We start from the raw sequence: 225,641 nt of genomic DNA, 5'->3' as shown, positions 1-225,641 counted from the left end.
ATCGACCGCCTGCAGCGCGGTCGTGATGGGCAGGATACCGCCGAACGCGACCGTCACGACTGACCCTTCAACGCGCGGACTGGGCTATGCTGCTTCAATGCGTCGGGTTCGGCGCGCCACAAGAGGTAGGGTGATGGATAAGATCAAGAACATTTTCGTGGTGGGACTCAACGACTTCAACCGCCAGCGTCTCGAGACGCTTCACGGTGCCGGGCAGTGGCGGTTCCACGGGGTAATCGCCCCGGAGGCTGTCTACGATACCGAGGAATTCGACATCGAGGGCATGTTGTCAGAGGCCACGGCGCAGCTTGAGGCCTTCGACGAGCCCATCGACGCCATCGTCGGCTACATGGATTTTCCTGTCTCGACCATGTTGCCGATCCTGTGCGAACGCTTCGGTGTCCGCAGCACCTCCCTTTCGAGCCTGCTGAAATGCGAACACAAGTACTGGAGTCGCCGGGTCCAGCGCGAGGTGATCCCTGACCATATCCCTGGCTTCACCGCCTTCGACCCCTTCGATGACGACGCGATGACGCGCATCGGCGAGGCAGGGCTCTACTTCCCTTTCTTCGTCAAGCCGATCAAGTCCTCTGGCTCTCGGTTGGGCTTTCGCATCGAGACGCCCGAGGATTTCTATCAAGCTATCGCGGAATTACGCGAGTCCATCGGCACCATTGCCGACCCCTTCAATACGGTGCTGGAGCAGGCGAACCTGCCGCCAGAAATCGCCGCCGTGGACGGTCACTTCTGCATGGCCGAGGAGATCATCGGCGGCTGGCAGTGCACCGTGGAGGGCTACGTCTACAACGGTGAAGTGGTCAGCTACGGTATCGTCGATTCGCTGCGCTATCCCCAGGTGCTGAGCTTCTTCCATTACCGTTATCCTTCGGGGCTGCCGGATGATATCCAGGCCTCCATGGTCGAGCTTACCGACACCATCATGCGCCATATCGGCTATGATAATGCCGCCTTCAACGTCGAGTACTTCTGGGACGAAATTCAGGGTCGCATCTGGCTGCTGGAGATCAACACCCGTATCTCCCAGTCGCATTGCGACCTCTTCGAGAAGGTCGATGGGGTCAGCAACCAGCAGGTCACCATCGACCTTGGGCTGGGGCAGCGCCCCGACATGTCTCATCGCGAGGGCAATTTTCCGATAGCGGCCAAGTTCTTCCACCGGGTATTCTTTACCGATGCGGTGGTGACACGGGTCCCCACCGACACGGAGCTCGAGGAACTCCAGGCCGACTTTCCCGGTTGCCACATCGCCGTGCAGGTGGAGGAAGGGCAGCGGCTCTCCTCCCTGCCCGAGCAGGACGCCTACAGCTTTGCGCTGGCGCATGTCTATCTGGGTGCGTCATCGGCCGAGCAGTTGCTTGCGGACTTCGATCGTCTGGTGGCACGACTGGCGTTCGAGTTCGACGATATCCAGGGCTGAGGTTTCCGGGAGCGGCACGCAAGATCACAAGGAAGGAGACACATGCGCATCGTCAACGATTTTCCCCGCCGGGTGCAGGAAGAGGAGACCTGGATACCCCTGGCGGACGGTACCCGCCTGGCAGCCAGAATCTGGCGTCCTGTGGATGCCGATGACCACCCGGTACCTGCCATCCTCGAGTATCTGCCCTATCGCAAGCGCGACCTGACCGCGGAGCGCGATGTCCAGATGCATCCCTACTGGGCCGGCCACGGCTATGCCGGGGTGCGGGTCGATATCCGCGGTACCGGCGACTCCGATGGCGTACTCACCGACGAGTACCTGCCCAGTGAGCTCGAGGATGGCCTGGAAATCCTCGCCTGGCTCGAGGCCCAGCCCTGGTGCACCGGCGATGTCGGCATGATCGGCATCTCCTGGGGTGGCTTCAATGGCCTGCAGATCGCCGCCCTGCGCCCCCCGCAGCTCAAGGCGGTGATCACGCTGTGCTTCACCGACGACCGCTACGCCGACGACATCCACCACATGGGTGGTTGCCTGCTGGCTGACAACCTCTCCTGGGCTTCGACCATGTTCGACGGTAACGCCTGTCCGCCCGACCCAGAGCTGGTAGGGGAGCGCTGGCGGCAGATGTGGCTCGAGCGACTGAGGGGCAGCGGCATGTGGCTCGGTCAGTGGCTCGAACATCAGCGACGTGACGCCTACTGGAAGCATGGCTCGGTGTGTGAGGACTATTCGCGGATCCAGTGCCCGGTATATGCCGTGAGTGGCTGGGCCGATGGCTACTGCAATGCCGTCTTCCGGGTGCTGGAAGGACTCGAGGTGCCGCGCAAGGGGCTGGTCGGTCCCTGGGCTCACAAGTACCCGCACCTGGGCGTGCCGGGGCCGGCCATCGGCTTCCTGCAGGAATCACTGCGCTGGTGGGATCAGTGGCTCAAGGGCGACGACACCGGGATCATGGACGAGCCCATGGTGCGGGTCTGGATGCAGGAGTCGGTGCCTCCCTCGGCGCGTTACGATGAGCGCCCCGGGCGCTGGATTGCCGAGCCGGAGTGGCCATCGCCGAATATCCTGCCATGCTCGTTCCGGCTCACCGATGGTCATAGCCTGTTGCCCGAAGCCGAGGGAGAGGATAACGATACCACCCTGGACATTCGCTCCCCGCTCTCGGTGGGGCTCTATGCCGGCAAGTGGTGTTCCTACAATGCTCCGCCGGACCTTCCCCACGACCAACGTGACGAGGATGGTGGCTCGCTGATCTTCCAGACACCCCGCCTCGATGCGCCTCTGGAGATCTGTGGATCGCCAATGGTCGAGCTTGAACTCGCCGCGGATCAGCCGGTGGCCATGGTGGCACTGCGCCTCTCCGACATCGGCGAGGATGACAAGGCCACCCGGGTCTCCTATGGCTTGCTCAACCTGACCCACCGCGACAGCGACGAGTTTCCCGAGCCCTTGGAGCCGGGCAAGCGTTACCGGGTACGCATTCCGCTCAAGCACATCGCCCAGCAGTTCGCCGAAGGGCATGCCATCCGGCTGGCGCTTTCCACCAGCTACTGGCCGTTGGCCTGGCCGGCCCCCCGGCCAGCCCGACTTACCATCCATCCGAGTCGCTGTCGGCTGATCCTGCCGGTACGGGCGCCGCGACCTGCCGAGGAAGCCGCACTGCCGGCCTTTGGCGAGCCAGAAGGAGCGTCTCCGCTGGCCAAGACACTGCTGCAGCCGACTCAGGAGACCTGGCAGGTGATCCGCGACCTGGCCCAGGATCGCACCACCCTGGAAGTGATCAACGACGAGGGACGCTACCGAATCGACGATATCGACCTCGAGATCGCTGCCCGGGTCACCGAGCGTTACCAGTACTCCTACGGCAGCTATGACAGTGTCAGCGGTTTCACGGAGTGGCAGCGCAGCTTCAAGCGCGGCGACTGGGAGGTCAGCACTTTGACCCGTACCCAGCTGACCAGCGACCCGGAAAACTTCCGTATCCGCGCCACACTGGATGCCTGGGAGGGGGAAACCCGGATCTACGCGCAGACCTGGGATGAGACCATCCCTCGCGATCTCGTCTAGGAGGCTGTCGGATTTGACCGATCGTCGCGAGAGATTCGGGTTTCGAGACAAGTTTATCGATCTGATGAGGCGAATAGTGGGGCTCTTTAACGAAGCAGATCGAATGAAATTGGCCGAAAATCCGGATTTTGCAGTAGATCAGCGTTAAGTCCGACAGCCTCCTAGGTCGTCTGGGGAGGTACGGGCTGTTATGGTGACGTCCTTGTTTTCGCAGGGACGTCCCGCATGAGTCCGATCCCCGCCGCCGTGCCGACGACTCCCCGCGCCTCGCGCAAGGAGATTCTCGGCTGGGCGATGTTCGACTTCGCCAACCAGGCCTACACCCTGCTGATCATCACCGTGGTGTTCGGCGAGCTCTTCACCACGGTGATCGTCGGCGAGCGTGGTGACAGCTACCGGCTGGCCAACTTCCTGTGGAGCCTGGCGCTGGCGGTGAGCTATCTGCTGGTGGTAATCACGGGCCCACTGTGCGGCGCGGTGATGGATTACCAGGCGGCAAAGAAGCGCTTCCTGTTCATCAGCTACCTGGCCACCGTGGCCACCACTGCCATGCTCTATTTTGTGGCGCCGGGCTATGTGGTGCTGGGTCTCGTGCTGATCATGGTCTCCAACTATGCTTATTCGATGGGCGAGTCCTTCATTGCCGCCTTCCTGCCGGACCTCGGCCCGCCCCAGGACATGGGCAAGATCTCCGGCTTCGGCTGGGCGCTGGGCTACGTGGGCGGGCTTTTCGCCGCGGGCTTCACCCTGGTGGTGCTGGGCGAGGCAACGGCGGAGAACTTCGAACGAATCCGCTGGGTGGGGCCCTTTGCGGCGGGGTTCTTCCTGATCACCGCCATCCCCACCTTCCTGTGGGTGAAGGAGCGCGGCACGCCCCAGCCGCCCGGCAAATCCTACCGCGATATCGCCCTGGAGCGCGTCTCGACGACCCTGCACGAGCTGCGCCGCTTCCGCGACCTGGGCATCTTCCTGGTCTCGCTGCTGTTTTCCATGGCCGGCGTCTACATCATCATCGCCTTCGCCTTCATCTACGGCGCCCAGGTGATCGGCTGGGACGAATCGGTCCGCAACATCATGTTCATCATCGTGCAGGTTACCGCCGCCGCTGGCGCGCTGGGCTTCGGTTACATCCAGGATCGCATCGGCACCAAGGTCACCTACCTGATGACCCTGACCCTCTGGGTGGCAGCGATACTCGCCATCTGGGCCACGCCGGAGGTCACCGCCTTCCTGCAAGCCCGTTTCGGGCTCGATTGGGAGACCCAGCATCTCTTCCTGGTGGTCGGGTGCCTGGCGGGGCTCTCCCTGGGCTCCAGCCAGTCCGCCAGCCGCGCGCTGGTGGGGCTCTTCTCGCCGAGCCGCAAGGCCGCCGAATTCTTCGGCTTCTGGGGCCTGGCCAACAAGCTCGCCGGAGTAATCGGTATCATCGGCCTGGGGTTGCTGCAGTCGCTGGTGGGGCTCAAGGCCTCGATCCTGCTCTGCGCCGTGCTCTTCTTCATCGCCATCCTGGTCTGCCTGTTTGTCGACCAGGCACGGGGTCAGCAGGCGGCCCGGGATTGGGAAGCGCGCAACGGACGCTAGGATGTCGGTTACCCGTCGTGGAATGCCCTTATGGCATCATGGTCTCAAAGGGTAGTCGCCGGGAGGGAAGATCATGAGTGAGGAGCGAGCCACACGCCGGGCCGGCCTGGGCATGATGCTGCTGTTCTGGGTGCTCTTCCTGGGAGGTGGGGCCTGGTGGTTCCACGGTTACCTGGAAGCGCAGCGCAACCCCAATGCTCACCTCGCCGATGTCGTGTTGGGAGAAGGCGAGCCGGTGGTGCTTGAGCGCAATCGCGCCGGTCACTTCGTGGTCACCGGGCGCATCAACGACCAGCCGGTGGAATTTCTGGTCGACACCGGTGCCACCTATGTCGCGGTCCCTGCCGAGATGGCTCAGCGGCTGGGGCTCGAGAGCACCGGTACCGCCTGGTTCAACACCGCCAACGGGCGGGTGCGCGGCGAGCTGACGCGGCTCGATGAGGTGAGCCTGGGCGGCTTCTCCGCCCGGGAGGTTCGCGGCTCCATCAGCCCGGGCCTCGGCGGCGAAACGGCCCTGCTGGGCATGAGCTTCCTTGGCCGTTTCGATATCGAGATCCGTGACTCGCGTATGGTCCTGCATCCTCCGCAACGTAACTGAGGTACCTATGGCGAAGCCGAAACGGGGCCGCTGCGCCGACGAGCCCAAGCAGATCCCGGCGGTCGGATGGCTGGATATCGTATGGCGCGTCAAAAAGCAGGTCGTTCGAGACCTCGTTCCCCTGATGGCCGCCGGCATCGCCTTCAATGCCATGCTGGCGCTCTTTCCGACGATCACCGCGATCATCTCGATCTGGGCGCTGGTGATGGATCCCCAGGACCTGGCGAGTCAGATCGTGCAGCTCAGCCGCTATCTTCCGCCCGACAGCTCGAGCCTGATCAATGATCAGGCCCGCAGGATAGGCGAGAGCACCAGCACCGGTCTCAGCCTGACGGCGCTGGGCAGTGTTGTGGTGGCCATGTTCATCGCCTCCAAGGGCGTGTTGTGGATGGTGATAGGCCTCAACGTGGTGTACGGCGAGGAGGAGGATCACCGAGGATCTCTGCGTCGCGGCTGGATCGTGGCGTCGCTGACGATGGGAGTGATTCTCGTCCTGCTGGTCACCATTGCCTTCATCGCCTTCTTCCCCCTGGCCATCGGCATGCTGGGTCTCGATACCCTGCTGGTCACGATCATCGTATGGCTGCGCTGGCCGGTGCTTCTGCTGGTGATGATGCTGGTCATCGCCGTTTTCTATCGCTTCGGCCCCTATCGGCGACCGCCACGCTGGAAGTGGATCAGCGTTGGCTCCATCATCGCGACGCTACTCTGGTTGATCGGTTCCGCCGGGCTGTCGTTCTATTTCGGCAGCGTGATCAATCCAAGCGATATCTATGGCTCGCTGGGGGCGGTCGTGGTGCTGATGCTGTGGTTCTGGCTTTCGGCGTTCACCGTGTTGCTTGGCGCAGAGTTCAACGCGGAAATTGAGCGTCAGACGTATCTCGACACCACCGTCGGCGCCGCCCGGCCCCCCGGTGAGCGAAACGCTTACGCGGCGGACACCCTGGGTCGTAAGTGGCCGTGGCGAGATGTCGGCCGGAAGCGCGACGCCGCCGATCAAGATGCCACGGATCGAGGAGACACCCCATGACACTGACCGACCGGCTGGGCATCGACCTGCCGATTCTCCAGGCCCCCATGGCCGGCGCCCAGGACAGCGAGCTGGCCATCGCCGTCTCCCGCGCCGGCGGCCTCGGGGCATTGCCCTGCGCGATGCTCTCGCCCGAAGGCATGGCAGATGAGCTCGAGACCATTCGCACCGCGATCTCGGGGCCGATTAACGTCAACTTTTTCTGCCATGCGGTGCCTGCCCCCGACCCCGAGCGGCTGGCGTCTTGGCATGCGGCGCTGACGCCCTTCTATGCCGAGCTCGGTCTCGATATCGAGGCGGTTCCCGCCGGGGCCGGGCGGCGCCCCTTCGACCATGCGACCTGCGACGCTCTGGAGCCCTTCCGCCCGGCGGTGGTGAGCTTCCATTTCGGCCTTCCGGCGCCGGAACTGCTGGCGCGGGTCAAGACCTGGGGCGCGACGGTGCTCTCCACGGCCACCACGGTGGAGGAGGCGCGCTGGCTCGAAGCCCACGGCGCCGACGCGGTAATCGCCCAGGGTCTCGAGGCCGGCGGCCATCGGGGCCTCTTTCTGACCGGGGATCTGACCACTCAGATGGGGACCCTGGCGCTGCTTCCCCAGGTCCGGCAGGCGGTGGACGTGCCGGTGATCGCCGCCGGCGGCATTGCCGATGCCCGGGGCGCAGCGGCGGCACTTACCCTGGGTGCCGACGCCGTCCAGGTGGGTACCGCCTTTCTCTGCTGTCCGGAATCCCGCGCCTCGTCCGTCCATCGTCGGGCGCTGATGAGCGAGTCGGCCCTCCATACGGCCCTGACCAACCTCTACAGCGGGCGCCCGGCCCGGGGCATCGTCACCCGGCTGATGCGCGAGCTGGGGCCGATCAGCGAGGCGGCGCCGGCCTTCCCGCTGGCTACCGCGGCCATCGCACCGCTGCGTGCCGCCGCCGAGGCCCGCGGGGTCGGCGATTTCTCGCCGCTGTGGGCCGGGCAGAACGCCAGCCGCTGCCGGGAGGTCCCCGCCGCCGAGGTGGTGCATGAACTGGCCCAAGGCCTGTCGCGCTGACGATCCCTCTTCGGCCCTGATATCATGGATGCATGAACAGTATTTTTGGTGCCGCGCCGGTCACTGCCCCCCTTGAGGATCCGCGCTACTACCTGGCGAACTTCCGCTTCGTGCTGGCGTGGGTGGCCGAGCGCCACGGCGACCTGCTGGACGAGGCCGAGCATGGCTTCCTGGCGGCGTTCGCCGCCCTGCCCAAGGCGTCCCAGGCGCTGCTGGTGCGCATGGTGATGCGCAAGGGCGAGCACTTTCGCACCTCGCGCCTGAGCTACCCCGAGATCGGCGACACCGAGGCGGCGCTTGCGCCTCTTGTGGCGGCGGGGCTGGTCGATGATGTCCCCTTGCTTGGCCTCGATGAGCTTTTCCGCCAGCTGCGCCTTCCCGAGCTACGCCGCGCCCTGGTGGAGGAGGTCGCCGCCGCGGAGCTGCCCCTTGCCACCGGCAAGGCCGCGCTATTCGAGGCCCTGGCGCCGCGGCTAACCGAGCTTCGCCTGCTTGCCGACTGGTGGCCCGAGGCGCCGGACCGTGTCGTTCGCCTCACCGTGATGGCGACCTGTGACCGGCTGCGGCTGATGTTCTTCGGCAACCTGCGCCAGGACTGGGCCGAGTTCGTGCTCACCGAGCTCGGCCTGCAGCGCTTCGAGCGTGTGGCGATCACGCCTGACTCCCGGGCCTTCCGGCGCCGCACGGAGGTGGATGCCTATCTGACCCTGCACCGCCTGCGCGAGCGCCTGGAGGCCGGTGAGGCGGTATCGGCACTGCACGCGGAACTGCCCGCACCGCTGGCCGACAACGCCTGGCTGGCGGCGCGGCATCGGCGGCTCTGCGTGGTTCTGGGGCGCCAAGCGGAGCGTGAGGGCGAGGGCGAACTGGCCCTTGCTCTCTATGCCCAGGCCGGCTGGCCGGAGGTGGATCTGCCCGGCAGCGTCGAGGCGCGCATCCGTCACCTGCGTTTGCTTGAGCGCCGCGGGGCGCACGCCGCGGCCCTGGCCCTGACCGAGCCACTGATGAAGGCTTCGGCCAGCGAAGAGGAGGCTCAGGCGCTGGGACGGCTGGTGCCGCGGCTGCGTCGCCGGCTGGGGCTGTCCCCGTCCGCATCCCGGCGTGAGCCGGCCCCGCGACAGTGGACCCTGACCCTGTCGCCCGGCCCGGTGGAGGCCGCGGTGTGCGACCACTTGCATCGCGATGCGGCGCCGGTGCACTACGTGGAGAACAGCCTGTTCACCGGGCTCTTCGGCCTGCTCTGCTGGGAGGCGCTCTTCGCGCCGCTGCCCGGGGCCTTCTTCCACCCCTTTCACCATGGCCCGGCGGACCTCTACCGCGAGGACTTCGTGGCCCGCCGCCGCGCCCGGTTCGAGATCTGTCTGGCCCGGCTCGAGACCGGCGAGTATCGCGAGGCGATCCGCGCCACCTGGCAAGAGAAGCACGGCCTGGCCTCGCCCTTCGTGCACTGGGGAGCGCTCGACGAGGCACTGCTCGAACGGGCGCTTGCCTGCCTGCCGGCCGCCCACCTGCGCGCCTGCTTCGAGCGGCTGCTCGGTGACCTCAAGGCCAACCGGGCCGGCCTGCCGGATCTGATCCAGTTCCTCCCCGAGGCCCCGCAGGGTGAGCCGCGCTACTGGCTGATCGAGGTGAAAGGGCCGGGCGATCGGCTGCAGGACAACCAGCGGCGGTGGCTGGCCTTCTTCCATGCCCATGACATGCCCGCCGCGGTCTGCCATGTGCGTTGGGAGGTGGACGGAGAGTGAGCGATGGACAACGAATGAGCGAGGTGGCGCGCTATCGGGTGGCGGTGCGCGCGCTGTGCGACTTCACTGCACGCCAGGGGGACCTGGACCATCGCTTCACCCCCGCACCCAGTGCCCGCGAGGGCATCGATGGCCATGCCCGGGTGGCAAAACGGCGGGGCGAGGGCTATGAAGCCGAACTGCCGCTCTCCGCCACTTTCGAGGGGCTCCGGGTGAGCGGCCGTGCCGACGGCTTCGACCCGGTGGCCAATCGGCTGGAGGAGGTCAAGACCCATCGCGGCCATCTGGAGCGCATGGCCGACAACCAGCGGGCCCTGCACTGGGCCCAGGTCAGCGTCTACGGTGCGCTGCTGTGTGCCGAGCGTGACCTCGCCTCGCTGACCCTGGCGCTGGTCTACCTGGATATCACCACCGGTCGGGAAACCGTGTTGACCAAGGAGGCGAGCGCCATTGAGCTGCAGGCCTTCTTCGAGACCCAGTGCCGTCGCTTCCTGGCCTGGGCGGTGCAGGAGGCCCGGCATCGCGAGCGGCGCGATGAGGCGCTCGGCGAGCTCGCCTTTCCCCACGAAGCCTTCCGCCCCGGCCAGCGCGACCTGGCGGAGAGCGTCTACAAGGCCGCCAGCACCGGCCGCTGCCTGCTGGTCCAGGCGCCCACCGGGATCGGCAAGACCCTCGGCACCCTCTTCCCGCTGCTCAAGGCCATGCCCCGCCAGGGGCTCGACCGCCTCGCCTTCCTGACCATGAAGACGCCCGGGCGCCGGTTGGCGCTGGATGCCCTGGCCGCCCTCGGTGCCGGGGAGGGTGCTGCCAGGAGCTCGTACGTCGTAAGCCCGGACGCCGTAAGCCCGGACACCACGGCCGCCCCGCTCCGGGTGCTGGAGCTCATCGCCCGAGAAAAGGCCTGCGAGTATCCCGATCGGGCCTGCCATGGCGAAGCCTGTCCGCTTGCGGCAGGCTTCTACGACCGGCTGCCGGCGGCGCGGCAGGCCGCCGTGGCGCGTGGCTGGCTGGACCGCGAGGCGCTGCGCGAGGTGGCTCTCGACCACGGCGTCTGCCCCTACTACCTGGGGCAGGAGCTGGCGCGCTGGTGTGACGTGGTCGTCGGCGACGTCAACCACTGGTTCGATGCCAATGCCCTGCTGCACGGCCTTGCCCGAGCCAACGGCTGGCATCTGGGCCTGCTGGTGGACGAAGCCCACAATCTGGTGGAACGGGCCCGGGGCATGTACAGCGCCGAGCTGGACCAGCGTCGGCTCGCCCGCTTGCGTCGCGAGGCTCCCGGAGCGCTGAAGCGCCCTCTGGGGCGCCTGGCCCGACAGTGGCAGGCGCTGGTCAAGGAGGCGGGGATGAGCGAGGCCGGCGAGCCGGGCCGGCCGGCTTACAGGGTGCTCGACGGCCTGCCCGACGGGATGGTCGTGGCCTTGCAGGGGGTTGCCAGCGCCATCACCGAGCACCTCGGCGAGCACCCCGACCAGGCCTCTCTTGCACTCCAGGAGCTGCTCTTCGAGGCGCTGGCCTTTACCCGCCTGGCGGAGTCCTTCGGCGAGCATTCGCTGTGCGATCTGGCCCGTAACGGCCGCGGCCGGGCCGTGCTGGGGCTGCGCAATCTGGTGCCGGCGGACTTCCTGGCGCCGCGCTTTGCGGCGGCCCAGTCCGCGGTGCTCTTCTCGGCGACCCTGAGTCCTGCCCACTACCATCGAGACCTGCTGGGCCTGCCGTCGGCCACGGTGTGGCGAGAGGTCACCTCGCCGTTCGCCGCCGAGCAGCTCGAGGTCCGCATCCGCGCCGACATCTCCACCCGGCTGCGCGACCGGGGGCCATCGCTTGCGCCCATCGTCGCCGAACTGGCCAGCCAGTACCATCGCCGCCCGGGCCACTATCTCGCTTTCTTCAGCAGCTTCGCCTACCTGGAGGCGGCCCTGGCACGCTTGCAGGAGGCCCACCCGGAGATTCCCGTGCGCGCCCAGACCCGCGGCATGCGCGAGTCGGCCCGCGACGCCTTCCTGGCTGGTTTCACGCCGGGCGGGCAGGGAATCGGCTTCGCGGTGCTGGGTGGGGCCTTCGCCGAAGGCATCGACCTGCCCGGCGAGCGGCTGATCGGTGCCTTCATCGCCACCCTTGGCTTGCCACCCTTCGACCCCTTCAACGAAACCCTCAAGGCGCGATTGGCGGCCCGCTTCGGCCGTGGCGACGACTACGCCTACCAAATTCCCGGACTGATCAAGGTAGTGCAGGCGGCGGGCCGGGTGATCCGCGGCCCCTATGACGAGGGCACCGTGGTGCTGATGGACGACCGCTTCGCCCGTCGCGAGGTACGGGCCCGGCTGCCGGGGTGGTGGGCCATCGAGTGATGGCGCCTCAGCGCTGCCAGCGCGGAATCTCTTCCACTCGCGTGGCGATGTCCTCGTCCGCCTCGTAGAGCGCCTCGAGCTCCCGGGCGGCTTCGTGGATGGTCTGGATCTGCTTCTTTTCGTTGCCGAACACCTCGAGTTGGCGCAGCAACGCCTCCTCGTCGTGGGGACGGAAGGTGTCGATGGTGTGCTGGGCCTGCTCCCGGGGAATGCCCAGGCCGATCAGGGCGTCCCGGGTCAGTTCGAGACTGGCAGGCAGCAGTTCACGCACGATATGGGTGATCCCGGCGCGCATCAGCAGGTGGGCGTGGTGGCGATTGCGTGCGCGGGCATAGAGCTGGAGGTGGGGAAACTGACGTCGCACCTGGCCGACGATACGCATCGAGGCCTCGGGGTCGCCCACCGCCACCACCAGCACTCGGGCCTGGTCGGCCCCGGCGGCCTTGAGCAGGTCGATGCGCGAGGCATCGCCGTAGTAGACCTGGTTGCCGTAGCGGCGTACCACCTCGACCTGGTCGGCGTTGATATCGAGCACCGTATAGGGGATCTTCAGTCCCTGCAGGGCACGGCCCATGATCTGCCCGAAGCGGCCGAACCCGGCGATGATGATCTGCGGGGCGTCGTCGGGCAGGGTGTCGAAGTCCCGCTTCGGCCGGGGGCGGGTGAAGAGGCGGCGCAGGCCCCGTACATGCAGCTGGAAGAGCAGCGGCGTGGTCGCCATGGAGAGCGAGATCACCAGGATCAACAGGCTGACCAGTGACGGGTCGAGCAGGGCGGCCGTGGCCGCCGCGGAGAGAAGCACGAAGCCGAACTCCCCGCCCTGGGAGAGCAGCACTCCCAGGTTGGCGGCATCCTTCCAGCCGGTACCGTGGAGCCGCGCGGCGACCAGCATGGCCAGCGCCTTGAGCAGTACCAGACCCAAAGTAAGGCCGAGCACGACCAGCGGCATCTCGCCGAGCAGGCGGATATCGGCCGTCATGCCCACCGCCATGAAGAACAGCCCCAGCAGCAGCCCTCGGAAGGGTTCGATATCGGCCTCGATGTTGTGGCGGTACTTGGAGTCGGCGAGCAGCACGCCGGCGATGAAGGCCCCCAGGGCCATGGAAAGGCCAGCCAGCTCCATCAGCAGGGCGGCGCCGATCACCACCAGCAGCACGGTGCCGGCGAAGACCTCGCGGCTGCGGGTAGCCGCGGCATAGTGGAACAGCGGCCGCAGCAGGTAGCGACCGCCGATGATCAGGCCGAGGAAGGCGCCGGCAGCAATCAGCACGCCTTCGAGCAGGGGCATGAAGCCATTAGCCAGAAGGGCATCAGCGGCCAGCATCGGGATGACGGCCAGCACCGGGATGGCTGCCAAGTCCTGAAACAGCAGCAGGGCGAAGGCATTGCGCCCGTGGCGGGTCTGCAGTTCCTTGCGCTCGCCGAGCAGTTGCAGCACAAGGGGCGTGGAGCAGAGCCCCAGACTGAAGCCCACGACCAGCGCCGCGGCGGGGGAGAGCCCCAGCCACCAGGCCGCCAGCGAGAGCAGCGCGGTGGTGATGGCCACCTGCAGGCTGCCGAAGCCGAACACCGCCTTGCGCATCACCCGTAGGCGCGACGGCTTGAGTTCCAGGCCGATCACGAACAGCAGGAAGACGATGCCGACCTGGGAGAACTGCAGCACCGCTTCGGCGTCGGCCACCAGGCCCAGGGCCGAGGGGCCGATGACCACGCCCGCCGCCAGGTAGCCCAGCACCTCGCCCAGCCCCAGGCGCTTGAAGATCGGCACGATCAGCACCGCTGACGCGAGGAAGATCAGCGCATTGAGCAGCAGGTCGATAGCCAAGGGGCCTCCTTGCGAATGGTGGTGAGGGGCTCCATTCTAACCGATGGGAGCCATTCGTTTTCATGCAAACGTCGGGCCAGGTCATCGGGCTCGGCAATCGTGAGGCCCTGTCCCGGAGGCCCTGTCAGAAGGAGAGCATCATGCGGCTCAATGCCGATTTCAGTCGCCGTGCGGTAGTCACGCCCGACCAGTACCGCTGGTTGGAATCCCCGACGCCGGGGGTGGAGAGGATGATGCTGGACCGGGTCGGCGACGAGGTGGCCCGGGCCACTTCCCTGGTGCGCTATGCGCCCGACAGCAGCTTCCCGACCCATGAGCATGGCGGCGGCGAGCAGATCCTGGTGCTGGAGGGCGAGTTCGCCGACGAGCATGGCCGCTACCCCGCGGGCCACTACCTGCGGAACCCCATCGGCACCGCTCACGCCCCGCGGGTGGGGGAGCAGGGGGCGCTGATCTTCGTCAAACTGCACCAGTTCTCGCCGGACGACACCGCCCAGAAGGTCATCGACACCCGCGTCGAGCCGTGGCGGCCCGGCCTCGTCGACGGGCTCGAGGTGCTGCCGCTCCACGACTTCGAGGGCGAGCACGTGGCGCTGGTTCGCTGGGCGCCGAACACCCGCTTCCAGCCCCATGCCCACTGGGGTGGCGAGGAGATTCTGGTCCTCGAGGGCACCTTCCATGACGAGCATGGGGCCTATCCCGCCGGCAGCTGGCTGCGTAGCCCCCATCGCAGCCAGCACACGCCCTTCACGCGGGAGGACGTCGCGCTGATCTACGTCAAGGTCGGGCACCTGCTGCCTGAATGACTGGCGTGATCGCGATCGCCCGCGATTGTGCGTTTCGCATCTGCTGTGCTACCTCTAAGGGCGGCATTTCGCCGAATGGAAACGGACAAGGAGACGTCGAATGGGTATCGAAGTAGGCGGCCTGCTGGGCCTGATCTGGCTGATCATCGTCATCTGGGCCATCATCAAGGTCGCCCAGAGTTCGGCCGGGGGGCTATCCAAGCTGATCTGGATCCTGGTGCTGCTGTTCTTCCCGCTGATCGGGTTGATCATCTGGTTCCTGTTCGGGCCCAAGGGGTAGCGGCGACGAAGTAAGGGCTGTCCATACCATCGGGTCGCCTTCGGGCGGCCCGATCTCATGGAGGAAGGGGGTTGTCCCGCGGTTCCCCGCGGTCGCACTTTACGCATGCAAGCTCGAGGCCGAGACGGGAGCGCCGCCCGGCCTCGGTGATTACCCAAGGGCGTTCGGTCCAGGGTGGCTGGTGACGCACATGCTGGTTATGGCCGCAGGCGAGTTCCGCGACCCAGTGGCCCTCCTCGTCGAGGTGGTAGCCGATGATGGGCTGTTGCATGGCGGGAGGCTATCGCCGGGGCGGCGGGGCCTTGTAATGGCCGGGTATCGTCACCCGCTCGCCGTTGGGCAGGTCGCGGACGTGGGCGGGCACGAAGACCCGTGTGATCACGCTTCTGGCGTTGCGCTCGGTCATGGGGGAGCCCTCCGTGTCGTCCCTGGATGCCTCACCCCACATTAGCGCTCCTGGCCCTCGGCAATCAATGCCGGCCCGGTGCCCCGCTCGCCGTATCGTTCTGATCCGGGGCCAGCGGCTCCGGGCGGCATGACTTAATGGCGCCTCGGCCCGGCAGCGGGACGCGCGCTGCCCTGGTGCAGCCGGGTGAAGCGCACCGGCGGGCTGTACTTCTCGCCGTCGGGGGCACGCTCGGGGGCCGGCCGTACCCGCCAGCCCCGCGAGGTCGCCCATTCCTTGAGCTCCCGGTAGTCGAGCAGCGGATAGTCCCGCGAGTAGGGGTTGGGGGATGACGACGGAAAGGCGAAGGCCACATGGGGATAGCGGGCCAGGGCGTCTTCGCTGTCATGGGCGCTGAGCGCCTGGTCCAGGGCGGACTGCCACGCCCGGGAGTCGCGACGTGCTACGGCTTGGGTTGCATGCATTGGATTGCCCTCCGTTGTTGTGCCTGCTGTTGCCGTGCCATGAAAAACGCCCCGCCCGGTAGGGCCGGACAGGGCGTCATCATATTCCCATTCTGTTCAATCCCAGCTCAGTGCGCCGCCCACCTGGTACTCGGTGACGCGGGTCTCGAAGAAGTTCTTCTCCTTGCGCAGGTCGATGATCTCGCTCATCCACGGGAAGGGGTTCTGGGCGCCGGGGAACTGCTCCTTCAAGCCGATCTGCGCCAGGCGGCGGTTGCAGATGAAGTGCAGGTACTCCTCCATGATCGCCGCGTTCATGCCCAGCACGCCTCGGGGCATGGTGTCGCGCGCGTAGGCGATCTCCAGCTCAGTGCCCTCGAGGATCATCTGGGTGCATTCATCCTGGAACTCGGGCGTCCACAGCTGGGGGTTCTCGATCTTGATCTGGTTGATCATGTCCACGCCGAAGTTCAGGTGCATGGACTCGTCGCGCAGGATGTACTGGAACTGCTCGGCCACCCCGGTCATCTTGTTGCGCCGCCCCATGGAGAGGATCTGGCTGAAGCCGCAGTAGAAGAAGATGCCCTCGGTGACACAGTAGAAGGCGATCAGGTTGCGCAGCAGCTCCTGGTCGGTCTCGGTGGTGCCGGTGTTGAAGTCCGGGCGCGCCAGCGACTGGGTGTGCTTGAGGCTCCAGGCGGACTTGGCGGCCACCGAGGGCACCTCGCGGTACATGTTGAAGACCTCGCCCTCGTCCATGCCCAGCGACTCCACGCAGTACTGGTAGGCGTGGGTGTGGATCGCCTCCTCGAAGGCCTGGCGCAGCAGGTACTGGCGGCACTCGGGGTTGGTGATCAGGCGGTAGAGCGCCAGCACCAGGTTGTTGGCCACCAGCGAGTCCGCCGTGGAGAAGTAGCCCAGGCTGCGCTCGACGATGCGCCGCTCGTCTGCGGTGAGCCCCTCGGCGCTCTTCCACAGGGCGATGTCGGCGTTCATGTTCACTTCCTGGGGCATCCAGTGGTTGGCGCTGCCGTCCAGGTACTTCTGCCAGGCCCACTCGTACTTGAAGGGCACCAGCTGGTTGAGGTCGGCGCGGGCATTGATCATCTGCTTGTCGTCGACCTCGATGCGCGCCGCGCCCATCTCCAGCTCCTCGAGGCCGGCGGCCACGTCGAGCTCGTCGAGTGACTTGCGCGCCCGTGCCAGGCGATCCTCGTCGGCCGCGGCGTAGCGACCGGCGCTCTCTTTGACGGTCTCGTCTTTCACGGCTTCGTCGCGCACGGCGCCGGTCTGGGGCTGTGCGGCGGGCTGAGGCGCGGAAGCCGGCTCGGGTTGCTCGGCGACCGTGGTCTCGTCTTCGTGGAACTCGTCCCAATTAAGCATCTCTATCCACCTTCCGATTTCTTGTCGATGAGCCGGAAGAAACGGGGTGTTTCTTCCAGCTTTCGGCTTATAGCTTCCGGCTTTATTGGCAGGCCTCGCAGCCCAGCTCGTCGATCTCCCCGGCGCTCGGTGCGCGCTGGCCACCCTTGCCCTGCAGGAAGTCCTCGACGCCGCGCGGCTCGCGGCGAGGCGGCTCGGCGGCCGGCTCGGGGCTGGCCCAAGGCGCCGGTGCACCATTGCTCACCGCATTGAGGGTGCCGCGGTCGACGGTGGACTTCTCCACCGAGGTGGCTCCCAGGGCGCGCAGGTAGTAGGTGGTCTTGAGGCCGCGGAACCAGGCCATGCGGTAGGTCACGTCGAGCTTCTTGCCGGAGACCCCCTTTATGTAGAGGTTCAGCGACTGCGCCTGGTCGATCCACTTCTGGCGGCGGGCGGCGGCCTCCACCAGCCACTTGGGCTCCACCTCGAAGGCGGTGGCGTACTTGGCTTTGAGGTCGTCCGGGATGCGGTCGATGGGCTGGGCCGAGCCGTCGTAGTACTTGAGGTCGTTGATCATCACCTCGTCCCATAGCCCGCGGGCCTTGAGGTCGTTGACCATGGGCGCGTTGACCACCGTGAACTCGCCGGAGAGGTTCGATTTCACGTAGAGGTTCTGGTAGGTCGGCTCGATGGACTGGGTCACGCCACAGATGTTGGAGATGGTGGCGGTCGGGGCGATGGCCATCACGTTGGAGTTGCGCATGCCCTGCTCGGCGATCTTGTCGCGCAGGCGATTCCAGTCCTGGGTGACGCTCTCGTCGACCTCGATGTACTTCTCGCCGCGCTCGGTCTTGAGCTTCTGGATGGAGTCGATGGGCAGGATACCCTGGCTCCACAGCGAGCCCTCGAAGCTCTGGTACTGGCCGCGCTCGGCGGCCAGGTCACTGGAGGCCTCGATGGCGTGATAGCTGACCAGCTCCATGGAGCGGTCGGCGAACTCGACGGCCGCGTCACTGGCGTAGGCGATGTCCTGGGCGTAGAGGGCGTCCTGGAAGCCCATGATGCCGAGTCCCACCGGACGGTGCTTGGCGTTCGAGTGGCTGGCCTGGGGCACCGCGTAGTAGTTGATGTCGATGACGTTGTCGAGCATGCGCAGCGCGGTGCGCACGGTCTTCCTCAGCTTCTCGCCGTCGAGTTCACCGTCGACCACGTGCTGAGCCAGGTTGACCGAGCCCAGGTTGCACACCGCGATCTCGTCGGCCGAGGTGTTGAGGGTGATCTCGGTGCACAGGTTGGAGCTGTGCACCACGCCGGCGTGCTGCTGGGGGCTGCGCAGGTTGCACGGGTCCTTGAAGGTGATCCAGGGGTGGCCGGTCTCGAACAGCATCGAGAGCATCCTGCGCCACAGGTCCTTGGCGCGAACGCGCTTGTAGAGCTTGAGCTCCCCCGTGCGGGTCATCGCCTCGTACGCCTCGTAGCGCTGCTCGAAGGCCGCGCCGTAGAGGTCATGGAGGTCCGGGCAGGTGGACGGGGAGAAGAGCGTCCACTCGCCGTCATCGAAGACCCGCTTCATGAACAGGTCGGGCACCCAGTTGGCGGTGTTCATGTCGTGGGTGCGGCGGCGGTCGTCGCCGGTGTTCTTGCGCAGCTCCAGGAACTCCTCGATATCGAGGTGCCAGGTCTCGAGGTAGGCGCAGACCGCTCCCTTGCGCTTGCCGCCCTGGTTGACCGCCACGGCGGTGTCGTTGACCACCTTGAGGAAGGGGACGACGCCCTGGGACTTGCCGTTGGTGCCCTTGATCCAGGAGCCGAGCGCGCGCACCGGCGTCCAGTCGTTGCCCAGGCCCCCGGCCCACTTGGAGAGCAGGGCGTTGTCGCGGATGGCGCTGTAGATGCCGTCCAGCTCGTCGGGCACGGTGGTGAGATAACACGAGGAGAGCTGGCTGCGCACGGTGCCGGCGTTGAACAGGGTCGGCGTGGAGGCCATGTAGTCGAAGCTCGAGAGCAGCTCGTAGAACTCGATAGCCCGTGCCTCGCGGTCGTCCTCTTTGAGCGCCAGGCCCATGGCAACCCGCATGAACATCACCTGGGGCAGCTCGTAGCGTACCTCGTCGCGGTGGATGAAGTAGCGGTCGTAGAGGGTCTGCAGGCCCAGGTAGGTGAAGGCGTTGTCGCGATGGTGGTCCAGCGCCTCGCCCAGGCGCTCGAGGTCGAACTCGGCAAGCCTGGGGTCGAGCTGCTCGAACTCGATGCCCCTGGCGATATAGGCCTTGAAGGCCGGCGCGTAGAGCTCGGCCATCTCGCCGTAGGTGGCCTCGTCGGCGATGCCCAGGAAGGAGAGCGCCTCGCGGCGCAGGTTGTCCTGCAGCAGCCGGGCGGTGACGTAGGTGTAGTCGGGGTCCTTCTCCACCAGGGTGCGGGCGGTCATCATCAGCGCCTGGGAGACCCCGTCCACGGTCACGCCGTCGTAGAGGTTCTTCAGCGAGTCGTCGACGATCTTCTGGGCCTCGACATTGGCCAGCTCCTTGCAGGCATCCGATACCAGGGTCTCGATGCGACCCAGGTCCAGCGGGCGGGTGGTGCCGTCGGCGAGGGTCACGTTGAGGCTGGGGTGCGGCTTGACGATGTCGCCACCGGCCGCGGCGCGCGCCCGCGCATGCGCCTCGCGGTAGAGCACGTAGGCGCGGGCCACCCGCTGCTCGCCGGCGCGCATCAGCGCCTGCTCGACCTGGTCCTGGATATCCTCGATGTGCAGGGTGCCGCCGTCGGGCATGCGGCGCAGGAAGGCCTGCTCGATACTCTCGGTGGACTGGCGGACGAAGTCGCGTACCCGCGAGGAGCTGGCAGCATTGTCACCCTCCACGGCGATGAAGGCCTTGCTCATGGCGACGGCGATCTTGTCGGCGTCGAAGGGCATGACATCGCCATTGCGCTTGATGACGCGCAGGGCCTTGGGTGCGGTGACGGAAACGGACGGCTCGTCCGGTGTGGCAATGGTATCCATGGCGCCGGGGGTCCCTGACTGGTGAGTCGAATGGTCGAAGGCCGCCTCTCGGGCGACGGTTGACAGGCATGGTGCCGGTTGTTAAGGCACATGATGTAGTGTTCCTGTCGGGTTGAGACACAAGATAGTGTGCTTTTCGGCCCCCAGCAAGTGGATAACCTGTGGATCGGCTGTGGCCATCCGGGGGGCAGAATGGCGCCCGTCGCCAGGCCCCGCCGTTGGGCCACGAAGACAGCTGCTGTCGCCGTGTGGAGACGGGAAGGCGGAATGCCGGATTTCGGGTATCCTTTAGCCATTGGCGTTGGCTCCCGACAGCGGGAGCCCCGCGACCGCTCACCTGCCCGCCGGGATGGAACAGAGGATGGACGACAGCTTGCAAGCCCAGGAACAGGATCATGTGCTGATCATCGAGGATGACGAGCGGCTGGCCGGCCTGACCCGCGACTACCTTGAGGCCAACGGCTTCCGGGTCACGGTCGAGGCCGATGGCGCCCGTGGGGTGGAGCAGATTCTTTCCCTGCAACCGGACCTGGTGATCCTCGATCTCATGCTGCCCGGCGAGGATGGCCTGTCGATCTGCCGCCGGGTGCGCAGCGACTACGCCGGCCCGATCATGATGCTCACCGCCCGCACCGACGACATGGACCAGGTACTGGGCCTCGAGATGGGCGCCGACGATTATGTGCCCAAGCCAGTGCAGCCGCGGGTGCTGCTGGCCCGCATGCGTGCCCTGCTGCGGCGCGCCGAGCCGGCAGAGGCCGGCGGTGAGACGCGTCTGACGTTCTCCGACCTGGTGATCGACAACGCCACGCGAGAGGCCTGGCTGGATGGCCAGCGCATCGATCTGACCAGTGCCGAGTTCGATCTTCTCTGGCTGCTGGCCAGCAACGCCGGCCGGGTGCTGACCCGCGAAGAGATTTTCGAACGTCTGCGCGGTATCAAGTACGACGGCCAGGATCGCTCCATCGACGTGCGTGTCTCGCGCATCCGCCCCAAGATCGGCGATGACCCCAACCAGCCGCACCGCATCAAGACGGTGCGCAGCAAGGGCTATCTCTTCGTCAGGGATGGCTGAGCATGCGTCGGACCCTGGCCGACAGCACTTTCCTGCGCGTCTATGTCCTGCTGGCGCTGGCGCTGCTGCTGACTTTCGGTCTGGCCCTGCTGGGGCTGGCCATGGTCGATCAGGTACGCCGCGAGCATTATCGCGAGCAGCTGGTCGAACCGCCCATGCGGGTGCTGACCGCCTGGGTGGACGCATTGCCCGAGGCCGGTCGCGAGGCCTGGTTGGCGAGCCGCGGCGAACAGCTCGACATGATCCTGCGGCTGGTGTCGATTGATGACCTTTCCCTCAATTATTTTTCACGGTCGCGCCTCGAGCGCGGCCGGGTGCTGGTTCTTCCCCGTGGCGAGCATGGCTGGCAACTGAAGCGCCTGCTGCCCGGTGGCGAGCAGTTGCTGGAGGTCGACCTCGTGGGCCTTAGCGAGCAGCAACTGCGCGGGCTCACCGAGCTGCTCGCCGAGTGGCTAATCCAGGCACCGGACACTGCCCGTCAGGAACGGCTCGAGCAGGTTACCGGCGGCGGCATTCCTCTGCAGCTGAGCGTTGCGCCGCCGGAGGGGCTGGACGCCCACCAGCTGGCCCGCCTGACCGAGGGCGAGGTGGTGATCCGGCTGTTGCCCGGCCGCTGGTCCATCATGATGTACCGCCTGCTGCCCGGTAGTGAGGCACAGCCCCGCTGGCTGGCCATCGGCCCGGTGAAGGCCTTCGAGCCGCTGCCGGTGTCGCTGCTGCTGCTGCTGCTGGTGCTGCTGCTCGGCGTGCTGGCGGCGATCATCTACCTCATCGTGCGCGGCGTGGAAGCGCGCATGGCCCGGCTCGAGCTGGCCGCCACGCGCATCGCCGGCGGCCGCCTGGATACTCGCGTCAAGGTCGAGAGCGGCGATTTCCTGGGACGCCTGGGGATGGCCTTCAATGGCATGGCCACCCAGGTGCAGTCGCTGCTGCGTGCTCAGCAGGACATGATTCGCGCCGTGTCCCACGAGCTGCGCACGCCGGTGGCGCGCATCCGCTTCGCGGTGCAGATGGTCGAGGACATGACCGACGATCCGGCGATCCGTCGGCAGCTGGAGGGGGTCGATGGTGACATCACCGAGCTCGACGAGCTGATCGACGAGATCCTCACCTATGCTCGACTGGGCAGCGAGACGGCCAACGGTGCCGAGTTCGATACCTCGCTGATCGACTGCCGTGCCATGGCCGAGCGGGTCATCGAGGCGCTGCGGCCGCTGCATCGCGACATCCGCATCGAGCTGGACGAGGGGCCGGAGGTGGAGGTCCAGGCGGAGCCGCGCTACCTGCAACGGGCGCTGCAGAACTTGGTGGCCAATGCCTGTCGCCATGCCCGCCGCCGGGTGGTGATCCGCCTGCAGAGCGAATCCCGGCTGGTGCGCCTGGACGTGGAGGATGATGGCCCCGGCATCCCTGCGGCGGCGCGCACCGAGGTCTTCAAGCCCTTCGCCCGCCTGGATGACAGCCGCACCCGCCGTTCCGGTGGCTACGGCCTGGGGCTTTCCATCGTGCAGAAGGTCATGGTTTGGCACCGCGGCAGCGTGATGGTGGATGCCAGTGCCGAACTGGGCGGGGCGCGCTTCACTCTGCTGCTGCCGCGGCGCAGCGCTACGCCGGCTTGATTCCTTCCAGTACCGCAAAGGAGGTCTCTCGGGCGGTGCGCAGGAAGTCTTCCATCCAGGGCGCGCCGCGGGTCTCCTCGCGGATCGCCGCGAACAGTGTGCTCCACACCCCCTTCTCGCCCAGGGCCACCGCCTTGACGTAGTCGCGTTCCAGATACTCGGTGAGGGCCCAGTTGGGCAGGGCACAGACGCCGCGTCCGCTGGCTACCAGCTGCATCATCATGATCGTCAGTTCTGCGGTGCGCACTTTCCTGGGGTGTACCCCGGCGGGATCGAGAAACTGCGAGAAGACGTCCAGTCGGGAATGCTCCACCGGATAGGTGATCAAGGTTTCCTCGGCCAGTTCTTCGGGGGTGACGAAGGAATGGCCCGCCAGAGGGTGCTGGCGGGCCACCGCCAGCAGGCCCTCATAGCGGAACAACGGTTCGTAGTGGATGCCGGGAAGCGGTTGTGGGTCGGCGGTGATCACCAGGTCGAGCTGTTCGCGGACCAGCGCCGGCAGGGGGTCGAAGTGGTAGCCGCCGGGAATGTCGATCTCCACCTCCGGCCAGTGGTCGCGAAAATAGTCGATGGTAGGCATCAGCCACTGGAAGCAGCTGTGGCACTCGATGGCCATGTGCAGCCGGCCCTGTTCGTTGCCGGCTAGTCGGGCCAGGTCGCGCTCGGCCATGCGCACCAGCGGCAGGACCTGCTCGGCCAGGGTCAGCAGGCGCGTCCCGGCCCGGGTGAACTCCACCGGTTTCGACTTGCGCAGGAACAGTGGGCTACCCAGACGCTCCTCCAGGTCCTTGATCTGGTGGGAGAGGGCCGACTGGGTCAGGTGCACGCGTTCGGCGGCCTCCACCAGTGAGCCGGCATCGCGTAGGGCCACGAGGGTGCGCAGGTGGCGAAGTTCGAGCATTCGAGTGAGCCTGGTTCATTTACAAGACTAGGAAGCTTAGTTTGATTCACATCCGCTGGCCAGCGAGGCTCAGGTGCATCATTCATGTACAAAGGGTGTCATCATGATGCTGGCTCATGTCATCGGTTATCCGCGCATCGGCGGGGTAGCTGGTATGCTCGGGGAATATCGCCGATACGCAAGGAGCTGCCATGTCTTGTTACCCCCTTTCCGCCGCCCGTCCCCTGGTTCTGCTGGGGACAGCCCTGCTGCTGGCCGGCTGCGCCGCCACACCGGACGAGGCGGTGACACGCCCCGAGGTCGCTGATCGCGGGGCGCCCCCCGAGGAGGGGGCGTCCGAAGCCCAGCCCGCTGCGCCGCTGATGCCCTCGCTCTTCTTCCCTGGCGATGCCGGGACGCTTACCGCCTGGCGCTGCACGCCGGCCCAGGACCTGGTCACCGCGGCGACCGAGGAGGAGCTGCGACTCTGGTCCGCCCATGGGGCCTTTCGGCTGCTGCCGGCGGTGGTGGCCAGCGGTGCCCGCTACCAGCAGGGCGATCTCAGCTTCTGGAACAAGGGCGACGAGGCGGTGGTGGAGAGCGCCACCGGGCGGCTCGATTGCACCCGCGACCTTTCCCAGAAGGCATTAACCCGCCGCCAGCGGCCGGGCACCATGTTTCACGCCCGTGGTAACGAGCCGGGGTGGGTGGTCAATCTGGCCAGCCACCGGCCCGAGGCGACGCTGGTGCTGGACTATGGCGAGCGCGAGATGACCCTGCCCTATCGGGTGACCACCCTGGACAACGACGAGGCGCGCATGATCCTGGCCAGCGGGCGGGCCGATATCCCCTTCGAGCTTCGCCTCGAGGCGCGAGCCTGCTTCGACAGCATGAGCGGTCAGCCCTTCCCGGCGCGGGTTACCCTGAGCATCGATGGTGAGCAGTATCGTGGCTGCGGCCAGGGCATCGCTCCCTGATGCATTCCGGCTGTCGTCGCGGCTCGCCGCTCTGAACCGCGGCAGCCGTTGTTAGCACTGGCCGGGTGTGCTGATCAGCCACTGACCCTTCGCCCGTGCTCGTCAACACCGTCCGGACGTGCTGATCAGCCAGTGGCGGGGAACGAATTCGCTGGTGCACAGCGGCGGTTCCGGGCTGAGGATGCGGAAACCCAGCCGGGCAAGGGCGTCACGGTTGTTGCGCGAAGAAGAAGACAGCTGTTCGGAGGTCTCGACCGGCTGCCAGTCCCCGTCATCGCGGGTGGCCAGGGTGAAGGCGAAGGGGTGAAAGCCCGGAAAGCCGAGCCGCAGGTCGGTGGCCACCAGAGTTTCGCGGCCATCGAGCTGGCGGGTCTCGTAGCGCAGGAAGGGGCCGGCGAACCATTCGAGGCGCCGGCCCCGCGCGCTGTCGAGCGCCGTCTCTTCCAGATCAGCCCCACGGGTGTAGGTCTCCAGCCCCGGAGAGCGGTCACCGTCGAATACGCCTACCAAGGCCTCGTGGTGATACTTGCCGTCGGCCACCGTGACCCGCCACAGCAGGGTATTGAAAGGCGTTGGCTGGACGAGTCGCGGTGCCTGCTGCAGCCCCTGCTCGGCGAGCACTGGTGCGATGCGCGCCTCGACCAGCTGCTTGGCTCCGACGGCGAACACCAGGTAGGCACAGGAGAGCGCTAGTCCCCAGGTCGGGGCTCGGTGCGCCCTGCCGGTGGCGAGTGCCACCCCCACGCCCACCAGCAGCGGCAGGCTGTAGATCGGGTCGATGATGAACACCACGGGCCAGGCCGCGGGACGCATGTCCAGCGGCCACCAGAGCTGGGTGCCGTAGGTGGTCAGGGCGTCGAGCAATGGGTGTGTCAGCAGGATGAGCCCGAAGAAGAGCCCCCAGCGGCGCAGCGAGATGTCCCTGGCCGGGGCGAAGCGCCGCGACAGCAACGCCAGGGCGATGGCCAGACCCGCCAGCACGAACAGCGAGTGGGAAAAGCCGCGGTGCTCGGTGACGTTGGCCACCGCATCGCCGTAATCGATGACCACGTCCAGGTCGGGGAGGGTGCCGAGGACCGCGCCAACGAGGACCGCCTTGCGGCCCAACCGTCGGCCGAGCACGGTGCCACCGATTGCCGCGCCCAGTGCGGCCTGGGTAATTGAGTCCATCGAGAGGCGTTCCTCGCAGCGAGAATCTCCGGTAATGATGCCATGTGCGGGGCATCGGTTCCCCTACGTGACCGATAGGCAGGAACTATCCCGATTCATAGCAAGGGGCGCCGGCCCTCGTCCCAGTGCGGCCCGGCTTCGAGAATTCGCGCCTGCACGGGGCAGTCGTCGCGGTGGGCACCTGGGAGGTAACCGGTACTCATCAGGAATTCGCCGGTGATCTCGGGTCCAGTGAAACGAAAGGTCCGTTTGAAGAGCTTGATCCAGTCGGCGTGGGGGAGCGGATGGTGGTGGTCGAGCCAGTCGCGCAGGCTGCCGTGCTCGGCTTGCAGGGCCTGTACCACCCCGGCATTGTGGATCACCGCATCGACCTTGAGACGGTTGCGGATGATGCCGGCATCCGCCAGCAGCCGCGCCCGCTCGGCCTCGCCGTAGCCGGCGATGCGGTCGATGTCGAAGCCCTCGAAGGCGACCCGGAAGGCCTCGCGCTTCTTCAGCACGGTGAGCCAGGAGAGTCCCGCCTGGTTGATCTCCAGCACCAGGCGCTCGAAGAGGGTGCGATCGTCGTCCACGGGGAAGCCGTATTCGTGGTCGTGATAGGGCCCATGGAACGGATGCCCGGGGGCCAGGTCGCAGTAATGGTTCATGCTGTCGCTCCGGGGTGGCGGTGGGGCCGGCAGATAGCCGACAATCGTGCCGATACCTTATCTCGGGGAGTACCCTTCATGACATCACTTCAACGCCTGACCCTTGCCGGCACCCTGCTGGCCCTCGCCGCCATCCCCGCCTGGGCCGAGTCGCCCGTGGTGGAGATGCATAAGGACCCGAACTGCGGCTGCTGCACCGCCTGGGCCGAGCACCTGGAGGCCGAGGGCTTTGAGGTGCAACAGCACGAAACACGCGATATGCGTGGAGTGAAGATCGAGCATGGTGTTTCGCCCCGGCTCGCCTCCTGCCACACCGCGGTGGTGGACGGCTACGTGATCGAGGGCCATGTCCCTGCGGCCGACATTCGTCGCCTGTTGGATGAGCGGCCCGATCTGGCGGGCCTGTCGGTGCCGGGCATGCCCCACGGCTCCCCCGGCATGGAAACGGGGCGCCAGGATGACTATGCGGTGCTGGGCTGGCGCCATGACGATCGCACGCCGGCGATCTTCAACGAGTACGTTCACTGAATCAGGCTACCATCTGGTACCAACAAGGGCGCTGGGGGCACGCCTTGGAGGAGGTCCTACGCCAGGGATGGCGTCGGTAGCGTACAAGGAAGTATTCACAGCGCCTCCGGAAAGGCGTGTCCCCAGCAAGGCCCCTGCCAATTTCGTCAGTAACGACAAGGAGTTAACCATGCAGTACCTGCATACCATGGTGCGCGTCAGCGACCTCGACGCCTCGCTGCACTTCTACTGCGACCTGCTCGGTCTGACCGAGGTGCGTCGCAAGGAGAGCGAGAAGGGCCGCTTCACCCTGGTCTTTTTGGCCGCCCCGGAGGACGAGGCGCGCTCGGCCGAACTCAAGGCGCCGGAACTCGAGCTGACCTGGAACTGGGATCCGGAGGAATACACCGGCGGGCGCAACTTCGGCCACCTGGCCTATCGGGTCGATGACATCTATGCCCTCTGCGAGCACCTCCAGGCCAACGGCGTGACCATCAACCGTCCGCCCCGGGACGGCCACATGGCCTTTGTCAGGAGCCCGGATAACATCTCCGTCGAGTTGCTCCAGAAGGGTGATGCCCAGGAACCGAAAGAGCCCTGGGCATCGATGGACAATGTGGGAACCTGGTGATCAGTCAGGTCGCCAGGCCATCCGTCCGCTTCCCAGGAAGACGATGGCGACGGCGCCGAACAGGAAGAAGCCCTGCAGCTCCAGGGCCCAGCCGCCGTTGCCCTTGAAGGTGGTGAGCTCGCCCATGTGCACCAGGAAGATGGCCACCACCATGTTGGCGGCCATCAGCAGCCCCGCCACACGGCTTCGCCAGCCGATCAGCGCCATCAGCGGTGCCACCACCTCGCCGATCAGCACGCCATAGGCGAGCACGGTCGGCAGGCCTTGCCCGGCCAGGGTGTTGCCGATCCAGGTCAGGCTGCCCGGGTTGAGCAGCTTGGTCAGTCCGTGGGGCAGCAGCAGGCCGGCCACGGTCAGTCGCAGGATCAGCTTGCCGAGGGCATCGTTATGGAGCGCTTGGAGCATGCAGGGCCTCATGGAGGAGCAAATAAGGGGGGCGGGAAAATTGTCTCGATGCCCCGGTTGGGGCAAGCTTGGCGCCTGGGCAATCGCCTCTTGTCTCAAGGAAGATACCATGATGATCAAAACGTTACGCAATACACTGCTGCTGGCGGCAGGCGCTCTGCTGCTGGCCGCCTGCAGCAGCCGCCCGGTCCTCGAGGTCGATGACTCCGCGGCCCGGCTCGAGGGGCCGGTGGTCGATCAGCGCTGGAACCTGCTGCTGGTGGGTACCAACGAGCGACTCGAATTTCCCGAGCGCCCCTACTTCGTGATCGACCGCGATGGCCGAGTCAGTGGCAGCGATGGCTGTAATCAGATGAGTGGCCGGGCGCAGTTGGGCGAGAACAATCGCATCGCGTTCTCGGAGCTGGCCACCACCCGCCGTGCCTGCCCGAAGGGAGACGAGGCGCAGCGAGTCACCGGGATGCTGGAGAGTGCCTACCGCTACCTGATCGACCACGACCGGCTGGTATTCTTCGGCCCCGACCAGCGGGTGCTCGGGGGCTGGCGCCGCGTCGATTGATCTCACCATGGTCGCCGTTAACCGAGCGCTGGCGGTGTTCCTGGGTTTTTCCTGATGTGTGCATCGCCGAGGCCACTTCAATCATCAATAGATTTCCCGTACGTCAGCCAACGCGTAAATGTGAAATTATTATGCCAAGAAAACCAATGTTTTCTTGCTAGTTGTTCGTACATCGACAGCCTGGCCATCATGACCTACAGTATATATAGGTATTACCTTTGGCTACGGAGGTCAGCATGGCACGACCAACATCCATCAAGCTCGACGACAGTCTGAAAGGACGGGTCCAGCATCTGGCCGACGCTCGTCAGCGCTCGGCACACTGGCTCATGCGTGAGGCCATTGAGCAGTATGTGGAGCGAGAGGAAAGACGCGAGGCCTTCAGGCAGGACGCGCTCAAAGCTTGGGAGGACTACCAAGCGACAGGCTTGCATGCGACCGCTGACGAAGTGGAGCAGTGGCTGGTCAGCTGGGGGAAGGATGATGAGGTATCGGCCCCCACATGCCACAAGTGACCTTTGCTCCGGCAGCAGTCCGGGATCTGGAGCGACTGCGTGAATTCCTGCGGCCAAATAATCCAGCAGCAGCTGAGAGAGCCGCGAAGGCGATCATCCAGGGCATCCAAGAGCTTGGGAAATTCCCACATATCGGCCGCCCGATCGATGATCTATCCGAGGAATATCGGGATTGGCTGATTGATTTTGGTGATAGCGGTTACATCGCGCGGTACCGCCTCGATGGAGACACTGTGGTGGTACTGGCCATCCGTCATCAGAGAGAAGCCGGCTTCTCTCTCTTGTGACCTGCCCCCTGGTGCCCCCGTCACCAGGGGGATATATAAGGCTCTCATTTTTTCTCGTACCCCGAGTTCGACAGTTAGAAGCGTAAGCATCTAATTAATTTGAAAACACCTTTTCAAAATTGGTACTACAAGCGGGATGCCGCAGGTACCGGCAGGCCAATAGCATCGAAAAGGTCGCGTTGTTCAGGCTTCAGTTTCCGTGGTTACAGCGCGGCGATCTTGTCGTGTTGCTCGATTAGCATCTTGCGAGAGGCCTGGAAGTCGGCCAGCTTACTGCGTTCCTTCTCGACCACCGCCTCCGGTGCCTTGGCGACAAAGCTCTCGTTGCCCAGCTTCTTCTCGATGCCGCCGATCAGCTTGTCCTGTTTCTCGATCTCCTTGGCCAGGCGGGCGAGTTCGGTCTCCTTGTCGATCAGGTCGGCCATGGGCACCAGCACTTCCATCTCGCCCACCAGTTGGGTGGCCGACAGCGGAGCCAGCTCGGGGTAGTTGAGCCACTCGGCACGCTCGAGCTTGGCCAGCTTGGCGAGGAATGGCCGATTGGCCGTCAGGCGCCTGGCGTCTTCCGGGGTGCCCTTGGTGAGCAGTACTTCCAGCGGTTTTCCCGGGGCGATGTTCATCTCGGCGCGGATGTTGCGCACTGCGACGATGATCCCCTTGAGCCACTCGATATCGTGGGTGGCGGCTTCGTCGATCCTGCTTTCATCGGGCTGCGGCCAGGACTGGATCATGAGGGAATCGTCCTCGTCCTGGTAGGTGCCGGCGAGCGGGGCAACGCGCTGCCAGATCTCTTCGGAGATGAAGGGCATCATGGGATGGGCCAGGCGCAGGATCGCTTCCAGCACGCGGACCAGGGTGCGTCGTGTGCCGCGCTTGGCGTCGGCCGAGGCCTCTTCGTCCCATAGCACCGGCTTGGAGAGCTCCAGGTACCAGTCGCAATACTCGTTCCAGACAAACTCGTAGAGCGCCTGGGAGGCGTGGTCGAAGCGGAACTCTTCCAGGGCCTTGGTGACCTGGGCTTCGGTCTGCTGCAGGCGCGAGACGATCCAGCGGTCGGCAAGCGATAGCTCCACCGGGGCATCATCGAGACCAGTATCCTCGCCCTCGGCATTCATCAGCACATAGCGCGAGGCGTTCCACAGCTTGTTGCAGAAATTGCGGTAACCGTCCAAGCGGCCCATATCGAACTTGATGTCGCGACCGGTGGTGGCCTGGGAGAGGAAGGTGAAGCGCAGGGCGTCGGTGCCGTGGGGCTCGATGCCCTCGGGGAACTCGTCGCGGGTGGCCTTGGCGATCGCCTTGGCCTTCTGCGGCTGCATCAGGCTGCCGGTCCGCTTCTCAACCAGCGCTTCCAGGTCGATGCCGTCGATCAGGTCGATGGGATCGAGCACATTGCCCTTGGACTTGGACATCTTCTGGCCTTGGCCGTCGCGCACCAGGCCGTGGACATAGACCTGCTTGAAGGGCACCTCGCCCATGAACTTGCCAGTCAGCATGATCATCCGCGCGACCCAGAAGAAGATGATGTCGAAGCCGGTGACCAGCACGCTGGAGGGGTGGAAGGTCGTAAGCTCCGGAGTCTGTTCCGGCCAGCCCAGGGTGCCGAAGGTCCAGAGCCCGGAACTGAACCAGGTGTCCAGCACGTCCTCGTCCTGGGTGAGCGACAGCTCGGCGGGGAGATCATGCTTCTGCCGAGCCTCCTCTTCACTGCGCGCCACGTAAACGTTGCCGTCCTCGTCGTACCAGGCGGGGATACGGTGGCCCCACCACAGCTGGCGGGAGATGCACCAGTCCTGGAGGTCGCGCATCCAGGCGAAGTACATGTTCTCGTAGTTCTTCGGCACGAACTGGATGTCGCCCTTCTCCACGGCCTCGATGGCAGGCCTTGCCAGGCTCTCCACGGCGACGAACCATTGATCGGTGAGTAGCGGTTCGATGACGTCGCCGGAGCGGTCGCCGTAGGGCATGGTGTTGTTGACCGTCTCTACCTGCTCGAGCAGGCCGGCGGCCTCCATGTCGGCGACGATGCGCTGCCGCGCCTCGAAGCGATCCAGGCCGGCGTAGGCCTCGGGCAGGGTCGGGTCGATATCGGGCAGATGCCGGCCCTGGATGTCGAAGGCCTCGCCTCGCGCGAGGATGGCGGCATCCTGAGAGAAGACGTTGATCAGCGGCAGATCCTGACGGCGGCCCACTTCGTAGTCGTTGAAGTCGTGGGCCGGGGTGATCTTCACGCACCCTGACCCCTTCTCCATATCGGCATGCTCATCCGCCACGATCGGGATACGCCGACCCACCAGCGGCAGCTCAACAAACTTCCCCACCAGCGACGCGTAGCGCGTGTCCTCAGGGTTCACCGCCACCCCGGTGTCGCCGAGCAGGGTCTCGGGACGGGTGGTGGCGACGACCAGGTGGTCGAGGCCGGTGTCGGTTGTCACACCGTCGGCCAGCGGATAGCGAAAGTGCCAGAAGCTGCCCTGCTGGTCGCGGTTCTCGACCTCGAGATCAGAGATGGCGGTGTGCAGGGTGGGGTCCCAGTTGACCAGCCGCTTGCCGCGGTATATCAGGTCCTCCTCATGGAGGCGTACGAAGACTTCCTGCACCGCCTTGTAGAAGCCGTCGTCCATGGTGAAGCGCTCCCGCGACCAGTCGACGCTGGCGCCCATGCGACGCAGCTGGCGGGTGATATGGTTGCCGGATTCGTGCTTCCACTCCCACACCTTCTCGATGAAGGCCTCGCGGCCAAGATCGAAGCGGGTCTTGCCCTCCTCGGCGGCGACCTTGCGCTCCACCAGCATTTGCGTCGCGATGCCGGCGTGGTCGGTGCCCACCTGCCAGAGGGTGTTGCGACCCTGCATCCGCCGCCAGCGGATCAGGGTATCCATGATGGTGTCCTGGAAGGCGTGGCCCATGTGCAGACTGCCGGTCACGTTGGGCGGCGGGATCATGATGGAGTAGGGCGTGCCCTCGCCGGACGGGGCGAAACGGTTGTCGGCTTCCCAGCGCTCGTACCAGCGGGATTCGATCTGCTCGGGTTGGTAGGTCTTGTCCATGGGCGTTCCGGGTCGAGGAGGTGGCACCGACCCATGGCAACTCGCCTCACGGGCGCTGCCAGGGTGCCGGGGATGCTTAAAAAATGGGCATGATTATAGCCCGAAGGACGGTCTGGCGTCAGCCCGCCTGGCCCTTGAGCTTGTGAGGAGTGACCCGGTAGCCGCGCTGCTTGTAGGTCTGCCAGCACTCGCGCTTGGCGGTGAGCACGTCCTGATGCTGGTTTATGATCTCGGCGACCCGCTCGAAGCGCGAGAACCATTCCGGGATCGCGGGGTGCAGGTTGAGCAGCGCCTGGGGCGGCTCGCCGTCCATCGGCAGGTCCTGCCAGCCGATGGTGACCGGGACGTCATCGGCCAGGTCGCTGCCGAGCACGGCATGGGGCACATAGGCGTCGGCCCGGAAGGTCCAGAGCCGATCATCCAGCTCCCGGGCCATGGTCTCTTCTGCGGCATGCAGATGTAGCCGATAGCCCTTGCGGTAGATCGTCTCGGCCAACCGGCAGGCAAAGTTGAGACGTGCCTCCAGGGTGGTGTCAGGGAGTATGTAGAAGTCGACCTGGGTCATGCTACATCTCGTTGCCGTTCTCCACGCTGCGCGTCTCCTCCTCGCGGTCCAGCAGGTACTGGGTCAGCAGTCCCACCGGGCGGCCGCTGGCGCCCTTTTCCTTGCCGGAGGTCCAGGCCGTGCCGGCGATGTCCAGGTGAGCCCAGGGGAATCGGTCGGTGAAGCGCGAGAGGAAGCAGGCGGCGGTGATGGTGCCCGCCGGACGGCCGCCGATGTTGGCCAGGTCGGCGAAGTTGGAGTCGAGCTGCTGCTGATACTCGTCCCACAGCGGCAGGTGCCAGGCGCGGTCCCAGGCGGTTTCCCCGGCATCCAGCAGGTCCAGTGCCAGGTCGTCATCGTTGGCGAGCAGGCCGGTGGCATGGTGGCCCAGCGCGATGATGACGGCACCGGTGAGGGTGGCAATGTCCACCACGCTAGCGGGTTCGAAGCGCTCGGCATAGGTCAGGGCATCACACAGCACCAGGCGGCCCTCGGCGTCGGTGTTGAGCACCTCGACGGAGAGCCCCTTGAGGGTCTTGAGGATATCGCCGGGCTTGGTGGCACGGCCGTCAGGCATGTTCTCGGCGGCGGCAACGATGGCCACCAGGTTGATTTTCGGCCGGATGGCCAGCACCGAGGTGACGGTACCGAATACGCTGGCCGCCCCGCACATGTCGAACTTCATCTCGTCCATGGCCTCGCCGGGCTTGAGCGAGATGCCGCCGGTGTCGAAGGTGATGCCCTTGCCGACCAGCACATGGGGCGCCTCGTCGGCGCTCTCGGCACCCTGGTACGTCATGACGATCAGCCGCGAGGGCTGCTCGCTGCCCCGGCCTACTGAGAGCAGGCTGTGGGCGCCGAGACGCTCCAGCGCCTCTTCGTCGAGGATCTCCACGGACAGCGCCCCATCGGAGGCATGGCCTAGCGCCTCGGCCTGTTCTGCCAGGTAGGTCGGGGTGCATATGTTGCCCGGCAGATTGCCCAGGGTGCGGGTGGTGGCCACCCCCCGGCCGATGGCGTCACCGATGCGCCCACCCTGGCGGGCCGCCTCGGCATCGCCGTGTTCGCTGACCAGCAGGGTGACGCGGGAAAGCTGCGGCGCGGGGGGGGTCTCGGACTTGAACTCGTCAAAGCGGTACACGGCGCGATGGGCTGCCTCGGCCACCATGCGGGCCTTCCAGTCGCAGGCTCGCTCGGGCACCAGCACGTCGGTGAAGGCCACGGCAACGTCCTCGATGGGCAGCGCCGCCAGGGCGGTGAAGGCGGCATCGAGTGCCTTGCAGAAGGCGCCTTCCCGGCAGCTGTCGCGGCTGCCGAGGCCCACCAGCAACAGGCGGTCGGCATTGAGCCCCGGCGCGAAGGGAACCAGCAGCACATTGCCGAGCCTGGCGTCGAAATCACCGCGCTCGATCAGCTGGCCGATCAGCCGCTCGCTGACATCGTCGAGCTTGGCGGCAGCGGGCAGCAGTTCGCCGTCCTTGAAAACCGGTACCACGAGACAGGCCGTCTCGGCCTTGGCGGGATTGGCCGTCTGGACAGGGAATTCCATGGTGACTCCACAAGACAAGCGATGGGGGATTCTGGATAATGCCGGCACGTTGCCGAGTCATCCCAGTGTACCCAAGGCAAGGCGTCATTGCATGGAAGATGGCCGGGCCCCGCGGGGTGCCGGGCCGGGAGACAGCGTTGATCATATTCCGTTACCTGACCCGCGAGATCCTGCTGACCATGGCCGCCGTGGCGGGCGTGCTGTTGCTGGTGATCATGGGCAGCCGCTTCATCCGCTATTTCTCCAATGCCGCCGAGGGCGAGCTCCCGGCAAGTATTCTCGGCACCCTGATGCTCTTCCATCTGCCGGGATTTCTCGAACTGATTCTGCCGCTGGCCTTTTTTCTGGGCATCCTGCTGGCCTATGGCCAGCTCTACCTAAATAGCGAGATCACCGTGCTGGTGGCCTGCGGTATCAGCCCCAACCGCCTGCTGCAGGTCAGTCTGGTGCCAGCGACGGTGGTGGCGATCCTGGTGGGAATGTGCAGCCTCTGGCTGACTCCGGCCGGCGCCCTGCACAACGAGATACTGATCGAGGAGCAGCGCAGCCAGCTCGACTTTTCTGCCTTGGCGCCGGGACGCTTCCAGGATTTCGGCGGCGGGCGCACGGCCTATACCGAAGCCCTCAGCAACGATGAGCAGGAAATGCGCGAGGTCTTTATCAGTGAGCGACAGTCGCGTGGTGACGGCACACCGGAGAGCGTGGTGACTCGGGCCGCAAGCGGCTATCAGACCGTCGATGCGGAGACCGGCAGCCGCTTCCTGGTGCTTGCCGATGGCGAGCGCTATAGCGTTGATCCCGGACGGGCCGAGGCCGAGCGGCTGGAATTCGGCACCTATGCCGTGCGCCTATCGAGGGCGGCCGAGAGCCCCGAACTCGATTCGCCCGAGTACGCCACCACCTCGGCGCTGTTCACCGATGATGCTCTGCCGGCACGGGCCCAATTGCAGTGGCGGTTGGGCCTGCCGTTGATGGTCTTCATCCTGACCCTGCTGGCCATGCCACTCTCTCGGGTCAATCCCCGCCAGGGGCGCTTCGCCAAGCTGCTGCCGGCCATCTTCCTCTATGTGGCCTATCTCAGCCTGCTGCTGGCGGCGTTGGACGCCATCGGTCGCGGCAGCTGGCCTGTGACGGTGGGGATGTGGCCGATCCATGGCGGCTTTCTGGCCATCGGTCTGGTCATGATGATCCGGGCCCAGCACAAGGGAATGAGTGGATGATCATCGACCGGCTCGATCGCTATATCGCCCGTAACGTGCTGGGTGCCATCATCGTGGTGCAAGTGGTACTGCTGGGCCTGGATTTGGTGATCACCTACATCAACGACCTCGGTGACGTTGAGGGTGATTACGGCGCCTTCCAGGTACTGCTCTATTTGCTGATGCGTCTGCCTTGGCGCTTCTACCAGTACGCGCCTGTGGGGGTGTTGATCGGGGCGCTGATCGGCCTTGGCAGCATGGCCTCGAGCAACGAGCTGACGGTGATGCGCGCCGCCGGGCGCTCGTTGGTACGTATCCTGTGGGGCGTGATGAAACCCATCATCCTGGTGATACTGATCGTGCTCGCCATCGCCGAGTTCGTCAGTCCTCGCACCGAGCAGTTCGCCAGCGCCTGGCGCCTGCAGCAGATGCAGGGTGAGGGTGCGGTGGTCACCGAACGCGGTGGTTGGCAGCGCGAGGGCAACAACTTCTATCGCTTCGGCGCCATCCGCGCCGATGACACCGTGCTCGATCTGACCCGTTACCGATTCGAGGGGAATGCCCTGCGCGAGGCGATGAGTGCCCGACGGGCGGTGTGGCGTGATGACCGCTGGGAGCTGGAGAATGTGGCGGTTACACGCTTCGAGGAGGCACGTACGGAAGTCGAGCGCCATGACACCCAGGTCTGGGAGACCGCCATGACGCCGGCCCAGCTTAATCGGTTGCTGCGTGACGTGGAGAGCCAGGCGCCCAGCGAGCTGTGGGCCTATGCCCGCTATCTGCGCGACCAGGGTCAGCAGGCGACCCAGCCGCTGCTCTACTTCTGGCAGAAAATGCTGATGCCATTGACCATGGCGTCGCTGGTCCTGGTGGCTGCTTCTTTCGTGTTCGGCCCCCTGCGCACCGTGGCCGCCGGTACCCGGGTTTTCTACGGGGTGATCACCGGCCTGGTCTTCAAGTATCTGCAGGATCTGCTTGGTCCGGCCTCCATGGTATTCGGCTTCTCGCCGGCCTGGGCAGTGCTGGCGCCGACCCTGCTGTGTGCCGGGCTGGGATTCTATCTATTGCGCCGTACAGGCTGAGCCGAGGGATTCATGCAACGACGCTTCGACCAACTCGATGACACCTGGCCGGCGGGCCTCGGCCGGCGGCTGGGCGCCATGCTCTACGATGGACTGCTGGTGCTGGCGATCTGGATCGTCCTGGCTTCGGCGCACCTGGCAGTGGTGCGATTGGTGCTGGATGTCCCGGCGGACCAGGTGGGCACGGGGTTCGCCCAGGTGATTTCGTTGCGCCTGTTGATGGGCTTTAGCGCCTTTGCCTTCTTCGCCTTCTTCTGGACCCGCGGCGGAATGACGCTGGGCATGCAGGCCTGGCGGCTGCGGGTGCAGACTCGCGATGGCTGCTCGATCACCGGCCTCCAGGCACTGCAGCGTTTTCTGGTAGCCGGCATCTCGCTGGCCGTCTTCGGCCTGGGGTACCTGTGGCTCCTCGTCGATGCCGAGAAACGCAGCTGGCCTGACATCGCTTCCGGCACCCGGGTGGTGGTCCTGCCCAAGCGTCGTTGAGGGGCGTGAGGTGCATCAAGGCTGACCTCGGTCAGGTTTTTTTTCGGGAAACTGCTTGCGATCACCCATGCGAATCATTTACATTCAGTTCATGATCAGCGTGAGGTGATGCCATGTACGTCTGTCTCTGCAAGAACGTGACCGATCACCGGATTCGTGGGGCCGTGGAGGACGGAGCGCGCAGCTGGCGCGAGGTCCAGCAGGCAACGGGGTGCGGGACCCAGTGCGGCAAGTGTGCCGGCATCGGCAAGGACATCACCCGCGAAGCGATCAGGGATGAGTTGAGGGCTTCGGCCGAGGGACTCGCCTACGCCGTCTAACGATAATCGCTATCGTTCGCCTTTGTGTTTAGCAAGCCCATGATTTGATTGAGTTTTGACTGATATCGCCTAGACTGTTGGGGTACAGGCTAGCCAGTCTCTGATGGCCGTGCCAAGCTGGCAGTCAGCATTCTGACAATCATGATCGAGGTAATGAGATGAAAGGCGACAGCAAGGTTATCGAACACTTGAACACCGCGCTCGGCAACGAGCTGGTGGCCATCAACCAGTATTTCCTGCATGCCAAGATGTACAAGGATTGGGGTCTGAAAGCGCTGGCCAAGTGGGAGTACGACGAGTCCATCGAAGAGATGCAGCACGCCGATAAGCTGATCGAGCGTATCCTCTTCCTTGAAGGCGTACCCAATCTTCAGGACCTCGGCAAGCTGAACATCGGCGAAAACGTGCGTGAGATGCTCGAGTGCGACCTGAAGATCGAGCATGAAGGGCGCTTGGACTACATCGAAGCCATCACCTACTGCGAGCAGGTCAAGGACTACGTCAGTCGCGACCTTTTCCGGGACATCCTCGCCGACGAGGAAGGCCATATCGATCATATCGAGACTGAGCTCGGGTTGATCGACAAGGTGGGTCTCGAGAACTATATGCAGCGGCAGATGCAAGAAGCCGGCGAAGAATGATGGCCGCCTGACCCCCGCATGACTTCCATATCCGGCGCCCTAGTGGCGCCGGTATTGCTTCTAAGACGCTTGTCCCCTGACTAACGCCTTGTTCAGCGAGCGCGTCCCAAGATTTTCCGAATGTTCTACGCTGGTGCATAGTCATCGTGTGACGCCGAGCTTCGACCCGTGACGGTGCGACTCCGCCGGGGTGGTTGCTGCCTCATGGCGCACCATCCCTGACCGAGAGGTCAGGTGTTCGACTTGGCAGACTTCCTGCATGACAACAATCACCAACAATCTGAGCGAGGACATTCTTCATGCGTCGACACCTTTCCCGAAGCACCGGCTTGCTGGCTGCCGTGCTGGGTTTTTCTCTCACAGGCGTCTCCCTGGCTGACGAGACGCCCATTCGCTTTCAACTCGACTGGCGCTTCGAAGGGCCTTCGGCCCCCTTTCTGATGGCCGTCGAGCGCGGCTATTTCGCCGAGGAGGGCCTCGATGTCCAGGTGGACTCGGGGAGCGGCTCCGCCGGCGCCATCAACCGGGTGGCATCGGGGGCCTATGAGATGGGCTTCGGCGATCTCAACGCCCTGGTCGAGTTTCTTGCCGAGAATCCCGATGCTCCCGGTATCCAGGGCGTCTACGTGGTCTACGACGGTTCCCCGGCCACGGTCTTTGCCCGCAAGGACCGCGGTATCGCGTCACCGCAAGATCTCGCCGGCAAGACCCTTGGCGCTCCCACCTTCGATACCGGCTATCGGGCCTGGGGGATCTTCGCCGCCGCCAATGGTCTCGAGGACGATGCCGTCGAATGGCAGAACGTCGATCCGACGCTGCGCGAGACCCTGCTGGTTCGCGGTGACGTGGACGCCATCACCGGCTTCTATTTCACTAGCCTGCTCAATCTTGAAGGTCGCGGCATGGGCAGGGACGAGCTCACCATCATGCCGTTTCCGGAATATGGGGTGCCGCTATACGGCAATGCCATCATCGCCAGCGAAGCCTTCGCCGAGGAGAACCCCGAGGCTGTCGAGGGCTTCCTGCGGGCCTTCAACCGTGCCCTCGAGCAGACCCTGGCCGACCCGGATGGCGCCATCGCCTACGTGCACGCCCGCGACGGCCTGATCGACAGGGAGCTGGAGACGCGGCGCCTCAAGCTGGCCATCGAGGGCGCCATCGATACCCCCGATGCCCGTGCCAACGGTGCCGGCGCCGTGGACGAGGCGCGCCTGCGTGAGTCGATACAGCTGGTGGCCGATGCCTATGACCTGCCGTCGGTGCCCACCACCGACCAGGTCTTCGATTCGTCCTACCTGCCGCCGAAGGAGGATCGCATGATCTTCCCCGAGGTGCCGTGACGATGGCGTTCGTCGATTTCGACCAGGTGAGCCTGGCCTACGACGATACCGGTAACGCCATCGAGGACATCACCCTCTCCATCGGGGAGGGTGAGTTCGTCGCCTTCGTGGGGCCCAGTGGCTGCGGCAAGTCGACCTTCATGAAGCTCTGCACCGGGCTGCACGGGCCAACCACGGGCAGCGTGAGGGTCGATGGCGAGCCGGTGGGAGGGCCTCTGAAGATCTCCGGCATGGCCTTCCAGAACGCCAATCTGCTGCCCTGGCGGACCACCCTGGACAACGTCCTGCTGCCCCTGGAGATCGTCAAGCCTTACCGTTCGCAGTTCCGCAAGCGGCGCGAGGAATTCAAGGACTGGGCCCGTGGCCTGCTGCGTACAGTAGGACTCGAAGGCTACGAGAATCAGTTTCCCTGGCAGCTTTCCGGTGGCATGCAGCAGCGTGCTTCCATCTGTCGGGCGCTGATCCACCGTCCGCGCCTGCTGATGCTCGACGAGCCCTTTGCGGCCCTGGATGCCTTCACCCGCGAGGAACTCTGGTGCGTGCTGCGTGACCTCTGGGAGGCCCACCGTTTCACCGTGGTGCTGGTCACCCACGACCTTCGCGAGGCCGCCTTCCTGGCGGATACCGTCTACGTCATGAGCCGCCGGCCGGGACGCATCGTCGAGCGCCGCCACATCGACCTGCCGCGACCACGGGAACTGGCGATCACCTACGAGGCGCCCTTCATCGCCCTGGTTCAGGAGCTGCGGGCGCAGATCGGCGAGATACGTAGCACCTGAGCGAGGAGCCTGTATGCGCATCAACGAGAGAACCCTCGAACGCCTCGCTCCCTGGGTGGCGGTGGTGGTCCTGGTGGTGATCTGGGAGGCGGTCGTCCGTCTGCTGGACGTGCCGGAATTCCTGTTTCCCGGTGCCTGGGCGACCGCCCAGGCGCTGGTGACCTATGCCGGCCCCATCGGCATGCATTCCTGGCAGACCTTCTGGACCACCATGGCCGGCTTCGGTATTGGCGTGGTGGTGGGGCTGGCGCTGGGCTTCGTCATCGGCTCCTCGCGCTTCCTCTACCACGCCTGCTATCCGCTGCTGGTGGGTTTCAACGCCATCCCCAAGGTGGCTTTCGTGCCCATCCTGGTGGTGTGGTTCGGTATCGGTTCGGTGCCGGCGATTCTCACCGCCTTTCTCATCTGCTTCTTCCCCATCGTGGTCAACGTGGCCACCGGCCTCGCCACCCTTGAGCCGGAACTGGAGGACGTGCTGAGAGTGCTCGGTGCCCGCCGTATGGACGTGCTGCTCAAGGTGGGGCTGCCGCGTTCGCTGCCCTACTTCTTCGCCTCACTGAAGGTGGCCATTACCCTGGCCTTCGTGGGAACCGTGGTCTCGGAGACCGTGGCCTCCAACCAGGGCATCGGTTACCTGATGATGAGCGCTGGCTCGCAGATGCGCATGGCGCTGGTGTTCGCCGGACTTATCGTGATCAGCGCCATGGCCATGGTGATGTATGAGCTCTTCGCGCTGATCGAGAAGCGCATGACGGCCTGGGCGCATCGCGGACAGAGGTAGAGGCTCAGAAGGCCCTCTCCAGGGCGAAGCGGGGCACCGGCTCGCCCTGTACGTCGACGGTCTCCAGGAACATGTCCAGGGGGCGAACCCAGAGGCCGTAGTCGGCGTAGAGAGCACGATAGGCGACCAGCGGCTCCTCGGTTTCGCTGTGCCGGGCGACGCCGAGTACCTCGTAGAGCGGGCCCTTGTAGTGGCGGTAGATGCCAGGCCGGGGGGCATCGTGTTCCATGGGAGTGCTCCTCTGGTCTTGAAGGCATGGCCTCGATGGCATGATCTCAAGGGCATGGTCTGACGTGGGATGTCAGGGCGTGACGTGAGCACGTTTCGTCAACCGGGCCAGCACCCGGGCGGCGGCGGTGAAGCCGAAGCTGCCGGTGACGAAGGTCGCCGCCCCGAAGCCCGAAGCGCAGTCGAGGCGAGTGGCTTCACCGTCGGAGGGCTTCTGGAAGCACACTTCGCCGTCGCTACCGGGGTACACCAGTTGCTCATCGGAGTGGACGCACTCCACCGAGAAGCGCCGCTTGGGGTTGCGCGAGAAGCCGAAGTCGCGACGCAAGCGGGCGCGTACCTTGGCGAGCAGCGGATCGTGCTCGGTGCGCGACAGATCGGCCACGCGGATACGGGTCGGGTCGGTCTGGCCCCCCGCGGCACCGGTCACGGTGATCGGCAGCTTGCGTCGCTTGCACCAGGCGATAAGTGCCGCCTTGGCGACCACGCTGTCGATGGCGTCGACCAGATGATCGGCATCGGGCGGGATGCGCTTGGCCAGGTTCGCAGGCGTGACGAAGGCGGTGTCGGCCACCACCTCGATGCCCGGCTGGATGGCCCGGCAGCGCTCGGCCAGCACCTCCACCTTGGGGCGGCCGATGGTGCCATCCAGGGCGTGGAGCTGGCGGTTGACGTTGGACACGCAGACGTCGTCGAGGTCGATCAACGTCAGCTTGCCGATACCGGAGCGCGCCAAGGCTTCCACCGTCCAGCTGCCTACGCCGCCCACGCCGACCACCACCACATGGGCGCGTCGGAAGTGCTCGGCGGCACGTTGGCCATAGAGTCGGCGGATGCCACCGAAACGGGCGTCGTAGTCATCCTGAATAGCGGCAGGTGCGGTGAAGGGGGCGGAATCGGTCATGGCATCGCGCTCCTGCGGTCATGTTGTCGGGGCGGTGCGGGCAGGTGACCCGACCAGCCGAAGCGCTCGAAGAGGGTCGTCATGCAGGCATCCAGGGGGCAGCAGAGATCGAGGCGACGCCCGCTCGCCGGATGGTCGAAGGCCAGGCCCACCGCCGCCAGCAACAGGCGAGGGCATTCCAGATGCTCTGCGAAGAAGCGATTGTGGTTGCCCTTGCCATGCTTGGCATCGCCGATGATCGGGTAGCCACGCTGGGAGAGGTGGCGACGGATCTGGTGGCGGCGTCCGGTCTGCGGTCGGGCCTCGATCAGCGAGTAGCGGCTCTGTGGATATCGATCCACCTGAATCGGCAGCTCGACGCTGTCGAGCCGGCGGATGTCGGTCACTGCCTCCATGGCCGGCATCTCGGCCTTGGGACGGCGACCATCTTCCTCGCGCAGCGGGTAGTTCAGCCGCTCCTGTTGCGGGCCGATGCCACGCACCACCGCCAGGTAGCGCTTTTCCACCCGGCGGGCCGTGAAGGCCGCCTGGAGGCTTGCCGCCGTCTGCGGGTCGAGGGCGAAGATGATGAGGCCGGAGGTCGGGCGATCCAGGCGGTGGACGGGGTAGACCCGTTGCCCGAGCTGGTCGCGCAGCCGTTGCAGCAGGAATTCCCGCTCGCCGCGGGCAAGCTGACTGCGATGCACCAACAGGCCGGCCGGCTTGTGCACGGCGACCAGATGGTCGTCTTGGTGGAGAAGGCTCAGCGGTGGTGTCATCGAGGCACTGTCACGGGATCAAGGGGCGTTATTGTCGCCGGCACGCCTCGCGCTGTCATCCCGTTCATGCCCTATGGCAATTGCAAAAGTGCTGTGCAAGGTCGACATGCCCGCTAGTCTGGTCTGCATGAGAGTTCGTTTACGCTTGGGGCCCCTGCTGATGGCGCTTAGCCTGCTCCCCGCGCTGCTTTCGGGATGTGCCAGCCTGAATCGCCACCATGAAGCTCTGCTGGTGCTGGGCGATCTGTCGGCGGGTGTCGAGGAGAGCCGGCTGAAGCGTCGCACCGAGTCGCCTCTCCGGGAAGGCATCGAATATGCGCGCCAGGGTCGCGACTACCGGGCGGATGTCTACCATCCGCCTGAGCCGCGCCGGGGGTCGCTGATCCTGGTGCATGGTTTCACCGAGCAGGGCCGTCGGGATCCGCGCCTGGTGGCGTTGGCGAGGACACTTGGCCGGGTAGGCTTTACGGTGATGGTGCCGGAACTCGACGGGCTGCGTGACTACTCCATCAGCAGCCGCGAAGTAGCGGCGATCGTCGATGCCATCCACTATGCCACCCACGCAGGGTTAGAGGCGCCGTCGCGCACGGCGGTGGCGGCAGTCAGTTTCGCGGTGGGGCCGGCGTTGATCGCCGCCATGGACGAAGAGGTGGCCTCGGCAGTGAGTCTCGTGGTTGCCGTGGGCGGCTACTATGACATGACGGACTTGCTGCGCTATATCACCACTGGTGAGGATCGCGGGGGTGCCGGTCAGCAGGCGCCTCCTCCGCAGCGGGAGGCGCGCTGGGCCGTGTTGCTGAGCCAGCTGCACTGGCTGGAGGATGCTCAGGACCGAACGCTACTGGAAACCATCGCTCGGCGTCGGCTGGTGGACCCCGAGGCTTCGGTGGAGGCAGAAGTCGGGCGGTTGGGTGAGTCGGGCAGGGCGCTCTACGCGCTGGTGACCAACGACGTCCCGGGGCGCGTGGCGGCCCTGATCGGTAAGCTGCCGGTAGCGCTGGTGAGAGAACTCGAGGCGCTGGATCCCTCGCGGCAAGCGCTCGACAGGCTGCAGGCCAGGCTGGTGCTGATCCACGGCCCGCAGGACCCGGTGATCCCGATCAGCCATAGCCGGCGTCTGCGTGACGCCCTGCCGCAGGGCCAGGCCCGCCTCTTCGAGACCGAAGCGCTGCAGCACGTGGCGGTGTCGCCGGGCTGGCGAGATGGCTGGGGCCTGTGGCGTGCGCTGGTGCATGTACTGGCCTTGAGCGAGGACCATGGTGATGGCGAATGAAGCCGCTGTTTTTACCGGCGAGCGCCACCATGGTCGCCTCGCCTTGCGCTGCACAATTCGTCATGCTGGGGGAGCCACTGCCTGGAGCCCGAACATGAAGCATTCCCCCCCCTACCGCCTCGCCGCCACCGTGCTGCATGGCTTCGACGAGTACCGCTCGCGTTTCAAGCAGATTACCGCGGATGCCAGCCGCCGTTTCCGGGATGCCGCCTGGCGCGAGGCCCAGAAGGCTTCGGCGGAACGCATCGACCTCTACGACGAGAAGGTTCAGGAGACCCTGGCCAGGTTGAGGCGTACCTTCGACACAGACCTGCTGACCGGGTTCGAGTGCTGGCGGGAGGCCCGGCGGCACTACGCCGAGCTGATCGATCAGCGGCTGGACTACGAACTAGCCGAGACCTTCTTCAACTCGATATTCTGCTCGCTGTTCCATCATCGGCACATTCACAACGACTGGATGTTCGTCTACAGCTCCCGTGAGCGGGCGGCTCACCACTCGGGCCTGGAGCTGTGCCGCCATCATCGGGTGGGTGGCGATTGGGTGGCGGGACTGCGTTGGGCCCTGGGCGAAGCGCGTTTCGAGACGCCCTTCGTCGACCTGGAGCACGACGCCGCCCTGGGCAGCGAGATGCTCGATCGACTGCTGCCCAGCGCCATCCTCGAGGACCCCGATGCCGAGATCGAACTGATCAAGAGCGTCTTCTACCGCAACAAGGGTGCATACCTGGTCGGGCGCGTGCTGGGCGGCGGCCAGCAGGTGCCGCTGGTGCTGCCGGTGCTGCATGAGGAGGGCGAGGGGCTGCACCTGGATACAGTGCTGATCGAGCAGGATGAGGTCTCGATCATCTTCTCTTTCACCCGCGCCTACTTCCAGGTCAAGGTGGTGGTCCCCAGCGAGTTCGTGCACTACCTGCAGGAGCTGATGCCCGACAAGCCACAGGGCGAAATGTATGCCGCCATCGGCTTCTTCAAGCACGGCAAGACCGAGTTCTTCCGGGCCCTCAATCGGCAGGTCGCCAAGCGCGAGGACAAGTTCATCATCGCCCCTGGGGTGCGTGGCATGGTCATGGCGGTCTTCGTGCTGCCGTCGTTTCGCACCGTGTTCAAGATAATCAAGGACCGCTTCGATCCGAGCAAGAACATGAGTCGTGAGAACGTCCGCGAGAAGTATCGCCTGGTCAAGCGCCATGACCGCGTGGGGCGCATGGCCGATACCCAGGAGTTCTCCAACTTCATCGCTCGCCAGGACCACTTCGATCCCGAGTGCCTGGCACATCTGCTTGAAGTGGCCCCCTCGACCGTCTACCTGCGTGGCGACAAGGTGATCATCAAGCACTGCTACACCGAGCGCATGATGATCCCGCTCAACATCTACCTCGAGCAGTGCGACCCAGACGAGACCCGGGCGGTACTCAAGGATTACGGCAACGCCATCAAGCAGATGGCCGCCGCCAACATCTTTCCCGGTGACATGCTGCTCAAGAATTTCGGGGTGACACGCCACGGCCGGGTGGTCTTCTACGACTACGACGAGGTGTGCTACCTCACCGAGTGCAACTTTCGGCACATTCCCGAGCCGATGTATCCGGAGCAGGAGCTGGCCGACGAGCCCTGGTACTCGGTGGGGCCCCATGACATCTTTCCCGAGGAGTTCGGTCCCTTCCTGTTCGCCGACGTTAGGCTGCGCAAGCTCTTCTACCAGCTCCACCCCGAGTTGTTCGACGCCGACTACTGGAAGGGGCTGCAGCAGGCGATCATCGACGGTCGGGTGATCGACGTCTATCCCTATCGCAACAAGCAGCGCTTCGCCGGGGATGACGACAACAGCCTGGTTCACTAGGCTGTGGCACTCAGGCTTTTCCCGTGCACCCGCCAGGAGCGTCTTGGTGACTCTCCTGCAGCGCCCTTTGGTTACCGCCGAGCCGTCACTGCGCGCTATGCTGAAAGCGATCGAGGCGCTTTGCTTCTCTCTCAATCCCAAGGAGAACGCCCATGTTGGACCTCATCTCCCACCCGGCGGATCACGTCGTGGCAATGAAGGCGAGTGGTGTGGTAACGGCTGAAGAGCTGCAGCACGCCATCGATGCCATCGAGGCCGCCAAGCGGGCCCACCCCAAGGTCAGCCTGATGGCCGAACTCGACGACCTGCGCTTGATGACGCTACCTGCCCTGATGAAGGACATCGGCTATGGTCTGACCCAACTCGGCAATCTCGATCATTATCACCGGGCCGCCGTGGTCACCGATCAGGCATGGGTCAAGCAAATCGCCCACCTGGAAGAACGGCTGTTCAAGGTCGTGGAGATCGGCACCTTTGCCAAGAGTGATCACGCCGCCGCCATGGCCTGGGTCGGTGAGCTGCCCAAGGGCGATCACGAGGAACCCGAAGAAGACGGTTATCACGGGGCTTAAGATGGCGTCGTTGAACGGTAACGGTCAGCAGGCCTGAGTAGAGAGGTGGGGAATGGCGGAGCAGCGTGGGCCGCATCTGGTGGTGTTGACGGGCGCGGGTATCAGCGCCGAGAGCGGTATCCAGACCTTCCGTGCCAGCGACGGTCTGTGGGCCGATCATGCCATCGAGGATGTCGCCACGCCCGACGCCTGGCGACGCGACCCCGAGCGGGTGCTGCGTTTCTATGATATGCGCCGCGAGCAGGTGCGTCGTGCCCGTCCCAACGCCGCCCACAAGGCACTGGCAGCGCTCGAGAAGCAGGGCTTCCGTGTCAGCATCATCACCCAGAATATCGATGACCTGCACGAGCGTGCCGGGTCGCGTCAGGTGCTGCACCTGCATGGTGAGATCCTCAAGGCGCGATCCTCGGTCGATCCACGCATGCACTATCCGTTGCCCCGCGGCGGTATCCGCCTGGGTGATACCTGCGACAAGGGTAGCCAGCTGCGACCGGACGTGGTGTGGTTTGGCGAGAGCGTGCCGCACTTCGGCGAGGCTTGCGAGATCGCTGCCCAGGCCGATCTGCTGCTGGTGGTCGGTACCTCGCTTGCGGTGATGCCGGCCGCCTCGCTGCTCGACCATGCGCCCCTGGAGGCCCCCTGCGTGCTGGTCGATCCCGAGGCCGATGTCCTGGCGCCGCCCGGCGTTGCCCGCCTTGGTCAGCCGGCGGGCAAGGGCGTGCCGGCTCTGGTGCGCCACTGGAAGCGTGAGGGTCGGCTCTGGATGCCGGAGTCGCTGCTCGAGTAGTAGGGGGCAATACGCAACAAGTGCATGGCCCATGCTAGAATGCCGGCCCCTTCGGTCCGGGATCATGCCGCACATGCAGGACGACACCTTTCACGACGCCGTCATCGAGCGCGACCCCGCCACCGGGCTCTCCAGTGACCCCGCCACCGGTCATCCGCGGCCGCCGCGCCGCGAGTTCAAGGCCCGGGGGAGTTTCGTCTCTCGCTGTCAGGGCTGCAACCTGCCGTTGCTCAACTGCCTTTGCCCCTATCGGGTTACCGCCGCGAGCGGGGCGAAGGTGTGGCTGCTCACCCACCCCCTGGAACATTACAAGCCGACCAACACCGGGCGGCTCATCGGTGATGTCCTGCCTGACACCGAGGTCTTCACCTGGTATCGCACCGTGCCCGACGAGCGGCTGCTGGCGCTGCTCGAGGACGAGCGCTACGCGCCCTTCGTGATCTTCCCCGATGACCAGCCGGACTATGCTGATCGGGTGGTGGGCATGGAAGCCGTCGCCGAGCGTCAGCGAGGTGGCCGGATACCGGTCTTCATCATCCTCGACGGGACCTGGCGGCAGGCCCGGCGGATCTTCCGCAAGAGCCCCTACCTCGACCGGCTGCCGGTGCTGCCGCTGGCCACCGAGCGGCTTACCCGCTACAGGCTGCGGAAGCCAGCCTCAGCCGAGCACCTGTGCACTGCCGAGGTGGCCATCGAGCTGTTGCGCCAGGCCGGAGATGGCGAGGCGGCCGCGGTGCTCGATGACTATTTCGATGCCTTCAACGACAGTTACGCCGCCAGCCGGCGCCACGAGAAGATCGAGGTACCGACGGCAGCGATGCGGCGCCTGCTGGCGCGAAAGGTGTAGCCACCCCCGTATGCAAAGGGAGGGGCGCTGAGGACAAGCCGTAGAGGAGGTCCTACGCCAGGGATGGCGTCGGTAGCGTACAGGGAGGTATTCACAGCGCCTCCTCGACGGTCCGGCGCTCCGGGGCTTGTCGCCAGGTCAGCCCTGAGCGGTAGGGGCTCCTGGCGGAATCAAGGCGAGCTACCAAATAGCGCCCCGGCGATGCGGAAACCGGCGATCCAGGTGCCGGCAGCGGAGCCGAGGGTAGCGGTCAGGAAGACCAGCAGGGTGCGCGACACACGGTTGCGCCACCAGCCCTTGAGCTCAGTGACGTCGTGGCGCAGGGTCGAGAAGTCCCGCACCTTGGGCTTGCGCATCCACAGCTCCACCCCGGCGGCAACGAAACCGGCGCCGATGGTGGGATTGAGCGAGGTGAGCGGGGCGGCGAAGAAGGTCGCCACTACCGTGACCGGGTGGGCAAGAGCCGCCAAGGTGGCTGCGCCGGAGAGCACGCCGTTGATCAGGAACCACTCCGCTACCAGTTGCCAGCCCAGCTCGGTGTTGCGCGAGAAGCCGATGGCGAAACCGGTCAGCACCAGTAATGTGATGATCCACGGAAGTGCGCGCCAGATCCGCGATGGCGGCGGGGTGGCTTCCAGGGCCTCGCGCTCCGCAGCGGGTTCGGCGGGCAGCGGTTGCTCCAGTTGTTCGGCGATGCCCTTCATGTGGCCGGCGCCGATCACCACCAGCACGCGACGATAGCGTCCAGGGCCGGCGTCCTCGGCCAGACGCAGCGTCATGTAGCGGTCGCGTTCACTGATCAGCGGCGTGTAGAGGGACTTCGACTCGGCGGCGAATTCGCTGAAGGTAGACTCCAGGACATCACCCTCCTTGAGCCGTTCGATCTCCTCGGCGGAGACCTGCTGGCGAGACAGCACGCTGCCGAGCAGCCCCGAAAACAGCGAGAAGCGCTGCCACCAAGGCACGTTGTGGTAGATCCGTTTGAGGGTGATGCCCACGTCGCGGTCGATCAGCAGTAGCGGCAGGCTGGCATCGCGGCTCTCCTCCAGGGCGGCACGCATCTCGGCCCCGGGCTCGATGCCCGATTGCTCGGCCACGCGCTGCTGGAAGGCCCCCAGCGCCAGGCTGGCGGCCACCATGCCGGCCTTGCCCTGGCGGAAGATCTGGAACAGGTCCTGTTCGCCCATGGCATCGGGGTTGGTGAGGCTGTGGTGACGGGAGTCGCACAGCTCGATGGCCACGGCGTCGAACTCGCCGGAACGGATCAGCGCACGTACGTCCGCGGCGCTCTCGGCGGAGACATGGGCCGTGCCCAGTAGGGTGTAGCGGGTCTCGCCAACCTGAACGACCCGGCGCGGGCCGCTGGTGGTGTCGGCCTGGCGGGCGGTGATCACGGAGTCCTGGGAGTCGGTCATGGACGCTCGGGCAGTAGGAGTGAAAAGGCGATTATCCACGAAGCCCGCCGGCGGGCCAAACCCGCCGTGATGCGTGCATCGGGTTTTGCTACTTGCGCCAGAAGGCCGGGGTGAACAATACCAGCACGGTGAAGATCTCCAGGCGACCGAGCAGCATGGCGATCACCAGAATCCATTTTGCCAGGTCCGGCAGGTTGCCGTAATGGGCGGAGGCCTCGCCCAGCGCCGGCCCCAGGTTGTTGAGTGCCGAGCCCACCGTGGACCAGGCGGTGACCTGGTCGACACCGGTGGCCATCACGCCCACCAGCATCAGGAAGAACAGCATCACGTAGGCGGAGAAGAAGCCCCACACCGCCTGGGCGATGCCGTCCGGCACGCTGACCTTGCCGATCTTCACCGTGATCACGGCATTGGGGTGGATCAGACGCATCACCTCACGCATGCCCTGTTTTAGGATCAGGATGATGCGGATCACCTTCATGCCACCGCCGGTAGAGCCCGAGCAGCCGCCGACGAAGGCCGCAACGAACAGCAGGAAGGGCAGGGCGCCGGGCCAGGTGGAGAAATCCGCCACGGCGAAGCCGGCGGTGGTGGCGATGGAAACCACCTCGAACAGCGCGTGACGGAGTCCCTCGGTGGTCGAATAGATGTCGGTCAGCCACAGAGAAATGGCGGTGATTACCGTCAGTCCGGCGAGGAAGAGCATCAGAAAGCGTGCTTCCGGGTCCTGGAAGTAGTGCAGCAGGCTGCGCTGTCTCCAGGCGACGAAGTGCAGGCTGAAGCTGAAAGCCGAGATCACCAGAAAGCCGGTGCAGATCAGCTCGATGGCGGCACTGTCGAAGTAGCCGATGCTGGCATCGTGGGTGGAGAAGCCACCGATGGCCACGGTGGAGAAGCTGTGCCCCAGGGCGTCGAACCAGTCCATGCCGGCCGCCATGTAGGCCAGCATGCAGGTCAGGGTCAGGGTAGCGTAGATGTACCATAGTGCCTTGGCCGTCTCGGTGATGCGCGGGGTCAGCTTGGAGTCTTTCAGCGGGCCCGGGATCTCGGTGCGGTAGAGGGCCATGCCGCCGACCCCCAGGGTTGGCAGAATGGCGACGGCCAGTACCACGATCCCCATGCCGCCCAGCCACTGCAGCTGCTGGCGGTAGTAGAGGACCGCCTTGGGCAGGAAGTCGATGCCGGTGATCACCGTGGCGCCGGTGGTGGTCAGTCCCGAAAAGGACTCGAAGACGGCATCGGTCGGGCTAAGGGCCGTGGCGCCGGTGAGCATCAGCGGCAGTGAGCCGAACAGCCCCAGCACGCTCCAGAACAGCGCCGCGATCAGGAAGCCGTCGCGGGTGCGCAGCTCCTTGCGGGCGTGGCGGTTGGGCAGGTACAGCACGGCACCGGTGGCCACGGTGATGCCGATGGCCACCGCAAAGGCGTCCCACATGCCGTCGGCGAACAGCAGCGAGATCAGGATCGGCGGCACCATGGTCAGGCTGAACATCATCAGCAGCAGGCCCAGGATGCGCAGGATCATGCGCAGGCTGCATTCGCCGTGTCGCGCTCGCGCCATCAGAAGAACGTCAGCCCGACCTGGAAGAGCCGCTCCACGTCGCGCAACCGGCGCTTGTCGATCACGAACAGGATGACGTGGTCGCCGGATTCCACCACCACGTTGTCATGGGCGATCAGCACCTCCTTGCCACGTACCACAGCGCCGATGGTGGTGCCCTGGGGCAGGTCGATCTCGCCGATGGCGCGCCCCACCACCTTGGAGGACTGGGTGTCGCCGTGGGCGATGGCCTCGATGGCCTCGGCCGCGCCGCGGCGCAGCGAGTGGACGTTGACGATGTCGCCGCGGCGCACATGGGTCAGCAGGCTGCCGATGGTGGCCTGCTGGGGGGAGATGGCGATGTCGATCTCGCCGCCCTGCACCAGGTCGACATAGGCGGCGTTGTTGATCAGCGTCAGCACCTTCTTGGCGCCCATTCGCTTGGCCAGCATCGACGACATGATATTGACCTCGTCGTCGTTGGTCAGCGCGCAGAAGATGTCGCAGTCCTCGATGTTCTCCTCCTCCAGCAACCGCTTGGCGGTGGCGCTGCCGTGCAGCACCACGGTGCGATCGAGGCGTTCGGAGAGCTGGGTGCAACGCTCGAGGTTGTGCTCGATGATCTTGACCTGGTGGCTGTGCTCGAGGTGCTCGGCCAAGCGCTCGCCGATGTTGCCCCCGCCGGCGATCATTATCCGGCGGAAGTCGCGGTCGAGGCGACGCAGCTCGCTCATCACCGCGCGGATGTCGCGACGGGCGGCGATGAAGAACACCTCGTCGTCGGCCTCGATCACGGTGTCGCCGCGCGGGATGATCGGCCGGTTCTGGCGGTAGATGGCCGCTACCCGGGTGTCCACGCTGGGCATGTGGCGGCGCAGGAAGCCCAGCTCCTGGCCGACCAGGGGGCCGCCGTAGTAGGCCTTCACCGCCACCAGCTGCACCAGGCCGCCGGCAAATTCCAGGACCTGCAGGGCCCCGGGATGCTCGATCAGCCGGCGGATATGGTCGGTGACCACCTGCTCGGGGCTGATCAGCACGTCGATGGGTACCGCCTCGTGGGCGAACAGCCCCTTGCGAGTCAGGTAGGCGGTGGCGCGCACCCGGGCAATCTTGGTCGGCGTGCGGAACAAGGTGTGGGCCACCTGGCAGGCGATCATGTTGACCTCGTCGGTGTTGGTCACCGCGATCAGCATGTCGGCGTCTTCGCAGCCGGCCTGACGAAGCACTACGGGGTAGGAGCCGGCCCCAGCCACCGTGCGGATGTCCAGGCGGGTATGCAGCTCGCGCAGGCGCTCGCTGTCGGTGTCCACCACCGTGATGTCGTTCTCCTCCCGGGCCAGGTGCTCGGCCAGGGTGCCGCCGACCTGGCCGGCGCCGAGGATGATGATCTTCATGGTCGTTACTGTCCGCTCTGGTCAGGCCACGCGTGATATCGAGGGCGGCGCACCTGAGTGCGCCGCAACATGACGATACAAGCCTAAACCAGCCGCCATGAGAAGAACAGGTTGCGGGTGTCAGTCCAGGGTGAACCCGACCTTGATGGTGACCTGCCAGTGGGAGACCTGCCCGTCCTCGATGTGGCCGCGTGTCTCCGTGACCTCGAACCAGCGCATGCCGTGCAGGCTCTCGTTGGCCTTGGTCAGGGCGCTCTGGATGGCGTCCTCGATGTTCTTCTCTGAGGAGCCGGTCAGTTCGATGTGCTTGTAGGTGTGGTGACTCATGGGACCTCCAGTGTCGTGGAACGAAAAGCCCGCCATCAGGCGGGACGCTTCTCTAGTCTGGCATAGAAGAAGCCATCGTGGCTGTCGGGTTGCGGCAGTAATTGCCGTCCGGCACCCGAGGGGCGGCCCCAGGCCATGCCGGCCAGGGTGCTCGCCACCGCATCCGGGTTGCGGGTGAGGAAGCGCTCGACCTGCTCGGCATTCTCCTCGGGCAGCACCGAGCAGGTGGCGTAGAGCAGGGTGCCGCCGGGGCGCAGCAGCGGCCACAGATTGTCGAGCAGCCGGGCCTGGAGCTCGGTCAGCCTGGGGATGTCCGAGGGCCGGCGTAGCCGCTTGATATCGGGATGACGGCGGATGACGCCGCTGCCGGAACAGGGGGCATCGAGCAGGATGGCGTCGAAGGGCGTGCCGTCCCACCAATCGCGGGTGGTGGCGTCACCTTCGGCCAGGGTGGCGGCAAGGCCCAGCCGCGACAGGGTGTCCTCGACCCGAGCCAGGCGGGCGGCATCGCTGTCGATGGCCTGCAGGTCGATGTCGAACAGTTCCAGCAGGTGGGCGGTCTTGCCGCCGGGTGCGCAGCAGGCGTCCAGTACCCGGGCACCGGGCCGCGGCGCCAGCGCCGGGCCGAGCAGCACGGCGGAGAGCTGGGCCGATTCGTCCTGGACGCTGGCATGTCCCTCGGGGAAGCCAGGTAGGGCATGGACATCGACCGGAGTCTCCAGAGTGATGCCCTCCGGGGCATGGGAACACAGCCGGCCCTCTAGGCCGGCGGCGATCAGCCGGTTCAGGTAGGCCTCGCGATCGCCATGACGCCGATTGATTCGCAGCGTCATGGGCCCCGGCGTGTTGTTGGCCTCGCAGATGGCGCGCCAGTCGTCGGGCCAGGCCTGGCGCAGGGCCTTGAGCCACCACGGGGGATGCAGCAGCGTCACAGCCGGGTCGCGGTCGACCTCGGCCTGCAATTCCGCGCTCTCGCGCTGCAGGCGGCGCAGGCAGCCGTTGAGCACCCGGGTGGCCCACTCCTTGCCCAGCAGGCGGGCAGCACCAGCGGTCTCGCCCACGGCGGCGTGGGCCGGTATGCGCAGGTAGAGCAGTTGGTGGATGCCGAGCAGCAGCAGTGCCTGGACATCGGCGTCACGGGCCTTGAACGGCTTGTCTAGCAGCTTGCCGGCCAGCGCCTCGAGGCGCGGCAGGGTGCGGCAAGCGCCATAGCAGAGCGCCTTGAAGAGTGCTCGATCACGGGCCACCACCTGATGGTCGTCGAGACCGGTGAGCGAGCCCTTGCCGGTGATTACCGGGGCCAGAGCCCGGGCAGCGGCGGCTCGCACGGCCATACCGTTGTCGCGACTGCCTTCCCGGGAGCGGGGCGCGCTGGTTTCCTGGCTCATGCGGTGGCCTCCTCATCGGTGTGCCCCAGTCGGGTGCCGGGGGCCAGCCGCTCGGCGCGGGCCTTGAGCAGTTCACCCACCGCCAAGGGTTTGCCGCCGGGCAGCTGGGCGCGGGTCACTTCCAGTACCTGGTCGCCGGCCTCACCGCAGGCAATGCGCAGGGCATCGGCGCCGTGGGCGAGCAGAGTGCCGGGTAGCATCGATGCCTCGCCCGGCGCGGTTGAGGCCGCTCGTGCCATGAGCAGGCGAAGGCGGTCGTCTCCCAGGGCGCACCAGCTCACTGGCCAGGGGTTGAAGGCACGGATTCGGGCCGCAAGCTCGGCGGCCGGGCGGTGGAAGTCGAGCTCCGCCTCGGCCTTGGAGAGCTTGGCGGCGTAAGTGACCCCCGCCTCGGGTTGGGGAATAGCCTCGAGCCCCCCGTCGGCCAGGGCATCCAGGGCCTCTACGATAGCCTTGCCGCCGAGGCTCGCCAGTCTGTCGTGGAGTTCGCCGGCCGTGGTGGTGGCGGAGATCGGGGTGCGTTTGACCAGCAGCATGTCGCCGGTGTCGAGACCGGCGTCCATCTGCATGATGGTCACGCCGCTCTCCGCGTCGCCAGCCTCGATGGCCCTTTGGATGGGAGCGGCACCGCGCCAGCGTGGCAGCAGTGAAGCGTGAACGTTGAGGCAGCCCAGCGGGGGAATCTCGAGTACGCCACGGGGCAGGATCAGACCGTAGGCCACCACCACCATGATGTCGGCTTCATGGCCTGCCAGTTCGGCCTGACTCTCGGGCACCTTGAGGGATACCGGCTGGCAGACCGGCAGACCATGCTGCTGCGCGAGCGCCTTGACGGGACTCGGGGTTAGCTTGCGGCCGCGGCCGGAGGGCCGGTCAGGCTGGGTATAGACGGCGACGACATCATGGCGGCTCGCCAGCAGCGCCGCCAGGCTCTCGGCGGCGAAGTCGGGGGTGCCGGCGAAGATGAGGCGCAGGGGTCGAGACATGTTCAGGGCCTTGCCAGTGGGCGATGCCCTTCATGATAACGGAGGTGACCGGAAACGACTAAGGCCGGCTCACCAAGGTGGACCGAATGCTCAAAAGGCCCAAGGAACAATGTATCAGGCGGGCTGCATCTGCCGGTGACGCTTCTGCATTTTCTTCATCACCCGGTCACGCTTGAGAGTGGAGAGGTAGTCGACGAAAAGCACCCCTTCCAGATGATCATGCTCGTGTTGGATGCAGTGGGCGAGCAGGCCCTCGGCCTCCAGCTCGTAGGGCTGGCCGTCACGATCCAGGGCCTTGAGGTGAACCCTCAGCGCGCGGGGGACATCGGCGTAGTACTCGGGTATCGACAGGCAGCCTTCCTGCATCGGTTCGCGCTCGTCGCCGATGGGCGTGAACTCCGGATTGATCAGCACCAGGGGGCGTGACTGGTTGTCGCTCACATCCATGACGATGACTCGGCGGTGTACGTCCACCTGGGTAGCGGCCAATCCGATGCCGCTTGCGTCGTACATGGTCTCGAGCATGTCATCGACCAGTTGGCGCACCTCGTCGTCTACCGTTTCGACGGCCTTTGCAATGGTGCGCAGCCGTTCGTCGGGAAATTCGAGGATGGGTAATTTGGCCATGGCGTTGGAATCACCGTTATGCTGTCATTTACAAGATGACACTATTCTAGGAGTACGCGTTCGGTGGCGAAACCGTCGAACGTGAATCATATCGATAGCATCTGACTATACCACGCCGCCGTCGTTCCATGGCGCCGAGCGTGAAGCCAGTAACGCGGGGGGAGAGCAGGGATGAGACAGACAGGATGCGCATTGGGGTGGCGTCAGCGGCTGAAAGGGAGGCTCGTTACCCTGCTGGTGGGTGGGGCGCTCGGCCTCGCCGCTACCCTGGCCCAGGCCCAGGGGCTCTCCTGGGAGGATGGCCTGAAGGGCGATGCCCCGGATCGCTATACGGTGGTGAAGGGAGACACGCTCTGGGATATCTCCGGTCGTTTCCTGCGCCATCCCTGGCAGTGGCCCGAGGTATGGCAGGTCAATCCGCAGATCGAGAATCCGCATCTGATCTATCCCGGCGACGTCGTCTATCTCTATGATTGCAACGGTTGCCCCTGTATCGGCCTCGAACGTGGTCAGGGCATGGTCCGCCTCTCACCCAAGGTCCGCACCACCCCGCATCGTGAGGCCATCGAGCCGATTCCCCTGGATGCTGTTCGCCACTTCCTGAGTGAGCATCGCGTCGTCGACGACCCCGAGGCGCTGAACGAGCTGGCCTATGTGGTCGCCGGCGATGATGGCCGCCTGGTAAGCGGCGGCGGCGACCGCTTCTACGCCCGGGGTCGGGTCGAGGGCGGCGGTCGTTTCGGTATCTACCGGGTGGGCGAGCACTACATCGACAGCGCCAGTGGCGAGTCGCTTGGCCTCGAGCTGGAGAGCGTCGGCCAGGCGCGCCGCCTGCGTCAGGAGGACGACATCGCGGTGATGGAGGTGGCTTCCTCCAACCAGGAGGTGCGCAACGACGATATCGTGCTGCCGCTCGAGGATCGCGATCTGGTCACCGAGTTTCTTCCCCGTGCTCCCGACCATGAGGTCGAGGGTCGCATCCTGGCAGTGCCCGGCGGTGTACGCTTCATCGGTCGCCTGCAGGTGGTGGCGCTCGACCGCGGCCGGCGCGACGGCCTGAAGACGGGCCATGTGCTGACGGTGGAGCAGCGTGGGGAGTTGGTCGATGATCCGCGCACCGGTGAGATGCTGCGCCTGCCTGGGGAGGATGCCGGCCTTGTCATGATTTTCCGTCCCTACGAGAAGATGAGCTATGGCCTGGTAATGCAGGCCAGTCGCACTCTGTCCGTGGGTGATCGAGTCTACAGTGCCCAGCGCCTGCTGGATGCAGCGCCGCGCTAGGGCGGAGGCCGACGGTGCAGGCGCGGGAATGGTTGGCACTCGCCCGGTTGCCCGGCATGGGGGCCGCGCGTCTGGCCGAACTGGTGGCGGCGCGTCCTGATTGGCCGGAAGGCTGGCTGGCCGTGCTGCCGCGGGAGGCTGGCATGGCTCTGCGCCTGTGGCTTGATCATCCCGCCCGCAGCCCGCTCTCCGCCGAGCTGTCAGCCGACGAGGCCTGGCTCAACGCCGCCCCAGGCCGGCATCTTATCCACCCCGACCACCCGGTCTGGCCGCGACTGCTCGGGCAGATTGCCGATCCCCCGCCGGTGCTCTGGGCGCTGGGTGATCTCGAAGCTCTCGCCCCACCGCGGCTGGCCATGGTCGGCTCGCGGCGGCCGACTCGCGAAGGGCTCACCAATGCCGCAGGCTTCGCCCGGGAACTGGCCGGGCGGGGCTGGTGCGTGGTCAGCGGCATGGCACTGGGCATCGATGCTGCCTCCCAGCAGGCGGCACTCGACGCCAGCGGGAAAAGCGTGGCGGTACTCGGCTGCGGAGTGGATGTCGTCTATCCACCTCGCCACCATCGCCTTTACCGGCGCCTGCAGGAGCCCGGCGGACTGCTGCTCTCCGAGCATCCTCCCGGCACCCCGGCGCGGGCCGGCTTCTTCCCGCGACGCAACCGCATCGTTACCGGTCTCTCGCTGGGCGTGCTGGTGGTGGAGGCCGCCGAGAAAAGCGGCTCGCTGGTCAGTGCCCGGTTGGCCCTCGAGCAGAACCGCGAAGTCTTCGCGTTGCCCGGCTCGATTCACAACCCCATGGCGCGTGGCTGTCTGCAGCTCATCCGCGACGGCGCCGTGCTGGTCCGCGACCTGGACGACATCCTGGCCGAACTCAGCCAGTGGGCCGTAGCCAGCGCCCCCGCTCCGGCTATTTCGACGCCAGGGCCGGCAGAGGCGCGGGAGGACTCGCTGCTGCGCTGGCTGAGCGACACGCCCACACCGGTGGATGCCCTGGTGGCATTGACCGGGCGCGGGGTCGCCGATTGCCAGCGCGGCCTGCTGGAACTCGAGCTGGAGGGCGCCGTGGCGCAGGCTGCCGGTGGCTGGGTGCGCCTGCCGACGCGGTCGGGAGCGTGATAGCATACGGCCTCTCAAGCCGGTCACCCGGCATGTCTAGGCAAGGCGAGGAGACCGATGATCGAGGCCAATGCTCTTGATGAGGCCGTCGTGGTCCTGCATGCGGGCGGCGTGATCGCCTATCCCACCGAGGCCGTCTGGGGGCTGGGGTGCGACCCCGACGATGCCGCGGCCTTGACCCGCCTGCTGCAGCTCAAGGCGCGCGACCCGGCCAAAGGCGTGATCCTGATAGCGGCGAGCATCGGCCAGGTCGCTCCCTGGCTGGAGGGGCTGTCCGCCGAGCAGCAGGCGTTGCTGGCGGCCAGCTGGCCGGGCCCCCACACCTGGCTGGTGCCCGACAACGGCCGCTCCCACGCCCTGGTGCGTGGCGACCATGATCGGGTGGCGCTGCGGGTCAGTGACCATCCACGGGTCGTGGCGCTGTGCGAGGCCTTCGGCGGACCGCTGGTCTCGACCTCGGCCAACCGTGCAGGCGAGCCCCCGGCGATGTGCGCCGAGGAGGTTCGTGCGGCCTTCGGCGATGAGCTCGATGCCGTCCTGGAAGGCCCACTGGGCGGCCTCGAACGCCCCAGTACCATCCGCGACCTGGTCACCGGCCGGGTGCTGCGTTCCTGAAGCGTCCCTTTCCAGCCCAGGAGGCTCCGTTGGCCCACGCCCATCTCGATGACGTCAAGACCTACCTGCTCGACCTGCAGGAGCGTCTCTGCGCAGCCCTGGCTGAGGAGGATGGCAGCCACTTCCGCGAGGACGCCTGGGACCGGCCGGAGGGCGGAGGAGGCCGCTCCCGGGTGATCGAGAATGGCCGGCTCTTCGAGAAGGGCGGTGTCAACTTCTCCCATGTGTTCGGTGAGCGTCTGCCGCCCTCGGCCACCGCGGCGCGGCCGCAGCTTGTCGGGCGTAGCTTCCATGCGCTGGGGGTCTCCTGGGTACTGCACCCGGAGAACCCCCATGTGCCCACCAGCCACGGCAATGTGCGTTTCCTTATCGCCGAAAAGCAGGGTGAAGACCCCGTCTGGTGGTTCGGTGGTGGTTTCGACCTGACCCCCTACTACCCGGTGCATGAGGACGTGGTGCACTGGCATCGGGTGGCGCGCGACGCCTGTGCCCCTTTCGGCGATGACATCTATCCCCGCTACAAGGCCTGGTGCGACGACTACTTCTATCTGAAGCACCGCGACGAGACCCGTGGCGTCGGCGGGCTCTTCTTCGACGACCTCAACGAGGGTGGCTTCGCACAGTGCTTCGCCTTTCAACAGGCCGTGGGCGATGCCTTCCTGGAAGCCTATCTGCCCATCGTGCGTCGTCGTCGCGACACGCCCTGGAGCGAGCGCGAGCGCGACTTCCAGCTCTATCGTCGCGGGCGCTATGTGGAGTTCAATCTGGTGTGGGACCGCGGCACCCTGTTCGGGCTGCAGAGCGGCGGGCGCACGGAATCGATCCTCATGTCGATGCCGCCCCTGGCGCGCTGGGAATATGACTGGCACCCCGAGCCGGGTAGCCCGGAGGCGCGGCTCTATGACGACTATCTGCGTCCCCGCGACTGGCTCGGCGAGCAGCAAGAGGAGAACGGAGCATGACCGATCGCTACTGCGTCTTCGGCCACCCCGTCGGCCATTCGAAGTCGCCGGCCATCCATGCTGCCTTCGCCGCGCAGACCGGGGACGATATCGAGTACACCGCCATCGAGGCACCGCTGGACGACTTCGCCGGCGCCTGGCGGCGTTTCCTAGCCCAGGGTGGTCGCGGGGCCAACGTCACCGTTCCCTTCAAGGAGGATGCCTTTCGCCTCTGCGATACGCTCAGCCAGCGTGCGCGTCGGGCCGGGGCGGTGAACACCCTGATTCTCGGCGACGAGGGCGAGACCCGTGGCGACACCACCGACGGGGTCGGCCTGGTGAGCGATCTCAAGCGCCATGGCGTGGAGCTGTCCGGGGCACGCATCCTGGTGCTGGGTGCCGGAGGCGCGGTTCGCGGCGTGCTGGAGCCGCTGCTGGTCGAGGGACCAGAGGGCCTGCTGGTGGCCAACCGCACGGCAGCCAAGGCCGAGGCCCTGGCCGCCGACTTCCGCGACCTGGGCGCGATCGTCGGCGGAGGCTTCGATGCCGTTGAGGGGCCCTATGACCTGGTGATCAATGGCACCAGCGCGAGCCTGGCGGGTGACCTGCCGCCGCTGCCCGACGACCTCTTCGCGCCGGGCGCCACCGCCCACGACATGATGTATGGCGCCGAGCCCACGATCTTCCTGCGCTGGGCCGACGAGCGCGGTGTGCGCACCGTGGACGGCCTGGGCATGCTGGTGGAGCAGGCGGCGGAATCCTTCTTCCAGTGGCGCGGCAGGCGCCCCGATACCGCCCCGGTGCTGGAGAGGCTCAGGCAGGCTCTGTAGGGGGCCGGGGAAGGCGTAGGCCAGGTAAGCGACAGCGCACCTGCATCTCCTCTGCGGTTGCCACCGGTCAGCTCCTGGGTAGACCGGTAGGACGCCTTCAGCGTCTGTTGACGTGGAGCCTTTAGCGTCTCTACGTAGACCCCACCATGCACAGCGCCACGCCGGCCACCGAGGTCAGCATGCCGCCGTTGACCAGCCAGGGGTGGCGGTCGATCCAGGGCACGAAGGGCTGGGCGGTCTCGCGGCATACGCCCGCGCGGTAGTCCCAGTGTCCCTCCTGGATGAGCAGGCATTCCCGCACGTCACTCAATTCCATGAAATAGGCACCCATCAGCACCAGGATGGGCAGTATCAGCAGCAGCAATCCGATCTTCAGCATGCGAGTCGAGCGTTCCTTCAGGGGCGCGGGCAGTTGGGCGTGCGGCCGGCGTTACGGGCCCACTCATAGCGAGACATGGCGTTGCCCATGGCCGCTTCCAGGCCGCCGATGCGCTGGCCGTGACTCGGGTGGGTAGAGGCCCAGGCCGGCGGCCGTGCGCCGCCGCTGCCCATGTTGTTCCACAGGGCAATGCTGGCTCGCGGGTCGAAGCCCGCCTCGGCCATCAGGTTCAGGCCCAGGGTGTCGGCCTCGCTCTCGTGGCGCCGGGAGAAGGGCAACAGGATGCCGTACTGGGCCCCCATGCCCAGCGCCGCCATCATGGTCTCGCCCCCGGCCCCCTGCATGCCCGAAGCGGAGGAGATCACCGACAGGCCCAGCTGGGTAGCGGTCTGGGTGGACGCGCGCTCATTGGCATGGCGGGCCAGCACATGGGCGATCTCGTGGCCGATTACCGCGGCGAGCTGGTCCTGGTTCTCGGCGATCTGCAGCAGGCCGGTGTTGATACCCACGTAGCCGCCTGGCAGGGCGAAGGCGTTGGCCTGTTCGGACTTGAAGACCTTGACCTGCCAGTTCTGGTTGCGCTCTCGCTCGGGCAGGGCGCGGACCACGGCCCCGGTGACGCACTCCACGTAGCGCAGCGGTGCGCCGCCGACCGTCGGCAGCTCCTGCTGGTACTGGGCGAAGGCCTGGGCGCCCATCTGGTCGAGCTGTTCGTCGGACATCAGGGTGAGCTGCGAACGCCCGGTGGGCGAGGTGGTGCAGGCGGCGAGGCTGACGCTAAGCGCGCCAACGGCAAGGCAATGGATCCAGCGCATGGAGATCTCCAGTCGATTCCAGATCATTGAGACTCTGGACGGGGGGCGAGGTTCGCCACAAGATACCCCGAACGTCGGTCAGGTCAACCGCGAAATATGCACACCGAGAGGAAGCCGTCATGGACGCCGAGCTGTCGCGTCGTTTACTCAAGCTGCTGGATCACGTCGAACATTGGCTGCCGCCACCGCCGGTGGAGGTGGATTGGGAACGGGATGTCGCCGCTCTCTGGCAGCGCCACGCCCTCGGCGGACGCTTGCTGCCGGTTCCGCCCCGGGACGCCCTGGCGCTCGACGACCTGCTGGGTATCGAGCGGCAGAAGCTGGCGCTGGTCGACAACACCCGTGCCTTTCTCCAAGGCCTTCCCGCCAACCACGCCCTGCTGTGGGGGTCCCGAGGCAGCGGCAAGTCGTCGCTGATTCGTGCCCTGCTCAACAGCCTGTCCGAGGAAGGACTGCGCCTGGTACAGGTGGACCGCCATGACCTTTCGGCGCTGCCGGTGCTGGTGGAGCAGTTGCGCCACCAGCGCCAGCGTTTCGTCGTCTACTGCGATGATCTCTCTTTCGAGGGTCATGACGATGCCTACAAGGCGCTGAAGAGCGTTCTGGACGGAGCCCTGACCGGACCACCGCCCAATGTGCTGCTCTACGCCACCTCCAATCGCCGCCACCTGCTGCCGGAGTCGATGAGCGACAACGAGGGCTCACGGCTGGTGGGCGACGAACTCCATCATGGCGATGCCGTGGAAGAGAAGATCTCGCTTTCCGACCGCTTCGGCCTATGGCTGGGTTTCCATCCCTTCAATCAGGATGTCTACCTGGAGGCCTGCTGTCACTGGGTTACCCAGCTGGGCCATCGCGAGGACTGGAATGCCGAGGCGCGCGCCGAGGCGATCCGTTTCGCCACCCTGCGGGGTGGACGCAGCGGGCGCGGTGCCTGGCAGTTCGCCACCCAATGGGTGGGCAAGCGTCGCCTGCACGGGAAGCAGGACTCAGGCCGACCGGCGGTCCTAGCGGCGGCTCTCGCGCGCCTCCCGGGTGCGCCCCAGTTCGCGCTTCTTGGCCTTCTCCCGGTCGCTGGCCCCGGCCATCTGATCGTAGGGATTCTCCCCCGACCGGAACTCGAAGCGCATGGGGGTGCCGCGCACCTTGAGCACCTTGCGGAAGGTGTTGGTCAGGTAGCGCTTGTAAGCCTCAGGCAATGAGCCGGTCTGGTTGCCGTGAACCACGACGATCGGCGGATTGCTGCCGCCCTGGTGGGCCATGCGCAGCTTGATGCGTCGCCCGTGAACCAGGGGCGGCTGGTGAGCCTCCACGGCATCCTGGAGGATGGTGGTAAGACGGTTGGTGGACCAGTGGGCGTTGGCCGATGCGAAGGCGCGCTCCAGCGACGGATAGAGGTCGCCCACACCGGTGCCGTGCAGCGCCGAGATGAAGTGCAGGTCGGCATAGTCGGCGAAGCCCAGGCGGCGCTTGATCTCGGCGCGCATCGACTCCTTGGCCTCGTGCTCCAGGCCATCCCACTTGTTGACCGCCAGCACCAGGGCGCGCCCGCTGGTCAGCACGTAGTCCAGCAGGTGCAGGTCCTGCTCCACCAGGCCGCTACGGGCATCCAGCACCACGATGGCCACGTGGCACTCCTTGATGGCCTCGAGGGTCTTGATGATCGAGAATTTCTCGGTCACTTCGCGGACGTTCTTGCGGCGCCTGACCCCGGCGGTGTCCACCAGCACGTAGGGCTTGCCGCGTCGTTCGAAGGGAATCTCGATGGCGTCGCGAGTGGTGCCGGCCTCATCGAAGACTATCACTCGCTCCTCGCCGAGCAGACGGTTGACCAGGGTCGACTTGCCCACGTTGGGGCGGCCGATCACGCCGATACGGATGCCCTTGGTGCCGGTATCCGCGGGGATGCTCTCGTCGCGTGCGGGGAAGGGCTCGAGGACCTCCTCGATCAACGCGGTGACGTTGCGACCATGGGCTGCAGCGACGGGCTGCGGGTCGCCCAGCCCGAGTTGCCAGAAGTCGGCCATGGCACTGTGCTCTTCCAGGCCGTCGATCTTGTTGACCACCAGCCAGGTCTTCTTCTGGTTGACCCGCAGGTGGTTGGCGATGGCCTCGTCGGCGACGTTGAGGCCGGCGCGGGCGTCGACCATGAACAGCACGATGTCGGCCTCGTCGATGGCCACCAGCGACTGCTCGGCCATGGCCGCATCGATGCCCTCCTCGTCACCGCTGATGCCGCCGGTATCGATCACGGTGTAGGCCTTGTCGCCGAGCATGCCGTTGCCGTACTTGCGATCGCGGGTCAGCCCCGGGAAGTCCGCCACCAGGGCGTCCCGGGAGCGGGTCAGGCGGTTGAACAGCGTCGATTTGCCGACATTGGGGCGGCCGACCAGGGCGATCACCGGTGACGTCATGGACGAAGCTCCAGTGCCTTCAGGGTGCCGTCGTTGGCCAGTGCATAGATGCGGCGGCGATCGGTGAGGGGGCGCACGCCGATCCCCGAACCGTCGACGCGGTCGCGCCCGACGATCTCGCCCTCGCGGGCATCGATCAGATGCAGGTAGCCCTCCACGTCGCCCACCACCAGATGGTCGGTGGCGAAGGCCGGTGCGGTGAGCGAGCGCCCCTCGAGTGCCTCGTTGCGCCAGATCTCGTTGCCGGACCCGGCATCCACGGCGATGACGTGGCTGGCCTCGTCGACCACGAACAGGAAGTCGCCCACCAGGACCGGGGTGTGGTAGCTGGAAACTTCTCGCGACCACTGCACTTCGCCGGAGCGCGCATCGAGGGCGGCCAGGCGACCGTTGTAGCTGGTCACGAAGAGTCGGCCGTCCTGGGTCAGGACCGGCTGGCCGGCCAGGTCGACCAGGCGATCGATCTCGCTGCGCCCCTGGGGGATGGCGATGCGGCGCTCCCAGAGCGGCTGGCCGCTGCGGTTGTCCAGCGTCACCAGGCGGCCGTTGGCGAAGCCGGCGAAGGTGACCGGGTCGATCACCGTGGGCGTACCGGTGCCGCGCAGGGTCAGCGAGGGGCGCGGGCCAGTGTAGACCCAGCGTTCGTCGCCGCTGGTGCGGTCCAAGGCGATGACACTGCCATCGACGGCCTGGACCACCAGCAACTGCTGGTTGGCCTGGGGTGCCGCCAGCACCTCACTGGTGACTCTCTTACGCCACTGGATCTCGCCGTCTGCCTGGTCGAGAGAGAGCACTTCGCCGTTGCGAGTCGCCATAAAGAGGCTGCCGGCCACGGCCGTCAGGGCACTGGAAATCGGGGTATCGAGCTCGACCTTCCAGCGGGTCTCGCCGCTGTTCGCATCAAGGGCCTCGACAAGACCACGGCCGTCGGCGGCGAAGACGGTGTCACCCTCCTGGGCCGGGGCCACCGGATAGCCGGATTCTCCCAGCCCCTTGCCGATGCGCTCGCGCCACAGCGTCGTCACATCGGTGGTGGCGTTCAGGAATTGCAGCTCACGCTTGGCGTATTCGGGCTCGGTCTTCCCGGCACAGCCGGCCAGCAGGGCCAGGGCGGTGGTCGCCACTATCAGCAGGGTTGGTCTCAGGGTCGGTCTCATAGGGTGGCCTCCTCGACGCCGAGGTCATCCAGCTTGAGCTGGACGCCGTACAGCGGCTGGTCACGTTCATCGGCGAGGGTCAGGGCCTCGCGCCAGGCCTCACGGGCCTGGTCGGCGCGGCCCAGGGCATGTTGGGCATTGCCCCTCACCTCGGCGCGCTGGGCCGCCAGGGCCTCGGGTACGCCCTCCAGGGTGGCCAGGGCCGTCTCGGCGCTGCCCTCGGCAAGCTGCAGGCGGGCCAGGCGTAAGCGAGCCAGGCCCGCGATGTAGTCGCGTTCGCTGCCATCGATCACCGCTTCCAGGGCGGCCTGCGCCTGCCCTCGGTTACCTGTGTCGATGGCCATGCGAGCATCGAGCAGCCGCGCCAGGTCGGCGTAGAGGGTCTTGCCGTGCTCGTCGGTGATCTCGCTGACCAGCTCGGTGGCACGCTGTCGGGCCTGCTCACCCAGTTCGTCCTGGCCGGTGAGGTCAAGTAACTGCTGGTAGCGCATGGAGGCAGCCTCGGCCTTGCCTGCCTGATAGTCCTGCCAGGCGTTCCAGCCGAACACGCCGGCCCCTGCGATGACCACGCCGGCGATCAGCGAGGTACCGTTCTCCTTCCACCAGCGCTTGATGGCCTCAAGCTGTTCTTCCTCGGTTTTCAGCTCCGCCACGGGCGGTCTCCTCTGATACAGATGTCCGTCAGGCGAAGGATTCGCCCTCCAGCAGGGATGTCAGGGTGTCGGTGAGCTCTGCCTGGGAGAGACGCTGTTGCTCGCGTTCCTCGCGCAGGAACTTCAGGGTCACGCTGCCCTCGGCCAACTCGTCCTCGCCGAGCAGCAGGGCCAGGCGAGCGCCGCTGCGGTCGGCCTTCTTCATGCGGCTCTTGAAGCTCCCCCCGCCGCAGTGCACCTGTGCGCGCAGCTCGGGAAGGGTCCCACGCAGGCGCTCGCCGAGGAGCAGGGCAGCGGCGGTCGCCGACTCGCCCATGGGCAGCAGGTAGACGTCGAGCTCACCGCGGGCGTTCTCCGGCATCAGTTCCAGGGTCTCGAGAAGCAGCACCAGCCGCTCGATGCCCATGGCAAAGCCCACCGCCGGCGTCGGCTTGCCGCCGAGCTGCTCCACCAGGCCGTCGTAGCGGCCGCCGGCGCACACCGTGCCCTGGCTGCCCAGTGCCGTGGTCGTCCACTCGAAGACGGTGCGGCCGTAGTAGTCCAGGCCGCGCACCAGCCGTGGGTTGATCACGTAGTCGATGCCGGCGGCATCGAGCATGGCGCAGAGCTGCTCGAAGTGCTCGCGGGAGGCATCGTCAAGGTGGTCCATCAGCCGCGGCGCGGCGTCGAGCATCTCGGCCATGTCGGGATTCTTGGAGTCGAGGATGCGCATGGGGTTGCTGCTCAGGCGCCGACGGGAATCCTCGTCGAGAAGGGCATGATGCTGCTCGAAGTAGGCCACCAGCGTGTCGCGGTAGGCGGCACGTGCCTCGGAGGAGCCCAGGGAGTTGAGCTCCAGGGTGACATGCTCGTACAGGCCCAGGGCTTTCCACAGGCGGGCCGAGAGCAGGATCGTCTCGACATCGATGTCCGGCCCCTCGAGGCCGAAGGCTTCCACGCCGATCTGATGGAACTGGCGGTAGCGGCCCTTCTGGGGGCGCTCGTGGCGGAACATGGGGCCCTGGTACCAGAGGCGCTGGGTCTGGTTGTGCAGCAGGCCGTGCTCCATGGCCGCCCGTACGCAGCTTGCCGTCCCCTCGGGGCGCAGGGTCAGGCTGTCGCCGTTGCGGTCTTCGAAGGTGTACATCTCCTTCTCGACGATGTCGGTGACTTCGCCGATGGAGCGCTTGAACAGCGCGGTCTGCTCGACGATGGGCGTGCGAATCTCGGCATAGCCGTAACGGCCCATGAGATCGCGGACCTTGCCTTCGAAGTATTGCCACAGGGGCGACTGTTCCGGCAGCAGGTCGTTCATGCCGCGGATGGCCTGGATCTTCTTCTTGCTGGGTTCGTTTTGACTGGCTTGGGACTTGCTCAATGCTTGCTCCTTGTCTGCTCGCCGGACGCCGTTCAGAGGGTCAGGCGTCGCGGGCGATGACATCCTGTTCGGCCTGCTGCTTTTCGCGAACCTTGTCGCGGATCAGCCGCTCGAGGTCGTCCACCAGGTGGTCGTTACGCAGCTTGCTCGCCGGCTTGCCGTCGATGTAGACGAGGTTGGCGGGGCTGCCGCCGGTGAGACCGATATCGCTCTCCTTGGCCTCGCCCGGACCGTTGACCACGCAGCCGATCACCGAGACGTCGAGCGGCGTCATCACGTCCTCCAGGCGCTCCTCTAGGGCGTTCATGGTGCCGATGACGTCGAAGTTCTGGCGCGAGCAGCTGGGGCAGGCGATGAAGTTGATGCCCTTGCTGCGCAGGCGCAGGCTCTTGAGCATGTCGTAGCCGACCTTGATCTCCTCGACCGGGTCGGCGGCCAGCGACACGCGGATGGTGTCGCCGATGCCGTCCATCAGCAGCATGCCCAGCCCGATCGACGACTTGACGGTGCCCGAGCGCAGGCCGCCGGCCTCGGTGATACCAAGATGCAGCGGCTGCTCGATGCGCGTGGCCAGGTCACGGTAGGCAGCCACGGCCATGAAGACGTCCGAGGCCTTGACGCTGACCTTGAAGTCGGGGAAGTCGAGGCGGTCCAGGTGGTCGATATGGCGCATGGCCGACTCGACCAGCGCCGCGGGCGTGGGCTCGCCATACTTCTTCTGCAGGTCCTTCTCCAGCGAGCCGGCGTTGACGCCGATGCGGATCGGGATGCCGTTGTCGCGAGCGGCCGAGACCACGGCGCGGACGCGATCTTCCTTGCCGATGTTGCCGGGGTTGATGCGCAGGCAATCAACGCCGAGTTCGGCGACGCGCAGGGCGATCCGATAATCGAAGTGGATATCGGCCACCAGGGGTACTTCGACCTCGCGCTTGATGCGCCCGAAGGCCTCGGCGGCGTCCATGTCGGGCACCGAGACGCGCACGATGTCGGCGCCGGCGGTCTCGAGCTGGCGAATCTGGGCCACGGTAGCAGCCACGTCCAGGGTGTCGGTGTTGGTCATGCTCTGCACCGAGATGGGGGCATCGCCCCCGACCGGCACCTTGCCGACATGGATCTGGCGTGACGTGCGGCGAACGATGGGGGATTGTGCGTGCATGGTGGCGGACTCATTCTCCCAGGGTGAAGCGGGCAACGTTGTTGGCCCCGGCGCGGGCCTGGAGGTCCACGGATTCGCCTTGCCAGACCAGCTCGACACCGGTGGCGTTGCCCACGGTCATGCGGAACGGCGGTTCGCCTTCGACGCTGGCCGTGGTGCCGGGTTCCTGCAGGCCGACGAAGATGCGCTCGTTGTTGGCGTCGAAGATCTCGGTCCAGGATTGCTCGTTGAAGGTCAATTCGAGCAGACGAGGGTCCGGCTCCGGGGCGGACGGCTCTTCCTCGGCGGCGTCCTGCTCGACGGCCGTTTCGGCGAGGTCGGCATCGACTTCATCAGCCGTGGTGGCGGGGCTGGTATCTTCTTGCGGCTCCTCGGCGACGGTGGTCTCCGTGCCCGAGGCGGCCTCGATGTCCGTATCGGGCACGGCGTCGATGTCCTCTTCGGGCAGCGGCGGCAGGCTTTCCGGTTCGGCCTCGGGGGGCGGGCTGGTGGAATCGGGAATGATGCTGGAGCCGTCGAGTCTATCGACGGATACAGGGTCGCTCTGGCCGATGCCAGGCGGCTCGTTCCCGCCGCGGCTCTGCCACCACATCAGTGTCAGTCCGATCAGGCCAGCCAGTACCAGCACGGTCATCAGGCGGAACAGCCAGGTGCCCAGGTGCGAGGGCGGCCGGGTGACCTGTATCGGGGTGACCTTGCGCTGGGCGGCATCCACGCTACCGAAGCGGGTGCGATAGGCCTCCAGCACCGGGGTGTCATCGATACCCAGCAGGTGGGCGTAGGCGCGAAGGTAGCCGCGCCGGTAGGTGGCGATCGGCACCTCCTCGTAGCTGTCCTCTTCCAGGCCACGGATCACCGCCGGACGCAGGTTCAGGGCAGCGGCGACCTCCTCGAGGTCGAGGCCTTGGGTCTCGCGCTCGCGACGCAGCATCTCGCCCGGCGAGGCCTGGTGTGGCGCGGTCTCGGCGGCATCATCGGTGTGAGTGTCGCTCATGGCTGAGCATCCTTGGTCAGAAAACGGTGGTCAGGGTGCGGCACGGGGTCACTCCAGCTGGTCGGCGTAGAAGCTGGCAGTGGCCGAGTCGCCGCGATCCCGGGCAATGTCTCGGGCCAGTCGCAGGGCCTCGGCGCGGGGGCCTGCGAGGCGCATGTAGGTCTCGAGCTGCTGCTCGGCGCGCTCCAGGTTGCCCTGGGCATACTCGAGTTCTGCCAGCAGCAGGTAACTGCGCGAGCGGCGCGGGGTGATCGCCTGGGCGCGGGCCAGGCTTTCGCGGGCGGCCTCGATGTCGCCCATCTCGAGCCGGCACTGGCCGAGGTTGGCGAACAGCTGCCCGCGGTTCTCGTACTGGGTATCGCGAGAGGCCTGCTCGAGCTGCTCGCAAGCCTCTGTGAGGCGGCCACGATCATACAGGAATGCGGCGTAGTTGTTGCGTGCCCGGGTGAACGATGGGTCGGCGTCGACGGCACGCCGGAAGGTCTCGTCGGCCAGCTCGGCCTCGCCCTGGCGCTGGTGGACCATGGCCATGGCCTGCAGGGCCTCGGAATCGTGGGAATCGATCTCCAGCGCACGGTCGAGGGCGTTCATGGCGCGATGCAGGTTATTGCGCTCAAGATAGGCGACGCCGAGGCGGGTATAGGCCTCGGCGGCCTCGTTGCCGTTGCTCCCGGGCAGATTGGTCTGGGTGGCGCAACCGGCCAGCCACAACGAGCCCAGCAGCATGGAGACAGCGGGTATCTGCCTCAGGCCGGTCATGCTCGGGCGACGAATCATGGCATCCTCTCCGGGTGGTACGGAACCGGTCGCCGCGAATGGCTTTCGACATGCGGCCGACGGTAAAAAAGGCTCATCCATCAAAGCGCCGAGGCCGGTCGAAGTCAAGGCGCCCTCCGATCAGTCGGCATCGATCTGGATGGACTGGATATAGCGTTCGTGGCGCTTGGTGCGATCCTTGACACGACCCACCAGCTGGCCGCAGGCGGCATCGATGTCGTCGCCGCGCGTGGTGCGGATCGGTGCCGTGTAGCCCAGCTCATAGAGCCACTGCTGGAAGCGCATCAGCTGGTTGCGCGACGGCTTCTCGTACCCCGAGTGCGGGAAGGGGTTGAAGGGGATCAGGTTGATCTTGCACGGCAGCTCCTCGAGCAGGGTGGCGAGCTGCTCGGCGTGTTCCTGCTGGTCGTTGACGTCCTTGATCACCGTGTACTCGATGGTCACCATCCGCGTGTCGTGGCACTTGGCCAGGTAGCGGTGGCAGGCGTCGAGCAGGGAGCGGATGTTGTACTTGCGGTTGAGCGGCACCAGCTCGTTGCGCAGCTCGTCGTTGGCGGCATGTAGCGAGATGGCCAGGCTCACGTCGAGTTCGTCGCCGAGCTTGTCGATCATCGGCACTACGCCAGAGGTGGAGAGCGTGACGCGGCGCTTGGAGAGGCCGTAGCCGTCGTCGTCGAGCATCAGCTTCATCGCCGGCACGACGCTGTCATAGTTCAGCAGCGGCTCGCCCATGCCCATCATCACCACGTTGGTGACGGGGCGGTTGGCGGTGTCGCGGCGCGGGCCCACGCTACGCTGGGCCACCCATACCTGGCCGATGATTTCAGCGGCGGTGAGGTTGCGCTGGAAGCCCTGCTTGCCGGTGGAGCAGAAGCTGCAGTCCAGCGAGCAGCCGACCTGAGAGGAAACGCACAGGGTGCGGCGCTTGCCATTGTCGGCGGGGATCAGCACCGTCTCCACGTAGCTGCCGTCCTCGACCTCAAGCACCCATTTGCGGGTGCCGTCGCTGGAGCTGCCCTCGTAGACCACGCCCGGGCCGCGGATCTCGGCGACCTCGGCCAGGCGCGAGCGCAGCGCCTTGGAGAGGTTGGTCATGGCCGCGAAGTCATCGCAGCCCTCGATATGGATCCACTTCATTACCTGGGCGGCACGGAACTTCTTCTCGCCGATGGAGAGAAAGAAGGTTTCCATTTCCGCGCGGGACATGCCGAGCAGATTGGTGAGACGGGGAGCAGTGGTGGCGGTCATGGCGGTCAGCGAGTCGTTGGAGCAGGCGGGGGTAGGACTACCCCCGCGGGAGAGGCGTGATCAGCCGCGCGGGCAGATCTCGTCGGCCTCGAAGAAATAGGCGATCTCACGCTCTGCGGATTCCGGAGAGTCGGAGCCATGCACGGCGTTGGCGTCGATGGTCTCGGCGAAGTCGGCACGGATGGTACCCGGCGCCGCTTCCTTGGGGTTGGTGGCGCCCATCAGGTCACGGTTCTTGGCCACGGCATCCTCGCCCTCCAGCACCTGCACGACCACCGGGCCGGAGGTCATGAACCCGACCAGGTCCTTGAAGAAGGGGCGCTCCTTGTGCTCGGCGTAGAAGCCGCCGGCCTTGTCGTCGTCGAGCTTGAGCATCTTGGCGGCGACGACCTGGAGGCCGGCCTTCTCGAAGCGCGCGATGATCTCGCCGATAGCGTTCTTGGCGACGGCGTCGGGCTTGATGATGGACAGGGTGCGCTGATTGGCCATGGGGCATGTCTCCGGTTGCTTTGATGATGTGGCGATGGATGAAGTAGCTATTGATCAAGAGCTATGGATATGATCAAGAGCTATGGATAGCGCCGCGCCGCCCTGGCTCCGCGAAGGAGAGGACGGCGCGGCGAATCGAAAGCTGCGGCCGGCGCTCCGGCATTTAGGCAGCGGGCGCCGGCAGGGCGAGGAGTATAACGCTCCGGGACGGCGTTGAACAATCGTTCAGACGCTGAAGCTCTCGCCACAGCCGCACTCATCCTTGACGTTGGGGTTGTTGAAGCGGAAGAAGCGGTTGAGCCCCTCCGAGACATAGTCGACCTCGCTGCCATCGAGCATCTCCAGGGCCTCTGGGGCGACGAAGACCGTTACGCCGTGTTCCTCGAAGGTCACATCGTCGTTGGCCGCCTCGTCGGCGAAGTCGAGTACGTAGCTGTATCCGGAGCAGCCGCTGGGCTTGACCGAAACCCGCAGGCCAAGGCCGTGGCCTCGCTCGTCGAGCACCCGATGGATCTGCTCGGCGGCGGCAGTGGTGATCGAAAGGTGTGCCATGGTCTCTCTCCTGATCGTGGTAGGGTCAGACCGCCCGGCGACGCAGCCCGTCCAGGGCATGTCGCAGGACATCCAGTGTGCGAGTGATGTCGGCCTCGGTGGTGAAGCGGCCGAAGCTGAAGCGCAATGAGGCCAGTGCCAGTGGGCGTGGCAGGCCGATGCCCTTGAGGACATAGGAGGGCTCGACGCTCGCCGAGTTGCAGGCCGAGCCTGTAGACAGTGCGATGTCGCGCAGCGCCATCAGCAGCGATTCGCCTTCCACCCCCGTAAAGGCCAGGTTGAGGATGTTAGGGACCGCTACCTCGACCGCGGTGTTGCGGTGGATGCCTTCAAGATCCTTAAGGCCATCGAGAAGGCGGTTGCGCAACGCGGTGATGCGCGCCTGGTCGGCTTCCCCCTCGGTTGCGGCGATGGCGAAGGCCTCGCCCATTCCGGCGATCTGGTGGGTGGGCAGGGTCCCGGAACGCATGCCGCGCTCATGGCCGCCGCCGTGGATCAGTGCTTCCAGCCGGAGGTCGGGGCTGCGCCGCACGTAGAGGGCGCCGATGCCCTTGGGGCCATAGGCCTTGTGGCCTGATAGCGACATCAGGTCGATGCCGAACCGGCCGACGTCCAGCCGGATGCGGCCCACTGCCTGGGCGGCATCCACGTGGAAGGCTGCACCGAAGGCGTGTGCCACCTCGGCCAGTGCCGTCAGGTCGTGGATGACGCCCAGCTCGTTGTTCACGGCCATCAGTGAGACCAGCACGGTGTCGTCGCGCATGGCCTCGCGCAGCTGTTCGGGCGTGACTCGTCCGTCGCGGCCCGGCGTCAGCCAGGTCACCTCGAAGCCCTCGTCCTCCAGCGCCTTGGCGGTGTCGACCACCGCCTTGTGCTCGATGAGGGAGGTCACCAGATGGCGGCCGTGGGTGCGATTGGCCCGCATGAAGCCGGTCAGCGCCAGGTTGTCGGCCTCGGTGGCGCCGCTGGTCCAGACAATCTCGCGGGGGTCGGCAGCGATCAGGTCGGCGACCTGACGGCGGGCACTCTCCACGGCCTGTTCCGCCTGCCAGCCGAGCATGTGGCTACGCGAGGCGGGGTTGGCGAAGATGCCGTCGAGAGTCAGGTACTGGCTCATGACCTCCGCGACCCGTGGGTCGACCGGGGTGGTGGCGGCATAATCGAGGTAAACGGGTGCGCTCATGGGCTCGCTGTTCTGCTGTGGAATCGGGGCTGTGGGAAGTGGTGCCAGTGACGGCCACTCAGGTGCTGGAGGCCAGAATGCCATCATCCCACCGGCCACGCTGGCGGCTGGCAATGGCCTGGATCTCCCCGCGTCCGGCCAGCTGGGCCAGGGTGACCTCCTGGAGGAAGTCGTGGATGTGCTCGGAGAGTTCGCACCACAGATGATGGGTCAGGCAGGTGTCGCCCTGCTGGCAATCCGAGAGGCCGCCACAGCGCGTGGTGTCCACGGATTCGTTCACCGCTTCGATGACCTGGGCCACGGTGATGCCCTCCGCTGTATGGGCAAGCAGGTAACCGCCGCCCGGGCCACGCACGCTGTCTACTAGCCGGGCACGCCGTAATCTCGCGAACAGCTGCTCCAGGTAGGAGAGCGAAATCTCCTGACGCTTCGAGATGTCGGCGAGGCTGATGGGGCCGGTGTCGGCATTCATGGCCAGGTCGAGCATGGCGGTGACGGCGTAGCGTCCCTTGGTGGTCAGGCGCATGAGGAACTCACCTCGGCACCGACACTCGGGTCGGCAGTCAATGAACGTGATCAGCCATTATGGTAAAGACCGAGTATCGCGGTCAACCATTGCGCCGGCGAGGGGGAGTGGCAGATTCCTGGTCGCCCGTTGGTGTGTCGTCCACGCTTCGCTCATCCTGCTCTTCCCGGGGTGGGCAGCCGCTGTCCACGTCGTCGAGAATGTCGGCGAAGTCTTCATCGCGCAGCTCCGGCAGGCGGCCGTCACGGTAGCTGGCGTCGACCTTGCGCAGGGTCGTGCACATGCGCTCGATCCGCTCGTCCACGGCGTGCATGTGATCGAGCATCGCCTGGATGGAGCGGGCCACGGGGTCGGGCATGTCCTGGCTGACGCCGTAGGCATCGAAGCCGAACTTGCGGCGCATCGCCTCGCGACGCGCAGGATCCACTTCCAGCTCCTCGGCATGGTCCGGTTCGACGCGCTGCACGACCTTGCCGGGGATGCCGACCACGGTGGCGCCAGCAGGCACTTCCTTGGTGACCACGGCGTTGGAGCCGATCTTGGCGCCGGCGCCTACGCTGAAGGGGCCGAGGATCTTGGCGCCGGCACCGATGATCACGCCGTTCTCCAGGGTCGGGTGGCGCTTGCCCTGGTTCCAGCTGGTTCCGCCCAGGGTCACACCCTGATAGAGGGTGACGTCGTCGCCGACCTCGGCCGTCTCGCCGATCACCACGCCCATGCCGTGATCGATGAAGAATCGTCGGCCGATGGTCGCCCCGGGATGGATCTCGATGCCGGTCAGCCAGCGCGAAAAACTGGAAAGGGTGCGCGCCAGCCACTTGAGGTTCTTCCGCCACAGCCAGTGGCCGCAGCGATGGAGGAGCAGGGCATGCAGGCCCGGGTAGTTGGTCAGCACTTCCAGAAAATTACGTGCCGCCGGGTCGCGGGCGAATACGCTGTTGATGTCTTCGCGCAGACGTTCAAGCATGCAGCGGTCCTTGGGTGACAGGGCGATAGTGAGAGGTCTTTATATTGAGGGCGCGGTGAGCCGGCTTCAAGCCGCGTCTGTTCTAGTCGCGGCGTTCGGCCTGCTGCTCGGTGGCGGTGAGGATGCCGCGCAGGATGTTGAGCTCGATGCGCTCGGGGCGGGCTCGCAGGGTGAAGCGACGCAGCCGGGCCATCAGCTGCCTCGGGGTAGCCGGGTCGTGGAAACCGATGGTGACCAGGGTGCGCTCCAGGTGCTCGAAGTAGTGCTCGAGCTCCTGGTGGGTGGCCAGCGGTTGGGACGGTGCCGCCTCGGCTTCCCCTGGCGATTGCGGTTCTACAAGCCAGGCCTGTCGGCATTCATAGGCCAGCACCTGCACCGCGGCAGCCAGGTTCAGGGAGCTGAAGTCGGGGTTGGTGGGGATATGCACATGGGCATGGCAGCGCTGCAGCTCTGCGTTGGAAAGGCCGCTGTCCTCGCGGCCGAAGACCAGGGCGACACGCGCCTCGGAGCTGGCTAGCTCCGTCGGGAGCCGATCAGCCAGTGCCCGGGGGGTGATCATCGGCCAGGGCAGGGTACGTGAGCGGGCGCTGGCCCCGACCACCAGGGTGCAGTCGGTCACCGCCTGCTCCAGGGCCTCCACCGTTTGGGCGCCATGGACGATGTGATCGGCCCCCGAGGCGCGGGACACGGTGTCAGTAGTGAGCGGCTCGCAGCGCGGCGCCACCAGCGCGAGGTCGGAGAGGCCCATGTTGTGCATGGCGCGGGCGGTGCCGCCGATGTTGCCGGGGTGGCTGGTGCCGATCAGGATGATGCGAATGCGCTCGAGCATGGTGGGGCCTGTAGATACTGGGTAGAGGCGAAAGCGCTCGATTCTATCACGCCGGCCGAGTGCGTCGAATGGCGTGCTCCGCGCGCTTCTGCTAGGATGCGCGCCGACCCGTTCTTTAACACCACCGACTCCCCAAGGTCCGATCATGCATCCGATGGTCCAATTCGCGCTGCGTGCTGCACGTAGCGCCGGCGAACAGTTCCTGCGTATTCGCGAGCGAATCGAGAACTCTCATCAGGAGCACAACCTCGATCGTCTGCTCGAGGATGCCGCCCGCAATGCCGAGACGCTGATCGTTCGTCAGCTCTCCCGGGGCTATCCCCAACATGGCGTCCAGGGGCGCTTCACGCCTCACAGCGCTGGCGAGGGCGAGGGTGCCGACACGCTGTGGAGGATTGAACCCATCCATGGGTACTCCAACCTCAGTGTGGCTTCTCCGGGCTTCGCGCTGTCGGTGGTTTGTCTCGTCAAGGGCCGTCCGGAGCATGCGGTGGTGATCTGCCCCTTCAGCGATGACGAATACCTGGCCAGTCGTGGGCGCGGAGCCCAGCTCAACGGCAAGCGCCTGCGCGTGTCGAAGAATACCGCCGTAGCCGGTACCCGCATCGCCATGAGCCTTCCCGAGACTGGACTGCGCTCGCGCCTTCTCCCCTCCTACTTGACGCTGGTGCAGCAGCTTGGCCCGGAGATTGAGCTGCAGCGTGCCTCGGGCAGCGGCCTGCTCGACATCGCCGAGCTGGCGGCGGGGCGTGCAGACGCCGCTTTCGTGCTGGGCCTGGAGGAGCAGGACCTGCACGTTGGCTCGCTGCTGCTCAAGGAGAGTGGCGCCTTGATGGGCACGCCCGACGGCCAACCCAGTGTCGAGATCGATGGGCGCCTGATGGCCGCCGGGCCGCGCCTCTACAAGGCGCTCGTGCAGCAGCTCAAGCCGCATTTCTAAAGCCGTAAGCTTTTAGCCTGAAGCTGTAAGAAAAAATTCCGCCCCCGCAGTCTGACTGCGGGGGCGGATTCGGTTCAGGCTCTGTACTTCCAGCTTCCAGCTTCCAGCTTCCAGCTTCCAGCTTCCAGCTTCAGGGCAGCTCTTCTTCCTCGGGATCTTCCTTCTTCGCCGGGATGAGGTCCTCGCGATCCAGCTTCACCGCCAGCAGCAGGGCTGCAGCCACGTAGATGGACGAGAAAGTACCGACCACCACACCGGCGATCAGCGCGATGGAGAAGAAGTGGATCATGTCGCCGCCCAGGAAGAAGAGCGCGAAGAGCACCAGCAGGGTCGTGCCGGAGGTCGCGAGGGTACGCGACAGGGTCATGTTGATCGCTTCGTTGAAGATCGTCGGCATGTCATCGATACGTGACTTGCGGATGGTCTCGCGGATGCGGTCGTAGACCACGATGGTGTCGTTGAGCGAGTAGCCGATCACTGCCAGCAGGGCGGCGAGTACGGTGAGGTCGAACTCGAACTGGAACAGCGAGAAGATGCCGACGACGATGATCACGTCGTGCAGCAGCGCCAGCAGGGCGCCGATGGCGAACTTGTACTGGAAGCGGGCGGCCACGTAGAGCATCACGATGCCCAGTGCCACCAGCAGGCCCATGCCGCTCTGATCGCGCAGCTGGTCACCCACCTGGGCGCCGACGAACTCGGCACGCACCAGCTCCACTTCGTCGCCGGCGTTGCGCAGTAGATTTACTACCTGTTCGCCGACATCGGGGTCGAAGGCCTGCTGCAGGCGAATCAGTACCTCGGTGGAGGCGCCGAAGGTCTGCACCGAGACGTCTCGGAAGTCGGCATTCTCGAGGAGCTGGCGAACGGCCTCCAGCGATGGCGCTACCGCGTAACGGACCTCCACCAGTGTGCCACCGGTGAAGTCCAGCCCCAGGTTGAGCCCCTGGAACAGCAGCGCGGCGATCGACACCAGCAGGAGCAGGCCCGAGATCGCGAAGGCGATCCCGCGCTTGCCCATGAAGTCGATCTGTCGATTGACGAGGGATTTCATTGCCACCTCTTATATCCAGAGCTTCTTGACCGGCTTGCCGCCGTAGGTCAGGTTGACCATCGCCCGCGTCACCATCAGGGCGGTGAACAGCGAGGTGATGATCCCCAGCGAGAGGGTCACGGCGAAGCCCTTGACCGGTCCGGTGCCGATGGAGAACAGGATCACTGCCACCAGCAGGGTGGTGATGTTGGCATCGATGATCGAGGTGAAGGCGCGCTCGTAGCCGGCCGTGATGGCCTGCTGTACCGAGAGTCCGGTGCGCAGCTCCTCGCGTATGCGCTCGAAGATCAGCACGTTGGCGTCCACCGCCATGCCCAGCGTCAGCACGATGCCGGCGATGCCGGGCAGGGTCAGGGTGGCGCCGAGCAGCGACATGGCCGCCACCAGCAGGGTCAGGTTAAGCGCCAGGGCGACGTTGGCGAAGACGCCGAACACCTTGTAGCGCACCAGCATGAACAGCACCACCAGCAGCAGACCGATCTGCACCGACATCACGCCGCGCTCGATGTTCTCGGCGCCCAGGCTTGGCCCGATGGTTCGCTCCTGCACGAAGTAGATGGGCGCGGCCAGCGAGCCGGAGCGCAGCAGCAAGGCGAGTTCAGCGGCCTCGGTGGGTGAGTCGAGCCCGGTGATGCGGAAACTGTTGCCCAGCGCGCTCTGGATGGTCGCCAGGCTGATGATTCCACGCTCGGTGTAGGGGTCTCGTTTGACGACCTCTTCGCCGTCCACCGTCACGGTGGTCTCGCGGGTCTTGTGCTCGATGTACAGCACCGCCATGTTGCGGCCGATGTTGGTGCGGGTGGCGCGGTTCATCAGGGTGCCACCGGTGCCGTCCAGGTCGATATTGACCTGGGGGCGGCCGTTCTCGTCGAAGCTGTGGTTGGCATTCGAGACGCTGTCACCAGTGATGATCACATCGCGCATCAGCTCGGCGCTGCGCGACTCCTGATTGCGGAACGGGAAGGATTCGGTCTCGTTGTCCGGCGTATCGGGGCGCGCCTCGAGACGGAACTCGAGGTTGGCGGTGGCGCCCACGATACGCTTGGCGGCGGTCGGTGTCCTGCACGCCGGGCAGCTCGACCACGATGCGATCTGGCCCCTGGCGCTGCACCAGCGGCTCGGCCACGCCCAGCTCGTTGACCCGGTTGCGCAGGGTGGTGAGGTTCTGGTTGATGGCGTAGTCCTGGAGCTCCTGAACGGCCCGCTCGCTCATGGTCATGACCAGGCGGGCGCCACGGTCGTCGCCTTCGCTCTGGTAGTCGAAGTCGGGAAACTCGCGGGCGATCAGGCTGCGCGCTTCGTCGCGGTCTTCGGCATTGGCGAACGCCATGGAGACGGTGCGGTCCTCGATCTCGGTATCGCGATAGCGGATCCGTTCGCCGCGCAGCTGCTCGCGCATGGCGCTGGCGTTGACTTCCAGGCGCTGTTCGAGGGCGGCGTCCATGTCGACTTCCAGCAGGAAGTGCACCCCGCCGCGTAGATCGAGGCCCAGTGTCATGGGCGAGGCGGAGAGCGACTGCAGCCAGCCGGGCGTGGACTCGGCCAGGTTCAGCGCCACCACATAGTCATTGTCCAGCATCTCGCTGATGCGTTCGCGGGCAGCGAGCTGGTCTTCGGAGTTGTTCAGGCGCAGTAGTGTGCTGGTCTCGCTGCGCTCGACGGCCTCTACCTCGATGCCAGCATCGCTCAGCGTAGCGCGAATGCGCTCGAGTTGGCGTGCGTCGATGGTGGCATTGCCACGCTCGCTACTGATCTGGATTGCCGGATCTTGTGGAAAGAGGTTGGGCAGCGAGTAGACCAGGCCAGCGAGGAGAACGACGAGTATCAGCAGATACTTCCACAGGGGGTAACGGTTGAGCATGGGGGCCCTGCCCTCAGGTTGCGGACGTTGGAGGCTGATCAGGCGACCGGTGAGGGCAAGAGCCGGTCGCGCGGCTCCTGCTGCAGCGGCCGCAGGACGGCCTACGCCGCAGCCCGGAAGGGGCCGCGGCGGAGGCGGGAAGACGCCCGGGTCAGATGGACTTGAGCGTGCCCTTGGGAAGTACGGCGGCCACGGCATTTTTCTGCACGTTGACCTCGGTGCCTTCCGCGATCTCCATGCTCAGGAACTCGCTGTCGTCGCTCACCTTGGTGATGCGGCCCAGCATGCCCCCGCCGATGACGATCTCGTCACCCTTGGCGAGGTTGCCGATCAACTGCTTGTGCTGCTTGGCGCGTTTGGCCTGGGGGCGCCACAGCAGGAAATAGAAGATGGCCACGAAGCCGACCAGCATGACGATCTGGGCGATGCCGCCACCGGCGGCGCCGGCGTCCTGGGCCATGGCCGGGGAAATGAAGAAGTCCAGCATGTATGACGATCTCCTGAGTGATGAAAGCAGTATGTTCTACGGCCGGCCTTGCGGGCCGGCCGTGGGTCAATTCGGTGCGGGAGGAACCGGCAGGCCGCGCTGCGCATAGAAGCCTTCCACGAAGTTCGCCAATGTACCCGCTTCGATGGCACCGCGCAAACCGGCCATCAGGCGCTGGTAGTGGCGCAGGTTGTGAATGGTATTGAGCATGGAACCGAGCATCTCACCGCAGCGATCGAGATGGTGCAGGTAGGCACGTGAGAAGTGCCCACAGGTGTAGCAGTCACAGCCCTCCTCGAGCGGCCGGGTGTCGAAGCGGTGCTTGGCATTGCGGATCTTGACGGTTCCCTCGGCGGTGAAAAGGTGCCCGTTGCGGCCGTTACGGGTAGGCATCACGCAGTCGAACATATCGATCCCGCGGCGCACGCCTTCCACCAGGTCTTCGGGCTTGCCCACGCCCATCAGGTAGCGCGGGGTATCGTCGGGCATCCAGCCCGGGAGATAGTCGAGGACCTCGAGCATCTCGTGCTTCGGCTCGCCCACCGAGAGGCCGCCGATGGCCAGGCCGTCGAATCCGATCTCGAGCAGACCCTCGAGGGAGCGTTCGCGGAGCCCGGAGTGCATGCCGCCCTGGATGATGCCGAACAGCGCCGCGGAAGAGTCGCCATGGGCATCCCTTGAGCGCTTCGCCCAGCGCAGCGAGCGCTGCATGGAGAGTTCGGCTTCCTTCTCGGTGGCGGGGTAGGGGGTGCACTCGTCGAAGATCATTACCACGTCGGAGCCCAGCGAGCGTTGCACTGCCATGGACTCCTCGGGACCCATGAACACCTTGGCGCCATCCACCGGCGAGCGGAAGTGCACCCCCTGCTCGGTGATCTTGCGCATGGCGCCCAGCGAGAAGACCTGGAAGCCGCCGGAATCGGTGAGGATTGGCCTGTCCCACTGGGCGAAGTCGTGAAGGTCGCCGTGGGCCTCGATGACCTCGGTGCCGGGGCGCAGCCAGAGATGGAAGGTGTTGCCGAGGATGATCTCGGCGCCAATCTCCGCCACCGACTGAGGTGTCATGCCCTTGACGGTGCCGTAGGTGCCCACCGGCATGAAGGCCGGGGTCTCGACGGTGCCGCGGGGAAAGGTCAGTCGACCGCGTCGCGCCCGGCCGTCACTGGCCAGGCGCTCGAATGTCATGAAGCTATCTTTACGCATGGGGGCTCTCGTTGCGCATCGGGGCTGCCTTGGGGGAGTCGGCGAATCGGGGTTCGCGGGTCAGGGCTTGCGTGTCACGAACATGGCATCGCCGTAGCTAAAGAAGGCGTAGCGCTCGGCCACGGCCTCACGGTAGGCCCCCAGGGTCGTATCGAATCCGGCAAATGAGGAAACCAGCATTAGCAGCGTCGACTCCGGCAGGTGGAAGTTGGTGATCAGGGCATCGACGCAGCGCCACTCATAGCCCGGGTAGATGAAGATGTCGGTTTCGCCGCTGTAGGGCGCGATCTGGCCATCGGTACTCTTCAGGCAGGCGCTTTCTCTAGCCGCACTTTCCAGGCAGCGCACGCTGGTGGTGCCCACGGCCACGATGCGGTTGCCCCGGGCTCGGGCGTCACGCACCTGCGCGCAGGCGGCCTCGCTGACCTCGATCCACTCGCTGTGCATATGGTGCTCGCGGATATCGTCGGCGCGTACCGGCTGGAAGGTGCCGGCCCCCACGTGCAGGGTGACGTAGGCACTTTCGACCCCCCTGGCGGCCAGGGCCTCGAGCAGCGGCTCGTCGAAGTGCAGCCCGGCGGTGGGTGCGGCCACCGCCCCGTCGCGGCGCGCGTAGACGGTCTGGTAGCGCTCGCGGTCGGCCAGCTCGTCCTCGCGTGTAATGTAGGGCGGCAGCGGCATGTGTCCGTGCTGCTCAAGCAGCGCGATCAACGGTGTCTCGCCCAGGAAGCGCAGCTCGAATAGGGCATCGCGGCGCCCCTCCACCACGGCGCGGATGCCGCCCTCGAATTCGATCTCGGTACCGGGCTTCGGCGACTTGCTGCTGCGCAGGTGAGCTAGGCCACGATGGGCGTCCAGGGGGCGTTCGAGCAGCATTTCCACCTTGCCGCCGCTAGCCTTGTGGCCGTGCAGGCGGGCGGGAATCACCCGTGTGTCGTTGAACACCAGCAAATCGCCGGGCTCGAGCAGCTCGAGCAGATCAGTGAAGCGGCGATGGGCCAGCTCGCCGCTCGCGCCATCGACGCACAGCAGGCGACAGTCGCTGCGCTGCTCGGAGGGGTAGCGGGCAATCAGCTCCTCAGGGAGCTCGTAGTGGAAGTCGGCGCGCTGCATGGTAAGTTTCGGGTCCGGCTCAGGGCGTATCGGGCGACTCTCGACGAGCCGTGAAAAGCCCGACAGGATACCGTTTCGAGGCAGGGAAGTCAGCCGACCGATTGACCTTCACCGGTGCCCACGTATAATGCCCTCGCGTTGCCGGCGTGGCGGAATTGGTAGACGCAGCGGATTCAAAATCCGCCGGGTGCAAGCCCTTGTCGGTTCGAGTCCGACCGCCGGTACCAGTGTGAATTCGATTTGAAACAGCCGCTCATGAGCGGCTGTTTGCGTTTCTGCCGTTTTCTTCCGCCTCACTCGTCGTCATTGCCCCCCAGGCTGTGACTTTCTCGTGTGCCGGGTCGCCTGCTCGATCGGCGCAGGTCTCCTCAAAGCCGGCATCGATCACGCGATGGAGTCTGCATCGAGCCGGTTCAGGACCACTTTGCCAGCCGCCAGCGCCTCGCCGGCCGCGTCGTTCAGATCAGGTTGACGATCACCAGCGCCAGGGTGCCGCCGGTCAGGGCGTAACCCAGCAAGGCCATCAGGCCGTCGTTGGCGAGCAGTGCCAGGGCGAAGAGAGTAAGGGCCAGGCCGGCGCCATTGGCGGTGAAGGGCACGACCTCCATGGGGGGCATGGCCAGGGCGATCAGCAGGCAGGTCAGGGCCACGGGGAGGTGGGCCGGTGGCCGTGTGAGCCAAACGAGGCGCCTTTTGAGCAGACGGTCGACCCAGCGGGCCGGGCGCTCCATCCAGCGTGTGGCTTTTGCGAAACGCTGCCGTGAGACCCGTCGTTCCAGCAGCCAGGCCGGTAGCCAGATATGCTTCCGGCCAACCAGTAGCTGGATGGAGGAGAGCACTACCAGCAGAGCCATCAGGGTGGGCACGCCGGGAATGTCGCCGACTAGCGGGGCCAGGGTGATCAGCCCGGCGATCAGCAGGAAGGGCGCGAAAGAGCGACGCCCCACGCTGTCGAGGATGGCGCCGAGGCTGACGCTTTCGCTGGTCGTTCACCGGCCTGCTGGACCCTGTCCAGTAGGCCGGTCAGGGGGCGCCTGCTCCGGGGTCTCGCTGGTGTCACCGGCCATGCCGCCTCCCGGTCCAGAGGAGCAGGGCGCCGAGCAGCAGCAGTGCCGGCCCTACGAAGGCAACCGGACTCGAGGCCCACCAGCCGATGATGGGCAGCAGGGCGCCGATGATCAGCAGGGCAATGGCGAAGGTTCGGACCGTCATGAGCAACGTCTCTGTCGAGGTGGGCCAACATTGTAGCGTCGCGGCCGAGGGCCCTGCAGCCCCCAGGGCTGTTGCCTTGCCCCGGTATGGCGTAAGGTAGTGACAACACAGTCCTTCTCCCGTGATCGGGTGGAGGGCTGTTTTCGTTGGTCATCCCGATCACTGGAGGTTCCTGCATGCCCCTCTCGCTCTGGCTATCACTGGCCGCTGTCTGTGCCATGGGGGCCATGTCGCCCGGTCCCAGCCTGGCCCTGGTGCTGCGCCATACTTTGGGTGGAGGGCGCCTGCCGGGCGTCGCGGCGGCCCTCGCTCATGCCTTGGGCGTGGGGTTCTATGCGCTGCTCACGGTCTGGGGTCTGGGGGCGCTGATCGTGCGCTTTCCGATGCTGTTCCAGGCGATCACCTGGGGCGGAGCGGCCTACCTGGCGTGGCTGGGGGTCAAGGCCCTGCGCGCCGGTCGTGGCGGTGCCCTGCATGCCTCGGCCATGGCCACCAGCCGGCGCCAGGCGGCACGCGAGGGCATGTTGGTAGCGCTGGGCAACCCCAAGCTGATCCTCTTCTTCATCGCCCTGCTCAGCCAGTTCGTGACCCCCGAGATGAGCCTCGTGGCCAAGGCACTGGTGGTGCTCACCGCGATGGTCATCGACGGCGGCTGGTACGTGCTGGTGGCGGTGGGCCTGTCCCACTCGCGGGTGCTGCCCTGGCTGCAGGCCCGGGCGCATTGGCTCAACCGCATCACCGGCGTGCTGCTGTTGGCCCTGGCGCTGCGGGTGGTGGTCGGGCCCATCGCCTGATGGATTGATCGCTTGCGTTGACGTACATCATGGCAGGTTCCTTGGCCTCAGGCGTTTTGCTGATACCCTGAAGTTCAGTGCCCTGGCGGGAATCCCCTGGATGAATGACCTGATGATGCAGACCCAGCGACTGGCGGTGGTACTCGAGGAGGATCCCGATGCCGCTGCCACCCTGTCGCTTCAGCTGCGTACGTTGGGCATGGAGTGCCGCTACTGCCGGAACGGCCAGCATCTGATCGGCGAGGTCATGGTGCGTCGCCCGCAGCTGGTTATCATGGCCCTTGAGTTCGGCCAGCAGGATGGCATCTCCATGCTGCGCCGGCTGGCCGAAAGCGGTTACCTCGGCCGGGTGCTGCTGCTAAGCGGGGTCGAGCGTAAGATCGTGCGCATCGCTGAGCGGCTCGGCCAGGCCCTGGGGCTGCAGATGCTGGCCTCGTTGGACAAGCCGATGCGGCTCATAGAGCTGCGCGAGTGTCTCGAGGCTCTTGCTCTGGGCCATCCGTCGGATGACGCCTGCACCGTCACGCCCCCTTGCCGCATCGAGGAACTCGACCGGGCCTTCGCTCGCCAGGAGATTACTCTCCACTACCAGCCCCAGTTCGAGCTGGCCAGCGGCCGACTCAGCGGTGTGGAGGCGCTGGTCCGCTGGGCTCATCCTGAGGCAGGCCTGCTGGTGCCCGGTCGCTTCCTGCCACTGCTCACGCCGGACCAGAACCGTCACCTCACGCGCCGCGTGCTGCAGCTGGCGCTGGAAGATGCCGCCCGTTGGCGCGGGGCCGGTCTCTCCCTGTCGCTGTCGGTCAATGTCACTGCCGATGATCTGATGTCTCCGGAGCTGCTCTCCCTGATCAGCGAGGGGCGATGTTCGGCGGGGGACACTCCCGTGATACTCGAGATCACCGAGACCGCCGCCATGGAAGATGAGCTGCTCGGCAGCGAGGTCGCGGCACGGCTGCACCTCGGTGGTCTGGAGGTTTCGGTGGATGACTTCGGGGTGGGCTTCTCGTCGCTGGCCCGGCTGCAGCTGCTGCCGATCAGCGAGCTCAAGGTCGATCGCAGCTTCGTCAGCCGCCTGCTCGAGGATGCCCAGGATGCCGCCATCGTCGAGGCGGTGGCCCTGCTGGGACGCAGACTGGGCATCCGGGTGGTGGCCGAGGGGATCGAGGACCTCGCCTGCCTGGCTAGCCTGGAGCGCTACGGCTGCACCCATGTGCAGGGCTTCGGCCTGGCGCGGCCCATGCCCGCCGCGGACATCCTGGCGCTGGCCAATGCTCAATCGCCGATCCGCGCCAGTAGTGCCGTGACCGGGGCATCTGCGGATAACACCCCGTAGGCCGGTCCGGCCTCGTCACCTAACCGTGAGCGGCAGAAGGTCTCGGCCACTTCCGGCGGGGCATGGCGCAGCAGCAGGGCGGCCTGCAGGCACTGGGTCAGCCGCTGAGCGAGCCAGCGGGCACGCGGCTCCAGCGCCTCGGGCGGTGCGGCCAGCTCGGCCTCCAGCAGGGCCAGGGCGCGATCGAGCTCGGTCTGCTGGCCACGTACCGGGGCGAACTCGTCCTGCAGCGCCGCCAGTGCCTCCGGATGGCGGCCCAGCACGCGCAGCAGGTCCAGGCAGATCACGTTGCCCGAGCCTTCCCAGATCGAGTTGACCGGCGCCTCGCGGTAGAGTCGGGCCAGCGGCGCCTCCTCCACATAGCCGATTCCGCCCAGGCATTCCATGGCTTCGGCCATGAAGCCCGGCGTGCGCTTGTTGTGCCAGTACTTGGCCAGGGTCGGCAGTAGCCGTGACAGGGCCTGCTCACTGGCATCGCCACGGGCGGCGCCATCGAAGGCTCGGGCGGCCCGCATCACCAGCGCCAGGCCGGCTTCCACCTCCAGGGCCATGTCGGCCAGCAGCACTCGCATCAGCGGCTGCTCGGCCAGCGCTCGGCCAAAGGCGTGGCGCTCCCGGACATGCTGCCAGGCCTCCACCAGTGCCTGGCGCATCATGCCCACCGGGGCCGTGGCGGCATCGAGCCGGGTCTGCTGGACCATCTCGAGAATGGTGGCGATGCCGCGGCCGGGCTCGCCCACCGGCTCGGCTTGAGCGCCACGATACTCGATCTCCGCCGACGCATTGGCGCGGTTGCCGCACTTCTCCTTGAGACGCTGCAGCTCGATGGCGTTGCGCTCGCCCTCCGGCGTGAAGCGCGGTACCAGGAAGCAGGAAAGGCCCTCGTCGGTGCGGGCTAGGGTCAGGAAGGCATCGGACATGGGGGCGCTGCAGAACCACTTGTGTCCGGTCAACCGCCAGCCATCTGCGGTGTGTTCGGCGCGGGTGGTATTGGCGCGCACGTCGCTGCCACCCTGCTTCTCGGTCATCGCCATACCGAAGGTCAGCCCGGTCTTCTCTCCCGCGGGCAGCACGCGGGGGTCATAGTCCCAGGCCAGCAGTCCCGGGGCCCAGTACGCCTGGATGGCGGGCGTCTGGCGCAGCACCGGCATGGCGGCATGGGTCATGGTGATGGGGCAGCAGAAGCCCGGTTCGGCCTGAGTCAGCAGGTAGAGGGCGGCGACATGGGCCTGGTGGCCGCCACCGCCCTCTTCCTGCCAGGCCACGGCATGCCAGCCGTGGTCGATGGCCAGGTGCATCAGCTCGTGGTAGGCGGGGTGGTAGGCCACTTCGTCCAGCCGTCGGCCATAACGGTCGAAGAGGCGCAGCTCGGGTGGGTGGCGGTTGGCCGCCTCCCCGAGGGCCTGGACACGGGCGCTGCCTACCTCGCGCCCCAGCGGGACGAGGCGTCTGGCAACCCAATCCGGGGCCTCCCGGGCCAGGGCTTCCTGCAGCGGGGCATCCTCGGCGAGCAGGTCGCGGTCCGTCGGTGGCGAGGGCTGGTTGGTCACCTCGTGGGTGGCCAGCCGGGTGCGGGGAGCGGGGTCGGGCATGGTGGTGCTCCGCAGTAGAGGCCTGCCATGAGCATGGTCGTCGACACGGACGCGGTCAACGCGCGGCGTGACGCTGCCGCCGTGACTGGGTAGGCTGAAGGCATTTCCCCGGGAGTCCTTCATGAGCGCCGACGCTTCCCTGCCCGAACCGTTGCCCGCGCCGCATATCGCCGACGAGCAGATACAACTGGTGGATGCACGCAATCACCCCTGCGGCAGTGCGCCCCGGGCTGCCATGCGTCGCTTCCGGTTCTGGCACCGTGCCACCTATGTGGTGGTGCGCAACCGCCGCGGCGAGCTCTGCGTGCAGCGGCGCACCCTGACCAAGGAGGTCTTCCCCGGCGGCCTGGACCTCGCCGCCGGCGGTGTGGTGGGGGCTGGTGAGGCGGTTCACGTGGCAGCGCGCCGTGAGCTGGCCGAGGAGCTCGGCATCCAGCGCGTGCCGCTTCGCCATCTAGGCGAGTTCGTCCACGATGCGGGCGGCAACCACATCTTCGGCAGCCTCTTCCTGGTCGAGCACGACGGTCCGCTGGTATTGCAGGCCGAGGAGGTGGCCGAGACCTTCTGGCTGCCGCCCGAAAAGGCCCTGGAATTGGACGGCGTGACCCCGGATACCCGCCAGGCGGTGCAGGTCATGCTGACCGGGGAGGCGAGGCGATGAATCGGCCTGAACAGCTTACAGATCTGGAGGGCGTGCTTGCCGCCCTGGAGGGGGTGGTGCTCGGCAAGTCCCGGGAGGTTCGTCTGGCGCTATGCTGCCTGCTTGCCCGCGGACACCTGCTGATCGAGGACCTCCCGGGGCTCGGCAAGACCACCCTGGCCCAGGCGCTGGCGCGGGCTACCGGCCTGGATATGCAGCGCCTGCAGTTCACCAGCGACCTGCTGCCTGCCGACGTGCTGGGTGTCTCGGTCTTCGACCCGCGGGAGGCGCGCTTCCATTTCCATCCCGGGCCCGTCTTCCACGGCCTGGTGCTGGCCGATGAGATCAACCGGGCCACTCCCAAGACCCAGAGTGCGCTGCTCGAAGCGATGGAGGAGGGGCGGGTGACCGTGGAGGGCGAGACCCGGGCGCTGCCTGATCCCTTCTTCGTGATTGCCACCCAGAACCCCCAGGAGCAGGCCGGGACCTTCCCCCTTCCGGAGTCGCAGCTCGACCGTTTCCTGATGCGCCTCTCGCTGGGCTATCCGGCCCCCCGGGCCGAGCGCGAGATCCTGCGCGGCCGGGCTGGACGAGTGAAGCTCGATGCGCTGATGCCCCTGCTCGACGCCGAGCGCCTGCGCCATTGGCAGGCGCGGCTGGATGGGATTTATGTAGCCGATGCCCTGCTCGACTACGTGCAGGCCCTGGCCGCGGCCAGTCGCGAGCATCCTGAGCTGGCCTGGGGGCTCTCCACTCGGGGTATCCTGGCCCTGCTGCAGGCGGCTCGGGGCTGGGCACTGCTCGACGGGCGCGACCATGTGCTGCCCGAGGACGTCCAGGCGGTCTGGGTCCCGGTGACGGGCCACCGACTTAGCAGTGGTCCCCGGGAGGAGGGCGAGGCACTGGCCCGCCACCTGCTCACCCGCGTGGCGGTGATGGGGTGACTATGGCTGGCGTGGCCACTGTCGGATCCAGTCACCGCGAACGGTTGCGCCACTGGTGGCTGCGTCGCCTGGCCGCCTCGATGGAGCACCCTCTTCCCCAGCGACGGCTGTTCCTGATACCCACCCGCTTCGGCCTGGGCTGGGCGGTGCTGGTAGTGGTGCTGCTGCTATTCGGTATCAACTACCAGAACAGCCTGGCCTACGGGCTGGCCTTCTGGCTGTTCAGCGTCGGCGTGGTGGTGCTGCTGCGCGGCTGGCTCAACCTGCTCGGCGTGACCCCAGGGTTGCGCTTGCCCCGTGAAGCCTTCGCCGGCAGCGAGGCGCCTCTGGGGGTAGTGCTGAGGGCGCGCCGCGACCGCACAGCTCTGGAGCTCCGCTGTGATGGCGCCCGCGGCTGGGTGGATGTCGTCGATGGCCTCGGCGAGACCGAGTTGGCGCTGCCGACCCCCCGGCGCGGTGTCCAGCCGCTGCCCTGGCTTCGGGTGGAGACTCGCTGGCCGCTGGGACTGGTTCGCGTGGTGGCCTGGGTTCGTCACGACGGCGAGCTGCTGGTCTGGCCGCGCCCGGTGGAGGAGGACGAATCGGTCGCGCGCCAGGGCGGGGTGGGCCTGGAAGCCGTGGATTTCGCAGGGCTGCGCCGCTTCCAGCTCGGCGATAGCCCTGGCCGAGTGGCCTGGAAGCAATGGAGCCGCACTGGCGTGCTGGCGACCAAGGCGTTCAGCGTGCCGCCGCGCCAGCAGCTTTGGCTGGACTACGAGGCCTGCCGCGGCGACCCGGAGCGACGCCTCTCCGTGCTCTGTGCCCGGGTGTTGGCCCACCACCGTGCTGGCGATCGCTATGGCCTGCGTCTGCCGGGCGTCACCCTGGCTCAGGGCGAGGGTGATGCCCAGCGACGCCGAGCACTGGATGCCCTGGCGCGCTTCCCGGCGACCCGGCCCCCGGGGGTGGCATGATGAGCACCTCGCGACCCGCCAGTCTGGTGGCGCCGGCCGTGCTGGCGGATGGCCGTGGGCTGAGTGGGGGCATGCTTCGCCAGCTGTTCATCGGTCAGTGCCTGGTGCTGGCCCTGCACCTGGCCTGGATGCCGGCCTGGCTGATGGGGCTTGCTCTGCTGGTGGCCGGCTATCGGCTCGTGCAACTGCGCCGTGGCCTGCTGCGCGCCGGCATCCTGCTGCGGCTGGCCGCGGTGGGCGGCCTGGTGCTGGCGCTCTGGCTGCAGTTTGGCACCTTGGGCAGCATGGATGGGCTGGTCGGCCTGTTGCTCGGCGTCTACCTGCTCAAGCTGCTTGAGACCCATGATCGGCGCGATGCCCGGGTGGTGGTGGTAATAGGCCTGGTGGCCACGACCGTGGCCTTCCTGCACGACCAGGGCATCCCCATGGCCGCCGGCGCCCTGCTGGCGGTGGCCTGGTTGCTGCAATCGCTGGTGTGGCTCTCCGGTGCTACAGGCCTGCGCCAGGCCTGGCGGGAAACGGTCTGGCTGCTGGTGCTCTCGGCCCCGCTGATGATCACGCTGTTCGTCATTTTTCCACGCCTGGGGCCCTTGTGGAGTATGCCCCAGATGGACCGAGCCTCCACCGGCCTGACCGACGAGATCTCTCCGGGCGACATCGCCGAACTCTCGCGCAGCGATGCGCGGGCCTTCCGGGCCAGTTTCGAGGGCCGCGAACCTGCACCCCATGAGCGATACTGGCGCGTCTACACCCTGTCGCACTTCGATGGCATCCGCTGGTCGCGGGCTACCCCCGACCAACTGGCGGCGACCCTGGAGCGCCCGGTCGATGCCTTCGTCCGCGAGGCGGTGCGCTCTCCCTGGCAGTCGCAGGAAGGAGCGCGCTTCAGCGCCGAACTGCTGCTGGAGCCCGACAACCGACCCTGGCGACCTTCATTGGGCACGCCGCTGGCCAGTGAGGAGCGCCAGCGCTACCTGGCCGATGGCACCCTGGAGGGGCTGGCGCCGCTGAGCTCGCGTAGCCTGTTGAGCCTTTCCAGCAGCGGGGCGCCACCGACCAACCCGTCCCCTGCCGGAGATCGCTGGCACCGCCTGTTGCCCGAGGGCGTCAACCCCCGCGCCCGGGCCCTCGCCGAACGGCTGTGGCGCGAGAGCGGCGGCGATCCGGACACCTACCTCGAGGCGATGATGGCGCGCTTCGGCGAGGCGCCCTATCGCTATACGCTATCGCCGCCTCGGCTGGTCGGCCAGGATCGCGTCGATGACTTCCTGTTCGACAGCCAGGCCGGCTATTGCACCCACTATGCCTCGGCAGCGGCGGTGATGGCGCGCATGGCCGGCATTCCGGCGCGGGTGGTGGCGGGCTTCCTGGGTGGCGAGCAAAACCCGGATGGCCACTTCACGGTGCGTGACTATGATGCCCACGCCTGGGTAGAGGTTTGGCGCGATGGTGCCTGGCGGCGTCTGGATCCCACCGCGGTCATCGCGCCGGAGCGCATCGAGCAGGGTGCCCAGGCGGTCGACGACGGCGCCGAGGCTTACCTGGCCGATGCCCGTTTCTCCCCCCTGCGCATGCGCGAGGTGGGCTGGGCAAACCGGCTGCGCCAGGAGTGGGAACGACTGGAGTACCAGTGGCAGCGCGGGGTGATCGGCTACCAGCGTGAGTCGCGCCGCTCCATGATGGCGCAACTGGTTGGCTGGTGGCGCGAGGCCTGGGCCCGGCTGGATGCGCTGCTGCCCGGGCGGGGGGCATTGTCCACCGCGCTGGGCCTGGTGGCGACGCTGGTCGTAGTGGCGGGCTTCGCCCTGCTGGCCCGGCGGAGCTGGCGACACCGGCGACAGCAGCGTGATCCCCAATGGCTGGTGGGCAATCTGCAGGCCTGGCTGGCTCGGCACCGTTTGGCGGCACGACCCGGGGAGTCTCCCGCCACCCACCTGCGGCGCGTCGCCCCCCAGGCCGGGCCGGCAGGACGGGCGCTCCAGGAGTGCGCCCAGGATCTCGAGCGTCTGACCTATGCGCCCCTCGAGGAGGCTGAGCGGCACCAGCGTCTGCGCCGGCTGTCGAGTCGGGTTGACGAAGTGCGTCGGCGCCTGGGCCGTCCCGGGCGCTGAGGGGTAGCGCGGTTGCGGTCGGCGTGGCATCGTGAAGCACAACGACCATCAAGGCGCGCGCATGTCCATTCACAACCACCAGTGCCGCACCGCCCAGGGCGAGCCCTTCAACTTCGGCGCGCTGCGGGGCCAGGTGCTGCTCATCGTCAACGTCGCCAGCCACTGCGGCTTCACGCCCCAGCTTCGCGAACTCGAGCGCCTCTACCGACGCTATCGCGATCGCGGGTTCATGGTTATCGGCTTCCCCTGCAATCAGTTTGCGCGTCAGTCGCCTGAGTCGGCCCTGGACTTTTGCACCTTTAGTGCCCGTGAGTACCAGGTCAGCTTCCCGCTGATGGAGAAGGTGAAGGTCAACGGTAGCGGTGCCCATCCGCTTTTCGCCGAGCTCAAGCGCGAGGTGCCCGGGGTGCTGGGGACCGGCATGATCAAGTGGAACTTCACCAAGTTCCTGGTGGGGCGGGACGGCAGGGTGATCCGCCGCTTTTCGCCACGGGAGGGCGAAGCCGAGCTGCGCGAGGCACTGGAGAGTGCCCTGGACGAGACCTGAGGCTTGCTCCTGGGGCCCCTGTCATTTTCCTCGGATTATCACTTTGGCGTGAACATCTGTTCGACAGGTTGCAGACTGGCTGGACGCCTGCCTGTAGGCCCGGTAAGCGACAGCGTGCCGGGCTTGCCCTCAATACGCCGGATGCGCCTCTGGCTTATCCGGCCTGCACGAGCCTGATGGCCTTCACGCCAGTGTGCGATGAACCGCTGCTCCTGTGGGGTCTCCGAGAGTCGGGGGATCAGGGCACCTCGCCACGCTCGATCAGCACCCGTCCCATCAGCTCGTTCCAGCGATGTCGGGTCATCATGGTGGTAAGCCCCGAGAACAGTGCCCAGCTCTTGCGGCGCCAGCCGTTGAGTCGCAGGTTGTGGGCCACCAGCTGTTTCATCAGCTTGTAGTCATCGAACGAGCGCCATTCGCCGGCCACCGACATCTGCTGGCGCGAGAGCACCGGAGCGAGCTCCAGGCGGAACACCCACTCCAGCTCGCGCACAGTCAGGTCGTGACGCTGGATGACGGCGACCATGCTTGCGTAGTCGGTCTCGCGGGGTTCGCGTTCCAGCCATAGCGGGGCCAGCGCCAGCCATAGCTCGCCGCGCTCGTCGACCAGTGTCTGTGCATCCATCGTTCCCTCCTGCCACTCGTTACCCGGGAGAAGCATCCTGCACCAGCCCTGCAGTGCCCTCAAGGGCGGACAGTCGCCATCGGGGCCGCTAGAATGTCGTTCACTGCCCCTTTGATTCAGTATTCGGCACATTCATTCCCCACGCGGACGGTAGCGGTTGTCCCGTCCGCCGGACAACAACGAGGTCTGACGTGATCATCAAGCCCAAGGTACGCGGTTTCATCTGCACCACCACCCACCCCGTCGGCTGCGAGAAGAACGTGCTCGAGCAGATCGAGGCGACCCGCGCCCGCGATCTCGAAAAGGCGAACGGCCCGAAAAAGGTGCTGGTGATCGGGGCTTCCAGCGGCTACGGCCTGGCGGCGCGCATCACCGCGGCCTTCGGCTATGGTGCCGGTACCCTGGGCATCTTCTTCGAGAAGCCGGGGACCGAGAAGAAGCCCGGCACCGCCGGCTGGTACAACAGCGCCGCCTTCGACAGGTTCGCCAAGGCCGAGGGCCTCTACAGCAAGTCGATCAATGGCGATGCCTTCTCTCACGAGGCCCGCGACAAGGCCATCGAGCTGATCCAGCAGGACCTGGGCCAGGTCGATCTGGTGGTCTACTCGCTGGCCTCGCCGGTGCGCAAGCTGCCCGATAGCGGCGAGGTCAAGCGCTCGGTGCTCAAGCCGATCGGCGAGACCTACCGTGCCACCGCCATCGATACCAACAAGGACGCCATCATCGAGGCCGAGGTCGAGCCCGCCACCGAGCAGGAGATCGAGGACACCAAGGCGGTGATGGGCGGCGAGGACTGGGAGCTGTGGATCGAGGCCCTGGACCGTGCAGGCGTGCTGGCTCCCGGGGCGCGCAGCGTGGCCTTCAGCTACATCGGTACCGAGATCACCTGGCCGATCTACTGGCACGGTGCCCTCGGCAAGGCCAAGGAGGATCTGGACCGCGCCGCCGGCGAGATCGATGACCGCCTGGCCGAGCGAGACGGCGGTGCCAATGTAGCGGTGCTCAAGTCGGTGGTTACCCAGGCCAGCGCCGCCATCCCGGTGATGCCGCTCTACATCGCCATGGTCTACAAGGTGATGAAGGAGAAAGGCCTGCACGAAGGCCCCATCGACCAGCTCAACCGCCTGTTCAGCGAATGCCTCTATGCGCGTGAGGATCAGGATAACGACTGCCGCACCGACGAGGTCGGTCGCCTGCGTCTGGATGACCGGGAGCTACGCGATGATGTCCAGCAGGCCTGCAAGGAGCTCTGGCCTCGGGTGACCACCGAGAATCTTTTCGAGATCACCGACTACGCTGGCTACAAGCACGACTTCCTCAAGCTGTTCGGTTTCGAGCGCGATGATGTAGACTACAATGCCGATGTGAACCCTGAGGCGGACTTCGATGTCGTGAACCTGTAAGACCCCGCTTTTCGGTCGTTACCCGAGCACGCGGAGTGCAAATCTCAGCCAATGGAGTTCTGCGATGGATACCCGAGAAAACAAGACGCCGGAAGAGAGGCTCCAGCAACTCAGGGAGGTCAGTCAGCCCGAGGATTTCGAGCACCCCGAGCCGGATGAAGATCAGCCTGAGGCAAAAGAGTCTACGCATGGGCTGCACCGCGTTCTGCCTATCGTTATCGTCGTGGTCGGCGTCCTGGCGGCGGCCATGCTGCTGCTGAGCGGCAACAGTAACTAGGCCGACTAGCTGCCAACCGCTGGCCTGTTCTCGCGGCGGGGCTGTGGATCCGCCCTGCCTTGGGTAGGATGGGGGACCTTTTCCAGCCCCCGCTACCGACCCAAGGTCAGATCCACATGCCCGAGTTCATCTCTTCTCTTCCTACGGCGTCACTGACGCGGCATGTGGGTATCGTGGTGCTGCCCGGCTTCTCCTTGCTGGCCCAGGCCTGTGCCACCGAACCTCTGGCGGTGGCCAACCGCCTCGAGGGGCGACCCCTCTATCGGCTCACGACGTTTGCTGCTGTCGCCGGCCCCGTGGCCAGTGCCTCCCACCAGACGCTGATGTCCCAGGCCCGCTTCGGCGAGGTCGACGATCCTCTGGATCTGCTGTTGGTGTGCGCACCAGGTCCGCTCTCCGGCAGTATCCCCGCTTCCCTGATCGATTGGCTGCGCCGGCTGGCCGGAGCGGGTGTGCTGCTGGGCGGCATTGGCGGTGGCACCGAGGTGCTGGCTCGGGCCGGCGTGCTGGAAGGCTACCGGGCGACACTGCCCTGGCAGCGCTTCGACGCCTTCTCCGAGGCTTTCCCCCGTGTCCGCCTCTCCCGTCAGCTCTTCGAGATCGACCGCGACCGTTTGACCTGCGGCGGTGGTACCGCCGCCATGGACATGATGATGACCCTGGTGGGCAGCCAGCACGGTCCCCGGCTGGCCGAGCGTATCTCCGAGCACTTCGTGCTGGAACGCATCCGTATGGGCGACGAGCCCCAACAGGTGCCGCTGCGCTCGCGGCTTGGCCATGCCCCCGAGAACCTGGCCGAGGCGGTGGCGCTGATGGAGGCCAACATCGAGGAGCCCCTGACTACCCATGAGTTGGCCGAGCACCTGGGCATCTCGCGTCGCCAGCTAGAGCGGCTATTCAAGAAATACCTGCAGGCAGTGCCCAGCCGCTACTACCTGGACCTGCGCCTGCAGCGGGCGCGTCGCCTGCTACGCGAGAGCGACCGACCGGCCGGCGAAGTCGCCCTGCAGACGGGTTTTTCCTCGGCGGCCCACTTTTCTACCGCTTACCGCAACCACTTCGGCATCACTCCTCGTGAGGAGCGGCTGGGGTAGGGGGTGAGTCGACTCCCTTTCTCGCCAGCAGGGCACGAACCAGCGAGCCCATCATCACCGGCGTATCCTGCTCGATGACGAAACCGGCCTTCTCCAGCAGCGGTCGGGCCTGGCGGGTGATATCGGTGGCGATGGCCGAAGTGAGGGCATTCAGGCCTCGTCGGGCGAGGCTCGCGGGGTGGTCGTCGGCCTGGAACTTGTCCATCACGCAGAGCTGGCCATCCGGCTTCAGCACTCGACGGGCCTCGTTGAGCCCCTGTGCGGGGTCAGGCATCACCGCGAGGATCAGATGCATTACCACTACGTCGAAGTGGTCGTCGGGGTAGGCGAGGCGCTCGGCGTCCATGACCTGGGCCTGGACGTCCCGGCCCTGAGCCTCGGCTCGCTGCTCGAGACGCCTGACCATGGCGGGTGACAGGTCGCTGGCGTGCAGTTCGACGTCTCGCGGCAGCCAGGGCAGGTCGAGTCCGGTGCCCGCGCCGACCAGCAACACCCGCATGCCGGGCTGCCAGGCCACCTGGCAAAGGGCAATGCGGCGGGCTCCACGGAAGACGCGGTCGGCTACCAGGTCGTACACCGGGGCGTAGAGCCCGTAGCGAATCCGGTTCCAGGTCGTGGTGTTGAACATGTCGGACTCCTCGTCGACGGGGTCTTTCAAGGAAGTGGCCCTCAGCCTACGCCATCTCGCCTACCCTCGCGTGGCGCGCTTGGAGAAAAGCGGCGTCTGCCTTTTACACAACTCACCGTCCCATTGCTGAAAGCTTCTCGCAGCAGCCCTCCCTATACTCGAGTGTTAGTTGATCCGAGCAATGATTGCCCCTGGCAACCGTTGACTCGAGTGATAGTTGATCCGTCATGCAAGAAATGGAGAACGACATGAGCCAGACCCCGACCCGCGCCGACTTCGACCACTACATGGTGCCCAACTACGCCCCCCAGCAGGCGGTCCCGGTGCGCGGTGAGGGGAGTCGCCTGTGGGATCAGGAGGGCCGCGAGTATATCGATTTTGCCGGAGGTATCGCCGTCAACGGCCTGGGGCACTGTCACCCGGTGCTGGTCGAGGCTCTCACGGCCCAGGCCAACAGGCTCTGGCACCTTTCCAATGTCTACACCAATGAGCCGGCCCTGGCCCTGGCCCGCAGCCTGGTCGAGCGGACCTTTGCCGACAAGGTCTACCTGTGTTCCTCGGGTGGCGAGGCCAACGAGGCGGCCCTCAAGTTGGCGCGGCGCTGGGCCCATGACCACCATGGCGAGCACAAGCACCGTATCGTCTCCTTCGCGCAGTCCTTCCACGGCCGCACCTTCTTCACCGTCAGCGTCGGCGGCCAGCCCAAGTACTCCCAGGGTTTCGGCCCGGTGCCGGGTGGCATCGTGCATGGCGAGTACAATGACCTCGACAGCGTGCGCAACCTGATCGACGACGACACCTGCGCGGTGATGGTCGAGCCGATGCAGGGGGAGGGTGGCATCATCCCCGCCGACCTCGATTTCCTGCAGGGGCTGCGCGACCTGTGCGACGCCTTCGATGCGCTGCTGATCTTCGACGAGGTACAGACCGGGGCGGGGCGCACCGGTTCGCTTTATGCCTACCAGCAGTACGGCGTGACCCCGGACATTCTGACCAGCGCCAAGTCGCTGGGGGGTGGCTTCCCGGTAGGTGCCATGCTGACCACCGACCGGGTGGCTCCGGCCATGGCCATCGGCACTCACGGCTCCACATACGGCGGTAACCCGCTGGCCTCGGCGGTGGCCCTGGCCGCCGTCGAGTTCATCGACACTCCGGAGGTGCTCGAGGGCGTGAAACGGCGCCATGACCTCTTCCGCGAGCACCTCGAGGCGATCAACCGTCAGCATGGCGTATTCAAGGAGATCCGCGGCATGGGCCTGCTGATCGGTGCCGAGATGGCGCCGGAATACGAAGGGCGGGCCAAGGACATCCTGCCGCTGGCCCTCGAGGAGGGGTTGATGGCGCTGATCGCCGGTCCCAAGGTGTTGCGCATGGCGCCCTCGCTGGTGATCCCCGAGGCCGATATCGTCGAGGGTATGGCGCGCCTCGAGCGGGCGGTGGCGAGGCTGGTGGCGGGGCAGTGAGCCCCGGTTTGCCGATGCGTGACGACCCATCCTCCTCAGGAGATCCTGCCATGCTGGTCATACGCCCCGTCCACCCGGCGGACCTGCCTGCCCTGGAACGGCTGGCCGGCAGCGCAACGCCGCGGCTGACCAATCTGCCGGCCCACCGTGATCGCCTGGAGGAGCGTATCGCTCGCTCCCGGCAGGCTTTCGCCGCCGAGGTCGAGGCACCCGGGGACGAGCACTACACCTTCGTGCTCGAGGACCTTGAGTGCGGCGAGGTAGTGGGTACAGCCACCATCCGTGCCCAGGTCGGCGCCCGCGATGCCTACTACACCTATCGCCAGGAGACGCTGATCCACGCCTCCCAGCAGCTCGACGTGCGTCGCGAGGTACCGATCCTGTCGCTTTCCCATGAGGTCTCCGAGGCGACACTGCTCTGCGCCCTGTCGCTTGATGCCCGCTACAAGGGCACCAGCGCCGAGAGCCTGCTGCGCCGGGCGCGACTGATGTTCATCGCCCAGTACCCGGAGCGCTTCGCCGGGATCCTGGCCATGGCCTTTCCCGGTTACCTGGACGAGCAGGGTGAGTCGCCGTTCTGGAACAGCGTGGGGCGTCACTTCTTCGTGCGCGACTACCAGGAAATCAACTACCTGGCCGGGGTGCGCTCGAAGAGTTTCATCGCCGAGGTGATGCCGCAGTTCCCTCTCTATCTGGCGCTGCTCACGCCCCAGGCGCGGGCCGCCATCGGTCGCGAGCATCCCGACCACGAGCCGGCCTTGGCCGAGATGCTGGCCGAAGGCTTCCTGCGTTCGCGCCACGTGGACATCTTCGATGCCGGTCCGGTGATCAAGGGCGAGCGCCAGCGCCTGGCCAGCTTCCAATGCGCCGCCTGGCACCCGGTGCGCATCCGTCCCGCTCACGCGCTGCCCGATGCCGAGCCAGCCATGGTCGCCAACCAGCGCCTTGGCGACTTCCGCTGTGTGGTGGCGCGCTATGCCCTGTCGCCTACCGGCCAGCTGATGCTCTCTCCGGAGCATGCCGAGCGGCTGGGTGTGGAGGAAGGACGTGCCGTGCTGGCCGCTCCTCTGGGGCTGCCCGGGATGGGAGACGGGGGTGTCGACGAGCACGATCCCGGCTATGACGAGGGAGAGCTGTGATGCGTATTCGAGCGATCGCCGAGGGCGATCTGGACGAGCTACAGGCCCTGGCCCGGGAGACCGGGGTGGGCTTCACCTCGCTGCCCGATAACCGTGACTTCCTGGCGGCCAAGATCGCCTCGACGGTGGCCGCCTTCGAGGAGCGCACGCCGACCGACCAGCGGCTCTATTTCTTCGTGCTCGAGGACGAGATCAACGGTCGGCTGGCCGGCTGCTGCGCCATTGAGGGGCAGGTGGGGCGCGAGATTCCCTTCTATCATTACCGGCTGGGGACCCTGGCCCACTCATCGGTGCAGCTCGACCTGCACCGCACCATCGACACCCTCTTTCTGAGCTCCGATCACACCGGCGATGCTGAAGTGGCCTCGCTGTTCCTGCGTCCCGAGTACCGTGGCGCCGACCGGCGCCATGAGCGTAACGGCGCGCTGCTGTCGATGATGCGTTGGCTGTTCCTGGCCGAGTTCCGTGATCAGTTCCCCGACAAGGTGCTCGCCGAGATGCGCGGCGTTTTCGACGACCGTGGGCGCAGCCCCTTCTGGGAGTGTCTGGGCAGCCACTTTTTCCCTCTCGACTTCGACGAGGCGGACAAGCTCACCGGGCTTGGCCAGAAGAGCTTCATCGGCGAGCTGATGCCCAAGTTCCCGATCTACACCCCTTTTCTCAGCGAGACGGCGCGGGCCTGCATCGGCCAGGTCCACGAGCACACCCGCCCGGCGCTGGCCATGCTCAAGAAGGAGGGCCTGCGCTGGGAGGGCTACATCGATATCTTCGACGGCGGCCCGACCGTGGAGGCCTACATCGACGACGTACGCGGTGTGCGGCTGTCGCGGCGTTACCGAGTGGAGGTCAAGACCGGCCCGCTCGAGGGCTCGCCGCGGCCGCGCTGGCTGGCCGCTACCACCGGGATGGCCGGCTTCCGTGCCGCCTGGCTGGGACGAGGGCCCGATGCCGAGGGCGTGGTGGCGCTCGACGAGGACGAGGCGCGTCGGCTGGAGGTCGCCTCCGGCGACACCCTGCGCATACTGGATACTGAGGAGGAGGCGTGATGAAGGCAAGACAACAGCTGCTGATCGGCGGCACCTGGCAGGCGGGTGAGGGCGAGGCCTTCACCAAGCACGATCCGGTGTCCGATGAGCGCCTCTGGGAGGGCGGCACCGCCACAGCGGCACAGGTCGACGCCGCGGTGGCGGCTGCCCGAAGCGCTTTCCCGGCTTGGGCGCGCACCACCTTCGACGAACGCCAGGCGCTGGTCCAGCACTTCCGCGAGGTGCTTGAGAGCCATCGCGAGGACCTGGCTACCGCCATCGCCCAGGAGACCGGCAAGCCCCTCTGGGAGGCGCGAACGGAGGTCGGCGCGATGATCGGCAAGATCGCGCTCTCGATCCGCGCCTATCAGGAGCGCACCGGTGAGCGCAGCCGCGACCTGGGGGAGGCCACCGCCGTGCTGCGCCATCGCCCGCACGGGGTGATGGCGGTCTACGGTCCCTACAATTTCCCCGGTCACTTGCCCAACGGCCACATCGTGCCGGCCCTGCTGGCCGGCAACTGCGTGGTGTTCAAGCCCAGCGAGCAGACCCCGCTTACCGCTGATCTCACCCTGCAGTGCTGGCAGGAGGCGGGGTTGCCGGACGGGGTAGTCAACCTGGTGCAGGGCGCTGCCGGAACCGGCCAGGCACTTTCGGCAAATCCCGATATCGATGGCCTGCTGTTCACTGGCAGCGCCCGAGTGGGGGGCATACTGCATCGCCAGTTTGCCGAGCAGCTTGACAAGATCCTGGCCCTGGAACTCGGCGGCAACAATCCGCTGGTGGTGAAGGACGTTCCCGACCAGGACGCGGCTGTGCTGACTATCCTGCAATCGGCCTTCCTCTCCGGCGGCCAGCGCTGTACCTGCGCCCGGCGATTGATCGTGCCCGAGGGCGAAGTGGGAGACCATCTGCTGGATGCTCTCAGCGATGCCATCTCGCGGCTGCGGGTGGCCGGCCAGTTCAGTGACCCCGCCCCTTTCTATGCCGGCCTGGTCAGCATGGCGGCCGCGGACGGCCTGCTCAAGGCCCAGGACGATCTGGAAGCACTGGGGGGCACGGTGCTGGCGCGCATGGCGCGTGTCGAACCTGACACCAGCTTGCTCAGCCCCGCCTTGATCGATGTCACCGGCCTGGCGGTGCCCGACGAGGAGCACTTCGGACCGTTGCTCAAGATTCATCGCTATCGAGACTGGGATGAGGCGCTCGCTCTGGCCAACGACACTCGCTATGGCCTCTCCGCCGGGCTGCTCGGCGGAGAGCGAGGCGACTGGGATGACTTCCTGCTGCGCATCCGCGCTGGCATCGTCAACTGGAACCGCCAGACCACCGGCGCCTCCGGCGACGCGCCCTTCGGTGGGGTCGGCGAGAGCGGCAACCATCGCCCGAGCGCCTACTACGCCGCCGACTACTGCGCCTACCCGGTCGCCTCCATGGAGAGCGAGGCGCTGGTCCTGCCCGAGACGCTGCCGCCGGGGGTTACGCTATGAGCCAGTCGGACCCGGACGAGCGCGAAGATAACTTTGTTGAAGTCAACTTCGACGGCCTGGTCGGTCCGACCCACAACTACGCCGGCCTGGCCCTGGGCAACGTCGCCTCCATGACCCATGGTGGCCTGGAGGCCAATCCCCGGGAGGCCGCCCTGCAGGGCCTGGGCAAGATGAAGGCGCTGATGGACGCGGGCTACGCCCAGGGCGTGCTGCCGCCCCAGCAGCGTCCCGATCTGGGGGTGCTTCGCCAGCTCGGTTTCACCGGCAGTGATGCGCAGGTGCTGGCCCGGGCGGCGGGCGATGCCCCGCAGCTCCTGCGCGCGGTCTGCTCGGCCTCGAGCATGTGGACCGCCAATGCCGCCACGGTGACGCCCTCCGCCGATGCCCCGGACGGCCGGGTGCACTTCACCCCGGCCAACCTGCAGTCGAGTTTCCACCGCTTCCTGGAGCCGGCCACCACGGCCCGGGTGCTGGCGGCGATCTTCCGCGAAGAGGCGCTCTTCGCCCACCATTCGGTGCTGCCGGCGACCCCGGCTTTCTCGGACGAAGGTGCCGCCAACCATACCCGCCTCGCCGCGGATTACGGCGAACCTGGAGTGCACCTCTTCGTCTATGGTCGGGCGGCCTTCGGCTGGGGAGCGGAGGAGGGCGTTGCCCCCCAGCGCTACCCGGCGCGGCAGACCCTGGAGGCGAGCCAGGCCATCGCGCGTCAGCACGGCCTCGCAGAGTCCCAGACGGTGTTCGCCCAGCAGCACCCCGAGTCCATCGACGCCGGTGTCTTTCACAACGACGTCATCAGCGTGGGCAACGGCCCGGTGCTGCTCTACCACGAGCGGGCCTTCCTCGACGAGCAGGCGACCCTGGACGCGCTGAGGGAAAAGATGGCCACGCCACTGGTCCCGGTTCGGGTTCCCGAGGAGGCGGTCAGCCTCGAGGACGCCGTGGCCTCCTATCTCTTCAACTCCCAGCTGCTCTCCAATCCGGATGGCACCATGACGCTGGTGGTTCCCGGGGAGTGCCAGGAGCGCGAGAGCGTCTGGCGCACCATCCAGGACCTCCTGCTGGCCGGCCACAACCCGATATCCGAGGTGGTGGTCAAGGACGTCAAGCAGAGCATGCGCAACGGCGGGGGCCCTGCCTGCCTGCGGCTGAGGGTAGTGCTTTCGGCGGCCGAGCGAGCGGCCCTGTCGGGACGTGTACTGCTCACCGAGCCCCTGCACGGCGAGCTCACCGCCTGGGTCGAGCGTCACTACCGTGACCGCCTGACTCCGAAGGACTTGGCTGATCCACAGCTGGCCGAGGAGACCCTGGCGGCGCTGGACGAGCTGACGCGGATCCTGGCCATCGGCGCCGTCTATCCCTTCCAACGGAGGTGAGGTATCTGCGCTATGCTCCGGCCAACGGCTGAGGGAGAGACGATGTGACGGGCGTGGTCTACTGGCTGGACATGGCGGGAGTGATCGTCTTCGCCCTCTCGGGTGTGATACTCGCCTGCCGCTCGCGGATGGACCCCTTCGGCATGCTGGTGCTGGCGGCGGTGACCGGGATCGGTGGTGGCACCCTGCGCGACCTGGTGCTGGGCGTGCGCCCGGTGTTCTGGGTGACGGATCCGACCTACCTGTGGGTGATCCTCGCTACGGTGGGCCTCTCGGTCCTTGGCTTCCATTATATCCATCGCCTCTCGCGGGGCTTTCTGCCGGTGGCGGACGCCTTCGGCCTGGCGCTGTTCACGGTGATCGGGGCCCATAAGGCCCTGATGCTGGAGGCGCCCGGCGTGGTGGCGGTACTGATGGGGCTGCTGACCGGGGTCGCCGGCGGCATGATCCGCGATGTCCTGGCGCGTCGGGTGCCTATGGTGCTCAGACAAGAGATCTATGCCATTGCCTCTATTGCAGGGGGCGTGGTCTTCGTGGTTCTGGAGGGACTCGCCGTGCCGCTGGCTATCTCCATCGCTACGGCGTTGGTGGTCACCCTCGGGTTGCGGCTCTCGGCGATCCATTGGCACCTGTCGTTGCCGGTATTCGCCTGGGTGGTGGTGCAGCCGCCACCGACACCCCAGAACCCCGAGGAAGATGGGTCCGAGAAGGCGATGGTGACACCTCCCCAACGAGCCAAGGTCAGGGTCAAGCTGATCCCGCCGGGACGAGCCAGACAAGAAGGGAAGGCAAAATGAATACGACCTTGATGGGACGATGGAAGATTCGCACGACCGCAGCGCTGTGACTTGCCTGCAGGGTGCGCTGGTCGGTGCTTATGACCGCGAGGCGATGATGGTGCCGTCGGAACAGGGTGGCGGCCAACGGGGAGCATCGCAACGTGCTGGCTATCATACTGCTGGACTGGCCGGATAGGCTGTATACCGGGCCGGCCATTACCATTGGCGATGTATGAGGCCTGGACAGCGGCAGCTTGTAGATGCCGAACTCCTCTGTGACAAGCAGACAGAGGGATATGAGAAGCCAGGCACTACAATGCCGCGCTAATGTGATGAACGTTTTCTGGTCATAGTATAATGGCTTGTTTTTTTTGTCCTGTAGACAGGTTTGCCTGCGATTCTAGCTCATCTTGTATATGTCGGTAGAGTGGCAGCAGCTTGGCGTGGATTTCCCTCTCTGCCTGGTGTTGATCGATATAGAATGCGCTTCTTTTCCCATGAAAATCGATGGTGTCGCCAACCTGAGTGAAGTAGAAACCAGACATTGCAAGGAGTCGAGGGAGCTTCGGCTCCATCATGGCGAAGACATGTCGGCGATTGGTTATGCCAACTAATGCATAGGTAGCAAGGAAAAGGCCGACTACAATCACAGGGAAAGTCTGCTTTTCATCCTGCGTGAACTCCAATAATGTAGATTTTGCGCCAGCCTCTACCTCATCCTTAACAGACCTTTTTCGAAAGGGGCGAGCTATCGCAAGCCTTGACACTTCGCATATCTCGTTTTTGGCGAACAGCGCCGGATGCAGGGCAGCATGGGTAAGACTCTGCCCCGCATAGCTTTGGAGAGGAAGCCTTGTGTCGAGACAGTCATGACCGGTTGAAGGCAACACAAGTCGCATGCATCCAGCCGTTCTTGCACTTCGCCGATGTTCGATCAAGCAGTGAAGCGATCGCTCGTCATACTCGTCATATTCCAGCCTCTCACGAGCATCAGAAGGCTCTTCATAACCGAGCTCTTCACAATAGACCTCATGCCGCAAGCGATAAACCCTTCGTTTATCCTCGTCGCTTTTGGCGAGTCTGAAACGGAATCCGCTCCTGAAGCGATCAAGCAATTGAGTAGACGACTCTGCATTGCTGTCAGATGAGCAAGATCTCATTCTCTTTTCCTTGAACTGGAAGGATAAGGGGGCCCTTGACCGTCAAGAGTGCCATCAAGCAGGAAGCCGAAAGCTTGATGTAAGGGAGCTGGCTTCCCCAAATGGAAGCCTTGCCCGAATGCAATACCATAGGACTTTAGCATTGGAAGGAGAGATTCCTGATCGACGAACTCAGCGATGGCCTGCTTGCCGAAGCCGGCAGCAATATCGGCGATGGCCTGGACGATGACGCGGCTCTCGGGACTGATCGGGAGGCTGCGGATGAAGGAGCCGTCGATCTTGATGTAATCCACCGGCAATTGCCCCAGGTAATGAAAGCTGCTGAAGCCCACGCCGAAATCGTCCAAGGCGGTGCGGCATCCAAGGTCGCGGACCGATTGCAGCACGCCGCGTGCAGTCGAGAAGTCAGTGACGGCGGCGGTCTCGGTGACTTCGAGGATGAGATGGTGGGGATCGGCACCACTGGCAGCCAGCTCGTCGGCCAGGTACTGCTTCAGGCCTTCATCATGCAGGGACTGCCCGGAGAGGTTGACCGCAAGGCTGATACCTCGCTCCTGCAGTCGACTGAGTACTCGCAGGCTGTGGCGCAGCACCCAGCGATCGACTTGCACGATCTGACCGCTACGTTCCGCTACCGGGATGAAACAGGCAGGAGAGTCAAGGCTGCCATCGGTATCGCGCATGCGCAGCAGTACCTCGTAATGCTTCACATCGCGATCTTCCAGGCGCATGATCGGCTGCACCATCAGCTCGAAGCTGTCCTCGGCCAGGGCACTGCGCACGCGCTCGACCCAGTAGACTCGCTCCTGCAGCTCATCCTTGGCATTCTCGGTCCTAGAGAGCAGATGCCAGTGCTGGATGCCACTCTCCTTGGCCTTGTACATTGCCACGTCGGCGCTGGCCATCAGGTCGGCGGGCGTGGCGCCATGGATCGGGAACAGGGCTATGCCGATGCTCGCGGTGACTCTATGCCGTTGTCCTGCGGCCTTGAAACCCAGGCCGTCGAGCAACTGGCTGATATACTGTGCAACCTGTATCGCCTGGTCCTCGGCGGCATGCTCCAGCAACAGTGAGAACTCGTCGCCGCCCAGGCGGGCGATCACGCCGCGATGTCCCAGGTTCAGCAGGAGGGCCTTGGCCACTTCTTGCAGCAGACGGTCTCCGACATGGTGGCCGCTGAGTTCGTTGACCTCCTTGAACTGGTCAAGGTCCAGCAAAAGCACTGCGCCGTGTGACTCACACCACAGGGCCTTATGCAGGGCATCCTGGAAGTAGCGTCGATTGTAGAGCTCGGTCAGTGGATCACGTTCGGCCAGCCAGGTCAGGCGAGCCTCAGCGACCTTGCGCTCGGTGATGTCGAGCCCTACCGAGATCCGCGACATGGCGTCTGCAGTGCCGGATGGCAGTGGGGCGTGGTACCAGGCGATGGTGTGGATGTGCTGGTCCGGCATCTGGAGGGTTCGCTCTTCCTGCTGCGGGGTATCGAAGGCACCAGCCATCGAAGGAGTGCCGGCATCGAACACGTCCACGAAGTGGCGACCCAACAGCGAAGGTTCATCCAGGTCCAGCATCGTGAGGGTATAGTCGTTGACCAGGTTGATCCGTCCCCTGTTATCTTGGGCGATGATGAAGACCCGGGCGGTATCCAGCAGGCTGTTCACGAAGTCCCTCTCATGGGCCAGTTCCTCGACCCGCTCCGCCAACTGGTCACCGCGTTCCTGAACTTCCTCTTCCAGCATCTCAAGCTGTCGCGAGAGCTCCAGGGTGGTACCTTCCAGTACGTCGATTTCGTCTGCCAGGCGATGTCGGGCGGGGGGAATCGCACCTCGCACATCCTCGTATCCACCGCTCGCCAGTGTCGGCAGCAGGCCAGCGATCCGACGTAGGCGTGCCATGGGGCGCAAGAGTATCAGCAGTAGCACAAGCTCCGCTGCGATCCAGCCCACCAGGCCAACCCCTAACAGGACTCGAGTGTCCTCGTTGATGGCCCTGATTTGTGGTGTTATGTCGGAGATCAGCAGGAAGTAGCCCGTGCTACGCGGGTCGGCGTCCTCGTCCATGTGGACCGCGCTGAGCTCAAGGTAGTGGCCCTGGAGCTGTAGCCGCAGAGGGGCTTGCAGTAGGGTGCGGATCGGTCCCATGCCTGCAGCCCGTTGCAAGACAGGAAGGCTCGCCTCCTGGCGCGTCAGGGCCAACAGATAGCCATTCCAGGGGGCGAGATGGCGTTCCTCGGGAAGGTCACTGCTCTCCGGCGAGCCGGTCACCAGCAGGGCGATCTCGGCGTTGGAGACCTCCCGGGCCTGTCGAGTCACATCGGCCAAAGACCGAGAGAGTACGACCAGGCCGACGCTTTTGCCATCGACCAGCACTGGAACGGCGGCATACTGCTGGCAGTCCGTTGTACAGCGCAGCGCCGTAATGGGCGTCTCGGTGTCCATGATTCGCTGCACCCAGGCCTGGATCGGCAACCTGCCCTCCTGCTGGCTGGAACCCCAGCGACCCACGATGCGTCCCCGGGTATCTACCACCAGTATCTCGTCGATGCCGGCCTCAAGTTGCAGGGTTGGCCACTGCGACGCCAGTGCCTCCTCGACCTCCTCGGCGTTACCCGCCGCAAGGGGCGGCCCGAGACGTGGCGAGGCCGCGGCCAGGCCCGCCAGCTGGCGAAGATTCTCTGCCGAGCGCTGGAGGGCCAGGCGGATTTCTCGCTGCTGGCGTTCATGGTACTGGTTGCGGCTCTCCTGGAACTGGCGGGTGAGATTGTCATGCCCCACCCAGGTGAATAGCCCCACGAGCGCTACCAACAGCAGGCTGCTCAAGGCGATGACACGCCATGTCAGGCTGAGTCGGTGACGAGTTCGGAGCGACACAGGGAGAGTCATCTCGCTGATTTCCTGGCCAGGAGCATTGAGACGTCAGAAGCGTAACGAGAGCTGGAATAGCAGCATGTTCCAGCGACGGCTGGTTTCAGAGGGGTCCGGATTGTCCTGAACGGGCAGCCAACCGGTGCCATCGACATGGTGATATTCGCCTGCAAGCATGATGCGGGGGTGTGGGGTCCACTGAAGTCCCAGAGTCATATCTTGCGCGAACTGGCTGTGGGCAGGTCCTGCTCCCCGGGCCTCGAATGTCTTCCCCGAGCGGTCGTCACGATTACTGACCAGTCTGTCGTAGCGTACCAACCATTGCCAATTCTTATCGAAGCGACGGGTATATTGCACGTACCAGCTCTCGCCCGTGACATCGAAATTGAAGGCGGGGTTGTTGAAATTCTCTAGTCCGGAAGTTCGCCAGGCGTATTCACCCGTCAGGCTCCAGTTCTCCTGGTTATACTGCAGCGAAAGAATCCACGGGTTGAAATAGAAGTCACCGTCACTAAGCCCTGGGGTCGAAGAGTCGAAGTTCGCATTGGCGCTGGCCGCGCTGATGGCGGCAATGATCCGTCCGCCATCATGCTCATAGCGGATCTGCCCAATGGCGGACCTTTTCGGATCAAGGCTGCCTGGAACCGAATCTAGCCTCAGGGTTCGGCGGAGGTCATCTCCCGCCTGCACTTGGCCAATCCCTAGTTGTGTCCTCAATGAACCCCGGCTGAAGCGTTCCTCGTGGTAAAGGGAAACGCCATCGCCTGAAAGGGCCAATGAACGAGTTCTGTCAAAGTAGATGGATTGTGGTAACAGGATGCTGGGCCGGGTAAAGGCCACATCACGGGTCTGGTTATAGAAGCCGAAGGGATTCTTGAAACGGCCGAGTTGGATGCCGAAGGTGCGCTGCTGATCGGATAGCATCTGGTAATCGATCAACCCATAGTCCAGTTTCGGGGTGGCATCACTGCCATCTCCCCCGGCGCGCCGGCTCAGCACCTGAGCGGCCAGCAGCACGTCCTGGTGGGGCCGCAGCGAGGCGTTGGCACCGATCTCGGTGAACTTGAAGCTGCCCTCGTTCTCGCTGCTGGGGCCGAAAAAGTTGTTATCGTCGGTGATGACCAGCGCCTGGCTCAGAAAGCCATGCACTTGGAGGGTGTCCAGCATGCCTTCGTCACTTCGGGCCTGGGTAGATAAGCCCACAGTCAGTGCGGCGGCGATGGCAATGACGGAGCGAGGATCACTCCATCGAAATGACTTGGACACGATCATCCAGGTACTCCCTTTCAAGATATCCCAGAGCGCCGGGCGTGGAGGCAATCCGTTCGCGCATCTGCGCCTGGTTACGAACACGATCGGGCGCCTGCCCGGTACCCGAAAACACCATGCGATCCCAGGCCAGCTGCAACTGATGCGGGTAGACGGCCAGTTGCTCCTTGGCAAAGCGCGCATGTACGGGGTGGTTGTTGTCGAGCACGAAGACCCGCACGGCCTGGCCATCGGGCCAGGAGCGCTGCCTCATGGCGAAGATGGCGCGAGTGGTATCGCGTTTCAACTGGCGGGTATTCACGTCGGGATGTGCCACCAGCAGGATCGGTGCCTCTCGGGCAATGGCCGGTGTGCCGGCCAGCGACAAGCCGGCCAGCATCACGGTGGCCAGGGCCAGGAGGCTCAAGCGAAGCATATAGCGCCCCACCCCCGCTGGCTGGCACGGGCAGTTTCTGGCTCCGCTGTAGGGCGGGTCAGGACAAGTGATGGCATCGGGGGTTATATTCCCGTTGTCTGATGAACGCCAGGTTCATGCACCATGCAGGCGCGGCCTGCATCTCACGCGTGTATGAGTCGATGACGCCTCCTCCTTGCAGCCCCTTGGGGCATTGTCTTCCTTTGCCGAATGCGTACCGGTGATTACCCACGACAGGCACCAACAAGGGCTTCGTGCCACTTCCACACGGGCCACCCTTGTACGCTACATCACTTTAAGGAAATTTACAGGTCGGCGTATCAACGCGTTGGAGAGAATCCGGCGGCGGATGGCCGCCGGAGGGCAGGGTCAGTTGAAGACGTGAAAGCTCTCGGCATTGAGCCACAGGTGGGCCATCACGCTGGCGACGTAACCCAGGGCAATCACCGGGGTCCAGCGCAGATGACCCATGAAGGTGTAGTTGCCGCGGGCCTGGCCCATCAGGGCGACACCGGCCGCCGAGCCGATAGACAGCAGGCTGCCACCTACGCCGGCGGTCAGGGTGATCAGCAGCCAGTGGCCATGGGACATGTCCGGTTCCATGGTCAGCACGGCGAACATCACCGGGATGTTGTCGACCACCGCGGAGATCACCCCCAGGGCAATGTTGGCGCCGGTGGCGTTCCAGCCGGTGTAGAGGGCCTCGGAGAGCAGGCCCAGATAGCCCATGAAGCCGAGGCCACCCACGCACATCACCACACCATAGAAGAACAGCAGGGTATCCCACTCGGCCCGCGCCACGCGGTTGAACACATCAAAGGGAACCACGCTGCCCAGGCTCTCGAGCTTCTTCCAGTCACCGCGCTGGCTGTAGCGGGTGCGCTTGCGCTCCAGAGAGTGGGGCAGGGTGCGTCGCAGGTAGTAACCGAAGAACTGCAGGTAGCCAAGGCCTGTCATCATGCCCAGCACCGGCGGCAGGTGCAGCAGGGTGTGGCAGGCCACGGCAGTCGCCACGGTGAGCAGGAATAGGGCGATGATGCGACGGGCACCGCGCTTGAGCCAGACGTCCTCCTCCATGCTGGCCGGCTTGCGGTTCTTGATGAAGAAGCTCATCACCACGGCTGGGATCACGAAGTTGATCAGCGACGGGATCAGCAGTTCGAAGAACTCGTAGAACTGGACGATGCCGGCCTGCCAGACCATCAGGGTGGTGATGTCCCCGAACGGACTGAAGGCGCCGCCGGCGTTCGCCGCCACCACGATGTTCACGCAGCAGAGGTTGATGAAGCGCTTGTCGCCCTCGGCAACCTTGGTTACCACCGCACACATCAGCAGCGCGGTGGTCAGGTTGTCGGCAATCGGCGAGATCACGAAGGCCAGCACGCCGGTGATCCAGAACAATGAGCGATAGCTGAAGCCCTTGCGCACCATCCAGGAGCGCAGGGCATCGAACACCCGGCGCTCGTCCATGGCGTTGATGTAGGTCATCGCCACCAGCAGGAACAGCATCAGCTCGGTGAATTCGAGCAGGGTCACACGGAAGGCATGCTCCGACTCGGTAGGCATGCCCGCCTTGACGTAGACCCAGCCGATCAGCGCCCAGATGATACCGGCCGCGACCAGCACCGGCTTCGACTTGCGCATGTGGATCTTCTCTTCGACCATGACCAGGGCGTAGGCCAGCACGAAGACGGCGACGGCGAGAAAACCCACGAACGAGCTGGTCAGGTCCAGCTCACCGGTTACGGCGAGAGCGGGGCTGCTGGCCAGTAGCGCGAGCATGGCGAACACGAGCATGCCCGGCCAGCGGGAGTGTTGCCGTGGCCGGGAAGATATACGACAGGTTGTCAGCATGGCTGCGATCATCCTGAGGCAGGAGGTGGGGTAAGGGTTAAAAAGCGGACGAATCTTATCACAGCGTGCTGCGATGCAGTATGCCCACTTATTTATTCTTCTCGATACTTTGGCAGGAGAACGGTCAGTCGTCATCCCCGGAGGGCTGAGCCTGGGTGTCCAGGGCCTGTTGCCACTGGTTCACGGTGACCTCCTCCAGTTCCTCTGCCGGCAGGTCCTCCTCCAGCGAGGCGCGGTGGCGCTCATACCACCGGCGCGGACGCAGCAGGCTAACCTCGGGACGCCCCTTCTCGAGGGAGACGCCGGCGGCGAGGATGCCCAGGCGTGCATAGAGCGAACCACTCGGTACCTCGTCACGAAAGACCAGGTCCGCGAGCATTTCCAGGGAGTCGCCCGTCAGGCGCGCCTCGCGCAGCTGCAGAGTATCGTCGTCGAGGTGCAGCAGGGCCTTCCCACGTATGTCGTTCACCGTCAGGCGCCGACCCAGCCATTCCCAGTCCCGGGCACGGGAGAGGAATAGGTGCGCCAGCAGGCCACTGTCCCGCATCGCCAGATCGAGCCGTGCATCCAGTTGAAGGGGGCGGGTCCAGTCAAGCAGGCCCTCGGTGATGTCGAGCTGCGCCCACCAGCCGGCCTCGCCGCGCGTCTGCTCATACCGGCGCTGGATATTGTCCAGCCGCAGCAGGGATCCAGAGGCATCAAAGCGGCGGGTGACCAGGTCGCCATCTCTCAGACGGGCCTCGAGTCTCAGGTCGCCATCCAGACGCTGCTCGCCGAACCGGATGGCCGTGTCGAAGGCCTGCAGGGTAATGTCGCCGTGTGCCCGGAGTCCCTCGAGGTGCAGGTCCACTTCAAGCCCGGCTCGGCCGCCCAGCAACGCTACCCCCGAGCCTTCCGGCAGGTAAGCGTTGTAGCGTGAGAGGTCGTCCACCTCGGCGATGGGTAGCTGGACGCGCGTGGTGAAGTTCTGCAGTGAACGGTCCTCAGGGTCGAGGCTGAAGTGCGGCGTCTCGGTCTCGAGGCTGAAGTGGCGGCCCTCGACGTAGGCTTTCGCCTCGCCGGTACGGTGCAGGCTGAAATGGGGCAGCGTCAGCCTCAGCCGGGCGCCCGGCGCTTCATGCCCGCCATCTATTTCGGCCTCGAGCCGGCCTCGGCCGTTGGCCGTGAACTCGAGAAAGCCGACCGCCAGGTCATCCGCCTCGACCAGGAACCGGCTGCCCGGACGCAGTTGGCCATTCGTGAGGTGCAGATTGGTCCTGAAACGGCCGTTACCCCCCAGGGTCAGGCCGTGAGCAGCAGGCAGGAAATCGTCGAGAAAGCCAAGGTTGGCGACCATCCCCTCGAGCACCAGGTCCCCGTCCAGCCCCGGTGCTTGCCCCTCCCTGTCTGATTTCGGCAGGGGGGCTAGGAGTGCCTCATGGGCCACGATCCGGGTGCGCAAGCGCGGGCCCGAGGAAGCTGCTTGCATTTCCAGCCGTGACCCGGAGAGGTCCAGGCGACCGTTGCCCAGGTTGGCCTCGCGCACTCTCAGGTCCAGTGTCAGTTCCCCTTCCACTTCGCTGCCGAGCAGTCGGCCGACGATACGCTGTCCTGTCAGGTCGATCTGGCCACGGGCCAGCCCGTTCTCGAGGTCGATCCGGCCGTGAGTGATGGCTCTCCCGGACCGCAACGTTCCCGGTACGGCGGCGGGCAAGTAGGCCTGCAGCACCGCGACATCAGGCATCGTGGCGTCTTGCCAAGAGAGCGACAGCCTCGGGTTTGGCAGTAGGGCTTCGGCTTTCGGGATATCGCTCTCGGCAGTCAGGGCTAATTGACCATCCTGCATCAGCAGGGCGCCATCGGAGGATCTCGAAACGCGTGCGGCCTTCAGACTGGCGTCCAGCCGGGCTCTGGGCCCGTTCGGGGCCTCCTGCCAGCTGGCCGTGACGCTGCCCCGCCCCAAGGCTTCCAGGTCGAATAAGCGGGCAAACAATGAGTCGGTAGTCACTGCCAGGCGACTGCCGGCCGCCACCTGGCCCTGCTCCAGCTTCAGGCTGGCCGCCAGATCGCCACCGCCTTCCAGCGTCAGGCCACCGTCGACGGTATGGATCAGGAAGTCATCGAGGACATCGAGACGAGCCACGTGGCCCCTGATAACGACCCGGCCATCCAGCGGTGGTGGTCCATCATCGTCGAGCAGCCTTGCCAGGGGGGCCAACGACGTCAGGCTGGCCTCCTCCAGGGTGAGCTCGGTGGTCAACGGCAGCTCGTCTTCCTCGCCTTGCGCCGAGATCTCGAGGTGGGTGCCCGACAGATTCAGCCGCCGTTGACGTGGATCGATTTCGGGCAGGGCCAGGGCTAGCGTCATGCTGCCGTGCAGCAGCCGTCCGGCAAGGGTCAGGGCAACCTGCTCGCCAGACAGGCGAAAATTGCCCTCGAACAGGCCATCCCGGTACGCCAGGTGTCCCTCCAGTCGGGCACTGCCGCTTTGAAGCGTCAACGGGCCGCCTTCGGGCAGGTAGGCCGTCAAGGCACCCACGTCGGGCAGGCGGGCATCTTCCCACTCGAGTCGGGCGGAGGTTAGTTGCCGCGAGGTATCGGCGAGGACGGTACCGGGCATTCGGGCGGAGAGATGGAAACGACGGCTGGTCAGGAAGGGGTCGGCCAGTCCGGCCCGCTGCATTTCCATCTCGTCGAGGGTCACGCCGAGTTCCATGACGGGCCCCTCCTCGCCTTCCACCACTCGGCCAGTGACGCTGCCGCCGCCACTGAGGCGGTGGCGGTCGTGCCTGCCCTCTACCAACTCCTGGCCATGTCGAATTCCCTCTTCTGGCTCCGCGAGCGGGGTCAGCAACACGCGCTCGTCCAGTGCTACCAGCAGTGAAGGCGAATCCAGTCGGAGGTTACTTCCCGGCGCGAGCGCCCCACGCTCGAGCGACAGCTCGCCGCTCAGCTCGCCGTGGCCGGCCAGGTCGAGCCAGCCCAACTGACTCAGGTAGGGATTGAAGACGTCCCAGGCATCGGCCGAGGCATCCAGTGACAGCGTGCCCGATACGAAGGCGGCCACCGCCAGGCCCGGATGCTCACGCAAGCCGAAGGGGGCTACCTGCAAATCGGTCGACAGGCGTATGTCGTTGGCCAGCACCGTGTTGCCGCGCCTGACAAGTGCCTTCTCCATGCCGAGCTCGAGGCCCTGGATCGATACTTGGCCATCGTTCAGCGTCAGGTTGGAAAGTGAAACCTCACCATCTCCCTCCAGGCGATGATCGTTGAGGCCGAAGCGACGAAGCCCCTGTGCCGTAAAGCTGGAAATCACCATCCGGCGTTCGAGCAGCGCCGTCAGCGAGATCCGCAGACGTGCCTGGTCCACCGCCAGCTCAAGGGGCGGGTCGTTGCTCTCGACCTGCAGCTCCTCGAGAGCAAGATGCCCCGGGAAGCCGCTCCATCCCGATGACCAGCGAATCGACATGCCGGACTTTTCGGCCAACCACCCCTGGGCGTATGGGGTATTGATCAGCCCGTTCGCCACGATCAGGTAGAAGGCGAGCGCCAGTAGGGGCACAGCCATCAGCCAGGGCAGGCGAAGGCCTCTTGCGGTATCGGGATCCGAGCGTTGCATGGGACTTCCTCGACCTGCGGTGTCCTGGATCATGGTACACGGCCTTGTCGTCCTGCGTTGTCGTGAGGTTTTGTGGCATCATCTGCCTTCCCGGCAACCGCCGGCAGGGTTCAGACCGCCAACGACGCAGGCATAAAGGGCATGTTTCTCGATGATTTCCATACGCTTACGGACGGGCGTATCCGCATTTCCGCGCAGCAGGCCAGCCAGTTCGCAAAGCGCATTGCTGGCGACTACAACCCCATCCACAATCCCGACGCACGACGTTTCTGCGTGCCCGGTGACCTGCTCTTTGCCCTGGTGCTGGCGCGCTTCGGCCTCTCCCAGCGCATGACCTTCCGCTTTCTGAGCATGGTCGGGGATGGCACGCCGCTTTGTTTCAGAGAGCAGGACGATGGCAAGATCCGCGTATGCGACGAGAGCGGCAAGTGCTATCTGGAGGTCGAGCGCAGCGGCGGGGCCACCCGTGACGAGTCGGTGGTGGAGGCCTTCACCCGCAGCTACGTAGCCTTCTCGGGCAAGAACTTTCCTCACTATCTCAAGCCGCTGATGGAAGAGAAGGGGGTGATGTTCAACCCACGCCGACCGCTGGTGATCTACGACAGCATGGGTTTCTGCCTGGATCGCCTGGATGCGCCTGCGCCGAGCCTGGAGTTCGTTGATTCCTCGCTGGAGGTGACCGGCAAACGCGGCGATGCGCTGCTCGAGTTCCGCATCCTGGCAGGCGACGAGAGTATCGGCACCGGCTCCAAGAAGCTGGTGGTCAGCGGGCTATGCGACTATGACGCCGAGGCCATGGACGAGGTGGTCGCCGAGTTCTACCGCCTCAAGGCTGCCCATGAGTCCGAGGCCTGAGGCGACACGGTCGAGACCTGGTAGCCTGGCCCGTCATGCCACCACGGTGACCGGGCAGGGCGCCAGATCGATGACCCGATGGCTGACGCTGCCCAGCAGGGATGACTGCCACTTGCCCAAGCCACGGCGACCCATGACGATCATCGGCGCCGCCTCGCCGTGATGCCTGGCTCGGGCGACGATGGCCCCGGGGATGCGTTTTCCCTCGCTCACTATCTCTTCGATGCCGTGTGGAACCTCGCCCAAAGCCTCCCTGGCCCGTCGGAAGGCTTCGCCGGACGGGCTGCCGTCAGCGTTCTCGGCGGTCGTCGAGCTGCCGTCCGGCCGGCAGAAGACCAGCTCCACCGGCACGTCGGCACGGCGAGCCAGCTCGCCTGCCAGGACGGCTGCCTTCAGGCAGTGCCTGGAGCCATCCACCGGCAGCAGCACTTGCCCCAGGCGCGCCGCGTCGGAAAGGCCAGCCGCGGCATGCACGATGGTCACCGGGCAGCGGGCTCGGTGCACCACCTCGTTGCTGATGCTGCCCTGCATGAACTTGCCAACATCACTCAGTTGGCGGGCCCCCAGCACCAGCAGGCATCCGGCATGTCGGGCCGCGTGCTCGAGAATGGCGCGGTCGGGTTGGCGGATGAAGGTGGTGTCCTCGAGGATTATCTCGGTCGGTGCCTGCGCCAGGTCCGGGTCGACCGCCTGGCGCGCTCGGGTAAAGGTCTCGGCGGCCATGTCCTGGCATCGCGCCAGGTCGTGGTCGACCTCCGCCTGGCGATTGGCGGGGATATCGCTGAGCTCCACCGGGTTGAGCGGCATCACGTGCAGCAGCTGCAGCGGCGTCTCCAGTAGCTTGGCCAGCAGGCTGGCATGACGCGCCGCTGCCTGCGACGACGGTGACCCATCGACGGGCACGATCACCAGTGAGATCGGCTCACTCATCGATATTTCCTCCCCGTTCCATGAGCGTGGACATGCAGGCACTGTAATCGACAGCCGGTGTCGAGGGGTAGACCCGCGTCGTTGGAGTGGCATTACCGCGGCCAAAGCTGGGCAATGGCGGAGGCCGTGCCGTAAGGTTCGGGAATTGTCTTGCCCAAGGATGACGACCCGATGATGCGTACACTGCTGCTGGAGGCCGATGGCCGAGTGACAAGAGGCGGAGAGGAGCTGATCGCACGCTGGCGGGATGATGCCGGAAGCCGCATCTGGATCGACATGCAGGGCGAGGGCCAGGCGCGCGAGCGTGAACTGCTCGAGGCCTTCGACTGTCACCCCCTGGCCATCGACGACGCCCAGCGCGACCGTCACCCACCCAAGATCGAGGAATTCGAGACCCATACGCTGATCCTCTATCGCGGTATCTCCTCCTTCGATGCAGAGCTCAATTTCACGCCCCAGCAGGTTGCCTTCTTCGTCGGTGAACGTTCCCTGATCAGCCTGCACCCCGGCACCGCGCTGAGCATAGACCGCCTGTTGGCCCACGAGGGCGAGACGCTGCTTCGTCGCTCGCTCGAGCATGTGGCGCTCAAGGTCATGAACGTTTCCGCCGGCTACTACCTCGACAGCCTGCTCGAGTTCGAGAATGCTCTCAGTGACCTGGAGGACGCGCTATTGGAGGAAGGCAGCGACGCCCTGATGCGCCGTGTCATCGCCTACCGTTCACGACTGGTGAAAATGCGCCGGGTGTTCCGCTATCACGTCGGCATCACCCAGGAGCTCACCGCCTACGACTATGAGCACCTGCCTCGCGACAACGAGGACACCCTGCACGCTATCAACGACGTGCACGAGCGCTTCGAGCGTCTGCACAGCCTGACCCAGATGTACTACGATATCTGTGGCGACCTGGTCGACGGCTACATCTCGCTCTCCTCTCATCAGCTCAATATCACCATGCGGGTGCTCACTGTGATCACCGCCATTTTCGTGCCGCTCACCTTTATCGCAGGCGTATACGGCATGAACTTCGCGCACATGCCGGAGCTCGCCTATCGCTGGGGCTACTTTTTGGTGATGGGGATAATGCTCGCCATCGGCCTCGGCCTGCTGTGGCTGTTCCGGCGCCGGAAGTGGCTGTGAGCTTGGCTGCCGGGGCGGCACGTTGACGCTGCGCACTTGGCCCGGGCGAAACCAGCCTCTAGTCTCGAGAGACTTTCGCTCTTTCCTGGCCCCGACATGCATCCACAACGCGCCCGACTGCACAACGAGCTCCATGCCCGGCCCTCGATCTACTTCGAGGAGCCGGCGCACCTTCACCACTACGCCTTCCTCGACGACGACGGCATCGCCGCGGACATCCTGGGTCGAGTCGCAGAGGTGTCTGGCAGGACCCCCGACATCGAGGCGGCCCAGGAGATCCTCGAACTCGGCGACCAGACCCTGAAATGGGAGCGTCACACCGAGTTCTTCACCCTGACCCTGGTGGTACCGAGGTCTGACCGAGGTGAGCCCTGGCCTTCGCCTCCGCCGCTGCTGGCAGAGGTCGCCGCCAAACACAGCCGGGCGCTGATCAGCGCCAGCCTGATTTTGGTGGAAGCCGAGGCCTCCTGGGGAGGCGACGCCGAGGGCTACGGCTTTCGCGACCCTGCCGGGTCGAGCGTGGGCGATGGCGACGCCACCGTGTGGAGCGACTTCCGACTCACGGCGGCCGGCGTCAACCGCCTGCTGTTGGTCAACCGCGGCCTCAATGCCTTCCGCCTGGGACGCATGACCCGCCGGCTGCTGGAGATCGAGACCTACCGCATGATGGCCTCGCTGGCCCTGCCGGTGGCCAAGGAGATGAGCCTCGAACTGCGCGACCATGAGCTCGAGCTCGGCGAGCTCTCGGAGCGCAATACCGAGGATGAGGAGGAGAGCTCCCGACCGCTGCTGGCGGCCATCTCAGCGCTCTCGGCGCGGCTCGAGCGCTCCGGCGCACGCTCGCGCCAGCGCTTCAGCGCCACCGAGGCCTATGCGCGGATCGTCTTCAACCGCATCGAGGAGCTGCGCGAGGAGCGCCTCGGCGACCGGCCCCGGCTGGGGACCTTCATCCTGCGCCGCTTCCGGCCGACGGTGCATTACTGCGCTGCAATCAACCAGCGCCAGCAGAGCCTGGCGGAGAGCGTGGCACGGCTCAACGATCTGCTGCGGACCCGCGCCCAGGTGGAGATCGAGGCGCAGAATTCCGAGATCCTGCAGAGCCTCAACGAGCGCACCAGCAGCCAATTGAAGATCCAGAAGGCCGTCGAGGGGCTGTCGGTCATCGTCATCAGCTACTACCTCTTCAGCCTGTTCAAGCTGGGGCTGCAGAGCCTCGACGCCCTGGGCGTAGCGATCCAGCCGACCATTGCCGCCGCCGTGCTAGGGCCACTGGGGGTGGGCATCATCGGCCTGCTGGCCTGGCGGATCCAACGCGTCAAGAATCACTGATCGAATCACGTAACCTGCACTTGAAAGAGCCCGCTAGATTTCCGCCGCACCCTGCTCGCTGGATGCGCTTGTTCTGCAAGTCGCCGCCCTCTGGCTCCGAGACTCTGCTCAGGCCACGGCCCGGACTGATACGCGATTGCCGCCCGAGGCCTTGCTGATGTACATGGCGTTGTCGGCTTGGTCGAAGAGCTCTTCGAGAGACCCACCTTGTTCGGGATAGGATGCTATGCCGACGCTGATGGATAGCTTGTCGTGTTTCACGTTATCGATGAGACGCTCCATCATGTTCTTGCCCCCGGCCGCATCTGTCTCGGGAAGCAGCATCACGAACTCATCCCCACCGTAGCGAGCCAGGACGTCGCTGCTGCGCTTGCAAGCCTGTAGCTTTTCCGTCAGTCCCAGGATGGCTTGATCACCGGCACTATGCCCGTCGGTATCGTTGATGCGCTTCAGGCCGTCCATGTCCATTGTGATCACGCAGTAAGGACGTCCCGAGCGCCTGGCCATTTCGTGGATCGGCCTGGCCAGGTCGTCGAAAGCGCGTCGGTTGAATAGGCCGGTCAATGCATCCCGGCTGGCCATTTTCAGCAGGGTGCGGTTGGAGACGTGAATAGCATGGACCAGGGACGCGGTGAGGTAGCCGACGATCAGCAGTGCGACGATGCTGGTGCCGACCGGTGCCAGGTTGGCGGTGGTCAGGAGGTCGGTACCCAAGACATGGAGCAGCAGCAGCTGGCAGGCCGCTATCGCGGCCACCTCCAGCATCGTGACCACGACCCCCAGAGTCAGGGCACTGGTGACCACCGCCAGCAGGTAGAGGCTCGCCAGCGGGCTGGTCACGCCATCTGTGCTGTAGAGAAACCAGGTGATGAAGCCGATCATGGCCCAGGTGTGAAGGGCCAGCAGCCAGCGCTGTCTTTCCCCGAAAAAGTGCAGTCGGCTGGCCAGCAGGCTGAAGCCGAAATAGGCGAAAGTCGCGACCAGAACGCCCAGGGCCCCCTCGTCGGGCAGGCCGATGATCACCAGATAGAGGATGACGACGGTGACCAGCAGCCACTCTATCTGGTAGAGGCCAGCGGAGAATCCCTGGATCTGCACGCCTTTTGGATCCCATTCCAGGGGCGGCAATGGGTCTTGATCGGACATCGTGTTATCTCGCTGGTCCAAGGCTGGCATAGTGAGACACTACCCTATGTCCTTCTGCGCTTCACCTGAATTAGCCATTGGGCTTGCCATGGATCAATCCGTCGCGGCACTGCAGAGGGTGCAACAGGGAGCGCAATCGGCCCGCTCCTGTGGGCTGGCCGGCTATTACGGCGTAAGCCGTTGTTCCAGCGCCTCCAGGAAGGCCCGAATGCGCGCTGCATTGGTGCCCACGTCGCTGCGGCCGAGCCGAGAGGCGGAGCGCATGTCGACCCGTACGCCATCCGGCGCCTCGGTCAGACGGATCACCACATCGTCCTTGAAGCCGAACCAGGTGGTGGTGGCAGTGGCCTCTACACGGGTATCGCCCACCGCGGCTATCTCCCAGCCAGCGTCGCTTGCCTCGGCCTCGACGGCGGCCAGTACCTCGGGGAGGGGAGCATCCAGCACCAGTGGTTGGATCGTCGGGTAGGCTTCGCGCTGCTGGCGGGCGCTCGCCTCACCGGGATAGTCCACGGCATTGGGGGCCGCCTTGCGGGCATCGACCAGGGCCTCGAAGGCGGGCGGGTCCTGCATGTCGGTGGTGATGTCGTGGATGGGCGGCACCGTATGGGCTTGCTGCAGCTGCATCCAGGGCACTGCGATCAGCACCAGGCCGGCCAGGATCACCAGCCCGCCGAGCAGCGCCGGTAGTGCACGGCGGGTGAGGGCGGCGATAAGAAGCCCCACCAGACCCAGCCCGGCGGCGCCGAGGGCGATGTAGGCGCCGTAGCGCAGCATGCTGAAGGCATCACCCAGCGACAGCAGCTCGGTGCGGTAGGCTGGCCCAGCGCCGGCCATGGACAGTGCCGCCAGGAGGGCGAGGATGCCCCCGGCCAGCACTACCTTGAAGGCCAGCCCCCTGCCTCGATGTCCTGATGTCATGCGGTCTTGTGTCATGCCGGTTCCTTGCGTCGGCCAGCCCGTGTTGGACGGTGGCACTTCTGGTTTATCGCACTCTGCCGAGAGAAGCACACGTCATGCCTCGGTACACGGGCCGGAAGGGGTCAATCCAGCACGATCAGATGGTTGGGCAGTTCGTTGCGCTCGTGGGTGGCCGGCACCTGCTCCTTGAGATGTTCGCCGCAGGCCTCGATGCACTCCAGGAAACCTTGCAGGGTCTCGCCGGCCCTCACCCGCTGGGTGAATGCTGCCACGATGGATTGCCAGGTCTCGTCGCTGATACGCTGCGAAATGCCCCGGTCGACCAGGATTTCCACATAGCGCTCGGCTTCGGAGACGAAGATCAGCATCCCCGTTCCCCCCTCGGTATGGTGCAGGTCCTGTTCCAGGAACTGCCGCCGGGCGAGGTTGGCCGCCCGCCAATGGCGAACCGATCCAGGTATCAGCCGGGTGGTGACCTTCGGTATGCGGAACACCAGACCCAGCACGATGAAGGTCGCCCACTGCACCAGCGTCAGCTCATAGGCCGCCAACCAGCCGGGAAAGTAGTTGATCGCACCGGGCACCACCAGGGCCAGCAGGCCAGCCCAGAGCAGCGGTATATAGGCATAGTTGTCCGCTTGCGGAGCCAGCACGGTGACCAGCTCGGCATCGGTGTCGCGTTCGACCCGATGAATCGCCTCGGCTACCTGGCGCTGCTCGTCTTCACTCAATAAAGCCATGGGGGTCGTGATCTCCGAATCCTGATTGTCATGTCGGTGTCGCCACCGGAAGGAGGACAGGCTCTGTCTGAAAATGAGTATTTTGATCGGACTCGCGCACGAGCCGATTTTTAACACATGCCGAGCACGGTAGTTTCAGGCAGAGCCGTACCGCGCCGGAGCGCCGCCGAAACCGCCGCCGCCGCCACCGCCGAAGCCGCCCCCGCCGCCGAGGCCACCACCGCCGCCGCGTGACCTGCCACCGAGCGCACCGCCCAGCAACATGCCGGCCAGCAGGCCGCCTCGACCACCACGTACCAGGGTCATGACGATGGCAATCATCACGAAGAAGAGAATCGAGGCCGGTTCTTCGGATTCCTGCTCCCGCGCCTGGGCACTCGAAGCGGCGCTGGTATCCATGGGCTCACCGCCCAGCACCTGGATCATCGCCTCGACGCCCTCGGTGATGCCACGGGCGTAGTCGCCCTCGCGGAAGGCCGGGGTCAGGGTCTGGTTGATGATCACCGAGGACTGGGCGTCGGTCAGCCGCCCCTCGAGGCCATAGCCGACCTCGATGCGCACCTTGCGCTCATTCGGCGCGACGATCAGCAGGGCGCCGTTGTCCTCCTCTGCCTGGCCGATACCCCAGTGGCGCCCCAGTTGATAGCCATACTCCTCGATGGTGACGCCCTGCAGGTCCGGCAGGGTCGCCACCACCAGTTGCTCGGTGGTCGCCTCTTCGTGAGCCGCGAGCTTCTCGCTCAGTCGTGATTCGGTGGCCTCGTCCAGCAATTCGGCCCGGTCCACCACACGACCGGTCAGCTCGGGAAAGTCGAGTTGCTGGGCTTGAAGGCCAACCGCCGCCGACAGCAGCAATACCAATAACGGAATGCGCAGTAGATCGCTCATTCAAACTCCACCTGGGGGGCCTGGTCCGCGTTCTCGGTCGTGGCTTCGAAGGTCTCTCGAAGCGGCATGTCGCTATAGAGGATGCTGTGCCAGAGGCGGCCGGGGAAGGTGCGGATCTCGGTGTTGTAACGCTCGACCGCGGTGATGAAGTCGCGCCGCGCCACGGCAATGCGGTTCTCGGTACCCTCCAGCTGTGACTGCAGGGTCAGGAAGTTCTGGTTCGACTTCAGGTCGGGATAGCGCTCGGACACCGCCATCAATCGGCTCAGTGCCCCACTGAGTTGCTGCTGGGCCTGCTCGAACTGGCGCAGCTTTTCCGGGTCGTCCAGCGATTCGGCATCGATCTGGATGGACGTGGCCTTGGCTCGCGCCTCCACCACGGCGGTCAGGGTCTCCTGCTCCTGTCGGGCAAATCCCTTGACCGTCTCCACCAGATTGGGCACCAGGTCCGCACGACGCTGGTACTGGTTCTCCACCTGCGCCCAGGCCGATTTCACCTGCTCGTCATAAGTGGGGATGTTATTGACGCCACAGCCCGTCAACAGCATCGCCATGATAAGCACAAGGGAAAACCGCCAGACGCGAGGGTCGGGAAGCGTGGTGTGTCTCGGCAGCATGGGGGTGTCATCCCTGTCATTGATTCGATGACGTACAAGGTACAGCTCAGGTTGATCCTAAGGAAGCGATGCCAAGACGACACGCCGCCCGGCAGCGAAAAGGACGTCCCTTGGCGGTGCAAAGCGTCGCCGAGTGGTGGAGAATGTGACGTTTTCTGATGTTCGCCGCGCGCCTTGACGACGCTGACCGGCACCCTGCAACGAGGCCTTATGAACCCCACCATCGAACTGCTCAAGTCTCACCGTTCCATCCGCAAGTTCACCGATCAGCCGGTTTCCCGTGAACTGCTGGAGACGCTGATCGAGGCCGGCCAGGCTGCAGCCACCTCCAGCCACGTCCAGGCCTACACGGTCATTCATGTCAAGAATCCCACCAACCGCGAGACCATCGCCGAACTGGCCGGAGGCCAGTCCTACGTGGCCACCGGCGGCGCCTTCCTGCTGTTCTGTGCCGACATGAAGCGCCCCACCGAGGCCGCCGAGCGTACCGGTGCCCGGGTGGTACGCGGCATGACCGAACAGCTGCTGGTGGCCAGCGTGGATACCGCCCTGATGGCCCAGAATGTGGCCATTGCCGCGGAATCGGAAGGGCTGGGCATCTGCTACATCGGCGGGGTACGCAACAACCCCCAGCAGATCAGCGACCTGCTGGGCCTGCCTGATCACGTCTTCCCGGTATTCGGCATGTGCCTCGGCTACCCGGCTCACGACCCCGACGTGAAGCCGCGTCTGCCGGTGGCGGCGATCCTCAAGGAGGATACCTACAGCGACGATCGTGAACTGGTGGAGGCCTTCGACGAGACCATGAACGCCTACTATCAGGCGCGAAAGGGCGGCAACAAGGAGAGCACCTGGTCGCAGAACCTCTCCCCGCTGTTTGATACCAAGCTGCGCCCCCACATGCGCGAGTTCCTGGTCAAGCGTGGCTTCGAGATGAAGTGAGTCACGGCTTCAGCCGTGGATGTAGCGCAGGCGGGCATCGCGGCGCATGCGCAACATGGTGATCACGTTGGTCAGGAAGATCAGGCTCTCGGCAATGGTGCCGCCGATCGAGCCGGCCAGCAGGTTGCTGATGACCCAGCACAGAGCCGCGATGGCCAGCGCGCCACGCATGGCGATCCCGCTCAGCATGAACATGCCCCAGGTGCCCAGCACTCCCGCCGCCAGGGCGGGGATATCTCGCGGGCCGCTCCAGGTCAGCGCCGCCACTGCCAGTGTTGCGACCAGCATCACCAGCATGAGCACTCGGTGACGCGGAAAGCGGCGCACCAGGGCGATACGCAGCACGATCAGCGCCGAGATGCCCGCCGCCACCCAGCTCTCGAACAGCGCGAACTGCGCGGCGAAGGCGACGTTGGCGAAAAGCAGCAGCACGAAGAGCCTGTCGTCGCGCTTGCTGGCGAAGGCCACGAGGCACAGCGCCAGGGCCACCAGGCTGACGCCCTGGCCCAGCAGCCATCTCAGGCCGAGATCTTCCATGGGGACTTCCGCTGTCAGGTGGACATGAGTGGGATACGCCATGTTATCACGCCGCTATCGTGAACAATTTTCCAGCGCCAGGGTGGCCAGCAGATCCGGAATGGCGGTCTTCTCGTTCGATTTAGTGGCAGTCGCCGCCCCCTCACCAGCCATGCCGGGCTGTCGATCATCGGGCAGTGCCTCGAGACCGCCGGTGTCGATAGCATCGGCGAACGCTTCCCCACCATGCTGGGCATGCGTACCAGCGACGTGGAGAAGGCCAGAACCATTCCCGTCACAGCTAGTCCACTCACTACCCAGCCGGGAATGCTTCAGTTACCAACATCGTGAAGACAACCGAGCTGGACCCCGTTGATTTCAGACAATCGGCATCATGCCCGGGCAGTTCTGAATTCAGGAGAAACGATATGAAACAACGCATGCGTCTTTTCAGGAAGCCCGCCGTGATCCTGGCCTCGTTGTCATTGATGAGCCCTGGCTTTGCCCAGATGACCCAGTCGTCGGCCACCAATACGGAAATCATCACACTCGCACAACTTACTGAACCTGTTGATAAAACAGAGGAGGAGCTCCTGGCCGAGCAGGAAGCCACCGAGCAGGCCGAAGCAGAGGCTCTCGCCGAACAGGAAGCCACCGAGCAAGCTGAAGCAGAGGCTCTCGCCGAACAGGAAGCCACCGAGCAAGCTGAAGCAGAGGCTCTCGCCGAACAGGAAGCCACCGAGCAAGCTGAAGCAAAGGCTCTCGCCGAGCAGGAAGCCATCGCTCAGGCCGAGGCGGACGCCCAAGCCGAGCAGGAAGCCGCTGATAAGGCCGAAGCAGACGCGGAAGCCCAGGCCGAAGCAGATGCTGCTCTCGCTGAACAGGAAGCTATCGAGCAAGCCGAAGAAGAGGCCCTCGCCGAGCAGGAGGCTATCGCTCAGGCAGAAGCAGATGCTCTGGCTGAGCAGGATGCGAAAGAAAAGGCCGAGGCAGACGCCCTCGCCGAGCAAGAAGCCATCAAGCAGGCCGAAGCCAATACCGTCGCCCAGCAAGAAGCCATCGACAAGGCCGTGGCAGAGGCTCTGGCCGAGAAGGAGGCCAGCGACAAGGCTGACGCTGAGGCCCTTGCCAAAGCAGAGGCAGAGGCCCTGGCCGCTGTCGCCGACCTCGATGCCCAAGAGGCCAGCATGACCTCCGAAACGGTGGTAACCTCGGAATCCACGCGTACCAGCAACGAGGAAGTTGAGAATGCGCCAGCGTTAGAAGCAGATGATGACGATAACCAGATGTGGAAATACCTGGGGGCAGCCGCAGCGGGCGCCGTCGTCGGTGCCTTGGTTCCGCAACTCGGAGGACGTGTCGTCGAGAATCAAGGCGACCGTATGATCGTTGAGCGCGACGGCGAGTTGCATGTACGCAAGGACGAGAATCTCCTGCTGCGTCGTCCTGGGGTAACGGAGACGACTGAATCCTTTGACAATGGCATCACCCGCTCCACCATCTCACGCGATGATGGCAGCCGAGTCGTGACTGTTCGTGATTCAGGTGGATTCGTGCTCAAGCGCACTCGCTACCTCCCCGATGGCACCGCTATCGTGTTGATCGACGAAACCAGCAAGGCCGACAAATGGATGTCTTCAGTTGATCTTGAGGAATCCCTGCCTCCCGTACGCTACGACCTACCGGAAGATCGCTACGTAGTCGATTACCGCCGTGCAGATGAAGATATCCTTCGCGAGGCACTCCTGGCACCACCGGTACAGGAGTTCGATCGAGTCTTCACGCTCCGCCAGGTACGCGAAAATGCTCGAGTTCGAGCCATGATGCCGCGTATCGATCTCAACGTTATCCAGTTTGCGACCGGCTCCTCGGCCATCCAGTCCTCCGAGGCTGAAGCGTTGGGTCTGATGGGCAACACCATGGCCGAGGTCATCGAGGACAATCCTGATGAAATTTTCCTGGTCGAAGGCCATTCCGATGCCGTTGGACCGGACTTGATGAACCTTGCGCTGTCCGATCGACGAGCAGAAGCCGTCGCCTTGGCGCTGACTGAATACTTCGCCATCCCGCCAGAAAACCTGATCGTACAGGGCTATGGCGAGCGCTATCTGAAACTGGATACGCAGGGACCCAGCCAGATTAATCGACGCGCCAGCGTCAGGCGGATCACCCCGCTGATCGATGCAAGCAGGACCAGTCTCTAATCCGCCAAACTTTCTCCAAGGCACCAAGAAGCCGATAGACACTGCGCTCTGTCGGCTTTTTTTTGATGAGGTAATCGCTGCCAACGGCTATCATCCGGTTGCCGAAGCGCTGACCTGAGGACCGTTGCCATGCAGGCCATCACGATAGAGCAGCCGGTCGGTGTCATCAGCGACACTCACGGGCTGCTGCGCCCCGAGGCGCTGACGCTGCTGGAGGGGTGCGGTCTGATTCTGCACCTGGGCGATGTGGGCAGCCGCGACGAGGATGCCGCCATCCTCGAACGGCTGGGTGAACTGGCGCCGATGGCGGCGGTGCGCGGCAACATCGACACCGCTTCCTGGGCCGAGACGCTGCCGATGACCCGCGACCTCACCGTCAACGGCTGGCGCCTGCATCTGGTGCATATCCTGGCCGAGTTAGACCCGGCCATCACCTGCGATGCGGTGCTCCACGGCCACTCCCACAAGCCGCGCAACGAAAGGCAGGCAGACCGACTGTTGTTCAACCCTGGCGCGGCGGGCAAGCGCCGCTTTCGCCTGCCCATCACCCTGGGGAAGCTGTGGGCCGACGCGCGCGGCCTGCGCGGCGCTATACTGCACCTGCCATTGTGACGGCAACCGACAACATAGAGTTGGAGAGAAATAGCGTGACCGAGGAGAAGGAGAGCGAACTGCCTTCACGACTTCGAGATATGTTGATGGATTTGCCCGACGCGGCGGTGCCGATCACCTACCAGCAGGCCGCCGAGGCGCTGGGGCTAACCCCGCCGGGCACCATCCAGCGCGTCGCCCTGGCCCTGGAAGCGCTGATGCATGAGGATGTGGCCGCTGGCCGCCCGATGATCGCCGCTCTGGTGGTCAGCCGCCGCGGCGACATGCCCCGGCAGGGCTTCTTCGAGCTGGCGGTAGAACTCGGCCGCTTCCCCGCCGACCCTGCAAGCCAAGAGGCGGCGTATCGAAGGGAGCTGGATCGGATCATGGAGGTACGATGATGGGAGATCCCGGCTTTCATGCGGGAGAGGATGGGCTCATTCGTACTTGTGCTTCCAGTCCTTGACTGCGATCTGCGCCTTGAGCAGCTCCAGCATGTCCACCAGCACCTGCTCGCTGACCCGTTCGGAATGAGAATCGGTGCGCAGCCAGGCATCGAAGCCGCTGTCGGCCAGGTGCTCCACCAGCGCGGAGAACTCCGGCGACTGCAGTCCCTCCAGAGCCTCGTTGACCAGGCGACAGGCCAGGTCGGAGATCGAGCTTTCGAGCCCCCGGCTCAACTGGCTGCCCAGTGGCAGGCGCTCCAGCCGGCGAATCTCCGGGCTCTCCGCCAGGGTCCGGCCGACCAGGCTGCGCACGTAGCGCAGGATGTCGGGGCGATGGTGGGTGTAGGCGTTATCGGCCATGGCCTCCAGGCGCTGACTTATCTCGTGTATCAGCGCCTGCTGACGGGGGCGAACCACCTGCTCCACCATCCGGCCGGAGAACCCGTCGCTGGAACGGACCTGAGACTGGACGTTGTCGAGAAGGCGAAGGGCGATTCGGTCGGTGAGCTCCTCCAGCAGGATGTCGTAATACTTGGCGACCACGCCAAAGAGGTACCAGCGACGCACGTCGATCATGCCCAGCCGCTGCAGGCGTTGCAGCAGCGTGATGACGCGCAGGATGCGCAGCAGCCGAAAGCCGCCCACCGGAATGCAGCCCAGCACGTCGTACCAGTGCACGAAGGGGTAGAAGAACCAGCGGTGATAGCGTCGCTCGGCGATGGCTACCGCCCAGCCTAGCAGCACGTCGAGCAGGAAGATGGCCACGAACGCCAGGTCGATGGCGATGAAGTTGGCACGTATGACCTGGCTGTAGCTTTCGTGCAGGCCGGGAGCCGTGGCCTCGAAGGCGGCGTTCAGCGGAGCCAGCAGGAAGAGGCTGTCGAACAGCAGCAGGGTCAGGTTGGCGATCACCAGCGTGATGACGAGCAGGTCCCACGCCAGGTGAAGGCGCTCCAGGGCGGGATTGAGCGATCTCGTGCGATTGTCGGCCATGGCGCCTCCTTGAGCTCTATGCCGCAAAGACTCTTTCCATCCTAGAACGCCGGCCTGTTGGCGGCACTCTCGCCAAGCGATTTCGCCGTCTCAGAGGCTAGCCGGGAGTTCCAGCAGCAGCGGTGAGCCGACCAGGCCCTCGGAGAGGCGGGTCGTGAGAACTTCCAGAATGGCGTCATGCTCACCCGCCAGGCGTGTGGTGGTGACGCGCAGGCCTGGCGATTGCGCCATGGCCTGTTCGCAGATCTCCGCAATGTCGCCGCCTTCACCGGCGTGGCGACCCGGAGAGAGGAACAGCATGGCCAGTATCACCTCGCTGTCGGCCATGGCCGGTGAGGCCAGCAGGTCGACCAGCAGCGGCTCATTGAAGCGGTAGGCATCGCCCTCGCGGCGCTCCATGGAGGCAAAGGTGACGCAGCTGGCCTCCTCGTTCAGCAGTACGCTGAGCTGGCCGGCCAGATAGTTGCGCACCGCCGTGACCTCGGGAATCGGGCTGCCATGATCGACCAGCACCACCTTCGGCGTCGAGGAGCCTTCCATCCGCTCGCGCACGTTGTCGGCCAGCAGCTGCGCCAGGCGCAGGTCCAGCGGCGCCTGGGTGTCGACCAGCGGCAGCGCTACCTTGATGCTCAGCTGCGGGTAATGGGCCTGCACCTCGGCCAGCCGCTCCGGCAGGTAGCGGGTCAACGCCTGGCTGGAGCCGAAGAAGAAGGGCAGGATCACCAGCTCGGTCGTGCCCTGAGCAGCGAACTGTTCGGCCAGCGGCCCCAGCGATACCGCCTTGCGCCCCTCCAGCTCTTCCGCAGGGATCTTGTAGGAGTGCAGCAGGGAGGCGGCTTCGACCTCGTGGCCAGTGATCTGGCTCAAGGACTGGGCCAGGCGGCGCAGGTTGAGCGTGGCCTGGGGACGCAGGGAGCCATTGTCGACGAGCAGGATCTTTCGCATGGAGGCCTCTTGGCTGGCACGGGGTAGCGGGGTTCAGGGGTAGTTCGTGTTACCGATCGTCTGGATGACCTCGAAACCCTCGAACGTCGGCGGGCCCAGATACAGCCCTTCGCGCTTGCTCTGGCCGGCATTGGCGTGAGCCGCCCGAAACGCCTCGGAGTGCGTCCAGGCCTCGAAGTCCTCGCGCGAGCGCCAGACGGTGTGGGAGGCGTAGAGCACGTGATCCTCCTTCTCGGGGCCACGCAGCATGTGGAACTCGACAAAACCGGGCAGGCCCTGCAGGTGCGTCTCCCGCTCCAGCCAGATCTGTTCGAACTCCTCGACTCTTTCGGGATTGACCCGGAAACGGTTCATGGCAATGAACAATGCATACTCTCCCATGGCCGGGTGGATGGTCACTCGTGGCTGACGATGACACCTTGCCCTGGGAGGGACAAGCAGGTGCACGTTGTCGGGCCGAACCCTGTCACATCGGATTCCACGCCAGCGTCTTCGTTGTAGAAGAGCGAGAGCACCCTTGCTTCTATCGGATAGAGGCCGAGCTCAGAGAGAGGTCACAGCGGCAGCGCCGCGCTCCTTCAGTAACCACGCCCCAATCCCGGCAACAACGAGTCCCAGGGTGGCGAAGAGCATGAAGGCGGTGACATGGCCTTCAGCCCCGACTAGCCAGCCGGCCAGCGGCGAGCCGGCGACCTGGCCAACCGAGGTGGCGAGCAGCGGCAGCACCGGGGCGAAGGAGGGCGCCTCGGTCATGATCTGGGTGCTCCTGACCAGGTAGAAACCGCTGAGGGTCATGTAGCCGGTGCCGAACAGGGCCGCGGATACCAGGGCGAGGGCGAAGTTGCCGGGATCGAAGGCCAGCAGCGCGAGGCTGGCGGACGTCACCACGAGGCCCGCAGCGTGGCTTGCGGCCGGCCCGAAGCGCGAGATGAGATCACCGGCGCCAGCGCCCAGCAGCCCGCCGAGACCGACCGCCAGCCACATCCAGGCGGTCTGGCTCGGCAACAGCCCCCCGGCATTGATCACCGCATCGGGGGCAAACACCCAGTAGGCCGCACTCACGCCCCCCATGCCGACGGCGAGGCCGCTCAGCCGGGCGATCCCCAGCCATTGTTCGCGGCTCGCCTGCAGGGCGACCGGGCGGGGACCCGCCGATGAGACGCGGTCTTCCTTGGGCAGGTAGCAGAGGGCCGCCAGGGTGCCCAGAACTGCCAGGGCGGCGAACCCGATATAGGCGCTGCGCCAGGCCTCCGCCCAGATCAGCACCGCCGGCATGGCGATCGCGATCCCCAGGCTGGTGCCCGCATTGATGGTGGCGTTGACCCGCCCGCGCAGGGCGAACGGCACAACCTTGTGAACCGTCTCTGCCATGACCGGCGATGACAACCCGGTGCTGATCCCGCAGATCAGCACGCCGATGGCCAGCATCAGCGATGATGGCGCCAAGGCGATCGTCACCAGCCCGATCCCGGCCAGGCCGGCGGCCGCTACCCCCGTGCGGCGAATCCCGAGGTGGCGCGTCACCCAGGTGGCGGCGAGGATGGCGAACACAAAGCTCAGGAACGGCAGGGCGCCGATCACCCCCGCCATGGTCGGGGAGATCATCAGCTCGTCGCGCATCGCGGGCAGGAAGAGCCCGAACACGAAGCGGGCCAGGCCATAGGTGATGGCAATGATCCCGCTTCCGAGGGCGGCCATGCCAAGAGGGGAGAGAGTTTTCATCGGGTGTCGCTCCGGGCGGTTGCGAGCAGGGTGTCGACCACCGCTCTAGTGTCGGCCAGGGCCGTTTGAGCGCCCAGCAGGGCTACCGTCGTATTGCTGCCTTCCAGCACCAGGAAGACGCCTCGCGCCAGGCCGGCGTGATGGCCCAGCCCATCGCGTTCCACGGCAGCTTCCAGGTGTGCCAGCAGGTCGGTCTTAGCGGCCGCCGCCAGGGCGTGAATCTCTGGGCTGTGCTCGGCGAACTCCCCCATCGCCTTGGCCATGATGCAGCCATGCTGGCTGTAGCGTTCCAGCCAGTCACCATGCGCATCCACCAGGGCTCGCGTTGCCTGGCCCTGCGAGGCGCAGGCAACCGCTGCATCGACGCTGGTGATGAAGCGTTCATGGCGAGCCGCCAGGACGGCCGCCACCAAGGCCTCCTTGGAAGCGAAGTGATTGTAGAGCGTCATGCGTACCACTCCCGCGGCTGCAACGATGCGATCGATCCCGGTGGCGTGGAATCCCTGCTCGTGGAACAGACGTTCGGCGGTGGCAAGCAGCTGGTCGCGCTTGGAGGCGGGCATCGATGTTTTTCCTGTATAGACCGATCTATATAAATTTGGCGCATTTAAATGCGGGGCACCGGGTGGTGTCAAGTGAAGGATGCGCGACTCGACGAGGGCATGCGGATAGCTTGCCGACTGGCCGACAGGCCAGGATTACTGATAGGGTCTGTATCGATCTGCACACTTACTACCGTCAACCCGGGAGTCACCATGAGCCATACGCCGCACGAACTTGCCGAAGAGTTTCCCGCGCATGCCGAGCGCATCCACGATCTCAAGCAGTCTGACGCGCACTTCGCGAATCTCGCCGAGGAGTACCACGAGCTGAATCGGCAAGTCCATCGCATGGAGACGGAAGTCGAGCCGGTTGCCACCCACATCGAAGAAGATGTCCGCAAGAAGCGCCTCGCGGTGAAGGACACCATCGCGGCGTACCTCGAGCGCCCCGAGTCGGCTTGAGTCTCCATAACGCCGAGCAGCAGGCACGCTGATACGCGTCGCGAAAGCGAACCCTCAGGGCAATCGGGTCATGTGTGGTAATCACCCGAGACCTGCCCTGCCAGCAGCTGGCCGATGTCCTGTTCCGGGACACTGGGCAGTCGCTGGCGTCCCAGCCAAAACACCCCACGCAGCAGCGTATCGCTGCCTATCGAGAGATTGCTCGCGGCGACGATCAGGCGCAGGTGCCGGCGCGAGATCTTGACCTGCTTCCCGGCGGTATAGCCCGGATGGGTGGAAATCTTTTGCAGCGTGGCGAGCGCCATGCCGATCGACCAGCTGCAGAAACGCCGAATGCCGACCTCGGAGGCCGGAATGCGCAGCGTATATTCCTGCGCCAGCTTCAGATGATGATGGGCGACGGCCACCAGATAGCGGATGCCTTCTCGGAAGCCCGGGTGATCCTGCCAGTCATCTGTCTTCTCCAAGTCGACGCCACGCGCCTCGAAGACGTCACGGGGTAGCCAGCATATGCCCCGCTGGCGGTCATCCCAGACGTCCTTCAGTATATTCGTCATCTGCAGTCCCTGACCGAAGGCCACGGACAGGGGCCGCAACTCCTCTTGCTGTTCGTGAATTCGCGGATGGGTATCGGCGAACAGGCGGGTCAGCATTTCCCCGACGCAGCCGGCGACCACGTAACAGTAGTCGCGCAGGCAGCCACTGTCCGGCAGGCCATGCGGGTTCTTCAGGCGTTCGAAATCGGCCATGCCATGACACATGGTAGTGAGGCAGTCGCGCAGTGCCGTCTGTTGCACGCCCGGCAGTTCGCCGAAGGCGTGCAGCACGCCCGGCGTCTGTTCGACCAGCTCGCGTTCCAGCGGGTCTTGCACCAGGCCGGTGCCGAGCAGCGCTTCTGAGAAATCGCTGGCGGCGGTGGCGTTATCCAGTCCTGCCAGCAGGCGCTGATAGTGGGCGTCCTTCTCGTCGGGCACCATCTCTGTGCTGTCTTCCACCGTGTCGGCAATTCGGCACAGGAGATAGGCATTGGTGATTGCCGGGCGCAGGGACACCGGCAATTGCGGAATGGTCAGGGCGAACGTCCGGGAGACGCCCGGCAGCAGCCGGTCCTGAAGGGCGAGCGATGCAGGCCTCATGCCGGCAACCACCCGTCGAGCAGGAGTTTCCCGGCCTGGGTGGCGTCGTCATGGCCATTCGATTCGGTATGGATGCGATAACTCATGCCGGCATTATCGCCGATTTCGGGAGCCTTTAGGGAGGTTGGTCAGGGGATAAAGGCATCAACGGCCATTTTTGACGGTAATCGTCGTGCGAGTACCCAGCAAGCGGGCATTCCGGTGGGCGATGACATCTCGCCCCTGGAGAGGCAAGCTGGCGAATTCTTCACGGCCAGCGGGGAATTCCCATGCAGACCATCGGGCTGATCGGCGGCATGAGCTGGGAATCGACCCAGACCTATTACCGCCTCATCAACCAGCAGGTGAGAGGGCAACTGGGCGGTCTGCACTCGGCCAGGCTGGTGCTCTACAGCGTCGACTTTGCCGAGATCGAGATCCTGCAGCACCGTGGCGACTGGGAGGGCACCGCCCAGATACTCGGCGCGGCGGCCCAGGCGCTCGAAGCCGCCGGGGCAGACTTCCTCGTGCTCTGTACCAACACCATGCACAAGGTGGCCCCACAGCTCGAGCGCGCGGTTGTGGTTCCTTTGCTGCACATCGCGGATGCCACGACCAGCGTGCTGGAGGATGAAGGCGTGACTTGCGTGGGGCTACTGGGGACCCGGTTCACGATGGAGCAGGCGTTCTATCGCGACAGGCTCGAGGCGCGCGGCATCGAGGTACTGGTGCCCGATGAACCGCAGCGGGAAGTGATTCACGCCGTTATCTATCAGGAGCTCTGCCAGGGAGTCATTACGCTGGAATCCAGGGACGCCTACCTCGAGGTGGTGGACGCCCTGGCCAAGCGAGGCGCCCAGGGAGTGATCCTGGGCTGTACCGAGATAGGGTTGCTCGTTCAGGCGGGGGATACCGAGGTCAGGCTCTACGACACCACCGCCATCCATGCCGAGCAGGCGGTGCGCCGGGCGCTGGGGCAGGGCTGACCATTTGGAACGCCCCATCGGGCAGGGTAACGTCCAGGCTCGGCGCACCGCAGGGTCATTTCTTGAAGCGAGAGCGCGCCTTCTCGAAGGATTCGTTCAGGGAATCCCAGGCGCGCTCCGCGCCGGCCTTGATGTCGTCCCAGGCGTCGTCGCTGGAGTTGCGCAACTCCTCGAGCTTCTGGCGCATTTCCTCGCGCTTCGCTTCGAGCCGATCGATCTCCTCCTCCCGCTCAATGCGTGCATCGGCTTCGGCTTCATTCGCCTTGGCCTTCAGCTTGTCGACTTCGGCCTGCATCTCTTCCAGCTTGGCCTGCATTTTCTGCTCGTAGGCATCCTTGTTACTCATCAGTCGTTCTCCTCGTTGGTGACGGTCTGGTTAACCTCGAAGCCCTCGAACGTCGGCGGGCCCGGGTATAGCACCTCGCAGCGACTCTGACCGGCATTCACTCTCTGGGGATTGACCGGAATACACTGCATGGCGACGAAATGGATGCTCGCTCCTTGTCATCCGGCGGCGAATGGGGCCTGGATGACAATGACACCTTCTCATTGACATCATCCGCAAGCCAGGCCTTGATCAGGGATTGATAAGGCATATCTCGCTTGTTGGCCTCTGCCTTGATTCGGTCGAGTAACTCTTCAGCCCGTGATGTTCATCGGTCAGGCATTCAACAGCCCTGCGGTGATCGCCTCGCCGAGGTGGTCCACTGCCAAGGCCAGCTTCTCGTCGATCACATGGAGGTATTCCGTCCAGTCATCGATGTGGTGCAGTTCCCCCTTGCCGTCCGAGACGCCGCGCATGATGACGAGTGGCATCTCGAAGCGCATGCAGGCGCGCAGGCAGGCATAGCTCTCCATGTCCACCATGTCGGCGCTGATGGTGTCGTAGGCTGCGCCCGAAATGACATTACCGCCGGTCGACAGCGTGGCCTCGCGAATGCCCGGAATGCGCAAGGGCAGCGGGACGGTGGCCGGCAGGTCGAGGAAGGGCGTGACGCCCTTCTCGAAGCCCAACGAAGAAGCGTTCATGTCGCGGTAAGCAACGGAGGTCGCCTGATAGATCTCGGTCTGTTCGAGCACCCGGCTGCCGGCCGACCCCAGCGATACCACCAGATGCGGCGGGCACCCCTTCCGGGCGAAGGCGGAAAGCGCCGCCGTGAGCTCGACGGCCGCCTCGACGGGGCCCACGCCGGTCATCAGCGGCTCGAAACGCTGCCGGAGATGCGGACCGTATTCGGATTCGGCCGCCATTACGAAGAGGACATTGCGGCCGCCCAGTGCCGTCAGCGCCACCGATATACCGTGCATCGCGCTCACCTTTCGACCCTCGCCGCCATCATACTGCCTGTCTTGTCATGGGTGTCACGCCTTGTGGTGCCGGCAGGTCACCGTCGGGTTGAACGGCTCAATGTTACCGTTCGGGTTGTGGCGGAACCAGAGGTGCTGATCGTAGTGCGCCTCGAAGAAATTGGCTTTCTCGGTGGACGTGGACGAAAGGAGTGAACCGGGAACGCATCGACCAACCTCAGACCGGTAACGTCTCTTTCCAGCGCCAGGGGAGCAGCATGTCGAGGTCATCATTCTCGCCAAGCGTCGGTAGGGTCTCGAACACGAACTGCAGGTAGTCGTAGGGCGACAGACCATTTGCCTTGGCCGTTTCGATGAGACTGTAGATCGCCGCGTTGGCATGGGCGCCGCTCGGTGTGTGACTGAAGTGTGCTCGGCCACGAGGCTCGTGGCCGTGCGGTTCATGTCAGTTGCGCGCAAGCTTTTCTGCAGCGCTCATGCCAGGGGCGTTCAATTCACAAGGAAAGTCCCGTCAAGCCCAGAATACCCACGATGATCAGATAGCCTGCGAGGATATATCTGACCAGTTTGGGAAATACCAGTATGCCAATGCCGGCAGCGAGGCTGATCAGCGGCGTAAGTTCAAGTTGAAGTGTCATAAGGTCGGCTCCGGAATGTCTATTTTTTCATGAATGTTATGTACGCGCGGGTTGCAGTATCTGGTGCAGTGCACGCGTATGTTCAGCACTTTCATGTCCAAGGTAAGTGAGGTATCCGCCATCGCTGGACATGACGTCAACTTCAGCGGCCCCATGTGCGTCGTCGGTACTGGCCGCGCCGAATGCAGCCGTATCCGCTGCGATGATCTGCGGGCATGGCAAGCTTGTGCATGGAGGTGCGTGCTCAGTCACTTGAAGCGGGAGCGGGCCGACTTGATCGCGTCGCTCAGGGAGTCCCAGGCGCGCTCTGCGCCTACCCGAATATCGTCCCAAGCGTCGTCGCTGGAGTGGCGCAGCTCCTCGAGCTTCTTGCGCATCTCCTCGCGCCTCGCCTCGAGCCGGTCGATCTCCTCCTCCCGATCGATGCGCGCGTCGGCCTCGGCGCTGCGGACGCGGGCCTTCAGCTTGTCCACCTCGGCCTGCAGTTCATCCAGCTTGGCGCGCAGCTTCTGCTCGTAGGCTTCCCTGTTGCTCATATGGCCACTCCTTTCCGTTTCCGGTTCATGGAACCTTGAAGATAGCCTGTTCTCGAGTCGAGAAGGCATTTCCCCGAGGGTGGCATATGGAGCGGGGGATGATCGAATGAAATAGAGGAAGACATCGCAGCGCCGGAGGCGCGGTAGACGGATGCCGGCAGGCTTGGCATCCCGGCCGCGATCGGCGATGCTGGCGAGCACTCCTTGGTTTACAGGATGGTTACACCTTGTCAGGTCAACCTCGCCCTCCGGAGCAGGCCACGGCTGCCCCTGCCCCCATCGACACCGCGGACTGCCTGGCGGCGCTCAGCCGAGGTGGCAGCACCCTCATGAGCGCGGACCACTGGGCCGAGGGTGTCGACCGGCTGCTGGCGGAGATCGGTCCCGTTACCGGGGCGAGCCGTGTCTGGGTCTTCCAGCTTCTGGAGGTGCAGCCCGATGCCGTGGTCCAGGACTATGTCTTCGAGTGGGCATCGTCAGAGCACTACCGACAGCTCAATCAGGGCCGGTTCCGCTTCTTTTCCTCGTCGCTCAAGGATCCCGTCTATCGTCGTCTGGTTGAGGAGCGCCAGGCGGGGAAGCCTCATGACTTCTGTATCCCTGCCATGCCACCGGGACCGTTGCGGAGCGATCTCGAGAGCCAGGCGATTCAGTCCATGGCTACGGTGCCCATCTTCGTCAATGGCCATTGGTGGGGCACCCTGGGCATCGATGACTGTGAGCGTCCCGTCAGTTGGCGGGGACCCGGTCTCGACCTGCTCGAGGCCGCCGGCCAGCTGATCGCGGCGGCCGTCTACCGCTACCAACTGAACCATCGCTCCCGCCAGATCGAACTGTTCCACAAGGTGGCCGACTGCGGCGTCTGGGAGGTCAGTCTTCGCAATGGACGGGTATGGTGTTCCCAGGCGCTCAAGAGGGTGCTGGGTTACCCCGAGACGTATCCGCGACTGCCCTTGCGACGCCTGCTCGCCCGTCTGCACTCCGACGATCGCGCTGAGCTCCGGTCACGTTTGAGGGCCCTTCGGGGCGCCGCCGGGTCTGCCCAGTTTCGCCTGGACGCGCGGCTGCGGCTGGCTGGCCCGTTGTGGATTTGGCACGAGATCATTGGCGAGATCCAGTGCAACAAGTCGGGCCGGCCGGTCGCTGTCGCCGGGTTGCTTCTCGATATCAGCCAGCGCAAGCAGGATGAGGAGCAGGCGCTTGCCGCCGCGCAGCTCGACGCACTGACAGGCGCCCTCAACCGGCGCGGCATGGCCCAGCACCTCGAGACGATCGGCCCGGCCACGGCACCCCGCCACTTCATCCTGCTCGATATCGACCATTTCAAGGAGATCAACGACACTCATGGTCACCTGGTCGGCGATGCGCTGCTGCGGATGATGGTGGAGCGACTCCGCCACGAACTTCGCCCGGATGACGGTCTGGTGCGCCTGGGAGGCGAGGAGTTTGCCGTCCTGCTCGGCGGCATGCGGGATGACCAGGCTCTGGCGCTGGCCGAGCGCCTCCGCCGATGCGTCGCCGCGGAACCCTTCCTCGTGGAAATGCCGGAAGATGAGCAGCCGTTGATGGTGACGATGTCGATCAGCCTCGGGGTCGCCCGCCAAGGCGATGACGCTAGCCACGAGCCGAACCAGCTGATGGCCGATGCCGATCAGGCGCTCTATGCCGCGAAGCACGCCGGCCGCAACTGCGCGCTCTTCTACAGCTAGGCTCGGAATCCTCGCGCTGTGAATCTCGACACCGAATAGACCCGCCCGCTTCAGGGATACCGGTTGCCTGCGGGCCAGATTATTCCGTGTCGGTTCCAAAAGCAGTCAGCGTATTAACGGACGGACACTGGCCGATCGTCGCAGGCTCCTCGATCCGACCGCCTATGGGACCAACTATTCGTTGGTGCTAGGCTGAATCCCAGAACGACATAACCACACTGCCCATACGCAAAGGATGGCGCCATGGCGACGGACGCTGCCGACACCCTCATTACTCCACCCCGCGTTCTCGACAGGGGCAGGCGGTCATCGGTCCTCCTGGCAGTGATTGCCATGGCGGGATGAACCATGACTAACAACCAGCACCCCGAGCAGCGCGCCCGCGATCGCATCGATGACCAGCTCCGCTCCTCCGGCTGGGTCGTACAGAGCCTGGCAGAGCTAAATCCGTCGGCAGGGCGGGGCGTGGCGGTGCGGGAGTATCCCACCGATACCGGGCCCATGGATTACCTGCTGCTGGTGGACGGGGTGCCGGCGGGCTTGATCGAGGCCAAGCGCGAGGAAGAAGGCCACCGCATCAGCACGGTGGAGGAGCAGTCGGCCCGCTATGCCGAGGCCGAGCTGAAGCATATCGGCAAGGTGGATTTGCGCTTCGTCTTTGAGGCTACTGGCGAGATTACTCGCTTCACCGACCGGGAAGACCCGTTGCCCCGCGCCCGCGAGGTGTTTCAGTTCCATCGCCCTGAGACCCTGGCGGAGTGGCGCTCGCAGTCTGCTCCCTTTCGGGCCCGGCTTCAGGCCTTGCCGGCACTGCAGCCGGACGGCCTGCGCGACTGCCAGTTCCGCGCCATTCGGCAACCTGGAAGCCTCCTTCAAGGAGAACCGCCTCCGGGCGCTGATCCAGATGGCCACCGGGGCGGGCAAGACCTTCACCGCCATCACCAGCATCTACCGCCTGCTCAAGCACGCCGGGGCCAAGCGCGTGCTCTTCCTGGTGGATACCCGCAACCTGGGCGTGCAGGCGGAGAACGAGTTCCACCAGTACCTGCCCCAGGACGACAACCGCAAGTTCACCGAGCTCTACACCGTCCAGCGCCTGCGCTCGCCCCATGTGCCCAGCGACGGCCAGGTCTGCATCAGCACCATCCAGCGCCTCTACTCCATCCTCAAGGGCGAGCCACTGGACGAGGAGGCCGAGGACGAGCCGGCCGGGCTCGATGCCCTGCGCAAGGAACCGCTGCCGGTGGTCTACAACCCGAAGGTGCCGCCGGAGTTCTTCGACGTCATCGTCATCGACGAGTGCCACCGCTCCATCTACAACCTCTGGCGGCAGGTGATCGAGTATTTCGACAGCTTCCTGGTGGGGCTCACCGCCACGCCGGACAACCGCACCTACGGCTTCTTCCAGCAGAACGTGGTCAGCGAATACCCGCTGGAGCAGTCCGTGGTGGACGGCGTCAACGTCGACCACTTCGTCTGGCGCATCGACACCCGGCTGACCCGCGAGGGCGCGACGATCGAGGCGGAGGAGACCGTCGAGCACCGCGACCGCCTGACCCGCGAACAGCGCTGGTCGCAGCTCGACGAGGATCTGGAATACGCCGGCAGCCAGCTCGACCGCAGCGTGGTCAACCCCAACCAGATCCGCACCGTCATCCGCGCCTTCCGCGACGCCCTGCCGCGCATGTTCCCGACCGCCGCCTGCCCGAGGGCGAAGGCGGCCCGTGCCGGCGTCGAGGTGCCCAAGACCCTGATCTTCGCCAAGACCGACAGCCACGCCGACGACATCATCAACATCGTCCGCGAGGAGTTCGCCGCCGGCAACGACTTCTGCAAGAAGATCACCTACCGCATCGACGAAGACCCCCAGAGCCTGCTCAACAGCTTCCGCAACGACTACAACCCGCGCATCGCCGTCACCGTGGACATGATCGCCACCGGCACCGACGTCAAGCCCATCGAGTGCCTGCTGTTCATGCGCGACGTGAAGAGCCGCAACTACTACATGCAGATGGTCGGCCGCGGCACCCGCAGCCTGGACGCCGACGGCCTGCGCCGGGTCAACCGCTCGGCCACCGGCCCCAAGGCACACTTCGTGCTCGTCGACGCCGTGGGGGTGAGCGAATCGAAGAAGATGGAAACCGGCAGCCTGGAGCGCAAGCCCAGCGTGCCCATGAAGGACCTGATGCAGGCCGTGACCATGGGCGTGCGCGACCCGGACACCCTGACCAGCCTGGCTGGCCGCCTGGCCCGGTTCAGCAAGCGGCTCGACGACGACCAGCACCGGGAAGTGCGCAAGATCACCGGCGGGCCGGATCTCAACGCCATCGCCGCCGAACTGCTGGGCACCGACGACCCGGACGCCCTGCGCCGCGCCGCCCGAGAAAACCACCAATTGCCCGAAGCCGCCGAGCCGAGCCCGGAGCAGATGGAGGCGGTGCGCGAGGAGCGTGCCCGCTATGCCACCGCCGCCGTCACCGGCCCGCTGACCACCTATCTCGAGGAGGTCCGCCAGCGCCAGGAACAGCTGGTGGACGAGATCAATCCGGACGAGGTCACCATCAGCGACTGGGAAACCGACGCCGAAACCCACCGCGAGAACCTGCGCCGGGAATTTCAGGACTGGCTGGAAGCCCACCGGGACGACATCGACGCCCTGACCATTTACTATCACGCAGCCGCACCGGCGGCGGGAGATCACCGCCCGGGCCATCCGCGAGCTGCTCGAGGCGCTGAAGCGCGAGCAACCCAAGCTCGCCCCGGCCCGGGTCTGGGACGCCTACGCCCGCCTGGATGACGTGCAGGCGCGCCGGCCGGAAACCGAACTGGCCCAGATCATCGCCCTGGTGCGCCGGGTCAGCGGCTGGGACGACAGGCTCACGCCCTACGCCGAGACGGTGCGCGCCAACTTCAAGCGCTGGGTCTTCGGCCGGCACTCCGGCAACCAGCCCAAATTCAACGAGGAACAGATGGCCTGGCTGGAAAAGATCCGCGACCACATCGCCGCCAGCTTCCACATCGGCGTGGAGGACCTGGACTACGCCCCCTTCGACGCCGAAGGCGGGCGCGGGCGCATGTGGCAACTGTTCGGCGAGGACATGGAGAGCGTGTTGGACCAGATGAATGATGAGATGGCGGCGTGATGCGACGACGAACGAAGCAGTTCAGGGAACTCCTCTCGGCAGCGGTAGCCTGTGCAGGCTTAGGAGGTGGTGTGCTCGAGGAAATTCCCTACAACCGGGAATGCATAGTAGAAGCACAATCAATATGCAAGCACCGGGCTGTATCCGGTGATTGATCAGGTGCAAGGAATACATTTCGCGGTACTACGGTGCCACCGTGGAAGGTTGCGTTATATCGATGATTACACCTGGATGGGAGTGTTCTGTTTGGGGATGGCGCTCGATATCGTTAAGTTGGATAGACAAAAGCTTCATGTCCGGGCAACAGATCGGCGTTACAAGTCCTTCATCCTGTGACAGGGTTGATCCGTGATTTCTTCTGCTACTATCCTGAGATTTCGTGGACTATCCGACCGTTGTACTGGCACGACAAGGTTGAAGCTAGACATTAGCGTAGCATGCGCGAGATAGCCATCGCTTTACCTGCCGCCAGTCGAACGAACAACGCCGCATCGTCGCCAAGATCGAAGAACTCTTCTCCGAACTGGACAACGGCGTGGAAAGCCTGAAAACCGCCCGCGCCCAGCTCAAGACCTACCGCCAGTCCCTGCTCAAGGCCGCCTTCGAAGGCCGCCTCACCGAGCAATGGCGCCGCGACAACGCCGACCAACTCGAAACCGCCGACCAGCTCCTCCAGCGCATCCGCGAAGAGCGCGAAGCCCGCTACCAGCAGCAGTTGGAAGAGTGGAAAGCTGCCGTGGCGGAGTGGGAGGCGGATGGCGAGATCGGGAAGAAACCAAGGAAACCCTCAGCAATGAAAGTCTCCAAATGTAGAGCCAGACGACGTGATTGCACCTTGCTCTCTGAAAGCGTGGACGTACCGCTTGGCGAGCTTATCAGAGCGTGATGGGCTTTATGCCGAGTTCGAGTATGGCAAGCCAGGATTGTTGATTCAGTTGATAGATCGCCTATTTATCGATTGGTCGATCGTTAGCGTGAAGGTGGTCTTACGATTTTAAGCAATGGTCTGCAGAGCGAATGAGGCCTGATGATTTACGCTTGAAGAGAATGATGTACTTGGTGAATGAGAGTATGAGATACGTGTCGAGTATTTGGGGAGGCTGACGTCTTCGGTTCCAGATAAGCATAACACAGAAATGTATGTTCGAGTAGCAACGTTATCTCGGCGACTTGAGATTTTATGCGAAGTTTGTTTCGCACTGAAATGGTATAGTCGGCAACATATTTCGAGTAAAGTCGAGGGAAGTCTGACAATCAGCCAGACGAATGCTAAGCTGTTCTGTAAATGCCAGTGCGAGGTCAACCAATCTAATGTTCGAACTAGCGGGAGGATTCCGCTTCATTGCTAGAGAAGAAGTCGAGATTATTGCAAGCATTCGATTGTTCGGAAATGTGCAGCATCTGGAAGATGAGACTGATCTTCGACGTCTGATGACCCTGTCCTTCGCCAATCCATCCTGAAACGCGCCTTCGAAGGCAAACTCGTTCCCCAGGACCCGAACGACGAACCCGCCAGCGTACCTGCTGGAACGCATCCGCCAGGAGCAGGCGAACCAGCCCAAGGCCGGGCGCCGCAAGCGCAAGGCCGAGGCATCGGCATGAATATTTCCACCGCCCGCGCACTGCTCGACCAGCTCCGGCAGCTCGATGAATCCGATCGCATCGAGGCCAAGCGGGCCTCGGCCATCGGCAAGTCGGTGCTGGAGACGGTCTGCGCCCTGGCCAACGAGCCGGGTCTGGGCGGTGGCTGGCTGTTGCTGGGAGTGGAAAAGGCCTCGGACCAGCCGGGGGATTACCGGGTGGCCAACGTCGAGAACCCAGACAAGCTGCTCAATGACCTGCATTCGCAGTGTGCCAATGCCTTCAACGTGCCGGTGCGGATTCAGGCCCGGGCGGAAGCGCTGGAAGAGGGCACGGTCATTGTGGTGGAAGTGCCGGAGGCCGATCCGGCATCCCGCCCCATCCACTTCGCCAACCAGCCCCTGCCGCGCTCCGCGTGGCGGCGCGGACCCAGCGGCGACTATCGCTGCAACCAGGATGACCTGGCGGCGCTGTACCTGGGACGGGCCGGCCAGAGCCATGATGCCTCGCTCGTCTCCGGTGCCAGCCTGGAGGATCTGGACCCGGACGCCATCGAGCACTACCGTGATGCCCGCCGCGCGGTGAACCCGGCGGCGGAAGAGCTGACCTTTTCCGATCCGGAGTTGCTGGAGGCGCTGGGCGCCGTGGTCCGCAAGTCGGGCGAGCTGCACCCCACGGTGGCCGGGGTGCTGCTGTTCGGCCGCCGGGGCGCCCTGCGCCGGCTGTTCCCTGCCAACCGCGTCGACTACATCCGCATTCCCGGCAAGGAGTGGATCGAGGACCCCCACGAGCGTTTCACCACCCTGGATCTGCGCGACACCCTGCCCCGGCTGATACAGCGGGCCACCGCGGCGGTGCTGGACGATCTGCCGCGAGCCTTTCAGCTGCCGGAGGGGGAAATTAGGCGGGGCGAGAAGACGGTGCTGCCGGACAAAGTGGTCCGGGAAGCGGTGGTAAACGCGGTGATGCACCGCAACTACCAGCGCCAGCAGCCCATCCAGCTGCTGCGCTACAGCAACCGGCTGGAGGTGCAGAATCCGGGCTACTCGCTGAAGGCGCTGGAGAACCTGGGCGAGCCCGGCTCGCAATGGCGCAACCCGGTGATTGCCTCGGTGCTGCACGAAATGGGGCTGGCGGAGACCAAGGGCAGCGGCATCCGCGTCATGCGCCGACTGATGGAGGAGGCGGGGCTTTCGCCACCGAGCTTCGATTCCGACCGGCACAACGACCAGTTCGCCGCCACCTACCTGTTCCACCACTTCCTGAGCGAGGCGGATATTGCCTGGCTGGGCCAGTTCCGGCACCTGGGGCTCGGCGAGGACGAGCAGCGGGCGCTGATCTTCATCCGGGAGACCGGCCGGATAACCAACTCCGATTACCGCGACCTGAACCGGGTCGATACCCTCGCCGCCAGCCAGCGTCTGGCTCACCTGCGGGATCTGGGGCTCGTCGAGCAGGTGCCGCGCGGCCCGGCCACCTACTATGTGCCGGGGGAGCGGCTCGAACCGCTGGCGGAGAAGGCGGAAGGCGACCTCTTCACCCGCTTATCACAGGAGTCTGGGGGCTTATCTACACAGTCAGAGGGCTTATCTACGCAGTCCGAGGGCTTATCGCAGGAGTCCGGAGGCTTATCTACGCAGTCCGAGGGCTTATCTACGCAGTTCGAGGGCTTATCTACACAGTCCAAGGGCTTGTCTAGGGAGTTCCTTCTGATCCGAACTGCCCGAGTCGCTGCGCCAGGCCATAGAGTCTATGGGCCAGAGGAGTCGGGATATCAGCCGGATGGAATCCGTCATCCTGCAGCTTTGCGCATACCGACCTTGCTCCCTGAGCGAACTGGCAACGATCACGGGCCGTAACCGCCATTACCTCCGGCACCGTTATCTGAAGCCATTGATACGAAACGGGCAGCTTCAGAGAAAGTACCCCCATGAACCCAACCGCCCGGATCAGGCCTACATCGCCACCGAGGAGCCCTCATGAACGCCGAAAGCCTGGTTTCCAAGGTCTGGAACTTCTGCCACATGCTCCGCGACGACGGCGTGAGCTATGGCGACTACCTGGAACAGCTCACCTACCTGATCTTCCTCAAGATGGCGGACGAATACGGCCGGCCGCCCTGGAACCGCGACGTGGGCATCCCCCAGCGCTACGACTGGCAAAGCCTCAAGGCGCGCAAGGGCGCCGAGCTGGAGGGCCATTACATCGAGCTGCTGCGCGAGCTGGGCAAGCAGCCGGGCATGCTGGGCCAGATCTTCACCAAGGCGCAGAACAAGATCCAGGACCCGGCCAAGCTGGCGCGGCTGATCGACCTGATCGATGCCGAGACCTGGGTGATGCTGGATGCCGAGGTCAAGGGCGACATGTACGAAGGCCTGCTGGAGCGCAACGCCCAGGACACCAAGTCCGGCGCCGGCCAGTACTTCACCCCGCGCCCGCTGATCCGCGCCATGGTGGAGTGCGTGCGCCCGCAACCGGCCAGAACGATCTGCGACCCGGCCTGCGGCACCGGCGGCTTCTTCCTCGCCGCCTACGACTACATCAAGGATCACCACCTGGCGGAGATGACCGCCGAGGAGAAGCAGGCACTCAAGCACCGCACCTTCTTTGGCAACGAGATCGTACCCGGCGCGCGGCGCATGTGCCTGATGAATCTCTTCCTGCACAACATCGGCGACATCGGTGACGACCCCACCATCTCGCCCACCGACGCGCTGCTGGCGGAAAACCCCCGGCGGCACGACTACGTGCTGGCCAATCCGCCCTTCGGCAAGAAGAGCACGCTCACCATCACCAACGAGGCCGGCGAGCAAGAGCGCGAGGAGTTCGAATACAACCGCCAGGACTTCTGGGCCACCACCTCCAACAAGCAGCTCAACTTCGTCCAGCACATCCGCACGCTGCTCAAGGAGAACGGCCAGGCCGCCGTGGTGGTGCCGGACAACGTGCTGTTCGAGGGCGGGGCGGGCGAGACGGTGCGCCGCAAGCTGATGGAGACCACCGAGCTGCACACCATCCTGCGCCTGCCCACCGGCATCTTCTACGCCCATGGCGTCAAGGCCAACGTGCTGTTCTTTGATGGTCTTCGTCGTTGGGTGTGGAATTCGCCCCCTGAGCTGGGCCAGGATAGAGCCTCCACTTGGACAGGAGGCATGGCATGGACGGCACCCAGATTCTGACCCTCGGCCTGGGCCTGGAAGCGCCCTGGATTCTCAAGGACCAGCACCTGGATACCGCCGTGTCGCCTCACCGCCTGGACCTCTATGTCGAGGCCGAGCGAGGCAGCCTCTACCCCTGCCCGGAGTGCGGCAAGGCCTGCCCGGCCCACGACTTCGCCGACAAGACCTGGCGGCACCTGAACTTCTTCCAGCACCACTGTTACCTGCACGCCCGCGTGCCTCGCACCAAGTGCCCCGAGCATGGCGTCAAGCGCATCGAGGTGCCCTGGGCGCGGCCTGGCAGCGACTTCACCCTGCTGTTCGAGCAGGCCGCCATGTCGCTGGTCAAGGAGATGCCGGTGCTGGCCGTCTCCCGGCAGCTGGAGATCTCCGACAAGCGCCTGTGGCGCATCGTGCACCACTACGTGGGCCGCATGCTGGGTGAGCTGGATCTGTCCAGCGTGACCACCGTCGGCGTGGACGAGACGGCCTCTCGACGAGGCCACCGCTATGTCACGGTGTTCCTCGACATGCAGCGCAAGCAGGAGCCGGTGCTCTTCGCCGTCCCGGGCCATGGCAAGGACGCCATCAAGGCGTTCAGCGCCTTCCTGGCGGCCCATGGCGGCAACCCGGACAACGTGGTCGAGGTCGTCTGCGACATGTCACAAGCTTTCCTCAGCGGCGTGGCCGAGAACCTTCCCAGGGCCGAGGTCACGGTCGACTGGTTTCATATCGTGCAGACCTTCACCAAGCGACTGGACGAGGTGCGCAAGAAGGAGCGCCGCGAGCAGGGGCACCCCAAGGCGCTGCGCTGGGCAGTGCTGAAGCGCCTGGATAACGACAACCTGACGGCCAACCAGCTGGCCGCCCTCCAGGAGCTGATGGCCGATCGAGAGTGCCACTGCCGATGCCTGGGTGATCAAGGAGAAGCTGCGCTGGATCCAGAAGGCCCCGACGCCCCGAGCGGCTCAGTGGCGCATCACGAACTACCTCAAGGTCATGAAAGCGGCGGTCTCCGAGAGGCCACTGCTTAAGCCGATGGGAAAGGCCCTGGCGACGCTGGAGCGGCATGCCGAGCAGGTGGTGAGGCGCTGGATCTCGGGACTGACCAACGCACGCCTGGAGGGCATGAACGGGCTATTCCAAGCCGCCCGGTCACGCGCACGCGGCTACCGGAACGTGGCCAACTTCATCGCCATGATCTACCTGATCGGCAGCCCCGTGGGCCGCTTGCTGGATCAGGCCAAATCCACATGAAACGTCGAAGAACCAAAATGCTGAGGTTCTAAAAAGGGCTGGTCTAGTGATGGCTCTCACAGCGTGGGAGACATACGTTGAGGACCGTATCACCGAAGCCATGGATAAGCGTCTAAGTATCGTCTCGGGTAGTTATGTCGATGAGTTTATTCAGAAAAAGCTGCAACAAGAGCTTAAGCAGTTTCATAACCCCACTTCCGACAAGACCAGAAAAATATTCCAGGACTATCTTGGATTGGATGTTACCTCGGCATGGTCATGGTCAAATGTAACTCCGGAAAATGCTCGAAAATCGTTAAACCAGTGGATTTCAAAGCGCGGAGATGCCGTTCATCGCTCAAAGCCAATCAACAATGGGCCGCCGGCTGCTCATTTAATCAAGAAAGACGAACTCGAAAAAGTTATTAGATTCCTGAGGGAACTGGTTCGCGCAACGGATGAGTATCTTGAGCAAAATCTCTAACAATTCGCGCCAGTACGCGGCCGTGGTAGGTAGCCTGCGCCCTGTTTTAGGCGCAATGCATCAGCTCAGGTGGTTGTCCCAACTCAGGTCGAGAGCATCGATCCGCAGCGGTGGCGAGCCATCACCCGGAACGCTAAATAGCTCCCCCTGGCCCGATGATACCCAGAAGCCACCGCGACCGTCGGGCAGGGCGCCGGCGGCATCCGGGAGGTGGTGGCTTGCCATCAACTTTCTTTCGTCCCGATCCAGCAGCAGAACCCGATGACCTCGGGGGGCGGTGATCAACGCGCGTGCGGTATCGGGTGCCATGGCGATGCTGGCAATGTAGTGACGCAGCTCGTCAGTGAGGTCGTCTGGCAGGACAATCTCGGCAAACGCTCCCTCTGGCCCGCGAAAGGCCAGCAGTGGTTGCCGTTCCCAGGCCGGGCCTTGGAACTGATATCCCGCCAATACGCTGCCGTCAGGGGCGACGTCGAGATGACGGCAGCTGAGCTGATGATGGCTTGGGGTATGTCGCTCAAGGATCTCGCCGCTCAGCCGGTCCACCAGCAACAGTGCCGGCGCCATGTCATCCAGATTGAGTTTCACCCGACCGTAGTCAGGATGAGTCCGGATGCCACCAAGCCCAACGACCAGCGTCTGTCCATCCGGCATCAGGCGCAGCTCATGGGGGCCGATGCCAGTGAGGTCGATTTCACCTTCCAGGGCATAGTCGTTTTCGGCATCGAAGACGCGTATCACCCCCGTTCCATCCTCGATCCGATTGGCGGTGGCATAGAGGTACCGGCCGTCCGGGGAGAAGGCGCCGTGACCATAGAAGTGGTAGGCAGGGCCGGCCGTGATACGGGTGATCTCGCGTTGCCTGATGCCGTCCAGCACATGGGCCGATCGGCCTGGACGCCTGGAGAACAGCACTATCTGCGGACACCCCGGTCGTCGACAGCCGCTGTGGCAGCGTTCCGGCACGGGGATGCGGCAATGGCTCCCGGTGGCCGGCTGATACCCGATGAGCTGGTGGCCCTGGGCATCGTCGATGGCACTCCATAGCCAGGTGTTCTGATGCTCACGCTGTGCCCAGCCAAGAGGTGGCAAGCCGAGGGAACCCAGCCCCACCACGGCTGCCTTGAGGAACTCACGTCGCTGCCACATGCTAGTCCCCATCGCTGGCGTTGAAGCCTCGGGCGACTCCCAGGGCAGAGAGGATCTCACGTCCCATCCAGTTCAGCTGGCTCACCTCAACATAAAGGCCCTGCACCGCGGAGCGGGCGGCCGGCTCCTCCAGCACGCGGGCGATCCCGCCCTCAATGTCGTCAACCTCATCCAGCGCCTGGTCAAGCGTGGCGGCGAAGTCATCGTAGAGCGCTTCCTGATCTGCCTGCTGCATCAGAACGCGCAATCCCGGGAGATAGGCCTGTTCCAGCCCGGAGAGGCTGGCAGCGATCAGTGTGACCGATTGCTGGCTTCTCCATGCCTCGGCGAGGTAAGCATTCGGCGATCCACCCGTCAGGCCCAAGGGGTCGGCAAGCCGCTTGGTTTCCATGGTGTCCAGGGCTTGCAGGCCGGCCTCCAGCGTGGCTTGGGTATAGGTGTCGGTATCCCGGTAATGCCCACCAAAGGCTTGCCAGTCGTCATGCAGCTGGCGAGTCGTAGCTTCCAGGTGCTTGGTGATGGCCGATAGCAGTCCACAGGCCTGTGGTGCCGCCAGGGCTTGAGGTGTGTCCAGCTCATCATCGAACAGCAGATATTCCAGTGCCGGAAACCCCTGTACCGCCACGCTGTCGTCGGCAATGGACTGCATGGTGGGTGCTGTATCAGCCTTCAGCCAAGCGGAGACCTTGCGGCCCACCAGGTTCTTGCGATCGGGCCAGAACTGCAGTTGCCATCCCCGACTCTGTTGCTCGATCGGGCCGAAGTTGACGAAGCGAACCGCCTGCCACGCCTGGTAGGCATCGAGCCACAGGTCCTCCAGTGCTGCCCGTCCCTCTGCTGATGGCGAGTGACAATAGTCGGTCGCCTGTTCGGCGAGCCGCTGAGCATCGCTGGCCAGCTCGGCGTAGCCGTCACCGATGGCCTCATGCCAAAGGTCGCGTGCGGTGGGTGGCTCGTCGGCAATCGCTGCCGGCAAGGGGGCGGCCATCATCAGGGCCAGCAGCCCGGCTAACCCCCGACGGCCCGTGAACGCGGTTGCGGTGAGTTCAGGTATCACAGCGACTCCAGGAAGCGAAGTAAATCGTGGCGGCTGGACGTGGAGAGGGCCCTGTAGCCAGCGGCGGCGGGCCCGGCTTCACCACCGTGCCAAAGAATCGCCTCTTCCAGCGTGCGAGCTCGTCCATCATGAAGGAAGCCAGCCTGCGGGTTGACCTTCTGGGCGAGTCCGATGCCCCACAGAGGCGGGGTGCGCCACTCTCTGCCGGTCGCCTCGAACTCCGGCCGTCCATCCGCCAGCCCCTCTCCCATGTCATGGAGAAGAAGGTCGCTGTAGGGCCACAGCGTCTGATCGGCGAGCTCGGGCCGTGCGGCATCGGCGGCCGTGCGCTGTCGCGGAGTATGGCAAGCCGCGCAGCCGAGGGTGTTGAACGTCTCGGCACCGGCAACCACCCGCGGATCCTCCATCTGGCGACGCTTGGGCACGGCAAGACTGGAGGCATAGAAGGCGACGAAATCGGCGATCTCGTCGCTCACTTCCGGGCTTCCCCCGTGAGGCAGCACCGCGCAATCCTGGCTGGGCATGCAGTCGGTGTGAGGGAAAAGGCTCGATGTCAGACCCATGTCGTCGGCGAAAGCACGAAGGTTCTGTTGTTCGACGGAGGGCTGTCCGGCCTTCCAACCGAAGCGACCCATCACCGTCTCACCGCGCTCTTCATCCCAGACGCGGTTGATGCGTCCCGAGATCCCGTCACCATCTCGGTCCTCGGGGTCGGCTCGCTCCGTGATGCGTTCTGCCGGGATGGCTTCGAGAAGCCCCAGGCCGATCATGGGCGGGGCGACACGTGGCGGAAGTGAGCAGCTCGTCAGGCAGCTGCCCATAGGCCGGGTTGATGATCCGGTATTCGGGAACCCGCAGGGAGACGACGTCACCGTCATCGAGTGTGATTGTCTTCTCGGTATAGCTAACCTGCATGTCGGCCTCGGTGTCGAAGCCGGTGATGGCCGCCGTCTGCAGCTGCCCACCATAGTGAGGCAGGGGATTGATGCCCTGACGCTTCAGTACCTCTGCATCTGCGCCTTCCGCTGGCAACGACAGGCGCAGGAACAGGGAAACGGCACGCTCTTCCCCGCTCGGAGGGTGGCCACGGCCATCCTTGATGTGACAACCCTGACAGCTGTTGGTATTGATCAGCGGGCCCAGCCCGTCACGGGCATCGGTACTGGCCGGCGCTTCCACCCAGGGGTTGCGGAAGAAGCTATTGCCGACGCTGAAATCCAGGCGCTTAGTCATCGACATGTTGCCCAGCGGAAGCGAATAGGCGTTGTGGTCGAACTGCGCCACCGAGCCCTCGCCCCCGCTGTCCGGTGTCGTCTGTACAGGGAAGGCGGCATGCGCTGGTAGTGCCATCAAGGCGACCAGGGCGCTGCCCAGCATGACAGCGGCAAAGGGGGAGCGTCGGGACATTGGGAGGCCTTGAAGTTACGAAAGTGTTCAACGACGAAGGCCGCCACCAGCGAGGCTGGTGGCGGCCATGTTCAGGGACTAATTGTATCAGAACGCGTGGCCAGCATCGTCAGGCTGCAGACTGGTGACCCCGAGGGTCCCCGCCACTTTCTCGATAGAGCCGGTCTGAGTGACCAGAGCCAGGATGGCACCATTGATCATTTCTTCACCCTGCTCATTACCGGGAGCGATCATCATGTCGAAGGCCATGGGAGAGCTCTCCGCCTCGGCCGCGACTTTCAGGTCCTCCAACTCGGCCATGGACGCTTCGAACTGCTCGCGTAGCGTGGCGTCGAGCTCAGCGTCCTGCTGGGCCACCAGGTCCGCGACGGAAGGACCTTCGATGACACTGCCATCCAGGCGCTCGTACTCGCCCAGGTAGACGTTCTGAACCCCCAAGCCGTTATAGAAATGCGAATTGTGGGTATTGTCGCTGAAGCAGTCGTGTTCGTCCTCGTAGGAGTTAGCCTCCAACGCGACCTTCATGCGTTCGCCCGCCAGTTCACCCAGTGACAGCGAGCCCATGCCGAACAAGATCCGCCTGAGGCCCTCCTGTGCGGGCTCTGAGAGCAGTGCCTGGCGATAGTTTTCCTGCTGGTCAGGCGACCATTGAGCGACCATCCACTCCAGGTCATTCACCAGCAGATCTGATGCCGCATCAAGATAGGCACGCCGCCGGTCGCAGTTGCCATGGGTGCAGTCGTCACCGGTCATGTAGTCGCTGGCCGGCCGCTCACCGTTGCCGCTGTCGAAGCCATTGAGGTCCTGGCCCCAGAGCAGGAATTCCAGTGCGTGATACCCGGTCGCCACATTGGCCTCTGAACCGCCTACCTCGTTCAGGTCGGCGAGTAATTCCGGCGTTATCTCGCTGACGTCGAGCGTCTCCCCACCGACCTCGATGGAAGTATTGGCCACGATGTTGGCGGTAGCACCGGCATTGCCCAGCTCATGCTGATAATCGTCGCTGGCGACGTAGTCGATCATGCCTTCGTCCAGCGGCCAGGCATTCAGCTGGCCTTCCCAGTTATCGACGATCGGGTTACCGAAGCGGAAGACCTCGCTTTGCTGGTAAGGTACACGCGCTTCGAGCCAGGCTTGACGTGCCGCCGCAAGGGTCTCGGCTGAGGGAGCCTTCAGCAAGGCATCAATGCGCTCGTTGAGCTTCTGAGCTGCCGACAGGGCATCGGCATACGTGGCATGGGCAACGTCGGCATAATGGCTGACGACCGACTGGGGGGTAACCGTATCCTCGGCGGCGAGAGCGCTTACAGGAATCAACGCGGCCAGGGCGATGGCGCTGGTCAGTGGTAGGCGAACGGGTAGGGAAGTCATAGGGTTCCTGTCGGACGTTGTCAGTTGGTGGCGAATCAATTCCACTAATAACGTAAGGCAATCCGTTACCCTATGCAAATAGGAATTAGTAGCATTCCGTGGCGCGATCCATCCAGCCACCAAGCTCGGCGTAATCGCTTGGCGCCCACCCACATGATTTCCCTGGTCTCGGTTTCACCCGGTCCGCCGGCTGTCATTGACATCATCCGCAAGTCAAGCCCTGATCAGGGATTGATAGGGCATATCTCGCTTGTTCGCTTCGATCTTGATTCGGTCGAGTAACCCTTCAGGCAAACGAAGCTAGATGGTTTTCGTAGATGGCTTCAATTTCGGAAAAGAAGTGGGTTCTGCCTGGCTCCAGTCCATGTAGTCGGAGGAGTCGTGGTTTTCCCAGAACTCCCGTTCCTCTGCTTCGCTCTTGAACTCAGGCACCTTTCTTTGCGTGATCATAAACAGCCCTCTCTTTGCGGTGCATGGCGAGAGTAGATACCACCTGAATCATCATGCCGCTTTTTCGTGTGAACCTACAACCGCCCCAACCCACTCACCCGCATCACTCTTCTCTACTACCGCATCCAGCAGCTGGCCGCGACCGGTCTCGACCAGGGTGAGCCAGTGGCGGGCGCGGGTGATGCCGGTGTAGACCAGCTCCCGGGTCAGGATCGGGTTGGGGGCGTCGGGGAGCAGCAGGGCGGTGTGGGTGAACTCCGAGCCCTGGGACTTGTGCACTGTCATCGCAAAGACCGTCTCCACCGCCTGCAGGCGGCTGGGCAGCACCCATTTGATCTGGCCGCTGCCATCGCTGGCGGGGAAGGCGGCGCGTAGCAGGGGGCTGCCCGCGTCCCGAATGCGTGCCCCGGTCTTTGAGAGACAATGTCACGCCGAGAGCTCGTGCTCGATAGCCGTGGCTACGAATTGATTGAGGCTCTGCCCCTTGGCGGTGGCGGCATCGACGGCGTTCTTGTGCAACTCCTCAGGTAGGCGCACCTGGAACTTTCCGGAGTAGGACTTGTTGGGCTCTATTCCGCGTTCCCGGCACTCTTCCAGGAAGATGCGCAGCGAAACCCGCCCTTCTTCACGCAGCTTTCTCACGCTGTCCGCGTAGAAGTCGGCACCACCGTTCAGGCCGGTAAACTCGCCGCGGAACATCTCGATATCCGGGTCGTACTGGATGACGGCGCGATAGCCGTCGATGATCATGATGTTGTTCACGGTGTCTCTCCGTTCTCTTCCAACCACTTGCGTATGCTGGCCACCGCGCCCTTGTCGGTATCCGGTGATGGATGGGGGCGGTGAAACACGCGTACTTCGCCAAACAGCGTGACGGCGATACGAGAGCCTTCCCGTTCCCGGATGTCGGTGCCCATTGACTGGAGCAGCGATTCGATGTCGCTCCACGGGATCGAGCCCGGAGTGGGTCTGCTGAAGATGGCTGCCAGCGTCTTGGCGTGTTTTCGCTTCATGCCTGAACGGTACTAAATTTTGATACCACCAGCAAGGCATCCCCTGCCGCTGGTTGTTCTAAAATCTCCCCAGCCCACTCAACCGCATCACTCTTCTCTCCACCGCATCCAGCAGCTGGCCGCGCCCGGTCTCGACCAGGGTGAGCCAGTGGCGGGCGCGGGTGATGCCGGTGTAGACCAGCTCCCGGGTCAGGATCGGGTTGGGGGCGTCGGGGAGCAGCAGGGCGGTGTGGGTGAACTCCGAGCCCTGGGACTTGTGCACTGTCATCGCAAATACCGTCTCCACCGCTTGCAGGCGGCTGGGCAGCACCCACTTGATCTGGCCGCTGCCATCGCCGGCGGGAAAGGCCACGCGCAGCGCCGGGCCGCGGTGGGCTCCCCCGGCTGACGTTGCCGACTGGGGCAGCGCCAGGGTGATGCCGATATCGCCGTTCATCAGCCCCAGGCCGTAGTCGTTGCTGGTCACCAGCACCGGGCGGCCGGGGTACCAGAGCCGGCGACCGTCGCCGCTGTCGATCAGTCCTTCCTTCTCCAGGGCAGCGCGGATGCGCTCGTTCAGCCCCTCTACGCCCCAAGGACCGCGGCGCAGGGCGCAGAGCAGCTGGAACTGGCCATGGGCGGCCAGCACCGCGCGGGCCCAGTCGTCCAACGCGTCGCGAACGACTTCGCCGTCCGCGCCCGCTTGAGGCGTGGCGTGCGTCATCACCTGCAGATAGTGGCGATAGCCCACCGGTGGCGGCAGCGGCTGGCCGCGCAGCATGCGGCCCTCGCCGGCATTGGGGAAGCCTGTGGCGTGGCCCGAGACCACCAGCCGCTCCAGCTGGCGGTCATGCTCGGTCTCCAGCGTGAGGTGAGAGAGGTCGGCATAGCCTGCGTTCAGCACCTCACGGATTGCAGTGCGCTTTTCCCGGCCCTGGGCGTCGCGGTTGACCGTGCCGGACAGCTGGCCGATGCCGCTTTCGGCGTCGAAGCGGTGGCTCACCCGCAGCATGGCGATGGCCTGGTCCAGCGGGGCGCCGTCGGCATCGAGCATCTCGGGCGGCAATGTCTGGCCGGTGGCCTGGCTCAGCCAGTCGGCGGTGGCCGGCGTGTAGTGGCCGCCCTCGGCGCGGGCGCACAGGTCGCCCAGCACCGAGCCGGCTTCTACTGATGCGAGTTGGTCCTTGTCGCCCAGCAGCACCAGGCGCCCGCGGGGCGGCAGGGCGTCGAGCAGGGCGGCCATCATCGCCACATCGACCATGGATGCCTCGTCCACCACCAGCACGTCCAGCGGCATCGGGTTTCGAGCGTTATGGCGAAAGTGACGGGTGTCGGGGCGTGATCCAAGCAGGCGGTGGAGGGTGGTGACCTCGGTGGGTATCGCTGTTCGGAGAGGCCTCTGCGCGCGATCGCGTTGGACCTCGCTCAAACGCGAGTCACTGTCATCCGTCTCGTCTGGTCGCTGCAGCAGGCTGTGGCCAGGCGCATCAGGTCAGAGCTGACCTGCCCGGCGATGGATTCGTTGAGTCGCGCGGCGGCCTTGCCGGTGGGCGCGGCCAGGCAGATGCGCAGCGCGCGGCGGCCTTCGCTCAGCGCCAGAGCCTGCAGCAGGGCGAGCAGCTTGACCACGGTGGTGGTCTTGCCGGTGCCGGGGCCGCCGGTGATCACCGCGAAGGGCGAGCGGGCGGCCAGGGCGCAGGCGGCCTTCTGCCAGTCCAGGGTGTCGCCGGGGGGGAAGAGGGCGGCCAGGGCCTGGGAGAGAGCGTCGAGGTTCATTGCCTGATCGGGGCGCCCGTCGACGCCATCGCGCAGCGGAGCCGGGACGCCGGACCGTGAGCTCCTGCACGGGGAGGCCTCGCCCAGCCGGGCGGCGATATGTTGCTGGATCGAGCGCTCGTGGTGCCAGTAGCGGCGCAGGTAGAGCCGGGTGCCGTCGAGCACCAGCGGGGTGTTGCCGGGGCCGTGGCCGACGATCAGCGGGTGAATGAGCGCTTCCTGCCAGTCGGCAAGCGTGAGTTCGCCGAGCAGCGCGCTGGGCCGCGGCGGCGGGTCCTCCAGGCTGTCTCCCTCCGGGGGCAGCGAGAGGGCCAGATCGGGCTCGGCCAGGGTCCGTGCGAGGTCCAGACAGACGTGCCCACGGCCGAGCTGGTGGCTGGCGAGTGCCGCGGCCAGCAGCAGTGGGGCAGGAGCGTCAGGCACCTCACGGGCCAGGAAGGCCGCGAAGGCACGGTCCAGGGCGCGCAGCCAGCCGCGTGCCACCCAGCGGTCGAGCAGTGCGAACAGCGGCGGTGATTCCCGCAGGGCCTCGGCGGTGTGTGAGTCGTCGCTCATGGCTTGGTCTCCAGCGCTCATGGCCGTTTCTTGATCGCTCATGGCTGTGCCTCGATGGCGGTGGCGGTCTCTGGTGCGCGGAACAGGGCGTCCAGCGCCTCGATCAGTTCGCGGGGCGGGCGCTCGCGGTGCACGCCACGGGAGGGGGCGTGCTGGCCGCGCAGGAAGACATAGAGCGCCCCGCCCAGGTGGCGGTCGATGTCGTAGTCCGGCAGCCGCGAGCGGAGCAGGCGGTGCAGGGCCAGCAGGTAGAGGCAGTACTGCAGGTCGTAGCGCTTCTCGCGGACTGCCTCGGCCAGGGCCGCCTCGGAATAGGCCTCGTCGTCGCGGCCCAGGTGGTTGGACTTCCAGTCGAGTACATAGAAGCGCCCCTCGTGCTCCACCACCAGGTCGATGAAGCCCTTGAGCATGCCGCTGAGGCGCTCGCGCTCCAGCGCCGGGCGGGCAACGCCGCCCAGTGTGTGTGCGCTCACGAGGGCGTCCAGCCGAGCGGTGTCGACCTGGTGGGCGGCGAACCAGAATTCCAGTTCCACCTGGTAGCGAGTGTTTGCCAACCGATCGAGGCGCAGCGGTGCTATCGGTTCCTCGGCCTGGGGCAGCGGCAGCTCGCTTGTCAGCAGCCCGCGCAGCCAGGCCTGCAGGGCCGGGATGCGCTCGCGCCAGCCGCGCAGGTTGGCGCGCCGCGCCAGGGTTTCGTCGAGACGCTCGGGTTCGGCGGCCAGGCGCACGAAGCCCTCCTGGCCGGCCCACTCCAGCAGGCCGTGCAGGAAGGTGCCGGCCGCCGGCCCGCGGGGGAAGCGGTGGAGCGAGCCGTCCCCTGGCGGCGGCATGGTCTGGGTCGGGTCCTGGGGCTCGTCGCGCATCTCCCGGGCGGTGGCTTCAAGAGCAGTTTCGGGCTCTTCCATGAAGCGCGGTCGGTCTCGCGGTTCCTAGCATCGAGCGCCTCGGGTCTTCCAGATGAGTGGGCGCTTCCTCCCCCTCACCGATGCGCTCGCCGCCCAGCCGCAGCGCCGAGTAGCTGGCGATCCACCAGTGCTCGCGGGCGCGGCGGGAAGGTGTCAACGCCTCGCGCAGGGCTTCGCCTTTTTCCTCTGCGGGCACCACAAGATCATTCGGCGGCGGCGCCGGTTCCACCGACAGCACGGCATCGCCGCCACTGGCTTCCGTTTCCAGGGGCACGAGCGCCTCGCCGAGGGTCTCCGCCGAGAGCGGCGCGCCGGCGCTGAGCACCTGGCCGATGGCGCTTCGCTCCAGGCCCTTGAGCGGGGCGATGCCGAGCCAGGTGGCGTGGCGGGCGCGGGTCAGGGCCACGTAGAGCTTGCGCAGGTCCTCGCCCAGGCGCTCGTCATCGGCGCGAGCCAGCACCGCGTCGTCGGCCTCCAGGGAGAGTCGCCGCCGGCCCGCCTCGTCGTGCCAGGTGAGTGGCAGATCGCTGGCCTTCTTCTCGCGGAAGGCGCAGATGAAGGGCAGGAAGACCAGCGGGTACTCCAGCCCCTTGGACTTGTGGATGGTGATCACCTGTACCAGATCGGCGTCGCTCTCCAGGCGCAGGCGGTGGGTGTCGGCCTGCGTCGGGGGCTGGGCACGCGCCTCGCTCAGGTAGCGCAGCAGGGCGTGCTCGCCGTCGAGCTCGGCGCTGGCTTCCTGCAGCAGCTCGCCTAGATGCAGAAGGTCCGTGAGGTGACGCTCCCCGCTGGCACTCCTGAGCAGCCGGGTGGGCACGGCGAAGTCGGCCAGCAGCCGGTGCAGCATGGGCAGCACGCCCTGGCGCTGCCACAGGCGGTGGTAGCCCCGGAACTGCAGCACGCGTTCTTCCCAGGCCAGCTCGTCATGCTGCAGAGCGTCGAGATCGTGGAGGCCCATTCCCAGGCTGGGCATGGCCAGCGCCGCATGCAGGCGCCGCTCGCTGTCGGGCTCGCCGCAGGCGGCCAGCCACACCTCCAGCTCCAGGGCCGCCGGGGTCTCGAACACCCCTTCCTTGTCGGAGAGGTAGACGCTCTTGATGCCGCGCGCGAGCAGCGTGCCGCGGATCGCCTTCGCCTCGGTCGCATTGTTGACCAGCACGGCGAGATCCGAAGGCTTGAGAGCGCGGAAGGGTTTGCCCGATTCACTGAAGCCGGTGCGCCCCTGCTGGCCCTCGCGCAGCAGTTCGGCCATGTGCGTAGCGCAGCGCGCGGCCATCTCGGTGAAGTAGGCGCCCTTGCTGAGTCCTTCGCTTGGCCCCTTTGCCTCCTCACTCTGCAAATGCCACAGCGTCATGGCCGGCAGTGGCATTCCGTCGCGGCTGAGGGCATCCTGGCGGCCTTTCGCGGCCACCGGCAGGAAGGGGACCGGGTTGTTGCCGTCGGCATCACGGAACAGGAAGGCGCCGCGGCCGGCGGGGTGCGATTCGGCGAAGTGGAACACCCGGTTGACCGCTTCCACCATGGCGCTGGCCGAGCGGAAGTTGGTGCCCAGGGTAACGTGGCGCCCGGCGGTGTCGCGCCGCGCCTGCAGATAGGTGTGGATATCGGCGCCGCGGAAGGCGTAGATCGCCTGCTTGGGGTCGCCGATCAGCAGCACGGCGCTGGGGTCCTCGGGATCCGGCGCCTGGGCCAGTCGGTAGACGTGGTCGAAGAGCCGGTACTGCACCGGGTCGGTGTCCTGGAACTCGTCGACCAGGGCCACCGGGAACTGGCGGCGCACCTGCGCCGCCAGCGCCTCGCCGGCGGGCCCCGCGAAGGCGTGGTCGAGACGCTCGAGCAGGTCGTCGGGGCCGAGCTCGGCGCGGCGCTGCTGCATGCGATGGCGGCGCGCATTCATCCAGCGCACGGCGTGGGCGAGCAGATCGGCGTGGGCGTCGGGCAGGGCCGCCAGCTTCTCCGGCAGCTCGGCCAGGGCGTGCAGGGCCGGGTGATCCAGTGGCTCGCCCGTCTTCCAGATTTCGGCCATGCCTTGCGGTGTGAGGCGCTGCCAGGCGGTGTCGGTCAGCGTCGGGGTGGCGAGCTCGGGATCGCTGGCCCAGTCGCGCAACTTCTCCAGCCAGTCGGCGCGGCTCCTGCTGTTGAGCTTGCGCTGGTCGAAGGCCTTGGCGGCGGCGGCCGTTTCCAGCCGTTCGGCAAGCTCGTCCAGCCAGGCGGGCCAGGGCGCCTTGAGCTCGGCCAGTATCCGGGCGCGCTCGGCCTGCATGGCGGCCAGGGCCCCGGCGGGGGGCGGGGCGTCGGGCAGCAGGTCGGCGTCGCCCTGCAGGCGGCGCACGTCCTCGGCGAGGGCGTCGGGGGTTTTCCAGTAGCGGGTGACCACGGCCAGGGCGTCGGCGTCCAGGGCGTAGTAGAAGCTGCGCCAGTAGTCCCGGGCGACCTCCAGCTCGAGCTCGGACTGATCGAGGTTCATCTCCAGCGAGAACAGGCTGCCGCTCTCGAAGGCGTGCTCGCGCAGCATGCGGTGGCACCAGGAGTGGATGGTGGAGACCGCCGCCTCGTCCATCCACTCGGCGGCCAGCTGCAGGCGGCGGGCGCAGGCAGGCCAGCGCTCGCGGGGGTAGCTGTCGCGCAGGGCCAGCAGGGGGTCAGACCCCTCAGCGGATTTTGGGGTCAGACCCCTAGGCGGGGTTAGGAACGCATCGGCGGCTTCCACAAGCCGGGCGCGGATGCGGTCGCGCAGCTCGCGGGTGGCGGCGTTGGTGAAGGTGACCACCAGGATCTCCGGCGGGGTGAGGGGCCGCGGGAAGCTCTCGGTGTCCGCCTCGTCTCGCGGGCCCAGCACCAGGCGCACGTAGAGCAGGGCGATGGTGAAGGTCTTGCCGGTGCCGGCGCTGGCCTCGATCAGTCGGCTGCCGGTCAGCGGCAACTGGATCGGGTCCAGGGTGGGAGGCGTCTGGTTGTCGGTGCTCATGCCTGGCCTCCCTTCTTTCCATTGCTGCCCTTGGTGTTCTTGTCCTTCGGCTTCTTTACCGCGTGCAGCAGTGGGGCGTAGAGCCGCTCGGCCAGCTCGGCGAAGCCGCCCCCTTCCGCCGACTGGACCAGCGCCTCCATTTCCGGCCACTGGCGCATCAGGTAGGGGTCGCGGCCGCGCTCGCCGTGGTCGTTGTTGAAGCCGCTGCCGTGAAATGCGGTGTCCAGCGCCTTCCAGGCCTTGGCGTCCTCCTCGCTGGCCTCACCGGCGAGGCAGCGCGCCATGGCCTGTGGTGTGCCGCCTTTCTCCAGCCAGGCGAAGGCGGTATCGCGCGCCAGCGGGAGGGGGGTGGCCATGCCGTGCTGCCAGGCGGCGGCGATGGTCGCCAGGTGTGCGCGGGCCTCGTCCGCGGGTAGCGGGTCCAGGGTGCCGCCGCCGGCGCGGGAGAGCAGCCGAGTGGTCATGGGGCCTTCCAGCTGGCCGGCCAGATGGGCCACCCAGGGGGTGAGCCAGTGACGCCACTGGTACTTGTTCTTCTTGACCAGGCTGCTGGTGGTGAGCAGCACCCGGCAGCGCTCGCCGGCGTCGTTTTCACGCAGCTCGCTCAGCCAGTCTTCCAGCGTCAGGCCATCGCCCAGTTCGTTTCGAAGATCGAGGGATACGTCCAGCGGCTCTTCCATGGCGTGGGGCCATTCATCGAGCACCTGGCGGTAGTCGGCGAAGAGGGTGTCCATGGGCTCGACGAGCGTCTCGCGCATCTGCTCGGCGAAGCCGCCCATGGCGAGGCGCCCCTCGCGCTCGAGGCGCTCCAGGGCGGCCAGCATGGCGGGTTCATGGGGCTCACCGGCCTCCACCGCCGCGCGGCTCGCCTCGATGAGCGCATGCTGCAGCTGCCAGTGGTCCAGCCCGTCGAGCGTGAAGGGCTCGTGGTCGAGGCGCTCCATGGCTTCCGTTTCGAGGAAGACCTTGAGCCGGGTGGTGTAGAAGGCCTGCACCGGCGCCTTGAGGAAGTTGCCCAGCTGGGTCAGGGTCAGCGGGGCCTCCTGCCGGAAGGGGGGTAGTGGCGCCTCCGCGGCGGGAAGCGGTGCGGGCTCAAGGTCGGGGCGGTGGAGCTCGCGCCACTCATGGGCGTAGGTGGCAAGGTCGGACCCTTCGCGGAAATACTCGACGCTGAACGGCTGCAGCGGGTGCTCGGTGGTCAGCGCGGCCAGCAGCGCCTGACCGTCGGTGTCCTCCTCGCTTCCCGCCAGCCGCCAGCCGCGCGCCAGGTGGTCGCGCAGCTGGCCGAGCAGCACCGAGGGGGGCTGCTCGCTGTTGTCGATGATGCTGCGCCCCACCGAGCTGATGCTCAGCCGGTCGCGGGCCGAGAGCAGCGCCTCGAGGAACAGGTAGCGGTCGTCCTCGCGGCGCGAGCGGTCGCCGGGGCGGTAGTCCTGGGCCATCAGGTCGATGTCCAGCGGGCGCTGCACTCGCGGGTAGTCGGTGTCGTTCATGCCCAGCAGGCAGACGTGGCGGAAGGGGATGGCGCGCATCGGCATCAGGGTGGCGATGTTCACCGCCCCGGCCAGGAAGCGCTGTGAGAGGCTCGCCTCGTCCACCTGGGAAAGCCAGTGCTCGCGCACCACCGAGAGCGGCAAGGGCTCGGTGAGTTCCGCCTCCTCGGCGCTCTCCTGCCAGGCGTCCAGCGCCTGCTCGAGCCGAGTCAGCGCCATCAGGTCCTGGTCGGTCTCGGCCAGGAAACAGGCCTCCAGCAGGCCGCGCAGCCGCTCGCCCCAGGTGGTCACGTCGGCCGGTTCGGCAAGCGTCTGCCACTGCGCTTCAAGGGCGTCGATCAGCGCCACCAGCGGGCCGGCCAGGGCCGCCTCCAGCCCGCCGATGTCGTCGTAGGGCTCGATGCCCTGCCAGGGCCCCTCGGCGGCGTCGCCCACCGCATAGCCCAGCAGCAGCCGGCGCAGGCCGAAGGCCCAGGTGTTGGCGGTGAGGCCCTCCGGCAGGTCGAGGCTCTGGCGCTGGCGGGCGTCGAGCCCCCAGCGGATGCCGGCACCTTCGATCCAGCGGCGCAGGGTGGGCAGGCCGGTCTCGGCAATGCCGAAGCGCGCGCGCAACGCCGGCACCTCCAGCAGGTCGAGCAGGTCGCTGACCGTGAGGCGAAGCTCGGGCAGGCGCAGCAGCAATTCAAGGGCGATCAGCAGCGGCAGGCGGTGGCGGCTGGCCTGATCGGAGAGGGTGAAGGGGATATGGCGCGGGTCGTCCGGGTCCAGCCGGCCGAACACCGCCTGTACCGCGGCGGCGTACTGGTCGACGTCCGGCACCATCACCAGGATGTCGCGGGGCTTGAGGGTCGCATCCTCGCTGAAGGCGGCGAGCAGCTGGTCGTGGAGGATCTCCACCTCACGCAGGGCGCTGTGGGCGACCTGGAAGCGCAGCGAGCGGTCGCGGGCCGGGTCCACCGCGGGCCAGGCCTCGCGAGTCTCGGCCAGCGGACGCAGCTCGAGGATGTCGTCCTGCAGCTGGCGCAGCAGGCTAGGCTCGGCTTCGCTATCTCCCTCATCCAGCGGCGAATCGAAGAGGTCGATACGCAGCGCTTCGCCCTCGAAGAGGCCGCGGTAGGCCTGCTGCTCGTCGAACTCGTCGAGCAGGCGCAGGTAGTCGCGGCCCTGCTTGCCCCAGGCGGCCAGCAGCGGCTGGGCGTGCAGGTGCAGCTCGGTCTCGGCCAGATCCGCAGGCATGCCGGGGCGGCGCTGCTGACGCTTGCGCTCGGCACGCAGCAGATCCTTGTGTTCGATGATGTCGGCCCAGTAGTGGCGGCAGGGGTTGTGCACGCAGAGCAGCACCTGGCTGACCCGGGTCATGGCGGCCAGCGCCTCGAGGGTCTGGGCGGGCAGCGAGGAGATACCGAAGACGATCACCCGGCGCGGTAGTCCGGTCGGTCGGCTTTCCGAGGTGAGCCCCTGGCACGTCTCGATAAAGCGCTCGTGCACCGCCGCGCGGCTGGAGGCGAGGCCTTCGGGGCCCTGGGTTTGCTGGATATCGTCGCGTAAGGCGCGCCACAGCTCGGCCTGCCAGCGCTGCTCCTCGGCCAGCGGGCGGGCCTCGCCGCGGGCGGTGAGGATCAGGTCCTCGCCCGCCGCCCAGGCCGCCAGCCAGTCGGCGCGGTAGACCTGGTACTGATCGAAGAGGTCGGCCAGGCGCTCGGCCAGCTGGTGGCGCTTGCGCAGGTCGTCGTCCTCGGCCAGGAAGCGCGCCAGGGGCGCGAAGGTGGGCGAGTCCAGCAGGGCGGGCAGCAGGCGCATCAGCCGCCACACCAGGCGCGGCTTATCGAAGGGCGAGACCGGCGGCACTTGATCCTCTCCCAGCACGCTGCGGTAGGCCTGCCACAGGAAGCGCGCCGGCAGGGTCACGTCGAGGGCGGCGGCAATGCCGGCGCCGCCGTTGGCCTCGTCCTCGGCGAGCGCGAGCTTGAGCCACTGGCTGATGCCGTTGCTCTGCACCAGGATCGTCTCGTTCTCCAGCGGCCCCAGCGGATGGCGGCGCATCCACGCCACCGCCAGGCCGCGCAGGGCCTCCAGGCGGTTGCCGTGGATCACCATGAAGCCGGGCTGCAGGGCGGAGTCGTCAAAGACGGGCATGGCGCGGTTCCTTCGCGGGTGCTGGAGCAATGGCCTTCCATGGTGCCATATTCGTGGGGCGCGGGTGGCCTTGCGTCCTTGCCAGCTGCCCGGTGGGCTGTTTGACTGGCTTTCGCTTCCGCTCACGGATGGAAACCCGGTATGTCCCAGCTGCTGACTCACCACAATCGCGCCCACCTGGTTCTCGACGAGATCACCGCGGCCAATGCCCCGCTCTCCGAGCAGGACCGGGCGGCCAAGTACGCCAAACTCGCCGAATCGCCCTATCGCTTCTTTCGTGGCACTAACCATCTCTACTGGTGGGATGTCTGGCACGACTGGCGCTTTGCCCTGTTCGGTGGCCTGCCCGAGACCCAGACCTGGCTACAGGGCGATGCCCATGCCTACAACTTCGGCGCCTACGGTCATCACGACGATGCCGTGCGCTACGGCATGGACGACTTCGACGACGCCATGATCGGCGACTACCAGTATGATCTGTGGCGCCTGGCCACCAGCCTGGTACTGGATGCCCGGGAGAACACGGGCCTGTCGGGCAAGGGCATTCGCAAGGCGCTCAAGGCGCTGGTGACCAGCTATCACGCCGAACTGGCCCGCCATGCGGAGGGGGAAGTGCCGGGCGCAGTGACGCTGGCCACCGCCAAGGGGCCCCTCGGCGCCTTCATGAAGAAGGTCGGCAAGAAGAAGAGCCGGGCCAAGATGCTGGACAAGTGGACCCAAATGACGGACGACGGCCGGCGCTTCGCCGAGCGCCCCGACAAGCTGGCAACCCTGCCGGCGCACCTTGCAAGCCAGCTGCGCAAGGCGGTCGAGGAGGAGTATCGGCAGACCTTGCGCGGCGCTCGCGACGAGACGGAAGAGAACCACTTCCGGGTCAAGGATATGGCGCGGCGGCTCGATGCCGGCACCGGCTCGCTGGGCCTCGAACGTTTCTATGTGCTGATCGAGGGCGGACAGGAACACGAACACGATGACGTCATCCTCGACGTCAAGCAGCAGGTGCCGCCGGAGGGCTGGCGGCTAATGGACGGCGCCGAGAAGCGCGCCTGGCGCCGCACCTTCCCGCACGAGGGAATGCGCCACGCCGCCGCCTTCGTGGCCATTGCCGAGCACCCCGATCCCTACCTGGGGTGGCTGCACCTGGGCGACACGGTGTTTTCGGTGCGCGAACGCTCGCCCTACAAGGAGGACTTCCCGACCCACAAGCTCGACGGGGCCAAGCCCTACCGCAAGCTGGCCCAGCAGTGGGGGCGCATTCTGGCCCGCGAACATCTGCGCGGTTCGCATGCCCTGAACCTCGATGATCCCGGGCGCTTCGCCCGGGCTGTCGCGGCCCGCGTCGAGGGACGGCACGATCGCTGCGTGGACATGGTGACCACCCTGGCACTCACCTACGCCGATTGCATTTGTCAGGACTATCGCACCTTTCTGGCATGGAACGACGCTGGCGTGTAAGGGAGCGGCACGCCGCAACTCTTGCCATATGAGCTATGCTGGGGAGCAGGCCGACAAGGCCATGACAAGACCATGGTCATATCTTGAAGACACGAAAGGAGATATCTCATGACGCGCTTCATTTCTGTCGCTAAGGGCGCCTCGTACGCCATCACTGCCGCATTGCTGATCGCGGCAGCGCCCGCCTTGGCCAATGAAGGCCATGATCTGACCTTCGCCGGCGATGGCACCTTCGTGGCACCGCATGGCGGCCAGGCCATCGAGGTGGCGGTCTTTGACGTGACGGCCGGCGAGGTCGTCGCCACCGACGCCGGTCACGTGGCGCCGGAGGAAGGGCCAGCTTTTTCCTTCACCTTTGCCGAGGTGCTGGAAGAGGGCAAGCTCTACGACGTTCACTACTGGATCGACTCCAACTTCGGCAGTGGCAGCGAGGGTAGCTGCGACCCGGTAAACGTGGACCACCAGTGGCGCGTGGCCCTCACGGACGTCACCGAGCCGGTGAGCCTCGAGGTCGCCCACGACCCCGCCGAGCAGGCGCCCGTCTGCACCAGCTTCGAATAGACGCATCGTTTCCCCCTTGGACTCGCGAGCCAAGGGGGCATTTCTATCATCCCTGTGTTACCTCTCGGCTGACTCTGCCGCCGTTTAATGACTTCATCGAAGCCACCAAAAACCCCTGACGGTCGCTATATCGTGGTCAAGGGCCGGTTGTGGCGCTGCACGAATCCCGGTCTGCCGGAACAGGAACGCGAGAGCTGGGTGCAGCGGCTGATGCGTGCCCGGCGGGCTGTGGCCGGGGCGAGGCGCGAGCGGGACCCACAGGCGGAACGCGAGGCCCGCGATCAGGTCGACGAGGCCAAGCGTGCGCTGGGGGAGCGAGGACCGGTGTGGTGGGAGGACGGCGCACCGGATTACACCCGGTGCAAGATCGAGAATACGCCCTACGCCGACTGGTATGCCAATTAGCAGATGCCGAGCTTGTCGGCCAGCTCATGGAAGTCGTCGGCCACCAGGTTGAAGCTGTCGACGGACAAGTCGGGTATGGCGTCGGGGCCATGCTCCAGGGGGCGCCTGACGAAGGCGGTGCGGAATCCCTCCCGCTGGGCGGCCCGGAGGTCATCCTGGTGGGCAGCCACCATCAGGATCCGTTTGGGTGGCTGGTCGAGCAGGTGGGCCGTCATGTGGTAGACCTCGGGGTCGGGCTTGTAGTGACCGGCGAGCTCTGCCGATAGCACGCAATCCCAGGGCAGGCCGGCGCGCTTTGCCATGTTCACCAGCAGCGAGATGTTGCCGTTGGAGAGGGTGGCGAGCACATAGCGCTCCCGCAGCCGAATCAAGCCGCCCACGCTGTCCGGCCAGGGATCCAGGCGGTGCCAGACACGGTTGAACGCTTCCCGCTCGGCCTCGTCCAGGGCACCGGCGATACCGAAGTCATCGAGCAGGCGATCGAGGGTCATGCGGTGCAGGTCATCCAGGCGTGTCCAGGGCAGCTCGCCGTGGCGCACCCGATCCATGGCGGGCGCATAGCCGCCGCGCCAGGCATCGGCGAAGGCTGCCCAGTCCACTGTCAGGCCCAGTCTCGTGCCCAGCGCATCGCCTTCGCGGATGACGCTGCTTCGCCAGTCCACCACGGTACCAAAGACATCGAAGCTCAGGGCCCTGACGTCGGCCAGGGCGGTGTGCCGTTGCGACATGCGCTCGTCCCTCAGCGGTAGGTGTCCTGGTACTGCTCCCGCAGCTGGTTCTTCTGCACCTTGCCCATGGTGTTGCGCGGCAGGCTGTCGGCGAAGAAGACCCGCTTGGGCTGCTTGTACTTGGCCAGCTGGCCTTGCAGGTGGTCGAGCACCTGTGCCTCGTCCAGGCTTGCTCCGGGCTCGGGCACCACCACGGCGGTAACGCCCTCGCCCAGGTCAGCGTGGGGCAGGCCGATCACCGCGGACTCATGGACGCCCTCCAGCTCGTCGATCACCTGCTCGACTTCCTTGGGGTAGACGTTGTAGCCGCCGGAGATCACCAGGTCCTTGTCGCGGCCGACGATGTGCACATAGCCGCGCTCGTCGACCATCGCCAGGTCGCCGGTGACGAAGAAGCCATCCTCGAGAAGCTCCTCGCGGGTCTTCTCGGGCATCCGCCAGTAGCCGACGAAGACGTTGGGCCCGCGGATTTCCAGCATGCCTATCTCGCCCTTCGGTACCGGCTCCTGGGTCTCGCGGTCGGTGATGCGGTACTCAACGCCGGGCAGCGGCATGCCCACCGTGCCGGCGCGGCGCTCGCCGTCATAGGGGTTGGAGAGGTTCATGTTGGTCTCGGTCATGCCGTAGCGCTCGAGGATGGCATGGCCGGTCTTCTGCTCGAACTCCCTGTGGGTCTCGGCGGTCAGCGGCGCCGAGCCGGAGACGAACAGGCGCATGTTGGCAGTGACCTCCGGGGTCAGGCGCTCGTCGGCCACCAGCCGGGTGTAGAAGGTCGGTACACCCATCAGCACCGTGCCCCGCGGCATCTCCTCGAAGATCACGTCGGCATCGAACTTCGGCAGGAAGAGCATGCTGGCGCCCGCCATCAGGGTGACGTTGCAGGCCACGAAGAGGCCATGGGTATGGAAGATCGGCAGGGCGTGGATCAGCCGGTCCTCCTCGCTGAAGCGCCAGATCTCGGCCAGGGTGGCGGCGTTGGAGCCGAGGTTGCGGTGGGTGAGCATGGCGCCCTTGGAGCGCCCGGTGGTGCCCGAGGTGTAGAGGATCGCCGCCAGGTCGTTGTCGTCGCGCTCGACGATGTCGTCGCGGGGCGTGGCCGTCTCGGCTGCCTCCATCAGACTGCCATCGGTCGCCGTGCCCAGGGTGGCGACCTGCGGGCAGCCGGTATCGGCGGCGATGCTGCGCGCGTTCTCGGCATCCCCGGGTCGGCAGACGAACAGGGCTGGCTCGGCATCAGCGAGGAAGTAGTGGATCTCTTCGCCGGTGTAGCCGGTGTTGAGCGGCAGGTAGACCCCGCCCACGCGCAGGGTCGCCAGGTAGAGCAGGATCGCCTCGGGGCTCTTCTCGACCTGCACCGCCACCCGGTCGCCCGGCGTCACGCCAAGCTGGATCAGGGCGCCGGCTAGCCGCGCGGTGGTGGCCAGGACCTCGTCGTAACGATAGGCGCGGCCCTGGCGGGTGGTGATGAAGTCGGCGTCGCCGCGCTCGCGCATACGTCGAGCGAAAGTGGCGAAGAGGTTCTGGTTCATTTGGTGGTTTCTCCCTTGACCAGCTTCCTGGCCTTGCGGACGAGGTCCTTTACCCCACTCGACCGGGCCACGGTGGCGTTGGCGGTGTAATTTTCGTGGTTGCGCTCGATATCGTCGAGCACATAGAGATAGTTGACCATCAGGCCGGCGCCTTGCTTGAGGCCCTTGGTCGAGACGTCGCCCAGCCAGTTGATGCGGTGCAGCTCGGCGCCATTGCCCAGGTGGAAGCGCGCCACCGGGTTGAGCGGCAGTCCACGGGCGTTCTTCTCGTCGACCAGGTAGCGGGCGGCCAGCGGCTTGACCACGGCCTTGAGGCGCTTGGCCCGCTCGGGGTCCTCGTGCCAGTCGGACGCTTGCATCTCGGCCAGGGTTTCTCGCACCGCTTCGGGCAGGGCTTCATCCTCACACTGTTCGGCCAGCCACTGGGCGAAGCCGGGCACCGGCGAGAGGGTGACGAAGTGCTTGAGCTGGGGCAGCTCCTGCTTGAGCTCCTGGACGACCTGCTTGATCAGGAAGTTGCCGAAGGAGATACCGCGAAGGCCGACCTGGCAGTTGCTGATACCGAAGAAGGCGGCAGTGTCGGCCTCCTCGGGTTCCTCCACCCCGCTGTTCTCACCGGCACTCTCCCCAGACAGGATGGGCTGGATCTGGTCGGGCAGCCCCTTGTGCAGGGCCACCTCGACGAAGATCAGCGGATCGTTGCCGATCGCCGGGTGGAAGAAGGCGAAGCAGCGCCGGTCTCGGGCATCGAGCCGACGGCGCAGGTCGTTCCAGTCGCGGATCTCGTGCACCGCCTCGTAGCGGATGATCTTTTCGAGTATCGAGGCCGGGGTGTCCCAGTCGATGCGCTTGAGCATCAGGAAGCCGCGGTTGAACCAGGAGCCGAACAGGTGGGCGAAGTCGGCATCGATGGCCGAGAGCTCGGGATGCTCGCGCAGCAGGCCCAGCAGATCCACGCGCATCTGTACCAGCTCGACGGTGCCACCGCTGGTCAGGTTGAGACGACGGATCAGTTCCTGTCGGCGCGGCTCGCAAGCCTCGAACAGCACCTCCAGGCTGGCGTTGTCACGCTGCTCGGCATAGCGCGCGTAGGCCGCGTCGATCTCCGTCGGCTCAGCGGCAAAGTCGCTGGCCAGCCGCTCGAAGAAGCGCTGTCGCTCTTCAGGCCCCAGGCGCTGATACATGCCCAAGGCACGGCTGGCCAGGGCAATGCTCGAGGCCTCGCCGTCGCTTGCCAGCAGGCGCTGGCAGGCATCCAGCAGGCGGCGGTGATCCGGCGGCGACCCGTCCCCCTGCCGGCGGCGCAGCAGGGCGTCGCGATCGGTGATCGACTGGTACATCTCCTGCAGGAAGGTCATGTTCATGATGGCGACTCCTTCAGCCCATGAGCAGATCGGGCAGCCACAGGGCCAGTCCTGGGAACAGGCAAAGCAGCAGGATCCCCAGCACCATGCACAGCGCATAGGGCAGGCTGCCCATCAGCACGTTACGCAGCGAGATGTCCGGCGCGATGCTGTTGATGATGAAGAGGTTGAGGCCCACCGGCGGTGTGATCAGGCCGATCTCCAGGTTGATGGTCAGGATTACCGCGAACCAGTAGGGATCGAAGTTGGCCGAGAGGATGATCGGCAGCAGGATCGGTGCGGTCATCACGATCACCGCCACCGGCGGCAGAAAGAAGCCGGCCACCAGCAGGAAGACGTTGATCACCCCCATCAGCACCCAGCGGTTGACCTCGAGATCGGCGATGGCGCCGGCGACGGTCTGGGTGATGAAAAGCGACGACAATGCATAGGCGAAGACCTCGGCGGCGGCGATGATCAGCATGATCATCACGCTCTCGCGCAATGAATCGCGCATGATCAGCTTGATGGGCCTCACCTGCCACATACGGTAGATGATGATGGCCAGCGCCAGGCACATGAAGGCGCCCACCCCGGCGGCCTCCGAGGGCGTCGCCACGCCGCCGTAGAGAGCGAAGAGGATGCCGAGCACCACGGCCAGGAAGGGCAACACGCGCACCAGCGCCTTGAGGTTGGCATCGACGTTCTGGCGGATCGACTGCTTGACCTTCTCGCTGTTGATAGCCATGGGATTGTCATAGCCGCCGGCCAGCTTGCAGGCGATCAGCGTCCAGACCATGAACAGCCCGGCGAGCATGAAGCCCGGGACCACGCCGGCGATGAACAACCGACCGATCGAGGTCTCGGTGGAGATGCCGTAGATGATCATGGTCACTGAAGGTGGGATCAGGATGCCCAGGGTGCCGCCCGCGGCGATACAGCCTGCGGCAACGCCGTCCGGGTAACCGCGCTTGCGCATCTCGGGGATGCCCATCTTGCCGATGGCCGCGCAGGTGGCGGGTGACGAGCCGGAGAGGGCGGCGAAGATCGAGCAGGCGCCGATGTTGGATATCGCCAGGCCGCCGGGCAGCTTGCCGAGCCAGAGATCCAGCGAGCGATAGAGGTCGCGCCCGGTGGGCGAAGAGGCCACCGCGGCGCCCATCATGATGAACATGGGGATGGCGACGAAACCGAACTCGGCAATGCGGTCGAAGAAGGTCTCGCCGAAATAGATCAGCTCCACCATGCCACGGTCCGCGACCAGGGCGATCAGGGAAATGGCGCCCAGGGCGAAGGCGATCGGCGTGCCGATGGCCATCAGCACGATCAGGCCGATGGCGACGAGAATGCCGGCAGTGACGGGATCCATGCTTATTCCTCCCCGCGCAGAATTTCAGCGACGTACTGCAGCGTCAGCAGGGTGATGCCGACGGCCATGGGCAGCACGGCCGGCCACAGGGGCGGATTCCATACCGAGCCGGTGGTCCATTCCCCATGGAAGGCCTCGGCGACGTAGACCCAGGAGGCGTAGGCCAGGGCGGCACAGAAGCCGAGACCGACCAGGGAGGCGGCCAGTCGCATGAGGCGGCGTGGCAGGCCCGAAAGGGCGTCGGGCAGCACGGTGACGGCGACATGGCCGCCGGTCATCAACACATAGGGGCTGCCCATCAGCATCGCGGCGGTCACGGAAAACACCGTGAATTCGGTCTGCCAGCTGGTGCTCTGCTCGAGAATGTAGCGAACGAACACCATCTGGCATACGACGACCACGCCGGCGACGAACAGCGCCGCGGCGAGATAGGCGGTGGCGCAAGAGAGCCAGTCCATCAGGCGTATATAGCCGCCGACGAGCCCGCCGGGCGTCGTGGCGTCAGCGCGGGAATGTTCCATGAGGCCCTCCGATATGACGGGATGGCCGCCCTTGCGAGGGCGGCCGGTCGTGTCCGAGTGAATCGGAGCGTTGGGGTTATTCCACAGCCAGGGCGGCGTCGATCAGGGCCTGGCCGTTCTCGACGTTATCGGCGAAGTTCTTGTAGGAGCTCTGCTTGGCGATCTTCAGCCAGGCGTTGTAGTCCGCCTCGCTCATGCTGACCACCTCGACGCCGTTCTCCTCGAACACCTCGACCATCTGCTGGTCCAGGTTGGCGGCTTCGTCGGCGAAGAAGGCCTCGGCCTCCTCGGCGGCGGCCGACAAGGCTTGTTGCTGCTTCTCGTCGAGCCCCTGCCAGACCTGCTCGGAGATGAGGATCGGCTCGTACATGAACCAGAGGGCGTGTTCGCCGGGCGCGGTCAGGCAGTCCACCTGCTCGTAGAGGCGGTAGGAGACGAAGGACATGGAAGAGGTGTTGGCGGCATCCAGCACGCCGGTCTGCATGGCGGTGTAGATATCCGAGGAGGGCATCGAGGCGATCGAAGCGCCGGCGGCCTCCAGCATCTGCTCGAAGGCGGGGCCGGCGGCGCGGAAATTCTGCCCTTCCACGGTGTCCGGCGAGGTGATGCAGTTCAGGCTGGACGCGAATGCTCCCGAGAGCCAGGCATCGGCCAGTACCCGGGCGCCGCCTTCCTGGATGACCTCCTTGATCATGTCCATGAACTCGGAGTCGTTCAGGCGCTGGGCGTGCTCGTGGTTGCGGACCAGGCCGGGCATCAGGGTCGCGGAGAATTCGGGATGGCGACCGCTGGCGTAGTCGAGGGGCAGCGCGGTAATGTCCAGGCGGCCGCGAGCCAGGGCGCCCCACTGTTCGCGTGCCTTGAACAGCGACTGGCCCGGGTAGACCTCGATCTCCAGCCCGACGTCGGCCTCGGCGACCTTGTCGGCCATCATCTGTACCATCTCGTCGCGCACATCGCCCTGTCCTCCGGGGAACTGGTGGGAAGCGCGCAGCACGGTCTGGGCAGAGGCGGTAGAGCTCACGGCGATAGCGGCCAGGGCCAGGCCCGCCACGATGGGGGTGAGTGAGGGTTTCATGGCATCTCCAGAGATTTTGTTGTTGTCACATGTAATGTTCATCAGCGCAGCTGATGTATACATCAATAGCTCTTTGGCTATACTAGCGTCAATTCGGGCGAGCTAGACAATGGTAGAAGTCCTGCCGTGTCCAGCGCCCGAGTGGCGCAGGGAAGGAGGGGGAAACCGCATGAAACGGTCCAACGCCCAGCGGCTCCGGGATGCCCTGGAGGACGACATCATCAATGGCCGCCGGGCACCTGGCGAACGCCTCGATCCCGAGGCCCTGTGCCAGGATTTCGAGGTGTCTCGCACCCCGGTGCGCGAGGCCATCCAGCAACTGGTAGCCAGCGGCCTGGTCACGGTGACCCCGAAGAAGGGCACCTTTGTCGCTCGGGTGGGCCTCGACCAGCTGATCGAGATGTTCGAGGTGATGGCGGAGCTGGAGGGCATGTGCGGACGGCTCGCCGCGCGGCGCATCAACGAGGAGGAACTCGTCACCCTGCACGAGGCCCTGGTGCGCTGCGAGACCGCGGAAGCCGCCGGCGACACCAACGAGTACTACTACGAGAACGAAGGATTTCACCACGCCATCTATTCGGCCAGCCACAACGGCTTCCTGGCCGAGGAGGCACGTCAGCTCAAGCAGCGCCTCAAGCCCTATCGCCGCCTGCAGCTGCAGGTCCGCAAGCGCATGGGCCGCTCCCTTGCCGAGCACCGCGAGATCCTCGCGGCCATCGATCGTGGCGACGCCGAGGCGGCGGAACACCTGTTGCGCGAACACGTACTGATCCAGGGCGAGCGCTTCAGCGACTTCGTCGCCAGCGTGCGTCGCTTCGGGGCCCAGCTGGACGCCGTCTGATGGAGCCGATCAGGCGCCCGTCGTAGTCGATGCCCCCTCTCTGGCAGGAGTCCTGATGCCCCCTGGTGAGGGCTCTTCTCGGGATTGTCGCTGCTCGCCCGGCTATCAGCGCGAGGCGGTCATGCTGCCGGCGAGCACCAGCACGGCCGCCACCGCGCCGCGCGGCGGCCCACCGAGCCGGCTCGTCGCCTGGCCGAGTTGATCCGCGAGCAGCTGAAGTCAAGGGATTCGGGTTGATCAGCGTCTCGCGCATCAGAGGCAAGGACTTGCCATTGGTGCCGTGGTGATCGCTTATGCAAGCCGTGGTCACTCCGGGTAGACTGGTCATGACCTTCTACCTCCAGGCCATCTTGTATGGACGCTGCTGAAAACTGCGATGGCACCGAGCTTTGCCAGTCGATCCTGCAGGCACTGAATGATTTCCCGGACATCGAGCAGGTGGTGCTCTTCGGCTCGCTGGCCAAGGGGACGGCGCGACCTGACAGTGACCTCGATGTGGCCGTGGAAGGAAAACAGCCGCTGACCAGTGAGCAGAAGATTGCCATGATCGAAGCCCTGGCCCTGGCATGTTCGCGGCCAGTGGATCTGGTGGACCTGAGAACGGCTGGCCAACCCTTGCTGACTCAGATCGTTACGTCAGGGACTCGCCTGAAAGGCAGTAATACGGCCTGGGCCAGCTTGGTCTATCGCAACATCATCGACAACGAGGACTTCGTGCCCTTGCAGCAGCGGATTCTCAGGGCGAGACAGAGAGCATGGATCAATTCCTGATCAACCAGAAGCTGGAGTCGCTGCGGCGCTGCGTCATGCGACTGGAAAGTCGCTGCCCCGCGAGTGTCGAGGCGCTGGAGGTTGACCTGGATGCGCAGGACATTCTGGCTCTTAACCTTGCGCGTGCCGTCCAGCTTTGTGTCGATATTGCCTCCCATTGGATTGCCGAACATCACGAGCTGACGTCTCCCATCACCATGGGGCAGAGTTTCGAAGTGCTGGCTGAACGGGAAGTGATCAGTCGCGAGTTGGCGGATGACATGCGCAAGTCGGTGGGCTTCAGAAACATCGTGGTTCACAACTACGAAGCGGTAAATTGGAATGTGGTGTTTAGCATCTGTCGTGAGCATCTCGATCAGTTCAGGCAGTTTGCCAGGATCTTCATGGACCCCGCGCCCCAGTGAGTGACACAGGGTAGGCGCAGGCCGGCTCGAAAGGGATAAGTCCGAGCGTTATACTCGGGTATTAATTCCCAGGCCGGGCCTCGGCCGTCGATCGGAGTCGTCATGTTTCCCGAGTTCACCCTTCACTACGCTCGCCTCCCGGATCGGTTCTTCCTGCGCTTCGACCCCGTGCCGGTGAAGGCCCCGAAGCTGGTGGCCTTCAACCGGCCGCTGGCCGAGCAACTGGGCTTCGACCTGACCGCCTTCGACGAGTACCAGGCCGCCGAGTGGTTCGCCGGCAATGCCGTGCCGGAAGGGGCCGAGCCGCTGGCCCAGGCCTATGCCGGCCACCAGTTCGGCCACTTCAATCCGCGCCTGGGCGACGGTCGGGCGGTGCTGCTCGGCGAGGTGACCGACCGCGAGGGTCGCCTGCGCGATATCCAGCTAAAGGGCGCGGGCTGCACGCCCTTTTCCCGCGGCGCCGACGGCCGTGCTCCCCTTGGCCCGGTGCTGCGCGAGTACCTGGTCAGCGAGGCAATGCATCTGCTGGGTGTGCCCACTACCCGAGCCCTGGCTGCAGTGACCACCGGCGAGCGCGTGTTCCGGCGTGTGCCGGAGCCCGGCGCCGTGCTGACCCGGGTTGCCGCCAGCCACCTGCGGGTGGGCACCTTCCAGTACTTCGCCGCCCGCGAGGACCTGGAAGCCGTGCGCACCCTGGCGGATCTGGCCATCGAGCGTCACTATCCAGAGCTTCAAGACGAGCCGGAAAGCGAGCGCTACCTTGCCCTGGTGGAGGCGGTGCAGGCGCGCCAGGTGGCGCTGGTGGCGAAGTGGATGGGGCTGGGCTTCATCCATGGGGTGATGAACACCGACAACTGCAGCATCGCCGGCGAGACCATCGACTATGGCCCCTGTGCCTTCATGGAGGCCTATGACCCCACTACGCTGTTCAGCTCCATCGACGAGGGTGGTCGCTATGCCTACCGCAACCAGCCGTGGATCGCCCAGTGGAACCTGGCACGCTTCGCCGAGACACTGTTGCCACTGATCGACGATGACCAGGAGCGCGCCGTGGAACGTGCCACCGCGGTGATCAAGGCTTTCGAGGAGCAGTACGAGGCCGAATGGCTGGCAGTGATGCGCGAGAAGCTGGGGCTGGTGAAGGAAGAGGAGGGCGACCGTGCGCTGGTTGATGCCTTTCTCGAGGCCCTGCAGGCCGGCCGCGCCGACTTCACCCTGGCCTTCCGCCGCCTGGCCGAGGCGGTCGAGGAGGACGCCTCCGCGCTGTTCGAGCTCTTCGAGGCCCTGGAGGGCATCGAGGCCTGGCTGCCGCGCTGGCGCGAGCGGCTGGTCCGGGAGGACGTGGGTCCGGAAGCGATCGGCGAAAGGATGCGAGCGGTCAATCCGCTCTACATCCCCCGTAACCACCGGGTAGAGGAGGCCCTCACCGCTGCTGCCGAGGACAACGACTTCGGCCCCTTCGACACCCTGCGCGAGGTACTGGCCGCCCCCTTCACCGATCAGCCCGGCCGCGAGGGCTTTGCTCAGTCAGCGCCGCCCACCGCGGCCGTGTTCCGCACCTTCTGCGGGACTTGAGCAGGCTTGCAGCAACAAGCGCCACCTGCACTAGTCGAAACGGTTCCTGAGGTCCACAGGCATTCCATTTTCCGAATCTGTAACACCTCCGCTGCTGGTATCCGGTCAGGTTGCACAGCAACCCTCTGCGTTGAAAGCCGTTCGGTGCTTGAGGGGTTATGTTTTCTTGGTTGTGGGCGGCACGGCTCCACGCATAAGCCCCGTGGAGTGGATAACCCCCGTTGATTTGACAGGTGTGAAACGACGTACTCATATTTAGCTGGTGAAATAACAAAACCCACCAAAAAGTGAGACGATCATGAAAGGAATAAAAGCTTCGCTTCTGCCCGCCGCCCTGATGGGGACCATGGTCATCGGTAGTGGGCTGGCTACGACCGCCTCCGCACAGGATCCTTACACAGTCGGCGTGGAGGCTTCCTTCCCGCCCTGGGCCTATGTTGAAGGAGGGGAATTCAAAGGCATCGCCATCGATGCTATGGAGGCCATCGCCGAGGAGAAAGGCATCCAGATAGAGTTCCAGGACATGCCGTTCCCATCGCTGATCCCGGCCCTTGCGGCGGAGAAGATCGATATTCTTGCCACAGGCCTCACTGTCACTGAAGAGCGTAGCGAGAACATCGATTTCACCATCCCCTGGTGGGAAACCAACGACGTGGTGCTGGTGCCCGAAGATTCCGAACTCAACGTCTTCACCGCCGTGTGCTGCGGGGCTCGCATAGGCGTGCAGGGCGGCTCCTCCCAGCAGGCCTGGATGGAAGAGAATGTAGTAAACTCCAGCGACATCGATGTCGAGCTGGCCAAGTACGACAATTACGTCACCGCAGTTGACGACATGGCCATCGGTCGTGTTTCTTCCGTGATCGTCGACGATACCTCTGCACAGGAGTACATCAACTCTGGCAAGCCAGTGAAGATGGCGGGCAAGATCTTTATCCGTGCGCCGCTGGCGCTGGCAGTATCCAAGGGCGATCCCCAGGAGATCCTCGGCGACCTGAACCAGGGTATCCTGGCCATCTACGAGTCCGGTGAATGGGGCGAGATTGTCAATGAATATATCCCGGGTGTGACCATCCCTGCGATTCCGGGGCACATGCCGAATTTCGTCGATACCTATCAGAAACCGGTAGCCGGTCTTCCCGAGCTAGGTAACGAATAAGTCGCTACGATGTCGGGCGCCTTCCCGAAAGGGAGGGCGCCCGTCATGTCAGGGAAGTCGGCATGGATATCTACGACGTATTGCTACGCGATTTCCCCTTCCTGCTGAAGGGGCTCGGGGTGGCCATCGTGCTGTTGGCCGCCCTGCTCTTGATTGGCTTCGTGTTGGGCATGGGCATCTGCCTGGTTCAGCTCTATGGCCCGAGGACACGGCTGGTGCAGTGGCCACTGACGCTCTACGAGCGTGTCTTCAGGGGCGTGCCGATCATCATCATGTTGTTTATCTTCTTCTATGGTATGTCGGGTGTTTTCGACATTTCGGCCTTCGGTGCCGCGATACTGGCCATGGGGCTTCGCTCAGCGGCCTACCAGTCCCAGATATTTCGTAGCGCCTTCCAGTCGGTGCCAGCCGGCCAGATGATGGCCGCCCGGGCCATGGGCATGTCCAAGGTCAAGGCAATCCGCCATATCCTCTTTCCCCAGGCGGCGCGCCATGCTATCGGCCCCTGGACCAACGAGTTCTCCTCGGAAATCAAGGAGACCTCCCTGGCCTATGTCATCGGGGTGGTGGAGCTCACCCGTCAGGCGCATTACATCATCACCAGCACCCAGGGCAACGTGTTGACGGTGTTTGCCGTGGTGGCGCTGCTGTATTTCATCCTCAATCGGACAGGGAATAGCCTGCTGTATGCCCTTGAACGCAAGCTGGCCGTGCCGGGCTTCGAAAAATGATGCGAGAGGAATGCCGATAATGGCCGATGATCTGATTCTGGACGTACAGGGCGTGAAGAAGTCTTACGATGGCATCGAAGTGCTCAAGGGTATCGGTTTCAGTCTGAGAAAGGGCGAGACCAAGGTGCTGATCGGCCCCTCCGGCTCGGGCAAGAGCACCTTGCTGCGCTGTATCAATTATCTCACGGTGCCGGATGCAGGGCGCATCTACCTCAACGGCGAGGAGGTGCTGAACACCAACATCGATGCTATGCGGGCACGCATGGGCTTCGTCTTCCAGGACTTCAATCTCTTCTCTCACCTGACGGTGCTCGACAACGTGCGCATCTGCCAGATCAAGGTTAACGGCATGGACAAGGCAGCCGCTACCCAGCGGGCGCATCGTGAGCTGGAGCGGGTTGGTCTGGGTGAGAAGGCCGACGCTTACCCGGCTGAGCTCTCCGGCGGCCAGCAGCAGCGCGTCTCCATCGCAAGGGCGTTGGCAATGGACCCTGACGTGCTGCTATTCGACGAACCTACCTCGGCGCTGGACCCGGAATTGACCGGCGAGGTGGTGAGGGTGATGCAGCAACTGGCCGTCGAGGGTATGACCATGGTGGTGGTAACCCACGAGATGAGCTTCGCTCGCCAGGCTGCCGACGAGATTATCTTCATCGAGAACGGCTACATCGTCGAGCAAGGTCCACCGGAGACCATGTTCACCGAGTCTACACACGAGCGGACTCGGGCCTTCCTCAATGTCATCGCGGAGCACGGGTGAGCCATGCGGGAATTTATCGAGTTCGGTATCGAGTGGCTACCCGCGCTTCTCAGGGGCGTGCCGGTCGCGTTGGCACTTTGGGTGATCGCCATCACCCTGGGCTTTTTCCTGGGGCTGGTGCTGTGTTGGGCAAGGGTCTACGGAAATCGGTTCTTTTACTGGATCAGCACCGTCTATGTGGAACTATTCCGCGGTACGCCGATGCTGGTGCAGATGTTCTTCATCTACCTGGGGCTACCCCATGTAGGTATTGTCTTCGACGCTTTCACTGCCGCGGTGATCGCCATCACTCTTAACAGCGCGGCTTATCAGGCTGAGTACTTTCGCGGCTCGGTGTTGTCGGTACCGAAGGGCCAGCTCGTGGCGGCGAGGGCCTGCGGTATGACCCAGTGGCAGGCGATTCGCCACATCATGGTGCCCCAGGCGCTACGCCGGGTGATCCCGCAGTGGTCGAATGAAGCGATCATTGAACTCAAGTTCACCTCCATCGCCTACACCATCGGCGTGGTGGAGATTACCTCCATCGCCTATGACATAGGCTCACGTACTCTGGATTTCTTCCTGGTCTTCCTCTGGGCGGGTCTGATTTATCTGGTACTTACTTCCACTGTGGCGAGCCTGCTTGGCTTGCTTGAGCGTCGTACCTACGTTCCTGGAGTGACCAGCCAGTGATACTTTAGGGATATCTGCGTGATCTTCCTGGCAGGCGGAGTGGCCGGGGCGTCATGTATCGGGAAGGTCCCCGGCCACTCTCCTGGATTGGCTTGACTCACTCTGGCTGGGCAACCATCAGTGGTTCGCCTTCCGGCCCGATCTGGAAGACGATGAAGCTCGCGCCGTCGGAGCTCAGGGTGCGCGCCACCATGGGTCTGTCCGGCGGCTCCTGGAAGGCCTCGCCGGCGGAAACGGTCCTGGCTTCCCGTCCCTCGACGTCGATCTCGATACTCCCCTCGGTCACGTAGACGAAGACGTGCCCGGGGTGGATATGGCGCTCGGTTACCCAATCTTCGTCCACATCGAAGCGGACGATGTTCGCCTCCATGCCCTCCAGGTCCTCGAACGTCGTCTTCAGGATTGACGTTGTCTCCGCCTGGGCCGGGGTCAGGGCGCTGGCGACAACGAGTGCTGTTGCGCCACCTAGGGTCATCAGTGTCTGTTTCATGGTGTCATACCTCCATTCAGACGGAATCACCTCTTGCCGCATGGTGTCATACCTCCTTTCAGACGGAATCACCTCTTGCCGCAATGTAGGGCATCGAGCCCTTCAGCGGTGCACCTAGCCTAGGCCGCAGGCGCGGGCGACGTCTTGAAGAAATCTGACCTTGCCGCAGGAGGGGTCGCGGTCAGGAAGTGTCCAAGGCACTGATGACGGTAGGTTGCCGGCGTACATCCGGCCAGGGCCTGGAACTCTCGGGTCAGGTGGCTCTGGTCGCAGTAGTGGCACTCCAGCGCCACGGCCGCCAGTGCCTCTTCCGGCGATTGATCGAGGCAAGCAAGAGCACGGGCGAGCCGCAGGTGGCGAGCGGATACCTTGGGTGTCATGCCGGTGTAGTGCTGGAAGGAGCGCACGAAGTGGCGGTGGCTCCAGCCCAGGGCGCTGACGAGCTCGGAGATCGGCATGGCGCCCCCAGCCTGTTCCAGGCAGTGCCAGGCCCAGTGGATTTCTGCACGCACCTGCCGGGGTTGCCGGTCCAGGTACTGGGTCAGCGTTGTCTCCAGCAAGGCGAACCGTTGTTCCCAGGAGGCAGCCACAATCAGCTGTTCGGTAAGCCGGTTCAAGGTGTCGCCGAAAAGAGCGTCGAGTGGTATCACCCGGCCATCGAGTCCTTGGGTGCCATCCCCGAACAGCTCATAGGCCGTGCAAGGGGAGAGGAAAATCTCGAACCAGGTACACCCTTCCTCGTGTCGGGCGATCAGCGGCGGATGGTCTGGACCGACCACGAAGGACGCATAGGTTCCTTCAGTATCCGGTGTGGTCAAGGGAGCAATGCGGATGGGATCGCCGAAGCCGATGACCAAAGCGACATGGCCGCGTGGAGGTTCCAGAAGCTGGACGGAACTTACAGGGCGCACAGCGAATGCCTGGAGCCGGCCGATGTGCTCGTTCAGGCGGACTCCGGGATAATATCGGTGGCACTGGCAGCCGGACTCTCTCGGCGCCGCGGGTAACGGTTCTCCTGCGGCATGGGCCATTTTCGACTCTCCTTGCACAAGGAGGCTCGCAGGCTGGAGGTAACCTGGTGACGCGGTTTCATATGATCAGTTGTCGTCCACCGGCAGGAGGCTGTCAAAGAAAGGAAGGGCAGTCACATGCACCGGCATGAGTTCTCGGACCTGGAAATAGCCCCAGGATGCCGGCAGGGGATAGGCAATACGACGCTCGGGTGATGACTTGGCCGTTGCCTTGTCTGATTCTCAGGTGCGTCGATCCTCTCGGTTCACACGGCGCGCCTGTTGCCGCCGGGGTCCGTCATAATGGCGCGCGGCTTTCCCCGGCCTGCTCCTTTACATAGTAGAGCAGCGGCACCACCAGCAGCGTCAGCAGAGTGGAAGCGGCGAGGCCGAAGACCAGCGAGATGGCCAGGCCATTGAAGATGGGGTCGGCGAGAATGAAGAAGGCGCCGAGCATGGCCGAGACCGCCGTCAGAGCGATGGGTTTGAGGCGCACGGCGCCGGCAAGCACCACGGCGTCATCAAGCGCGACGCCCTCGTCGCGCAACTGGCGAATGAAGACCACCAGCAGGATGGAATTGCGCACGATGATGCCGGCAAGCGCGATCATGCCGATCATGCTGGTAGCAGTGAACTCCTTATCCAGCAGGGCATGGCCCGGCATGATGCCGATAAGCGTCAGGGGAATGGGCGCCATGACCAGCAGTGGCAGGCTATAGGAGCGAAACTGGGCCACCAGCAGCACGAATATCATGAAGACCCCGACGCTGTAGGCCAGGCCCATATCGCGGAAGGTTTCGTAGGTGATCTGCCATTCACCGTCCCACTTCAGGCTCGCGCGTTCGGGCAGCACCGGCTGATGGATAAAGGTCTGCTGCGGGGCGCTCTCCTGGTCGGAAAGCCTCTCCACCATCCTGAACATGCCGTAGAGGGGGGAATCGATCTCACCCGCCATGTCCGCGGTGACATAGGTCACCGGCAAGAGATCCTTGTGATAACGCATCCCTTCCCAGTCGACTTCCTGTATCTCGGCGATGCTGGCCAACGGAACTCGACCCCCCTCGCGGCTTCGCACGGCAAGAGACAGCAGCCGAGCGGGCTGGGCCTTGTCACCCTCGTCGAGGATCAGGCGAATGGGCACGGGATACTTGGCGTGGTCATCGTGCAGATAGCTGGCTGCGCTGCCCTCCAGGCTGGTCTGGAGGGCCATGACGACCTGGGCCTGGGAGACGCCCAGGCGAGCAGCCCGGTCGCGGTCGATTACCACCTCCCACTTGCGGGTGGGCGCATGCAGGGTGGTATCGATGTCGACCAGGCCCTGTACCTCATGCATTTGCTCGGCAACCCGGCGTGCCAGGGCGGCGCGGCGATCGGGCGTCACGGCATAAACTTCTGCGACCACCGGCGAGAGCACCGGAGGACCCGGCGGCACCTCGACGATCTTCACCCGGGCGTCGTGACGCTCGCCGATGGCCTGGAGAGGGTCGCGCAGGGCAAGGGCAATGGCGTGGGAGCTGCGGCTGCGCGCCTGCTTGTCGGCAAGATTGATCTGGATGTCGCCCTGATAGGGCGCCTCGCGCAGGTAGTATTGGCGAACCAGGCCGTTGAAGTTGATCGGTGAGGCGGTGCCGGCGTAGCTCTGCCAGTGGTCAATCTCGGGAACGCTCTCCAGGTGGCGGCCCATGTCCAGCAGCACCCGTTGGGTCTGTTCCATTGGCGTGTGCTCGGGCATGTCGACCACGACCTGCAGCTCGGACTTGTTGTCGAAGGGCAGCATCTTGAGAATCACCAGCTGGAATACCGGAAGCGACATGGCCCCCAGCAGAAGCCCCAGCAGGGCCAGGCCCAGCAGGCGCCGTCGCCAGGGGTGCTTTCCAAGGAAGGGACCGAGCAGGCGCTCGAAAAGGCGCTTGATGCGTGGGTTCACCCCCTCGGCGGAGTGGCCATCTGCCGATGTCTCCTGATCCTCCGTGTCCTCCTCTGTGGCATCCTCGTCTTTTGCGTACTGATGCGTCGTGTCCTGGCCTTTCGTGCCCCGTTTTTTGGCCAGCAGGCGCATGGCGAGCCAGGGTGCCACCACGAAGGCCACCAGCTGGGAGATCACCATGCCGGCGGAGGCATTGATGGGGATGGGACGCATGTAGGGTCCCATCAGTCCGGAAACGAAGGCCATGGGGAGCAGGGCCGCCATGATGGTGAGACTGGCCATGATGGTGGGTGTACCGACTTCGTCCACGGCCATAGGGATGATTCGCCGGGCCGAACCTCGACTGTTGGCGAGGCGCCGGTTGATGTTCTCGGTGATGACGATCCCGTCATCCACCAGGATGCCGATGGAGAAGATCAGCGCGAACAGCGAGACCCGGTTGAGCGTGAACCCCCAGGCCCAGGAGAACACCAGGGTCAACAACAGGGTGATCAATACCGCCGTACCCACGATCAGGGCTTGTCGCCACCCCATGGCGGCAAGCACCAGCAGCATGACCGCCATGGTCGCGGTGACCAGGTCGCGGATCAGTGTCCGGGACTTGTCGGTGGCGGTCTTGCCATAGTCTCGGGTGACGACTACTTCGATGTCAGGCGGCAGGAGGCGGTTGGTGAGCGCTTCGAGTCGCGTCTCGATGGCCGTGGTGATATCGATCGCGTTTTGGCCAGCCTTCTTGGCGATGGCAAGCGTGACGGCGGGATAGAGATGGCCGGGCGAGAGGTCCAGGCGGTCCGTCTCTTCTGCCGGCCCGAAGCCCATCATTACGCTCTGGTCGGGCACGGTGCCGCCGCGTTCGATCGTCGCCACATCGGAGAGTCGAATCGCGGCGCCGTCGTGAATGCCCACTACAAGCTGGCGCACGTCGGCCACCTCCGCGAGCAGTGTGCCGGCCTGAAGCGGAAGCGAGAGGCCATCCCGCGTCACCCGCGTCTCGCGGCTGCTGGTGTTGGCCGCGGCAAGGGCCTGCTGCAGGTCGTCAAGGGTCAGGCCGACGCCGTTCATCCGGGCTGGGTCGAGGCGTACCTCCACCCGGTCGGCGATGCCGCCAAGGGTATACACATCGCGCGTGCCGGGAATCCGCTTGAGGGCCACCTCGAGCAGATGGGCGAGGCGAGTGAGTTCTTCTGCGCCGTGACGCTCCTCGGGATCGAAGAGGGTCAGGGTCATGACCGGTACGTCGTCGATCCCGCGCGGCTTGACCAGCGGCTGGCGCGTGCCCAGGTCGGGCGGCAGCCAGTCCTGGTTCGAATAGACCTGGTTGTAGGTTCTTACCAGGGCTTCCTGCCGCGGCAGGCCCACCTCGTACTCCAGGGTGATCACGGCCTGACCCGGGCGCGATACCGAGTACACGTGCTCGATACCGCTGATTTCGCTCAATACCTGTTCGGCCGGGGTGGCAATCAGGCTTTCGACTTCGGATACTCCGGCGCCAGGGAAGGCCACCATGATGTCTACCATGGTGACGTCGATCTGAGGTTCCTCTTCCTTTGGCGTGATCAGGATGATGACCAGGTCCAGCAGGATGGCGATTCCGGCGAGAAGCGGGGTCAGCTTCGAATCCTGAAACACCCGGGCAATCGCCCCGGAGGGACCGACAGCGGGGGAGCGCTCCTTCATCGGTCGCTGGATCCTTCCGTGCCGGAAGAGCCGGCATCTTCAATGCTCGCCACGGCGTCAGGGTTGGCCAGGATGCGTTCACCGGCATCGAGGCCGGCCAGCACCTCGAGTCGCCCGTCCTTCTCGATGCCCACCCGCACCTGGCGCAACCGCGGCCGATCCTCGTCATCGAGCACTAAGACGGCGCGCAGCTCGCTTCGCCGGAACAGGCTCTCGGCGGGAATCCACAGGGCGTCGCGGCGGGATACCACCACGGCCACCTTGGCCAGCATGCCTGGAAGAACGTCCGGGCCTGGTGATAGAAGGCGCATTCGCAGGCGGACGGTGTCGCTGGCTGGATTGGCCTGAGGATAGAGGGTGAGCGCACCGTGCTCGAGGGGTTGTCCCTCTGACAGGCTGATCTGGAGGCGCGCCGTCTCGCGCACGTGCGCCAGGTAGCGGCGGGGCAGGTCGGCCTCCACGCGAAGCGGTGCCGGGGCCAGGGTATCGAAGAGCGGTTGACCCGGGCGCACGGCTTCACCAGGCTCCACGTGGCGCCGAACGAAAACCCCATCCTTCTCTGCACGGACCCGGGTATAGCGCAACCCCTGCTCGGCTTCGGAAACGCCGGCCAGGCTTCGTTCACGGCGGGCTCTGGCAGCGTCGAGTCGGTTGGTCGCCTGGTCGAAGGCCTGCTCCGAAGCGAGATTCTGATCGCGGATGGCCCGAATCCGCTCGAAGCGCTGTCGGGCATCCACGAGGTCGGCCTCGGCCTGCTCGAGGCTTGCCCGGGCCTGGTACAGGCGGGCGCGCTGCTCGCTATCGTCCAGGCGCAGGATCTGGGTGCCGGCAGTGAAGCGGTCGCCCACCTCGAAGGCCACTTCGACTACCCGGCCGCTGGTCTGAGCCGAAACAGTGCTCCGTTCGACGGCTTCCACGCGGCCATCGAGTACCAGCGTTTCATCAAGCGTCTCACGAGTGACTACGGACGTGGCCAGGGCATCATTGGCGGCACTCGCCGGCAGACACGGCATGAGAGTCACGGTCAACATCAGGGCGAGAAGCCGTCGATGGAGGGGTGTCATAGGCATCGTTGTGAATATACAGAATAAGCATATACTTTTCAGTATATCAGAGCTCTTTCCTGCCAACGTGGCGTTGTGCAGGAAGTGATAACGAAAAACCTGACATGCATCAGGCTCCAAGAGGAAATTTTCCTCGCGCCTGACGCCAGCGAACGCAGCAAGGAGGCCTGGGGGCCGGCCAGACAGGGCCATCGGATGGGCCGTTATCGGTAGAGCAAAAAAAGGCCGGGAATCGTCCCGGCCCTCTGTTTCGTTGCCGGGCTTGGTTCCCGGCGTCATGGTGCGTTCACGACTTCAGAATTTCTGGAGCTTCTCCAGGTCGAAGCGGTCTGCATTCATCACCTTGGTCCAGGCCTTGATGAAGTCCTTGACGAACTTCTCCTGGTTGTCGTCCTGAGCGTATACCTCGGCATAGGAGCGCAGGATGGAGTTGGAGCCAAATACCAGGTCGATGCGGCTGGCGGTCCACTTCACCTGGTCGCTCTTGCGGTCGCGAATCTCGTAGAGATTGCTGCCCGCCGGCTTCCAGGCGTTGTCCATGTCGGTCAGGTTGACGAAGAAGTCGTTGGTCAACTGACCCTCGCGGTCGGTGAACACGCCGTGCTTGCTACCACCGTGGTTGGTGCCGAGCATCCGCATGCCGCCGACCAGCACGGTCATTTCCGGACCGGTCAGGCCCATCAACTGAGCGCGATCGAGAAGCATCTCCTCCGGCTTGACCACGTAGTCCTTCTTGAGCCAGTTGCGGAAGCCATCGGCCAGCGGCTCCAGCGGCTCGAACGACTCGGCATCGGTCATCTCGTCGGAGGCGTCGCCGCGGCCCGGCGAGAAGGGTACCAGGACGTCGTGCCCGGCGGCCTTAGCGGCCTGCTCGATACCCACGCTGCCTGCCAGCACGATGACATCGGCCACGCTGGCGCCAGACTCGGCGGCGATCTTCTCGTAGGCCTTCAGCACCTTGGACAGGCGATCCGGCTCGTTGCCTTCCCAGTCCTTCTGCGGGGCCAGGCGGATGCGCGCACCGTTGGCACCGCCGCGCATGTCGGAGCCGCGGAAGGTGCGGGCGCTGTCCCAGGCGGTGCTGACCATCTCGCCGATGGACACGCCGCTTTCGGCGATCATCTCCTTGACGGCTTCGACGGAGTAGTTGGTGTTACCGGCCGGTATCGGATCCTGCCAGATCAGGTCCTCGTCCGGCACGTCCGGACCGATGTAGCGCGACTTCGGCCCCAGGTCGCGATGGATCAGCTTGAACCAGGCGCGGCCGAAGGCGTCCTGGAAGCGCTCCGGATCCTTGCGGAAATCCTCGAGGATCTTCCGGTAGGTCGGGTCCACCTTCATGCCCATGTCGGCGTCGGTCATGATCGGGTTGTGGCGGATGGACGGGTCGCTGGCATCGACCGGCTTGTCCTCCTCCTTCATGTCCACCGGCTCCCACTGATTGGCGCCGGCGGGGCTCTTCTTCAGCTCCCACTCGTGGTCGAGCAGTGCGTCGAAGTAGCCCATGTCGAACTCGAGGGGGTTCTTGGTCCAGGCACCCTCGATGCCGGAGGTGATCGCGTTGGAAGCCTTGCCCTGCATGTTGGGGTTGTGCCAGCCCAGGCCTTGCTCCTCGACGTCGGTAGCCTCGGGCTCCGCGCCCAGCGCTTCGGCATCACCGTTGCCGTGGCACTTGCCGACGGTATGCCCGCCGATGGTCAGCGCCGCGGTCTCCTCGTCGTTCATCGCCATGCGCGCGAAGGTCTCGCGCACCTGCTCGGCGGTCTTGAGCGGGTCAGGGTTGCCGTTCACGCCCTCGGGGTTGACGTAGATCAGGCCCATCTGCACCGCGGCCAGCGGGTTCTCCATGGTGTCGGGCTTGTCGACGTCGTCATAGCGCTCGTCGGAGGGCGCCAGCCACTCCTTCTCGGCTCCCCAGTAGATGTCCTTCTCGGGGTGCCAGATGTCCTCGCGGCCGAAGGAGAAGCCGAAGGTCTTCAGGCCCATGGATTCATAGGCCTCGTTGCCGGCCAGGATGATCAGGTCGGCCCAGCTGATCTTGTTGCCGTACTTCTTCTTGATCGGCCACAGCAGGCGGCGTGCCTTGTCGAGGCTGGCGTTGTCCGGCCAGCTGTTGATGGGCGCGAAGCGCTGGTTGCCGGTGCCGCCGCCGCCGCGGCCGTCGGCAATGCGGTAGGTGCCGGCGGCGTGCCAGGAGAGGCGGATCATCAGGCCGCCGTAGTGGCCCCAGTCGGCCGGCCACCACGCCTGGCTTTCGGTCAACAGGGCGTGCATGTCCTTCTTCAGGGCGTCGAAGTCGAGCTTCTTGACCTCCTCGCGGTAGTCGTAGTCCTCGCCCATCGGGTCGGTCTTGCGGTCATGCTGGTGCAGGATGTCCAGGTTCAGGTTTTCGGGCCACCAGTCCATGTTCGAATTACCCGTGGCCGTGTTCCCGCCGTGCATCACCGGGCATTTGCCGGGGTTCTGCTGATCACCCATATCGCTCTCCAATCTGGCTGCGTTGTATGAACTGCTACCTGTGTATAGACGATGGCAGTCCTGCGGGACAATGAGACGAGTCAACCATGCGTCATGAGCGGCGCGACGATCGGTTCTCACTGCCCTATACCTTCAACTTACGCTCCGATAGTCCATCAGCTCAATGTGACATTACCGACCATCTCGATAGCTATTCTGTATTGGAGGCGGGGGCCGGCACCGTCAGTGTACGTGTCTCGCCCATCAAGAAGCCGCGGTTGGCCTCCAGGGCCTCGCGCAGGAAGTCCCACAGCAGGCGTACCCTGGCCAGGCGGCGCTGCTCCTGGCGGGCGGTGATCCAGAACTGTCGATCGATCGCGACTTCCTCCTCCAGCACGTTCACCAGTGCCTCCGAGGCGCTGGCCATGAAGCAGGGCAGCACGGCCAGGCCCGCGCCGTGCAGGCAGGCGGCGTGCTGGGTGGTGACGCTGGTGCTGCGCATGGCGAAGTGCGGCCCGGGGTGGCCGATCACCGCAGGGTCGAGCAGCGGCTCCAGGTAGCTGAGCTGCTCGCTGAAGATCAGGTCGTCGACGTAGCCCACCAGGCGGTGCTCGCCCAGTTCGGCGAGCCGCCCCGGCCGGCCGTGGCGAGCCAGGTACCCCTCGCTGCCGTAGAGGCGCAGCCGGTAGTCGCACAGTCGCGAGATCACCAGCCCCGGGCTCACCGGCCGCTCCACGGTGATGGCCAGGTCGGCCTCGTGGCGGCTCAGATTGACCACCCGGGGCAGGGCGAGCAGGTCCAGGGTGACGCCCGGGTGGCGGCTGCAGAAGGCCGAGAGCAGCGGGGCGATCACCCAGGTGCCGAAGCCCTCGGTGACGCCCAGGCGGATCTGGCCGCTGATCTGGTGGTTCTTGTCGGTCAGGCTCTCGCCGGCCTCGAAGGCGTGGCGGGCCATCTCCTCGGCGTGGGCGAGCAACTGCTGGCCGGCTTCGGTGAGGTGGTAGCCGTGGGTGCTACGCTCGAACAGCTGGGTGTTGAGTGTCTGTTCGAAGCGTCGGGTGCGCCGCGACAGGGTGGAGTGGTCCAGCCCGAGGCGGCGGGCAGCATCGGTGAGTCGTTCGCTGCGCGCCACCTCGAGGAAGATCTGGATGTCCTGCCAATCGAGCATGGAGGCCCTCGTTGGACGTGTATTATAGCCAGCTCTGGTAATCGGAGTATTGTGCATTAACGCACAAACAATGTGTCCGAGTACCCGTTGTCATGCTGTCCGACGTCCGGATAGACTCATTATCATCATCTTCCGTGTATTTATACACATAAAGTCTAATGCTTGGGCGATCCGCGGCTGCAATCCAGTAACCAGCCGATCCCCTGGCAGTCACCGCACAGAGAGGAGCACGCCCCATGTCCGTTCGCGAAATCCCCATGTATATCGATGGCCAGCCCGTCCAGTCCCAGAGCCAGGAGTGGCGCGAAGTGGTGAACCCGGCCACCCAGGAAGTGGTTGCGCGGGTGCCGTTCTGCACTGCCGAGGAGGTAGAGAGGGCCGTGGCCAGTGCCAAGGAGGCCTTCAAGACCTGGCGCAAGGTGCCGCTGGGCAAGCGCATGCGCATCATGCTCAAGCTGCAGGCACTGATCCGTGACAACACCGCCGAGCTGGCCGCGCTGATCACCGAAGAGCACGGCAAGACCTTGCCCGACGCCGAGGGCGAGGTGGGCCGCGGCCTGGAAGTGGTGGAGCACGCCTGCTCGATCACCTCCCTGCAACTGGGCGAGCTGGCCGAGAACGCTGCCAGCGAGGTCGACGTCTACAGCATGCACCAGCCGCTGGGGGTGGGTGCCGGCATCACCGCCTTCAACTTCCCGATCATGCTGCCCTGCTTCATGTTCCCGATGGCCATCGCCACCGGTAATACTTTCGTGCTCAAGCCCTCCGAGCAGGATCCGACCTCCACCATGCGCCTGGTCGAGCTGGCGCACGAGGCGGGCATTCCGGCCGGCGTGCTCAACGTGGTCCACGGCGGCCCGGACGTGGCCAACCAGATTGCCGACCATGCCGATATCAAGGCGCTCTCCTTCATCGGTTCCACCCATGTGGGCTCGCTGCTCTATAACCGTTCCGCTGCCGCCGGCAAGCGCATGCAGTCGATGATGGGCGCCAAGAACCACTGTGTGGTGATGCCGGATGCCAACCGCAGCCAGGCGATCAACAACCTGCTGGGCTCTGCCTTCGGCGCCGCCGGCCAGCGCTGCATGGCCAACTCCGTGGTGGTACTGGTGGGCGAGGCCCGCGAGTGGCTGGACGACCTCGTCGAGGGCGCGCGCAACATGAAGGTCGGCCCCGGCACCCAGCGTGATGCCGACCTGGGCCCGCTCGTTTCGCCGCAGGCCAAGGAGCGCGTTGAGCGCCTGATCGACGCCGGCGAGAAGGAAGGCGCCAAGCTGATGGTAGACGGCCGCGGCTGTCAGGTGGAAGGCTACCCGGACGGCAACTTCGTCGGCCCCACCCTGTTCGCCGACGTGACGGCGGAGATGACCATCTACCGCGAGGAGATCTTCGGCCCGGTGCTGTGCGTGGTGAGCGTCGAGACGCTGGATGAGGCGATCGAGTTCATCAACGCCAATCCCAATGGTAACGGCACCTCCATCTTCACCAACTCCGGCTGGGTGGCGCGCCGTTTCGAGACCGACATCGACGTTGGCCAGATCGGCATCAACGTGCCGATTCCGGTACCGGTCGCCTACTTCAGCTTCACCGGCTCGCGCGGCTCCAAGCTGGGCGACCTGGGCCCCAACGGCAAGCAGGCCATTGCCTTCTGGACCCAGACCAAGACCGTCACCGCCCGCTGGTTCGAGCCGGAGAACGTCTCCAGCGGCATCAACAGCACCATCTCGCTGGGCTGATCCTTCCAGCACCGCGACCCAACGGCCCCGTCTCGAGAGAGGCGGGGCCGTCTTCGTCTAGGGTAGGCACAAGAGGGGGGCCTGCTCCTGCAGGATCCCCATTCATTGTAGTTCGACGCCTCGATGATTGGCGCTGGCAGGTGTCCGATGCTTCCTCTCCCCAGAAGGCGTATGGACACGTGCCTGACGTTGACGTTAACTGAAGCACTGAGACAACGACCACAATGTTTGGAGCCTACATGACCCCGCCGATCAGCCGTTTTCCCGTTCCCGAATCGATCCACGACCTGCCCGAGGATGTGCGCGACGCCATGCTGGCGGTGCAGGAGAAGGCCGGCTTCGTGCCCAACGTTTTCCTGATGCTGGCCCACCGGCCAGCCGAGTTCCGCGCCTTCTTCGCCTACCACGACGCCCTGATGGAGCGGGAGTCCGACACGCTGACCAAGGCAGAGAAGGAGATGATCGTGGTGGCCACCAGCGCCCGGAATCGCTGCCTCTACTGCGTGGTGGCCCACGGCGCCCTGGTGCGGATCTACAGCAAGAATCCGCTGCTCGCCGATCAGGTGGCCATCAACCACCGTACGGCGCCAATCAGCGAACGCCACCGCACCATGCTGGATTTCGCCATGTACTGCGGCCTGGAAGTGGGCGAGCTCACCGACGACTGGGAGGCTCGTCTGGAAGCGGCCGGATTCACCCAGGACGATATCTGGGACATCGGCGCCATCACCGCCTTCTTCGGCCTCTCGAACCGGCTGGTCACCCTTACCGGCACGCCGCCTAACGAAGAGTTCTACCTGATGGGGCGAGTGCCGCGGGAGAAGTGAGGGACAACCTGATCATTCCTTGGCGCTATCCTCAAGTAGCCTAAGCACCGGCGCCAGCTGGCTTTCGTGCAACAGCAGTACACTATCGCCACCGGCGCCTTCGCAGGGTGCCACCACGGCGAATTCGCCTTCCTCCAGATGGAATTCGTGGATCTCGCGGGGCCCTTGCGGTCTCTGGCAGTAGATCGAGCGTTAGGGGTCGTCCTCGCTGTAAGTGAGGCGGTGGTAGACCTTGAAGAAGGTGTAAAGCGTCAGGCCATGCTCGAAGGCGGGCCAGCGGGCGGGGATGGGGCAGGTCTCCTCGTCGAGCGCTTGGCCGCTGGCTTCGGCAGCAGCAATGGCCTGCTCAAGTGGTTTGGCCAGCAGGGAGGTGTTGTCGCGGGGCAGCGGCTGCTGATTCTCGAACGCCTGCCGGTAGTCATCGGCTACCTGACGAAGCGCTGCCAGCGAGCATGGCCGGTGTTCGCTGTGGCATAGCTCGGCGGGCTCCGAAGCTGCCGTTCTCCCAGCCGTGGATGACGCGAAGCATCAGCGTGCCATGGTTCATCGGCCTCAGCATCAGCGCCTGGGTGGCCACGCGTAGGCGTTGCAGGCGCTCCGTGGCGGCGTTTTCGAAGGCACCGTAGGGCTCGGTGATGATCGCATGCAAGCGACCTGAAACATGTTCCTTGGCTTCCGTGTAGGCATCTCGGGGTTCCGGCACGGGTGGTCGTCACGGTGAGGCGGCGTTATGATGCCCCTCGATCACCTCAAAATCGGCCATCCCGGCCGTGGCTTGAGGCGCGATCCCACAATCCATTCACTGTCGCCAGGGGAGTCCCATCACGCTCATGACGTGAGGGGCTGAGAGAGCGCCAAGCGCTGACCCTGGAACCTGATCCGGTTCATACCGGCGGAGGAAGTGCGACATGCCTTACCTGACGTCTGCCGTGCTCGGCGCGGCGCTGCTCTGCTTTGCTTTCCTGGGCCTGAGGGCCCGACGGGCCGATGGCCCCCTCGATGACTATGTGACCGCCCGCAATTCCCAGACGGCCTCGACCCTGGGATTGTCCTTCCTGGCCTCCGGCATGGGCGCCTGGATTCTCTTCGCGCCGCCGGAAATCGGCGCCTTCGTCGGCCCGGTGGCGCTGGCCGGCTACGCCATCGGCTCGGCGCTGCCGCTGGCGATCCTGGCGCGCTACGGCCCGGCCATTCGCCGCCACCTGCCGCAAGGGCGCAGCATCGGCGAGTTCGCCGAAGCTTGCTATGGCGTAGGTGTGCGTCGCTGGGTGTCGCTGGTCTCGGTGTTCTACATGGCGCTCTTCCTGACCGCGGAGTTGACCGCCATCGGCTCGATCACCGCGCTGTTATCGGACGTGCCGCCGGCCCTGGTGGTCATTGGGGTGGCGGTGACAACGCTTGTCTACACGGCGGTCGGCGGCCTGCGGGCGAGCCTGGCCACCGACCGCTGGCAGGCCTGGCTGTTGATCGCCCTGCTGATCCTGGTGGCCGGCGTGGCGCTGAACCGCCTACCCGAGATGCCCGTGGACGCCACCCTGCCGTCGATTCCAGTGGGCAGCGCCCTGGGCGTGGCGCTGACCCTGGTGATCGCCGTCACGGCGGCCAACCTCTTCCATCAGGGCTACTGGCAGCGGGTCTGGTCGGCCCGCGACGATCGCGCCCTGGCGCGCGGGGCCTGGCTGGGTAGCGGTATCACCGTGCTGGTGGTGGCGGTGGTCGGGGGCCTGGGCATGCTCGCCGCCATGAGTGGACTGGACCTCGGGGCCCCGCCGATCCCCTTCTTCGCCCTGCTTTCCGCCGCACCCGACTGGCTGGCCCTGCCGGCCCTGGTGCTGGCGGTCTCGCTGGTGGTCTCCAGCGTGGATAGCCTGCAGAACGGCATCGCCACCCTGGTGGTGGCGGGCTCGGGCAGGCGCGGCCTGTCGATCACGGCGGCCCGCTGGGCGACGGTGGCGCTGATGGTGCCGGTGGTTATTCTGGCCCTGCAGGGGCTCTCGGTGCTGCGGCTCTTCCTGATTGCCGACCTGTTGTGTGCCGCCATCGTGGTGCCGGTGCTGCTGGGCATCTGGTCGCGCATGACGCCGCTGGCCGCGGTGGCCGGCGGTGTGGCGGGCATGCTCGGCACCATCCTGCCGGGGTGGGTCACTCAGGGTAGCCTTTCTGCCGGCGTGCTGGCGGCCAGCTTCCCCGGAAGCATTCCGACCCTGGCACCCTTCCTGGGGGCGTTGCTTGCCTCCACCCTGGTCAGCCTGCTGATTGCCTGGCTTCGGCCGGGGACGAGATTCCACCTGGCAAACAAGGGAGACGCCTGATGACGACTCTTTCTGACTGGAACGCCTGGGCCGACGGCCGAGAATCGGCCCGTATCACCGATTGGCTGCGCGAGATCAGCGAGCCTGACTGGTCGGCTACGGTGAACCATCCGCTGTTCGATGCCCTGGCCGAGGGTCGGCTGTCGGGGGAGGACTTCGCTGCCTACATGGTGCAGGACTATGGCTTCGTCGATCCTTTCACCGCGCTGATCGGCCACGCCATCGGTCAGGCGCCGACCATGGATGACCGGGTGGTGCTGGGGCAGTTCATGGGCATGCTGACCAGCGACGAGAACAGCACCTTCCAGCGCACCTTCGAAGCCTTCGATGTGCCGGAGGCCCAGCGCGAGACGCCGGACTACCTGCCGGAGACCCGAGAATTTCGTGAGCTGCTGCACGATACTGGCCAGGGCGGCCACTACGCCGAGATACTGGCCGTGCTGGTGGTCACCGAGTGGGTCTATCTCGAGTGGGCGCTGCGCGTCACTCGCGTGGACGGGCTGCACCCGCTGATGAGCGAGTGGATCGATCTGCACGACAACCACCCCTTCCAGGAGTTTGTAACCTGGCTGCTCCGCCGCCTGGACGAGGAGGCCGCGTCGCTGGACGATACTGACTTCGCCCGCATGGCCGAGCGCTTCCGCGAGACCGTGGTGCTGGAGCGGCGCTTCCACGATGCCGTGCAGCCGCGCTGAGCAGCTCGGCCAGAGAGAATAAGTAACGGCCCCGGTCAATCATCCGGCCTGGGCCTTGCGATGCTCAGCAAAAAACCGCGACCAGGGCGTCGTAATCGTCCTCGGTTTCGGGAGCGTTTAGCTAGGGGGGCGGAGACGTACCGGCAATGGCTCATCCACATCCGGCTGGCCAACGCACCAGGCCCCAGCCGTAGATGGGGTCCTTGCCCAGAGGGCCAAGGTCCAGGGCTGACTCAAACGAGTTTTGCAACCAGTCGTTATAAAGACGCTTCTCTGCCATCAGGGCAGCGAGCACGAAGGGTACCGCGTACGAGGTGCCGGAATGGTAGGCGGTGCCGTTTTCAGTGGCTGCCCAGACATGCACACCCGGGGCAGCAAAGTCGAGGTAATCGCCTAGATTGGCGCGTTCGTAATGTCGTTTATTGGCATCCACCGCGGTAACCGCGATCACACCCGGGTGGGCGGCCGGATAGACGGCGGGACCTTCCGGGCCCAGGCTGCCGGCGGCCGCTACCAGCAGGATCTCCTGTGCCAACAGCCGCTGCAGCACAAGATCGAGGATTCGATTCTCTCGCCCGCCAAGACTCAGGTTGATGGCCTCGACTCCCTGCCCAAGCAGCCAGTCCATTCCCCTGGCGAGGATGTCGGTGGTGGTATCGGTGTCGTTGCCACGCTGGCGAAAGACGGCGGCGACGGAAATCGAGGCCTCCTGCATCAAGGGCGTGAAGCCTTGGTCCGGATCTCCGACCCAGAGGCTGGCAATTGCCGTGCCGTGGTCGCTCGGCGCGGGTGTCGGGCCGGCGAATTGCGCCATATCGATCGAACGGCCGGCCAGCGCGGGATGCCCAGGATTCACGGCGGTATCGAGCAGGCCGACCCGGACATTGCCCAGACAAGACGTGCTATCCATCGACAGGCCGATCATCTCCTGCCCGTAGCGCTGGCGGGGCCCGGCCATTAGCCGATAACGCTGGTTGACGTCCAGGCGGATGTTCGGGGACTCGCGCCGGATCTCAGTCAGCAGTGCCAGGGTGTCGGCTCCGGTGGGGAGTCGGAAGACACTGATGACCAGACCGAGCTGCTCCAATGCCTGGCGGCTCTTGATCCGCAACCGGTAGCCCGCCAGTTCGCGCGCCATTGCCACGGCATCGGGCATGTCCTCGCTGATCAGTACCAGTTCTCCGGGCTCGAAATCACCGACTGCGTTTGACGGGGTCCGGTCCGTCGACACTATGGATGCCTGGTCATCGGTGGATGAAAAGGCGGGGGGTGGGATCGAGGAAGGCCCACTGCCTATCAGACTGCCGCCGCGCTCCACTCTCGGTTGGCGAGGCCCGCTTTCTTCCGGCGGCGAGTCGGGTTCGGGTGTCGGCTCTGTTTCGGCAGTCGGGACAGCTTCCTGATCTTCCGCCTCTCGCTCGGCTTTCCGGCTGACCGCTGGCTCGGTGGCTTCGTCGCGAGTCTCGGTGATGACGTTCTCGATCAAGGGGCGTGCCATATCGCGGCGTTGGGGATCGATGTCCTGGCCATGGGCACTGCCGGCCACAAGCAGCAGGGCGCCTGCCAGCAACCATGTTGCTGAACCAGGGCTGAGCCTGGCATGTGCCGAATCAGCGGTATCAGGGTGGATCACGGCGCACTCACCTCCTCGATAAAGGGCAATCCCTCAAGCTGCCGGTGTATGGCGTCGACATCGCTATCCGGTGGCAGTTGAACAGTGTAGAGGCCCAGTGCACCTGGGCCATCGACGATGCGTGCCTCACTTGCCCCCAGGCTCTCATTGATCTGTTCGACAGTAGCGTTGGTGTGAAAGGCGATCTGCAGCCGTGGCGCCTGACTGGCGGTCTCGCCGGACAACGGAGCCCAGTCGCTGTCGGTGGACTGAGGGGTCAACTGGAAGCCGGTCTGGATGGCGAGCAGCAGGCAGGCTGCCAGGGCCAATGGCTTCCAGTAGCGCCGCGTATTGGCACTCGTTGGCGAGCTGTCGACTGTCTCCTGCTGGATGTCTCGCTTGAGGCGAGCCAGCCCGAGCTCGACAGGCGGCTCGTCGGCCGATTGTTGCAGAGTGTCTTTCAGGGCCTGCAGGAACTCGACCTCGCCTGCCAGGTCGGGATTCTCTGCCATGGCCTTTTCCACTTGGCGGCGTTCCTCGGCATCGAGCCGGCCATTCACGTAAAGGGGCAGCGTCTCTTCGATGTTGTTGTTCATGACGTTCATGCGGCCCCCATTCCGGCAGCTGTCAGATGTTGCTTTATCAACTTCTTGGCATGGTGGACGCGTGACTTCACGGTACCCTCGGGAACATCGATGATCCGGCTGATCTCCTCGTAGTTGAGCTCCTCGAAGAACACCAGGTGAAGAATTTCGCGGTGCTCGGTCGAGAGCCTTGCCATGCACTGCGTCAGGCGTTCCTTGTCGCGGACCGCCAGGGTCAGTGCTTCGACATCGGCACCCGGAGATTCATCGATCATGGTCTCGTCCAGTTCGGTGGATTGTCGACGACCCTGCTGTCGCCACAGGTCCAGTACCTTGTGGTGGGCGATGCCCAGCAGCCAGGTGGTGACTCTGGCCCTTCCCTGGAAACGTTCGGCGGAGCGCCAGACTTCCAGCATGGTGTCATTGAGTAGGTCGTTGGCCGTGAAGGGGTCGTTCAATTTCGAAAGCACGAAATGATAGACACGCCTCTGATGGCGCCGATAGAACTCACCCAGGGCTTGCATGTCCTGGTTCGCGATGGCGATCAGCAACTCGTCATCCTGGCGGTCATCCATGGCAACCTCGAGGTGTCAGGGGGCGTGGAGAATGGCCTCGAGAGGGCTAGCGGCAATGACCTGTCCCTGTGCATCGATGGCAATCAGGCGCCAATAGTAGCGCTTGTCGGCCTCCAGGTGGTTGAGCAGGGATTTGCTGGGTGACATCGAGGATTGATCTCCCTCGATCACCTGGCCGGTAATCGGGGCGAGGTTCAAGGTTGCCGGCTGGCGCCGGTCGTCTCCGGAATCTCCTTCGGAGGTGGTTTCGGCTTCAACGGCCTGGGGCCAGCGGTCGTAGAATTCGAGCTGGTAGGCATGGCTGCCCGTTACCGGCCGCCAGCGGAATCGTGTCTCCCCGTCCAGAGGATTTGCCGATTCGGGCGGGAAGGCATCGAGGGCGGGAACTCTGCCTTCCCTCTGCAGGGCCCCTTCACTGACGCGGTAGCTGAGCGTGGGCAATCCCTCGATCTCGGTGGGAGCCAGGAAGCGCAACCTGACACGGTGGATACCAGAGGTGTCGCTGGGCAGTGGCGGAGAGGTGATCGTCAGTTCCCGGCTGGCTCCAAGGTATTGGCGAACATAGGCCAGGGGAGCATAGAGGGGCTGACCCCGTGTGCTGGCGGGCGTGGCGACTTCCCAGATGGCATTGATGATACCGGCCCCCTGATAGCTGATGCGGGCAGTCGCCTGGAGTGGCTCATCCGGCCGCAGAGTCTCGGTCAGTGTCCCCCGGTCGAAGAACAGGCTGACACGCTGAATGGTCACCCCGGTGGCAGAGGGGTCTGCTCCCTCGGGAATAGCGCCACCGCGACCGGGCACCCCCTGCTGGAGCGAGATCACCTGTACCCCGGTCATGGGCTCCGATCCTTCCAGGGCGAACTGGCGAACATAGAACACCTGCCGCTCGCCTTGGCGTGCCGCCTGTTGGCTGACGGCCGCCGGCACACGCAGCGACTCGGTTACCCGGAACTCGATACCGCGATCATCCGTTGCCGGCCCGAGGGGCTGAACCAACGAGGTAGGCGAGGTGCCCAGGCGTTGGCCATTGACGGGATTGCCCAGCACGAATATTCCCTGATTGGATATCAGTGACTGCGAAAACCTGGGATTGGTGCGTGCCTGACCCCGCCAGGTCAGGTTGACGCGACTGTCCACCCCCACGGTGGCGCTCGGGTTACTGGTACAAGCGAAGCGGGCATCGCACAGCGCAATGATCTGTGCCTGGGCGATGGGTGCCAGCGACATCAGCATCAGGACGAGGAGACAAGGGCGAAGGGGTTTCATTGCATGCCTCCCGGATAGGCCGTCGGAAGCGTGGTTCGCAACTCCAGCCAGACCTGATCCTCGTTGAAGGGGTCCTGGCCGTAGAGGCTGTCCCGCAGGGTATTGCCGCTGTAACTCAGCGACAAGTTCAGCCCGACACGATTGCTCTCGGGCTTGCGGATACGCCAATCCAGCTGGCCGCTGATGTAGAGCGATTCATCACGCTGTGGAAAGAACGGATCGTCTTTCGCGTTGTTCTGGTTGAGGCTCAGGTTCAGGGTCGCGGAGAGCTTGTCTGGAATGAACTGGGCATTGCCGCCCAGCGAGAAGACCTGCTGATCGATACGTTCTCCCCCATTCCGGTAGCGCGTCTGGCTGCCCTGCCAGCCCAGGGTGAGCCCGTAGTGCTCGAGCATTTCCAGGCCGAGCTGCCATCCCAGGTTGTGTGTGTCGGTATCCGGCTGCCAGCCGGTATGGTCGGTGAAGCGCTCCGTGCCGAGTTCGACCGACCAGTACCAGACATCCTGCCGGAAGGCAGCGCTTGCCTGAATGCCATCGACTCGAGTGTCGTTGGGCAGGTACCCGCTGGGGGTCTGCTTGTCCTTGCGGTCGACTCGGTCCAGTGACAGTGAATAGCTGGGCTTTCCCAGCAGGGCGAATAGGCTGCCCGGTTCGGGCGATTCGTATTCGTCGTAGCCTAATTGCATGTTCCAGCGGCTCGTCTCGGTGGTCGCATAGGCGGCAAAGTTATCCAGATTGTCCTCTTCCAGTGCATAGCTGGTGTCCCAGTACCACTTGTCGCGTTCGGCCGAGGCATAGATCCGCCGCAGGTAAAGATCAGAGGGAAGATTGCTGTGCGCCAGACTGCGGTAGAAGGGCCCGACTCTCTGTGCTTCGGCACCGATTCGCCAGTCGAGCGGTGTCTCCCAGTTGGTGGGATCCGGATCCAGCAAGACCAGGGCGGACCAGGCGGTGTCGGTCTCGGCATCGAAGCCGAAGTCCCGTCCGTCGAAATCGTAGCGACTGGTCGCGTGCTCCCCGCGTATCCTCAGCCTGCGCTCCATGAAGAAACCGTCCAGCACGGCATTCCAGGCATGACCATCGTGGACGCGAGTTGTGGGTGTCGAGCTCCAGCTGCTGGCATCGGGTTCACTGATGCCCCCCGTAAGGTAGGTGGAGGATATGTGGATCTCGCTGGTGTCGCCGGGCTGCCATTGACTTTCCCAGCGAGCCCCGGTGATCCGGTTGTCAGGGTCACTGAGTCCCAGGCCATCATCGATGCCCAACTCGCGGTTCCCGCTCATGCCGAATAACTGGAAGCTGCTGTCGAAGGTGTCTAGTGCCAATTCACCATGAAGGCCGCGCTGTTGATAGCCGTCCATGACCAGGCTTTGCTGGCCCATGCTCTGGTCCCCTGCGGCAACTCGCGTGCGCTCGGTTTCTGCAAGGATGGAGAATTGCGGCATATCCAGGCGCCGTCCGGTAATGCCTTGCTCGGGGCGATTGGCATAGGCCAGCTCGCCGGTGGCTTCGATACGTACCCGGTCGGACTGCAATTCGGTGAACCATTGGCTGTAGCCATCGGCATTGTAATCGGGGGGAGCCGACATATTGTGCTCGGCGATTCGCTGGTTGATCGTCAGCTCGCTGTTACCTTCGACGGTGATGGTCTTGAAAGTGGCGGTCTGACGGACCTCGAAGGTCCAGTAGCCGAGTTCCTCGACTGAGCCATCGTCGCCGTAGTACATGAGGCGAAGTTCATGTTCGCCGGTGGACATGGCACGTACCGGTTGATAGCGAAGTCCCCGAGCTTCCCATGTCACCATCTCGCTCACATCGACACTGTCGAGTTCCAGACGAAGCGAGGGCTGCCATTCCGAGGCGACGATATCGGAAAAATCCAGCTCGAGGGTATCGCGGGGTTGGTAGAAACCTCGCTCCTCGGGTGTGCTTAACCTGGTGGACCACTGTCCGGGCTGGGGTGCGGCGAGCGCCATGAGGGGTGGCAGCAACAGCAGTGGAGCCAACGAACGAGCCAGGTTCATGGTGCGTACCGTCCCGGTGTAAGGAATGTTGTTGTCGATACCTTGCCGTCACTGACTCATTCATTTCCCTGCATCAGCTGGCCGAGGAGAAAGAGATCTCGTCGGAACCTCCCTGTTCCGACGAGAATTGAATAGCCGGTTGTGACGATTCTACGTTCGTCATTCGCGGCTTCTTTCCATTTCCTGGATGGAAGCCTTGCCGGCTCCGCCGCCACCACTTTTGGCTTGGCGCATCAGCTTGGGGCTGGCCTTGTCGATACACTTGATAGCGTTTCGCTGGACTTTTTCGCCGCGGCCCCGCTGGCAGCTCTCGACGCTGCGAGCGAGCTGACGGTCGGCAGGAAGCACGTCAATACCGCCTCCACCGCCAACGACTCCCCCATGGCCTTCGCAGAGAGCTTCGCCGACGATCCCGATGCCACCGGGTCCGCCTGAGTAGGAGTTGATGGTCCCGTCCTGGCAGATGATCGCGTAAAGACCTTCTTCCAGTTTATAGACGGTATAGGCCGATGCAGAGGGGATGGTGAGAGCGCCAAATGCCAGGCCGAGAACCAGGGCGCTGATACCAGTCCGAGAGAATTTGAGTTTCATGATGACCTCCGGAACGCTGTACTTCAGTTTATCGAGGCTTGCGGTGTCACAAGTAGGTCGTCGGGACGAGACAGGAGGTTCACTCCTTCTAAGTGATTTTTGTCCCTCTTTTCAGCCTAGTGCTTCCTTCATGGACCGCCAGTGGCTTGGTGGCGATCGCTGACGAAAGCGGTTGATCCTTGCGGTGTATTGTCAGCTTGAGCCGCAGGGTCCACTCTCTTTCAGTCATCTTCATCAACAGGAGCCCTGCCATGTCCGATACGCCGAAGGATCCCCGCCGCCGCCATTCCGCCGAGGTTGTTGACGGAGTTGGCAAGTCCGCCAGTCGCGCCATGCTGCGTGCGGTGGGCTTCACCGACGAGGACTTCGTGAAGCCCCAGGTGGGTATCGCTTCCACCTGGAGCAACCTCACGCCCTGCAACAGCCATATCGACGAGCTGGCCCGCCGCGCCAGCGACGGGGCCGATGCGGCCGGGGGCAAGGGGGTGATCTTCAATACCATCACCATCTCCGACGGCATCGCCAACGGTACCGAGGGAATGAAGTATTCGCTGGTGTCGCGTGAGGTGATCGCCGATTCCATCGAGACGGTGGCCGGCTGCGAGGGCTTCGACGGCCTGGTGGCCATCGGCGGCTGCGACAAGAACATGCCGGGTTGCCTCATGGGGCTGGCGCGTCTCAACCGACCGAGCGTCTTCGTCTATGGCGGTACCATCCTTCCCGGCGAGGGCCACACCGACATCGTTTCGGTGTTCGAGGCCATGGGCGCCTACAGTCGCGGCGACCTGGACCTGATCGAGGTGAAGCAGATCGAGGAAACGGCGATCCCCGGCCCCGGCTCCTGCGGTGGCATGTACACCGCGAATACCATGGCCTCGGCCATCGAGGCGCTGGGCATGAGCCTGCCGGGCAGTTCGGCCCAGAACGCCATCTCGGGCGAGAAGAGCGCCGACTGCGAGGCGGCCGGCGCGGCGGTGCTCGAGCTGCTCGAGCGCGACATCAAGCCCTCCGACATCATGACGCGCCAGGCCTTCGAGAATGCCATCACCGTGGTGATCGCCCTGGGCGGCTCCACCAATGCGGTGCTGCACCTGATCGCCATGGCCAGCACCATCGGGGTGGAGCTCGCCCTCGAGGACTTCACCGAGATCGGCAGGCGGGTGCCGGTGGTCGCCGATCTGCGTCCCAGCGGGCATTACATGATGAGCGAGCTGGTGGCGATCGGCGGCATCCAGCCGCTGATGAAGACCCTGCTCGATGCTGGCCTGCTGCACGGCGACTGCCTGACGGTGACGGGGAAGACTCTGGCCGAGAACCTGGCCGAGGTGGCGCCCTATCCTGCCGACCAACAGATCATCGCTCCGCTGGATCGACCCGTGAAGGCCGAGAGCCACCTGCGCATCCTGCACGGCAACCTGGCGCCGGAAGGGGCGGTAGCCAAGATCACCGGCAAGGAGGGCACGCGTTTCTCCGGCTCGGCGCGGGTGTTCGGCTCCGAGGAGGAGGCCCAGGCACGCATCAACGACGGCACCGTGGTATCCGGCGACGTGGTGGTGATCCGCTACGAGGGGCCCAGGGGCGGACCCGGCATGCGCGAGATGCTCACCCCGACCTCGGCGATCATGGGCCGTGGCCTGGGCAGCGAGGTGGCGCTGATCACCGATGGGCGCTTCTCCGGCGGCAGCCACGGCTTCGTGGTGGGTCATGTGACGCCCGAGGCCTTCGACGGTGGCCCCCTGGCGCTGGTGGAGGATGGCGACCTGGTCACCATCGATGCCGAGGCCGACACCATCGACGTCGACCTCTCCGACGAGGAGCTGATGCGCCGCCGTGCCGCCTGGCGGCAGCCGGCACCGCGTTATACGCGCGGGGTGCTGTCGAAGTACGCCAGGACGGTGAGCTCGGCCTCTACCGGGGCGGTGACAGACCAGCCGGAGTGAACGAGACAAGCAAAGGGATAGCGCGTGCGGGGCTTTTCCTTTCCGAGGTCAGCCTTGTACGCTTATCACTGATGTTCTAGCCGATACGTTGCAACAGATTACCCAGCGAAAGGAGGCAGCATGCCGAAAGCCGGACCCAAGCAAGCTCGAGTCGAACCGATCCGCGAAGCCGAAGACCCCAACCTGCCGGTCGTCGGTTGGCATGTCATCGACGAGACGGATCCGCAAAACGAGATCGCTGTCTCTGAGCATGACACGGAGGCAGATGCCATTCGTGCTGCAGAAGAGTACGAGCAGCGTGAGCCGTGAAACCGCCCGGCGTCATCAGGGCGTGGTTAGGGGGTAGGTAGCGCGGCGTCGATAGATAGCAGCCGGATGATAGGGACGGTCCGGGCAAACGGTAATCGATCGAATGCGAGGATAGTTCAATGAGTGATGCAACTGCCAGCAAACGTCTGGAAGGCAAGGTGGCGCTGGTAACGGGTGGCGTCCATGGTATCGGTAGAGCCATTTCCCTGCGTATGGCCGAGGCTGGTGCCAGCGTGGCGGTCACGGATATCGATGATGATGCGGGGCGAGCCCTGGTCGAGGAGATCGAGAACCACCAGGGAAGGGCACGCTACTGGCATCTCGATACCTCGAGCGAGGCCGAGGTCAAGAGCGTCTTCGAGGAGACGGTCAAGGCCTTCGGCAACCTGGATGTGCTGGTCAACAATGCCGGGATCTCGGGTGTGAACAAACCGACCCATGAAGTGACCGCCGAGGAGTGGAATGAGCTCATGGCGGTCAACGTCAACGGCGTCTTCTTCTGCACGAAGCATGCGGTTCCCTATATGCAGAAGGCTGGTCAGGGCAGCATCATCAATCTCTCCTCCATCTATGGCATCGTGGGGGCGGCTGACCTGCCGCCCTATCACGCTTCCAAGGGGGCTGTGCGGGTGATGAGCAAGAACGATGCACTCTTCTATGCCAAGGACAAGATCCGGGTCAATTCCGTACATCCCGGCTTCATCTGGACGCCGCTGGTGGAGGGGATCGCCAAGGAATCCGAGGAGGGAGTGGAGGCCTTTCGCCGCCACCTTGATGGCCTGCACCCCTTGGGTCACGTGGGCGATCCCGACGACATCGCGTTCGGGGTGGTCTATCTCGCCTCCGATGAGGCGAAGTTCGTGACCGGTAGCGAATTGCTGATCGATGGGGGCTACACCGCGAAGTGAGCCCTGCCGGTGTGTCCGCCACGGGCAACCCCAGACAGACAGACGGCGGGCCTTCGGGCTCGCCGTCTGTCGTATGGCGACCCTCAAGCCGGCCGCGGCAAGGCCGATGGGCGTCGCTCCCGTCACCCCGTCAGGTGGATGGGCACCAGCGCCTCGCCGGGTTCGAGGACGCGGCCGATCACGGCGGCCCGGCCATAGCCCAGTGCGTGCAAGGCTTCCAGGCAGGCCTCGGCATGCTCGGCGGGCACGCCGGCCAGCAGACCCCCGGCGGTCTGGGGATCGAAGAGTAGCGGGTAGCGCGGGTGATCGACCCAGTCGGCCTGATCGCTGATGGCCCGTCGCAGGCGCATGTTGGCAGGCTGAATGGAGCTCAGGATGCCGGCGGCGACGGTCTCCTCTGCGCCTTCCAGTAACGGCAGTGCCGCCAGGTCGAGCTCGGCATCCACGCCCGAGGGGCGGGTCATTTCCACCAGGTGGCCCAGCAGGCCGAAGCCGGTGATGTCCGTACAGGCACTGGCGCCGTGCTCGCGAAGGCAGGCGGCGGCCTGTCGGTTCGACTGGCACATGTTGTCCAGGGCGGCGTCGATCCAGCGCCCACGAGCTGCCAGCCGGGCATGGGCGGCGAACAACGTGCCGGTACCCAGGGGCTTGGTGAGGATCAGCGCCTGGCCGGGGCGCAGGCCGCCCTTCGTCAGGGCGCTGTTGCCGCCGGCATCGATCAGGCCATTGACGGCAAAGCCCAGGGCCAGCTCGCTGCCCTCGCCGGTGTGTCCGCCGACCAGGGCACAGCCGGCCTCGTTGAGCACCTCCACGGCGCCGCGCATCATCTGGTAGACGGTATCTTCCACCTTGGTCTCGAGCCCTTGGGGCACCGTGGCCACGGCGGTGGCGGTCTGCGCCTCGGCGCCCATGGCGAAGATGTCGCCCAGGGCGTGGTTGGCGGCGACCCTGCCGAACACGTAGGGGTCGTCGATGAAGGCGCGAAAGAAGTCGATGGTGTGCACCATGTACTTGCCCGGCGGTATCCGCACCACGGCGGCGTCATCCGGCGCATGCAGGCCGACCCGCACCTCTTCGCGTGGCACCGGCTGAAGCGTGGCCAGCGCCCGGGAGAGTACCGAGGCGCCCACCTTGGCCCCGCAGCCGCCGCAGCGCATGGCGATTGCCGAGATCGCCTGATCATTTTCGGCTTCATCGAGGGGGACTCGGCTGGCCTTGGCAGGCTTCATTTGGTTGTCCTGCATCGGCGGCAGGTCGTTGAATCGGGCCATGAAGCGCCGGTCGATACCGTCCTTCCACCGCCACACCCAGGCGCCGGCGAGGAAGAGACTGCCGCGGGAGGCCACGGCGCGGCGGTCGCCGGTGCTGATCAGGGCCAGCCATTTCGCCTGGGCGCGGTAGGGCCTCAGGGGCCGGCCGATCACGGCGGCGCGCAGGTTGTCGGCCAGCGGGCGGCCCTGTCGCACGGCGAAGACCCCGGCCTTCTCGCGCGGATGGTTGATCTGGCTGGCGATGTCGCCGGCGGCGAAGATGCGCGTGTCCGACGGCGAGCGCAGGGTGTCGTCGACCTGGATGAAGCCGTCATCGTCGAGGGCCAGCCGGGTGCCCTGAAGCCAGGCGGCACCGCCGGCGTTGGTCACCCAGACGATCTCGTCGGCGCTGTGCCAGGTGCCGTCCGCAGCCTGCAGGCGGCTCGCCTCGACGGCGACAACCTCGGTGGCGGTGTGCATCTCGACACCGCGGCTGGCCAGGATGTCGCCGAAATGCGCCCGGACCCGTGCATTGTGGGTCGGCAGGATCTGTTCGCCGCGGGTGAAGAGGGCAAAGGAGAGCTCGGCGGGATCACGGCCACGGGCAGCCAGCTCCTTGCTCAGTCGGTACTGCATGGCCAGCAGCAGCTCCACGCCGCCTGCCCCGCCGCCGACCACTGCGACCCGGGTCTTGCCCGGGTGCTCTTCGACCCGCCGGAGTAGCCTCTGCCAGCGGTCATTGAAGCGGTGAATCGGCTTGACCGGGACGGCATGCTCGCCGGCCCCGCCGACCGCATCCACGCGGGGTGTCGAGCCGATATTGATCGACAGCCAGTCATAGGGCACCGGGGGGCGAGAGCGGCAGAGCACGGTGCGGGCATCGTGGTCGATGCCGATGGCTTCGTCGCGGAAGAAGCGTGCACCGGCATATTCCGCCAGTCGGCGCAGGTCGATGTGCACGTCGTCGTAGCGGTAATGCCCGGCGACGTAGCCCGGCAGCATGCCCGAGTAGGGGGTATGGGTGTCGCGGCAGATCAGGGTGAGCCTGACGCCCGGTTCGGGCTTCATGGCGAAGCGCTTCAGCACCCCCACGTGGGTGTGCCCGCCGCCGACGAGGACGATATCGCGTAACGCTTGTAACCCCGGGGGCTGCTGCGGTGGCTGCATGGTCAGGCTCGTTCCTTACGTGGCATGAAAAACGCCCCGCCGAGGGGCGGGGCGTTCGCTGTTCGTTGTCCTGTCTACCTGCTACCTGCCTCTCTCCGGGAGAGGGCGATCAGGGCGGTGGGCCGCTCGGGTCGATGGTGCGGTAGACCAGGCGCAGCTCATCGACGGAGAGATGCTCGAGCTTCCCTGAAAGGAGGTCGCTGATCTTCTGCATCGGCAACCCTGCCCGGCGCGCAATATCCTTGCTACCGAGGTCTGATACGGCGATCAAGCGCGTGATGATGCGCATTAGGCGTGACCGTTTTTCCAGGTCCCTGACGTCGAGGTCAGGGGAGCTTCGCGGAGGGTCAGTGAGTTCCGCCGCGTACGCGGTATGTCGTGCCGTGCTCATGTTGCTCCAGTTGGCGGTTTCGACAACCGTACTATGGGGGCTTGGAAGCGTTTTTGCCAGTATCGATTCGGTGATTCTTTGGTGTGAGATGAGGCCCCATCACGGGGTCGCCGTCGCGGGCAGGGTGTGCAGAATATCGAACTGTCCCGGCTGGCCCTGCCGAGGTTGGCATATGGCGCCGGCGGTAGCCTATGGATGCGCATATCCTTATATTTTGGGCGTCGCGAGGGCGGGCCTCGTCCCGCTTCGCGGGGTATTCTGCGACCGCCATGGGCCGGCTGCGACAAATGTCTAGGTGCCGGGTGTTCAATATTCCTTGAACGTTTGCCTTTTGTTCACTATTTTTGTCGATGTTTTGTGAAAAAATCTTACATCATCACAATCGACAACTGACGAAGAGGCTGACATGAACAACGAGACGTCCACGGAGACGCACCTGACGCGAGTCCTTGCCCGCAAGGACGTGCTGGCCCTGGCCTTCGGTGCCATGGTCGGCTGGGGCTGGATCGTGCTGACCGGCAGCTGGATCCAGTCGGCCGGCAGCCTGGGGGCGATCACCGCCTTCTTGATCGGCGGGCTGATCATCGTGCTGGTGGGCCTGACTTATGCCGAGCTGGCCTCGGCGATGCCCCAGGTCGGGGGCGAGCACGTGTATAGCTACCGGGCCATGGGGCACTTCGCCTCCTTCCTCTGCACCTGGGCCATCACCCTGGGCTACGTGAGCGTGGTGGCCTTCGAGGCCGTGGCGCTGCCCACCGTGGTGGAGCACCTCTTCCCGAACTATGCCGTGGGCCAGATGTGGAACATCGCCGGCTGGGACGTGAAGGCCACCTGGGTCGCCGTCGGCGTGGCCGGGTCGGTGCTGATGATGTGGATCAACTACATCGGCGTGCGCACCGCTGCCCTAGTCCAGAAGGTGGTGACCCTGCTGATCCTGGCGGTCGGCATCCTGTTCATCACCGGCGCTCTCTTCCAGGGCAGCACCGAGACCATGCAGCCGCTGTTCAGCGTCGAGGAGGGCGTGATGGGCGGCATCATGATGGTGATCATCATGGTGCCCTTCATGTTCGTCGGCTTCGACGTCATCCCCCAGGCCGCCGAGGAGATCAACCTGCCGTTCCGAGAGATCGGCCGGGTGCTGATGATCTCGGTGATCCTGGCGGTGTTCTGGTACGCCTTCATCATCCTGGGGACCGCGCTGATGCTCGATCCTGAGGCGCTGGGTGCCAGCTCGCTGGCGGTGCCGGATGCCATGCAGGCGGCCTTCCAGGCGCCCTGGGCCGGCAACCTGATGATCCTGGCCGGTATCGCGGGCATCATCACCAGCTGGAACGCCTTCTACATCGGCGGCTCACGGGCCATCTACGCCCTGGCACACTCGGGCATGCTGCCGGCCTTCCTGGCCAAGCTGCACCCCAGGCACCGCACCCCAACCAACGCCATCCTGGTGATGGGGGCGCTCTCCTCCATCGCACCCTTCTTCGGCCGCCAGGCGCTGGTCTGGCTGGTGGTGGCCGGTGGCCTGGGCATCGTTATCGCCTACTTCTTCGTGGCGCTCTCCTTCGTGGTGCTGCGCCGGCGCGAGCCGGAGATGGAGCGGCCCTTCCGGGTCCGCCGTGGCAAGACCGTAGGGGCCCTGTCGGTGATTTTGTCGGTGATGCTGATCGGCATGTACCTGCCCGGCAGCCCCTCGGCGCTCTCCACTATCGAGTGGTTCATGTTCGCCGGCTGGATGGTGATCGGCCTGGCCCTCTACGCCTGGTCGCGTAACCGCTATGGCGTGGCCTACAGCGATAGCATGATGAAGCGCGAGCTGGCCGGAGGGGATCCCTACCCCGGTCGCTGACCCCGTCCCTCAGGTGGCCGCGCCGGGATCTCCCGGTCGGCCGTCGAGGCAGAGCGTAAAGGATGGCCGATGGCCGTCCTTTATTTTTGACACAATATAAAAATATAGATATTTTTATATTGTGTCCACGTAACGCCATGGAGTCCCCACATGACCGTATTGACCCAGCTACCCGAGACCGCCATGCCCCTGCCCGCTGATATCCACGGCTTCACGCTGGCGCCCTCCGCCCAGTCGCCGCGCCTGCTGCAGCTCACCGTCAGCCGCGAGGTGGTCGAGGCCTTCCTTGAGGCTGTCGCCGAGTGGCCGGTGCAGGCCCTGGAGTACAAGTCCATGCTGCGCTTCCGGGTGGCGAGGATCCTCGACGACCTGTGCGATAACACCCTGCAGCCGGTGCTGGTCAACACCCTGGTGGATCGTGCCACCGGCGGTCTCCAGGTCACCCCGGAAGGGCTCGACGCCGTCGAGCAGGCCGACGAGATGGTCAAGTTCGCCACCGCCGTGGCGCACCTGATGGGGCGCTCCAACTACGACGCCATGAGCGGCCAGTACTATGCCCGCTTCGTGGTCAGGAACGTCGACGAGTCCGACAGCTACCTGCGCCAGCCGCACCGGGTGATGGAGCTGCACAACGACGGCACCTTCGTTGAGCAGGACACCGACTATGTACTGATGATGAAGATCGACGAGCAGCACATGGAGGGCGGCGACTCGCTGCTGCTGCACCTGGATGACTGGGAGGGGCTGGAGCGCTTCTACCACCATCCGCTGGCACGCCGGGCTATGCGCTGGACCGCGCCGCCCAGCAAGAACGTCGCCAAGGACATCTACCATGCGGTGTTCGACGTGGACGCCAGCGGTTTACCGATCATGTCCTATATCGACCAGTTCGTGCAGCCCAAGGACTTCGAGGAGGGCAACTGGCTGACCGATCTCTCCGAGTCGCTCGAGAACAGCCCAGCGATCCTTTCGGTGCCCAACCCGGTAGGCAGCTTCCTGCTGATCAACAATCATTTCTGGCTGCACGGTCGTGACCGCTTCAAGCCCCATCCCGACCTGCGTCGCGAGCTGATGCGCCAGCGCGGCTACTTCACCCATGCCAAGACTCTGCGCAACCCGCGCCAGGTCTGAGACACCGCGACCCGAGCGACGGGGTAGACTGACGAGGCCACGCCGTGACCACGGCGTGGCCGTCTCATTGGAGGAGCGAGGACGGCATGTACGATTTCATCATCATCGGCGGTGGCATTTTGGGCATGTCCACCGCCATGCAGCTCAAGCAGGCCTATCCGGATCGCCGCATGCTGCTGGTGGAAAAGGAGCGCGAGGCGGCGCGCCATCAGACCGGCCACAACAGTGGGGTGATCCACGCCGGTGTCTATTACACACCGGGCAGCCATAAGGCGCGCTTCTGCCTGGAGGGCAATCGGGCCACCAAGGCTTTCTGCGAGGCCCAAGACATCCCCTACGACAGCTGCGGCAAGCTGCTGGTCGCCACCAATGACCTCGAGATGCAGCGCATGAAGGCGCTATGGGAGCGCACCGAAGCCAACGGCCTCGAGCGTGAGTGGCTGGGGCCGGACGCATTGCGTGAGCGAGAGCCGAACATCACCGGCGTGGGTGGCATCTTTGTTCCGTCCAGCGGCATCGTCGACTACGCGGCGGTGACCCGGGCCATGGCCGCCGACTTTGAGCGGCAGGGCGGCGAGATCCGCTACGATACCGAGGTCACCGCCCTGGAGGAGCGACGCCAGGAGGTGGTGGTCTCCACCACGACCGGCGAGGTCTCCGGCCGTTATCTCGTGACCTGCTCGGGACTGATGGCCGACCGGGTAGTGCGCATGCTGGGTCAGGATCCCGGCTTCACCATCTGCCCCTTCCGCGGCGAGTATTATCGATTGCCCGAGCGGCACAACGACATCGTCAATCACCTGATCTACCCGATTCCGGATCCCTCCATGCCCTTCCTGGGCGTGCACCTGACGCGGATGATCGACGGCTCGGTCACCGTGGGCCCCAATGCGGTGCTGGCCTTTAAGCGCGAGGGCTATCGCCGGCGCGACGTCTCGCCGCGGGACCTGGCGCAGATGTTCACCAACCCCGGCATCCTCAAGGTGCTGGGCAAGAACCTGCGCCCGGGCCTCACGGAGATGAAGAACTCCCTGCACAAGCGGGGCTACCTCGAGCTGGTGCGCAAATACTGTCCGAGCCTGACGTTGGAGGATCTGGAGCCCTATCCGGCAGGGGTTCGCGCCCAGGCGGTATCCCGCGACGGCAAGCTGGTGGACGACTTCCTGTTCGTCAACACGCCACGCACCGTCAACGTCGGCAATGCCCCGTCGCCGGCGGCGACCTCGGCGCTCCCCATCGGCGCCCATATCGTCGAGAAGGTGAAGGCGCTGGTCGAGGCCTGAGGTCAGGGTTCACTACATGTGAATTGCCGAACGGCCAGGTGAACGTAGAAATCGGGATATTGGGCTCTCACGCAGCAGCCGTGCTAGCTTGGTCTGGGCGCCATGGAATGCGGGCGCCGAAACAACTCACAACGAACCTGGTTTCAGGACCGGAGGATTGCCATGCGATTTCTCAAGTACGCCGCTGCCGCCACATTGATGGCCACGGCCCCCCTGGCTGCCGCCCAGCAGCTTTCCGTCGCTACCGGCGGTACCGGCGGCACCTACTACCCTCTGGGGGGTGGTCTGGCCGAGATGATCGGCAAGCATATCGAAGGCTACGAGGCCGTGGCCGAGGTCACCGGCGCCTCGGTGGAGAACATGGGGCTGGTGTGGCGCGGTGATTCCGACATGGCGCTGGCCCTGGCCGATACCGTCCACCAGGCCTACAACGGCACCGGCGACTTCGAGGGGCGCCAGCTCGAGAACATCCGCGCCCTGGCGTCCGTCTATCCCAATGCGGTACAGATCGTCACCCTGGCTGATTCCGGTGTCGAGTCGCTCGCCGACCTCGAGGGCAAGACGGTCTCCGTGGGTGCGCCGGGCAGCGGCACCGAGCTCAATGCCCGCGCGGTGCTCGAGGCCAACGGCATCACCTACGACGACATCGATGCACGTCGCCTCAACTTCAACGAGACGGCCGATGCCATCCGCGATGGCGACATTGCCGCCGGCTTCTGGAGCGTGGGGCCGCCCACCAGTTCGATCATGAACCTGGCCACCACCCGCGACATCCGTGTGGTCGGCTTGACCGACGAGGAAGTCGCCAACGCTCGCGAAGAGTCGCCGGTGTTCGCTCGCTACAGCCTGCGTGAGGGCCTCTACGAAGGCATGGACGAAGCCGTGCAGACCATCGGTGTTCCCAACGTGCTGGCAGTAAGCAGTGAAATGGACGAGGAGCTGGCGTATCAGATCACCAAGATGCTCTTCGAGCGGACCGACGAGCTGATCGATATCCATCCTGCGGCCAATGACACCACCGTGGAGTTCAGCATCGAGTCCACGCCGATCGCCTTCCATCCGGGCGCACTGCGTTACTACGAGGAGGTGGGCGCCGAGATCCAGGACCACCAGCGCCCCTGAGGCGATGCGTGACTGGCGCCTGAAAGCAGGGCGGGCCTGGCTGCCCGCCCTGCTGCTGTGTGTAGGCCTTGCGACCGGCGCTCCGATGGCTGCTGACCAGGCGATCGCGGCCGACGAGGCCCGGCTCGAGGTGCTGGACAGCGACGGCGAGACCCTGGTGAACCTGCCGATGCCCGAGGGGGAGGGCTGGTGCCTGGAGTGGAACCACTCGGTCGAGGGGTTCCCGGTGCTGGACTGCTATCGCCATCGGGAGGGTCGCATGGTGCTCGAGCGTAGCCACCTGCCCGACTTCGCCGCGGGGCTCGACCATATCCCCGGGCGCGGTCGCCAGGTCTCCGACGGCGAGGGCGGCTACTGGATCGAGGCGATCGACGAGCCGGTACCCGGCAACGCCTACCGGCTTCGGGTGGGTGCCATGCGCGTCGACCACCGCCTGGTGGTGGACGGCGAGCGCATCAGCCTGAGTCGCCTGGCCGAGAACCGGCGGGTGACGATCCGTCTGGCCCTGCCCGCGGCCTCCGACTGAACGACAACCCTGCGAGAGAACCACGATGAGCGATTCGGGTAACTCCCCCATCATTCCCGGTAGCCAGGCGAACCATTCCCGTCCGGTGCTCTGGCTGATCACCCTGGTGGCGGTGGGACTCTCACTGTTCCAGCTCTATTCGGCCGGCATCCAGCCGCTGGGCCTCTTCTACCAGCGCAGCATCCACCTGATGCTGATCATGATGCTGGCCTTCCTGATGTTCCCGTTGCCAGGGGCAAAGCATGATCGCGGGCCCATCACCGGGCTGTTCGATACGCTCTTTCTCCTCGGGGCGCTGGTCACCGGCGGTTACCTGGTGCTCTTCCTCGACGAGATCATCAACCGCGCCGGTTTCTGGAGCCAGACCGATATCGTGATCGGCTGTATCGCCACGGTCACCGTGCTCGAGGCGGCACGCCGGGCGGTGGGTCTGGGCATGACCCTCATCGGCGTGGTCGCCATCCTCTACGCCCTCGCCGGACCCCGCGGCGAGCTGCCGTGGCTGGGCCAGTTCCTGCCTGGCATCCTCGAGCACCGCGGCTACAACCTGGACCGTCTGGTGGGTCAGCTCTACCTGGGCCAGGAGGGCATCTTCGGCCTGCCCATGGGTGTAGCGGCCACCTATATCTTCATCTTCGTGCTGTTCGGGGCCTTCCTGGAGATCACCGGGGCCGGCAAGTTCTTCATCGACCTGGCCTATGCCGCCACCGGCCGCCAGCGCGGTGGCCCGGCCAAGGCGGCGGTCATCGCCTCCGCCGGCATGGGCTCGATCTCCGGCAGCGCTATCGCCAACGTGGTGACCACCGGGGCCTTTACCATTCCGCTGATGAAGCGCCTGGGCTACAAGCCCCACCAGGCCGGCGGCATCGAGGCGGCGGCGTCCACCGGCGGGCAGATCATGCCGCCGCTGATGGGGGCGGGGGCCTTCTTGATCGCCGAATACACCCGGATGCCCTACCTCGAGGTGGTCAAGGTGAGCATCTTGCCGGCGATCATGTACTTCGCCACCGTCTATCTCCTCGTGCACATTATCGCCCTCAAGCAGGGCATGCAGGGCCTGGCGCGCTCCGAGCTGCCGCAGATTCGCGACGTGATGGGGGCCGGTTGGCATTTCCTGCTGCCATTGGCGGTGCTGATCTGGCTGCTGGTGATGAACATGTCGCCGATGCGAGTGGGCTATTACGCCATCCTCACCATTCTGGCCGTGGCAGTGCTGCGTTTCGCGGTGTGGTTCCTGTTCGTCGCGCCGCGTGAGGGGCAGAAGGTGACCGCGGAGACGCTTGTCGAGGCGCTGAAGGCCGGGCTGATCAAGCTGGTCGGTGGCCTTGAGCTGGGTGCGCGCAATGCCGTGGCCGTCTCCATGGCCTGTGCCGTGGCCGGCATCATCGTCGGTGTAGTGGGCCTGACCGGACTGGGGCTCAAGTTCTCCTCCATGATGATGGCCTTCTCTGGCGGCAACCTGCTGCTGGCGCTGGTGATGGTGCTGCTGGCCAGTCTGGTGCTGGGCATGGGGTTGCCGGTCACCGCCAGCTACATCGTGCTGATCGTGCTGGTGGGGCCGGCGCTGACCGCCGAATTCGGCGTTCCGCTGCTGATCGCTCACCTGGTGGTGTTCTGGTACTCCCAGGACTCCAACGTCACGCCGCCCATTGCCCTGGCCGGTTTCGCCGGCGCGGCGATTGCCGGTGCCAAGCCAATGGATACCGGCTTCCAGGCCTGGAAGTTCGCCAAGGGCCTCTACCTGATCCCGCTGTTCATGGTCTACAACCCGGAAATCATCATGGGTGGGTCGGTGCCGGTGCTGGTATGGACCGCCTTCATCGGCTTCCTGGCCCTGGCAGCATTCGCCGCATCCCTGGAAGGCTTTCTCTTTACCTGGATGTCCTGGCCGGTGCGCGTGGTACTGCTGCCGGCAATTGCCGCAGCCTTCTACCCCGACCTGATGGTGGAAGTGGCCGGGGTGGTGGTGATGGTGCTGGCGCTGGCCGGCAACTGGCTGGCCAGCCGGCGGGAATAAAAGAAGGGCGGCCCGGGGAGGGCCGCCGCTGATCGCTGAGTGCTCGGTTCAGAGAGGGGTGAGGTACTGGGCGAGATTCACTGGGCCGAGGAAGACTCGACTTGCGCGTCCGCTTCCATGTTCGTGTCTTCCGAGTCGCCGGCCGACGCCGTTTCGTCGGCCGCCTGGTCGGTGGTCTCCGCGGTCTCTTCGGCCTCCTGCTCGTTGAAGTTCATGGCCTCGTTCACTGCCTTCTGAGTGCCTTCCATGAGCTCACCGGCCGTCCTCTGGGTGGCCTCCACGGCGTCGTCGACCATCTCTTTGGCCGTTTCCATGGCGTCACCCGTTTCGCTGGCTGCCTCTTCGGCTGCCGCGTCGGCGGCGGCCGCGGCTTCGGCGGTTTTCTCGGCAATCGCCTCACCGGCCGACTCCATTGTATCGGCCGTCTCGCTGGCCGCATCCCCGGCGGCCTCGCCAGTGGCGTCGGTAGCTTCTTCGGCCGTCTGCTCTGCAGACTCGGTGTCCTGCTGGACCTTCTGCTCGGTCGGTTCTTCCTGCTGTGTGGACTGGTCGCTCGTTTCGCTGTCGGAGTCGCAGCCAACGAGCAGCAGTGATCCGGCAAGTGCCGTGGTAAAGATGATGGAACGCTTCATGGTCATTCTCCTTGGTGGCTTCCAGGAGGGCTTTTCCTTGCTGCCCTTTCCCCCGACTTTAGCAAGCAATGACGTATCTAGCATGCGGACGGGTATCTTCCTGCAATAGCCCCAGGGGGGAAAGGTCGAAACTACTGTCCGAGTGGTCAAGATGACGGTGCAGGCCCGTACCGCTAGAATGTTCGGCTTTCCCTTCTCCACTCTTTACCGTACTGAGGCAGTTGCCGAGGAGCAGGCCATGCAGTCAGATACACAGGCGCCGAAGGTTGGCGTGATCATGGGGTCGAAGTCCGACTGGCCGGTCATGGAGCATGCCGTGTCGATGCTCGAACGCCTGGGCGTGCCTTGCGAGACCCGGGTGGTCTCAGCCCACCGCACCCCGGACCTGCTCTTCGACTATGCCAAGTGCGCGGCCGGGCGGGGCCTTTCGGTGATCATCGCCGGTGCCGGTGGTGCGGCCCACCTGCCGGGAATGGTGGCCTCCCAGACGGCGCTGCCGGTGCTCGGCGTGCCGGTGGAGTCCAAGGCGCTCAAGGGCCTGGATTCGCTGCTCTCCATCGTGCAGATGCCCGGCGGCATCGCCGTGGGAACGCTCGCCATCGGCAAGGCCGGCGCTACCAATGCGGGGCTGATGGCCGCCCAGATCGTCGGACTCCAGGACGCCACGGTGCAGGCCGCCGTGGAGGCCTTCCGCGCCGAGCAGACTCGTACGGTGCTCGACAATCCCGATCCGCGTCCCGCTACCGAGTGACAGGAGAGACGACATGAACATCGGCGTTCTGGGAGCTGGCCAACTCGGCCGCATGCTGGCCCTTGCCGGCTATCCGCTGGCCAACCGCTTCACCTTCCTCGACACCACTGGGCACCCCAGCGCCGGTATCGGCGATGTGATGATAGATACCGACAGGAAACACCTCGACGCCTTCCTGGAGAAGGTCGACCTGGTGACCTACGAGTTCGAGCACCTGCCGGTTTCGCTGGTCCAGGCCATCGAGGAGGTCAAGCCGGTATTCCCGTCCAGCGAGGCGATCCGCATCTGCCAGAACCGCGCCGAGGAGAAGGCGCTGTTCGACCGCCTGAGCATTCCCACCCCCGCCTATCGCCTGGTCGAACACGCCGACGAGCTGGAGGCTGCGGCCCGCGAGCTGGGTTGCCCGGTGGTGGCCAAGTCGGTCACCGAAGGCTACGACGGCAAGGGCCAGGCGGTACTCAAGGACCCGAGCGAGGCTCACGAGGCCTGGTGCGCTATCAACCATCCACGACTGGTCGTGGAGGCCTTCGTCGATTTCGTGCGCGAGGTGTCGATCATCGCCGTGCGGGGTCGCGACGGCGAGGTGGTCTTCTATCCCATGGCCGAGAACCAGCACGAGGACGGCATCCTGCGCTACTCCATCGCCCCCATGCCGGACCTCGACCCGCGGGTTCAGCAGGTCGCCGATGGCTACATTCGTACGCTGCTCGATGAACTCGACTATGTGGGCGTGCTGACCCTGGAGCTGTTCCAGACCCGTGACGGGGCCCTGCTGGCCAACGAGATGGCGCCCCGGGTACACAACTCCGGCCACTGGTCGATCGACGGCGCGGTGACCAGCCAGTTCGAGAACCACCTGCGTGCCATCCAGGGGCTGCCGCTGGGCGATACCTCGGCGCGCATGCCGACCTGCATGGTCAACGTGATCGGCCGGGAGGGCGAAATGGCCGAGATCCTGGCCCTGCCGGATTCCCACCTGCATCGCTATGACAAGAGCGAGCGCCCCGGGCGCAAGCTGGCCCACGTCAATCTGCTGGCGCCCACCCATGAGGCGCTGCTAGAGCGGGTGCGCGCCTGCGCGGCCCTCTTGCCGGATGCTCCCGCCCCGCAGTTCAGTTTCGCGTAAGCGTTCCCCGGCAAGACAAGGGCCCCTCCGAAGCGGGGCCCTTTCCTTTACGTGCGAGTCGGCCGGGGTGTCAGTCTCCCTTGCGCTGGCTCAGGATCCCTAGCGCCCCCAGGGCGATACCGATGATCACCATGATGGCGACGGCCCAGAGGGGGCTGTAGAAGGTGGTGTAGACCTCCCAGCCCATCAAGCCGAGGACATCCGAGAAGGCCGTGGCGGCGCCCGCGAGATGGCCCCCCAGGGTGCCGGCGGAGGCGAACATCAGACCCCCGGTCAGGGCCAGGATCACCAATGCCCAGCGACGATTGCCCTCGAAGGCCGCATCGCCGGCTTTCCATACCAGCACGGTGATCATGGTGAAGATGCCCAGGGACCAGAAGGACATCAGGATATGGTTACGCGTCAGCGGACTGGCCAGGTTGGCCTCCATGGGCCAGACCAGAAACCCGACGATGATGGCGACTAGCCCGCCGAGCAGGCTGAGTACCAGCACCGGGAGCAGGGCGGCGCGACTGATCTCGGCCAATCGACCGGAGAGGAAGGCGCCGACCAGGATCATCAGGGTGGCGAGTGCCCAGAAGCCCACCGGGAAGTGGGAGAGCATGGCGTGAGTGCCGTTCATGAGCGATCTCCTTGGCGAGTGGAACGGAAGCTGGGCAGCAGGGCGAGGGTCGTGCCGAGCATGGCGATCAGGCCCGCGATCAGGGTCATCCACCAATGCGAGGTGATGGCCTCCCTGAACTCCATCTCCACCCCGTAGAGTGCCAGTTGCTTCTCGCTGTGGCGGGGCCTGACCGGCTTGTTCTCGGCGATATCCTCGGCGCCGGCATGGGCGCGGCTGATCAGCGTCGGCCAGTCCACTTGCCCGGGATAGAAGAGCGTCATCTCGAACCAGTCATCACTCCAGTCGGGGGATCTGCCATTGAACGCCTCGGCCTGGAAGTCGGCATCACGCCCCAGTCCTACCGTGTAGGGATGGGAAACATAGTGCCAGCGACTGCCGGTGGCGTTGCGATAGACACCGATACCGACGTCGTAGATGCCTTGCTCGTGGAAGGCCTTGTCGTCCAGCGGATTGCCGGTATCCATGTCACGCACCAGGGTCACGTCCCAGTAACCGTCCTCCCAACGAGCCTGACCATGGACCGAGATGCTGCCCCTGGAACCCTGGAGCTCACGAAGCAGGCGGCGAGGGATAACGTCGCCGTTCTGCCAGTCGTGGTCGGGATCGAAGTCGGTGCGGTTGTCTTCCGAGAGGTAGTAGATACCATCGAAGTCGACCTCGCCGGATTCCACATCCTCCCAGCGCAGGGCCCGCTGGCCCGTTTCTTCTGGGTCGAGCATCCAGCGCGGCTGGTCATTGTCGCCATCCCAGTTGGTGGTATAGGGGCCCGAGCCTTCATCGCTGTTGCGGTATTCGCCTATCCACTGGTCGTCGGAGGCGCCGATGGGGTTGGAGCGCCCGGCGCGCCAGTGCCAGAGGTCGAGGAAGTAGCCGGCTTCACGCTGGGTTTCCAGCACATCGGCGTCGACCACGCTGCGCCAGTCGTTCTGGTCCGACCGGGTGGCCGGCAGATACTTGCGGACATCGCTCTTTCCCATTTCCTGGCCGAGATGAGGGTGCTCCGAGACCTCGGCAGGGCTCGCCGAGTCGCTGAAGAAGCGCATTCGGTCACCCACGGTAATATAGCCACCATAGCGGCCGAAGTCGGGCACGCCACCGTCGTCGACCAGCATGGCGACCCGATCCTCGTAGGTGCCATCGGGGTCAGGCCAAGGACTCGAGCTGCCGTGGCGGATCCATTCACCATCCTCGTAGCGCAGCATGTCGTGATAGACATGCGGCTGTTCCGCCGGCCAGCGGTAGCGGAAGAAGATCTGCCGGCCATTGTGGGCAGCCTGTACCTGCAGCGGCATGGTCAGCTCTTCGGGAATATAGATGTTGCGCTCGAGATCGTTTTCGATCACCCCGGTGCCTTGCGTGACCCAGGCCAGTCCTAGGGCTATCGGCACCCCGAAGGCCAACCAGGGGATGGCGCTCTTGTCTTGTTGTGCCATGTGACCTCCTGAAACACAAAATAAAATAATGTAACGCATTTTCAGTATGGACCCTGGCCGGCTTCTTGAGATGACATAAATCAAGTTGGGTGCGACAAGGCGTCACAACCGTTGGTTGCGGGGCTCGATGGCCTCCGTCCCCCGGGGCGATGGCTTGCGTCTCCATGCTAGGCTGGTGGCTCGCTACTTGACTTGCTCATGACCGACGAGGAACGAAAAGGTGACTCTGCCCGACACACTCTCCTGGTTGCCTATCGACCCGACCTTTTCCTCGGTCAGCCTGATACTGCTGGGCGTGATCCTGTCCACGAGCATAATGGCCGACGCGGTGGCCAGCCGAACCCGCCTGCCGCGTATCTCGCTGCTGGTTCTGGTGGGTGTCGGGGTGGCGGTTGTTCAGCAGTTGGGCCTGGATCAGCCCGGTGGCCGGCCGCTCGACGGCCTGGCCGAGCCGCTGATCCAGGTGGCCCTGGTGATGGTGGCCTTCCTGCTCGGTGGCGAACTGACCCTGGAACGCCTGCGCCTGACCGGCCCGCTGATCCTGATCGTCTCGATCTCGGTGATCGGTGTGGGTGCACTGGCGGTGGGCGTCGGTCTGCTGGCATTGGGGTTCCCGATAGTGGTGGCGGTCTCACTGGCGGCCATCTCCGTAGCGACCGATCCTGCAGCCGTGCAGCAGACGGTGCGTGCCAGTGGTGATACCCGATTGAGGGCTCGCCTGCTGCTGGGTATCGTCGCCATCGACGACGGCTGGGGGATCCTGGCCTTCGGGTTTGCCATGGCCGTGTTGGGGTGGATGCTGTCTGGTGATGGTGAACTGGCGCTGATCGAGGCGGCCTGGGAACTGGGGGGTGCCCTGTTGCTGGGGATAGGGATCGGATTGCCCGCGGCCTGGTTGACGGGACGCCTGGCGCCGGGCGAGCCGACCCAGGTGGAAGCCCTGGCGCTGATCCTCTTGCTGGCCGGGATCTCCTCCTGGCTCGGGGTTTCGTCCCTGCTGGCGGCGATGGTCACCGGTGCCCTGGTGGCCAATCTTTCCAGCCACCACACGCGTTCGTTCAATGAAATCGAGCTGATCGAGTGGCCCTTCCTGGTATTCTTCTTCGTGTTGTCGGGGGCCAGCATCGATCTCTACCGCTTTGGCGATGCCTTCGGCCTGACACTTGCCTACATCCTGCTGCGCCTGGCGGGGCGCTACCTGGGCGGCCTGCTCGGTGTGCATCTGGCTCGGAAACGTCAGGCCGAGCTGCCCGGGAGCCTCGGTTTGGCGCTGACCCCCCAGGCCGGGGTCGCGATGGGCATGGCGCTGCTCGCCGCCGAACGCTTTCCCGAGCACGGCCCCATGCTGCTGTCGGCGGTTGTGGCTTCGACCGTGATCTTCGAGATCCTCGGTCCGCTGCTGGTCAAGCGGGTGCTCCGCTGATGGACCCTCCCAGGCTGCGACGTGGCGGTGGGATGACATGATGGTGGGCATCGAGAGAAAGGCGAGATGACAGGGAGAGGGCAAGGCATGGTGATCGGACTGCTGCAGTGTGATGACGTGGCGCTGGAGCTACGTGAGACCCACGGCAACTATCCCGAAATGTTCGAGGTGTTATTCCATCGCGTGGACCCGACCCTGGAGTTTCGCGTCTGGCGCTGCCTCGACGGTGAGATTCCCGAGGATGTCGAGGCAGTAGATGCGTGGCTGACAACGGGAGCGAAGTTCGGGGTCAATGATGACCTGCCCTGGATCGCCGAGCTCGAGGCCTTCGTGCGCGAGCTCTGGGCCGCTGGAAAGCCGCTGGTGGGCATCTGCTTCGGTCACCAGCTGATGGCGAAGGCCTTGGGCGGCGAGGTGGCGAAGAGCCGCAAGGGCTGGGGCGTGGGGCTGTCATTCAACCGGGTCACCGATCGGGCCGACTGGATGGACCCCTGGCAGCCGAAACTCCAGCTGGTGGTGAGTCACCAGGACCAGGTGGAGCGGCTGCCGAAGGGAGCCCGGGTGCTGGGCGGTAGTGCCTTTTGCCCCAGTTACCTGATGCAGCTCGGCGAGCACTTCCTGGGGGTTCAAGGCCACCCCGAGTTCACCAAGGCGTACTCGAGGGACCTGATGGCGCTGCGTGCCGACCTGATCGGGGAGCATCGGGTGCGCCAGGGCGAGGCGTCACTTTCGGCGCCGGCGGACGACACACTGATGGTTCGCTGGATCCTGGCCTTCGTGCATCGGGCCATCGAGATCCGCGAGAACGACCGTCAGGCCTCGTGTTGATGACCGGGCCCGAACGGACGACCGGGCCCTGAGGCCCCGGTCGAATCGGCTGGCACTATATCGTTCGAATCACTCCGTACCGAAGTACTTCTCGTGAATCTCCTCGTAGGTACCGTTGTCCTGCAGCGTCTTCAGGGCCGCATTGAAGGCCTCGGCCAGTTCCTGGTCGCGCTGGCGGAAGGCGATGCCGAAACCTTCACCGAAGTACTTCTTGGGCTCGGTGATTTTCTCGCCGACCAGCTTGTAGTTTCCGGCCTCGCTGTCGATCAGAGTGGACTTGCCGATCGGGAAGTCGAGGAACACCGCGTCGAGGCGGCCGGAGTCCATGTCCAGCACCATGTCGTCGGCGGTGGCGTAGCGATTGACGTCGGCCACGTCGCCGTACATGTCGGTCACGTAGTTGTCCTGCAGGGTCCCGCGCTGCACGCCGAGGGTCATGCCTTCGAGGGTCTCTTCAGACGGCGTACCGATCTCGACGTCGGCAGGGGCGAACCAGGCAGACGGCGGGGTGATGTAGGGGTCGGAGAAAAGCACCTGCTCGCGACGCTGCTCGTTGATGGTCATCGAGGACATGATGGCGTCGTACTTGCGCGCCTGGAGGCCGGGGATGATGCCGTCCCAGCCTTGCACCACCCACTCGCACTGGATGCCGATCTCGGCACACAGGGCGTTGCCCAGATCGATGTCGAAGCCGGTCAGCTCGCCGTCGGGGGTGCGGTATTCCATGGGCTCATAGGGCACGTCGACGCCGATGCGGATGTCGCGTACCTCGGCATTGGCGCTGCCGGCGACCAGGACGGCGCTGAACACGCCGAGACTCAGGATCTTGTGTAGTTTCATGGGGTGTTTTCCCGTGTTGTTGGTAATTTCACCTCGTGGGTGACGACGCGACCACCATAGCGGATGCCGGTGCCCGTCGGAAGGGGGAGTCGGTCGCCTGTCAGCCGCTGGCCGGCTTGAGGTGTGCCAGCAGGCGCCGTTCCAGATAGCGGAACAGGTAGAGGATGGCGAACGTCAAGCAGAGATAGATGGCCGCGACGAAAAGGAAGGCATCGAAGGGCGCGTAGTAGCGCGCATAGACGAAGCGGGCTGCCCCGGTCAGGTCCATGATGGTGACCACGCTGGCGATGGCGCTGGCGTGGAGCATGAAGATCACCTCGTTGCCGTAAGCGGGCAGGGCGCGCCGGAAGGCACTGGGCAGCACGATACGCCGCAGCATCAGCCCCCGGGACATGCCGTAGGCCCTTGCTGCCTCGATCTCCCCGCGGGCCGTGGACTTGATGGCGCCGCGAAAGATCTCGGTGGTGTAGGCCGCAGTGTTGAGGGTGAAGGCGATCAGCGCAGGCACGAAGGGTTTTTCGAGAATCACCCACAGCCAGGTCTCCTGGATGCCGTCGACGAACACCACGCCGTAGTAGATCAGATAGAGCTGGACCAGTAGCGGTGTGCCACGGAACACGTAGCAGTAGAGGAAGATCGGCAGGCTCACCCAGCGGTGTTTTGAGCCG

211 protein-coding genes, 1 tRNA gene, 6 pseudogenes and 1 riboswitch (2 of these 219 cut by a window edge) are annotated in these 225,641 nt (G+C 65.1%); of the genes and pseudogenes, 103 read left to right on the top strand and 115 right to left on the bottom strand.

The features are described from left to right. The 9 genes from U5L98_RS01895 to U5L98_RS01855 form a co-directional block, all read left to right on the top strand. Positions 1-63, top strand: the 3' portion of a protein-coding gene (locus U5L98_RS01895; protein ID WP_322556654.1) for a toxic anion resistance protein. 1,122 nt of this gene lie to the left of the window's left edge; 63 of the gene's 1,185 nt are visible here — the last part of the coding sequence; the start codon falls outside the window, past its left edge; it ends in the stop codon at positions 61-63. 70 nt (positions 64-133) lie between these two features. After that, entirely contained in the window at positions 134-1,438 is a 1,305-nt protein-coding gene (locus U5L98_RS01890; RefSeq protein ID WP_322556653.1) for an ATP-grasp domain-containing protein, read from the top strand. Positions 1,439-1,480: 42 nt separating this feature from the next. Beyond that, a complete protein-coding gene (locus U5L98_RS01885; RefSeq protein WP_322556652.1) occupies positions 1,481-3,508 on the top strand; it encodes a CocE/NonD family hydrolase in 2,028 nt (675 codons plus the stop codon). Between the two features lie 225 nt (positions 3,509-3,733). Then, positions 3,734-5,089 (top strand): MFS transporter, encoded by a 1,356-nt coding sequence (locus tag U5L98_RS01880; protein WP_322556651.1) that lies wholly within the window; start codon positions 3,734-3,736, stop codon positions 5,087-5,089. Between the two features lie 73 nt (positions 5,090-5,162). Further along, complete coding sequence (locus tag U5L98_RS01875) at positions 5,163-5,687, top strand: retropepsin-like aspartic protease family protein (protein WP_322556650.1); 525 nt, start codon at positions 5,163-5,165, stop codon at positions 5,685-5,687. A gap of 7 nt (positions 5,688-5,694) precedes the next feature. Then, positions 5,695-6,717 (top strand): YihY/virulence factor BrkB family protein, encoded by a 1,023-nt coding sequence (locus tag U5L98_RS01870; protein ID WP_322556649.1) that lies wholly within the window; start codon positions 5,695-5,697, stop codon positions 6,715-6,717. Beyond that, positions 6,714-7,757 (top strand): nitronate monooxygenase, encoded by a 1,044-nt coding sequence (locus U5L98_RS01865; protein ID WP_322556648.1) that lies wholly within the window; start codon positions 6,714-6,716, stop codon positions 7,755-7,757. The genes U5L98_RS01870 and U5L98_RS01865 overlap by 4 nt, the downstream gene beginning before the upstream one ends. 32 nt (positions 7,758-7,789) lie before the next feature. Then, positions 7,790-9,502 (top strand): VRR-NUC domain-containing protein, encoded by a 1,713-nt coding sequence (locus tag U5L98_RS01860; protein ID WP_322556647.1) that lies wholly within the window; start codon positions 7,790-7,792, stop codon positions 9,500-9,502. Positions 9,503-9,516: 14 nt separating this feature from the next. After that, a complete protein-coding gene (locus U5L98_RS01855; protein WP_322556646.1) occupies positions 9,517-11,853 on the top strand; it encodes an ATP-dependent DNA helicase in 2,337 nt (778 codons plus the stop codon). A gap of 7 nt (positions 11,854-11,860) precedes the next feature. On the opposite strand, the gene U5L98_RS01850 is transcribed toward U5L98_RS01855, so the two are convergent. Beyond that, positions 11,861-13,678 carry a monovalent cation:proton antiporter-2 (CPA2) family protein gene (locus tag U5L98_RS01850; RefSeq protein WP_322556645.1) on the bottom strand — a complete coding sequence of 606 codons (1,818 nt, stop codon included), beginning with the start codon at positions 13,676-13,678 and terminating at the stop codon, positions 11,861-11,863. Positions 13,679-13,818: 140 nt separating this feature from the next. Here U5L98_RS01850 and U5L98_RS01845 point away from each other — a divergent pair, with 140 nt between their 5' ends. Together U5L98_RS01845 and U5L98_RS01840 are read left to right on the top strand one after the other, a co-directional pair. Then, the gene (locus U5L98_RS01845) at positions 13,819-14,484 is read left to right on the top strand and encodes a cupin domain-containing protein (protein ID WP_322556644.1); all 666 of its coding nucleotides are present in this window, start codon (positions 13,819-13,821) and stop codon (positions 14,482-14,484) included. A 100-nt stretch (positions 14,485-14,584) separates the two neighbouring features. Then, entirely contained in the window at positions 14,585-14,764 is a 180-nt protein-coding gene (locus tag U5L98_RS01840; RefSeq protein ID WP_322556643.1) for a PLDc N-terminal domain-containing protein, read from the top strand. Between the two features lie 55 nt (positions 14,765-14,819). Here U5L98_RS01840 and U5L98_RS01835 read toward each other — a convergent pair whose 3' ends face one another. From U5L98_RS01835 to U5L98_RS01815, 5 genes are all read right to left on the bottom strand, one after another. Beyond that, complete coding sequence (locus tag U5L98_RS01835; protein ID WP_322556642.1) at positions 14,820-15,035, bottom strand: DUF3565 domain-containing protein; 216 nt, start codon at positions 15,033-15,035, stop codon at positions 14,820-14,822. 9 nt (positions 15,036-15,044) lie between these two features. Beyond that, positions 15,045-15,170, bottom strand: a complete 126-nt coding sequence (locus U5L98_RS01830) for a hypothetical protein (RefSeq protein ID WP_322556641.1) — start codon at positions 15,168-15,170, stop codon at positions 15,045-15,047. 134 nt (positions 15,171-15,304) lie between these two features. Then, positions 15,305-15,634: a hypothetical protein gene (locus U5L98_RS01825; protein ID WP_322556640.1), complete on the bottom strand. Its 330-nt coding sequence runs from the start codon at positions 15,632-15,634 to the stop codon at positions 15,305-15,307. Positions 15,635-15,730: 96 nt separating this feature from the next. Further along, positions 15,731-16,996 carry a ribonucleotide-diphosphate reductase subunit beta gene (locus tag U5L98_RS01820; RefSeq protein WP_322556639.1) on the bottom strand — a complete coding sequence of 422 codons (1,266 nt, stop codon included), beginning with the start codon at positions 16,994-16,996 and terminating at the stop codon, positions 15,731-15,733. Positions 16,997-17,078: 82 nt separating this feature from the next. Then, the gene (locus U5L98_RS01815) at positions 17,079-19,979 is read right to left on the bottom strand and encodes a ribonucleoside-diphosphate reductase subunit alpha (RefSeq protein WP_322556638.1); all 2,901 of its coding nucleotides are present in this window, start codon (positions 19,977-19,979) and stop codon (positions 17,079-17,081) included. Between the two features lie 361 nt (positions 19,980-20,340). Here U5L98_RS01815 and U5L98_RS01810 point away from each other — a divergent pair, with 361 nt between their 5' ends. Beyond that, positions 20,341-21,054 (top strand): winged helix-turn-helix domain-containing protein, encoded by a 714-nt coding sequence (locus tag U5L98_RS01810; RefSeq protein WP_322556637.1) that lies wholly within the window; start codon positions 20,341-20,343, stop codon positions 21,052-21,054. 2 nt (positions 21,055-21,056) lie between these two features. Beyond that, the gene (locus tag U5L98_RS01805) at positions 21,057-22,673 is read left to right on the top strand and encodes an ATP-binding protein (protein ID WP_322556636.1); all 1,617 of its coding nucleotides are present in this window, start codon (positions 21,057-21,059) and stop codon (positions 22,671-22,673) included. Here the strand turns inward: U5L98_RS01805 and U5L98_RS01800 are convergent. Further along, the gene (locus tag U5L98_RS01800; RefSeq protein WP_322556635.1) at positions 22,660-23,574 is read right to left on the bottom strand and encodes a LysR family transcriptional regulator; all 915 of its coding nucleotides are present in this window, start codon (positions 23,572-23,574) and stop codon (positions 22,660-22,662) included. The two genes, U5L98_RS01805 and U5L98_RS01800, sit on opposite strands and share 14 nt — an antisense overlap. A gap of 191 nt (positions 23,575-23,765) precedes the next feature. Here U5L98_RS01800 and U5L98_RS01795 point away from each other — a divergent pair, with 191 nt between their 5' ends. Then, a complete protein-coding gene (locus tag U5L98_RS01795) occupies positions 23,766-24,530 on the top strand; it encodes a COG3650 family protein (RefSeq protein WP_322556634.1) in 765 nt (254 codons plus the stop codon). Between the two features lie 102 nt (positions 24,531-24,632). On the opposite strand, the gene U5L98_RS01790 is transcribed toward U5L98_RS01795, so the two are convergent. Together U5L98_RS01790 and U5L98_RS01785 are read right to left on the bottom strand one after the other, a co-directional pair. After that, the gene (locus tag U5L98_RS01790) at positions 24,633-25,700 is read right to left on the bottom strand and encodes a metal-dependent hydrolase (protein WP_322556633.1); all 1,068 of its coding nucleotides are present in this window, start codon (positions 25,698-25,700) and stop codon (positions 24,633-24,635) included. A gap of 95 nt (positions 25,701-25,795) precedes the next feature. Further along, complete coding sequence (locus U5L98_RS01785; protein WP_322556632.1) at positions 25,796-26,347, bottom strand: DNA-3-methyladenine glycosylase I; 552 nt, start codon at positions 26,345-26,347, stop codon at positions 25,796-25,798. A 78-nt stretch (positions 26,348-26,425) separates the two neighbouring features. On the opposite strand from U5L98_RS01785, the gene U5L98_RS01780 reads away from it, so the two are divergent. Both U5L98_RS01780 and U5L98_RS01775 read left to right on the top strand, forming a co-directional pair. Continuing rightward, positions 26,426-26,875 (top strand): DUF411 domain-containing protein, encoded by a 450-nt coding sequence (locus U5L98_RS01780; RefSeq protein WP_322556631.1) that lies wholly within the window; start codon positions 26,426-26,428, stop codon positions 26,873-26,875. A gap of 169 nt (positions 26,876-27,044) precedes the next feature. Next, complete coding sequence (locus U5L98_RS01775; protein ID WP_322556630.1) at positions 27,045-27,485, top strand: VOC family protein; 441 nt, start codon at positions 27,045-27,047, stop codon at positions 27,483-27,485. On the opposite strand, the gene U5L98_RS01770 is transcribed toward U5L98_RS01775, so the two are convergent. Next, positions 27,486-27,890 carry a DoxX family protein gene (locus U5L98_RS01770; protein ID WP_322556629.1) on the bottom strand — a complete coding sequence of 135 codons (405 nt, stop codon included), beginning with the start codon at positions 27,888-27,890 and terminating at the stop codon, positions 27,486-27,488. 112 nt (positions 27,891-28,002) lie between these two features. On the opposite strand from U5L98_RS01770, the gene U5L98_RS01765 reads away from it, so the two are divergent. From U5L98_RS01765 to U5L98_RS01755, 3 genes are all read left to right on the top strand, one after another. Beyond that, the gene (locus U5L98_RS01765; RefSeq protein WP_416208163.1) at positions 28,003-28,449 is read left to right on the top strand and encodes an META domain-containing protein; all 447 of its coding nucleotides are present in this window, start codon (positions 28,003-28,005) and stop codon (positions 28,447-28,449) included. 236 nt (positions 28,450-28,685) lie between these two features. Continuing rightward, entirely contained in the window at positions 28,686-28,964 is a 279-nt protein-coding gene (locus tag U5L98_RS01760) for a CopG family ribbon-helix-helix protein (RefSeq protein WP_322556627.1), read from the top strand. Further along, the gene (locus U5L98_RS01755; protein ID WP_322556626.1) at positions 28,952-29,251 is read left to right on the top strand and encodes a type II toxin-antitoxin system RelE/ParE family toxin; all 300 of its coding nucleotides are present in this window, start codon (positions 28,952-28,954) and stop codon (positions 29,249-29,251) included. Before U5L98_RS01760 ends, U5L98_RS01755 begins: the two co-directional genes overlap by 13 nt. A gap of 203 nt (positions 29,252-29,454) precedes the next feature. Here the strand turns inward: U5L98_RS01755 and U5L98_RS01750 are convergent, their stop codons facing one another. From U5L98_RS01750 to U5L98_RS01740, 3 genes are all read right to left on the bottom strand, one after another. Then, the gene (locus tag U5L98_RS01750) at positions 29,455-32,301 is read right to left on the bottom strand and encodes a valine--tRNA ligase (protein ID WP_322556625.1); all 2,847 of its coding nucleotides are present in this window, start codon (positions 32,299-32,301) and stop codon (positions 29,455-29,457) included. A 118-nt stretch (positions 32,302-32,419) separates the two neighbouring features. Continuing rightward, a complete protein-coding gene (locus U5L98_RS01745; RefSeq protein ID WP_322556624.1) occupies positions 32,420-32,866 on the bottom strand; it encodes a DNA polymerase III subunit chi in 447 nt (148 codons plus the stop codon). A 1-nt stretch (position 32,867) separates the two neighbouring features. Beyond that, a complete protein-coding gene (locus U5L98_RS01740) occupies positions 32,868-34,394 on the bottom strand; it encodes a leucyl aminopeptidase (RefSeq protein WP_322556623.1) in 1,527 nt (508 codons plus the stop codon). Between the two features lie 137 nt (positions 34,395-34,531). On the opposite strand from U5L98_RS01740, the gene lptF reads away from it, so the two are divergent. The 8 genes from lptF (at position 34,532) to U5L98_RS01700 (ending at position 41,022) form a co-directional block, all read left to right on the top strand. Further along, positions 34,532-35,614: an LPS export ABC transporter permease LptF gene (lptF, locus tag U5L98_RS01735; protein ID WP_322556622.1), complete on the top strand. Its 1,083-nt coding sequence runs from the start codon at positions 34,532-34,534 to the stop codon at positions 35,612-35,614. Next, positions 35,611-36,675, top strand: a complete 1,065-nt coding sequence (gene lptG / locus U5L98_RS01730; protein ID WP_322556621.1) for an LPS export ABC transporter permease LptG — start codon at positions 35,611-35,613, stop codon at positions 36,673-36,675. The genes lptF and lptG overlap by 4 nt, the downstream gene beginning before the upstream one ends. A gap of 12 nt (positions 36,676-36,687) precedes the next feature. After that, on the top strand, positions 36,688-37,161 hold the full coding sequence (locus U5L98_RS01725) for an RDD family protein (RefSeq protein WP_322556620.1): 474 nt from the start codon (positions 36,688-36,690) through the stop codon (positions 37,159-37,161). 113 nt (positions 37,162-37,274) lie between these two features. Then, positions 37,275-37,481 carry a (2Fe-2S)-binding protein gene (locus tag U5L98_RS01720; protein WP_322556619.1) on the top strand — a complete coding sequence of 69 codons (207 nt, stop codon included), beginning with the start codon at positions 37,275-37,277 and terminating at the stop codon, positions 37,479-37,481. A gap of 158 nt (positions 37,482-37,639) precedes the next feature. Then, on the top strand, positions 37,640-38,122 hold the full coding sequence (gene bfr / locus U5L98_RS01715; RefSeq protein WP_322556618.1) for a bacterioferritin: 483 nt from the start codon (positions 37,640-37,642) through the stop codon (positions 38,120-38,122). Between the two features lie 299 nt (positions 38,123-38,421). After that, positions 38,422-39,462 carry an ABC transporter substrate-binding protein gene (locus U5L98_RS01710; RefSeq protein ID WP_322556617.1) on the top strand — a complete coding sequence of 347 codons (1,041 nt, stop codon included), beginning with the start codon at positions 38,422-38,424 and terminating at the stop codon, positions 39,460-39,462. Between the two features lie 2 nt (positions 39,463-39,464). Further along, positions 39,465-40,241, top strand: a complete 777-nt coding sequence (locus U5L98_RS01705; protein WP_322556616.1) for an ABC transporter ATP-binding protein — start codon at positions 39,465-39,467, stop codon at positions 40,239-40,241. 13 nt (positions 40,242-40,254) lie between these two features. Further along, the gene (locus tag U5L98_RS01700; protein WP_322556615.1) at positions 40,255-41,022 is read left to right on the top strand and encodes an ABC transporter permease; all 768 of its coding nucleotides are present in this window, start codon (positions 40,255-40,257) and stop codon (positions 41,020-41,022) included. A 4-nt stretch (positions 41,023-41,026) separates the two neighbouring features. Here U5L98_RS01700 and U5L98_RS01695 read toward each other — a convergent pair whose 3' ends face one another. The 3 genes from U5L98_RS01695 to U5L98_RS01685 form a co-directional block, all read right to left on the bottom strand. After that, complete coding sequence (locus U5L98_RS01695) at positions 41,027-41,251, bottom strand: DUF1653 domain-containing protein (RefSeq protein ID WP_322556614.1); 225 nt, start codon at positions 41,249-41,251, stop codon at positions 41,027-41,029. 72 nt (positions 41,252-41,323) lie between these two features. Beyond that, positions 41,324-42,154 carry a tRNA cyclic N6-threonylcarbamoyladenosine(37) synthase TcdA gene (gene tcdA, locus U5L98_RS01690; RefSeq protein ID WP_322556613.1) on the bottom strand — a complete coding sequence of 277 codons (831 nt, stop codon included), beginning with the start codon at positions 42,152-42,154 and terminating at the stop codon, positions 41,324-41,326. Next, positions 42,151-42,912, bottom strand: coding sequence for a pseudouridine synthase (locus U5L98_RS01685; protein ID WP_322556612.1), 762 nt, complete (start codon positions 42,910-42,912; stop codon positions 42,151-42,153). The genes tcdA and U5L98_RS01685 overlap by 4 nt, the downstream gene beginning before the upstream one ends. Before the next feature lie 145 nt (positions 42,913-43,057). Between U5L98_RS01685 and U5L98_RS01680 the strand changes: the two genes are divergently transcribed. From U5L98_RS01680 to U5L98_RS01660, 5 genes are all read left to right on the top strand, one after another. Continuing rightward, positions 43,058-44,185 carry a hypothetical protein gene (locus tag U5L98_RS01680; RefSeq protein WP_322556611.1) on the top strand — a complete coding sequence of 376 codons (1,128 nt, stop codon included), beginning with the start codon at positions 43,058-43,060 and terminating at the stop codon, positions 44,183-44,185. Positions 44,186-44,279: 94 nt separating this feature from the next. Next, on the top strand, positions 44,280-46,025 hold the full coding sequence (gene aceK / locus U5L98_RS01675) for a bifunctional isocitrate dehydrogenase kinase/phosphatase (RefSeq protein ID WP_322556610.1): 1,746 nt from the start codon (positions 44,280-44,282) through the stop codon (positions 46,023-46,025). A 152-nt stretch (positions 46,026-46,177) separates the two neighbouring features. Next, complete coding sequence (locus tag U5L98_RS01670; protein WP_322556609.1) at positions 46,178-46,597, top strand: STAS/SEC14 domain-containing protein; 420 nt, start codon at positions 46,178-46,180, stop codon at positions 46,595-46,597. Positions 46,598-46,649: 52 nt separating this feature from the next. Continuing rightward, a complete protein-coding gene (locus U5L98_RS01665; RefSeq protein ID WP_322556608.1) occupies positions 46,650-47,384 on the top strand; it encodes an NAD-dependent deacylase in 735 nt (244 codons plus the stop codon). Positions 47,385-47,457: 73 nt separating this feature from the next. Further along, on the top strand, positions 47,458-48,231 hold the full coding sequence (locus U5L98_RS01660; RefSeq protein WP_322556607.1) for a tRNA-uridine aminocarboxypropyltransferase: 774 nt from the start codon (positions 47,458-47,460) through the stop codon (positions 48,229-48,231). 170 nt (positions 48,232-48,401) lie between these two features. Here the strand turns inward: U5L98_RS01660 and U5L98_RS01655 are convergent, their stop codons facing one another. The 7 genes from U5L98_RS01655 to def form a co-directional block, all read right to left on the bottom strand. Next, entirely contained in the window at positions 48,402-49,646 is a 1,245-nt protein-coding gene (locus U5L98_RS01655; RefSeq protein WP_322556606.1) for a TraB/GumN family protein, read from the bottom strand. A gap of 88 nt (positions 49,647-49,734) precedes the next feature. Continuing rightward, entirely contained in the window at positions 49,735-51,207 is a 1,473-nt protein-coding gene (locus tag U5L98_RS01650; RefSeq protein ID WP_322556605.1) for a TrkH family potassium uptake protein, read from the bottom strand. Beyond that, positions 51,207-52,580, bottom strand: coding sequence for a Trk system potassium transporter TrkA (gene trkA / locus U5L98_RS01645; protein WP_322556604.1), 1,374 nt, complete (start codon positions 52,578-52,580; stop codon positions 51,207-51,209). The genes U5L98_RS01650 and trkA overlap by 1 nt, the downstream gene beginning before the upstream one ends. Before the next feature lie 120 nt (positions 52,581-52,700). After that, on the bottom strand, positions 52,701-52,907 hold the full coding sequence (locus tag U5L98_RS01640; protein ID WP_322556603.1) for a dodecin: 207 nt from the start codon (positions 52,905-52,907) through the stop codon (positions 52,701-52,703). A 35-nt stretch (positions 52,908-52,942) separates the two neighbouring features. Further along, positions 52,943-54,295: a 16S rRNA (cytosine(967)-C(5))-methyltransferase RsmB gene (gene rsmB / locus U5L98_RS01635; RefSeq protein ID WP_322556602.1), complete on the bottom strand. Its 1,353-nt coding sequence runs from the start codon at positions 54,293-54,295 to the stop codon at positions 52,943-52,945. Next, positions 54,292-55,281: a methionyl-tRNA formyltransferase gene (gene fmt, locus U5L98_RS01630; RefSeq protein ID WP_322556601.1), complete on the bottom strand. Its 990-nt coding sequence runs from the start codon at positions 55,279-55,281 to the stop codon at positions 54,292-54,294. Before fmt ends, rsmB begins: the two co-directional genes overlap by 4 nt. A 114-nt stretch (positions 55,282-55,395) precedes the next feature. Further along, positions 55,396-55,908 carry a peptide deformylase gene (gene def, locus U5L98_RS01625; protein WP_322556600.1) on the bottom strand — a complete coding sequence of 171 codons (513 nt, stop codon included), beginning with the start codon at positions 55,906-55,908 and terminating at the stop codon, positions 55,396-55,398. 171 nt (positions 55,909-56,079) lie between these two features. Between def and U5L98_RS01620 the strand changes: the two genes are divergently transcribed. From U5L98_RS01620 to aroE, 5 genes are read left to right on the top strand one after another with little or no spacing between them, the layout of a single operon-like run. After that, on the top strand, positions 56,080-57,189 hold the full coding sequence (locus U5L98_RS01620) for a LysM domain-containing protein (RefSeq protein WP_322556599.1): 1,110 nt from the start codon (positions 56,080-56,082) through the stop codon (positions 57,187-57,189). 14 nt (positions 57,190-57,203) lie between these two features. Continuing rightward, a complete protein-coding gene (dprA, locus tag U5L98_RS01615) occupies positions 57,204-58,304 on the top strand; it encodes a DNA-processing protein DprA (RefSeq protein WP_322556598.1) in 1,101 nt (366 codons plus the stop codon). A 57-nt stretch (positions 58,305-58,361) separates the two neighbouring features. After that, positions 58,362-58,919, top strand: a complete 558-nt coding sequence (locus tag U5L98_RS01610) for an L-threonylcarbamoyladenylate synthase (protein ID WP_322556597.1) — start codon at positions 58,362-58,364, stop codon at positions 58,917-58,919. Positions 58,920-58,948: 29 nt separating this feature from the next. After that, entirely contained in the window at positions 58,949-59,881 is a 933-nt protein-coding gene (hemF, locus tag U5L98_RS01605) for an oxygen-dependent coproporphyrinogen oxidase (RefSeq protein ID WP_322556596.1), read from the top strand. Further along, positions 59,878-60,690: a shikimate dehydrogenase gene (gene aroE, locus U5L98_RS01600; RefSeq protein ID WP_322556595.1), complete on the top strand. Its 813-nt coding sequence runs from the start codon at positions 59,878-59,880 to the stop codon at positions 60,688-60,690. Before hemF ends, aroE begins: the two co-directional genes overlap by 4 nt. 130 nt (positions 60,691-60,820) lie before the next feature. Here the strand turns inward: aroE and U5L98_RS01595 are convergent, their stop codons facing one another. Beyond that, positions 60,821-61,069 (bottom strand): hypothetical protein, encoded by a 249-nt coding sequence (locus U5L98_RS01595; RefSeq protein ID WP_322556594.1) that lies wholly within the window; start codon positions 61,067-61,069, stop codon positions 60,821-60,823. Positions 61,070-61,086: 17 nt separating this feature from the next. Further along, a complete protein-coding gene (locus U5L98_RS01590; protein ID WP_322556593.1) occupies positions 61,087-61,884 on the bottom strand; it encodes a M48 family metallopeptidase in 798 nt (265 codons plus the stop codon). A gap of 119 nt (positions 61,885-62,003) precedes the next feature. Here U5L98_RS01590 and U5L98_RS01585 point away from each other — a divergent pair. Next, positions 62,004-62,861: pseudogene (locus U5L98_RS01585) on the top strand (ATP-binding protein); the annotation flags it as partial. A gap of 30 nt (positions 62,862-62,891) precedes the next feature. Here the strand turns inward: U5L98_RS01585 and der are convergent. The 14 genes from der to U5L98_RS01515 form a co-directional block, all read right to left on the bottom strand. Beyond that, complete coding sequence (gene der / locus U5L98_RS01580; protein ID WP_322556592.1) at positions 62,892-64,298, bottom strand: ribosome biogenesis GTPase Der; 1,407 nt, start codon at positions 64,296-64,298, stop codon at positions 62,892-62,894. Further along, positions 64,295-65,455 (bottom strand): outer membrane protein assembly factor BamB, encoded by a 1,161-nt coding sequence (gene bamB / locus U5L98_RS01575; RefSeq protein ID WP_322556591.1) that lies wholly within the window; start codon positions 65,453-65,455, stop codon positions 64,295-64,297. Before bamB ends, der begins: the two co-directional genes overlap by 4 nt. Then, positions 65,452-66,108, bottom strand: a complete 657-nt coding sequence (locus U5L98_RS01570) for a tetratricopeptide repeat protein (RefSeq protein ID WP_322556590.1) — start codon at positions 66,106-66,108, stop codon at positions 65,452-65,454. The genes bamB and U5L98_RS01570 overlap by 4 nt, the downstream gene beginning before the upstream one ends. Before the next feature lie 28 nt (positions 66,109-66,136). After that, the gene (hisS, locus tag U5L98_RS01565; protein ID WP_322556589.1) at positions 66,137-67,465 is read right to left on the bottom strand and encodes a histidine--tRNA ligase; all 1,329 of its coding nucleotides are present in this window, start codon (positions 67,463-67,465) and stop codon (positions 66,137-66,139) included. A 40-nt stretch (positions 67,466-67,505) separates the two neighbouring features. Then, positions 67,506-68,621, bottom strand: coding sequence for a flavodoxin-dependent (E)-4-hydroxy-3-methylbut-2-enyl-diphosphate synthase (ispG, locus tag U5L98_RS01560; protein WP_322556588.1), 1,116 nt, complete (start codon positions 68,619-68,621; stop codon positions 67,506-67,508). A 10-nt stretch (positions 68,622-68,631) separates the two neighbouring features. Further along, positions 68,632-69,615 (bottom strand): RodZ domain-containing protein, encoded by a 984-nt coding sequence (locus U5L98_RS01555; protein ID WP_322556587.1) that lies wholly within the window; start codon positions 69,613-69,615, stop codon positions 68,632-68,634. Positions 69,616-69,663: 48 nt separating this feature from the next. Further along, on the bottom strand, positions 69,664-70,392 hold the full coding sequence (gene pilW / locus U5L98_RS01550; protein WP_322556586.1) for a type IV pilus biogenesis/stability protein PilW: 729 nt from the start codon (positions 70,390-70,392) through the stop codon (positions 69,664-69,666). A gap of 120 nt (positions 70,393-70,512) precedes the next feature. Beyond that, entirely contained in the window at positions 70,513-71,640 is a 1,128-nt protein-coding gene (gene rlmN / locus U5L98_RS01545) for a 23S rRNA (adenine(2503)-C(2))-methyltransferase RlmN (protein ID WP_322556585.1), read from the bottom strand. A gap of 60 nt (positions 71,641-71,700) precedes the next feature. After that, complete coding sequence (ndk, locus tag U5L98_RS01540) at positions 71,701-72,129, bottom strand: nucleoside-diphosphate kinase (protein WP_322556584.1); 429 nt, start codon at positions 72,127-72,129, stop codon at positions 71,701-71,703. A gap of 225 nt (positions 72,130-72,354) precedes the next feature. After that, a complete protein-coding gene (locus U5L98_RS01535) occupies positions 72,355-72,681 on the bottom strand; it encodes a HesB/IscA family protein (RefSeq protein WP_040184132.1) in 327 nt (108 codons plus the stop codon). A gap of 25 nt (positions 72,682-72,706) precedes the next feature. After that, positions 72,707-73,864: an IscS subfamily cysteine desulfurase gene (locus U5L98_RS01530; RefSeq protein ID WP_322556583.1), complete on the bottom strand. Its 1,158-nt coding sequence runs from the start codon at positions 73,862-73,864 to the stop codon at positions 72,707-72,709. Between the two features lie 58 nt (positions 73,865-73,922). After that, entirely contained in the window at positions 73,923-74,390 is a 468-nt protein-coding gene (gene iscR / locus U5L98_RS01525; RefSeq protein WP_322556582.1) for a Fe-S cluster assembly transcriptional regulator IscR, read from the bottom strand. 82 nt (positions 74,391-74,472) lie between these two features. After that, positions 74,473-75,357, bottom strand: a complete 885-nt coding sequence (gene cysE / locus U5L98_RS01520) for a serine O-acetyltransferase (RefSeq protein ID WP_322556581.1) — start codon at positions 75,355-75,357, stop codon at positions 74,473-74,475. A gap of 82 nt (positions 75,358-75,439) precedes the next feature. Continuing rightward, the gene (locus U5L98_RS01515; RefSeq protein WP_322556580.1) at positions 75,440-76,186 is read right to left on the bottom strand and encodes an RNA methyltransferase; all 747 of its coding nucleotides are present in this window, start codon (positions 76,184-76,186) and stop codon (positions 75,440-75,442) included. A gap of 145 nt (positions 76,187-76,331) precedes the next feature. On the opposite strand from U5L98_RS01515, the gene U5L98_RS01510 reads away from it, so the two are divergent. Then, on the top strand, positions 76,332-77,126 hold the full coding sequence (locus U5L98_RS01510; protein ID WP_322556579.1) for an inositol monophosphatase family protein: 795 nt from the start codon (positions 76,332-76,334) through the stop codon (positions 77,124-77,126). Positions 77,127-77,256: 130 nt separating this feature from the next. Here U5L98_RS01510 and secF read toward each other — a convergent pair whose 3' ends face one another. The 5 genes and pseudogenes from secF to queA form a co-directional block, all read right to left on the bottom strand. Next, complete coding sequence (gene secF, locus U5L98_RS01505) at positions 77,257-78,180, bottom strand: protein translocase subunit SecF (RefSeq protein WP_322556578.1); 924 nt, start codon at positions 78,178-78,180, stop codon at positions 77,257-77,259. Positions 78,181-78,189: 9 nt separating this feature from the next. Then, a pseudogene (gene secD, locus U5L98_RS01500) lies at positions 78,190-80,041 on the bottom strand (protein translocase subunit SecD). Between the two features lie 151 nt (positions 80,042-80,192). Further along, the gene (gene yajC / locus U5L98_RS01495) at positions 80,193-80,528 is read right to left on the bottom strand and encodes a preprotein translocase subunit YajC (RefSeq protein WP_318726860.1); all 336 of its coding nucleotides are present in this window, start codon (positions 80,526-80,528) and stop codon (positions 80,193-80,195) included. Positions 80,529-80,594: 66 nt separating this feature from the next. Beyond that, positions 80,595-81,713 (bottom strand): tRNA guanosine(34) transglycosylase Tgt, encoded by a 1,119-nt coding sequence (gene tgt / locus U5L98_RS01490; RefSeq protein WP_322556671.1) that lies wholly within the window; start codon positions 81,711-81,713, stop codon positions 80,595-80,597. Between the two features lie 78 nt (positions 81,714-81,791). After that, positions 81,792-82,844 carry a tRNA preQ1(34) S-adenosylmethionine ribosyltransferase-isomerase QueA gene (gene queA / locus U5L98_RS01485; protein WP_322556577.1) on the bottom strand — a complete coding sequence of 351 codons (1,053 nt, stop codon included), beginning with the start codon at positions 82,842-82,844 and terminating at the stop codon, positions 81,792-81,794. Positions 82,845-82,984: 140 nt separating this feature from the next. On the opposite strand from queA, the gene U5L98_RS01480 reads away from it, so the two are divergent. Then, positions 82,985-83,071, top strand: a tRNA-Leu gene (locus tag U5L98_RS01480). A gap of 231 nt (positions 83,072-83,302) precedes the next feature. Here the strand turns inward: U5L98_RS01480 and U5L98_RS01475 are convergent. Both U5L98_RS01475 and U5L98_RS01470 read right to left on the bottom strand, forming a co-directional pair. Continuing rightward, the gene (locus U5L98_RS01475; protein WP_322556576.1) at positions 83,303-83,791 is read right to left on the bottom strand and encodes an exopolysaccharide biosynthesis protein; all 489 of its coding nucleotides are present in this window, start codon (positions 83,789-83,791) and stop codon (positions 83,303-83,305) included. A gap of 109 nt (positions 83,792-83,900) precedes the next feature. Beyond that, positions 83,901-84,056 carry a hypothetical protein gene (locus tag U5L98_RS01470; protein WP_322556575.1) on the bottom strand — a complete coding sequence of 52 codons (156 nt, stop codon included), beginning with the start codon at positions 84,054-84,056 and terminating at the stop codon, positions 83,901-83,903. 176 nt (positions 84,057-84,232) lie between these two features. Between U5L98_RS01470 and U5L98_RS01465 the strand changes: the two genes are divergently transcribed. Then, a complete protein-coding gene (locus tag U5L98_RS01465) occupies positions 84,233-84,850 on the top strand; it encodes a LysE family translocator (RefSeq protein WP_322556574.1) in 618 nt (205 codons plus the stop codon). Positions 84,851-84,950: 100 nt separating this feature from the next. After that, complete coding sequence (locus tag U5L98_RS01460; protein WP_322556573.1) at positions 84,951-86,183, top strand: EAL domain-containing response regulator; 1,233 nt, start codon at positions 84,951-84,953, stop codon at positions 86,181-86,183. Here U5L98_RS01460 and U5L98_RS01455 read toward each other — a convergent pair. Next, positions 86,123-87,775 (bottom strand): acyl-CoA dehydrogenase family protein, encoded by a 1,653-nt coding sequence (locus tag U5L98_RS01455; RefSeq protein ID WP_322556572.1) that lies wholly within the window; start codon positions 87,773-87,775, stop codon positions 86,123-86,125. The genes U5L98_RS01460 and U5L98_RS01455 overlap by 61 nt on opposite strands. A 121-nt stretch (positions 87,776-87,896) precedes the next feature. Between U5L98_RS01455 and U5L98_RS01450 the strand changes: the two genes are divergently transcribed. The 5 genes from U5L98_RS01450 to U5L98_RS01430 all read left to right on the top strand — a co-directional run bounded on the left by U5L98_RS01450 (position 87,897) and on the right by U5L98_RS01430 (position 92,970). Beyond that, the gene (locus U5L98_RS01450) at positions 87,897-88,436 is read left to right on the top strand and encodes an NUDIX hydrolase (protein WP_322556571.1); all 540 of its coding nucleotides are present in this window, start codon (positions 87,897-87,899) and stop codon (positions 88,434-88,436) included. Beyond that, positions 88,433-89,359, top strand: a complete 927-nt coding sequence (locus U5L98_RS01445) for a MoxR family ATPase (protein WP_322556570.1) — start codon at positions 88,433-88,435, stop codon at positions 89,357-89,359. The genes U5L98_RS01450 and U5L98_RS01445 overlap by 4 nt, the downstream gene beginning before the upstream one ends. Before the next feature lie 11 nt (positions 89,360-89,370). Further along, positions 89,371-90,312 (top strand): DUF58 domain-containing protein, encoded by a 942-nt coding sequence (locus U5L98_RS01440; RefSeq protein WP_322556569.1) that lies wholly within the window; start codon positions 89,371-89,373, stop codon positions 90,310-90,312. Continuing rightward, positions 90,312-92,423, top strand: a complete 2,112-nt coding sequence (locus U5L98_RS01435; RefSeq protein WP_322556568.1) for a DUF3488 and transglutaminase-like domain-containing protein — start codon at positions 90,312-90,314, stop codon at positions 92,421-92,423. Before U5L98_RS01440 ends, U5L98_RS01435 begins: the two co-directional genes overlap by 1 nt. Positions 92,424-92,484: 61 nt before the next feature. Next, a complete protein-coding gene (locus U5L98_RS01430; RefSeq protein ID WP_322556567.1) occupies positions 92,485-92,970 on the top strand; it encodes a glutathione peroxidase in 486 nt (161 codons plus the stop codon). Positions 92,971-93,208: 238 nt separating this feature from the next. Here U5L98_RS01430 and U5L98_RS01425 read toward each other — a convergent pair whose 3' ends face one another. Beyond that, positions 93,209-93,595: a hypothetical protein gene (locus U5L98_RS01425; RefSeq protein ID WP_322556566.1), complete on the bottom strand. Its 387-nt coding sequence runs from the start codon at positions 93,593-93,595 to the stop codon at positions 93,209-93,211. A gap of 191 nt (positions 93,596-93,786) precedes the next feature. On the opposite strand from U5L98_RS01425, the gene fabV reads away from it, so the two are divergent. From fabV to U5L98_RS01410, 3 genes are all read left to right on the top strand, one after another. Further along, positions 93,787-94,998 carry an enoyl-ACP reductase FabV gene (fabV, locus tag U5L98_RS01420; RefSeq protein WP_322556565.1) on the top strand — a complete coding sequence of 404 codons (1,212 nt, stop codon included), beginning with the start codon at positions 93,787-93,789 and terminating at the stop codon, positions 94,996-94,998. A 64-nt stretch (positions 94,999-95,062) separates the two neighbouring features. Then, positions 95,063-95,275: a hypothetical protein gene (locus U5L98_RS01415; RefSeq protein WP_322556564.1), complete on the top strand. Its 213-nt coding sequence runs from the start codon at positions 95,063-95,065 to the stop codon at positions 95,273-95,275. A 116-nt stretch (positions 95,276-95,391) separates the two neighbouring features. Further along, positions 95,392-96,369 carry a GlxA family transcriptional regulator gene (locus tag U5L98_RS01410; protein ID WP_322556563.1) on the top strand — a complete coding sequence of 326 codons (978 nt, stop codon included), beginning with the start codon at positions 95,392-95,394 and terminating at the stop codon, positions 96,367-96,369. Here the strand turns inward: U5L98_RS01410 and U5L98_RS01405 are convergent. Further along, positions 96,341-96,997 (bottom strand): class I SAM-dependent methyltransferase, encoded by a 657-nt coding sequence (locus tag U5L98_RS01405; protein WP_322556562.1) that lies wholly within the window; start codon positions 96,995-96,997, stop codon positions 96,341-96,343. The genes U5L98_RS01410 and U5L98_RS01405 overlap by 29 nt on opposite strands. Before the next feature lie 248 nt (positions 96,998-97,245). On the opposite strand from U5L98_RS01405, the gene U5L98_RS01400 reads away from it, so the two are divergent. The 6 genes from U5L98_RS01400 to U5L98_RS01375 are packed head-to-tail and all read left to right on the top strand — an operon-like array spanning position 97,246 to position 104,287. Then, positions 97,246-98,460 (top strand): aspartate aminotransferase family protein, encoded by a 1,215-nt coding sequence (locus U5L98_RS01400; RefSeq protein ID WP_322556561.1) that lies wholly within the window; start codon positions 97,246-97,248, stop codon positions 98,458-98,460. 50 nt (positions 98,461-98,510) lie between these two features. Beyond that, the gene (locus U5L98_RS01395; protein WP_322556560.1) at positions 98,511-99,599 is read left to right on the top strand and encodes an arginine N-succinyltransferase; all 1,089 of its coding nucleotides are present in this window, start codon (positions 98,511-98,513) and stop codon (positions 99,597-99,599) included. Next, positions 99,599-100,645: an arginine N-succinyltransferase gene (astA, locus tag U5L98_RS01390; protein ID WP_322556559.1), complete on the top strand. Its 1,047-nt coding sequence runs from the start codon at positions 99,599-99,601 to the stop codon at positions 100,643-100,645. The genes U5L98_RS01395 and astA overlap by 1 nt, the downstream gene beginning before the upstream one ends. After that, entirely contained in the window at positions 100,645-102,114 is a 1,470-nt protein-coding gene (gene astD, locus U5L98_RS01385) for a succinylglutamate-semialdehyde dehydrogenase (RefSeq protein ID WP_322556558.1), read from the top strand. Before astA ends, astD begins: the two co-directional genes overlap by 1 nt. Continuing rightward, a complete protein-coding gene (gene astB / locus U5L98_RS01380; protein WP_322556557.1) occupies positions 102,111-103,490 on the top strand; it encodes an N-succinylarginine dihydrolase in 1,380 nt (459 codons plus the stop codon). Before astD ends, astB begins: the two co-directional genes overlap by 4 nt. A gap of 44 nt (positions 103,491-103,534) precedes the next feature. Then, positions 103,535-104,287 (top strand): trimeric intracellular cation channel family protein, encoded by a 753-nt coding sequence (locus tag U5L98_RS01375; RefSeq protein ID WP_322556556.1) that lies wholly within the window; start codon positions 103,535-103,537, stop codon positions 104,285-104,287. Between the two features lie 329 nt (positions 104,288-104,616). Here U5L98_RS01375 and U5L98_RS01370 read toward each other — a convergent pair whose 3' ends face one another. The 6 genes from U5L98_RS01370 to U5L98_RS01345 form a co-directional block, all read right to left on the bottom strand. Beyond that, on the bottom strand, positions 104,617-105,429 hold the full coding sequence (locus tag U5L98_RS01370) for a PEP-CTERM/exosortase system-associated acyltransferase (protein ID WP_322556555.1): 813 nt from the start codon (positions 105,427-105,429) through the stop codon (positions 104,617-104,619). Next, the gene (locus U5L98_RS01365; RefSeq protein ID WP_322556554.1) at positions 105,426-108,311 is read right to left on the bottom strand and encodes an EAL domain-containing protein; all 2,886 of its coding nucleotides are present in this window, start codon (positions 108,309-108,311) and stop codon (positions 105,426-105,428) included. The genes U5L98_RS01370 and U5L98_RS01365 overlap by 4 nt, the downstream gene beginning before the upstream one ends. Positions 108,312-108,344: 33 nt before the next feature. After that, on the bottom strand, positions 108,345-109,565 hold the full coding sequence (locus U5L98_RS01360) for a hypothetical protein (RefSeq protein WP_322556553.1): 1,221 nt from the start codon (positions 109,563-109,565) through the stop codon (positions 108,345-108,347). Next, positions 109,534-109,941, bottom strand: coding sequence for a hypothetical protein (locus U5L98_RS01355; RefSeq protein ID WP_416208162.1), 408 nt, complete (start codon positions 109,939-109,941; stop codon positions 109,534-109,536). The genes U5L98_RS01360 and U5L98_RS01355 overlap by 32 nt, the downstream gene beginning before the upstream one ends. A gap of 405 nt (positions 109,942-110,346) precedes the next feature. Next, the gene (gene nhaD, locus U5L98_RS01350; RefSeq protein ID WP_322556551.1) at positions 110,347-111,831 is read right to left on the bottom strand and encodes a sodium:proton antiporter NhaD; all 1,485 of its coding nucleotides are present in this window, start codon (positions 111,829-111,831) and stop codon (positions 110,347-110,349) included. A 124-nt stretch (positions 111,832-111,955) separates the two neighbouring features. Next, a complete protein-coding gene (locus tag U5L98_RS01345) occupies positions 111,956-115,429 on the bottom strand; it encodes a hypothetical protein (protein ID WP_322556550.1) in 3,474 nt (1,157 codons plus the stop codon). Between the two features lie 141 nt (positions 115,430-115,570). On the opposite strand from U5L98_RS01345, the gene U5L98_RS01340 reads away from it, so the two are divergent. Further along, the gene (locus U5L98_RS01340) at positions 115,571-116,284 is read left to right on the top strand and encodes a DUF3581 domain-containing protein (RefSeq protein ID WP_322556549.1); all 714 of its coding nucleotides are present in this window, start codon (positions 115,571-115,573) and stop codon (positions 116,282-116,284) included. A gap of 33 nt (positions 116,285-116,317) precedes the next feature. On the opposite strand, the gene U5L98_RS01335 is transcribed toward U5L98_RS01340, so the two are convergent. Further along, complete coding sequence (locus U5L98_RS01335) at positions 116,318-117,214, bottom strand: universal stress protein (protein WP_322556548.1); 897 nt, start codon at positions 117,212-117,214, stop codon at positions 116,318-116,320. Between the two features lie 171 nt (positions 117,215-117,385). Here U5L98_RS01335 and U5L98_RS01330 point away from each other — a divergent pair, with 171 nt between their 5' ends. Together U5L98_RS01330 and U5L98_RS01325 are read left to right on the top strand one after the other, a co-directional pair. Then, entirely contained in the window at positions 117,386-118,354 is a 969-nt protein-coding gene (locus U5L98_RS01330; RefSeq protein ID WP_322556670.1) for a magnesium transporter CorA family protein, read from the top strand. Positions 118,355-118,450: 96 nt separating this feature from the next. Beyond that, positions 118,451-119,683, top strand: a complete 1,233-nt coding sequence (locus U5L98_RS01325) for a DUF3422 domain-containing protein (RefSeq protein ID WP_322556547.1) — start codon at positions 118,451-118,453, stop codon at positions 119,681-119,683. Between the two features lie 108 nt (positions 119,684-119,791). Here the strand turns inward: U5L98_RS01325 and U5L98_RS01320 are convergent, their stop codons facing one another. The 5 genes from U5L98_RS01320 to U5L98_RS01300 form a co-directional block, all read right to left on the bottom strand. Further along, positions 119,792-120,829 carry a GGDEF domain-containing protein gene (locus tag U5L98_RS01320; RefSeq protein ID WP_322556546.1) on the bottom strand — a complete coding sequence of 346 codons (1,038 nt, stop codon included), beginning with the start codon at positions 120,827-120,829 and terminating at the stop codon, positions 119,792-119,794. A 165-nt stretch (positions 120,830-120,994) separates the two neighbouring features. Further along, positions 120,995-121,765 carry a DUF1499 domain-containing protein gene (locus tag U5L98_RS01315; protein ID WP_322556545.1) on the bottom strand — a complete coding sequence of 257 codons (771 nt, stop codon included), beginning with the start codon at positions 121,763-121,765 and terminating at the stop codon, positions 120,995-120,997. Between the two features lie 107 nt (positions 121,766-121,872). Continuing rightward, positions 121,873-122,490: a TPM domain-containing protein gene (locus tag U5L98_RS01310; RefSeq protein WP_322556544.1), complete on the bottom strand. Its 618-nt coding sequence runs from the start codon at positions 122,488-122,490 to the stop codon at positions 121,873-121,875. A 135-nt stretch (positions 122,491-122,625) separates the two neighbouring features. Further along, positions 122,626-123,378, bottom strand: a complete 753-nt coding sequence (locus tag U5L98_RS01305; protein ID WP_322556543.1) for a TPM domain-containing protein — start codon at positions 123,376-123,378, stop codon at positions 122,626-122,628. Further along, positions 123,375-123,995, bottom strand: coding sequence for a LemA family protein (locus tag U5L98_RS01300; protein WP_322556542.1), 621 nt, complete (start codon positions 123,993-123,995; stop codon positions 123,375-123,377). The genes U5L98_RS01305 and U5L98_RS01300 overlap by 4 nt, the downstream gene beginning before the upstream one ends. A gap of 210 nt (positions 123,996-124,205) precedes the next feature. Between U5L98_RS01300 and nfsA the strand changes: the two genes are divergently transcribed. Beyond that, positions 124,206-124,937 (top strand): oxygen-insensitive NADPH nitroreductase, encoded by a 732-nt coding sequence (nfsA, locus tag U5L98_RS01295; RefSeq protein ID WP_322556541.1) that lies wholly within the window; start codon positions 124,206-124,208, stop codon positions 124,935-124,937. A gap of 9 nt (positions 124,938-124,946) precedes the next feature. Here nfsA and U5L98_RS01290 read toward each other — a convergent pair whose 3' ends face one another. After that, on the bottom strand, positions 124,947-125,516 hold the full coding sequence (locus U5L98_RS01290) for a YgjV family protein (protein ID WP_322556540.1): 570 nt from the start codon (positions 125,514-125,516) through the stop codon (positions 124,947-124,949). 365 nt (positions 125,517-125,881) lie between these two features. Between U5L98_RS01290 and U5L98_RS01285 the strand changes: the two genes are divergently transcribed. The 3 genes from U5L98_RS01285 (at position 125,882) to U5L98_RS01275 (ending at position 128,649) form a co-directional block, all read left to right on the top strand. Then, a complete protein-coding gene (locus tag U5L98_RS01285) occupies positions 125,882-127,657 on the top strand; it encodes an OmpA family protein (protein ID WP_322556539.1) in 1,776 nt (591 codons plus the stop codon). Positions 127,658-127,786: 129 nt separating this feature from the next. Next, the gene (locus U5L98_RS01280; RefSeq protein ID WP_322556538.1) at positions 127,787-128,269 is read left to right on the top strand and encodes a metallophosphoesterase family protein; all 483 of its coding nucleotides are present in this window, start codon (positions 127,787-127,789) and stop codon (positions 128,267-128,269) included. 86 nt (positions 128,270-128,355) lie between these two features. Next, positions 128,356-128,649, top strand: coding sequence for a hypothetical protein (locus tag U5L98_RS01275; RefSeq protein ID WP_322556537.1), 294 nt, complete (start codon positions 128,356-128,358; stop codon positions 128,647-128,649). Between the two features lie 36 nt (positions 128,650-128,685). On the opposite strand, the gene U5L98_RS01270 is transcribed toward U5L98_RS01275, so the two are convergent. From U5L98_RS01270 to U5L98_RS01250, 5 genes are all read right to left on the bottom strand, one after another. After that, positions 128,686-129,687, bottom strand: coding sequence for an ion transporter (locus U5L98_RS01270; RefSeq protein WP_322556536.1), 1,002 nt, complete (start codon positions 129,685-129,687; stop codon positions 128,686-128,688). Between the two features lie 90 nt (positions 129,688-129,777). Then, positions 129,778-130,632: a sirohydrochlorin chelatase gene (locus tag U5L98_RS01265; RefSeq protein ID WP_322556535.1), complete on the bottom strand. Its 855-nt coding sequence runs from the start codon at positions 130,630-130,632 to the stop codon at positions 129,778-129,780. 33 nt (positions 130,633-130,665) lie between these two features. Beyond that, positions 130,666-130,998 carry an antibiotic biosynthesis monooxygenase gene (locus U5L98_RS01260; RefSeq protein WP_322556534.1) on the bottom strand — a complete coding sequence of 111 codons (333 nt, stop codon included), beginning with the start codon at positions 130,996-130,998 and terminating at the stop codon, positions 130,666-130,668. A 177-nt stretch (positions 130,999-131,175) separates the two neighbouring features. After that, a complete protein-coding gene (locus U5L98_RS01255) occupies positions 131,176-132,354 on the bottom strand; it encodes an MFS transporter (RefSeq protein ID WP_322556533.1) in 1,179 nt (392 codons plus the stop codon). Further along, entirely contained in the window at positions 132,351-132,917 is a 567-nt protein-coding gene (locus tag U5L98_RS01250; RefSeq protein WP_322556532.1) for a helix-turn-helix domain-containing protein, read from the bottom strand. Before U5L98_RS01250 ends, U5L98_RS01255 begins: the two co-directional genes overlap by 4 nt. Positions 132,918-133,109: 192 nt before the next feature. On the opposite strand from U5L98_RS01250, the gene U5L98_RS01245 reads away from it, so the two are divergent. Next, complete coding sequence (locus U5L98_RS01245) at positions 133,110-133,358, top strand: YdcH family protein (protein WP_322556531.1); 249 nt, start codon at positions 133,110-133,112, stop codon at positions 133,356-133,358. Between the two features lie 68 nt (positions 133,359-133,426). Here the strand turns inward: U5L98_RS01245 and U5L98_RS01240 are convergent, their stop codons facing one another. Next, a complete protein-coding gene (locus U5L98_RS01240) occupies positions 133,427-134,494 on the bottom strand; it encodes a phytoene/squalene synthase family protein (RefSeq protein ID WP_322556530.1) in 1,068 nt (355 codons plus the stop codon). 269 nt (positions 134,495-134,763) lie between these two features. Between U5L98_RS01240 and U5L98_RS01235 the strand changes: the two genes are divergently transcribed. Continuing rightward, the gene (locus tag U5L98_RS01235) at positions 134,764-135,459 is read left to right on the top strand and encodes an aspartate/glutamate racemase family protein (protein WP_322556529.1); all 696 of its coding nucleotides are present in this window, start codon (positions 134,764-134,766) and stop codon (positions 135,457-135,459) included. Between the two features lie 55 nt (positions 135,460-135,514). Here the strand turns inward: U5L98_RS01235 and U5L98_RS01230 are convergent, their stop codons facing one another. The 7 genes and pseudogenes from U5L98_RS01230 to U5L98_RS01205 all read right to left on the bottom strand — a co-directional run bounded on the left by U5L98_RS01230 (position 135,515) and on the right by U5L98_RS01205 (position 137,941). Next, complete coding sequence (locus tag U5L98_RS01230; RefSeq protein ID WP_322556528.1) at positions 135,515-135,805, bottom strand: coiled coil domain-containing protein; 291 nt, start codon at positions 135,803-135,805, stop codon at positions 135,515-135,517. A gap of 97 nt (positions 135,806-135,902) precedes the next feature. After that, a pseudogene (locus U5L98_RS01225) lies at positions 135,903-136,088 on the bottom strand (hypothetical protein); the annotation flags it as partial. Between the two features lie 31 nt (positions 136,089-136,119). Then, the gene (locus U5L98_RS01220) at positions 136,120-136,767 is read right to left on the bottom strand and encodes a 5'-methylthioadenosine/S-adenosylhomocysteine nucleosidase (protein WP_322556527.1); all 648 of its coding nucleotides are present in this window, start codon (positions 136,765-136,767) and stop codon (positions 136,120-136,122) included. Between the two features lie 217 nt (positions 136,768-136,984). After that, a pseudogene (locus tag U5L98_RS01215) lies at positions 136,985-137,173 on the bottom strand (transposase domain-containing protein); the annotation flags it as partial. Positions 137,174-137,261: 88 nt separating this feature from the next. After that, positions 137,262-137,405: a DUF3096 domain-containing protein gene (locus U5L98_RS01210; RefSeq protein WP_322556526.1), complete on the bottom strand. Its 144-nt coding sequence runs from the start codon at positions 137,403-137,405 to the stop codon at positions 137,262-137,264. A gap of 36 nt (positions 137,406-137,441) precedes the next feature. After that, positions 137,442-137,537 (bottom strand): DUF5669 family protein, encoded by a 96-nt coding sequence (locus U5L98_RS18630; protein ID WP_416208158.1) that lies wholly within the window; start codon positions 137,535-137,537, stop codon positions 137,442-137,444. 116 nt (positions 137,538-137,653) lie between these two features. Then, complete coding sequence (locus tag U5L98_RS01205) at positions 137,654-137,941, bottom strand: coiled coil domain-containing protein (RefSeq protein ID WP_322556525.1); 288 nt, start codon at positions 137,939-137,941, stop codon at positions 137,654-137,656. Positions 137,942-138,168: 227 nt separating this feature from the next. Between U5L98_RS01205 and U5L98_RS01200 the strand changes: the two genes are divergently transcribed. The 8 genes and pseudogenes from U5L98_RS01200 to U5L98_RS01165 all read left to right on the top strand — a co-directional run bounded on the left by U5L98_RS01200 (position 138,169) and on the right by U5L98_RS01165 (position 149,252). Further along, on the top strand, positions 138,169-139,650 hold the full coding sequence (locus U5L98_RS01200) for a sensor domain-containing diguanylate cyclase (protein WP_322556524.1): 1,482 nt from the start codon (positions 138,169-138,171) through the stop codon (positions 139,648-139,650). 904 nt (positions 139,651-140,554) lie between these two features. Next, the gene (locus U5L98_RS01195) at positions 140,555-142,447 is read left to right on the top strand and encodes a DEAD/DEAH box helicase family protein (protein WP_322556523.1); all 1,893 of its coding nucleotides are present in this window, start codon (positions 140,555-140,557) and stop codon (positions 142,445-142,447) included. Beyond that, on the top strand, positions 142,347-142,793 hold the full coding sequence (locus U5L98_RS01190; RefSeq protein ID WP_322556669.1) for a type I restriction-modification enzyme R subunit C-terminal domain-containing protein: 447 nt from the start codon (positions 142,347-142,349) through the stop codon (positions 142,791-142,793). Before U5L98_RS01195 ends, U5L98_RS01190 begins: the two co-directional genes overlap by 101 nt. Before the next feature lie 535 nt (positions 142,794-143,328). Beyond that, positions 143,329-143,679 carry a hypothetical protein gene (locus tag U5L98_RS01185; RefSeq protein WP_322556522.1) on the top strand — a complete coding sequence of 117 codons (351 nt, stop codon included), beginning with the start codon at positions 143,329-143,331 and terminating at the stop codon, positions 143,677-143,679. A gap of 712 nt (positions 143,680-144,391) precedes the next feature. After that, the gene (locus U5L98_RS01180) at positions 144,392-146,233 is read left to right on the top strand and encodes an ATP-binding protein (RefSeq protein ID WP_322556521.1); all 1,842 of its coding nucleotides are present in this window, start codon (positions 144,392-144,394) and stop codon (positions 146,231-146,233) included. Positions 146,234-146,353: 120 nt separating this feature from the next. After that, positions 146,354-147,553: a class I SAM-dependent DNA methyltransferase gene (locus tag U5L98_RS01175; protein ID WP_322556520.1), complete on the top strand. Its 1,200-nt coding sequence runs from the start codon at positions 146,354-146,356 to the stop codon at positions 147,551-147,553. Then, positions 147,532-148,789 (top strand): annotated as a pseudogene (locus U5L98_RS01170) (ISL3 family transposase). The gene U5L98_RS01175 and the pseudogene U5L98_RS01170 overlap by 22 nt, the downstream one beginning before the upstream one ends. Next, the gene (locus tag U5L98_RS01165) at positions 148,770-149,252 is read left to right on the top strand and encodes a HEPN domain-containing protein (protein WP_322556668.1); all 483 of its coding nucleotides are present in this window, start codon (positions 148,770-148,772) and stop codon (positions 149,250-149,252) included. Before U5L98_RS01170 ends, U5L98_RS01165 begins: the two are co-directional and overlap by 20 nt. Before the next feature lie 60 nt (positions 149,253-149,312). Here U5L98_RS01165 and U5L98_RS01160 read toward each other — a convergent pair whose 3' ends face one another. The 15 genes and pseudogenes from U5L98_RS01160 to recC all read right to left on the bottom strand — a co-directional run bounded on the left by U5L98_RS01160 (position 149,313) and on the right by recC (position 165,511). After that, positions 149,313-150,401: a DUF1513 domain-containing protein gene (locus tag U5L98_RS01160; RefSeq protein WP_322556519.1), complete on the bottom strand. Its 1,089-nt coding sequence runs from the start codon at positions 150,399-150,401 to the stop codon at positions 149,313-149,315. A gap of 1 nt (position 150,402) precedes the next feature. Next, positions 150,403-151,458, bottom strand: a complete 1,056-nt coding sequence (locus tag U5L98_RS01155) for an imelysin family protein (protein ID WP_322556518.1) — start codon at positions 151,456-151,458, stop codon at positions 150,403-150,405. Beyond that, positions 151,455-152,228 (bottom strand): di-heme oxidoredictase family protein, encoded by a 774-nt coding sequence (locus U5L98_RS01150; RefSeq protein ID WP_322556517.1) that lies wholly within the window; start codon positions 152,226-152,228, stop codon positions 151,455-151,457. The genes U5L98_RS01155 and U5L98_RS01150 overlap by 4 nt, the downstream gene beginning before the upstream one ends. After that, positions 152,149-152,865 carry a di-heme oxidoredictase family protein gene (locus U5L98_RS01145; protein ID WP_322556516.1) on the bottom strand — a complete coding sequence of 239 codons (717 nt, stop codon included), beginning with the start codon at positions 152,863-152,865 and terminating at the stop codon, positions 152,149-152,151. Before U5L98_RS01145 ends, U5L98_RS01150 begins: the two co-directional genes overlap by 80 nt. Before the next feature lie 87 nt (positions 152,866-152,952). Beyond that, a complete protein-coding gene (locus U5L98_RS01140; RefSeq protein ID WP_322556515.1) occupies positions 152,953-154,236 on the bottom strand; it encodes an imelysin family protein in 1,284 nt (427 codons plus the stop codon). Between the two features lie 213 nt (positions 154,237-154,449). Continuing rightward, positions 154,450-154,530 (bottom strand): CopG family antitoxin, encoded by an 81-nt coding sequence (locus tag U5L98_RS18625; protein WP_416208161.1) that lies wholly within the window; start codon positions 154,528-154,530, stop codon positions 154,450-154,452. Between the two features lie 6 nt (positions 154,531-154,536). Beyond that, a complete protein-coding gene (locus tag U5L98_RS18620) occupies positions 154,537-154,686 on the bottom strand; it encodes a CopG family antitoxin (RefSeq protein WP_416208157.1) in 150 nt (49 codons plus the stop codon). 74 nt (positions 154,687-154,760) lie between these two features. Next, positions 154,761-155,073: pseudogene (locus tag U5L98_RS01135) on the bottom strand (ATP-binding domain-containing protein); the annotation flags it as partial. Positions 155,074-155,112: 39 nt separating this feature from the next. Continuing rightward, on the bottom strand, positions 155,113-155,448 hold the full coding sequence (locus U5L98_RS01130) for a type II toxin-antitoxin system HicB family antitoxin (RefSeq protein WP_322556514.1): 336 nt from the start codon (positions 155,446-155,448) through the stop codon (positions 155,113-155,115). Beyond that, positions 155,445-155,699: a type II toxin-antitoxin system HicA family toxin gene (locus tag U5L98_RS01125; RefSeq protein ID WP_322556513.1), complete on the bottom strand. Its 255-nt coding sequence runs from the start codon at positions 155,697-155,699 to the stop codon at positions 155,445-155,447. Before U5L98_RS01125 ends, U5L98_RS01130 begins: the two co-directional genes overlap by 4 nt. A gap of 58 nt (positions 155,700-155,757) precedes the next feature. After that, positions 155,758-157,107: an exodeoxyribonuclease V subunit alpha gene (gene recD / locus U5L98_RS01120; RefSeq protein WP_322556512.1), complete on the bottom strand. Its 1,350-nt coding sequence runs from the start codon at positions 157,105-157,107 to the stop codon at positions 155,758-155,760. Beyond that, complete coding sequence (locus U5L98_RS01115; protein WP_322556511.1) at positions 157,104-158,009, bottom strand: AAA family ATPase; 906 nt, start codon at positions 158,007-158,009, stop codon at positions 157,104-157,106. The genes recD and U5L98_RS01115 overlap by 4 nt, the downstream gene beginning before the upstream one ends. Positions 158,010-158,047: 38 nt before the next feature. After that, positions 158,048-158,914 (bottom strand): PD-(D/E)XK nuclease family protein, encoded by an 867-nt coding sequence (locus U5L98_RS01110; protein ID WP_322556510.1) that lies wholly within the window; start codon positions 158,912-158,914, stop codon positions 158,048-158,050. After that, on the bottom strand, positions 158,889-161,882 hold the full coding sequence (recB, locus tag U5L98_RS01105) for an exodeoxyribonuclease V subunit beta (RefSeq protein ID WP_322556509.1): 2,994 nt from the start codon (positions 161,880-161,882) through the stop codon (positions 158,889-158,891). Before recB ends, U5L98_RS01110 begins: the two co-directional genes overlap by 26 nt. Next, on the bottom strand, positions 161,879-165,511 hold the full coding sequence (gene recC, locus U5L98_RS01100) for an exodeoxyribonuclease V subunit gamma (RefSeq protein WP_322556508.1): 3,633 nt from the start codon (positions 165,509-165,511) through the stop codon (positions 161,879-161,881). The genes recB and recC overlap by 4 nt, the downstream gene beginning before the upstream one ends. Before the next feature lie 141 nt (positions 165,512-165,652). On the opposite strand from recC, the gene U5L98_RS01095 reads away from it, so the two are divergent. The 3 genes from U5L98_RS01095 to U5L98_RS01085 all read left to right on the top strand — a co-directional run bounded on the left by U5L98_RS01095 (position 165,653) and on the right by U5L98_RS01085 (position 167,932). Continuing rightward, the gene (locus U5L98_RS01095) at positions 165,653-166,966 is read left to right on the top strand and encodes a DUF2252 domain-containing protein (protein ID WP_322556507.1); all 1,314 of its coding nucleotides are present in this window, start codon (positions 165,653-165,655) and stop codon (positions 166,964-166,966) included. 108 nt (positions 166,967-167,074) lie between these two features. Then, complete coding sequence (locus U5L98_RS01090; RefSeq protein ID WP_322556506.1) at positions 167,075-167,527, top strand: hypothetical protein; 453 nt, start codon at positions 167,075-167,077, stop codon at positions 167,525-167,527. Positions 167,528-167,614: 87 nt separating this feature from the next. Next, the gene (locus U5L98_RS01085) at positions 167,615-167,932 is read left to right on the top strand and encodes a hypothetical protein (protein ID WP_322556505.1); all 318 of its coding nucleotides are present in this window, start codon (positions 167,615-167,617) and stop codon (positions 167,930-167,932) included. Here U5L98_RS01085 and U5L98_RS01080 read toward each other — a convergent pair. The 6 genes from U5L98_RS01080 to dctP all read right to left on the bottom strand — a co-directional run bounded on the left by U5L98_RS01080 (position 167,929) and on the right by dctP (position 174,500). Further along, a complete protein-coding gene (locus U5L98_RS01080; RefSeq protein ID WP_322556504.1) occupies positions 167,929-168,660 on the bottom strand; it encodes a haloacid dehalogenase type II in 732 nt (243 codons plus the stop codon). The genes U5L98_RS01085 and U5L98_RS01080 overlap by 4 nt on opposite strands. An 11-nt stretch (positions 168,661-168,671) precedes the next feature. Next, positions 168,672-170,189 carry a malonyl-CoA synthase gene (locus U5L98_RS01075; protein ID WP_322556503.1) on the bottom strand — a complete coding sequence of 506 codons (1,518 nt, stop codon included), beginning with the start codon at positions 170,187-170,189 and terminating at the stop codon, positions 168,672-168,674. Continuing rightward, positions 170,186-171,553, bottom strand: coding sequence for a malonyl-CoA decarboxylase (locus tag U5L98_RS01070; RefSeq protein WP_322556502.1), 1,368 nt, complete (start codon positions 171,551-171,553; stop codon positions 170,186-170,188). Before U5L98_RS01070 ends, U5L98_RS01075 begins: the two co-directional genes overlap by 4 nt. 13 nt (positions 171,554-171,566) lie before the next feature. Then, positions 171,567-172,901, bottom strand: coding sequence for a TRAP transporter large permease (locus U5L98_RS01065; protein ID WP_322556501.1), 1,335 nt, complete (start codon positions 172,899-172,901; stop codon positions 171,567-171,569). A 2-nt stretch (positions 172,902-172,903) separates the two neighbouring features. After that, the gene (locus U5L98_RS01060) at positions 172,904-173,422 is read right to left on the bottom strand and encodes a TRAP transporter small permease (protein WP_322556500.1); all 519 of its coding nucleotides are present in this window, start codon (positions 173,420-173,422) and stop codon (positions 172,904-172,906) included. Positions 173,423-173,498: 76 nt separating this feature from the next. After that, on the bottom strand, positions 173,499-174,500 hold the full coding sequence (dctP, locus tag U5L98_RS01055; RefSeq protein WP_322556499.1) for a TRAP transporter substrate-binding protein DctP: 1,002 nt from the start codon (positions 174,498-174,500) through the stop codon (positions 173,499-173,501). 169 nt (positions 174,501-174,669) lie between these two features. Here dctP and U5L98_RS01050 point away from each other — a divergent pair, with 169 nt between their 5' ends. From U5L98_RS01050 to U5L98_RS01010, 9 genes are all read left to right on the top strand, one after another. Next, positions 174,670-175,341, top strand: a complete 672-nt coding sequence (locus U5L98_RS01050) for a GntR family transcriptional regulator (protein ID WP_322556498.1) — start codon at positions 174,670-174,672, stop codon at positions 175,339-175,341. A gap of 55 nt (positions 175,342-175,396) precedes the next feature. Beyond that, positions 175,397-175,543 (top strand): hypothetical protein, encoded by a 147-nt coding sequence (locus tag U5L98_RS01045; protein ID WP_322556497.1) that lies wholly within the window; start codon positions 175,397-175,399, stop codon positions 175,541-175,543. Positions 175,544-175,695: 152 nt separating this feature from the next. After that, a complete protein-coding gene (gene mntA, locus U5L98_RS01040) occupies positions 175,696-176,112 on the top strand; it encodes a type VII toxin-antitoxin system MntA family adenylyltransferase antitoxin (RefSeq protein ID WP_322556496.1) in 417 nt (138 codons plus the stop codon). Then, positions 176,097-176,516, top strand: a complete 420-nt coding sequence (gene hepT, locus U5L98_RS01035; RefSeq protein ID WP_322556495.1) for a type VII toxin-antitoxin system HepT family RNase toxin — start codon at positions 176,097-176,099, stop codon at positions 176,514-176,516. The genes mntA and hepT overlap by 16 nt, the downstream gene beginning before the upstream one ends. A 102-nt stretch (positions 176,517-176,618) precedes the next feature. Further along, entirely contained in the window at positions 176,619-178,091 is a 1,473-nt protein-coding gene (locus tag U5L98_RS01030) for a protein adenylyltransferase SelO (protein WP_322556494.1), read from the top strand. Positions 178,092-178,428: 337 nt separating this feature from the next. After that, on the top strand, positions 178,429-179,247 hold the full coding sequence (locus tag U5L98_RS01025) for an ABC transporter substrate-binding protein (protein ID WP_322556493.1): 819 nt from the start codon (positions 178,429-178,431) through the stop codon (positions 179,245-179,247). 62 nt (positions 179,248-179,309) lie between these two features. Further along, positions 179,310-179,978, top strand: a complete 669-nt coding sequence (locus tag U5L98_RS01020) for an amino acid ABC transporter permease (RefSeq protein WP_322556492.1) — start codon at positions 179,310-179,312, stop codon at positions 179,976-179,978. A gap of 19 nt (positions 179,979-179,997) precedes the next feature. Continuing rightward, positions 179,998-180,738 (top strand): amino acid ABC transporter ATP-binding protein, encoded by a 741-nt coding sequence (locus U5L98_RS01015; protein WP_322556491.1) that lies wholly within the window; start codon positions 179,998-180,000, stop codon positions 180,736-180,738. Positions 180,739-180,741: 3 nt separating this feature from the next. Then, a complete protein-coding gene (locus U5L98_RS01010) occupies positions 180,742-181,410 on the top strand; it encodes an amino acid ABC transporter permease (protein WP_322556490.1) in 669 nt (222 codons plus the stop codon). A 97-nt stretch (positions 181,411-181,507) separates the two neighbouring features. Here the strand turns inward: U5L98_RS01010 and U5L98_RS01005 are convergent, their stop codons facing one another. From U5L98_RS01005 to U5L98_RS00980, 6 genes are all read right to left on the bottom strand, one after another. Continuing rightward, a complete protein-coding gene (locus tag U5L98_RS01005; protein ID WP_322556489.1) occupies positions 181,508-181,900 on the bottom strand; it encodes a cupin domain-containing protein in 393 nt (130 codons plus the stop codon). A 119-nt stretch (positions 181,901-182,019) separates the two neighbouring features. Next, positions 182,020-182,931, bottom strand: a complete 912-nt coding sequence (locus U5L98_RS01000; protein ID WP_322556488.1) for an AraC family transcriptional regulator — start codon at positions 182,929-182,931, stop codon at positions 182,020-182,022. A gap of 277 nt (positions 182,932-183,208) precedes the next feature. After that, complete coding sequence (locus tag U5L98_RS00995; RefSeq protein WP_322556487.1) at positions 183,209-186,514, bottom strand: efflux RND transporter permease subunit; 3,306 nt, start codon at positions 186,512-186,514, stop codon at positions 183,209-183,211. Next, positions 186,511-187,578, bottom strand: coding sequence for an efflux RND transporter periplasmic adaptor subunit (locus tag U5L98_RS00990; RefSeq protein WP_322556486.1), 1,068 nt, complete (start codon positions 187,576-187,578; stop codon positions 186,511-186,513). The genes U5L98_RS00995 and U5L98_RS00990 overlap by 4 nt, the downstream gene beginning before the upstream one ends. A 294-nt stretch (positions 187,579-187,872) precedes the next feature. Next, complete coding sequence (gene katG, locus U5L98_RS00985; protein WP_322556485.1) at positions 187,873-190,056, bottom strand: catalase/peroxidase HPI; 2,184 nt, start codon at positions 190,054-190,056, stop codon at positions 187,873-187,875. Between the two features lie 190 nt (positions 190,057-190,246). Continuing rightward, positions 190,247-191,203 carry a LysR family transcriptional regulator gene (locus U5L98_RS00980; RefSeq protein WP_322556484.1) on the bottom strand — a complete coding sequence of 319 codons (957 nt, stop codon included), beginning with the start codon at positions 191,201-191,203 and terminating at the stop codon, positions 190,247-190,249. Positions 191,204-191,439: 236 nt separating this feature from the next. Between U5L98_RS00980 and U5L98_RS00975 the strand changes: the two genes are divergently transcribed. The 5 genes from U5L98_RS00975 (at position 191,440) to U5L98_RS00955 (ending at position 196,773) form a co-directional block, all read left to right on the top strand. Further along, on the top strand, positions 191,440-192,939 hold the full coding sequence (locus U5L98_RS00975; protein ID WP_322556483.1) for a CoA-acylating methylmalonate-semialdehyde dehydrogenase: 1,500 nt from the start codon (positions 191,440-191,442) through the stop codon (positions 192,937-192,939). A gap of 239 nt (positions 192,940-193,178) precedes the next feature. Further along, complete coding sequence (locus U5L98_RS00970; protein ID WP_322556482.1) at positions 193,179-193,766, top strand: peroxidase-related enzyme; 588 nt, start codon at positions 193,179-193,181, stop codon at positions 193,764-193,766. A gap of 66 nt (positions 193,767-193,832) precedes the next feature. Beyond that, the gene (locus U5L98_RS00965) at positions 193,833-194,243 is read left to right on the top strand and encodes a hypothetical protein (RefSeq protein WP_322556481.1); all 411 of its coding nucleotides are present in this window, start codon (positions 193,833-193,835) and stop codon (positions 194,241-194,243) included. Between the two features lie 323 nt (positions 194,244-194,566). Continuing rightward, a riboswitch (TPP riboswitch) is annotated at positions 194,567-194,685 on the top strand. Further along, entirely contained in the window at positions 194,675-196,078 is a 1,404-nt protein-coding gene (locus tag U5L98_RS00960) for a sodium:solute symporter (RefSeq protein ID WP_322556480.1), read from the top strand. It overlaps the preceding riboswitch by 11 nt. After that, positions 196,078-196,773, top strand: a complete 696-nt coding sequence (locus U5L98_RS00955) for a TenA family protein (RefSeq protein ID WP_322556479.1) — start codon at positions 196,078-196,080, stop codon at positions 196,771-196,773. The genes U5L98_RS00960 and U5L98_RS00955 overlap by 1 nt, the downstream gene beginning before the upstream one ends. Before the next feature lie 151 nt (positions 196,774-196,924). Here the strand turns inward: U5L98_RS00955 and U5L98_RS00950 are convergent, their stop codons facing one another. The 6 genes from U5L98_RS00950 to U5L98_RS00925 all read right to left on the bottom strand — a co-directional run bounded on the left by U5L98_RS00950 (position 196,925) and on the right by U5L98_RS00925 (position 203,425). After that, positions 196,925-198,406 carry a S8 family serine peptidase gene (locus tag U5L98_RS00950; RefSeq protein ID WP_322556478.1) on the bottom strand — a complete coding sequence of 494 codons (1,482 nt, stop codon included), beginning with the start codon at positions 198,404-198,406 and terminating at the stop codon, positions 196,925-196,927. Then, positions 198,403-198,990, bottom strand: coding sequence for a hypothetical protein (locus U5L98_RS00945; RefSeq protein WP_322556477.1), 588 nt, complete (start codon positions 198,988-198,990; stop codon positions 198,403-198,405). The genes U5L98_RS00950 and U5L98_RS00945 overlap by 4 nt, the downstream gene beginning before the upstream one ends. Further along, positions 198,987-199,544: a sigma-70 family RNA polymerase sigma factor gene (locus tag U5L98_RS00940; protein WP_322556476.1), complete on the bottom strand. Its 558-nt coding sequence runs from the start codon at positions 199,542-199,544 to the stop codon at positions 198,987-198,989. Before U5L98_RS00940 ends, U5L98_RS00945 begins: the two co-directional genes overlap by 4 nt. A 15-nt stretch (positions 199,545-199,559) precedes the next feature. After that, a complete protein-coding gene (locus U5L98_RS00935; RefSeq protein WP_322556475.1) occupies positions 199,560-200,810 on the bottom strand; it encodes a hypothetical protein in 1,251 nt (416 codons plus the stop codon). Then, entirely contained in the window at positions 200,807-202,834 is a 2,028-nt protein-coding gene (locus tag U5L98_RS00930) for a hypothetical protein (RefSeq protein ID WP_322556474.1), read from the bottom strand. Before U5L98_RS00930 ends, U5L98_RS00935 begins: the two co-directional genes overlap by 4 nt. A 159-nt stretch (positions 202,835-202,993) precedes the next feature. Further along, a complete protein-coding gene (locus U5L98_RS00925; RefSeq protein ID WP_322556473.1) occupies positions 202,994-203,425 on the bottom strand; it encodes a hypothetical protein in 432 nt (143 codons plus the stop codon). A gap of 251 nt (positions 203,426-203,676) precedes the next feature. On the opposite strand from U5L98_RS00925, the gene ilvD reads away from it, so the two are divergent. The 3 genes from ilvD (at position 203,677) to U5L98_RS00910 (ending at position 206,582) form a co-directional block, all read left to right on the top strand. Then, positions 203,677-205,365 (top strand): dihydroxy-acid dehydratase, encoded by a 1,689-nt coding sequence (ilvD, locus tag U5L98_RS00920; protein ID WP_322556472.1) that lies wholly within the window; start codon positions 203,677-203,679, stop codon positions 205,363-205,365. Between the two features lie 120 nt (positions 205,366-205,485). Next, entirely contained in the window at positions 205,486-205,674 is a 189-nt protein-coding gene (locus tag U5L98_RS00915) for a hypothetical protein (protein ID WP_322556471.1), read from the top strand. Positions 205,675-205,793: 119 nt separating this feature from the next. Continuing rightward, complete coding sequence (locus tag U5L98_RS00910; RefSeq protein ID WP_322556470.1) at positions 205,794-206,582, top strand: glucose 1-dehydrogenase; 789 nt, start codon at positions 205,794-205,796, stop codon at positions 206,580-206,582. Positions 206,583-206,704: 122 nt separating this feature from the next. Here the strand turns inward: U5L98_RS00910 and selD are convergent, their stop codons facing one another. Beyond that, on the bottom strand, positions 206,705-208,999 hold the full coding sequence (gene selD / locus U5L98_RS00905; RefSeq protein WP_322556469.1) for a selenide, water dikinase SelD: 2,295 nt from the start codon (positions 208,997-208,999) through the stop codon (positions 206,705-206,707). Positions 209,000-209,108: 109 nt separating this feature from the next. Beyond that, positions 209,109-209,390, bottom strand: coding sequence for an XRE family transcriptional regulator (locus tag U5L98_RS00900; protein ID WP_322556468.1), 282 nt, complete (start codon positions 209,388-209,390; stop codon positions 209,109-209,111). 406 nt (positions 209,391-209,796) lie between these two features. Between U5L98_RS00900 and U5L98_RS00895 the strand changes: the two genes are divergently transcribed. From U5L98_RS00895 to U5L98_RS00870, 6 genes are all read left to right on the top strand, one after another. Continuing rightward, positions 209,797-211,236: an APC family permease gene (locus tag U5L98_RS00895; protein WP_322556467.1), complete on the top strand. Its 1,440-nt coding sequence runs from the start codon at positions 209,797-209,799 to the stop codon at positions 211,234-211,236. Between the two features lie 150 nt (positions 211,237-211,386). After that, positions 211,387-212,367: a glutarate dioxygenase GlaH gene (gene glaH, locus U5L98_RS00890; RefSeq protein ID WP_322556466.1), complete on the top strand. Its 981-nt coding sequence runs from the start codon at positions 211,387-211,389 to the stop codon at positions 212,365-212,367. Positions 212,368-212,453: 86 nt separating this feature from the next. Next, the gene (gene lhgO, locus U5L98_RS00885; protein ID WP_322556465.1) at positions 212,454-213,650 is read left to right on the top strand and encodes an L-2-hydroxyglutarate oxidase; all 1,197 of its coding nucleotides are present in this window, start codon (positions 212,454-212,456) and stop codon (positions 213,648-213,650) included. 162 nt (positions 213,651-213,812) lie between these two features. Beyond that, positions 213,813-214,772: a TAXI family TRAP transporter solute-binding subunit gene (locus U5L98_RS00880; protein ID WP_322556464.1), complete on the top strand. Its 960-nt coding sequence runs from the start codon at positions 213,813-213,815 to the stop codon at positions 214,770-214,772. A 4-nt stretch (positions 214,773-214,776) separates the two neighbouring features. Beyond that, positions 214,777-215,298 (top strand): DUF1850 domain-containing protein, encoded by a 522-nt coding sequence (locus U5L98_RS00875; RefSeq protein ID WP_416208156.1) that lies wholly within the window; start codon positions 214,777-214,779, stop codon positions 215,296-215,298. Between the two features lie 25 nt (positions 215,299-215,323). Beyond that, a complete protein-coding gene (locus U5L98_RS00870) occupies positions 215,324-217,315 on the top strand; it encodes a TRAP transporter permease (protein WP_322556463.1) in 1,992 nt (663 codons plus the stop codon). Between the two features lie 77 nt (positions 217,316-217,392). Here U5L98_RS00870 and U5L98_RS00865 read toward each other — a convergent pair whose 3' ends face one another. Next, positions 217,393-217,947, bottom strand: coding sequence for a hypothetical protein (locus U5L98_RS00865; protein ID WP_322556462.1), 555 nt, complete (start codon positions 217,945-217,947; stop codon positions 217,393-217,395). A gap of 238 nt (positions 217,948-218,185) precedes the next feature. Here U5L98_RS00865 and purE point away from each other — a divergent pair, with 238 nt between their 5' ends. Both purE and U5L98_RS00855 read left to right on the top strand, forming a co-directional pair. Then, the gene (purE, locus tag U5L98_RS00860; protein ID WP_322556461.1) at positions 218,186-218,698 is read left to right on the top strand and encodes a 5-(carboxyamino)imidazole ribonucleotide mutase; all 513 of its coding nucleotides are present in this window, start codon (positions 218,186-218,188) and stop codon (positions 218,696-218,698) included. 13 nt (positions 218,699-218,711) lie between these two features. Beyond that, entirely contained in the window at positions 218,712-219,824 is a 1,113-nt protein-coding gene (locus U5L98_RS00855; protein ID WP_322556460.1) for a 5-(carboxyamino)imidazole ribonucleotide synthase, read from the top strand. 70 nt (positions 219,825-219,894) lie between these two features. Here U5L98_RS00855 and U5L98_RS00850 read toward each other — a convergent pair whose 3' ends face one another. After that, a complete protein-coding gene (locus tag U5L98_RS00850) occupies positions 219,895-220,446 on the bottom strand; it encodes a hypothetical protein (protein WP_322556459.1) in 552 nt (183 codons plus the stop codon). After that, on the bottom strand, positions 220,443-221,882 hold the full coding sequence (locus U5L98_RS00845) for an ethylbenzene dehydrogenase-related protein (protein ID WP_322556458.1): 1,440 nt from the start codon (positions 221,880-221,882) through the stop codon (positions 220,443-220,445). Before U5L98_RS00845 ends, U5L98_RS00850 begins: the two co-directional genes overlap by 4 nt. A 220-nt stretch (positions 221,883-222,102) precedes the next feature. On the opposite strand from U5L98_RS00845, the gene U5L98_RS00840 reads away from it, so the two are divergent. Next, positions 222,103-223,305 (top strand): cation:proton antiporter, encoded by a 1,203-nt coding sequence (locus tag U5L98_RS00840; RefSeq protein WP_322556457.1) that lies wholly within the window; start codon positions 222,103-222,105, stop codon positions 223,303-223,305. 87 nt (positions 223,306-223,392) lie between these two features. Continuing rightward, positions 223,393-224,133, top strand: coding sequence for a glutamine amidotransferase-related protein (locus U5L98_RS00835; RefSeq protein WP_322556456.1), 741 nt, complete (start codon positions 223,393-223,395; stop codon positions 224,131-224,133). A 69-nt stretch (positions 224,134-224,202) separates the two neighbouring features. Here the strand turns inward: U5L98_RS00835 and U5L98_RS00830 are convergent, their stop codons facing one another. Then, positions 224,203-224,973 (bottom strand): transporter substrate-binding domain-containing protein, encoded by a 771-nt coding sequence (locus U5L98_RS00830; protein WP_322556455.1) that lies wholly within the window; start codon positions 224,971-224,973, stop codon positions 224,203-224,205. Between the two features lie 100 nt (positions 224,974-225,073). Then, positions 225,074-225,641: the 3' portion of an ABC transporter permease gene (locus U5L98_RS00825; RefSeq protein ID WP_322556454.1), read on the bottom strand. Its footprint extends 164 nt past the window's final position; 568 of the gene's 732 nt are visible here — the last part of the coding sequence; its start codon lies off the right edge, out of view — the gene reads right to left on this strand; its stop codon occupies positions 225,074-225,076.

Source organism: Halomonas sp. (genome assembly GCF_034520545.1).
Lineage (GTDB): Bacteria > Pseudomonadota > Gammaproteobacteria > Pseudomonadales > Halomonadaceae > Halomonas.
The sequence above is the reverse complement of the archived record's forward strand: the minus strand, read 5'-3'. Positions and strand labels throughout refer to the sequence as shown.

Excerpts from the sequence above, each read along its gene's own strand:
- U5L98_RS01890 (WP_322556653.1), top strand. The coding sequence starts at position 134 with ATGGATAAGATCAAGAACATTTTCGTGGTGGGACTCAACGACTTCAAC.
- U5L98_RS01885 (WP_322556652.1), top strand. The coding sequence starts at position 1,481 with ATGCGCATCGTCAACGATTTTCCCCGCCGGGTGCAGGAAGAGGAGACC.
- U5L98_RS01880 (WP_322556651.1), top strand. The coding sequence starts at position 3,734 with ATGAGTCCGATCCCCGCCGCCGTGCCGACGACTCCCCGCGCCTCGCGC.
- U5L98_RS01875 (WP_322556650.1), top strand. The coding sequence starts at position 5,163 with ATGAGTGAGGAGCGAGCCACACGCCGGGCCGGCCTGGGCATGATGCTG.
- U5L98_RS01870 (WP_322556649.1), top strand. The coding sequence starts at position 5,695 with ATGGCGAAGCCGAAACGGGGCCGCTGCGCCGACGAGCCCAAGCAGATC.
- U5L98_RS01865 (WP_322556648.1), top strand. The coding sequence starts at position 6,714 with ATGACACTGACCGACCGGCTGGGCATCGACCTGCCGATTCTCCAGGCC.
- U5L98_RS01860 (WP_322556647.1), top strand. The coding sequence starts at position 7,790 with ATGAACAGTATTTTTGGTGCCGCGCCGGTCACTGCCCCCCTTGAGGAT.
- U5L98_RS01855 (WP_322556646.1), top strand. The coding sequence starts at position 9,517 with ATGAGCGAGGTGGCGCGCTATCGGGTGGCGGTGCGCGCGCTGTGCGAC.
- U5L98_RS01845 (WP_322556644.1), top strand. The coding sequence starts at position 13,819 with ATGCGGCTCAATGCCGATTTCAGTCGCCGTGCGGTAGTCACGCCCGAC.
- U5L98_RS01840 (WP_322556643.1), top strand. The coding sequence starts at position 14,585 with ATGGGTATCGAAGTAGGCGGCCTGCTGGGCCTGATCTGGCTGATCATC.
- U5L98_RS01835 (WP_322556642.1), bottom strand. The coding sequence starts at position 15,035 with ATGCAACAGCCCATCATCGGCTACCACCTCGACGAGGAGGGCCACTGG.
- U5L98_RS01830 (WP_322556641.1), bottom strand. The coding sequence starts at position 15,170 with ATGACCGAGCGCAACGCCAGAAGCGTGATCACACGGGTCTTCGTGCCC.
- U5L98_RS01825 (WP_322556640.1), bottom strand. The coding sequence starts at position 15,634 with ATGCATGCAACCCAAGCCGTAGCACGTCGCGACTCCCGGGCGTGGCAG.
- U5L98_RS01820 (WP_322556639.1), bottom strand. The coding sequence starts at position 16,996 with ATGCTTAATTGGGACGAGTTCCACGAAGACGAGACCACGGTCGCCGAG.
- U5L98_RS01815 (WP_322556638.1), bottom strand. The coding sequence starts at position 19,979 with ATGGATACCATTGCCACACCGGACGAGCCGTCCGTTTCCGTCACCGCA.
- U5L98_RS01810 (WP_322556637.1), top strand. The coding sequence starts at position 20,341 with ATGGACGACAGCTTGCAAGCCCAGGAACAGGATCATGTGCTGATCATC.
- U5L98_RS01805 (WP_322556636.1), top strand. The coding sequence starts at position 21,057 with ATGCGTCGGACCCTGGCCGACAGCACTTTCCTGCGCGTCTATGTCCTG.
- U5L98_RS01800 (WP_322556635.1), bottom strand. The coding sequence starts at position 23,574 with ATGCTCGAACTTCGCCACCTGCGCACCCTCGTGGCCCTACGCGATGCC.
- U5L98_RS01795 (WP_322556634.1), top strand. The coding sequence starts at position 23,766 with ATGTCTTGTTACCCCCTTTCCGCCGCCCGTCCCCTGGTTCTGCTGGGG.
- U5L98_RS01790 (WP_322556633.1), bottom strand. The coding sequence starts at position 25,700 with ATGGACTCAATTACCCAGGCCGCACTGGGCGCGGCAATCGGTGGCACC.
- U5L98_RS01785 (WP_322556632.1), bottom strand. The coding sequence starts at position 26,347 with ATGAACCATTACTGCGACCTGGCCCCCGGGCATCCGTTCCATGGGCCC.
- U5L98_RS01780 (WP_322556631.1), top strand. The coding sequence starts at position 26,426 with ATGACATCACTTCAACGCCTGACCCTTGCCGGCACCCTGCTGGCCCTC.
- U5L98_RS01775 (WP_322556630.1), top strand. The coding sequence starts at position 27,045 with ATGCAGTACCTGCATACCATGGTGCGCGTCAGCGACCTCGACGCCTCG.
- U5L98_RS01770 (WP_322556629.1), bottom strand. The coding sequence starts at position 27,890 with ATGCTCCAAGCGCTCCATAACGATGCCCTCGGCAAGCTGATCCTGCGA.
- U5L98_RS01765 (WP_416208163.1), top strand. The coding sequence starts at position 28,003 with ATGATCAAAACGTTACGCAATACACTGCTGCTGGCGGCAGGCGCTCTG.
- U5L98_RS01760 (WP_322556627.1), top strand. The coding sequence starts at position 28,686 with ATGGCACGACCAACATCCATCAAGCTCGACGACAGTCTGAAAGGACGG.
- U5L98_RS01755 (WP_322556626.1), top strand. The coding sequence starts at position 28,952 with ATGCCACAAGTGACCTTTGCTCCGGCAGCAGTCCGGGATCTGGAGCGA.
- U5L98_RS01750 (WP_322556625.1), bottom strand. The coding sequence starts at position 32,301 with ATGGACAAGACCTACCAACCCGAGCAGATCGAATCCCGCTGGTACGAG.
- U5L98_RS01745 (WP_322556624.1), bottom strand. The coding sequence starts at position 32,866 with ATGACCCAGGTCGACTTCTACATACTCCCTGACACCACCCTGGAGGCA.
- U5L98_RS01740 (WP_322556623.1), bottom strand. The coding sequence starts at position 34,394 with ATGGAATTCCCTGTCCAGACGGCCAATCCCGCCAAGGCCGAGACGGCC.
- lptG (WP_322556621.1), top strand. The coding sequence starts at position 35,611 with ATGATCATCGACCGGCTCGATCGCTATATCGCCCGTAACGTGCTGGGT.
- U5L98_RS01725 (WP_322556620.1), top strand. The coding sequence starts at position 36,688 with ATGCAACGACGCTTCGACCAACTCGATGACACCTGGCCGGCGGGCCTC.
- U5L98_RS01720 (WP_322556619.1), top strand. The coding sequence starts at position 37,275 with ATGTACGTCTGTCTCTGCAAGAACGTGACCGATCACCGGATTCGTGGG.
- bfr (WP_322556618.1), top strand. The coding sequence starts at position 37,640 with ATGAAAGGCGACAGCAAGGTTATCGAACACTTGAACACCGCGCTCGGC.
- U5L98_RS01710 (WP_322556617.1), top strand. The coding sequence starts at position 38,422 with ATGCGTCGACACCTTTCCCGAAGCACCGGCTTGCTGGCTGCCGTGCTG.
- U5L98_RS01705 (WP_322556616.1), top strand. The coding sequence starts at position 39,465 with ATGGCGTTCGTCGATTTCGACCAGGTGAGCCTGGCCTACGACGATACC.
- U5L98_RS01700 (WP_322556615.1), top strand. The coding sequence starts at position 40,255 with ATGCGCATCAACGAGAGAACCCTCGAACGCCTCGCTCCCTGGGTGGCG.
- U5L98_RS01695 (WP_322556614.1), bottom strand. The coding sequence starts at position 41,251 with ATGGAACACGATGCCCCCCGGCCTGGCATCTACCGCCACTACAAGGGC.
- tcdA (WP_322556613.1), bottom strand. The coding sequence starts at position 42,154 with ATGACCGATTCCGCCCCCTTCACCGCACCTGCCGCTATTCAGGATGAC.
- U5L98_RS01685 (WP_322556612.1), bottom strand. The coding sequence starts at position 42,912 with ATGACACCACCGCTGAGCCTTCTCCACCAAGACGACCATCTGGTCGCC.
- aceK (WP_322556610.1), top strand. The coding sequence starts at position 44,280 with ATGAAGCATTCCCCCCCCTACCGCCTCGCCGCCACCGTGCTGCATGGC.
- U5L98_RS01670 (WP_322556609.1), top strand. The coding sequence starts at position 46,178 with ATGTTGGACCTCATCTCCCACCCGGCGGATCACGTCGTGGCAATGAAG.
- U5L98_RS01665 (WP_322556608.1), top strand. The coding sequence starts at position 46,650 with ATGGCGGAGCAGCGTGGGCCGCATCTGGTGGTGTTGACGGGCGCGGGT.
- U5L98_RS01660 (WP_322556607.1), top strand. The coding sequence starts at position 47,458 with ATGCAGGACGACACCTTTCACGACGCCGTCATCGAGCGCGACCCCGCC.
- U5L98_RS01655 (WP_322556606.1), bottom strand. The coding sequence starts at position 49,646 with ATGACCGACTCCCAGGACTCCGTGATCACCGCCCGCCAGGCCGACACC.
- U5L98_RS01650 (WP_322556605.1), bottom strand. The coding sequence starts at position 51,207 with ATGGCGCGAGCGCGACACGGCGAATGCAGCCTGCGCATGATCCTGCGC.
- trkA (WP_322556604.1), bottom strand. The coding sequence starts at position 52,580 with ATGAAGATCATCATCCTCGGCGCCGGCCAGGTCGGCGGCACCCTGGCC.
- U5L98_RS01640 (WP_322556603.1), bottom strand. The coding sequence starts at position 52,907 with ATGAGTCACCACACCTACAAGCACATCGAACTGACCGGCTCCTCAGAG.
- rsmB (WP_322556602.1), bottom strand. The coding sequence starts at position 54,295 with ATGAGCCAGGAAACCAGCGCGCCCCGCTCCCGGGAAGGCAGTCGCGAC.
- fmt (WP_322556601.1), bottom strand. The coding sequence starts at position 55,281 with ATGTCTCGACCCCTGCGCCTCATCTTCGCCGGCACCCCCGACTTCGCC.
- def (WP_322556600.1), bottom strand. The coding sequence starts at position 55,908 with ATGGCCAAATTACCCATCCTCGAATTTCCCGACGAACGGCTGCGCACC.
- U5L98_RS01620 (WP_322556599.1), top strand. The coding sequence starts at position 56,080 with ATGAGACAGACAGGATGCGCATTGGGGTGGCGTCAGCGGCTGAAAGGG.
- U5L98_RS01610 (WP_322556597.1), top strand. The coding sequence starts at position 58,362 with ATGATCGAGGCCAATGCTCTTGATGAGGCCGTCGTGGTCCTGCATGCG.
- aroE (WP_322556595.1), top strand. The coding sequence starts at position 59,878 with ATGACCGATCGCTACTGCGTCTTCGGCCACCCCGTCGGCCATTCGAAG.
- U5L98_RS01595 (WP_322556594.1), bottom strand. The coding sequence starts at position 61,069 with ATGCTGAAGATCGGATTGCTGCTGCTGATACTGCCCATCCTGGTGCTG.
- U5L98_RS01590 (WP_322556593.1), bottom strand. The coding sequence starts at position 61,884 with ATGCGCTGGATCCATTGCCTTGCCGTTGGCGCGCTTAGCGTCAGCCTC.
- der (WP_322556592.1), bottom strand. The coding sequence starts at position 64,298 with ATGACGTCACCGGTGATCGCCCTGGTCGGCCGCCCCAATGTCGGCAAA.
- bamB (WP_322556591.1), bottom strand. The coding sequence starts at position 65,455 with ATGAGACCGACCCTGAGACCAACCCTGCTGATAGTGGCGACCACCGCC.
- ispG (WP_322556588.1), bottom strand. The coding sequence starts at position 68,621 with ATGCACGCACAATCCCCCATCGTTCGCCGCACGTCACGCCAGATCCAT.
- U5L98_RS01555 (WP_322556587.1), bottom strand. The coding sequence starts at position 69,615 with ATGAGCGACACTCACACCGATGATGCCGCCGAGACCGCGCCACACCAG.
- pilW (WP_322556586.1), bottom strand. The coding sequence starts at position 70,392 with ATGATTCGTCGCCCGAGCATGACCGGCCTGAGGCAGATACCCGCTGTC.
- rlmN (WP_322556585.1), bottom strand. The coding sequence starts at position 71,640 with ATGACCGCCACCACTGCTCCCCGTCTCACCAATCTGCTCGGCATGTCC.
- ndk (WP_322556584.1), bottom strand. The coding sequence starts at position 72,129 with ATGGCCAATCAGCGCACCCTGTCCATCATCAAGCCCGACGCCGTCGCC.
- U5L98_RS01535 (WP_040184132.1), bottom strand. The coding sequence starts at position 72,681 with ATGGCACACCTTTCGATCACCACTGCCGCCGCCGAGCAGATCCATCGG.
- U5L98_RS01530 (WP_322556583.1), bottom strand. The coding sequence starts at position 73,864 with ATGAGCGCACCCGTTTACCTCGATTATGCCGCCACCACCCCGGTCGAC.
- iscR (WP_322556582.1), bottom strand. The coding sequence starts at position 74,390 with ATGCGCCTGACCACCAAGGGACGCTACGCCGTCACCGCCATGCTCGAC.
- cysE (WP_322556581.1), bottom strand. The coding sequence starts at position 75,357 with ATGCTTGAACGTCTGCGCGAAGACATCAACAGCGTATTCGCCCGCGAC.
- U5L98_RS01515 (WP_322556580.1), bottom strand. The coding sequence starts at position 76,186 with ATGCTCGAGCGCATTCGCATCATCCTGATCGGCACCAGCCACCCCGGC.
- U5L98_RS01510 (WP_322556579.1), top strand. The coding sequence starts at position 76,332 with ATGCATCCGATGGTCCAATTCGCGCTGCGTGCTGCACGTAGCGCCGGC.
- secF (WP_322556578.1), bottom strand. The coding sequence starts at position 78,180 with ATGAAATCCCTCGTCAATCGACAGATCGACTTCATGGGCAAGCGCGGG.
- yajC (WP_318726860.1), bottom strand. The coding sequence starts at position 80,528 with ATGCTGGACTTCTTCATTTCCCCGGCCATGGCCCAGGACGCCGGCGCC.
- tgt (WP_322556671.1), bottom strand. The coding sequence starts at position 81,713 with ATGACATTCGAGCGCCTGGCCAGTGACGGCCGGGCGCGACGCGGTCGA.
- queA (WP_322556577.1), bottom strand. The coding sequence starts at position 82,844 with ATGCAGCGCGCCGACTTCCACTACGAGCTCCCTGAGGAGCTGATTGCC.
- U5L98_RS01470 (WP_322556575.1), bottom strand. The coding sequence starts at position 84,056 with ATGACGGTCCGAACCTTCGCCATTGCCCTGCTGATCATCGGCGCCCTG.
- U5L98_RS01465 (WP_322556574.1), top strand. The coding sequence starts at position 84,233 with ATGCCCCTCTCGCTCTGGCTATCACTGGCCGCTGTCTGTGCCATGGGG.
- U5L98_RS01460 (WP_322556573.1), top strand. The coding sequence starts at position 84,951 with ATGAATGACCTGATGATGCAGACCCAGCGACTGGCGGTGGTACTCGAG.
- U5L98_RS01455 (WP_322556572.1), bottom strand. The coding sequence starts at position 87,775 with ATGCCCGACCCCGCTCCCCGCACCCGGCTGGCCACCCACGAGGTGACC.
- U5L98_RS01450 (WP_322556571.1), top strand. The coding sequence starts at position 87,897 with ATGAGCGCCGACGCTTCCCTGCCCGAACCGTTGCCCGCGCCGCATATC.
- U5L98_RS01445 (WP_322556570.1), top strand. The coding sequence starts at position 88,433 with ATGAATCGGCCTGAACAGCTTACAGATCTGGAGGGCGTGCTTGCCGCC.
- U5L98_RS01435 (WP_322556568.1), top strand. The coding sequence starts at position 90,312 with ATGAGCACCTCGCGACCCGCCAGTCTGGTGGCGCCGGCCGTGCTGGCG.
- U5L98_RS01430 (WP_322556567.1), top strand. The coding sequence starts at position 92,485 with ATGTCCATTCACAACCACCAGTGCCGCACCGCCCAGGGCGAGCCCTTC.
- U5L98_RS01425 (WP_322556566.1), bottom strand. The coding sequence starts at position 93,595 with ATGGATGCACAGACACTGGTCGACGAGCGCGGCGAGCTATGGCTGGCG.
- U5L98_RS01415 (WP_322556564.1), top strand. The coding sequence starts at position 95,063 with ATGGATACCCGAGAAAACAAGACGCCGGAAGAGAGGCTCCAGCAACTC.
- U5L98_RS01410 (WP_322556563.1), top strand. The coding sequence starts at position 95,392 with ATGCCCGAGTTCATCTCTTCTCTTCCTACGGCGTCACTGACGCGGCAT.
- U5L98_RS01405 (WP_322556562.1), bottom strand. The coding sequence starts at position 96,997 with ATGTTCAACACCACGACCTGGAACCGGATTCGCTACGGGCTCTACGCC.
- U5L98_RS01400 (WP_322556561.1), top strand. The coding sequence starts at position 97,246 with ATGAGCCAGACCCCGACCCGCGCCGACTTCGACCACTACATGGTGCCC.
- U5L98_RS01395 (WP_322556560.1), top strand. The coding sequence starts at position 98,511 with ATGCTGGTCATACGCCCCGTCCACCCGGCGGACCTGCCTGCCCTGGAA.
- astA (WP_322556559.1), top strand. The coding sequence starts at position 99,599 with ATGCGTATTCGAGCGATCGCCGAGGGCGATCTGGACGAGCTACAGGCC.
- astD (WP_322556558.1), top strand. The coding sequence starts at position 100,645 with ATGAAGGCAAGACAACAGCTGCTGATCGGCGGCACCTGGCAGGCGGGT.
- astB (WP_322556557.1), top strand. The coding sequence starts at position 102,111 with ATGAGCCAGTCGGACCCGGACGAGCGCGAAGATAACTTTGTTGAAGTC.
- U5L98_RS01370 (WP_322556555.1), bottom strand. The coding sequence starts at position 105,429 with ATGAGATCTTGCTCATCTGACAGCAATGCAGAGTCGTCTACTCAATTG.
- U5L98_RS01365 (WP_322556554.1), bottom strand. The coding sequence starts at position 108,311 with ATGACTCTCCCTGTGTCGCTCCGAACTCGTCACCGACTCAGCCTGACA.
- U5L98_RS01360 (WP_322556553.1), bottom strand. The coding sequence starts at position 109,565 with ATGATCGTGTCCAAGTCATTTCGATGGAGTGATCCTCGCTCCGTCATT.
- U5L98_RS01355 (WP_416208162.1), bottom strand. The coding sequence starts at position 109,941 with ATGCTGGCCGGCTTGTCGCTGGCCGGCACACCGGCCATTGCCCGAGAG.
- nhaD (WP_322556551.1), bottom strand. The coding sequence starts at position 111,831 with ATGCTGACAACCTGTCGTATATCTTCCCGGCCACGGCAACACTCCCGC.
- U5L98_RS01345 (WP_322556550.1), bottom strand. The coding sequence starts at position 115,429 with ATGCAACGCTCGGATCCCGATACCGCAAGAGGCCTTCGCCTGCCCTGG.
- U5L98_RS01340 (WP_322556549.1), top strand. The coding sequence starts at position 115,571 with ATGTTTCTCGATGATTTCCATACGCTTACGGACGGGCGTATCCGCATT.
- U5L98_RS01335 (WP_322556548.1), bottom strand. The coding sequence starts at position 117,214 with ATGAGTGAGCCGATCTCACTGGTGATCGTGCCCGTCGATGGGTCACCG.
- U5L98_RS01330 (WP_322556670.1), top strand. The coding sequence starts at position 117,386 with ATGATGCGTACACTGCTGCTGGAGGCCGATGGCCGAGTGACAAGAGGC.
- U5L98_RS01325 (WP_322556547.1), top strand. The coding sequence starts at position 118,451 with ATGCATCCACAACGCGCCCGACTGCACAACGAGCTCCATGCCCGGCCC.
- U5L98_RS01320 (WP_322556546.1), bottom strand. The coding sequence starts at position 120,829 with ATGTCCGATCAAGACCCATTGCCGCCCCTGGAATGGGATCCAAAAGGC.
- U5L98_RS01315 (WP_322556545.1), bottom strand. The coding sequence starts at position 121,765 with ATGACACAAGACCGCATGACATCAGGACATCGAGGCAGGGGGCTGGCC.
- U5L98_RS01310 (WP_322556544.1), bottom strand. The coding sequence starts at position 122,490 with ATGGCTTTATTGAGTGAAGACGAGCAGCGCCAGGTAGCCGAGGCGATT.
- U5L98_RS01305 (WP_322556543.1), bottom strand. The coding sequence starts at position 123,378 with ATGAGCGATCTACTGCGCATTCCGTTATTGGTATTGCTGCTGTCGGCG.
- U5L98_RS01300 (WP_322556542.1), bottom strand. The coding sequence starts at position 123,995 with ATGCTGCCGAGACACACCACGCTTCCCGACCCTCGCGTCTGGCGGTTT.
- nfsA (WP_322556541.1), top strand. The coding sequence starts at position 124,206 with ATGAACCCCACCATCGAACTGCTCAAGTCTCACCGTTCCATCCGCAAG.
- U5L98_RS01290 (WP_322556540.1), bottom strand. The coding sequence starts at position 125,516 with ATGGCGTATCCCACTCATGTCCACCTGACAGCGGAAGTCCCCATGGAA.
- U5L98_RS01285 (WP_322556539.1), top strand. The coding sequence starts at position 125,882 with ATGAAACAACGCATGCGTCTTTTCAGGAAGCCCGCCGTGATCCTGGCC.
- U5L98_RS01280 (WP_322556538.1), top strand. The coding sequence starts at position 127,787 with ATGCAGGCCATCACGATAGAGCAGCCGGTCGGTGTCATCAGCGACACT.
- U5L98_RS01275 (WP_322556537.1), top strand. The coding sequence starts at position 128,356 with ATGGATTTGCCCGACGCGGCGGTGCCGATCACCTACCAGCAGGCCGCC.
- U5L98_RS01270 (WP_322556536.1), bottom strand. The coding sequence starts at position 129,687 with ATGGCCGACAATCGCACGAGATCGCTCAATCCCGCCCTGGAGCGCCTT.
- U5L98_RS01265 (WP_322556535.1), bottom strand. The coding sequence starts at position 130,632 with ATGCGAAAGATCCTGCTCGTCGACAATGGCTCCCTGCGTCCCCAGGCC.
- U5L98_RS01255 (WP_322556533.1), bottom strand. The coding sequence starts at position 132,354 with ATGAAAACTCTCTCCCCTCTTGGCATGGCCGCCCTCGGAAGCGGGATC.
- U5L98_RS01250 (WP_322556532.1), bottom strand. The coding sequence starts at position 132,917 with ATGCCCGCCTCCAAGCGCGACCAGCTGCTTGCCACCGCCGAACGTCTG.
- U5L98_RS01245 (WP_322556531.1), top strand. The coding sequence starts at position 133,110 with ATGAGCCATACGCCGCACGAACTTGCCGAAGAGTTTCCCGCGCATGCC.
- U5L98_RS01240 (WP_322556530.1), bottom strand. The coding sequence starts at position 134,494 with ATGAGGCCTGCATCGCTCGCCCTTCAGGACCGGCTGCTGCCGGGCGTC.
- U5L98_RS01235 (WP_322556529.1), top strand. The coding sequence starts at position 134,764 with ATGCAGACCATCGGGCTGATCGGCGGCATGAGCTGGGAATCGACCCAG.
- U5L98_RS01230 (WP_322556528.1), bottom strand. The coding sequence starts at position 135,805 with ATGAGTAACAAGGATGCCTACGAGCAGAAAATGCAGGCCAAGCTGGAA.
- U5L98_RS01220 (WP_322556527.1), bottom strand. The coding sequence starts at position 136,767 with ATGCACGGTATATCGGTGGCGCTGACGGCACTGGGCGGCCGCAATGTC.
- U5L98_RS01210 (WP_322556526.1), bottom strand. The coding sequence starts at position 137,405 with ATGACACTTCAACTTGAACTTACGCCGCTGATCAGCCTCGCTGCCGGC.
- U5L98_RS18630 (WP_416208158.1), bottom strand. The coding sequence starts at position 137,537 with ATGTCCAGCGATGGCGGATACCTCACTTACCTTGGACATGAAAGTGCT.
- U5L98_RS01205 (WP_322556525.1), bottom strand. The coding sequence starts at position 137,941 with ATGAGCAACAGGGAAGCCTACGAGCAGAAGCTGCGCGCCAAGCTGGAT.
- U5L98_RS01195 (WP_322556523.1), top strand. The coding sequence starts at position 140,555 with ATGGCCACCGGGGCGGGCAAGACCTTCACCGCCATCACCAGCATCTAC.
- U5L98_RS01180 (WP_322556521.1), top strand. The coding sequence starts at position 144,392 with ATGAATATTTCCACCGCCCGCGCACTGCTCGACCAGCTCCGGCAGCTC.
- U5L98_RS01175 (WP_322556520.1), top strand. The coding sequence starts at position 146,354 with ATGAACGCCGAAAGCCTGGTTTCCAAGGTCTGGAACTTCTGCCACATG.
- U5L98_RS01160 (WP_322556519.1), bottom strand. The coding sequence starts at position 150,401 with ATGTGGCAGCGACGTGAGTTCCTCAAGGCAGCCGTGGTGGGGCTGGGT.
- U5L98_RS01150 (WP_322556517.1), bottom strand. The coding sequence starts at position 152,228 with ATGATCGGCCTGGGGCTTCTCGAAGCCATCCCGGCAGAACGCATCACG.
- U5L98_RS01145 (WP_322556516.1), bottom strand. The coding sequence starts at position 152,865 with ATGTCCCGACGCTCCCCCTTTGCCGCTGTCATGCTGGGCAGCGCCCTG.
- U5L98_RS01140 (WP_322556515.1), bottom strand. The coding sequence starts at position 154,236 with ATGACTTCCCTACCCGTTCGCCTACCACTGACCAGCGCCATCGCCCTG.
- U5L98_RS18620 (WP_416208157.1), bottom strand. The coding sequence starts at position 154,686 with ATGATCACGCAAAGAAAGGTGCCTGAGTTCAAGAGCGAAGCAGAGGAA.
- U5L98_RS01125 (WP_322556513.1), bottom strand. The coding sequence starts at position 155,699 with ATGAAGCGAAAACACGCCAAGACGCTGGCAGCCATCTTCAGCAGACCC.
- U5L98_RS01115 (WP_322556511.1), bottom strand. The coding sequence starts at position 158,009 with ATGAGCGACGACTCACACACCGCCGAGGCCCTGCGGGAATCACCGCCG.
- U5L98_RS01110 (WP_322556510.1), bottom strand. The coding sequence starts at position 158,914 with ATGGAAGAGCCCGAAACTGCTCTTGAAGCCACCGCCCGGGAGATGCGC.
- recB (WP_322556509.1), bottom strand. The coding sequence starts at position 161,882 with ATGAGCACCGACAACCAGACGCCTCCCACCCTGGACCCGATCCAGTTG.
- recC (WP_322556508.1), bottom strand. The coding sequence starts at position 165,511 with ATGCCCGTCTTTGACGACTCCGCCCTGCAGCCCGGCTTCATGGTGATC.
- U5L98_RS01095 (WP_322556507.1), top strand. The coding sequence starts at position 165,653 with ATGTCCCAGCTGCTGACTCACCACAATCGCGCCCACCTGGTTCTCGAC.
- U5L98_RS01090 (WP_322556506.1), top strand. The coding sequence starts at position 167,075 with ATGACGCGCTTCATTTCTGTCGCTAAGGGCGCCTCGTACGCCATCACT.
- U5L98_RS01085 (WP_322556505.1), top strand. The coding sequence starts at position 167,615 with ATGACTTCATCGAAGCCACCAAAAACCCCTGACGGTCGCTATATCGTG.
- U5L98_RS01080 (WP_322556504.1), bottom strand. The coding sequence starts at position 168,660 with ATGTCGCAACGGCACACCGCCCTGGCCGACGTCAGGGCCCTGAGCTTC.
- U5L98_RS01075 (WP_322556503.1), bottom strand. The coding sequence starts at position 170,189 with ATGAACCAGAACCTCTTCGCCACTTTCGCTCGACGTATGCGCGAGCGC.
- U5L98_RS01070 (WP_322556502.1), bottom strand. The coding sequence starts at position 171,553 with ATGAACATGACCTTCCTGCAGGAGATGTACCAGTCGATCACCGATCGC.
- U5L98_RS01065 (WP_322556501.1), bottom strand. The coding sequence starts at position 172,901 with ATGGATCCCGTCACTGCCGGCATTCTCGTCGCCATCGGCCTGATCGTG.
- U5L98_RS01060 (WP_322556500.1), bottom strand. The coding sequence starts at position 173,422 with ATGGAACATTCCCGCGCTGACGCCACGACGCCCGGCGGGCTCGTCGGC.
- dctP (WP_322556499.1), bottom strand. The coding sequence starts at position 174,500 with ATGAAACCCTCACTCACCCCCATCGTGGCGGGCCTGGCCCTGGCCGCT.
- U5L98_RS01050 (WP_322556498.1), top strand. The coding sequence starts at position 174,670 with ATGAAACGGTCCAACGCCCAGCGGCTCCGGGATGCCCTGGAGGACGAC.
- U5L98_RS01045 (WP_322556497.1), top strand. The coding sequence starts at position 175,397 with ATGCCCCCTGGTGAGGGCTCTTCTCGGGATTGTCGCTGCTCGCCCGGC.
- mntA (WP_322556496.1), top strand. The coding sequence starts at position 175,696 with ATGGACGCTGCTGAAAACTGCGATGGCACCGAGCTTTGCCAGTCGATC.
- hepT (WP_322556495.1), top strand. The coding sequence starts at position 176,097 with ATGGATCAATTCCTGATCAACCAGAAGCTGGAGTCGCTGCGGCGCTGC.
- U5L98_RS01030 (WP_322556494.1), top strand. The coding sequence starts at position 176,619 with ATGTTTCCCGAGTTCACCCTTCACTACGCTCGCCTCCCGGATCGGTTC.
- U5L98_RS01025 (WP_322556493.1), top strand. The coding sequence starts at position 178,429 with ATGGGGACCATGGTCATCGGTAGTGGGCTGGCTACGACCGCCTCCGCA.
- U5L98_RS01020 (WP_322556492.1), top strand. The coding sequence starts at position 179,310 with ATGGATATCTACGACGTATTGCTACGCGATTTCCCCTTCCTGCTGAAG.
- U5L98_RS01015 (WP_322556491.1), top strand. The coding sequence starts at position 179,998 with ATGGCCGATGATCTGATTCTGGACGTACAGGGCGTGAAGAAGTCTTAC.
- U5L98_RS01010 (WP_322556490.1), top strand. The coding sequence starts at position 180,742 with ATGCGGGAATTTATCGAGTTCGGTATCGAGTGGCTACCCGCGCTTCTC.
- U5L98_RS01005 (WP_322556489.1), bottom strand. The coding sequence starts at position 181,900 with ATGAAACAGACACTGATGACCCTAGGTGGCGCAACAGCACTCGTTGTC.
- U5L98_RS01000 (WP_322556488.1), bottom strand. The coding sequence starts at position 182,931 with ATGGCCCATGCCGCAGGAGAACCGTTACCCGCGGCGCCGAGAGAGTCC.
- U5L98_RS00995 (WP_322556487.1), bottom strand. The coding sequence starts at position 186,514 with ATGAAGGAGCGCTCCCCCGCTGTCGGTCCCTCCGGGGCGATTGCCCGG.
- U5L98_RS00990 (WP_322556486.1), bottom strand. The coding sequence starts at position 187,578 with ATGACACCCCTCCATCGACGGCTTCTCGCCCTGATGTTGACCGTGACT.
- katG (WP_322556485.1), bottom strand. The coding sequence starts at position 190,056 with ATGGGTGATCAGCAGAACCCCGGCAAATGCCCGGTGATGCACGGCGGG.
- U5L98_RS00980 (WP_322556484.1), bottom strand. The coding sequence starts at position 191,203 with ATGCTCGATTGGCAGGACATCCAGATCTTCCTCGAGGTGGCGCGCAGC.
- U5L98_RS00975 (WP_322556483.1), top strand. The coding sequence starts at position 191,440 with ATGTCCGTTCGCGAAATCCCCATGTATATCGATGGCCAGCCCGTCCAG.
- U5L98_RS00970 (WP_322556482.1), top strand. The coding sequence starts at position 193,179 with ATGACCCCGCCGATCAGCCGTTTTCCCGTTCCCGAATCGATCCACGAC.
- U5L98_RS00960 (WP_322556480.1), top strand. The coding sequence starts at position 194,675 with ATGCCTTACCTGACGTCTGCCGTGCTCGGCGCGGCGCTGCTCTGCTTT.
- U5L98_RS00955 (WP_322556479.1), top strand. The coding sequence starts at position 196,078 with ATGACGACTCTTTCTGACTGGAACGCCTGGGCCGACGGCCGAGAATCG.
- U5L98_RS00945 (WP_322556477.1), bottom strand. The coding sequence starts at position 198,990 with ATGAACGTCATGAACAACAACATCGAAGAGACGCTGCCCCTTTACGTG.
- U5L98_RS00940 (WP_322556476.1), bottom strand. The coding sequence starts at position 199,544 with ATGGATGACCGCCAGGATGACGAGTTGCTGATCGCCATCGCGAACCAG.
- U5L98_RS00935 (WP_322556475.1), bottom strand. The coding sequence starts at position 200,810 with ATGAAACCCCTTCGCCCTTGTCTCCTCGTCCTGATGCTGATGTCGCTG.
- U5L98_RS00930 (WP_322556474.1), bottom strand. The coding sequence starts at position 202,834 with ATGAACCTGGCTCGTTCGTTGGCTCCACTGCTGTTGCTGCCACCCCTC.
- U5L98_RS00925 (WP_322556473.1), bottom strand. The coding sequence starts at position 203,425 with ATGAAACTCAAATTCTCTCGGACTGGTATCAGCGCCCTGGTTCTCGGC.
- ilvD (WP_322556472.1), top strand. The coding sequence starts at position 203,677 with ATGTCCGATACGCCGAAGGATCCCCGCCGCCGCCATTCCGCCGAGGTT.
- U5L98_RS00915 (WP_322556471.1), top strand. The coding sequence starts at position 205,486 with ATGCCGAAAGCCGGACCCAAGCAAGCTCGAGTCGAACCGATCCGCGAA.
- U5L98_RS00910 (WP_322556470.1), top strand. The coding sequence starts at position 205,794 with ATGAGTGATGCAACTGCCAGCAAACGTCTGGAAGGCAAGGTGGCGCTG.
- selD (WP_322556469.1), bottom strand. The coding sequence starts at position 208,999 with ATGCAGCCACCGCAGCAGCCCCCGGGGTTACAAGCGTTACGCGATATC.
- U5L98_RS00900 (WP_322556468.1), bottom strand. The coding sequence starts at position 209,390 with ATGAGCACGGCACGACATACCGCGTACGCGGCGGAACTCACTGACCCT.
- U5L98_RS00895 (WP_322556467.1), top strand. The coding sequence starts at position 209,797 with ATGAACAACGAGACGTCCACGGAGACGCACCTGACGCGAGTCCTTGCC.
- glaH (WP_322556466.1), top strand. The coding sequence starts at position 211,387 with ATGACCGTATTGACCCAGCTACCCGAGACCGCCATGCCCCTGCCCGCT.
- lhgO (WP_322556465.1), top strand. The coding sequence starts at position 212,454 with ATGTACGATTTCATCATCATCGGCGGTGGCATTTTGGGCATGTCCACC.
- U5L98_RS00880 (WP_322556464.1), top strand. The coding sequence starts at position 213,813 with ATGCGATTTCTCAAGTACGCCGCTGCCGCCACATTGATGGCCACGGCC.
- U5L98_RS00875 (WP_416208156.1), top strand. The coding sequence starts at position 214,777 with ATGCGTGACTGGCGCCTGAAAGCAGGGCGGGCCTGGCTGCCCGCCCTG.
- U5L98_RS00870 (WP_322556463.1), top strand. The coding sequence starts at position 215,324 with ATGAGCGATTCGGGTAACTCCCCCATCATTCCCGGTAGCCAGGCGAAC.
- U5L98_RS00865 (WP_322556462.1), bottom strand. The coding sequence starts at position 217,947 with ATGAAGCGTTCCATCATCTTTACCACGGCACTTGCCGGATCACTGCTG.
- purE (WP_322556461.1), top strand. The coding sequence starts at position 218,186 with ATGCAGTCAGATACACAGGCGCCGAAGGTTGGCGTGATCATGGGGTCG.
- U5L98_RS00855 (WP_322556460.1), top strand. The coding sequence starts at position 218,712 with ATGAACATCGGCGTTCTGGGAGCTGGCCAACTCGGCCGCATGCTGGCC.
- U5L98_RS00850 (WP_322556459.1), bottom strand. The coding sequence starts at position 220,446 with ATGAACGGCACTCACGCCATGCTCTCCCACTTCCCGGTGGGCTTCTGG.
- U5L98_RS00845 (WP_322556458.1), bottom strand. The coding sequence starts at position 221,882 with ATGGCACAACAAGACAAGAGCGCCATCCCCTGGTTGGCCTTCGGGGTG.
- U5L98_RS00835 (WP_322556456.1), top strand. The coding sequence starts at position 223,393 with ATGGTGATCGGACTGCTGCAGTGTGATGACGTGGCGCTGGAGCTACGT.
- U5L98_RS00830 (WP_322556455.1), bottom strand. The coding sequence starts at position 224,973 with ATGAAACTACACAAGATCCTGAGTCTCGGCGTGTTCAGCGCCGTCCTG.